205 protein-coding genes, 3 tRNA genes, 3 pseudogenes and 1 riboswitch (2 of these 212 only partly in view) are annotated in these 226,288 nt (G+C 70.7%); of the genes and pseudogenes, 116 read left to right on the top strand and 95 right to left on the bottom strand.

What is annotated here, in order from left to right:
- On the top strand, positions 1-168 hold the 3' portion of the coding sequence (locus ABFY20_RS18605) for a hypothetical protein (protein ID WP_368497690.1). 675 nt of this gene lie to the left of the window's left edge; only the last 168 of its 843 coding nucleotides appear in the window; its start codon lies off the left edge, out of view; it ends in the stop codon at positions 166-168.
- Here ABFY20_RS18605 and ABFY20_RS18600 read toward each other — a convergent pair.
- Positions 140-1,690, bottom strand: coding sequence for a glycoside hydrolase family 3 N-terminal domain-containing protein (locus ABFY20_RS18600; protein WP_368497689.1), 1,551 nt, complete (start codon positions 1,688-1,690; stop codon positions 140-142). The genes ABFY20_RS18605 and ABFY20_RS18600 overlap by 29 nt on opposite strands.
- A 114-nt stretch (positions 1,691-1,804) precedes the next feature.
- Between ABFY20_RS18600 and ABFY20_RS18595 the strand changes: the two genes are divergently transcribed.
- From ABFY20_RS18595 to ABFY20_RS18550, 10 genes are all read left to right on the top strand, one after another.
- Positions 1,805-3,103, top strand: coding sequence for an ABC transporter substrate-binding protein (locus ABFY20_RS18595; RefSeq protein ID WP_368497688.1), 1,299 nt, complete (start codon positions 1,805-1,807; stop codon positions 3,101-3,103).
- Complete coding sequence (locus tag ABFY20_RS18590; RefSeq protein ID WP_368497687.1) at positions 3,100-4,032, top strand: carbohydrate ABC transporter permease; 933 nt, start codon at positions 3,100-3,102, stop codon at positions 4,030-4,032. Before ABFY20_RS18595 ends, ABFY20_RS18590 begins: the two co-directional genes overlap by 4 nt.
- A complete protein-coding gene (locus ABFY20_RS18585; RefSeq protein WP_368497686.1) occupies positions 4,029-4,955 on the top strand; it encodes a carbohydrate ABC transporter permease in 927 nt (308 codons plus the stop codon). Before ABFY20_RS18590 ends, ABFY20_RS18585 begins: the two co-directional genes overlap by 4 nt.
- A complete protein-coding gene (locus ABFY20_RS18580) occupies positions 4,952-6,211 on the top strand; it encodes a Gfo/Idh/MocA family protein (protein ID WP_368497685.1) in 1,260 nt (419 codons plus the stop codon). Before ABFY20_RS18585 ends, ABFY20_RS18580 begins: the two co-directional genes overlap by 4 nt.
- Positions 6,208-7,200: a LacI family DNA-binding transcriptional regulator gene (locus ABFY20_RS18575; protein ID WP_368497684.1), complete on the top strand. Its 993-nt coding sequence runs from the start codon at positions 6,208-6,210 to the stop codon at positions 7,198-7,200. Before ABFY20_RS18580 ends, ABFY20_RS18575 begins: the two co-directional genes overlap by 4 nt.
- Before the next feature lie 98 nt (positions 7,201-7,298).
- Positions 7,299-8,354 (top strand): NAD-dependent epimerase/dehydratase family protein, encoded by a 1,056-nt coding sequence (locus ABFY20_RS18570; protein ID WP_368497683.1) that lies wholly within the window; start codon positions 7,299-7,301, stop codon positions 8,352-8,354.
- Entirely contained in the window at positions 8,354-9,391 is a 1,038-nt protein-coding gene (locus ABFY20_RS18565; RefSeq protein ID WP_368497682.1) for a dihydrodipicolinate synthase family protein, read from the top strand. Before ABFY20_RS18570 ends, ABFY20_RS18565 begins: the two co-directional genes overlap by 1 nt.
- Positions 9,379-10,740, top strand: a complete 1,362-nt coding sequence (locus tag ABFY20_RS18560) for a mannitol dehydrogenase family protein (protein ID WP_368497681.1) — start codon at positions 9,379-9,381, stop codon at positions 10,738-10,740. The genes ABFY20_RS18565 and ABFY20_RS18560 overlap by 13 nt, the downstream gene beginning before the upstream one ends.
- Positions 10,741-10,799: 59 nt before the next feature.
- Positions 10,800-12,029, top strand: coding sequence for a D-mannonate dehydratase ManD (gene manD / locus ABFY20_RS18555; RefSeq protein WP_368497680.1), 1,230 nt, complete (start codon positions 10,800-10,802; stop codon positions 12,027-12,029).
- Between the two features lie 76 nt (positions 12,030-12,105).
- Positions 12,106-12,996 (top strand): LamG-like jellyroll fold domain-containing protein, encoded by an 891-nt coding sequence (locus tag ABFY20_RS18550; protein WP_368497679.1) that lies wholly within the window; start codon positions 12,106-12,108, stop codon positions 12,994-12,996.
- Between the two features lie 215 nt (positions 12,997-13,211).
- On the opposite strand, the gene ABFY20_RS18545 is transcribed toward ABFY20_RS18550, so the two are convergent.
- Both ABFY20_RS18545 and ABFY20_RS18540 read right to left on the bottom strand, forming a co-directional pair.
- Positions 13,212-14,399 (bottom strand): hypothetical protein, encoded by a 1,188-nt coding sequence (locus tag ABFY20_RS18545; protein WP_368497678.1) that lies wholly within the window; start codon positions 14,397-14,399, stop codon positions 13,212-13,214.
- Between the two features lie 155 nt (positions 14,400-14,554).
- Positions 14,555-14,965 (bottom strand): hypothetical protein, encoded by a 411-nt coding sequence (locus tag ABFY20_RS18540; RefSeq protein ID WP_368497677.1) that lies wholly within the window; start codon positions 14,963-14,965, stop codon positions 14,555-14,557.
- Between the two features lie 56 nt (positions 14,966-15,021).
- Here ABFY20_RS18540 and ABFY20_RS18535 point away from each other — a divergent pair, with 56 nt between their 5' ends.
- Entirely contained in the window at positions 15,022-15,702 is a 681-nt protein-coding gene (locus ABFY20_RS18535; RefSeq protein WP_368497676.1) for a hypothetical protein, read from the top strand.
- Between the two features lie 55 nt (positions 15,703-15,757).
- On the opposite strand, the gene ABFY20_RS18530 is transcribed toward ABFY20_RS18535, so the two are convergent.
- The 3 genes from ABFY20_RS18530 to ABFY20_RS18520 all read right to left on the bottom strand — a co-directional run bounded on the left by ABFY20_RS18530 (position 15,758) and on the right by ABFY20_RS18520 (position 19,937).
- Positions 15,758-17,431 carry an amidohydrolase gene (locus tag ABFY20_RS18530; RefSeq protein WP_368497675.1) on the bottom strand — a complete coding sequence of 558 codons (1,674 nt, stop codon included), beginning with the start codon at positions 17,429-17,431 and terminating at the stop codon, positions 15,758-15,760.
- Positions 17,428-18,495 (bottom strand): zinc-binding dehydrogenase, encoded by a 1,068-nt coding sequence (locus ABFY20_RS18525; RefSeq protein WP_368497674.1) that lies wholly within the window; start codon positions 18,493-18,495, stop codon positions 17,428-17,430. The genes ABFY20_RS18530 and ABFY20_RS18525 overlap by 4 nt, the downstream gene beginning before the upstream one ends.
- A gap of 74 nt (positions 18,496-18,569) precedes the next feature.
- Complete coding sequence (locus ABFY20_RS18520; RefSeq protein ID WP_368497673.1) at positions 18,570-19,937, bottom strand: NAD(P)/FAD-dependent oxidoreductase; 1,368 nt, start codon at positions 19,935-19,937, stop codon at positions 18,570-18,572.
- Positions 19,938-20,154: 217 nt separating this feature from the next.
- On the opposite strand from ABFY20_RS18520, the gene ABFY20_RS18515 reads away from it, so the two are divergent.
- The gene (locus tag ABFY20_RS18515; protein ID WP_368497672.1) at positions 20,155-21,582 is read left to right on the top strand and encodes an aldehyde dehydrogenase family protein; all 1,428 of its coding nucleotides are present in this window, start codon (positions 20,155-20,157) and stop codon (positions 21,580-21,582) included.
- A gap of 3 nt (positions 21,583-21,585) precedes the next feature.
- Here the strand turns inward: ABFY20_RS18515 and ABFY20_RS18510 are convergent, their stop codons facing one another.
- The 8 genes from ABFY20_RS18510 to ABFY20_RS18475 all read right to left on the bottom strand — a co-directional run bounded on the left by ABFY20_RS18510 (position 21,586) and on the right by ABFY20_RS18475 (position 31,533).
- Positions 21,586-22,581 carry a LacI family DNA-binding transcriptional regulator gene (locus ABFY20_RS18510; RefSeq protein ID WP_368497671.1) on the bottom strand — a complete coding sequence of 332 codons (996 nt, stop codon included), beginning with the start codon at positions 22,579-22,581 and terminating at the stop codon, positions 21,586-21,588.
- 122 nt (positions 22,582-22,703) lie between these two features.
- The gene (locus tag ABFY20_RS18505) at positions 22,704-24,017 is read right to left on the bottom strand and encodes an MFS transporter (protein WP_368497670.1); all 1,314 of its coding nucleotides are present in this window, start codon (positions 24,015-24,017) and stop codon (positions 22,704-22,706) included.
- Between the two features lie 210 nt (positions 24,018-24,227).
- A complete protein-coding gene (locus ABFY20_RS18500) occupies positions 24,228-25,676 on the bottom strand; it encodes an arabinose isomerase (protein ID WP_368497669.1) in 1,449 nt (482 codons plus the stop codon).
- A gap of 74 nt (positions 25,677-25,750) precedes the next feature.
- Positions 25,751-26,812: a rhamnose ABC transporter substrate-binding protein gene (gene rhaS / locus ABFY20_RS18495; RefSeq protein ID WP_368497668.1), complete on the bottom strand. Its 1,062-nt coding sequence runs from the start codon at positions 26,810-26,812 to the stop codon at positions 25,751-25,753.
- A gap of 47 nt (positions 26,813-26,859) precedes the next feature.
- On the bottom strand, positions 26,860-27,915 hold the full coding sequence (locus ABFY20_RS18490) for an ABC transporter permease (protein WP_368497667.1): 1,056 nt from the start codon (positions 27,913-27,915) through the stop codon (positions 26,860-26,862).
- Positions 27,908-28,888 (bottom strand): ABC transporter permease, encoded by a 981-nt coding sequence (locus ABFY20_RS18485; RefSeq protein WP_368497666.1) that lies wholly within the window; start codon positions 28,886-28,888, stop codon positions 27,908-27,910. Before ABFY20_RS18485 ends, ABFY20_RS18490 begins: the two co-directional genes overlap by 8 nt.
- On the bottom strand, positions 28,885-30,432 hold the full coding sequence (locus tag ABFY20_RS18480; RefSeq protein WP_368497665.1) for a sugar ABC transporter ATP-binding protein: 1,548 nt from the start codon (positions 30,430-30,432) through the stop codon (positions 28,885-28,887). The genes ABFY20_RS18485 and ABFY20_RS18480 overlap by 4 nt, the downstream gene beginning before the upstream one ends.
- 93 nt (positions 30,433-30,525) lie before the next feature.
- The gene (locus tag ABFY20_RS18475) at positions 30,526-31,533 is read right to left on the bottom strand and encodes a LacI family DNA-binding transcriptional regulator (protein WP_368497664.1); all 1,008 of its coding nucleotides are present in this window, start codon (positions 31,531-31,533) and stop codon (positions 30,526-30,528) included.
- Between the two features lie 63 nt (positions 31,534-31,596).
- Here ABFY20_RS18475 and ABFY20_RS18470 point away from each other — a divergent pair, with 63 nt between their 5' ends.
- Positions 31,597-32,832: an MFS transporter gene (locus ABFY20_RS18470; RefSeq protein ID WP_368497663.1), complete on the top strand. Its 1,236-nt coding sequence runs from the start codon at positions 31,597-31,599 to the stop codon at positions 32,830-32,832.
- A gap of 41 nt (positions 32,833-32,873) precedes the next feature.
- Here ABFY20_RS18470 and ABFY20_RS18465 read toward each other — a convergent pair whose 3' ends face one another.
- The 8 genes from ABFY20_RS18465 to ABFY20_RS18430 are packed head-to-tail and all read right to left on the bottom strand — an operon-like array spanning position 32,874 to position 41,729.
- Positions 32,874-34,061 (bottom strand): GDSL-type esterase/lipase family protein, encoded by a 1,188-nt coding sequence (locus ABFY20_RS18465; protein WP_368497662.1) that lies wholly within the window; start codon positions 34,059-34,061, stop codon positions 32,874-32,876.
- Positions 34,058-35,542: an aldehyde dehydrogenase (NADP(+)) gene (locus tag ABFY20_RS18460; protein ID WP_368497661.1), complete on the bottom strand. Its 1,485-nt coding sequence runs from the start codon at positions 35,540-35,542 to the stop codon at positions 34,058-34,060. The genes ABFY20_RS18465 and ABFY20_RS18460 overlap by 4 nt, the downstream gene beginning before the upstream one ends.
- The gene (locus ABFY20_RS18455) at positions 35,539-36,618 is read right to left on the bottom strand and encodes a mandelate racemase/muconate lactonizing enzyme family protein (RefSeq protein WP_368497660.1); all 1,080 of its coding nucleotides are present in this window, start codon (positions 36,616-36,618) and stop codon (positions 35,539-35,541) included. Before ABFY20_RS18455 ends, ABFY20_RS18460 begins: the two co-directional genes overlap by 4 nt.
- On the bottom strand, positions 36,615-37,511 hold the full coding sequence (locus ABFY20_RS18450) for a 5-dehydro-4-deoxyglucarate dehydratase (RefSeq protein WP_368499826.1): 897 nt from the start codon (positions 37,509-37,511) through the stop codon (positions 36,615-36,617). Before ABFY20_RS18450 ends, ABFY20_RS18455 begins: the two co-directional genes overlap by 4 nt.
- A 7-nt stretch (positions 37,512-37,518) precedes the next feature.
- Positions 37,519-38,454 (bottom strand): NAD-dependent epimerase/dehydratase family protein, encoded by a 936-nt coding sequence (locus tag ABFY20_RS18445; protein WP_368497659.1) that lies wholly within the window; start codon positions 38,452-38,454, stop codon positions 37,519-37,521.
- The gene (locus tag ABFY20_RS18440) at positions 38,451-39,836 is read right to left on the bottom strand and encodes a Gfo/Idh/MocA family protein (RefSeq protein ID WP_368497658.1); all 1,386 of its coding nucleotides are present in this window, start codon (positions 39,834-39,836) and stop codon (positions 38,451-38,453) included. Before ABFY20_RS18440 ends, ABFY20_RS18445 begins: the two co-directional genes overlap by 4 nt.
- Positions 39,836-40,783 (bottom strand): carbohydrate ABC transporter permease, encoded by a 948-nt coding sequence (locus ABFY20_RS18435; protein WP_368497657.1) that lies wholly within the window; start codon positions 40,781-40,783, stop codon positions 39,836-39,838. Before ABFY20_RS18435 ends, ABFY20_RS18440 begins: the two co-directional genes overlap by 1 nt.
- A complete protein-coding gene (locus ABFY20_RS18430) occupies positions 40,773-41,729 on the bottom strand; it encodes a carbohydrate ABC transporter permease (RefSeq protein ID WP_368497656.1) in 957 nt (318 codons plus the stop codon). The genes ABFY20_RS18435 and ABFY20_RS18430 overlap by 11 nt, the downstream gene beginning before the upstream one ends.
- A gap of 144 nt (positions 41,730-41,873) precedes the next feature.
- Here ABFY20_RS18430 and ABFY20_RS18425 point away from each other — a divergent pair, with 144 nt between their 5' ends.
- From ABFY20_RS18425 to ABFY20_RS18415, 3 genes are all read left to right on the top strand, one after another.
- Positions 41,874-42,887: a LacI family DNA-binding transcriptional regulator gene (locus ABFY20_RS18425; protein WP_368497655.1), complete on the top strand. Its 1,014-nt coding sequence runs from the start codon at positions 41,874-41,876 to the stop codon at positions 42,885-42,887.
- Between the two features lie 203 nt (positions 42,888-43,090).
- Entirely contained in the window at positions 43,091-44,281 is a 1,191-nt protein-coding gene (locus ABFY20_RS18420; protein WP_368497654.1) for an extracellular solute-binding protein, read from the top strand.
- An 85-nt stretch (positions 44,282-44,366) separates the two neighbouring features.
- Positions 44,367-46,019: a hypothetical protein gene (locus tag ABFY20_RS18415; RefSeq protein WP_368497653.1), complete on the top strand. Its 1,653-nt coding sequence runs from the start codon at positions 44,367-44,369 to the stop codon at positions 46,017-46,019.
- 53 nt (positions 46,020-46,072) lie between these two features.
- Here ABFY20_RS18415 and ABFY20_RS18410 read toward each other — a convergent pair whose 3' ends face one another.
- The 3 genes from ABFY20_RS18410 to ABFY20_RS18400 form a co-directional block, all read right to left on the bottom strand.
- Positions 46,073-47,470, bottom strand: a complete 1,398-nt coding sequence (locus ABFY20_RS18410) for a glycoside hydrolase family 5 protein (RefSeq protein ID WP_368497652.1) — start codon at positions 47,468-47,470, stop codon at positions 46,073-46,075.
- A gap of 77 nt (positions 47,471-47,547) precedes the next feature.
- Positions 47,548-48,717, bottom strand: a complete 1,170-nt coding sequence (locus ABFY20_RS18405; protein WP_368497651.1) for a M24 family metallopeptidase — start codon at positions 48,715-48,717, stop codon at positions 47,548-47,550.
- A complete protein-coding gene (locus ABFY20_RS18400) occupies positions 48,714-50,027 on the bottom strand; it encodes an MFS transporter (protein WP_368497650.1) in 1,314 nt (437 codons plus the stop codon). The genes ABFY20_RS18405 and ABFY20_RS18400 overlap by 4 nt, the downstream gene beginning before the upstream one ends.
- Positions 50,028-50,183: 156 nt before the next feature.
- Between ABFY20_RS18400 and ABFY20_RS18395 the strand changes: the two genes are divergently transcribed.
- Positions 50,184-50,387, top strand: coding sequence for a hypothetical protein (locus ABFY20_RS18395; protein WP_368497649.1), 204 nt, complete (start codon positions 50,184-50,186; stop codon positions 50,385-50,387).
- 1 nt (position 50,388) lies between these two features.
- Here ABFY20_RS18395 and ABFY20_RS18390 read toward each other — a convergent pair whose 3' ends face one another.
- Both ABFY20_RS18390 and ABFY20_RS18385 read right to left on the bottom strand, forming a co-directional pair.
- Positions 50,389-50,943, bottom strand: coding sequence for a hypothetical protein (locus ABFY20_RS18390; RefSeq protein ID WP_368497648.1), 555 nt, complete (start codon positions 50,941-50,943; stop codon positions 50,389-50,391).
- Entirely contained in the window at positions 50,936-51,148 is a 213-nt protein-coding gene (locus ABFY20_RS18385; RefSeq protein WP_368497647.1) for a hypothetical protein, read from the bottom strand. Before ABFY20_RS18385 ends, ABFY20_RS18390 begins: the two co-directional genes overlap by 8 nt.
- A gap of 48 nt (positions 51,149-51,196) precedes the next feature.
- On the opposite strand from ABFY20_RS18385, the gene ABFY20_RS18380 reads away from it, so the two are divergent.
- Together ABFY20_RS18380 and ABFY20_RS18375 are read left to right on the top strand one after the other, a co-directional pair.
- The gene (locus ABFY20_RS18380) at positions 51,197-51,541 is read left to right on the top strand and encodes a nuclear transport factor 2 family protein (RefSeq protein ID WP_368497646.1); all 345 of its coding nucleotides are present in this window, start codon (positions 51,197-51,199) and stop codon (positions 51,539-51,541) included.
- 44 nt (positions 51,542-51,585) lie between these two features.
- Positions 51,586-52,293 carry a helix-turn-helix transcriptional regulator gene (locus ABFY20_RS18375; protein WP_368497645.1) on the top strand — a complete coding sequence of 236 codons (708 nt, stop codon included), beginning with the start codon at positions 51,586-51,588 and terminating at the stop codon, positions 52,291-52,293.
- 15 nt (positions 52,294-52,308) lie between these two features.
- On the opposite strand, the gene ABFY20_RS18370 is transcribed toward ABFY20_RS18375, so the two are convergent.
- Both ABFY20_RS18370 and ABFY20_RS18365 read right to left on the bottom strand, forming a co-directional pair.
- Complete coding sequence (locus ABFY20_RS18370) at positions 52,309-52,962, bottom strand: Pr6Pr family membrane protein (protein ID WP_368497644.1); 654 nt, start codon at positions 52,960-52,962, stop codon at positions 52,309-52,311.
- A gap of 51 nt (positions 52,963-53,013) precedes the next feature.
- Positions 53,014-54,009 (bottom strand): LacI family DNA-binding transcriptional regulator, encoded by a 996-nt coding sequence (locus tag ABFY20_RS18365; RefSeq protein ID WP_368497643.1) that lies wholly within the window; start codon positions 54,007-54,009, stop codon positions 53,014-53,016.
- Between the two features lie 130 nt (positions 54,010-54,139).
- On the opposite strand from ABFY20_RS18365, the gene ABFY20_RS18360 reads away from it, so the two are divergent.
- Genes ABFY20_RS18360 through ABFY20_RS18335 form a run of 6 tightly spaced genes read left to right on the top strand, consistent with a single transcriptional unit; the run spans position 54,140 to position 62,562 of the window.
- A complete protein-coding gene (locus ABFY20_RS18360; RefSeq protein WP_368497642.1) occupies positions 54,140-55,429 on the top strand; it encodes an ABC transporter substrate-binding protein in 1,290 nt (429 codons plus the stop codon).
- Between the two features lie 21 nt (positions 55,430-55,450).
- The gene (locus ABFY20_RS18355) at positions 55,451-56,428 is read left to right on the top strand and encodes a carbohydrate ABC transporter permease (protein ID WP_368497641.1); all 978 of its coding nucleotides are present in this window, start codon (positions 55,451-55,453) and stop codon (positions 56,426-56,428) included.
- Positions 56,425-57,195 carry a carbohydrate ABC transporter permease gene (locus ABFY20_RS18350; RefSeq protein WP_368497640.1) on the top strand — a complete coding sequence of 257 codons (771 nt, stop codon included), beginning with the start codon at positions 56,425-56,427 and terminating at the stop codon, positions 57,193-57,195. Before ABFY20_RS18355 ends, ABFY20_RS18350 begins: the two co-directional genes overlap by 4 nt.
- Positions 57,192-57,539: an L-rhamnose mutarotase gene (locus ABFY20_RS18345; protein ID WP_368497639.1), complete on the top strand. Its 348-nt coding sequence runs from the start codon at positions 57,192-57,194 to the stop codon at positions 57,537-57,539. Before ABFY20_RS18350 ends, ABFY20_RS18345 begins: the two co-directional genes overlap by 4 nt.
- Positions 57,536-59,287 (top strand): hypothetical protein, encoded by a 1,752-nt coding sequence (locus ABFY20_RS18340; protein WP_368497638.1) that lies wholly within the window; start codon positions 57,536-57,538, stop codon positions 59,285-59,287. The genes ABFY20_RS18345 and ABFY20_RS18340 overlap by 4 nt, the downstream gene beginning before the upstream one ends.
- A 23-nt stretch (positions 59,288-59,310) precedes the next feature.
- Complete coding sequence (locus tag ABFY20_RS18335) at positions 59,311-62,562, top strand: hypothetical protein (RefSeq protein ID WP_368497637.1); 3,252 nt, start codon at positions 59,311-59,313, stop codon at positions 62,560-62,562.
- A 7-nt stretch (positions 62,563-62,569) separates the two neighbouring features.
- Here ABFY20_RS18335 and ABFY20_RS18330 read toward each other — a convergent pair whose 3' ends face one another.
- The 6 genes from ABFY20_RS18330 to ABFY20_RS18305 form a co-directional block, all read right to left on the bottom strand.
- Positions 62,570-65,308 (bottom strand): DUF4118 domain-containing protein, encoded by a 2,739-nt coding sequence (locus tag ABFY20_RS18330; protein WP_368499825.1) that lies wholly within the window; start codon positions 65,306-65,308, stop codon positions 62,570-62,572.
- Between the two features lie 22 nt (positions 65,309-65,330).
- Positions 65,331-65,933, bottom strand: coding sequence for a potassium-transporting ATPase subunit KdpC (gene kdpC, locus ABFY20_RS18325; protein ID WP_368497636.1), 603 nt, complete (start codon positions 65,931-65,933; stop codon positions 65,331-65,333).
- A gap of 39 nt (positions 65,934-65,972) precedes the next feature.
- Positions 65,973-68,144, bottom strand: a complete 2,172-nt coding sequence (kdpB, locus tag ABFY20_RS18320) for a potassium-transporting ATPase subunit KdpB (protein WP_368497635.1) — start codon at positions 68,142-68,144, stop codon at positions 65,973-65,975.
- A gap of 2 nt (positions 68,145-68,146) precedes the next feature.
- A complete protein-coding gene (gene kdpA / locus ABFY20_RS18315) occupies positions 68,147-69,820 on the bottom strand; it encodes a potassium-transporting ATPase subunit KdpA (RefSeq protein WP_368497634.1) in 1,674 nt (557 codons plus the stop codon).
- Positions 69,821-69,910: a potassium-transporting ATPase subunit F gene (locus ABFY20_RS18310; protein ID WP_368497633.1), complete on the bottom strand. Its 90-nt coding sequence runs from the start codon at positions 69,908-69,910 to the stop codon at positions 69,821-69,823. It abuts the gene before it with no gap.
- 380 nt (positions 69,911-70,290) lie between these two features.
- Positions 70,291-71,676, bottom strand: coding sequence for an alpha-amylase family glycosyl hydrolase (locus ABFY20_RS18305; RefSeq protein WP_368497632.1), 1,386 nt, complete (start codon positions 71,674-71,676; stop codon positions 70,291-70,293).
- A gap of 72 nt (positions 71,677-71,748) precedes the next feature.
- Here ABFY20_RS18305 and ABFY20_RS18300 point away from each other — a divergent pair, with 72 nt between their 5' ends.
- Together ABFY20_RS18300 and ABFY20_RS18295 are read left to right on the top strand one after the other, a co-directional pair.
- A complete protein-coding gene (locus tag ABFY20_RS18300) occupies positions 71,749-72,492 on the top strand; it encodes a hypothetical protein (RefSeq protein WP_368497631.1) in 744 nt (247 codons plus the stop codon).
- Between the two features lie 18 nt (positions 72,493-72,510).
- On the top strand, positions 72,511-72,810 hold the full coding sequence (locus tag ABFY20_RS18295; protein ID WP_368497630.1) for a hypothetical protein: 300 nt from the start codon (positions 72,511-72,513) through the stop codon (positions 72,808-72,810).
- Positions 72,811-72,834: 24 nt separating this feature from the next.
- Here the strand turns inward: ABFY20_RS18295 and ABFY20_RS18290 are convergent, their stop codons facing one another.
- Both ABFY20_RS18290 and ABFY20_RS18285 read right to left on the bottom strand, forming a co-directional pair.
- Positions 72,835-74,391 carry a LuxR C-terminal-related transcriptional regulator gene (locus ABFY20_RS18290; RefSeq protein WP_368497629.1) on the bottom strand — a complete coding sequence of 519 codons (1,557 nt, stop codon included), beginning with the start codon at positions 74,389-74,391 and terminating at the stop codon, positions 72,835-72,837.
- 125 nt (positions 74,392-74,516) lie between these two features.
- Positions 74,517-77,897, bottom strand: a complete 3,381-nt coding sequence (locus ABFY20_RS18285; protein ID WP_368497628.1) for a chitobiase/beta-hexosaminidase C-terminal domain-containing protein — start codon at positions 77,895-77,897, stop codon at positions 74,517-74,519.
- 221 nt (positions 77,898-78,118) lie between these two features.
- Between ABFY20_RS18285 and ABFY20_RS18280 the strand changes: the two genes are divergently transcribed.
- Both ABFY20_RS18280 and ABFY20_RS18275 read left to right on the top strand, forming a co-directional pair.
- The gene (locus tag ABFY20_RS18280; RefSeq protein ID WP_368497627.1) at positions 78,119-80,767 is read left to right on the top strand and encodes a chitobiase/beta-hexosaminidase C-terminal domain-containing protein; all 2,649 of its coding nucleotides are present in this window, start codon (positions 78,119-78,121) and stop codon (positions 80,765-80,767) included.
- Between the two features lie 151 nt (positions 80,768-80,918).
- Positions 80,919-82,214, top strand: coding sequence for an MFS transporter (locus tag ABFY20_RS18275; protein WP_368497626.1), 1,296 nt, complete (start codon positions 80,919-80,921; stop codon positions 82,212-82,214).
- Positions 82,215-82,252: 38 nt separating this feature from the next.
- Here the strand turns inward: ABFY20_RS18275 and rbsD are convergent, their stop codons facing one another.
- Genes rbsD through ABFY20_RS18245 form a run of 6 tightly spaced genes read right to left on the bottom strand, consistent with a single transcriptional unit; the run spans position 82,253 to position 87,126 of the window.
- Complete coding sequence (gene rbsD / locus ABFY20_RS18270) at positions 82,253-82,648, bottom strand: D-ribose pyranase (protein ID WP_368497625.1); 396 nt, start codon at positions 82,646-82,648, stop codon at positions 82,253-82,255.
- The gene (locus ABFY20_RS18265; RefSeq protein ID WP_368497624.1) at positions 82,648-83,367 is read right to left on the bottom strand and encodes an SDR family oxidoreductase; all 720 of its coding nucleotides are present in this window, start codon (positions 83,365-83,367) and stop codon (positions 82,648-82,650) included. Before ABFY20_RS18265 ends, rbsD begins: the two co-directional genes overlap by 1 nt.
- Positions 83,364-84,863: an FGGY-family carbohydrate kinase gene (locus tag ABFY20_RS18260; protein ID WP_368497623.1), complete on the bottom strand. Its 1,500-nt coding sequence runs from the start codon at positions 84,861-84,863 to the stop codon at positions 83,364-83,366. Before ABFY20_RS18260 ends, ABFY20_RS18265 begins: the two co-directional genes overlap by 4 nt.
- Before the next feature lie 4 nt (positions 84,864-84,867).
- Complete coding sequence (locus tag ABFY20_RS18255; protein ID WP_368497622.1) at positions 84,868-85,827, bottom strand: shikimate dehydrogenase; 960 nt, start codon at positions 85,825-85,827, stop codon at positions 84,868-84,870.
- Entirely contained in the window at positions 85,824-86,531 is a 708-nt protein-coding gene (deoC, locus tag ABFY20_RS18250) for a deoxyribose-phosphate aldolase (protein WP_368497621.1), read from the bottom strand. The genes ABFY20_RS18255 and deoC overlap by 4 nt, the downstream gene beginning before the upstream one ends.
- Positions 86,524-87,126 (bottom strand): glucose-6-phosphate isomerase family protein, encoded by a 603-nt coding sequence (locus tag ABFY20_RS18245; RefSeq protein ID WP_368497620.1) that lies wholly within the window; start codon positions 87,124-87,126, stop codon positions 86,524-86,526. Before ABFY20_RS18245 ends, deoC begins: the two co-directional genes overlap by 8 nt.
- A gap of 140 nt (positions 87,127-87,266) precedes the next feature.
- Here ABFY20_RS18245 and ABFY20_RS18240 point away from each other — a divergent pair, with 140 nt between their 5' ends.
- Positions 87,267-89,789 (top strand): glycoside hydrolase family 2 protein, encoded by a 2,523-nt coding sequence (locus ABFY20_RS18240; protein ID WP_368497619.1) that lies wholly within the window; start codon positions 87,267-87,269, stop codon positions 89,787-89,789.
- Here the strand turns inward: ABFY20_RS18240 and ABFY20_RS18235 are convergent.
- The 4 genes from ABFY20_RS18235 to ABFY20_RS18220 all read right to left on the bottom strand — a co-directional run bounded on the left by ABFY20_RS18235 (position 89,776) and on the right by ABFY20_RS18220 (position 93,292).
- Positions 89,776-90,711 (bottom strand): phosphotriesterase, encoded by a 936-nt coding sequence (locus ABFY20_RS18235; RefSeq protein WP_368497618.1) that lies wholly within the window; start codon positions 90,709-90,711, stop codon positions 89,776-89,778. The two genes, ABFY20_RS18240 and ABFY20_RS18235, sit on opposite strands and share 14 nt — an antisense overlap.
- On the bottom strand, positions 90,708-91,361 hold the full coding sequence (locus ABFY20_RS18230) for a bifunctional 4-hydroxy-2-oxoglutarate aldolase/2-dehydro-3-deoxy-phosphogluconate aldolase (RefSeq protein WP_368497617.1): 654 nt from the start codon (positions 91,359-91,361) through the stop codon (positions 90,708-90,710). The genes ABFY20_RS18235 and ABFY20_RS18230 overlap by 4 nt, the downstream gene beginning before the upstream one ends.
- A gap of 72 nt (positions 91,362-91,433) precedes the next feature.
- Positions 91,434-92,387, bottom strand: a complete 954-nt coding sequence (locus ABFY20_RS18225) for an NAD(P)-dependent oxidoreductase (RefSeq protein ID WP_368497616.1) — start codon at positions 92,385-92,387, stop codon at positions 91,434-91,436.
- Entirely contained in the window at positions 92,384-93,292 is a 909-nt protein-coding gene (locus ABFY20_RS18220; protein ID WP_368497615.1) for an SIS domain-containing protein, read from the bottom strand. Before ABFY20_RS18220 ends, ABFY20_RS18225 begins: the two co-directional genes overlap by 4 nt.
- Positions 93,293-93,378: 86 nt before the next feature.
- Here ABFY20_RS18220 and ABFY20_RS18215 point away from each other — a divergent pair, with 86 nt between their 5' ends.
- Entirely contained in the window at positions 93,379-94,137 is a 759-nt protein-coding gene (locus ABFY20_RS18215) for an SDR family NAD(P)-dependent oxidoreductase (protein ID WP_368497614.1), read from the top strand.
- Here the strand turns inward: ABFY20_RS18215 and ABFY20_RS18210 are convergent.
- Together ABFY20_RS18210 and ABFY20_RS18205 are read right to left on the bottom strand one after the other, a co-directional pair.
- Positions 94,086-96,587, bottom strand: coding sequence for a family 78 glycoside hydrolase catalytic domain (locus ABFY20_RS18210; protein ID WP_368497613.1), 2,502 nt, complete (start codon positions 96,585-96,587; stop codon positions 94,086-94,088). The two genes, ABFY20_RS18215 and ABFY20_RS18210, sit on opposite strands and share 52 nt — an antisense overlap.
- Positions 96,584-97,903 (bottom strand): DUF3863 domain-containing protein, encoded by a 1,320-nt coding sequence (locus ABFY20_RS18205; protein WP_368497612.1) that lies wholly within the window; start codon positions 97,901-97,903, stop codon positions 96,584-96,586. The genes ABFY20_RS18210 and ABFY20_RS18205 overlap by 4 nt, the downstream gene beginning before the upstream one ends.
- A gap of 164 nt (positions 97,904-98,067) precedes the next feature.
- On the opposite strand from ABFY20_RS18205, the gene ABFY20_RS18200 reads away from it, so the two are divergent.
- The 6 genes from ABFY20_RS18200 to ABFY20_RS18175 all read left to right on the top strand — a co-directional run bounded on the left by ABFY20_RS18200 (position 98,068) and on the right by ABFY20_RS18175 (position 107,043).
- Positions 98,068-99,336, top strand: coding sequence for an ABC transporter substrate-binding protein (locus ABFY20_RS18200; protein ID WP_368497611.1), 1,269 nt, complete (start codon positions 98,068-98,070; stop codon positions 99,334-99,336).
- Between the two features lie 97 nt (positions 99,337-99,433).
- Positions 99,434-101,530: a DUF6259 domain-containing protein gene (locus tag ABFY20_RS18195; protein WP_368497610.1), complete on the top strand. Its 2,097-nt coding sequence runs from the start codon at positions 99,434-99,436 to the stop codon at positions 101,528-101,530.
- A gap of 188 nt (positions 101,531-101,718) precedes the next feature.
- Positions 101,719-102,690 carry a carbohydrate ABC transporter permease gene (locus ABFY20_RS18190; RefSeq protein WP_368497609.1) on the top strand — a complete coding sequence of 324 codons (972 nt, stop codon included), beginning with the start codon at positions 101,719-101,721 and terminating at the stop codon, positions 102,688-102,690.
- A complete protein-coding gene (locus ABFY20_RS18185) occupies positions 102,687-103,523 on the top strand; it encodes a carbohydrate ABC transporter permease (protein WP_368497608.1) in 837 nt (278 codons plus the stop codon). Before ABFY20_RS18190 ends, ABFY20_RS18185 begins: the two co-directional genes overlap by 4 nt.
- Positions 103,520-106,315 carry a sugar-binding domain-containing protein gene (locus ABFY20_RS18180; protein ID WP_368497607.1) on the top strand — a complete coding sequence of 932 codons (2,796 nt, stop codon included), beginning with the start codon at positions 103,520-103,522 and terminating at the stop codon, positions 106,313-106,315. The genes ABFY20_RS18185 and ABFY20_RS18180 overlap by 4 nt, the downstream gene beginning before the upstream one ends.
- Positions 106,312-107,043, top strand: a complete 732-nt coding sequence (locus ABFY20_RS18175) for a Type 1 glutamine amidotransferase-like domain-containing protein (protein WP_368497606.1) — start codon at positions 106,312-106,314, stop codon at positions 107,041-107,043. The genes ABFY20_RS18180 and ABFY20_RS18175 overlap by 4 nt, the downstream gene beginning before the upstream one ends.
- Positions 107,044-107,068: 25 nt before the next feature.
- Here ABFY20_RS18175 and ABFY20_RS18170 read toward each other — a convergent pair whose 3' ends face one another.
- On the bottom strand, positions 107,069-107,557 hold the full coding sequence (locus ABFY20_RS18170) for a hypothetical protein (protein ID WP_368497605.1): 489 nt from the start codon (positions 107,555-107,557) through the stop codon (positions 107,069-107,071).
- A 249-nt stretch (positions 107,558-107,806) separates the two neighbouring features.
- On the opposite strand from ABFY20_RS18170, the gene ABFY20_RS18165 reads away from it, so the two are divergent.
- On the top strand, positions 107,807-110,146 hold the full coding sequence (locus tag ABFY20_RS18165) for a DUF2510 domain-containing protein (RefSeq protein ID WP_368497604.1): 2,340 nt from the start codon (positions 107,807-107,809) through the stop codon (positions 110,144-110,146).
- Here ABFY20_RS18165 and ABFY20_RS18160 read toward each other — a convergent pair.
- The gene (locus ABFY20_RS18160) at positions 110,070-113,021 is read right to left on the bottom strand and encodes a hypothetical protein (protein ID WP_368497603.1); all 2,952 of its coding nucleotides are present in this window, start codon (positions 113,019-113,021) and stop codon (positions 110,070-110,072) included. The genes ABFY20_RS18165 and ABFY20_RS18160 overlap by 77 nt on opposite strands.
- Positions 113,022-113,034: 13 nt before the next feature.
- The gene (locus tag ABFY20_RS18155) at positions 113,035-113,712 is read right to left on the bottom strand and encodes an ABC transporter ATP-binding protein (protein WP_368497602.1); all 678 of its coding nucleotides are present in this window, start codon (positions 113,710-113,712) and stop codon (positions 113,035-113,037) included.
- Between the two features lie 106 nt (positions 113,713-113,818).
- Here ABFY20_RS18155 and ABFY20_RS18150 point away from each other — a divergent pair, with 106 nt between their 5' ends.
- The 5 genes from ABFY20_RS18150 to ABFY20_RS18130 all read left to right on the top strand — a co-directional run bounded on the left by ABFY20_RS18150 (position 113,819) and on the right by ABFY20_RS18130 (position 118,160).
- On the top strand, positions 113,819-114,412 hold the full coding sequence (locus ABFY20_RS18150; RefSeq protein ID WP_368497601.1) for a TetR/AcrR family transcriptional regulator: 594 nt from the start codon (positions 113,819-113,821) through the stop codon (positions 114,410-114,412).
- 57 nt (positions 114,413-114,469) lie between these two features.
- Positions 114,470-115,411 carry a helix-turn-helix transcriptional regulator gene (locus tag ABFY20_RS18145; RefSeq protein ID WP_368497600.1) on the top strand — a complete coding sequence of 314 codons (942 nt, stop codon included), beginning with the start codon at positions 114,470-114,472 and terminating at the stop codon, positions 115,409-115,411.
- 83 nt (positions 115,412-115,494) lie between these two features.
- Positions 115,495-116,208: an alpha/beta hydrolase gene (locus ABFY20_RS18140; RefSeq protein WP_368497599.1), complete on the top strand. Its 714-nt coding sequence runs from the start codon at positions 115,495-115,497 to the stop codon at positions 116,206-116,208.
- Positions 116,209-116,216: 8 nt separating this feature from the next.
- Entirely contained in the window at positions 116,217-117,206 is a 990-nt protein-coding gene (locus ABFY20_RS18135) for an alpha/beta hydrolase (protein WP_368497598.1), read from the top strand.
- A gap of 66 nt (positions 117,207-117,272) precedes the next feature.
- The gene (locus tag ABFY20_RS18130; RefSeq protein ID WP_368497597.1) at positions 117,273-118,160 is read left to right on the top strand and encodes a helix-turn-helix transcriptional regulator; all 888 of its coding nucleotides are present in this window, start codon (positions 117,273-117,275) and stop codon (positions 118,158-118,160) included.
- A 17-nt stretch (positions 118,161-118,177) separates the two neighbouring features.
- On the opposite strand, the gene ABFY20_RS18125 is transcribed toward ABFY20_RS18130, so the two are convergent.
- A complete protein-coding gene (locus ABFY20_RS18125; protein ID WP_368497596.1) occupies positions 118,178-118,672 on the bottom strand; it encodes a BLUF domain-containing protein in 495 nt (164 codons plus the stop codon).
- A gap of 9 nt (positions 118,673-118,681) precedes the next feature.
- The gene (gene pgm, locus ABFY20_RS18120; protein ID WP_368497595.1) at positions 118,682-120,310 is read right to left on the bottom strand and encodes a phosphoglucomutase (alpha-D-glucose-1,6-bisphosphate-dependent); all 1,629 of its coding nucleotides are present in this window, start codon (positions 120,308-120,310) and stop codon (positions 118,682-118,684) included.
- A 34-nt stretch (positions 120,311-120,344) separates the two neighbouring features.
- Here pgm and pheA point away from each other — a divergent pair, with 34 nt between their 5' ends.
- Together pheA and ABFY20_RS18110 are read left to right on the top strand one after the other, a co-directional pair.
- Positions 120,345-121,286 (top strand): prephenate dehydratase, encoded by a 942-nt coding sequence (pheA, locus tag ABFY20_RS18115; RefSeq protein ID WP_368497594.1) that lies wholly within the window; start codon positions 120,345-120,347, stop codon positions 121,284-121,286.
- Positions 121,283-122,101 carry an HAD family hydrolase gene (locus ABFY20_RS18110; protein WP_368497593.1) on the top strand — a complete coding sequence of 273 codons (819 nt, stop codon included), beginning with the start codon at positions 121,283-121,285 and terminating at the stop codon, positions 122,099-122,101. Before pheA ends, ABFY20_RS18110 begins: the two co-directional genes overlap by 4 nt.
- Positions 122,102-122,172: 71 nt before the next feature.
- On the opposite strand, the gene ABFY20_RS18105 is transcribed toward ABFY20_RS18110, so the two are convergent.
- Together ABFY20_RS18105 and ABFY20_RS18100 are read right to left on the bottom strand one after the other, a co-directional pair.
- On the bottom strand, positions 122,173-123,591 hold the full coding sequence (locus ABFY20_RS18105; protein ID WP_368497592.1) for a phosphotransferase: 1,419 nt from the start codon (positions 123,589-123,591) through the stop codon (positions 122,173-122,175).
- A 150-nt stretch (positions 123,592-123,741) separates the two neighbouring features.
- A complete protein-coding gene (locus ABFY20_RS18100) occupies positions 123,742-124,152 on the bottom strand; it encodes a DUF5997 family protein (RefSeq protein WP_368497591.1) in 411 nt (136 codons plus the stop codon).
- A 103-nt stretch (positions 124,153-124,255) separates the two neighbouring features.
- On the opposite strand from ABFY20_RS18100, the gene ABFY20_RS18095 reads away from it, so the two are divergent.
- The gene (locus ABFY20_RS18095; protein ID WP_368497590.1) at positions 124,256-125,119 is read left to right on the top strand and encodes a LysR family transcriptional regulator substrate-binding protein; all 864 of its coding nucleotides are present in this window, start codon (positions 124,256-124,258) and stop codon (positions 125,117-125,119) included.
- A 143-nt stretch (positions 125,120-125,262) separates the two neighbouring features.
- On the opposite strand, the gene ABFY20_RS18090 is transcribed toward ABFY20_RS18095, so the two are convergent.
- Entirely contained in the window at positions 125,263-126,291 is a 1,029-nt protein-coding gene (locus tag ABFY20_RS18090) for a diacylglycerol kinase family protein (protein WP_368497589.1), read from the bottom strand.
- A gap of 53 nt (positions 126,292-126,344) precedes the next feature.
- Here ABFY20_RS18090 and serS point away from each other — a divergent pair, with 53 nt between their 5' ends.
- The 3 genes from serS to ABFY20_RS18075 all read left to right on the top strand — a co-directional run bounded on the left by serS (position 126,345) and on the right by ABFY20_RS18075 (position 128,647).
- Complete coding sequence (serS, locus tag ABFY20_RS18085) at positions 126,345-127,607, top strand: serine--tRNA ligase (RefSeq protein ID WP_368497588.1); 1,263 nt, start codon at positions 126,345-126,347, stop codon at positions 127,605-127,607.
- Positions 127,604-128,470: an HAD family hydrolase gene (locus ABFY20_RS18080; RefSeq protein WP_368497587.1), complete on the top strand. Its 867-nt coding sequence runs from the start codon at positions 127,604-127,606 to the stop codon at positions 128,468-128,470. The genes serS and ABFY20_RS18080 overlap by 4 nt, the downstream gene beginning before the upstream one ends.
- A gap of 90 nt (positions 128,471-128,560) precedes the next feature.
- Positions 128,561-128,647, top strand: a tRNA-Ser gene (locus ABFY20_RS18075).
- Positions 128,648-128,791: 144 nt separating this feature from the next.
- Here the strand turns inward: ABFY20_RS18075 and ABFY20_RS18070 are convergent.
- Both ABFY20_RS18070 and ABFY20_RS18065 read right to left on the bottom strand, forming a co-directional pair.
- On the bottom strand, positions 128,792-129,265 hold the full coding sequence (locus tag ABFY20_RS18070; RefSeq protein WP_368497586.1) for an SRPBCC family protein: 474 nt from the start codon (positions 129,263-129,265) through the stop codon (positions 128,792-128,794).
- Complete coding sequence (locus ABFY20_RS18065; RefSeq protein WP_368497585.1) at positions 129,262-129,597, bottom strand: ArsR/SmtB family transcription factor; 336 nt, start codon at positions 129,595-129,597, stop codon at positions 129,262-129,264. The genes ABFY20_RS18070 and ABFY20_RS18065 overlap by 4 nt, the downstream gene beginning before the upstream one ends.
- 83 nt (positions 129,598-129,680) lie before the next feature.
- Here ABFY20_RS18065 and ABFY20_RS18060 point away from each other — a divergent pair, with 83 nt between their 5' ends.
- The 4 genes from ABFY20_RS18060 (at position 129,681) to ABFY20_RS18045 (ending at position 132,935) form a co-directional block, all read left to right on the top strand.
- Complete coding sequence (locus tag ABFY20_RS18060) at positions 129,681-131,069, top strand: LCP family protein (RefSeq protein ID WP_368497584.1); 1,389 nt, start codon at positions 129,681-129,683, stop codon at positions 131,067-131,069.
- Positions 131,070-131,125: 56 nt separating this feature from the next.
- On the top strand, positions 131,126-132,265 hold the full coding sequence (locus tag ABFY20_RS18055; protein WP_368497583.1) for an acyltransferase family protein: 1,140 nt from the start codon (positions 131,126-131,128) through the stop codon (positions 132,263-132,265).
- Positions 132,150-132,812 carry an alpha/beta family hydrolase gene (locus ABFY20_RS18050; RefSeq protein WP_368497582.1) on the top strand — a complete coding sequence of 221 codons (663 nt, stop codon included), beginning with the start codon at positions 132,150-132,152 and terminating at the stop codon, positions 132,810-132,812. The genes ABFY20_RS18055 and ABFY20_RS18050 overlap by 116 nt, the downstream gene beginning before the upstream one ends.
- 32 nt (positions 132,813-132,844) lie before the next feature.
- Positions 132,845-132,935, top strand: a tRNA-Ser gene (locus tag ABFY20_RS18045).
- A gap of 23 nt (positions 132,936-132,958) precedes the next feature.
- Here ABFY20_RS18045 and ABFY20_RS18040 read toward each other — a convergent pair.
- On the bottom strand, positions 132,959-133,393 hold the full coding sequence (locus tag ABFY20_RS18040) for a hypothetical protein (protein WP_368497581.1): 435 nt from the start codon (positions 133,391-133,393) through the stop codon (positions 132,959-132,961).
- A 131-nt stretch (positions 133,394-133,524) separates the two neighbouring features.
- Here ABFY20_RS18040 and ABFY20_RS18035 point away from each other — a divergent pair, with 131 nt between their 5' ends.
- Entirely contained in the window at positions 133,525-133,893 is a 369-nt protein-coding gene (locus ABFY20_RS18035; protein WP_368497580.1) for a hypothetical protein, read from the top strand.
- 21 nt (positions 133,894-133,914) lie between these two features.
- Here ABFY20_RS18035 and ABFY20_RS18030 read toward each other — a convergent pair whose 3' ends face one another.
- The gene (locus tag ABFY20_RS18030; protein ID WP_368497579.1) at positions 133,915-134,271 is read right to left on the bottom strand and encodes a hypothetical protein; all 357 of its coding nucleotides are present in this window, start codon (positions 134,269-134,271) and stop codon (positions 133,915-133,917) included.
- 115 nt (positions 134,272-134,386) lie between these two features.
- Between ABFY20_RS18030 and ABFY20_RS18025 the strand changes: the two genes are divergently transcribed.
- Both ABFY20_RS18025 and ABFY20_RS18020 read left to right on the top strand, forming a co-directional pair.
- Positions 134,387-134,599 carry a hypothetical protein gene (locus ABFY20_RS18025; RefSeq protein WP_368497578.1) on the top strand — a complete coding sequence of 71 codons (213 nt, stop codon included), beginning with the start codon at positions 134,387-134,389 and terminating at the stop codon, positions 134,597-134,599.
- Between the two features lie 66 nt (positions 134,600-134,665).
- Positions 134,666-134,995: a hypothetical protein gene (locus tag ABFY20_RS18020; protein ID WP_368497577.1), complete on the top strand. Its 330-nt coding sequence runs from the start codon at positions 134,666-134,668 to the stop codon at positions 134,993-134,995.
- Between the two features lie 19 nt (positions 134,996-135,014).
- On the opposite strand, the gene ABFY20_RS18015 is transcribed toward ABFY20_RS18020, so the two are convergent.
- The 3 genes from ABFY20_RS18015 to ABFY20_RS18005 all read right to left on the bottom strand — a co-directional run bounded on the left by ABFY20_RS18015 (position 135,015) and on the right by ABFY20_RS18005 (position 136,688).
- Positions 135,015-135,314: a Fe-S cluster assembly protein HesB gene (locus ABFY20_RS18015; RefSeq protein ID WP_368497576.1), complete on the bottom strand. Its 300-nt coding sequence runs from the start codon at positions 135,312-135,314 to the stop codon at positions 135,015-135,017.
- Between the two features lie 70 nt (positions 135,315-135,384).
- Positions 135,385-135,753: a tryptophan synthase subunit alpha gene (locus tag ABFY20_RS18010; protein ID WP_368497575.1), complete on the bottom strand. Its 369-nt coding sequence runs from the start codon at positions 135,751-135,753 to the stop codon at positions 135,385-135,387.
- Positions 135,754-135,800: 47 nt separating this feature from the next.
- On the bottom strand, positions 135,801-136,688 hold the full coding sequence (locus tag ABFY20_RS18005; protein WP_368497574.1) for a neutral zinc metallopeptidase: 888 nt from the start codon (positions 136,686-136,688) through the stop codon (positions 135,801-135,803).
- 131 nt (positions 136,689-136,819) lie between these two features.
- Here ABFY20_RS18005 and ABFY20_RS18000 point away from each other — a divergent pair, with 131 nt between their 5' ends.
- The 10 genes from ABFY20_RS18000 (at position 136,820) to ABFY20_RS17955 (ending at position 150,493) form a co-directional block, all read left to right on the top strand.
- Complete coding sequence (locus ABFY20_RS18000) at positions 136,820-137,539, top strand: GntR family transcriptional regulator (protein ID WP_368497573.1); 720 nt, start codon at positions 136,820-136,822, stop codon at positions 137,537-137,539.
- Complete coding sequence (locus ABFY20_RS17995; RefSeq protein WP_368497572.1) at positions 137,536-139,044, top strand: MmgE/PrpD family protein; 1,509 nt, start codon at positions 137,536-137,538, stop codon at positions 139,042-139,044. Before ABFY20_RS18000 ends, ABFY20_RS17995 begins: the two co-directional genes overlap by 4 nt.
- Positions 139,044-139,949 (top strand): methylisocitrate lyase, encoded by a 906-nt coding sequence (gene prpB / locus ABFY20_RS17990; RefSeq protein WP_368497571.1) that lies wholly within the window; start codon positions 139,044-139,046, stop codon positions 139,947-139,949. Before ABFY20_RS17995 ends, prpB begins: the two co-directional genes overlap by 1 nt.
- A 26-nt stretch (positions 139,950-139,975) precedes the next feature.
- On the top strand, positions 139,976-141,109 hold the full coding sequence (locus ABFY20_RS17985) for a bifunctional 2-methylcitrate synthase/citrate synthase (protein WP_368497570.1): 1,134 nt from the start codon (positions 139,976-139,978) through the stop codon (positions 141,107-141,109).
- Between the two features lie 65 nt (positions 141,110-141,174).
- Positions 141,175-142,398, top strand: coding sequence for a cation:proton antiporter (locus tag ABFY20_RS17980; RefSeq protein ID WP_368497569.1), 1,224 nt, complete (start codon positions 141,175-141,177; stop codon positions 142,396-142,398).
- A 185-nt stretch (positions 142,399-142,583) separates the two neighbouring features.
- On the top strand, positions 142,584-144,200 hold the full coding sequence (locus ABFY20_RS17975) for a S1C family serine protease (protein WP_368497568.1): 1,617 nt from the start codon (positions 142,584-142,586) through the stop codon (positions 144,198-144,200).
- Between the two features lie 72 nt (positions 144,201-144,272).
- Positions 144,273-148,067, top strand: coding sequence for a BTAD domain-containing putative transcriptional regulator (locus ABFY20_RS17970; RefSeq protein ID WP_368497567.1), 3,795 nt, complete (start codon positions 144,273-144,275; stop codon positions 148,065-148,067).
- 99 nt (positions 148,068-148,166) lie between these two features.
- The gene (locus ABFY20_RS17965) at positions 148,167-148,682 is read left to right on the top strand and encodes a nucleoside deaminase (protein ID WP_368497566.1); all 516 of its coding nucleotides are present in this window, start codon (positions 148,167-148,169) and stop codon (positions 148,680-148,682) included.
- Between the two features lie 81 nt (positions 148,683-148,763).
- The gene (locus ABFY20_RS17960) at positions 148,764-149,723 is read left to right on the top strand and encodes a hypothetical protein (RefSeq protein WP_368497565.1); all 960 of its coding nucleotides are present in this window, start codon (positions 148,764-148,766) and stop codon (positions 149,721-149,723) included.
- Entirely contained in the window at positions 149,717-150,493 is a 777-nt protein-coding gene (locus tag ABFY20_RS17955; RefSeq protein ID WP_368497564.1) for a hypothetical protein, read from the top strand. The genes ABFY20_RS17960 and ABFY20_RS17955 overlap by 7 nt, the downstream gene beginning before the upstream one ends.
- Positions 150,494-150,518: 25 nt before the next feature.
- On the opposite strand, the gene ABFY20_RS17950 is transcribed toward ABFY20_RS17955, so the two are convergent.
- Entirely contained in the window at positions 150,519-151,622 is a 1,104-nt protein-coding gene (locus ABFY20_RS17950) for an SDR family NAD(P)-dependent oxidoreductase (protein ID WP_368497563.1), read from the bottom strand.
- A 117-nt stretch (positions 151,623-151,739) separates the two neighbouring features.
- On the opposite strand from ABFY20_RS17950, the gene ABFY20_RS17945 reads away from it, so the two are divergent.
- Positions 151,740-152,297 carry a TetR family transcriptional regulator gene (locus tag ABFY20_RS17945; RefSeq protein WP_368497562.1) on the top strand — a complete coding sequence of 186 codons (558 nt, stop codon included), beginning with the start codon at positions 151,740-151,742 and terminating at the stop codon, positions 152,295-152,297.
- Positions 152,298-152,345: 48 nt separating this feature from the next.
- Here the strand turns inward: ABFY20_RS17945 and ABFY20_RS17940 are convergent, their stop codons facing one another.
- Both ABFY20_RS17940 and ABFY20_RS17935 read right to left on the bottom strand, forming a co-directional pair.
- Positions 152,346-153,110, bottom strand: a complete 765-nt coding sequence (locus ABFY20_RS17940; RefSeq protein WP_368497561.1) for an SDR family NAD(P)-dependent oxidoreductase — start codon at positions 153,108-153,110, stop codon at positions 152,346-152,348.
- Between the two features lie 101 nt (positions 153,111-153,211).
- On the bottom strand, positions 153,212-153,715 hold the full coding sequence (locus ABFY20_RS17935; protein ID WP_368497560.1) for an Lrp/AsnC family transcriptional regulator: 504 nt from the start codon (positions 153,713-153,715) through the stop codon (positions 153,212-153,214).
- A 139-nt stretch (positions 153,716-153,854) separates the two neighbouring features.
- Here ABFY20_RS17935 and ald point away from each other — a divergent pair, with 139 nt between their 5' ends.
- The 3 genes from ald (at position 153,855) to ABFY20_RS17920 (ending at position 156,298) form a co-directional block, all read left to right on the top strand.
- The gene (gene ald / locus ABFY20_RS17930) at positions 153,855-154,979 is read left to right on the top strand and encodes an alanine dehydrogenase (protein WP_368497559.1); all 1,125 of its coding nucleotides are present in this window, start codon (positions 153,855-153,857) and stop codon (positions 154,977-154,979) included.
- A 218-nt stretch (positions 154,980-155,197) separates the two neighbouring features.
- A complete protein-coding gene (locus ABFY20_RS17925) occupies positions 155,198-155,752 on the top strand; it encodes an NADPH-dependent FMN reductase (RefSeq protein ID WP_368497558.1) in 555 nt (184 codons plus the stop codon).
- A 21-nt stretch (positions 155,753-155,773) separates the two neighbouring features.
- Positions 155,774-156,298, top strand: coding sequence for a flavin reductase family protein (locus ABFY20_RS17920; protein ID WP_368497557.1), 525 nt, complete (start codon positions 155,774-155,776; stop codon positions 156,296-156,298).
- Between the two features lie 60 nt (positions 156,299-156,358).
- On the opposite strand, the gene ABFY20_RS17915 is transcribed toward ABFY20_RS17920, so the two are convergent.
- Positions 156,359-159,463, bottom strand: coding sequence for a DEAD/DEAH box helicase (locus ABFY20_RS17915; RefSeq protein WP_368497555.1), 3,105 nt, complete (start codon positions 159,461-159,463; stop codon positions 156,359-156,361).
- Positions 159,464-159,562: 99 nt separating this feature from the next.
- Between ABFY20_RS17915 and ABFY20_RS17910 the strand changes: the two genes are divergently transcribed.
- Positions 159,563-159,636: transfer RNA gene (locus tag ABFY20_RS17910), tRNA-Arg, on the top strand.
- 62 nt (positions 159,637-159,698) lie between these two features.
- Here ABFY20_RS17910 and ABFY20_RS17905 read toward each other — a convergent pair.
- The gene (locus ABFY20_RS17905; protein WP_368497554.1) at positions 159,699-160,358 is read right to left on the bottom strand and encodes a DUF5701 family protein; all 660 of its coding nucleotides are present in this window, start codon (positions 160,356-160,358) and stop codon (positions 159,699-159,701) included.
- Positions 160,359-160,473: 115 nt separating this feature from the next.
- On the opposite strand from ABFY20_RS17905, the gene ABFY20_RS17900 reads away from it, so the two are divergent.
- Positions 160,474-161,355 carry a hypothetical protein gene (locus ABFY20_RS17900; RefSeq protein ID WP_368497553.1) on the top strand — a complete coding sequence of 294 codons (882 nt, stop codon included), beginning with the start codon at positions 160,474-160,476 and terminating at the stop codon, positions 161,353-161,355.
- Positions 161,356-161,436: 81 nt separating this feature from the next.
- On the opposite strand, the gene ABFY20_RS17895 is transcribed toward ABFY20_RS17900, so the two are convergent.
- The 3 genes from ABFY20_RS17895 to ABFY20_RS17885 form a co-directional block, all read right to left on the bottom strand.
- Entirely contained in the window at positions 161,437-161,598 is a 162-nt protein-coding gene (locus ABFY20_RS17895) for a hypothetical protein (protein WP_171707057.1), read from the bottom strand.
- Positions 161,599-161,707: 109 nt separating this feature from the next.
- Entirely contained in the window at positions 161,708-163,009 is a 1,302-nt protein-coding gene (locus ABFY20_RS17890) for an alpha/beta fold hydrolase (protein ID WP_368497552.1), read from the bottom strand.
- Entirely contained in the window at positions 162,993-163,436 is a 444-nt protein-coding gene (locus ABFY20_RS17885) for a YchJ family protein (RefSeq protein WP_368497551.1), read from the bottom strand. Before ABFY20_RS17885 ends, ABFY20_RS17890 begins: the two co-directional genes overlap by 17 nt.
- A 56-nt stretch (positions 163,437-163,492) precedes the next feature.
- On the opposite strand from ABFY20_RS17885, the gene ABFY20_RS17880 reads away from it, so the two are divergent.
- The gene (locus tag ABFY20_RS17880; RefSeq protein WP_368497550.1) at positions 163,493-164,263 is read left to right on the top strand and encodes an alpha/beta fold hydrolase; all 771 of its coding nucleotides are present in this window, start codon (positions 163,493-163,495) and stop codon (positions 164,261-164,263) included.
- Here ABFY20_RS17880 and ABFY20_RS17875 read toward each other — a convergent pair.
- Complete coding sequence (locus ABFY20_RS17875; protein WP_368497549.1) at positions 164,232-164,864, bottom strand: TMEM175 family protein; 633 nt, start codon at positions 164,862-164,864, stop codon at positions 164,232-164,234. The genes ABFY20_RS17880 and ABFY20_RS17875 overlap by 32 nt on opposite strands.
- Before the next feature lie 161 nt (positions 164,865-165,025).
- On the opposite strand from ABFY20_RS17875, the gene ABFY20_RS17870 reads away from it, so the two are divergent.
- Positions 165,026-166,411 carry an MFS transporter gene (locus ABFY20_RS17870; protein ID WP_368497548.1) on the top strand — a complete coding sequence of 462 codons (1,386 nt, stop codon included), beginning with the start codon at positions 165,026-165,028 and terminating at the stop codon, positions 166,409-166,411.
- A 69-nt stretch (positions 166,412-166,480) separates the two neighbouring features.
- On the opposite strand, the gene ABFY20_RS17865 is transcribed toward ABFY20_RS17870, so the two are convergent.
- The gene (locus ABFY20_RS17865) at positions 166,481-167,401 is read right to left on the bottom strand and encodes an aldose 1-epimerase family protein (RefSeq protein WP_368497547.1); all 921 of its coding nucleotides are present in this window, start codon (positions 167,399-167,401) and stop codon (positions 166,481-166,483) included.
- Between the two features lie 169 nt (positions 167,402-167,570).
- On the opposite strand from ABFY20_RS17865, the gene ABFY20_RS17860 reads away from it, so the two are divergent.
- From ABFY20_RS17860 to epsC, 3 genes are all read left to right on the top strand, one after another.
- Positions 167,571-168,032: a DUF4190 domain-containing protein gene (locus tag ABFY20_RS17860; protein ID WP_368497546.1), complete on the top strand. Its 462-nt coding sequence runs from the start codon at positions 167,571-167,573 to the stop codon at positions 168,030-168,032.
- A gap of 173 nt (positions 168,033-168,205) precedes the next feature.
- The gene (gene cysK / locus ABFY20_RS17855) at positions 168,206-169,144 is read left to right on the top strand and encodes a cysteine synthase A (protein WP_368497545.1); all 939 of its coding nucleotides are present in this window, start codon (positions 168,206-168,208) and stop codon (positions 169,142-169,144) included.
- A gap of 13 nt (positions 169,145-169,157) precedes the next feature.
- Positions 169,158-169,769 (top strand): serine O-acetyltransferase EpsC, encoded by a 612-nt coding sequence (gene epsC, locus ABFY20_RS17850; protein ID WP_368497544.1) that lies wholly within the window; start codon positions 169,158-169,160, stop codon positions 169,767-169,769.
- 38 nt (positions 169,770-169,807) lie between these two features.
- Here the strand turns inward: epsC and ABFY20_RS17845 are convergent, their stop codons facing one another.
- Complete coding sequence (locus tag ABFY20_RS17845; RefSeq protein ID WP_368497542.1) at positions 169,808-170,410, bottom strand: TetR/AcrR family transcriptional regulator; 603 nt, start codon at positions 170,408-170,410, stop codon at positions 169,808-169,810.
- A gap of 125 nt (positions 170,411-170,535) precedes the next feature.
- Here ABFY20_RS17845 and ABFY20_RS17840 point away from each other — a divergent pair, with 125 nt between their 5' ends.
- The gene (locus ABFY20_RS17840; protein ID WP_368497541.1) at positions 170,536-171,312 is read left to right on the top strand and encodes an SDR family NAD(P)-dependent oxidoreductase; all 777 of its coding nucleotides are present in this window, start codon (positions 170,536-170,538) and stop codon (positions 171,310-171,312) included.
- Between the two features lie 64 nt (positions 171,313-171,376).
- Positions 171,377-171,961, top strand: a complete 585-nt coding sequence (locus ABFY20_RS17835) for a hypothetical protein (protein WP_368497540.1) — start codon at positions 171,377-171,379, stop codon at positions 171,959-171,961.
- Positions 171,962-171,986: 25 nt separating this feature from the next.
- On the opposite strand, the gene ABFY20_RS17830 is transcribed toward ABFY20_RS17835, so the two are convergent.
- A complete protein-coding gene (locus ABFY20_RS17830; protein WP_368497539.1) occupies positions 171,987-172,940 on the bottom strand; it encodes a hypothetical protein in 954 nt (317 codons plus the stop codon).
- A gap of 137 nt (positions 172,941-173,077) precedes the next feature.
- Positions 173,078-173,761 carry a fasciclin domain-containing protein gene (locus tag ABFY20_RS17825; protein ID WP_368497538.1) on the bottom strand — a complete coding sequence of 228 codons (684 nt, stop codon included), beginning with the start codon at positions 173,759-173,761 and terminating at the stop codon, positions 173,078-173,080.
- A 211-nt stretch (positions 173,762-173,972) separates the two neighbouring features.
- Between ABFY20_RS17825 and ABFY20_RS17820 the strand changes: the two genes are divergently transcribed.
- From ABFY20_RS17820 to ABFY20_RS17805, 4 genes are all read left to right on the top strand, one after another.
- Positions 173,973-174,563: a sigma-70 family RNA polymerase sigma factor gene (locus tag ABFY20_RS17820; protein ID WP_368497537.1), complete on the top strand. Its 591-nt coding sequence runs from the start codon at positions 173,973-173,975 to the stop codon at positions 174,561-174,563.
- A complete protein-coding gene (locus ABFY20_RS17815; RefSeq protein WP_368497536.1) occupies positions 174,560-175,444 on the top strand; it encodes an anti-sigma factor in 885 nt (294 codons plus the stop codon). The genes ABFY20_RS17820 and ABFY20_RS17815 overlap by 4 nt, the downstream gene beginning before the upstream one ends.
- Before the next feature lie 80 nt (positions 175,445-175,524).
- Positions 175,525-176,862, top strand: a complete 1,338-nt coding sequence (locus ABFY20_RS17810; RefSeq protein WP_368497535.1) for an MFS transporter — start codon at positions 175,525-175,527, stop codon at positions 176,860-176,862.
- A gap of 71 nt (positions 176,863-176,933) precedes the next feature.
- Positions 176,934-178,520: an FAD-dependent oxidoreductase gene (locus ABFY20_RS17805; RefSeq protein ID WP_368497534.1), complete on the top strand. Its 1,587-nt coding sequence runs from the start codon at positions 176,934-176,936 to the stop codon at positions 178,518-178,520.
- A gap of 14 nt (positions 178,521-178,534) precedes the next feature.
- Here the strand turns inward: ABFY20_RS17805 and ABFY20_RS17800 are convergent, their stop codons facing one another.
- Complete coding sequence (locus ABFY20_RS17800) at positions 178,535-179,242, bottom strand: nicotinamide riboside transporter PnuC (RefSeq protein ID WP_368497533.1); 708 nt, start codon at positions 179,240-179,242, stop codon at positions 178,535-178,537.
- Positions 179,243-179,322: 80 nt separating this feature from the next.
- The gene (locus ABFY20_RS17795; protein ID WP_368497532.1) at positions 179,323-179,523 is read right to left on the bottom strand and encodes a hypothetical protein; all 201 of its coding nucleotides are present in this window, start codon (positions 179,521-179,523) and stop codon (positions 179,323-179,325) included.
- Between the two features lie 209 nt (positions 179,524-179,732).
- Between ABFY20_RS17795 and ABFY20_RS17790 the strand changes: the two genes are divergently transcribed.
- Positions 179,733-181,328: a carboxylesterase/lipase family protein gene (locus ABFY20_RS17790; RefSeq protein WP_368497531.1), complete on the top strand. Its 1,596-nt coding sequence runs from the start codon at positions 179,733-179,735 to the stop codon at positions 181,326-181,328.
- 12 nt (positions 181,329-181,340) lie between these two features.
- Here ABFY20_RS17790 and ABFY20_RS17785 read toward each other — a convergent pair.
- Positions 181,341-182,111: pseudogene (locus ABFY20_RS17785) on the bottom strand (L-serine ammonia-lyase); the annotation flags it as partial.
- 44 nt (positions 182,112-182,155) lie between these two features.
- On the opposite strand from ABFY20_RS17785, the gene ABFY20_RS17780 reads away from it, so the two are divergent.
- Positions 182,156-182,422: a hypothetical protein gene (locus ABFY20_RS17780; RefSeq protein WP_368497530.1), complete on the top strand. Its 267-nt coding sequence runs from the start codon at positions 182,156-182,158 to the stop codon at positions 182,420-182,422.
- Between the two features lie 26 nt (positions 182,423-182,448).
- Here the strand turns inward: ABFY20_RS17780 and ABFY20_RS17775 are convergent.
- Positions 182,449-182,985: pseudogene (locus ABFY20_RS17775) on the bottom strand (serine dehydratase beta chain); the annotation flags it as partial.
- A gap of 62 nt (positions 182,986-183,047) precedes the next feature.
- Positions 183,048-183,147: riboswitch (glycine riboswitch) on the bottom strand.
- Positions 183,148-183,365: 218 nt separating this feature from the next.
- Here ABFY20_RS17775 and ABFY20_RS17770 point away from each other — a divergent pair.
- The 4 genes from ABFY20_RS17770 (at position 183,366) to ABFY20_RS17755 (ending at position 187,256) form a co-directional block, all read left to right on the top strand.
- The gene (locus ABFY20_RS17770; protein WP_368497529.1) at positions 183,366-184,055 is read left to right on the top strand and encodes a trimeric intracellular cation channel family protein; all 690 of its coding nucleotides are present in this window, start codon (positions 183,366-183,368) and stop codon (positions 184,053-184,055) included.
- Positions 184,056-184,258: 203 nt separating this feature from the next.
- Positions 184,259-184,762, top strand: coding sequence for a hypothetical protein (locus tag ABFY20_RS17765; protein ID WP_368497528.1), 504 nt, complete (start codon positions 184,259-184,261; stop codon positions 184,760-184,762).
- A gap of 20 nt (positions 184,763-184,782) precedes the next feature.
- Positions 184,783-185,739 (top strand): FAD:protein FMN transferase, encoded by a 957-nt coding sequence (locus ABFY20_RS17760; RefSeq protein ID WP_368497527.1) that lies wholly within the window; start codon positions 184,783-184,785, stop codon positions 185,737-185,739.
- Entirely contained in the window at positions 185,736-187,256 is a 1,521-nt protein-coding gene (locus ABFY20_RS17755; RefSeq protein WP_368497526.1) for an FAD-dependent oxidoreductase, read from the top strand. The genes ABFY20_RS17760 and ABFY20_RS17755 overlap by 4 nt, the downstream gene beginning before the upstream one ends.
- A 28-nt stretch (positions 187,257-187,284) precedes the next feature.
- Here ABFY20_RS17755 and ABFY20_RS17750 read toward each other — a convergent pair whose 3' ends face one another.
- The 3 genes from ABFY20_RS17750 to ABFY20_RS17740 form a co-directional block, all read right to left on the bottom strand.
- Complete coding sequence (locus tag ABFY20_RS17750) at positions 187,285-188,685, bottom strand: deoxyribodipyrimidine photo-lyase (protein WP_368497525.1); 1,401 nt, start codon at positions 188,683-188,685, stop codon at positions 187,285-187,287.
- 81 nt (positions 188,686-188,766) lie between these two features.
- Positions 188,767-189,210, bottom strand: coding sequence for a MarR family winged helix-turn-helix transcriptional regulator (locus ABFY20_RS17745; RefSeq protein WP_368497524.1), 444 nt, complete (start codon positions 189,208-189,210; stop codon positions 188,767-188,769).
- A 49-nt stretch (positions 189,211-189,259) separates the two neighbouring features.
- On the bottom strand, positions 189,260-191,017 hold the full coding sequence (locus ABFY20_RS17740; protein WP_368497523.1) for an amidohydrolase: 1,758 nt from the start codon (positions 191,015-191,017) through the stop codon (positions 189,260-189,262).
- A 23-nt stretch (positions 191,018-191,040) separates the two neighbouring features.
- On the opposite strand from ABFY20_RS17740, the pseudogene ABFY20_RS17735 reads away from it, so the two are divergent.
- Together ABFY20_RS17735 and ABFY20_RS17730 are read left to right on the top strand one after the other, a co-directional pair.
- A pseudogene (locus tag ABFY20_RS17735) lies at positions 191,041-191,409 on the top strand (Ig-like domain-containing protein); the annotation flags it as partial.
- A gap of 72 nt (positions 191,410-191,481) precedes the next feature.
- Positions 191,482-192,669: a cell wall-binding repeat-containing protein gene (locus tag ABFY20_RS17730; protein ID WP_368499824.1), complete on the top strand. Its 1,188-nt coding sequence runs from the start codon at positions 191,482-191,484 to the stop codon at positions 192,667-192,669.
- A gap of 247 nt (positions 192,670-192,916) precedes the next feature.
- On the opposite strand, the gene ABFY20_RS17725 is transcribed toward ABFY20_RS17730, so the two are convergent.
- The gene (locus ABFY20_RS17725) at positions 192,917-193,660 is read right to left on the bottom strand and encodes a winged helix-turn-helix domain-containing protein (RefSeq protein WP_368497522.1); all 744 of its coding nucleotides are present in this window, start codon (positions 193,658-193,660) and stop codon (positions 192,917-192,919) included.
- 392 nt (positions 193,661-194,052) lie between these two features.
- Between ABFY20_RS17725 and ABFY20_RS17720 the strand changes: the two genes are divergently transcribed.
- Entirely contained in the window at positions 194,053-195,585 is a 1,533-nt protein-coding gene (locus ABFY20_RS17720) for an MFS transporter (RefSeq protein ID WP_368497521.1), read from the top strand.
- A 210-nt stretch (positions 195,586-195,795) separates the two neighbouring features.
- Here ABFY20_RS17720 and ABFY20_RS17715 read toward each other — a convergent pair whose 3' ends face one another.
- Complete coding sequence (locus tag ABFY20_RS17715; protein WP_368497520.1) at positions 195,796-197,403, bottom strand: serine hydrolase domain-containing protein; 1,608 nt, start codon at positions 197,401-197,403, stop codon at positions 195,796-195,798.
- A complete protein-coding gene (locus ABFY20_RS17710) occupies positions 197,400-198,008 on the bottom strand; it encodes a DUF6790 family protein (RefSeq protein ID WP_368497519.1) in 609 nt (202 codons plus the stop codon). Before ABFY20_RS17710 ends, ABFY20_RS17715 begins: the two co-directional genes overlap by 4 nt.
- Before the next feature lie 205 nt (positions 198,009-198,213).
- On the opposite strand from ABFY20_RS17710, the gene ABFY20_RS17705 reads away from it, so the two are divergent.
- Positions 198,214-200,061, top strand: coding sequence for a LuxR C-terminal-related transcriptional regulator (locus tag ABFY20_RS17705; protein WP_368497518.1), 1,848 nt, complete (start codon positions 198,214-198,216; stop codon positions 200,059-200,061).
- 177 nt (positions 200,062-200,238) lie between these two features.
- On the opposite strand, the gene upp is transcribed toward ABFY20_RS17705, so the two are convergent.
- The gene (upp, locus tag ABFY20_RS17700; protein WP_368497517.1) at positions 200,239-200,871 is read right to left on the bottom strand and encodes a uracil phosphoribosyltransferase; all 633 of its coding nucleotides are present in this window, start codon (positions 200,869-200,871) and stop codon (positions 200,239-200,241) included.
- A 162-nt stretch (positions 200,872-201,033) separates the two neighbouring features.
- On the opposite strand from upp, the gene tadA reads away from it, so the two are divergent.
- Complete coding sequence (tadA, locus tag ABFY20_RS17695) at positions 201,034-201,465, top strand: tRNA adenosine(34) deaminase TadA (protein WP_368499823.1); 432 nt, start codon at positions 201,034-201,036, stop codon at positions 201,463-201,465.
- 56 nt (positions 201,466-201,521) lie between these two features.
- On the opposite strand, the gene ABFY20_RS17690 is transcribed toward tadA, so the two are convergent.
- Both ABFY20_RS17690 and ABFY20_RS17685 read right to left on the bottom strand, forming a co-directional pair.
- Positions 201,522-202,247 (bottom strand): glutamine amidotransferase, encoded by a 726-nt coding sequence (locus ABFY20_RS17690; protein ID WP_368497516.1) that lies wholly within the window; start codon positions 202,245-202,247, stop codon positions 201,522-201,524.
- On the bottom strand, positions 202,244-203,206 hold the full coding sequence (locus ABFY20_RS17685) for a cation diffusion facilitator family transporter (RefSeq protein WP_368497515.1): 963 nt from the start codon (positions 203,204-203,206) through the stop codon (positions 202,244-202,246). Before ABFY20_RS17685 ends, ABFY20_RS17690 begins: the two co-directional genes overlap by 4 nt.
- Positions 203,207-203,272: 66 nt before the next feature.
- Here ABFY20_RS17685 and proC point away from each other — a divergent pair, with 66 nt between their 5' ends.
- Positions 203,273-204,151 carry a pyrroline-5-carboxylate reductase gene (proC, locus tag ABFY20_RS17680; RefSeq protein ID WP_368497514.1) on the top strand — a complete coding sequence of 293 codons (879 nt, stop codon included), beginning with the start codon at positions 203,273-203,275 and terminating at the stop codon, positions 204,149-204,151.
- A 9-nt stretch (positions 204,152-204,160) separates the two neighbouring features.
- On the opposite strand, the gene ABFY20_RS17675 is transcribed toward proC, so the two are convergent.
- Complete coding sequence (locus tag ABFY20_RS17675) at positions 204,161-204,832, bottom strand: TrkA family potassium uptake protein (protein ID WP_368497512.1); 672 nt, start codon at positions 204,830-204,832, stop codon at positions 204,161-204,163.
- The gene (locus ABFY20_RS17670) at positions 204,825-206,306 is read right to left on the bottom strand and encodes a TrkH family potassium uptake protein (RefSeq protein WP_368497510.1); all 1,482 of its coding nucleotides are present in this window, start codon (positions 206,304-206,306) and stop codon (positions 204,825-204,827) included. The genes ABFY20_RS17675 and ABFY20_RS17670 overlap by 8 nt, the downstream gene beginning before the upstream one ends.
- Before the next feature lie 90 nt (positions 206,307-206,396).
- On the opposite strand from ABFY20_RS17670, the gene ABFY20_RS17665 reads away from it, so the two are divergent.
- The 6 genes from ABFY20_RS17665 to ABFY20_RS17640 all read left to right on the top strand — a co-directional run bounded on the left by ABFY20_RS17665 (position 206,397) and on the right by ABFY20_RS17640 (position 208,297).
- Positions 206,397-206,858, top strand: coding sequence for a helix-turn-helix transcriptional regulator (locus tag ABFY20_RS17665; RefSeq protein WP_171703419.1), 462 nt, complete (start codon positions 206,397-206,399; stop codon positions 206,856-206,858).
- Positions 206,859-206,920: 62 nt separating this feature from the next.
- The gene (locus ABFY20_RS17660; RefSeq protein ID WP_368497509.1) at positions 206,921-207,124 is read left to right on the top strand and encodes a helix-turn-helix domain-containing protein; all 204 of its coding nucleotides are present in this window, start codon (positions 206,921-206,923) and stop codon (positions 207,122-207,124) included.
- A gap of 82 nt (positions 207,125-207,206) precedes the next feature.
- Positions 207,207-207,305, top strand: a complete 99-nt coding sequence (locus tag ABFY20_RS17655; protein WP_003792170.1) for an AURKAIP1/COX24 domain-containing protein — start codon at positions 207,207-207,209, stop codon at positions 207,303-207,305.
- 81 nt (positions 207,306-207,386) lie between these two features.
- Positions 207,387-207,695: a hypothetical protein gene (locus tag ABFY20_RS17650; RefSeq protein ID WP_368497508.1), complete on the top strand. Its 309-nt coding sequence runs from the start codon at positions 207,387-207,389 to the stop codon at positions 207,693-207,695.
- Between the two features lie 33 nt (positions 207,696-207,728).
- Positions 207,729-208,001: a glutaredoxin family protein gene (locus ABFY20_RS17645; RefSeq protein ID WP_368497507.1), complete on the top strand. Its 273-nt coding sequence runs from the start codon at positions 207,729-207,731 to the stop codon at positions 207,999-208,001.
- Positions 207,998-208,297: a Dabb family protein gene (locus ABFY20_RS17640; protein WP_368497506.1), complete on the top strand. Its 300-nt coding sequence runs from the start codon at positions 207,998-208,000 to the stop codon at positions 208,295-208,297. The genes ABFY20_RS17645 and ABFY20_RS17640 overlap by 4 nt, the downstream gene beginning before the upstream one ends.
- Positions 208,298-208,406: 109 nt before the next feature.
- On the opposite strand, the gene aspS is transcribed toward ABFY20_RS17640, so the two are convergent.
- Positions 208,407-209,726 (bottom strand): aspartate--tRNA(Asn) ligase, encoded by a 1,320-nt coding sequence (gene aspS / locus ABFY20_RS17635; protein ID WP_368497505.1) that lies wholly within the window; start codon positions 209,724-209,726, stop codon positions 208,407-208,409.
- Between the two features lie 303 nt (positions 209,727-210,029).
- Between aspS and ABFY20_RS17630 the strand changes: the two genes are divergently transcribed.
- The 7 genes from ABFY20_RS17630 to ccsB all read left to right on the top strand — a co-directional run bounded on the left by ABFY20_RS17630 (position 210,030) and on the right by ccsB (position 215,583).
- Positions 210,030-210,254, top strand: a complete 225-nt coding sequence (locus ABFY20_RS17630; RefSeq protein WP_368497504.1) for a DUF4870 domain-containing protein — start codon at positions 210,030-210,032, stop codon at positions 210,252-210,254.
- Positions 210,251-210,460 (top strand): hypothetical protein, encoded by a 210-nt coding sequence (locus tag ABFY20_RS17625; RefSeq protein ID WP_368497503.1) that lies wholly within the window; start codon positions 210,251-210,253, stop codon positions 210,458-210,460. The genes ABFY20_RS17630 and ABFY20_RS17625 overlap by 4 nt, the downstream gene beginning before the upstream one ends.
- A 237-nt stretch (positions 210,461-210,697) precedes the next feature.
- Positions 210,698-211,354, top strand: coding sequence for a histidine phosphatase family protein (locus ABFY20_RS17620; RefSeq protein WP_368497502.1), 657 nt, complete (start codon positions 210,698-210,700; stop codon positions 211,352-211,354).
- Entirely contained in the window at positions 211,354-212,025 is a 672-nt protein-coding gene (locus tag ABFY20_RS17615) for a TlpA family protein disulfide reductase (RefSeq protein ID WP_368497501.1), read from the top strand. Before ABFY20_RS17620 ends, ABFY20_RS17615 begins: the two co-directional genes overlap by 1 nt.
- Before the next feature lie 5 nt (positions 212,026-212,030).
- On the top strand, positions 212,031-212,801 hold the full coding sequence (locus ABFY20_RS17610; RefSeq protein ID WP_368497500.1) for a cytochrome c biogenesis CcdA family protein: 771 nt from the start codon (positions 212,031-212,033) through the stop codon (positions 212,799-212,801).
- Positions 212,802-212,910: 109 nt separating this feature from the next.
- Positions 212,911-214,482 carry a cytochrome c biogenesis protein ResB gene (locus ABFY20_RS17605; RefSeq protein ID WP_368499822.1) on the top strand — a complete coding sequence of 524 codons (1,572 nt, stop codon included), beginning with the start codon at positions 212,911-212,913 and terminating at the stop codon, positions 214,480-214,482.
- Between the two features lie 9 nt (positions 214,483-214,491).
- Positions 214,492-215,583: a c-type cytochrome biogenesis protein CcsB gene (ccsB, locus tag ABFY20_RS17600; protein ID WP_368497499.1), complete on the top strand. Its 1,092-nt coding sequence runs from the start codon at positions 214,492-214,494 to the stop codon at positions 215,581-215,583.
- Positions 215,584-215,619: 36 nt separating this feature from the next.
- On the opposite strand, the gene ABFY20_RS17595 is transcribed toward ccsB, so the two are convergent.
- Entirely contained in the window at positions 215,620-216,462 is an 843-nt protein-coding gene (locus ABFY20_RS17595; RefSeq protein WP_368497498.1) for an aldo/keto reductase, read from the bottom strand.
- Between the two features lie 228 nt (positions 216,463-216,690).
- Between ABFY20_RS17595 and ABFY20_RS17590 the strand changes: the two genes are divergently transcribed.
- The 7 genes from ABFY20_RS17590 (at position 216,691) to ABFY20_RS17560 (ending at position 225,949) form a co-directional block, all read left to right on the top strand.
- The gene (locus tag ABFY20_RS17590; RefSeq protein ID WP_368497497.1) at positions 216,691-218,238 is read left to right on the top strand and encodes a Re/Si-specific NAD(P)(+) transhydrogenase subunit alpha; all 1,548 of its coding nucleotides are present in this window, start codon (positions 216,691-216,693) and stop codon (positions 218,236-218,238) included.
- A complete protein-coding gene (gene pntB / locus ABFY20_RS17585) occupies positions 218,235-219,659 on the top strand; it encodes a Re/Si-specific NAD(P)(+) transhydrogenase subunit beta (RefSeq protein ID WP_368497496.1) in 1,425 nt (474 codons plus the stop codon). The genes ABFY20_RS17590 and pntB overlap by 4 nt, the downstream gene beginning before the upstream one ends.
- Positions 219,660-219,845: 186 nt before the next feature.
- Entirely contained in the window at positions 219,846-220,886 is a 1,041-nt protein-coding gene (locus ABFY20_RS17580; protein WP_368497495.1) for a LacI family DNA-binding transcriptional regulator, read from the top strand.
- 70 nt (positions 220,887-220,956) lie between these two features.
- Positions 220,957-222,270 carry an ABC transporter substrate-binding protein gene (locus ABFY20_RS17575; RefSeq protein WP_368497494.1) on the top strand — a complete coding sequence of 438 codons (1,314 nt, stop codon included), beginning with the start codon at positions 220,957-220,959 and terminating at the stop codon, positions 222,268-222,270.
- A gap of 150 nt (positions 222,271-222,420) precedes the next feature.
- A complete protein-coding gene (locus ABFY20_RS17570; RefSeq protein ID WP_368497493.1) occupies positions 222,421-223,452 on the top strand; it encodes a carbohydrate ABC transporter permease in 1,032 nt (343 codons plus the stop codon).
- On the top strand, positions 223,449-224,366 hold the full coding sequence (locus tag ABFY20_RS17565; RefSeq protein WP_368497492.1) for a carbohydrate ABC transporter permease: 918 nt from the start codon (positions 223,449-223,451) through the stop codon (positions 224,364-224,366). Before ABFY20_RS17570 ends, ABFY20_RS17565 begins: the two co-directional genes overlap by 4 nt.
- Positions 224,363-225,949, top strand: a complete 1,587-nt coding sequence (locus tag ABFY20_RS17560) for an alpha-amylase family glycosyl hydrolase (RefSeq protein WP_368497491.1) — start codon at positions 224,363-224,365, stop codon at positions 225,947-225,949. The genes ABFY20_RS17565 and ABFY20_RS17560 overlap by 4 nt, the downstream gene beginning before the upstream one ends.
- Positions 225,950-225,967: 18 nt before the next feature.
- Here ABFY20_RS17560 and ABFY20_RS17555 read toward each other — a convergent pair whose 3' ends face one another.
- Positions 225,968-226,288: the end of an MFS transporter gene (locus ABFY20_RS17555; protein WP_368497490.1), read on the bottom strand. The gene runs 891 nt beyond the window's last position; the window shows 321 of its 1,212 coding nt (coding positions 892-1,212); the start codon falls outside the window, past its right edge; its stop codon occupies positions 225,968-225,970.

Here is a 226,288-nt window from a genome sequence, read left to right as displayed (position 1 = left end):
GGCCGATCGGTTTCGCTCGCACCGGCTCCCGACTACCTGGAGCGCCTGATCGACCGCTTCCTCGCCGAGTGCGCCGCTCCCCGGTACGACGAGCAGTGGCGTCGGCGTCTGGTCGAACCGGTGGCCCTCCTGGAACGCATCACCGAGAAGCTGCCCCGTCTCCCGTGAGGTGATCGAGCACCGCCTCGACCGCCGCCGCGCTGCAGATGCCGAAGGCGTCGACCGCGGGTGCCACGACGACAGCCGCGTGTGGTGACGCGAGCCCCGCCGCGGCCATCATCCCGTTCACGATCACCGTGGCCGCCGAGGGGCCGGATGCTGCGGCGGCGATCACGGCGGAGATCGCGCTGCGCTCGCTCACCGAGACCGTCGTGCCGGGCACGAGCACCGGCACGAGCATCCGGTCGCCGTCCGCCGAGGCGAGCTCGGCGACGCGCTCCGCCGAGGGCTCGTGCTCCTCGTGCCGCACGACCGCGCCGCGGGCGGCGGCCGCCTCGGCGAGTCGCGCGGCGAGCAGGGAATCGCCGATCAGGAGCAGTTCTGCGGCCGGCCGGATGCGGCCGGCGACGTCGACGGTGCCCGCCCGCGCCGGGTCGTGCCAGGGCAGCGGGCGGTCGAGCGATCCCGGTGTCGGCAGAGGTGCCTGCCCGGGGCGCGAGCGATCGTGGGCGAGATCGTCGCGGAGGCCCGCCAGCCGCGCGGCCGACCGGGTGAGCTCGGCTTCGGCGACGCGCCCGTCGGCAACGGCGTCGGCCACGGCGTTCACCAACTCAGGCAGCCGGCCCGCCTCGCACTTCGAGTTCGCCACGTCAGCGCCTGCAGCCAGCGCCAGCACGGCGGCCTCGGCCGGCGTCCATCGGGCGCTGATCGCCGACATCCGCAACGAGTCGGAGATGATCACGCCCTCGAAGCCCAGACGGTTCCGAAGCCATTCGCGGTTGACGACCGCCGAGAGGCTCGCCGGCTCCTCCACCCCGAGCGCCGGAAGCACCACGTGTCCGACCATGACGGTCTGGACGCCCGCGGCGATGGCCGCGGCGAACGGCGGGAGGTGCACGTCGTCGAGGGAGGCGCGATCGCGATCGATCACGGGGAGGCCGAGGTGGCTGTCGACGGTGCTGTCGCCGTGGCCGGGGAAGTGCTTCGCGCAGGAGATCATCCCGCCGTCGCGGAAGCCCCGCACCTGGGCCGCGCCCAAGTCGGCGGTCGCCTCGGAACCCAGGCCGAACGCCCTCACGCCGAGGATGGGGTCGTCGTCGGTGGTTCGCACGTCGACCGTCGGGCTGAAGGTCCAGTCGTAGCCGACGGCGCGAGCTTCGCGGGCGGCGAGCAGGGCGGTGCTGTAGGCGAGCCCGGGGTCGTCGGCGAGCGCGATTCCGCGCGGATACGGGAGGTCGGTACCGGTGCGGCCCAGGCTGTACCCGATGCCCGATTCGAGGTTGCCGCTGATGAGCGGAGCGGGCACTCCTGCTCGCTGAGCCTCGGCGCGGATCGAGGCGTGATAGCGCGCGGCGTCGCTCGCGCTCATGTCGACGACGCTGTGCAGCGCCCCCACTCCGGCCCGCACGGCTGCCAGGGTGTCGGCGTCGGGCGACCCGTCGGGATCGACCCCCGGCATCACGAGGATGCAGGCCGCGATGCGCCGGTGCAGCGGCAGCTGCGCCGTTTCGGCTTCGGGAAGTTTCGGCACGGGCGCTTGACGCGAATGAAGATGCATGGCTACTTTTTATCAAACGTTTGCACAAAGCGTCAGCACCACAACCGCTCGGAACCACACATCACCCTTTCCCGACCAGGAGTGCCCATGCAACGCAAGATCAGAACAATAAGCCTCGCGGCCCCGATCACCATCGCGGTGGCGGTGGCCCTGAGCGGCTGCGGGCTCGGCGCCGGAACCGACAGCCCGGCGGATGTCTCAGGGGCCGTCGAGGGCACCATCACCTTCCAGACCATGCAGCTCTCGCCGACCTTCGACGAGTACATCAACGCGGCGATCGACGAATTCGAATCGGAGAACCCCGGCACCACAGTGAAGTGGACGGACATCCCGAGCGACCAGGCGGCCCGCAAGGTCAGTGCCGATTCCGCCGCCGGAACGCTGCCCGACGTGATGGACCTCGACGCCGCCACCCTCGCCCCACTGGGCCGCGACAGCCGGGTTGTCGACATGGCGGTGCAGGCGGCCGACCTCGAGGAGCGATACGTCGGCTCGGCCTGGGAGTCGTTCGACTACGGCGCGACAGCGGTCGCCGCGCTGCCCTGGTATCTCAACTCGCCGGTGCTCATGTCGAACTCCGCGCTCGTGCAGCAGGCGGGCTCGCCTGCGGCACCCACCAGCTACAGCGACCTCCTCGCCGTGTCGAAGGAGATCGCCGAGACGACCGGCAAGGCCGGCTTCCAGCCCACCTCGATCGGCTTCCCGAACTACCTGCTGAGCCTCGGCGTCCCGCTCGTGAACGACGACTCCACCGAGGCGATCGTCGACACCCCGGAGGCCGAGGAGTTCCTGCAGAGTCTCGCCGATCTCTACACCGTCGGCGGCATCCCCGCCGATTCGGTCACCGCCGCCCAGCGCACCGAGATCGACACCTTCTCGCAGGGCGAGACCGCGTACCTGGAGACGGGCCCCTCGCGGTTGAAGATCATCCAGCAGAACGCTCCCCAGGTCTTCGACGCCATCACCATCGACCAGCCCCTGGGTGCGGAGGAAGGCACCACCTGGGTGGTCGCACACGGTCTCGCCGTGCCGCAGACGTCGAAGAACGCCGCCACCGCGCTGGCGTTCGCCGAGTTCCTCACCAGCCCCGAGAACCAGCTCGCGCTCGCGAAGCAGTCCTCCGTCTTCCCCAGCACCACCGAGTCGCTCGAAGACCCGTTCTTCAGCGCCGAGCCGACCGACGCCGCCACCGAGGCACGCGGGATCGTCGCCGCGAGTCTGTTCGACGGCGGCACCATGGCCAAGCCGCCGGCGGTCGACGCCGAGTACGCCAACACGCTGTGGTCGTCGGTTCAGACCGCGATCACCGGGGAGACGCCCGTGAAAGACGCCCTCGCCGCCGCAGAATCGCAGCTCACCGAGCTGCTGCAGAGCCGGGCGCAGTGACGGCCACTGCGGGCACGGTCCGCCGGAGCGCGGGGCGGCCCTCGCGCCGCACCCCGCTCCGGCGGCACCGCTGGTGGGTTCCCGTGCTCTTCATCGGGCCGGTGCTCGCCATCCAGCTGACCTTCCTCTTCCTGCCGCTCGGCAACACCTTCGTGCTCGCGTTCACGAACGCCAGCACCGTCGGTGGCGGCGTGTTCACAGGGCTTGCCAACTTCGCGACCATCTTCGCCTCTGCCGCGTTCTGGGATGCGACGGCGCACACGGGGCTCTACATCGTGCTCGCCACGCCCCTGCTGGTGGGCATCTCGCTCGGCCTCGCCATCCTGATCAACACGAAGATGCGCGGTGCGGGGATCGTGCGCCCCATCCTGTTCTCGCCGCTGGTCATGCCTATGGCGGTCGTAGCGCTGATGTTCCAGTACGTGCTGAGTTCCGACGGGCTGGTCAACCAGATCCTCTCCGGCCTGCACGTGATCTCGGAGCCGATCCCTTTCCTCACCAGTTCGCAACTCGCGCTGGTCAGCTCGGTGATCGTGACGGTGTGGAAGGGCTGCGGACTGTACACGCTGATCCTGCTGGCGGCGCTGCAGAACGTGTCGCGTGAGCTCGACGAGGCCGCCGAGCTCGATGGGGCGAGCTGGCTGCGTCGCACGGTGAGCGTGACCATCCCGCAGATCCGCGGCACCATCGGCCTGGTGGCCGGTCTCGCCGCCATCGCCGCCCTCCGCGCCTTCACCGAGCCGTACGTGCTCACCGGCGGCGGCCCCGGCACCTCCTCGACGACGATCGTGCTCTACCTGTTCACCAAGGGTGTGTCTCCCGGAACCCAGGCGGGCTACGCCTCGGCCATCAGCCTGGTGCTCTTCGTGTTCGTGCTGCTGTTCGCCTCGATCTCCTGGGCCGTCACCCGGAAAGGACGTCTGCGATGACCACCGCCACCGCCGCACGCACCGCGCCGCCCGTCTCCTCCCCGCCTGCCGCGTCGTCGCCGGCGCCGAAGCCGCGTCGTCGCCGCCGCCGCCGAGGCGCCATCGGCCCTCTCGAGCGCGCGATCCGCTGGGTGCTGATGATCATCGCCGTGGCCGTCGTGCTGGGACCGCTCCTCTGGCAACTCGGAACGGCGTTGAAGGGTGCCGGGGAGGCCACCGTCGGTTTTCCCGGAAGCCTCGTGCCCTCCGACCCGACGCTCGAGAACTTCGTCACCGCCTTCACCGCCGTGCCGCTCGGGCGGTACCTCCTCAACTCGGGCGCGATCGCGCTGCTCGGTGTGACGTTCAACCTATTGCTGGCGACCCTCACGGGCTACGCGCTGGCGCGCATCCCGTTCCGGGGTCGAGCGCTGTACATCGGCGTGCTGCTGGCGACAGCGGCGCTGCCGTTCGAGGTCATCCTCATCTCGACGCTGCTGGTGACGCGTGGCCTCGGGCTGCAGGACACCCTGCTCGGGGTCGTTCTGCCACAGGCGGTCTCGATCGTCTCCATCCTCGTGATGAGGCAGGCCTTCCTGGCCATCCCCGACGAGATCGAGGAGGCGGCGACGATGGACGGCGCGGGCGCCGTGCGCACCTTCTGGTCGATCATGCTGCCGTCGGTGCGGGGCTCGATCGCCGTGGTGGCTGTGCTCGGCTTCCTCGACAGCTGGGACCAGTTCCTCTGGCCGCTCGTCATTCTGAGCGACCCGGCGAACTACCCCGTGAACGTCGGTGTGCAGTTCCTGGCCGGCGCCTTCTCGGCCGATCAGCGCGTGATCAGTGCGGCAGCGTTGATCGTGATGGTCCCACCGCTCCTGGTCTACTTCCTGCTGCAGAAGCAGGTCTTCACGGGTCTTGCCGAGGGAGCGCTGAAGGGATGAGCGCACGGGGAGCGAGACGGGCCGTCGCCCTCGTGGGCGCCTCCGGCTATGGGCGACGGCACCTCGACGAGCTGCTCGACCTGCATCGTGCCGGATCGATCGAGGTCTGCGCCGTCGTCGACACCGCCCTGCCCGCCGGCATCGGAGAGCTCGCCGAACTGGCTGGGCTCGTCGCGGAGAGCGGTGCTCACCCCTATCTCGGCGGCGACCTGGCGGAGGCGCTGCGAAGCCGCGAGCCGACGACGGTCGTCATCGCGACTCCGCCGCACACGCATGCCGCTCTCGCCGAGCAGGCGCTCGCGGCCGGATGCTCGGTCTACCTCGAGAAGCCGCCGGTTCCGCTCCTCGCCGATCTGCATCGCCTGCTCGAGCGTGCTTCGGGTCGCCGTTTCGAGGTCGGCTTCCAGCAGACCCCGGCGGTGGTCGCCACCGTGACCGACGCGCTGCTGGCGCATCCGCTCGGCGCGGTCGAGAGGATCACCGGCTTCGGTGCGCTGCAACGACCCGACTCCTACTACACGCGGTCGCGCTGGGCGGGTCGCCTCGAGCTCGACGGGCGGGCCGTCTTCGACGGGGCGCTGTTCAACCCGCTCGCCCACGTGGTTCATGCAGCGCTGGCGATCGCGTCGAGCATCGATCCGGCCTGGGCGCTCGACTCGCTCGAGGCGCAGCTCGGCTCGGTGCGAGCGATCCAGTGCGACGATCTCGCAGCGGTCGGCGCACGATCGATCGACGGGCCCGAGGTCTTCGCGATCGGCACCACGGCAGCCGATCGCGTCATCGAGCCGTCGGTTCTCGTGGTCGGCGAGCGCGGTCGGCTGCGGGTGCGCCTGCGCGATCTCGCCACGACCGTCTCGGTCGACGGCGAGGACCCGTTCGAACTCCCGCCGCGCGCGCACGGCTCCGCCCTCAGGGCGGCGGTGCTCGACCCGCACGGGCCGGCCGACCCGCTCCTGGAGGCCGCGGCCGCCGAGCCGTTCGTGCGCCTGGTCTCGGCAGTCGTCGACACGGTGGGGGAGCCGGTGGCTCTCGCCCGTGACTCGCTGGCCCTCCACCGCGACGGCGAACGCCTGGTGACGCTGCCCGGCATCGCCCGCGCGATCGAAAGCGCTGTGGACGACGGCCACCTCCTCACCGACGGACAGGTCGCTCTCGGTGACTCGCTCCGACGCACTCGACTCGGGGAATGGAACGGCAGGATGGCGCGGTCGTACGATGACAGCGTGGCAACGATCGCGGGGGAGGTGTCGTCATGACGGATCGCACCGCACCCACGAAGCTCAAAGACGTCGCGCTCGCCGCCGGGGTGTCGATCTCCACCGTCTCGCGGGTCTTCACCAACCCCGAGCGGCTCTCGCCCGCCACCGTGCAGCACGTGCGCGAGGTCGCCTCCCGGCTCCGGTTCTCGCCGAATCTGATGGCGCGGGCGCTCATCACAGGCGTCGCCGCGAATGTCGGGCTGATCGTGCCCGACATCACGAACCCCTACATGACGACGCTCCTGAAGGCCGCGCAGGGGCGCTCCCGCACCTCGGGTGTTGGCGTGCTCGTCGCCGACACCGACGACAGCGCCGAGATCGAGCGCCAGGTCGCCGATCAGCTGGCCCGGCAGTCGCGCGGCCTCATCCTCTGCGCCCCGCGGATGAGCTCGGCGCACATCCGTGAGGTCGCCGAACTCATCCCTGTGGTCCTCATCAACCGGGTGGTGAAAGACGTGCCTTCGGTGGTGACCGACTCCGAACCGGCCCTGGGCGAGATCGTCGACAACCTGCACGGCCTCGGCCACCGCCGGTTCGCGTACCTCCCCGGCCCCTCGGGCTCGTGGGCCAATCGCCAACGCCTGAAGGCACTCACCGAGCGATCCGAGGCCGCCGGGTCGGATCTCGTCGTGCTGCCTGCCACGGTGGCCACCTACGCCGACGGTATCGCGGCGGCGGATGCGGTGGTGCAGAGCGAGGCTACAGCGGTGTTCGCGTTCGACGACGTGCTCGCCTCCGGACTCATCGAAGGGCTGAGACGGGAGGGCCGGCGGGTGCCTGACGACATCTCCGTGGTGGGTCACGACGACGTCTTGGCCGAACTCGTCCAGCCCGGGTTGACCACGGTCGCCGGGCACAGCGACCGGGTCGGGCGACTGGCCATGGAACGGCTGCTCGACCCCGACGGCGAGCAGGACCGCGAGGTCTCCATCCCCATCCGCGCCTCCGCCGTCTACCGCGGATCCACCGGGCCGGCGCCGCGCTGACCGGGCGCTGACCGACCGCTCCGGCGGGCGCATCCGTCGGTCTGAGCGTGCAAACGTTTGCACCGCTCACCAGCTCAATCACTCGAAGGAGATCTCCGATGACCCCCCTCCCCTCACTCGCCCAGGCAGCCCCCGCGCCGTCGTCCGAGGCCGAGCTCGACGCACTGCTCTCCCGGCCGGGCTTCGGCGTGGGCGGCGCTCTCGACGCTCTCGGCGGCGACCTGCTCCTGCTCGGAGCCGGCGGCAAGATCGGTCCCACAATGGCGAGGATGGCTCGCGCCGCGCTCGACGCGGAGGGTTCCTCGGCCGAGGTGATCGCGGTCTCGCGGTGGAGCGACCCCGAGACCCGGCGGCTGCTGGAGGCCGACGGCATCCGCACCGTCTCGGCAGATCTCGCCGACCCCTCGGTCTACGCGACACTCCCGGATGCTGCGGGCCTCTACTATCTCGCCGCGATGAAGTTCGGCACCGTCGGGGCCGAACACCGCACCTGGTGGTCGAACGCCGCGATTCCCGCCCTGGTCGCCGACCGCTACCGCGGAGTTCCCTCCATGGTCTACTCGACCGGCAATGTCTACGGGCTCCGCCCGCTGGCTGCGGGGGGCTCGAACGAGACGGATGAGACCTCACCGGTCGGCGAATACGCCCAGTCCTGCCTCGGCCGGGAGCGTCTCTTCGGGTACGCCGCAGCGGAATGGGGCACACCGACGACGATCTTCCGGCTCAACTACGCCTGCGAGCTGCGGTACGGCGTGATCGCCGACATCGCGGCGACGATCGCCGCGGGCGACCCGGTCGACGTGACCATGCCGGCGGTGAACGTGGCCTGGCAGGGCGACATCAGCTCGTGGGCGCTGCGCAGCATCGAACTCGGCTCGTCGCCCGCTCGCATCCTCAACGCCACCGGCCCCGAGACGGTTCCCGTGCGCACGATCGCCACCCTCCTGGCCGAGCGCATGGGGCGTGAGGTCGTGTTCAGCGGTGAGGAGGCCGCCGATGCGCTGCTGAGCGACGCCAGCGAGTGCTTCGAGCTCTACGGCTACCCGACGGTGTCGCTGCGCACCCTGATCGGCTGGGTCGCCGAATGGGTGGGTTCCGGACATCGGCAGCTCGGCAAGGCCACCAAGTTCCAGCAGCGGGCGGGGGCGTACTGATGGGGTCGCTCCAAGCGCGCCTGGGGGCCGGTGTCGCCATCCCGGCCCATCCGCTCGCTCTCGACGCCGAGGGGCGGTTCGACGAGCGCGGGCAGCGCGCGCTCGCCCGGTACTACGCCGAGTCGGGGGTCGACGGCCTCGCCGTCGGCGTGCACACGACGCAGTTCGAGCTGCACGAGGATCGCGGTCTGCTCCGCACCGTCTGGGCGGGCGCCGCGCAGACCGTCGCGGAGGCCGCTTGGGATGCGGTGCTCGTCGCCGGCCTGGTCGGAGACGTGCGGCAGGCTGTCGAGGAGGCGGAGCTCGCAGCCGGGCTCGGCTACGACGCCGTGCTGCTGTGCCCCTGGGGGATGAGCGAACGCACCGAGAAGTCTCTGCTCGAACGCGCCGCCGCGGTCGGCGAGGTGCTCCCGACAATCGGCTTCTACCTGCAAGACGATGTCGGGGGGATGCGCCTCGGCCGTTCGTACTGGACGGCTCTGCTCGACCAGGAGTCGACGGTCGCCGTGAAGGCGGCACCCTTCGATCGCTACCGCACCAACGACGTCGCGCGAGCGCTCGCCGAACACGATCGCTGGAACGAGGTGGCGCTGCTCACGGGCAACGACGACGCGATCGTTCACGATCTCGTGACGCCCACGCGCGTCACGGTCGGCGGAGAGCAGCGCGAGGTGCGCATCCGCGGCGGCTTGCTCGGGCAGTGGGCCGTCGGGGCGCGGGCTGCCGCCCGGCTGCGCGCGGCCGCCGCCGCGGAGGCGGACGCGGGCTCGGTGTCGGTGGGCACGCTCGCGACCGCGGGGGACCTCGTCGAGGTCAACGCTGCCGTGTTCGACGTGCTCGGCGGTTTCGCCGGATGTGTGGCGGGAGTCAACGAGGTTCTCCGGCAGCAGGGTCTGCTCGAGAGCGCGACCTGCCTCTCGCCGCAGGAACGCGTCTCTCCCGGACAGTCCGAGCTCATCGCCGATGTCTTGACCCGGTTCCCGGAGCTGCTCGATCAGAGCTTCGTCGCCGAGAACCGCGACCGATGGCTCGCCTGAGCGCCGGCGCCGGCGCCGGCGCCGCGGGTGCCGCGCCGAACGCCTCCGGCCGCGGGCCGGAGCGCAGCGCGCCGACGCCCGTGACGGGCATCGTTCACCTCGGTCTGGGTGCCTTCCATCGCGCGCACCAGGCACCCTTCACGGCCGAGGTCGACGACGAACGCCGGTGGGGCATCGCCGCCTTCACCGGCCGCTCGCCGGTCGACGAGGCGCTCGCCCGGCACGACGGCGTCTACACGCTGGTCGAGGCGGGCGCCCGACCCGACGCCCACCTCATCGAGCAGCTGTCGTCGGTGAGGTCAGGGCAGGACACGGCGGCATTCCGCTCGGCGCTTGCCGACCGGCGGGTGAGCGTGCTGACCCTGACGATCACGGAGGCCGGCTACCGGCTCGGCGCAGACGCCAGGCTCGACCTCCTCGACGAGGAGGTGCAGTCCGACGTGGCGGTGCTACGGGGGGAGCGCCGGAGTGACCTGGCGACGGCCCCGGGGCGGATCGTCGACGCGCTCGCCGCGCGACGTGCTTCGGCGGGGCCGCTCTCGATCGTCTCCTGCGACAACCTCGCGGGTAACGGTGGAGCCGCACGATCCGCCGTGCTGGGGCTCGCCGCCGAGGTCGATGAGGCCCTGGCGGGCTGGATCGAGCAGAAGATCGCCTTCCCCTCGACCGCCGTCGACCGCATCACGCCCCGGCCCGATGCCCGGGCCCGCGATCTCGCCGAGCAGCTCACGGGTCTTGCCGACCCAGCCGCCGTTCTCACCGAGCGGCACCGCGAGTGGGTGCTCGAAGACTCGTTCGCTGCCGAACGGCCCGCGTGGGAAAGGGCCGGCGCACTCGTCGTCGCCGACGTCGCGCCGTTCGAGAAGCGCAAGCTCCTGATGTTGAACGCGGCACACACCCTGCTGGCGCTCGAGGGAAGGCTTCGGGGGCACGAGACGGTTCGCGCGGCATTCGCCGATCGTGAGCTGCGGATGCGCGTCGAGGCGCTCTGGGACGAAGCTGCTCACCTGCTTCCTCCGGAGGCCTCCGCCGTCGAGGACTACCGGGCGGCGCTCGCCGAACGGTTCGCCGAGCCCGGGATCGACCATCGGCTGGAGCAGATAGCGCAGGGGAGCGAGCAGAAGCTGCGCATCCGGGTGGTCCCCACCGTCGTGGCCGAGCGAGCGGCGGGGCGCACCGGGCGCGCGGCTCTGCACGCCGTCGCGGCGTACCTCAGGAGCAGCAGGCGACTTCGCGAAGGGCTCGCCGGGCTGCACGAGCCGTGGGCGAACGACACCGGCGTCGCCGATCTCGTGGAGGAGATCCGCGACACCCTCCCGGACAGACCATCGGGGCATCCGGTCAGCTGACCGACACGACGACCAGACCAGCCCATTAGAACAGCCAGACCGCACCACCAGGAGGAACCATGCGCATCGCCGCCGCCGACGTCATCGTCACCAGCCCGAGCCGCAACTTCGTCACGCTGAAGATCACCACCGACGACGGGGTGGTGGGCTGGGGCGACGGAACCCTGAACGGCCGTGAACTCGCCGTGTCGGCGTACCTCGCCGAGCACGTGGTGCCGTTGCTGATAGGGCGCGACGCCCACGCCATCGAAGACACCTGGCAGTTTTTGTACCGGAGCGCGTACTGGCGCCGGGGGCCGGTCACGATGGCCGCCATCGCCGCCGTCGACATGGCCCTCTGGGACATCAAGGCGAAGGTCGCAGGGCTTCCCCTCTACCAGCTGCTGGGCGGGGCGAGCCGGGTCGGGCTCCACACCTACGGTCATGCATCGGGTCGCGATCTGCCCGAACTGTTCGACTCGGTGCGCGCCACCCTGGCCGAGGGGCACCGGTCGGTGCGCATCCAGACCGCCATCCCCGGCGTGAAGGCGGTCTACGGGGTGGCGGCTCAAGCGCAGGCGAGCGGTGAGAGGTACGACTACGAGCCGGCCGGCCGCGGTCCGCTCCCGACGGAGGAGGACTGGGACACCGGAGCCTACCTCCGACACCTGCCGACCGTCTTCGAAGCGGTACGCAACGAGTTCGGTGCGGAACTGCCGTTGCTGCACGACGGCCACCACCGGATGACACCCCTCCAGGCCTCGCGCCTCGGCCGCTCCCTCGAGCCCTACGACCTGTTCTGGCTCGAAGACTGCACCCCGGCCGAGAACCCGCAGGCGCTCGAGGTGGTGCGCCGCAACACCATCACCCCCCTGGCCATCGGCGAGGTCTTCAACACGGTATGGGACTTCCAGCACCTCATCAGCAACCAGCTCATCGACTACGTGCGCGCCGCATCCACCCACTTCGGCGGGGTGTCGCCCTTGCGCAAGGTGATGGACTTCGCCGCGCAGTACCAGATCAAGTCGGGTTTCCACGGGCCGACCGACGTCTCTCCGATCGGCTTCGCCGCACAGGTGCACGTGGGCCTCAGCATCCACAACTTCGGAATCCAGGAGTACATGCTGCACAGCGACCGCACCAACCGGGTCTTCGACCAGGGGATGACCTTCGTCGACGGCTACCTGCATCCCTCCGACCGCCCCGGCCTCGGTGTCGACTTCGACGAGCAGGTCGCCGCCGAGTTCCCCTACCAGCGGGCCTACCTGCCCTTCAACCGCCTGCCCGACGGCACCATGCACGACTGGTGACGGTCGTGCTCGGCTCCCGACTCGCTCCATCGGCTCCATCCCGCTCCACCCACCGCAGTACACGAAAGGAACGATCATGAAGCGCACCACCTCGAACCGCACCGGCACCCGCACCCGCAGGCCGGCTGCCCGGCTGGCCCTGGCGATCGGCGTCGCCCTGACCTGCCTGGCCCCCGCCCTGCCCGCGGCGGCCGCCGCGCCGGCAGCCGTCGCCGCAACCACCACTCTCTCCGGCTACGACACCGCCGTGCTCGCCGACGATCCGGCGGTGTACTGGACGATGAGCGGCTCGGGCAGCGGCACCGAGGCCGATCTCGGCTCGGCCGGCATCGACGGCGCCTACACGGGCTCGCCCAGCGCGACCACCCTGCCCAACGGCGACGCCGCTGTCGACTTCGACGGCGCGACCCAGTACTTCGAGGCGCCCGATGCCGACGCCCTGAGCCCGGCCACCACCGGCGAGATCACCATCGAGGCGTGGATGCGCCCCGACGTGCTGCAGTTCCCGAACGACGAGGGCTCGGGCTACGTGCACTGGATGGGCAAGGGCGAGACCGGGCAGCACGAGTACGTGTCGCGGATGTACTCGCTCGACAACACCGAGAACCGGCCCAACCGCATCTCCGGCTACTCGTTCAACCTCTCGGGCGGGCTGGGCGCCGGCTCCTACTTCCAGGACGCGGTGCAGCAAGGGGAGTGGATCCACTACGTGCTCGTGATCAACGCGAACGCGACGAGCACGGCCTACCCGAACGGCTACACCAAGGTCTATCGTGACGGTGTGCTGCGTGACCAGGACGACCTGAGCATCCGCGGCCAGATCATCGTGCCGGAACGTGGATCGGCTCCCTTCCGCGCCGGCACCCGCGACTTCGGCTCCTGGTTCGACGGCGCGATCGGCAAGATCGCCGTCTGGGACTCCGAGCTCACCGCCGCCCAGATCGCCGCGCACACCGCGGCGATGTAGGGCCGGGGTCGCCGTCGTCAGGGTGGCCGCCCTCCGGGCGGGCTGCTCACGGTCTCGCTCCTCGTCGATGTTCTTCGCGTGGGTCGAGTTGGTGAGTTCGACGGTGGCTGTGCCGGCGTGGAGGATGCCCGCTTCTCGTCGGCCAGGCTCCCCGGGGTCGCCTCGTAGCCGTCCCCCGCTCGAGTGCATGTCGAAGAATCCCGGGGCGCTTCGGCCTAGAGGCCCGAGCGGAACTCGATGGTGACGTCGTCGGCGGTCGGCGTGATCCAGGCGAAGAGCGAGAAGCGGGTGGTGTCGGTGTCGCCGTCGGAGGAGTAGGAGAAGCGGCCGGCGGTGAAGGTCGCCCGGAGCGGCGGTTCGGTGGCCTCGCCATCGACGTAGTCGACTTGATAGGTGGCGATCCCGTCGAGAGTGGGCGGCTCTGAGATCGCGACGTTCTGGGCGAAGTCGGCCCGCAGGCGGAGTGACGTGGGGCAGTTCTCGCCCACCGCGGGCAGCGACCCGAAGCAGGAGCCGACGAACGCCTCGGCCTTGGTCGCCACCGTCGTCTCGAGCGCCTCCGTGGCCGAGTAGAGGAGCACTGCAGAGGCGGCGTCACCGATTGTGTCGGAGTAGGAGCTCACCGCGGTGCCGCCCGCGACGGTGACCTCGAGGTCGTCGGCGGCGACGTACTCGCTCTGAACCGGCGTCACCGTGTAGGCGCCCGGGTAGAGCACTGTCACCCGCTGCGGTGCGCCGTCGATGCGCGGGCCGCTGACGTCGACGGGAACGGATGCGATGGCCGCCGGCCCGAGGTCGGGCAGGTTGGTCTCGACGCGCAGGGGCACGAGTAGCGGATCGACGACCCGCCACTGCGGGAAGCCGTACCAGGTGTCGGCCAGGCGCTCGACCCGGAGGGTGGTGCTGCTGTCGACCCCCGCCACCGTGTACTGCACGTCGACGTCGAGTGCGTCGCCGGGTGCGAGCTGCGCCCCGTCGTCGTCGGCCCTCAGCTCGCCCACCACGAGACGATCGCGGGATGCGGCGGCCGCCTCGTCGATCGCCCCGGGGTCGAGCACGATGTCGTCGCCCCCGCCTCGGGCTGAACCGGTCGCCACCACGGGCGCCTCGAGGGTTTCTCCGTCGTACTCGTCGTAGGCGGTGTAGGTGGCCGGGTCGACGGCTGCCGACGCTGCCGCGAAGTCGCCTGCGGCGAGCAGATCGAGGTAGTCGCGTACCGAGTCTTCTGGCCTCACGGTCGCACGGATGCTGCTGTAGACGATCCAGGCGGCTACCGCCAGCAGCAGCATGCCCCCGACCACGCTCGTGGCGACGATGCGCCGTCGCGACCAGCGTCGCCCGGGCTCCGGTGCCGGGCCGGATGGCAGCGCCCGACCCGATGTCCCCTCCGTCGGGCCCGTCATCCTCGCCCCCGTTCCTTCGCGTTGCTCAAGTCTGGTGCGAAGGCCGCCTCGCCGCATCGGGAACCGCCCGCACGCTTCGGCCCGGCCCGGCGCGGCCCGGCGCGGCCCGGCGCGGCCCGGCGCGGGGGCTGGCGGCGCGAGATCCGCATCGCGACTCAGATGCAGGATGCGGAGATGATCCTGGTCTCCAGCTGAGGGAAGACCAGGGGAACCGTCACCCTGGCCCGAGTCACCACTCCGGGCTGCAGTGCGGAGGTGGTCACGATGACGCTGCCCTGGGTCGTCCCCGCCTTCACCCCGGACGGGCATCCGGCCGGCGTCTCGATGTCGACGGTGCACGAGCCCGTGCAGGCCGCGGCGTCGACAGCCCGGAAATACAGGCCTGAGCTGTCGTGGGTCCATCCTGTCGCGAGCATCTCCCGTGCGAAGACTGCGTCCTCGCGGGTGGTCGCGGAGACCGGCGGGGCCGATGGTGCCGAGGCGGGCGCGCCGACCGCGCATCCTGCAACCCCGCCGACCGCCGCCAAGACGACGGCGAATCCCGCTGCCCGGTGCATCAACTTCACGGGAGCACTGTACCATTCACTAGAGTTAGACACTAATTAAAGCGGAAGGCACCCTCATGACCTCTACGACCCGATCCACGACACGGCCCGCCTGGGGCGTCTGGGGCGGTCTGTCGATCGTGATCGGCGGAGCGCTGCTCTTCGTCGCCACGCTGATCGAAGTGCCGCTGAGCGAACAGTCGACTCCAGGCCTTCTCGGGCTGTTCACGCCGCTCTTCCTCGGAAGCGCGGTGGCCCACGCTCTGTCGATGATGTTCCTCGCGGGCGGCCGGACGGGCGCCGACGGGATCGTCGGCGGATCGATGGTCGGCAGGCTCGCGCTGCTCGGTTTCGGGGGTGTCTTCCTCACCTCGCAGACCGTCTACTACGTCGTCTCCTACGCGCTGCCTCCGGTCGAGGACTATTCCGGGGCGTTCGCGCTCACCCTCGTGCTCAGCGTGGGGCAACTGCTGCTCCTGCTCGTCGCCTCCGTCGCCATCGTGCGCGCCGGGATCGCCACGGGTGCTGCTCGCTGGGCGCTGCTGGCGTTGACGGCCGTCGCCGTGGCGACGGGTGCCGTCGCCAACACCGCCGACAGCTTCGCCGTCGCGACGACGGCCTTGCTCTGCTCGACGGGTGCGCAGATCGTGGTCGGTCTCGTGTTCGCGACGACGAGGAGCCGGGGAACCGATGGCGGGAAAAGCGCGATGCGAAGGGACTCACTGCAGGTCGACGTGTCGGCGAGCGCGTCGCGATAACGCAGCGGATACGTTCCCCGCGGGCGGCCCTCCCCGCATCTCCCGCGCCGGCCGGTCAGGCCCGCCAGACGCTCTCGCCCGCGAGCCACGTCTCGACGACGTGCACGCCGTCGCCCCCGAGCCGGTCGGCGTCGGCTCCGACGAGGTCGCCCGAGAGCACCGCGAAGTCGGCCCAGTGGCCCGGCGCAAGGCTGCCGACCTCGTCCTCGAGCTGGAGCGACCAGGCGGCGTGCGCGGTGACGGCTCGCAGCGCCTCCCAAGGGGTGAGGGCCTGGTCGGGCCCGACCTCGACCCCCGAGAAGGTGCGGCGCTCGCGCATCACGCGCATCAGGTGCACGGGGTCGGAGATCTCGGGGAGGCCCCCGGCGAAGTCGCTCGCGCCGACCGTGGGGAGGCCGAGCTCCAGCATCGCGCGGAGCCGGTACATCGGCGACGAGGCGAAATCGTCGCCGACGACTCCGCGCATCGAGTCGCCGATGCCGTGCAGGAAGCCGATGTTGGCCACGGGGGTGATCCCGAGATCCCGGCAGCGGCGCAGTCGCTCGTCGGTGCTGAACATGTTGCCGAGGTGCTCGATGCGGTGTCGCGAGCGCCAGACGCCGTCATCCGGTCGGGCCGCCTCGAAGGCGTCGAGCACCATGTCCATGGCCCGGTCTCCCGCGGTGTGCACCATCACCTGCAGGCCCAACTGCTCGGCGCGGTCGACGATGTCGCCGATCTGCTGCGGCGTGAGCCCGAGCTGGCCGCGGTAGCCCGGGCGGTCGACGTAGTCGTTCCACACCGCGGCCTCCCGCGCCGAGATGCCGCCGTCGGCCGCGAGTTTGAAGCCCCGCACGAACCAGCGCTCCGGGTCGTCGGCGAACCAGGAGGCGGAGCGCGGCCAGTCGTCGAGCAGTGCGGTGGCCTGCGCGCCGAGCGTGTAGAGCGCGATGCGCAGCGGGAGGCGGCCCGCATCCTGCTCCTCCCGCATGACGCGGATCTCCATCACGTCGTCGGGGATCTCGCCGATCGTCGTGACGCCCCGCGCCGTGAAGTAGCGCTCCGTCGTCGCGACGATCGCACGCCGGAAGTCGTCGGCGGAGGTGGGGGGCAGTTCGCCAGGCACCGCGTCGGCCGCGAACACGATGTCGTTGATCAGCCCGGTCGGCTCGCCCGCGGCGTCGTGCTCGATGTACACCGGCTCCGGCAGCCGGGTGTCCCGGTCGATGCCGAGGCGGGCGAGGCCCGCCGTGTTGAACACCCAGACGTGCGCGCCGAAGCGCACGATGATCGGCCGGGTCGCCGACACGGCATCGAGGTCGTGGCGGGTGGGGTAGCGCCGATCCTCCAGCCGATAGCTCTGGCCGAGGTTGCCCTGGGCCTGCAGCCACTCCCCCTCCGGGAGTCCGGGCTCGGCCCGCCGCAGCACCACGAGCATCTCGGCGATGCTCGACACCGGTGGAGTGTGCACCGAGACGTTCAGCCCCAGCACCCGGGAGGCGGAGCCGAGATGCGTGTGGGCGTCGACGAAGCCCGGCACGATGTCTCCGGCGTCGCGGCGGTCGAGGACCTCGATCCCCTCTCCGGCGAGCCGGAGCAGCTCGTCGAAGGAACCGAGGGCTCTCACGCGCCCGTCCTCGACGAGCATCGCCTCGTCTGCCCGCTCGCCGACAGGGTCGAGGATGCGCCCGCGCACCAGCATCCGGCGGCCTCGGGTCGTCGCGGCGAGCGCCTCGGAGGGCGCGCTCATGCCGACATCGTGACGATCGCACGTCCCAGGATGTCGCCGACGCGGAGCCGGTCGACGGAGTCGGCGAGCTCGCCGAGGGTCGCGGTGTCGGTCACCGATCGGGCGACCTGGAGGCGCCCGGCACGCGTCGCCGCCAGGTGCCGCAGGATGTCGGCCTGGGCTGCACCGCCCGCCAGAGTTCCGATCAGCGACTTCTGGGTCATCACCAGTTCGCGGGCGTCGACGGCGACCTCGCCGCCCGCAAGGCCCGCCACCACGACGCGCCCGCCGGGCCGCTCTCCCAGCACGCCGGCCTTCGCCATGGCCAGAGCCTGCACGATCGTCGCAGGAGCACCCACGCAGTCGATCACGACGTCGGCTCCGGAGGGGCTCCCGGCGAGAGCGGCGTGCACCTGCTCGACGGGGTCACCCGACCGGGCATCGACCAGCCGGTTCGCCCCGAACCCCGCGGCGAACTCGAGCTTCTCACGATCGACGTCGACGGCGACCACCTCTCCGGCCCCGGCCGCCGCCGCAGCCGAGATCGCAGCCAGTCCGACGCCGCCGGCGCCGATCACGACGACCGACTCGCCGAGACGTGTGCGGGCGGCGGTGGCGACCGATTCGGCTCCCGTCATCACCGCGCATCCGAGCAGCGCGAGGGAAGGATCGGTGTCGTCGGCCGCGAGGGGGACGGCGTAGAGCTCGTCGACGACGGTGCGCGTCGCCCAGGTGAAGCACCGCACCGGAGCCGTTCGGGTGCCGTCGGGCAGCTCGAGCGAGGTGGGCAGGGCGTCGCGCATGCCGGGGCCGGCCGCGGGCACCCAGGTGACGATCACACGGTCGCCGGGCGACACGGTGGTGACCGAAGGGCCGACGGCCTCGACCACGCCGATTCCTTCGTGCCCGAGAGGGAGCGGTGCCCCCGCGGTGTGCCTGGCCATCTCCGTGAGCTGGCTCCGGCAGACGCCGCTCGCCTCGAGCGCCACCATGACCTCAAACGGTCCGGGGGCGGCGAGATCCACCTCGACGAGACGGATGCGCTCGGCGCCGGGATCGTGGACGGCGATCGTTGCGTTGACCATGGTGCTCCTGTTCCTGGTGGGTCGTCGGGGCCGGGACACGGGCGCTCGCGCACCCGGCGGTCGCGGGGCTGGGATCACGGGCGACCGGAGATGCGGTCGGCGAGGGTCGCGATGCGCGAGGTCCGCTCGTCGAACCGTGCGGTCTCGAGGGTGTCGGCGGCCCGGTAGGCGCTGTACACCGACCGCACTCCGAGCCAGCGCAGCGGCTCGGGCTCCCACGACCGCGAGGTGTGGTTCACCCAGGGCAGCGCGGTGAGCGGGCTCTCGGTTCCGGTGATGAGGTCGGCGAGCGTGCGGCCGGCGAGGTTCGCCGGGGCCACCCCATGGCCCACGTACCCTCCGGCAGCGGCGAGGCCGCTCGAACGGTTCCAGGTGACCCGAGCGTTCCAGTCGCGCGAGACCGCCAGCACCCCCGACCAGCTCTCCTCGAGCTCGCCCACGTCGATCGTCGGGAACATGCGCCGGAGCGATGCCCGCAGGGTGCTCACGGTGCTGCGAGGGGTGGGCGCGGTGAGGTCGAAGCCGTTGCCGTACACGTAGGGCACGCCCCGCCCGCCGAGCGCGATCCGGCCGTCGGAGGTGCGCTGACCGTAGACGTAGTCGTGGGCCGCATCGCTGATGAGTTCGTGCCCCGACCAGCCCACCTCGTCCCAGAAACGGTCCGATTGGGGGCGGGTGATGATCATGTGGCTGTTCATGGCGAGGAACTCGCGGCTGCCCTGCTGCGGGGCGAAGCCCTCCGTCGCGCGGACGACGACGGGGGCCGTCACCGAGGTGCCGAGGGCCGTCGTCACCCGCCCGGCAGCGATCGTCTCGACCGGCGTGTGCTCGAACACGCGCACGCCGCGCTCCGTCAGGGACCGGGCGATGCCGTCGACGAGTTTCCCGGGGTGCACCCGGGCGACGAACGGGTTGAACACCCCGCCGAGGTTGCCGGCCACGCGCATCCGCTCGTCGACCTCGTGCGGGGCGAGCAGCTTCAGCCCGTCCTGCGGTCGAGCGGCAGCGACACGTCGCCGCTGACGCGCGGCCTGCGCGGGGGTGAGCGCGACCGAGACCGTGCCCGGCCGGACGATGTCGGCGTCGATCGAGAGCTCTTCGGCTGCCCGCACGGTCTCGGTGACGCTGTCTCTCACCGCGTCGCGGAACGAGTCGACGGATGCGCGTCCGTACCGCGCAGCCAACCGGCCCGCGTGACCCGGGATGAGGTTCGACACCCAGCCGCCGTTGCGGCCGGACGCCCCATAGCCCACGGTCTCCGCCTCGAGCACGACGATGTCGAGGCCGGGATCGCGGCCCAGCAGGTAGTGCGCGGTCCACAGCCCGGTGAGGCCGGCGCCGACGATGACGACGTCGGCGCTGCTGTCTTCGCTGAGCCGTGGCCGCGCGGGAGGGTGCGCGATGCGCATCCAGTAGGGCTGGGTCTTCGCTTCGGCGTGCATCCGTCCTCCGTCGGCCGCGGGTGAACCGTTCGGCGTCGTACCGGAGCGCGGCTCCGATCACTCTCGCGACCGTGCGGTCGGCGATGAGGGGGACGCTAGACGACGCGGTGCGGGGCCGTAAAGAAGAGGCGCAAAATGCGCAAATCCGAGGGCTGATCGGCCCCGGCCGGCCCACGTCGTCGCACAATGGTCGGATTCATCCGAGGGAGATCGACGAATGCAGCAGCTGAGCGAGCACGGGACCGATGTCTACGCCGACGGGCGGTGGACCCGCAGTGCCGCATCCGAGCGGATCGAGGTCGTCAACCCCTCCGACGGCTCGCCGCTCGGCGGCATCAGCGCAGGCGACCCTGCCGACGCGCGCCGCGCCGTCGCCGCAGCCGCAGCCGCCTTCCCCGGCTGGGCGGAATCGCCCACCGCCGATCGGGCGGCCGCCGTGCACGCCCTCGCCGACCTGATCGACGAGCACGCAGACGAACTCGCCGCCCTCGCCGCGCTCGACGTCGGGACACCGATCGCGCGGGCGAAGGCGACGGTGGCCGGATGCGCGGCCATCACGCGCAGGATGGCCGAGCGGGTCGTGGAGCTTCCCCTCGACACCTCCGTGGCCGCCGGCATCGTCACCCGCGAACCGATCGGCGTCGTCGTCGCCATCACCCCGTGGAACTACCCGCTCTACCAGGCGATCGTGAAGCTCGCCCCCGCGCTCGCCGCGGGCTGCACCGTGGTGCTGAAACCCAGCGAGGTGGCTCCGCTGCAGGTGCTCCGTTTCGTCGAGCTCGTCGACGAGGCGGCCATCCTGCCGCCTGGCGTGCTGAATCTCGTGAACGGGCTGGGCGCCACCGTGGGCGAGGCGCTGGTGTCGCATCCTGACGTCATGATGGTGAGCCTCACCGGGTCGACCAGGGCCGGCGCGCGCGTCACCGAGCTCGCCGCCCCGACCGTGAAGCGCGTGGCGCTGGAGCTCGGTGGCAAGTCACCGAACGTCGTGCTGCGCGGAGATGTCGATCTCGACCGCGTGGCGTTGCACAACCTCGACAACCTCCTCGCCAACGCCGGGCAGACCTGCACGGCCCTGACGCGTCTCATCGTGCCCCGCGAACGGCTCGGGGAGATGGAGGAGAGCCTGCGAACCCGGCTCGCCTCGGTACGGGCGGGTGATCCGTTCGACCCCGAGACGACGCTCGGGCCGCTCGTCAGCGAACCGCAGCGCTCCCGGGTGCGTGAGCTCGTCGATCGAGCGGTGCGAGAAGGGGCGCGGGTGGTGGAAGGCCCTGCATCGCCCGCACCGCCCGCGGGCGGGTTCTTCTTCGCGCCCGTCGTCCTCTCCGGTGTCGATCCTGCCTCGGAGATCGCGCAGGAGGAGGTCTTCGGCCCCGTTCTCGTCGTGATCCCCTACGACAACGACGACGACGCGGTCGCCATCGCAAATCACAGCGCCTACGGACTCTCGGGATGCGTCTGGGGTGACCGAGACGACGCCCTCGCCGCGGCCAGGAGGATTCAGACGGGGATGGTCTCGATCAACGGCGCCCGCTCCTCGGCGGAGCGACCCTTCGGCGGCCGCAAGCAGTCGGGCAACGGTCGTGAGCTCGGCAACGAGGGGCTCCTGGAGTTCTTCGAGCTGAAGTCCATCTCGCTCTGACCCTCAGGCTGGCGCCCGGCGGGTCGAGGCGCGGCGCACGATCTCGAGCCCGAGCAGCTCGCCGTGCTGCATCGTGGCGCCGGGCGTGAGCCGGCGCACGAGCAACGCGGTCAGCACCCTGCTGGTGGCATGCCAGTCGGGCCGCACGGCGGTGATGCCCACCCGGGCGCGCTCGGCGATCGGCGCGTCGGCCATGGAGGCGAGCAGCACGTCGTCGGGTACGGTGCGGCCGGCGGCGGTGATGCCGTCCAGGGCGCCGACGGCGAAGACGGGTGAGCTGGTGATCACCGCATCCGGCGCCCTGTCGACCCCCATCAGCGAACGGGCGGCCGCGTAACCGCCCTGCTGGGCGGTGGTCGAATTGAGTTCGCGCACCAGCACGCGGAGGCCGCGGATGCGCATCTCGTCGATGTAGGCGTCGCGCACGACACCGAGATAGGTGTTCGGTGTTGCTCCCACGATCAAGGCGGGCTGGCGGGCGCCGGCCTCGATGAGATGGGCGATGAGATGGCGCACCCCGCGGGAGTAGTCGGGGCCCGCCCACCAGTGGAAGTCCTCCTCACCGGGGTCGGGGTCGAAGGTGACGGTGGGGATGTCGCGTTCGATCAGGGTGTGCAGCACCTTGTCGTTGCGGTTGGGGCCGAGCAGCACGAAGGCGTCGAAGGCGGCCACCTGGTGTCCGACCTCGCTGAGGTCGCGGAAGGAGGTGACCGAGAACCCTTCGGTGAGCAGGGAGAGCAGCATCGTGCCGGCGAACGACGAGAACGACCCGGTTCCCGTCACGAACCCGGAGACCGCCTCGACCGGGCGGAGGAGGAGACCGACGTTCAGCGGCCTGTCCCGCCGACGCACCGAGAAGCCCAGCTCGAAGGCCGCCTCCAGCACCGCAGCACGAGTGGCGGGCGACACGGGGCGTCGGCCGCTGAAGGTGTGCGAGGCGGTCGTCATCGAGACCCCGGCGCGCTGCGCGACATCCTTCAGGGTGGGTGTGGTGGCCATGGTGGGGGGTGAGGTCGATTCGGGTGGTTCGAGTGCCTCAGGCTACGCCTCCGGCGCTGACACGACAAAGTCGTGAGGGGCGGCGGCAGGGCCACCCCTCACGACAGTGCGAGCCTCGCCGTTCAGCCGCCCAGGTCGCTGAGCGTCTTGCCGCGACCCTCGCGCAGCCCGAGGGTGCACACGATGAGCACGATCGCCACGAAAGCGCCGTAGGCGGCGGGCGCCAACGGGCTTCCGAAGGCCAGCAGCAGTGCGGTGGCGATGACCGCTGCGGTTCCGCCGCCGATGGCGGCACCGATCTGGTAGGAGGCCGAGACGCCGGAGTAGCGCACCTCGCGCGGGAACTGTTCGGAGAGGAAGGTCGGCAGCGGGCCGAGCATGAGGCAGGTGATGATGCCGACGAGGCCGAAGGCGACGAGGATGGTGCCGAACTGGTTGGCGCTGACCAGGGCGAAGAAGCCGAACAGCATGAAGATCGCCAGCACGGCCCCGCCGATCACGACCCTCCGCCTGCCGATCCGGTCGGAGAGCAGAGCGGCGGCGGGGGCGGCCACGAGCGAGACGGCCGAGTAGACAAGCTGAGCGGCGAGGGCTTGATCGTCGGGGTAGCCGATCTGCTTCACGTACGACAACAGGAACGTTCCGCCGAGGTAGGCGAGGGAGTTGTAGGCGTAGCTGACCCCGATTCCGAACAGGAGGAAGCGCGGGTACTTGCGAAGCACCTGGCCGATCGGCAGCTTCGGCACCTCGCTCTTGGCCGCGTGCTTGGTGGTGTCGAGCACGAAGAGGCGGGCCACCAGGCCGAAGATGGCGACCAGACCGCCGACCCAGAACGGGATGCGCCAGCCGAACTCCACGAGGTCGCCCCCGAACGCTGCGCTCGTGGCCCCGAAGACACCGGCGCCGAGCAGGCCGCCCATGCCGACGCCCATGCTGGTGAAGCTGCCCCAGAAGCCGCGGCGGTTCGCCGGCGCCGACTCCACACCGTTCAGCGCGGCGCCACCCCACTCGCCGCCCGCGGCGAAGCCCTGGATGAGTCGCAGTACGACCAGGAGCACCGGAGCGGCGATGCCGATGGTGTCGTAGCCCGGCACGCATCCGATGAGGAAGGTGGAGACGCCCATCACGATGAGGGTGAGGATGAGCATGGCCCGGCGACCGATCTTGTCGCCGAAGTGACCGAGCACGATGCCGCCGATGGGCCGCGCCAGGAAGCCGGTTCCGAAGGTCGCGAAACCGAGCAGCACGCCGAGAAGCGGGTCGGCGGTGGGGAAGAACACCGGGCCGAACACGAGTGCGGCGGCGAGACCGTACACGAGGAAGTCGTAGTACTCCAGGGCGGTTCCGACGCCGGAGGCGAGGAAGACCCGCCAGGCCGACGTGGTGCGCGGGGTGTCCTGAGCCTGGTGCATGTCGACGTCGCTGGTCGAAGACATGGTGCTTCCTTTCGCGAAAGGCGGGAGCAGCCGTCTGCTGTCCGCTTGAGGGAGGCTGAGCCGGTTCCCGATGTGGCACCGACTCTGTTGCTACGAGAGCCTCAAGCTATGGCGGGCTGCGACGGCCGAACAACCGAATTTGCGCAATTTGCGGAGGGCCGGCGCTCCCTCGACGGTCGACCGACGGCGCCGTCGACGCACTCGGATCGGCTAGACCGCCCAGCTCCGCCTGGCGCTCATGTCAACGTGCCGGTGCTCGACGCCCAGCAGCGCGGCTGCTGCCTTGATGTCGGCGGCGCGGTGCCCGACGCAGAGCGCCCAGTGGTGGCCGATGCCGGTCTGCGACCACTCGTCGACCCACTCGCCGGGGTCGCCGCCGAAGTCGACGCGTGAGGTCGTGTTGCCGATCTCGAGCAGCGGGCCCGGCACGACGGTGCCCTCCGAGGTGATGAAGACGAACGACCCGTCGCGGTCCTGTCCGAGTCCGAAGGTGGTGACGGGGCCGGGCTGCACGTCGAACTCGACCGAGACGCCCCAACCCCGCTTGCCGTGGTAGATCCCGAGTCCCCTGAGCAGCGGGTCGCGCGCCGAGACGGCGAGGTGCGCGGGCCCGTCGTGCCCCATCTCCACGACGTCGTCGTGGAAATTGATGGCCTGGATCTCGGTGAACGAGCCACCGGAGCCGATCGCCTGCGCGGCGAGCATGGCGATCGAGGTGCGCAGCTCGTACTCACCGGCCATCGGGATTCCGCGGGCGGTCAGGATCGACGACCCCAAGATCATGCCGGCGCCGAGTCGCTCGTGCTGCTCGCCCTGCAAGCCCCGGTGGTAGTAGGCGACGGAGTCGAGGTCGAAGTCGGTGACCAGCCGGTCGAGGGCGACCGAGACCCTCGCTCCCCAGTCGAAGTCGTCTTGGTTCACCGATCCGTCGATCGTGAACAACTCCCGCGCGAGGGCGACGCGGTCGGCGACCTGCGCATCCGTCACCTCGTCGACCCGCACGCGCAGGTCGTCGAACTCGAGCACCTCGACGTGCGAACCGAACTGGGTCTGCACGAGGGTGAGGTCGGTGGAGACGTCGAGCATGCCGGGGTAGAGATGGCCCATCAGGCCGTGCCGCGCCGTGCGGAGCCGTGCACGCACGCCCGCGGCGTGAACCCACTGGTCGATGCGCGTCCAGGCCGACTCCTGGGTGAGATGGCCAGAGACCGAGCGGAACGGGATGCCGGCGCGCGCGAAGACGTTCGCGACCTCGGGCACGGGGCATTGGCCGCAGTAGGCGAGCCATTCGCCCGTGTCGAAGTTCGCGTGATCCATGGCCTCGGTCGGCTGGAGATCTATCACCAGCACGGGCGTCTGCGACTTCTGGGCGATGGGCAGCACCATCGAGGAGGTGAGGTAGGTGGTGAGGAAGATCACGATGAGGTCGCAGTCGGCGACCCGCAGCTTCTCGGCGGCGACCTGCGCCTCCTGCGCATCCGAGACGAAGCCCACGTCGACGACCTCGGCGTCGAGCTCGTTGAACCTGCTGGTCACGTAGGCCGAGGACTTCTGCAGTTGCGGCAGCAGTTCGGGGAACTGGGGCCAGTAGGCCGCGAGACCGCCGGCGACGAGGCCGATTCGGGTCTTGCGCCGGTGGAACGGTGTGAGGATGCTCATGTCTCTTCCTGGTGGGCGTGCTGAAGGAAGCCGGCGCCCGGAGGTACCCGAGCGCCGGCCTGGCTTACTTCGACTCAGAAGTCGTAGTCGTCGATGTTCTCGGCGTTGAACTTGGTGGGCGGGCCGACGATGATGATGCCGTCGCTGCCGACCGTCTTCTCGCCCAGGTCACCGGCGGTGAAGGTGTCGCCCTCGGCACCCGTGATGGTGCCGTCGCGGAGCGCCTGGCCGGCGTAGGCGGCGACGTAGCCGAGCTGCGCCGGGTCCCAGAGCGCGAACTCGGTCACGGTGCCGTCTTTGATGAACTCGCGCATCTCGTTCGGAAGGCCCAGGCCCGTGAGGGCCACCTTGCCCTTGTAGTCCGAGGTGGAGAGGTACTTCGCTGCCGCGGCGATGCCGACGGTGGTGGGCGAGATGATGCCCTTGAGGTTCGGGTAGCTCTGCAGCAGGCCCTGGGCCTCCTTGAACGACTTGTCGGCGTCGTCGTCGCCGTAGACCGTGGTCACGAGGTTGAGGTTGGCGTAGTCGGGGTTCGACTTCAGCTCGTCCTCCATGAACGCGATCCACTCGTTCTGGTTGGTGGCGGTCGCCGTGGCCGACAGGATGGCGATGTCGCCGCCCGCGTCGCCGAGCTGCTGGTCGATCATCTCGAGCTGCACGAGTGCGACGTCTTTCGCCACGACCTGGCTCACGAACACGTCGCGGAAGTCGGGGTCGGTGTCGGAGTCGAACGCCACGATCTTCGCGCCGGCCTCGCGGGCCTGCTGGAGCGAGGGGCCGACGGCGTCGGGGTCGTTCGCCGCGATGACGATGACGTTCGCACCCTCCTGTGTCGCCTGCTCGATGAAGGGCACCTGCGCACTGGCGCTGGCCTCCAGCGGGCCGAGGGTGGAGGCTTCGAACCCGATCTCGGCAGCCGCCGTGTCGCCGCCGCCGAGCACGACGTCGGTGTACGGGTTGTTCAGCTGCTTGGGCAGGAACACGATCGACCCTGCGTCGTCACCGCCTGCGCTGCCGGTCGAGCCTGCGTCGGTCGACGAACCGGCGCATCCGGTCGCGACGAGGGCGACGGTCGCTGCGATGGCAGCCACGGATGCGAAGCGCCGCCCGGTGCGGGAGCGTGAACTCCTGGGCATGTGAAACAACTCCATTGTTCTTCCTTTCTGAGGGCACGCCTGGTGCATTAGGCGTCTGCGGTTCCGGAGGCGGACAACCTCTGGACTTCTCGGCGCACCCGGGCCAGCCGGACGCGCTCGCGGATCCAGCCGGTGAGGCTGGGCCCGACGACGGAGATCACGAGCAGGGCGCCCGTGACGATGACGAGCGTGGTCTCGGGTACTTTCGCCAGCCGCAGCGCGTAGGTGAGGGTGCCGATGAGCAGCACCCCGCCGACCACGCCGGGAATGGACCCCTTGCCGCCGAAGATCGAGACCCCGCCGAGCAGCACCGCCGCGATGACGCTGAGCTCGATGCCGGTCGCGTTGTCGGGGCCGGCACTGGCGAAGCGGAGCGTCCAATAGACGCCCACGAGGGCGGAGACGACTCCGGTGGCGACGAACAGCCAGAACTTCGCGTGACCGACCCGGATACCCACGAAGGTCGCGGCCTCGGTGCTGTAGCCGAGGGCGAACAGGCCACGGCCGAACGGGGTGAAGTGCAGCAGCACTCCGAAGAAGGAGATGACCACCAGCACCAGCACCATCACCACGGGGATGCCGGTCGAGCCGATCTTGGCAGTGGAGAACGCGGTGAGCTCCGCGGGGAAGTTCGACACCTTTCCATCGCCGATGACGACGAGCGCGAGCCCTCGGTAAAGTGCCAGCGTGCCGATGGTGACGGCCAGCGACGGCAGCCCGAGCGTCGTGATGAGAAATCCGTTGAAGGCTCCGGCGGCAACTCCCACGAGCAGGCACAGCACGATGACGACCCCGATGTCGAGACCGCTGTCACGCCACAGCACTCCCATGACGGCGCTGGTGAGGCCGGCGGTGCTGGCCACCGAGAGGTCGATCTCGCCCGAGATGATGACGAGTGCCATCGGCATGGCGATGAGGATGATCGGCACGATCTGGATGAGCAGGAACCCCACCGTGAGCGTGCTGGCGAAGTTCTTCACCGAGATCATCGAGACGACGATCACGACGATCAGCACGGCGAAGATGATGGCGTCGTTCCCGCGCAGCCAGCGCGGGAATCCGCGCCGGGAGGGGGCCGAGGTACCGGTGAGCGTCTCAGACATCGCGGGCCTCGCTTACTCGTAGCTTCCTGGTTCGTCGGATGCTCACCACGCGGTCGACGACGATGGCCGCGAGGATCAGCACGCCCACGATGGCCTGTTGCCAGAATTTGTCGACGCGGGTCGCGGTGAGGGAGCTCGTGATGGTGGACAGGAGCACCGCGCCGATCGCGGCGCCCACCACCGTTCCCGAGCCTCCGAAGATGGCGACACCGCCTACGACGACAGCTGCCACGACATCGAGTTCGAGCCCGGTGCCGGTGAGCGCGCCGACGGAGTTGTAGCGGGAGGTGTACAGGATGCCGGCGAGCCCGGTGAGCGCACCGCAGGCGATGAACGCGGCCATCACCCGGCGTGCTACGGGTATGCCGAAGAGCTTCGCGGCCCCGGGGTCGGAACCGATCGCATAGAGGTCGCGGCCGCCTCGGCGGAACGCGAGCACGACGGCGACGATCACCACCGCGGCGACCGCCATGATCGTGATGATCGGGAAGCCGAAGAAGGTGTCGACCGAGAGCTGGCCGAACGCCTTGGGGTTGTCGCCCGAAAAGTACTGTTTGCTGCCCGCCCACGTGGAGAGGATGCCGCGGTAGATGTAGAGCGTGCCCAGGGTGATGACGAGCGCCGGAACCTTCGCAAGGGTGACCAGGAGGCCGTTGACGGCGCCGAGCAGACCACCGAAGACGACGCCCACGACAAAGACGAGCGGGATGGGGATGCCTGGTGCGACGTCGAACAGCGTGCCCGTGCCGAAGGCCACCAGCCCCACGATCGACCCGATCGACAGATCGACGTTGCGGGTGATGATCACGAGCGCCTGACCCACCGCGAGGATGATCATGATCGTCGCGTTCAAGAGCAGGTCTTTGACGCTCTGCGGCGAGAGGAAGAGGGGGTTGAGCGCGAAGGTGACGAGCACCAGCACGACGAGTGCCGCAGCGACCGGGACCTCGCGCTGCCGGAGGAGGGCCCTCATGCGGCGGCTCCCTTCGTGGTGGCGGTGGCGGCATGCATCACGCGTTCCGCCGTGGCGTCCTCGCGGGAGAGCTCGGCGGTGATCCTTCCCTCGTGCATCACGAGCACGCGGTCGGCCATCCCGAGCACCTCCGGGAGCTCCGACGAGATCATCAGCACCGCGATGCCCCGGCCGGCGAGATCGGAGAGCAGGCGGTGCACCTCGGACTTGGTGCCGACGTCGATGCCGCGCGTGGGTTCGTCGACGATGATGAGCTTCGGCAGGGTGGCGAGCCACTTGGCGAGCACGACCTTCTGCTGATTTCCGCCGGACAGGGTCGAGACCGCGTAGTCCTGCGACCCGGTCTTCACCTGCAGGCGCTTCGACCACTCCTCGGCGGCCCGGCGCTCGGCGCGACCGTCGAGGAGACCGAACCGCGCGAGGGTCTTGCGGAGGGTGAGGGTGGCGTTCCTTGCCACCGAGAGGTCCATGACGAGCCCCTGCTTGCGGCGGTCTTCGGGCACCAGCCCGATTCCGGCGTCGATCGCCGCCTGCGGACTGTGCGGGCGAAGCGGTGTGCCATCGACGCTCACACGGCCGGCGTCGTAGCGGTCGACACCGAACACGGCCCGCACCACCTCGGTTCGGCCGGCGCCGACGAGGCCGGCCAGCGCCACGATCTCACCCGAGCGCACCTCGAAATCGATGTCGCGGAACACACCGGCGCGACAGAGGCCCTCGACCTTCAGCACCGTGGCGCCGATCTCGGCTTCGCCCTTCGGGAACAGCGCGTCGATGCTGCGGCCGACCATCTCGCGCACGATCTCGTCGACCGTGACGGTGGCTGTCTCGTGCGTCGAGATGTACCGGCCGTCGCGCATGACCGTGATGCGGTCACAGAGGGCGAAGACCTCCTCGAAGCGGTGGGAGATGAACAGGATGCCCGCACCGCGCTCGCGCAGGGAACGAGCGACCCCGAACAGGCGGTCGACCTCGAGACCTGAGAGGGCAGCGGTCGGCTCGTCCATCACGAGCACCCGGGCGTCGAGCGAGATGGCCTTGGCGATCTCGATGATCTGCTGGTCGGCGATCGAGAGACCCTCCGCGACGCGGTCGGGGTCGATGGGGACGCCGAGGCGGGAGAACAGCTCCCGCGCCTGGCGACGCATCTCGGGGCGGTTGATCAGGCCGGCGCGGTTGCGCGGCTGCCGGCCGATGAAGATGTTCTCGGCGACGGTCAGGTCGGGGAAGAGCGTCGGCTCCTGATAGATCACCGAGATGCCGGCCGACTTGCTGTCGGCCGGGGTGCGGAAGCTCGCCGGCTCGCCGTTCACCAGGAACTCTCCACCGTCGGGCTGGTGCACCCCGGCCAGGATCTTCACGAGGGTCGACTTGCCGGCGCCGTTCTCCCCGACGAGCGCGTGGATCTCTCCGGGCCGGATGTCGATGCAGCCATCGGCAAGGGCGACCACCGGCCCGAAGGTCTTGCTCGCGTGCCGCAGGGAGAGAGCGGACTCCGCGGCGGCGACTGCGCTCGCGGGCGTCGTGGGTGTCGTCATTGGCATGTTCCCGAATCGTCCGATATCGATCTTTTAATCGATTAAATGCGACCATACACAGAGCCGCCGACACCGTCAAGATCGGCGCTCGGGCGCCCGCTACGGCGCGGACTCGCGAATGATCAGGCGCGGAGACAGGATGTCGGCATGGTGGTGGTGGGCCGGCCCGTCCTGCAACTCGGCCATGAGCAGCTCCACCGCACGCGTGCCGAGATCGGCCTTCGGCTGAGCCACGCTGGTGAGAGGAAGGGTCGACATCTCGGCGATGGCGAGGTCTCCGTAACCGACGACCCGCGCGTCCGACGGGGTACCGATACCGGCTGACGCGAGCCCTCGGATCACCCCGATCGCCAACTGGTCGTTCGTGCAGAAGATCATCAACGGCGCACCGTCCTCCGCGATGCGCCGGCCGATCTCTTCACCCTCGGCCAGCACCATGTGCTCCGACTCGTACTCCACGATCCGCGGTTCGAGCCCAGCCGTCTCGAACGCCCGGAACGCCCCCGTGCGACGGTCTTCGCACTGGGGGATCGAGCGCGGGCCGTTCACGAGCGTGAGGTGCGGAGGGCCCGAGGTGAGGAGATGCCCGGTGGCCAGAGCTCCCCCCAGCACGTCGTCGATCGCGACGGAGCAGCCGTCGTCGCTCGGCGCGATGCGGTCGACCAGCACCAGGCGGGTGCCGACCATCCGAAGCCTGTTCAGGCGCGAGGCATCTGCGCTCATCGGCACCACCAGGGCCCCGGCGGCCCGCTGCTCGGCGAGCATCTCGAAATGGCGGAGTTCCCGGTCGTGGTCTTCGTGGCTCGGGCACAGCGCGAGGGTGAAGCGGTTGCGGTCGGCGGCGTCGGCGACGGCACTCGCGATGGCCGAGTAGAAGGGGTTGGCGACGTCGGGGATGACGAGGCCGAGCAGTCGGTTGGTGCCCTGGCGCAGAGTGGCGGCAGCCCGGTTGGGCACGAAATCGAGCTCGGTGATCGCGCGGCGCACGCGCTCCTGGGTCTCGGCGCTCACCATGTGCGGACGATTGATGACGTTCGACACCGTCGCCGCCGAGACCCCGGCGACGCGCGCGACCGCCGCCAGGCCGAGATCGCGATCGGGCTTCATGCGCTCATGGTATCTGCCGCATCAGCGCCCGGGATCCGCGCGAGCGCGTGGCAGGCTTGTCGCGTGCCCGCGCCCCCCGAACCGCCGCCGCCGTGGCGCGGGTTCGAGCGGGGCGAGCGGTCGTACACGCGCATCGTGGTGGCGCTGTTCGCCGCCGGGTTCGCGACGTTCGCGCAGATCTTCGACGCGCAGGCGGTGCTGCCCGCGCTGGGGCGTGAGCTCGGCATCCCGGCCGCGAGCGCGGCGCTGACGGTGTCGGCGACGACCATCGGGCTCGCCCTCTCGGTGCTTCCCTGGGCGTCGGTGGCCGACCGCATCGGGCGGGTGGCGGCGATGCGCATCTCGCTCGTGTCGGCGACCCTGCTCTCGCTGCTGGTGCCGCTCATGCCGACCTTCGAGTCGGTGCTCCTTCTGCGGGGCCTCACCGGGCTCGCCCTCGGTGCGGTGCCCGCCATCGCTGTCGCGTACCTCGCCGAGGAGCTCCACGGCTCCTGGGTGGGGGTGGCCGCCGGCACCTACGTGGCGGGCAACACCATCGGCGGCATCGCCGGCCGCCTCGTGGCGGGCCCGCTCAGTGAGATCGTGGGCTGGCGCACCGGGCTCCTCGCCGTCTCCGTGCTCGGCGCCGTCGCGGCGGCTCTCTTCCTCCTCATCGTGCCGAGACCGCAGGGCTTCGTGCGAACCGGGCCGTCCGGCCCACCGCTGCGCACGCGCATCCTGTTCCAGCTCCGCGACCCCGTCATGCTCGCGCTCTACGCCCTCGGCTTCCTGCTCATGGGCGCCTTCTCGGTCGTCTACAACTACCTCGGCTTCCGCCTCACCGGGCAGCCGTTCTTCGTGCCCGAGGCCCTCGTCAGCCTGCTCTTCGTCGCTTACCTCTCCGGCACGGTGGCCAGCCGGGTCTCGGGCAGCCTCGGCGGACGCCTCGGCTACTTGCGGGTGATGCTCGGCGGCATCGCCGTCATGATCCTCGGCCTCGCGATGCTCTTCAGCGACTGGCTGCCGCTCGTCATCGTCGGGCTCGTCGTCTTCACGATCGGATGCTTCAGCGCGCATCCGGTGGCCAGCGGCCTGAGCGGTCGGTGGGCGCAGCTGGGGCGGGGCCAGGCCACCGCCCTCTACCAGCTCTCCTGGCTCGGCGGCACCGCCTTCTTCGGGTGGGCCGTGGGTCTCGTGTACGACGGGGCGGGCTGGACGGCGACGCTCCTCACGGTCATCGGCATGTGCCTGATCGCCGCGCTGTGCGCCGGTGTGGGCATCGGGATGCTGGGGAAGCGTCGGCCGACATCGCCCGCCTGAGCCGTGGCTCGTCGGGGACGAGGGGCTGACGTCCGACCCTGCTACGGCGCGAGGCGCAGGCCGGCGAAGACCCGCCCTGCCGCTGAGCCCGCACCCCCGGCTGACGCCTGGACGGCGAAGCGGGCGGCGATGAGGGCGTGGCCGGCCGGGTCGGGGTGGAGGCCGTCGGGCAGGTGGTGGTGCTCGTCGGTGCCGAGGAGCGACAGGCCGTCGATGAGGTGGAGGGCCGGATCGGAGGGCGCGCGCCGCGCGACGACGTGCTCGATGAGGTCTCGCGTGCGAGCGAGGGTGAGGGTGCCGTCGCCGGGGCGTACCTCGCGCGGCGTGCCGGTCGCCCGCCCGTCGTCGCCCGCGCGGATGGGGCCGGGCGTCGTCTCGACGGCGGGGCAGGCGAACGCGGTGACGATGCCGATCGGGGTGGTGGGGTGGCCCTCGCGCAGGGTGTCGAGGAAGCCGTGCAGCACGGGCACGAAGACGCGCTCGCGCATCGCGTCGGCTCCGACGATGTTGATGCCGACCTCGAGCGTGATCGCCGCGGCGGGCTCGGCGGCGAGGGCGCGCGCGACGGCGGGGTCGAGCAGGGCGTTGCCGCCGAACCCGAGGTTGACGCCGACCACCCCCAGCCGGGCGGCGGCCAGCCTCGGCCAGGTGCCGAGCGGCGTGCCCGCCGACCCGCCGTGACTGATCGAGCTGCCGTAGTGCAGCCAGCGCGGGCGCTCGTCGACCGGTGCCGGCAGCAGAGCGGATGCTGCACCCACCGAGTGCAGGACCACGCCGGCATCGGCGGGCAGCCACACCTCGACGAGCCGCGGCGCAGGCGCCGTCGCCTCGGAGAGCCGGAGCGCGACGATGCTGCGCGCACCGTCCTCGCGATGGAGCGAGCGATCGTCGTGCTCGCGCACCAGCACGCCTTCGTCCACGTCCACACGGTCGCTCGGGCGGCCGTCGACCACGGCGACGAAGGGGGCGACCGCCGGCGCCGCGGAGGCACCGCGCTGCTGCAGGCGGGTCACCGTGACCTCGAGCGTGATCGTGGGAGCCGCGGTGAGCATCCGGAGGTGGACGCCGGCGCAGAACTCCGCCATGAGGGCTAGCGCCGGTGGGGCGTAGCGGCGCGCTGCGGGTGGGAGACGCCAGGGCCTCACCCCGTCGTCGGACAGCTCGAGGTCGAGGGCGCCGGCGATCGTGGCGGCGAGATCCGCGCCGGTGAGAGCGGCACCCGCCGTCACGGCAGCACGAGTTCGCCGTCGACCCGACGCGGGATGCGGAGGGGGTTGTCGTCGCGCAGCGCCTCGGGCAGCGAGCCGGCCGGCGCGCTCTGGTACGCGATCGGGCGGAGGAAGCGGCGCACCGCCGTCGCCCCCACGGAGGTGTGCGCCGACGTCGTCGCGGGCCACGGGCCACCGTGGTGCTGCGCCCAGTTCACCGCGACCCCGGTGGGCCACCCCTCGAACAGCACCCGCCCGGCGAGGGTCTCGAGGCGGCGGAGAACGGGCTCGACCGGCTCGCCCGGCGCGGCGTGCAGTGTCGCGGTGAGACTCCCCTCGAGCGCGTCGAGCGCGTGGGTGAGGTCGTCGCCACCGGCGTCTCCGGTGTAGCGCACGAGCACGGTGACCGGGCCGAAGACCTCGGTGAGGATGTCGTCGGGCCGCTCGGCCAGGGTCGAGGCGTCGACGGCGAGAACCACGGGGCGCGCGCCCTCGTCGGCTACGGCATCCGGGCCGAGCGCGTCGAGGCGACCCGCGACGACGGAGACGCCCTCGGTGGCTGCCAGCCGTCGCACCCCCTCGTCGAACCCGGTGGCGATCGAGGGGGTCAGCAGCGCCGCCGCGCCTCCGCCCACGTGCTGCGGCAGGGCCTCTTCCAGCACCGAGCCCTCGGGCACGAACACCACGCCCGGCTTGGTGCAGAACTGCCCGGCCCCCAGCTGGAACGAGCCGGCGAGCTCCTCCGCGAGCCGGGCTCCGGTGGCGGCGTCGGCGCCCGGTGTGACGACCACCGGGTTCAGGCTGCCGAGTTCCCCGAAGAACGGGATGGGCGATGGTCGCCGGGCGGCACGGTCGTGCAGCGCCCGCCCTCCTGCCAGAGAACCGGTGAAGGCGACAGCCCGGATGGCCGGGTCGTCGACCAGCGCCGGCCCGGCCTCATAGCCCTCGACGAGGGCGAACACACCCCCCGGCGCCCCCGCTCCGCGCAGCGCCGAGGCGACGAGAGACCCCGTGCGCCGGGAGAGCTCCGGATGCCCGGGGTGCGCCTTCACGATCACCGGGCACCCCACGGCGAGGGCCGACGCGGTGTCGCCCCCGGCCACCGAGAACGCGAACGGGAAGTTCGAAGCGGCGAACACCGCCACCGGCCCGATCGGCCTCAGCATGCGCCTCAGGTCGGGCCGGGGCGGAGCGGCCGAGGGCACCGCATGGTCGATGACCGCCTCGAGGTACGAGCCCTCGGTCACGACGTCGGCGAACAGGCGCAGCTGCCCCGTGGTGCGCGCCACCTCGCCGCGCAGCCGGCCGGCGCCGAGCGCCGTCTCCCGGTCGGCGACCGCCACGAGCTCGTCGGCGTGCGCGTCGAGCGCGTCGGCGACGGCCTGCAGCCACGCGACACGCGTCTCGGGGGAGGATGCGGCGGTGACGGAGAACGCGCGCTCGGCCTCCGACGCGCGGCGACGCACCTCAGTCGAGGCAGGGGAGGTCTCGGTCGTGGTCATGGGGACTCCTCACTGTGAAATCGGATGCCGAGCCCGAGCCGCGGCCCGCCCGTCGCCCATCCGCGGGCGATCTCCACCCCGCTCGGCTCGACCAGCGCGCCGAGCTGCCCGAAGCCGGCGTCTTCGACGTCTTCGACCCAGGGCGCCTCGGGCAGCGTGAACGCGAGCTGGGCCGAGAGCTCGGGCAGCAGGTGCGGTGCGAGCTCGACACCCCGCGAGCGTGCGAGCGCGGCGATCTCGAGGAACGGCGTGATGCCACCGACCCTCACGACGTTGGGCTGCACGACGTCGACGGCACCCGCGTCGATGAAGTCGCGGAAGCGATACCGGGTGTGCAGGTTCTCCCCGAGCGCGATCGGCACGGGGCTGCGGCGGCGCAGCTCGGCGTGCCCGGCGAGATCGTCGGCGCGCAGCGGCTCCTCGAGCCAGCGCACGTCGTACTCGGCGACCGCCCGGGCGGCGAGGGTCGCCGTCTCGAGGTCCCACCGCTGGTTCGCGTCGATCATGAGCGCCCGCTCCGGGCCGAGCACCTCGCGCACGGCGGCCAGCCGGCGCAGGTCGTCGGCGAGCTCGGGCCTGCCGACCTTGATCTTCACGCCATCGAATCCCGAGGCCACCCACCGCTCGACCTGGGCGACGAGCTCCTCGTCGGAATAGTGGAGGTTCACCCCGCTGCCGTAGGCGGGCACCCGCTCGTGCCGCCGCCCCAGCAGCTCGGGCAGCGACACGTTCTCGCGTCGCGCCCGGAGATCCCACAGGGCGAGGTCGAGCCCCGCGAGGGCGATCGTGGTGACACCACCGCCACCGGCCTCGTGGATGCGCTCCCAGCACTCCTGCCAGAGCGCCGGCCCGATCTCGCGGCCGATCGCGAACGGGATGATGTCGTCGTGCAGCAGGGCCAGCACCGCGCGCCCACCGATCGTGGGGGTCCAGGTGAAGCCGTGCCCCGCGCATCCGTCGCTGTCGACGACGTCGACGGTGATCACCCGCACATCGACGACGTCGGAACCCCAGGGGCGTCGCAGCGGGATGGTGTGCAGTCGCACCTCGGCCGAGGCGAGGCGGGGTGCCGTCACGCCACCAGCTCGCGTCCGCGATCGAGCAGTGCGGCGAGCCGGTCGGTCTGCTCGGGGGAGGGGTCGACGAGGGGGGCCCGCACGGAACCGACCGGGAGCCCCGACAGGCGTAGCCCGGTCTTGATGAGCGACACGGCGAACCCTGGCGTCTCGTCGCGCAGCCGCACCAGCGGGCTGTAGAAGCCGTCGAGGAGGGCTGCCGTGTGCTTCGAGTCGCCGTCGCGGTGCGCCACGAAGAACGCCGTCGCGATCTCGGGGGCCATGGCGAAGACTGCCGAGGAGTAGAGGGGCACGCCGATCGCGCGGTAGGCGGCCTGACTGAGCTCGGCGGTGAGCAGTCCGTTGAAGAACAGCACCTGGCGACCGCTCGCCGCTGCCACCCGCACGAACTGCTGGGCCGCCGCGACGTCGCCGACACCGTCTTTCACGCCCACCACCGACGGGATGCGGAGCAGCGCCTCGATCGACTCGGGGGTGAACGTCGCGCTGCCGCGGTGATAGACGATGAGCGGCAGCTCGGTGGTGGCGGCGAGGGCCTCGACGTAGGCCACGAGGCCGCGCTGCGGGCCGCCCACCAGATAGGGCGGCATCACGAGGAGTCCGTCGGCGCCGAGGCGATCGGCGCTCCTGGCGCAGTCCTTGGCGTGGCCGAGCGGCCCGCCCGTTCCCGCGACCACGGGCACGGCTCCGCCGGTGGCGGCCACCGCCGCCGCGACCGCCGTCTCGTACTCGCCGTGCGAGAGCGCGTGGAACTCGCCGGTGCCGCAGGCGGCGAACACCGCGGCGGCGCCGTCCGCCACCCGCTCGGCGACGTGCCGCCCGAGCAGCTCGCCGTCGACCCGGTCGTTCCCGTCGAAGGGAGTGACGGGGAAGAACAGCACTCCGTCGTTCATGGTGAGTTCAGGCAAGTTCGACCTCCGAGATCGTGCGGGATGAGGGAGCGGCGGGCTGCTCGGGCATGCGCAGCTCGGTGCGCCAGCTCCGTCGTGGGCGCCAGCCGAGCAGCTCCTCGGCCAGGTGGCTGCTGAACACGGCGCCGTCGGCGGCGATCGCATGGCCGCCCGCGGCGGGCACGTGCTGCGCCAGCGCGTCGGGGAGCGGTGCCGTCACCAGGGAGTCGTGGGCTCCGACGAAGAAGGTGGTGCCGTTCGGCAGCGTCGCCGCCTGCTCCAGCCACAGGCGCACGAAGTCGCCGGCGTCGCGGGCGTCGACGTAGTTGAACAGGGCGACCGCCGAGAGTGCCGGGTCGTCGAGCCGCTGGCGAACCGTGTGGCCCTGCTGCGTCTCGGCGCCCTCCCACTCCTCGGGCGCGATGACGTAGCACGGGCGGAACGCCCCGACCCGTAGCCGGTCGCCGTCTCTCCGCGCCGCCATGGCGACGAGCTCCTCGACGGCGAGCTTCGACAGGGCGTAGCTGTTCCACGGGGCACGCGGATGCCGTTCGTCGATGGGCAGGTAGGCCGGCTCCCAGCCGCTCGGCGAGCCGTACCCGATCACGGTCGGGCTGCTCGCGATGAGCAGCGACGCCGCGCCCACCGCGAGGCTCGCCTCGAGCACGGTCCAGGCGAGGTCGGTGTTGGTGGCGAAGGTCGCGCGGTCGGGCTCGCTGAACGGCACCGCCACGGCGGCCAGGTGCACCACGCCGTCGGGGCGGACGCGCTCGAAGCACGCGGCCGCGGCACCCTCCTCGGAGAGGTCGACGACGATCTGCTCGGCGGGCAGCCCCTCGACCCGGGTGCGATCGAGGGAGAACACCTCGTGCCCGGCCTCGGCCAGCACGGCGACCACGCTCCGGCCGAGCCGACCCGAGCCTCCGGTGACGATGATGCGGCTCATCGGCCCATCGCCCCGGCCGTGCGGGGAGCGACCCGCTCGAGCGCCTGCGCGCCGGCACCGAGGTCGAGCTCGGCGATGCGCACGGCCTGCCCGGTCTCGAGCGAGCGGTTGCCCGCCAGCCCCACCACGACCGAGCGCACCCCCTCCAGCCAGCCGGCCGTGCGGCCGAGCGGGTCGGGCCGAGCGCCCTCGAACACGTCGCGCAGCAGCTGCGCGTCTCCGCCGCCGTGGCCGCCCTCCGCCACGGGGATGGGCACCTCGCGGGCCGTGCCGAAGTGGTTCTGCACGAGCAGCCGGTCGGCGACCGGCCGGGCAGGGTCGTCGGTGACGAGGTCGGGGCGCGCGCTCGGGTCGACGACGGTGCGGCCGTCTTCGTCGACGAGGACGATGCCGCGCTCGACGACGCTGAGCTCGGCGCGGCCCTTGGTGCCGTTCACCGAGACCGTGTAGCCCTCCCAGGGCGAGTGGGCGGTGAGGGAGTACGACATGCTCGCGCCCTGGTCGTAGTCGACCACGAGCGAGAGGTTGTCCTCGATGGTGATGCCCTCGTCGAACACGTCGCGGTCGCGCAGGTAGCCGTCGAACGACTCCTGCTGCAGGTAGAGCCCCTCCCACACCGGGTCGGTGCGCAGATCGAGGCTGAAGGCGTCGCGCAGGGGCGAGTCGCCGGTGCCGCGTGAGGGCCGGGGACCGAGCCCGCGTGCCTCGGCGTTCGAGGCGCCGTAGAACCGCAGGCCGCCGCTCGCGAACACGCGCGTGGGCGCCGCAGCCAGCCACCAGTTGACCAGGTCGAAGTGATGGCTCGACTTGTGGATGAGCAGCCCGCCCGAGTTCGCCTTCTCGCGGTGCCAGCGCCGGAAGTAGTCGGCGCCGTGGGCCGTGTCGAGCATCCATTCGAAGTGGACGCTCGTGACCTCGCCGATCTCACCGGAGGCGATCACCCGCTTCAGCTCGCTGTTGCGCGGTGAATACCGGTAGTTGAAGGTGATGGTGACCGTGCGGCCCGTGCGCTCCACCGCCTCGGCGATGCGCCTCACCCCGTCTTCGGTGGTGGTGAGCGGCTTCTCGACTATGGCGTCGGCACCCGCCTCGAGCGACTCGACGATGTAGTCGGCGTGCGTGAAGTCGGGGGAGGTGATGACGACCCGGTCGATGCGGTGCGTGCGGATGGCGTCGGCCAGCGCATCCGGTTCGAACCGCACCGGGCTGCCGAGCTCGGGCCGCTGCGCGAGCGACCACTGCTGCCTGCCCGGGTTGGTGTCGGTCCAGGCCACCAGCTCGGCGACGTCGGCATGCTCGCCGGCGATGGCGTCGAGGTACATCTGGGCGCGCGAGCCGGAGCCGACGAGCGCGTAGCGGAGGCGGGGGGAGGGGGTGTGCATCACTTGATTCCCGTCGTGGCGAAGCCCTTGATCAAGAAGCGCTGCCCGATGAGGAACGCCAGGAACAGGGGGATGAGCGAGAGCACCGACATGGCGAACATCGACCCGAAGTCGGAACTCGACTGGGCGTCGATGAACCCCTTCAGCGCGACGGAGGAGGGGAACAACTCGGGCAGCCGCAGGTAGATGAGCGGGCCGAAGAAGTCGCCCCAGGTCCAGATGAAGGTGAAGATGGCGGTGGTGGCGAGAGCGGGCACCATGAGCGGCAGCGTGACCTGCACGAAGGTGCGCAGGTGGCCCGCACCGTCGATGCGCGCGGCCTCGAAGATCTCCTTCGGCAGGGCGCGGATGAACTGCACCATCAGGAAGACGAAGAAGGCGTCGGTGGCGAGGAACTTCGGAACGATGAGCGGCAGGAAGGTGTTCAGCCAGCCGAGCTCCTTGAAGATGGTGAACTGCGGGATGAGCACCACCTGGAACGGCAGCATGATGGTGGCGAGCATGAGCGCGAACAGCAGCGTGCGGCCGCGGAAGTTGAGCCGGCCGAAGGCGTAGGCCGCCAGGGAGCACGACACCAGGTTGCCGATGATCGCTCCCGCCGCGATGATCGTGGAGTTCAGCAGCGACACCCCGAACGGCACCTGCAGGTCGTTCCAGCCGTTGACGTAGTTCTCGACCGTGAAGTTGGTCGTGAACAGCGTGAGGTCGCGGAAGATCTCGTCGTTCGGTTTGAAGCTCGAGACCACGAGCCACAGCAGCGGGTAGATCATCACGAGCGAGGCCGCGATGAGGCCGATGTGCTTGAGCGTCGAGAACACGCGGCTGCGCGCGCGGTACGACGCGCTCGAGCGGGTGCTGCGGGCGGGCTTCTGCGGGGAGTCTCCCTCCGTGCCCGGGGCGGAGGCGGCCTCGGCGGCCGGCTTGGCGAGAAGGTTCTCAGTCGTCATAGAACACCCAGAATTTCGATAGCCAGAAGTTGACCGCGGTGAACACCGCGATCACGATGAGCAGGAACCAGGCCATCGCCGAGGCGTAGCCCATGTCGTATTCGAGGAACCCGATCCGGTAGAGGAACAGCGTGTAGAACATGGTGGAATCGGCCGGCCCTCCGGTGCCTCCCGAGACCACATAGGCCTGCGTGAAGGTCTGGAACGCGAAGATGATCTGCAGCACGAGGTTGAAGAAGATGATCGGCGTGAGCAACGGCAGGGTGATGGTGAAGAAGCGGCGGATCTTGCCGGCCCCGTCGACCGAGGCCGCCTCGTAGTACATCTCGGGGATCTGCCGGAGCCCGGCGAGGAAGATCACCATCGGGGAGCCGAAGGTCCAGATATGCAGCACGATGATGGTGCCGAGGGCGAAGTCGGGGTGCCCGATCCACCCCGGCCCGTCGACGCCGAAGATCGCCAGGAACCCGTTGACGAGCCCGTCCTTCCCGAACACCTGTCGCCACAGGATGGCGATGGCCACGGAGCCGCCGAGCAGGCTCGGCAGGTAGAAGATCGACCGGTAGATGGGCAGGCCCCGCATGCCGCGGTCGAGCAGCAGCGCGAGGCCGAGGGCGACGGCGAGCTGGATGGGCACTGAGATGACCACGTAGGTCACGGTGACGCGGAACGCGTTCCAGAACGCGGCGTCGCCGATCATGTCGACGTAGTTGTCGAGACCGGTGAAGGCAGGAGGCTTCAGCAGAGGTGACTGGAGCAGGTTGTAGTCGGTGAACGACAGGTAGAGCGATGCCAGCATCGGGCCGACCGTGAAGACCACCAGGCCGATCAGCCAGGGCAGCAGGAACAGGTAGGCCGCCAGCGTGTCGGGCTTCTTCTCCTTCGGCCCGTTGCGACCGCGCCGGGCGTTCAGCGCGATGCTGCGCAACTCGCCAAGACTGCTCACGTCGACCTCCTCGTTGAGTGGATGCGCTCCCGGCTCGGTCGCCGAGAAAGCGCTTTCACGATTATGACCGTCGAACCCCGAGACGTCAAATACCATCCGCGGCGCTATCGTTTCTGGCAGTGTCAGGTGGGAAGGAGGCCGACCGTGAGACGACGACCGGGCGCGACGACCATCGCGGAGGTGGCCGAGCGGGCGCAGGTGTCCCAGGCGACGGTGTCGCGCGTCATGAACGGCCGATTCCTCGGGGAGGAGGCGATCGCCGAGCGTGTGCGCGCGGTCGCGACCGAGCTCGCCTACTCGCCGAATCACCTCGCCCGCAGCCTCGCCCTCGGCCAGACCCGGGCCATCGCCTTCGTCGTGCCCGATCTCGCCAACCCGACCTTCCAGGCCATGCTCTCGAGTCTCAGCAAAGCCGCCGCCCGCAGTGGATACCGGGTGCTGGTCGCCGACTCCGCCGAGTCGCCGGGTGACGAACCGCTGCTGGTCGCCGAGATCCGCCGTCGCTGCGATGCCGTGGTGCTGTGCGCTCCGCGTATGTCCGACGAGGTGCTCGAGGCGCTCGCCGGCACGCTCCGGCCGCTCGTCGTCATCAACCGCCGCAACGATGCCGTCGATGCACCGTCGCTGTCGATCGACTACCGGGCGGGGGTGCGCGACCTCGCGCAGCACCTGTACGAGCTCGGGCACCGTCGACTGGTGTTCCTCGGCGGCCCGGCGGGCAGTGTCTCGAACTCGCACCGGCTCGAGGCGCTCGGCGAGTTCGAGCGCGAGCATCCCGAGGTCTCGATCGAGCGGATGTCGGTGGGCGCCGGCATCGAAGACGGTCTCGGTGCTGCCGCGGCGGTTCGCGACTCGGGTGCCACCGCAGCGCTGGCATTCAACGACCTCGTGGCCATCGGGCTTCTCAACGGGCTGCTGGCGCTCGGCGTGCGAGTGCCCGACGACCTCTCGGTGACGGGTTTCGACGACATCCCGTTCGCGCGGTACACGACGCCCCCGCTCACCACGGCGTCGGTGCCGCATGAGGAGCTCGGGGCGCAGGCCTGGGAGCGGATGGCGGCGCTGATCGACGGCGGTACGCCCGAGGCCGATGTCGTCTTCAGGCCTCATATCGAGGTGCGCACCTCGACCGGGCCGGCGCCCTCGACGATCTCCTGATCGGCGTTGACATCGCCCCGATCACGATGCTAACTTCCGTGAAAGCGGTTTCTCGACCGCATTCCCTTCGACACGAACGAGGCGCAACGATGCGTAGAAGACGGCACATCATAGCCACAGCCGCCGCCGGATCCCTCCTGGTCGGCACTCTCCTGCTCTCAGGGTGCTCGGCACCCTCGGGCGATTCGGGTGACGACGGCCCGGTGACCATCGAGATGTCGTGGTGGGGTGACGACAACCGCGCCGCGCTCTTCGCCGAGGTGATCGACAAGTTCGAAGCCGAGAACCCCGACATCACCGTGAAGCAGACACCGGTCGGTGCTCCCGACGACCTCTTCAACCGGCTCGCCACCGACTTCGGTGGCGGCGGCCAGACCGCCCCCGACGTGTTCGCCCTCGGCGGTGCGAAGCCGCAGGAGTACGGCAGCGCGGGTGCCCTGCTCGACCTCGGCACCGTCGCCGACATCGTGCAGGCCGACAAGTACCCCGACTTCTCCACCACCGCCGCGACCGTCGACGGAACGCTCTACGGCCTGCCCACCGGCGGCAACGCCACGGCGGCGTTCGTGAACGTCGATCTGTTCGAGGCCGCGGGCGTGCCGGTTCCCGACGCCTCGTGGAGCTGGGACGACCTGATCGAGGCCGCCAACACCATCGGCAAGGCAGGCCTGACCACCGCGAGCGGTGCCCCGGTCTACGGTCTCGACCTGCGCATCCAGGACATCATCGGCACCTACGCCGCGCAGCAGACCGAGACCGGCATCTACGACTTCGACGGCAAGCTCGCCGTCGACGCCGACGACATCGCCGGGCTGTACGAGAAGGAGGTCGAGCTGCAGAAGGGCGGCGGACTGCCCGACCCGTCGATCATCACCGCCGGCTGGGCGCTGCCGCCGGACCAGCAGCTCTACACCCTCGGCCAGGCCGCCGTCACCTTCGGCTACAGCAACCTCATCGGCACCTACGGCGCGGCCGGCGAGACGCTCATCCTGCCCCCGCCCACCGACGGCGACACCGCGGGCGTGGCCCTGCTGCCGTCGGCGTTCTGGGCCATCAACGCGAACACCAAGCATCCGGAGGCCTCGGCGAAGCTCGTCGACTGGTTCCTCAACGAGCCGGCAGCCGCCGAGCTCATCAAAGACACCCGCGGGCTTCCGTTCAACCCCGACACGCTCGCCGTGGTGACGCCGCTGCTCGACGCTCCCGGCCAGGCCGCCGCCGAGTACGTGCAGGGCGTGCTCGACTCCGGCGTCGTGGCTCCGCCCCAGCCCGACGGCGGTGCGAACATGAACAAGTACTCGCAGGACGCGGAGACCGAGGTGCTGTTCGGTCGCCAGTCGCCGCAGGAGGCCGCCGAGACCTGGGTGAAGAACCTCTCGTCCGACCTCGACTGAGCACCCCCATCCCGGCCCAGAGCGTGGGCGGCCCCCGGGTCGCCCACGCTCTGCCGTGCCGCCGACCATGCTGGAGGATGAACGCATGACCGCCCTCGACGACGCCCTGGATCGCCTGCGGTCGCTCGATCCGCTCGCGGAGGCGGGCCTCGACCCCGCCTCGCCCCTCGGAGGGGAGATCGGCGCCTCCGGTCTGGGGTTCGCCGCCGTCGGCGGCCCCCTCGAGGCGCGCTGGCACCAGGCCCTGGGGGAGCTGGGGGAGTGCGTGCGGCAGCTCGACGGCGGAGCGACCGTGCTCACCGAGGGCGGGGTGTACCCGGGGGCGTGGATCGAGAGCACCGGCACCATCAACTCCGAGCTGCTCGCGCGCTTCGCGCCGTCGATCGCCCGCGACACCCACCTGCTGTTCGCCGCGCACCAGCGCGACGACGGCATGATCCCCTACAAGGTCACCGCCGACGGCCCCGGCTTCAGCCAGATCCAGATCGTCACGCCGCTCGCCCGCACGGTGTGGAACCAGTACCTCCTCACCGGCCGCGACACCGCATACCTGCGCACCATGTACGACGCGATGGTGCGCTTCGACGCGTGGCTGGCGCGCTACCGCGACACCCTCGGCACCGGGGGCGTCGAGGCGTTCTGCACCTTCGACACCGGGCACGACCTCTCGCCCCGGTTCTGGTTCGCCCCCGACCGGGCCTACGAGGCGGATGCGCGTCAGGTCGACCCGCTCCACCCCACTCTCCCGATGGTGGCGCCCGACCTCACCGCCAACGTCGCCTGCCAGCGCGCGTACCTCGCCCTCGTCGCCGAGGAGCTCGGCCTGCCGGAGGCCGAGGTGGAGGGCTGGCGCCGCGCCGCCGCGGCCTCCGTCGAGGCGCTCATGACGCAGTGCTTCGACGCCGACGACTCCTTCTTCTACGACCGCGACCGCACCGGCGAGCCCCTGCGGGTGCAGTCCGACGTGCTGCTGCGAGTGCTCGCCTGCGAGATCGGCGACTCCGCGCTGTTCGCCGAGGCGCTCGAGCGGTACCTCCTCAACTCGCGCAAGTTCGGCGCGCACTACGGGTTCACCTCGCTGGCGCTCGACGACCCGCGCTTCGATCACGACTTCGGGCGCAACTCCTGGGGTGGGCCGGTGAACTTCCTCAGCCTCATCCGGGCTCCGCACGCCTTCGAGCACCACGGGCGGGTGGCCGAGCTGGCCTTCGCGTCGGCACCGGTGCTGGCCGCGGTGGCGATCGCCGACCGCTTCCCCCAGTGCCTCGACCCGTGGACCGGTTCGCCGGGGTTCACCTCGGTCTACTCGCCGTCGATCCTCTGGTTCCTCGACACCGTCGAACGGATGTCGGGCATCCTGCCCCGCCCCGACGGCACGCTCTGGTTCACCGGGCTCGCGCCGACGCGCCTCGATCACGGCGCCGAATGCGCGGCCGTGGCGCACCGGCGGCTGATCGACGGGGTGCTCGTCGAGTCGGCCTCCGACGACGGCGGCACGGTGGTGCTGCGCGACGGGGCCGACTGGGCGACCTTCCCGCACGGGTGGCGGCTCGTCACCGACCGCGAAGGCACGCCCCGCGAGCTCGTCGGCATAGCGCCGCGCGCCGTGACGGGTGAGCTCGTGCACCGCGGGGTCGCGGTGGCGCTCACGCTCGAGCCGAACGAGCGCGTGACGCTCGACGCAATGCGCGTGGTGGCGCGGGAGAGCGTCGGGTACACCCCGCCCCGCGCCGGCTGAGCGGCGCGGGGCGCGCCCCGCGCGGCTCCCGCGTGCGCCTCCGGCCCCGAGGGCTACCCCTCCGCGAGGTGGTTGCGGAGCACCTCGGAGAGGCCCGTGCGTTCGACGGTCCGGTCGAAGCGGAAGGAGCGGGCCAGCTCCCGCGCGCGCTCGGGCGTGACCCCGGCGAACAGGTCGCCGAAGCGCTCTGCCAGGGGCTCGGCGAGCAGGATGTGGCGCACCAGCACCGCGATGTGCGGCTGGCGGCCCCACGGCCACGGCGCATAGTCGGGGAAATCGGCGTCGAAGACGGCGTCGATGGGATCGATGATCGACCGCACCCCCGCATCCGACCCGCCCCAGGAGTCGATGCCGAGCCGCGACTTCACCTCCACCGCCGGGGCGATGAGCTCGCGGTAGGGGCTGTCGGGTGCCGCGTAGACGAGCCCCTGCAGGCCGATGTCTTTGTACGTCCAGAGCGCCCAGCTCGCACCGTGCTCGCGGTAGATCTCGAGCTGGTCGCGCAGCAGCCGGTAGCGCCACGGGTCTTGCGAGCGGTCGGTCGAGTAGACGGGGCCGAACTCGCCGATCCAGATGGGGGTGCCGGTGCGGCGCATGTACTCGGTGCGGCGGAGGAAGGTCTTCTCCACCACCCCGCGGTCGAAGTACTCGCCGCGGGTGGTGCCCGGGTACTCCGTGGCGCTCGTGATGCCGGGCAGGGCGTAGTCGTGAGCGGTGTACACCGTGTTCGGCAGCGGTTCGGAGCGCCGGTCGAGGAACGAGAAGTCGGTCGAGTACTTGTTGCCGTCGAGGAAGAGCACGTGCCGCGGGTCGATGGCGCGGATGGCCCTCTCGAGCCGGTCGTAGAACGCCGGCAGCACCTCGCCCGTGGGGTCGGAGGGCTCGTTGATCGGGTTGTAGCCGGCGACCTCGGGGCGGTCTTTGAAGCGCTCGGCGAGGGCCTCCCAGAGATGCACCACCCGATCCTGGAAGTGCGGGTGGTTCCAGAACTCGGCGATGTGCGTGGGGTTGTCGCTGTGCCAGTGCTGGTTCTGGCGCCCGGGCAGGGCGTGGAGGTCGAGGATGCTGTAGATACCGTGACGCCCGAGCAGCGTCACCACGCGGTCGAGCCGGGCGAAGCCCTCCTCCTTCAACTCGAACGGCCGCGCGTCGTCTTCGAAGTGGCGGTAGTTGAACGGGATGCGCACCGAGTTCAGCCCGAGGGAGGCGAGGTGGGCGGCGTCGGCCTCGTCGAAGAAATCGAGCAGGAACTCGTCGAAGAACGCGTCGTAGGCCTCCCGGCCCATCCGGTCGAGCAGCACGCGGCGGATGTTCTCCTCGTTGCCCGGGTAGCCGGTGATGAAGTTCTCCATGTTCATCCAGCCGCCCAGGCCGACTCCGGCCAGGCGCACGACCCGGCCGCTCTCGTCGACGAGGTCGGTGCCGCTCACGCGGATCCAGTCCAGGGTCATGTGTCTCTCCTTCTGATGGGACGCAGGCGTCGGGGTGGTCTCAGGGGTTGGCGGTGGTTCAGGGTGCGGTGCTGGTCTCAGGGGGCGTGGGTGACGGATGCGGGGCGCAGGGCGGCCGGGCGGCGGAGGCCGTTCACCGCGACGGTGGGCCACTCGGGGTCGACGGTCAGCACGGTCACGGTGCGGTCGCCGCATCCGTCGTCGTCGACGATCACGGTGTCCTCGACCTTGTGGCCGCGCACCGACGGGTTCCAGGCGAACGCCTGACCCGAGACCACGAGGTCGCGAGCGCCGGGAGTGGCGCGGGGGTCGCGACCCAGGTAGCCGGTCGGTCCGCCCTGGTGGTGCCCGAGCCAGGCGTCGGAGCCCAGGCCGTGCCGCTCGTAGGAGACCGCGATGTCGCTCAGCACCTCGCCCAACCGCCGGCCGGGCCGGGTGGCCGCCAGCGCATCCGCCTCGACCTCGAGCAGCGCCCGTTCCCGAGGCTCGAGCCCCTCTGCCGAGGGTGCGCCGGGCGTCGCGAAGCCGACCCAGCGGGTGAGGCTGGCGACGAGACCGTGGCGGCGGGCGCCGAGGGCGAGCATCGCCCGGCCGCCGAGCGGGGCGTCGCTCGGCAGCGGGTGCCGGTGGTGCACGCGGCCCTCCCCGGCGACGAGCAGCACCACGGGGTCGGCGCCGAGCGCCACCACCTCGCCGGCCGCCCTCGCCGCGAGCTCGCGCTCGGACTCCGCGGGGTCGGCGGTGCTCAGGATGCGCGTGGCGGCCCGGGCGAGGTCGGCACCCAGCCCGGAGAAGCGGAGGCGTTCGAGGGGCAGCAGCTCGGCCCGTGCCGCCCGCAGCTCGCCGGCGAGCTCGACGTCGCTGAGGCACTCGCCGGGCCCGCCCGCGATCGGCAGGGGTGAGTGCCAGGGCACCGCCGTGAGCTCGACGTCGTCGCCGAGCTCCTCCTCGGCCAGCCGGTCGAGTTCGTTCGCGAAGGCGGCGACCTGCACGCGCCCGCTGCGATGCACGGTGGCCGTGAACACGGGAGGCCCGCTGAGGGGCACCGCCACGCGTGCGCCGTCGAAGAACCAGGCGAGGTTCTCCGCCGTGGTGAGCTGCAGTCGGTCTGCTCCGCGGGCGTCGAGCAGGGCGGCGAGCCGTGCGAGCTTCGCGGGGCGGTCCGTGCCCACCGTGTCCACCGTGTCGGCGGTGCCCGCCGGGTCGGCGGTCGCGGCTCCGGCGGTGGTGCGGAAGGTCGTGGTCATGGTGTCGGGTCCTCGGCGTCATAGGCCCGGAAGGCCGGGCGGGTGCGGAGATAGGCGGCGACGACGGCGCCGATGAGCACGGCGCCGAGAAGGGGTGGGAACCAGAGCGCGCCGAGGGCGGCGAGGAACCCGGCGAACACGTCGCCGAGCCGGGGGCCTGCGGTCAGGACGAGTGTGAACAGGCCCTGCAACCTGCCCCGCATCGCATCCGGGGTCGCCGACTGCATCATCGTGGTGCGGAAGATGCCCGCCACGTTGTCGGCGGCGCCCGCGACGGCGAGCACGGCGCACAGGGCGAGGAGGGCGCCGATGTCGACGGGTTCGGGGCTGTCGCCGGCATCCGGTCGCGTGCCGAACGCGAGCAGCAGCAGGCCGAGTGCGGCGACCGCCACGGCCAGTGCACTGGTCGCGAGCATGATCGCCCTGCCGTGTCGGCGCACCCCGCCGAGCGGCCCCGAGAGGAGCCCGCTGAGGATGACGCCGACGGCGCCGGCAGCGGTGAGGAGACCGACGGTCCACGCCGAGCCGCCCACGACGAGGGCACCGACGGCGGGGAGGATGGCGTAGCTGCGGCCGAAGGCGAAGGCTGCCACCTGGAGACCGATCGCGGTGCGGATGTTGCGGGCCGTGCGCAGGAAGCGGAGGCCGTCGACGATGGCGGCGAGGCCCGGCCGTGTGGCTCCCGCCGGCACGATCGGGGGCAGGGAGACGATGCCCCAGAAGCCGATGACGAAGAGCACGACGTCGAGGGAGTAGGTCCAGGCGAAGCCGACGGTCGCGACCAGCACGCCGGCCAGGGCGGGGCCGACGGCGCTCTGCACGCCGGCGCTCACTCCGCTGAGGGCGGCGACGGCGGGGAGGAGGCGGCGCTCCACCAGTCGGGGGTGGATCGCGAAGCGGGCGGCGCCGACGAGCGCGCCCACCGTCGAGGAGAGGGTGGTGAAGACGTAATAGGGCCAGGGCGTCTCGACGTTCGACCAGGCCAGGGCGGCGATGCCCACCGGGGCGATGAAGGAGACGGAGGAGGCGACGATGAGCACCTTGCGCCGGTCGAACGCGTCGACCAGGGAGCCGCCGAACACCCCCATCGCCACCATCGGCAGCAGGGCGAGTCCGCCGACGAGGGCGACGGATGCGGTCGACCCGGTGAGTGTGTAGACGTGGATGCCGATGGCCACGGCGGTGAGCTGCGTGCCGACGCCGCTCGCGACTCCGCTCACCCAGAAGCGCGCGTAGGCGGGACTCTCGCGGAGCGGCGCGAGGTCGAGCAGCCACCCGCTACGTCGCGGCGCGGCTTCGTCGAAAGACACTCGGGGGGCTCCTCACTGAAACACTCGGCGCCTTCAACGTAGTCGAGAAACCGCTTTCACGCCATTCGGGACGGGCCACGGCGTCGCCTCCTCCCGCCCCGCCACCCTCGTTCAGGTGTCTGGAGTCGCGCGCCATCCGCTCGCTAGAGTTCACCCATGACGAGCCCAGAACCCCTCAGCCCCGGTCGCTACCGTGCGACGCTCATCCTGGGCCTGGTGCTCGCCGTGGTGGCCTTCGTCATCGGGCTCGTCGTCGTGGTGCTGAACCTCAACCCGCTGTTCGGCTGGTTCTTCCTCGTCGTCGGCGCGGTGGTCGCCGTCATCGCCATCCTGCAGCTGGTGCGCCAGAGCCGCCGCTGACTCAGCCCCACCAGAACGCGCGACCGGCGCCCACCCAGCGGGCGAAGCCGGCGGGCGAGGAGGCGAGCTGCGGGGGCAGCGTCTCGGAGCTGAACCAGTCGCTGACGGCGACATCGGGCATGCGCTCGGCGAGCGCCGAGAGGGTCGCGCCGAAGACCTCCTGCGGGTCGTAGCGGGCGCGGAAGCTCGTGTCGGTGCCGTGCACCGTGAGGAGCACTTCGTCGGGGCGGGGTCGTTCGAGCAGCACGTGGTAGCTGATGTTGAACCTGCCGCCGCCCCCGCTCACGAGTGCCTCGGTGAGGTTCGCGCGGAACCAGCGCATCCGGCCGCCCAGGCGGTAGAGGCGCAGGTTCGGGCCCGATCCCTCGACGTCGCGCGGGCGGAAGCCCAGCCCCGACTGCAGTGCGCGGTCGAGCTCGGCGATCGCCTCGTCGATGCGGTGCGGCGGGCCCGAGATCGCGGCGGTCGGCGAGACGCTCACCCGCAGGCGCTCGAGTGCCGCCTGCGCGTCGGCGTGCGGGTCGACCCCGTTCGCATCAGACGGATGCTCAGCCACGTCGCCGCCCGCCCGAGAGCAGGTCGTCGGTGACGACCCCGGCCACGCGGCGTGCTGCAGCGACGACCGCGGCGTCATCGGCTCCGGAGTCGGCGGCGGCCTGTACGGCGGCGTTGATGGAGAGCAGGGCCATGCGCAGCATGACGATCGACTCCGCTGTCGCCTCGGGCAGCAGACGGCTCAGGGCGTCGGCGAACCGACACACGACACGAACGCGGCAGCAGCTCGCACGGCACTCGATCTCTGGCTGACGATGTGGAACGGCGACGGCACCATCGCGCGACGCATCTGCGCCGCCGACTTTCGCATCCATTTCGCCGTGACCGAGGTCGACGGGTCGACTCCCGCCGACGACATCCGCTCGGCCGACGACTTCGCGACCTACCTCGACTGGTGGCACGGCCAGCACCCCGGGGTCGTGTTCACGGCCATCGCCGATGCGATCGACGGCCGGCACGGGCGACTGCTCTGGGACACGGAGGCGGGCGAGCTGCACATCGGTGGGGTCGACGTGTTCGACTTCGACGGCGACGGGCGGGTCACCCGCGTGTGGTCGGTGGGCGGGCAGCGCAGCATGCGGAGCGGGTCGGGCGCCTGAGAGTCGGCGCACTGAGCGTCGGTGGCGGCTGAGAGGATGAACCCATGAAGCGCGCCGAGCGGCTGTACGCCCTCGTCGACGTGCTGCGCCGTGCAGTCCGGCCGTGGTCGGCCACGCGCCTGGCGCGCGAGTTCGAGGTGTCGACCCGCACCATCGAGCGCGACATCGGGTCGCTGCAGAGCGCCGGCGTGTCCGTCTACGCCGACCACGGGGCGACGGGCGGCTACTCCATCCTCCGCGAGTACTCGCTGCCGCCGCTCAAGCTCACGGCCGCCGAGTCGCTCGCCACCCTCGCCGGGCTGGCGCTGCTCGACTCCTCGCCCTACCAAGCCGCCGCCCGCCGTGCCAGGGCGAAGGTCGCCGCGACCGTGCACCACGAAGACCTGGCGCCGGTGCGAGAACTGCTCCGGTCGATACGGGTCATCGACGCTGTCCCGCCGCCTGACGGCGCCGTTCCGCTCGGCCTGCTCGCCGACGTGATCGCTGCCCGCCGTGTCGTGAGACTCACCTATGCTGACAATGACGACGACGGCAGCCCGAAGGTCACCGTGCGCGACGTCGAGACCCTGGGTCTCCTGCGGGCCGGGGAGTCGTGGCTGCTCGCCGGCTGGTGCCGGCTCCGCGACGCCATCCGCGGCTTCCGCATCGAGCAGATCACGCACCTCGAGATCCTCGACGAGGTCGCCCCTGCGCGCGACCCCGGTCTGTGGGACGCCGACCTCGCCCGGTGGCCGAGCCGCGACCTCGCGTGACGATCGCGCATCCGCTCAGGCCCTGGTGGCTCGCTTCCTCCGGCCGAGAACGCGGGTGCGGCTGAGTGCGACGACGCCGCTCGCCGCGAGGGCGATGAATCCCGCGATGCCGGCGACATAGATCACGACGGTGCCGTACCCGCCGGGTTGGGCGGGGTTCAGGAACGGGTACGGGTACCACCCCACGATGGGGCCGCGGATGAGGGTGTACACGGCCCAGACGATGGGGAACACGATGATCGCCCAGATCGCCGACCAGGGCAGCGCCCGCTTGCCGGGCGAGACGATCCACACCAGCACGACGTACAACGGTGCCCAGACGTGGAGGATCTCGTTCGACCACTCCAGGGTCTGTCCCTGAGGCAGCTCGATGTTCCGCAGGAGCAGGTTGTAGACCACGCCGGTGGTCGCCATGTAGGTGGTGACGGCCGCGTATCCGAGGTTGAACCACGGCGGATCGACACGCGTGGTGAAGCAGAACCAGGCCCCGACCAGCAGGGCGATCGCGGCGAGCGCGTTCGAGAGGATCGTGAAGAAGCTGAAGAAGTTCACCAGGAAGTGAGCGAGATCGGGCTGACCGAGGCTGAGGGAGTGCACGAGCTGGCCCACGACCGCCGCGACGATCACTCCCGCCGCGATCACGCGCACGACACCGAAGATTCTCCGCATGGCCACACCTTAGGCTCTGGCCGCTGGTGATCGGTGCGGCGGGCGGTGGTGTCAGGTGGTCTGCCGGTGCTGCAGCTCGGGCGGGAAGATCACGCGCTCGTGGTGATGCTCGTCGGGAGAGTTCAGTTCGTCGAGGAGCAGTTCGGTCGCGCGGGCTCCCATGAGGTCGCTCGGCTGCCGGATCGAACTGAGCGCCGGTGACACCGCAGACGCGTAGGAGATGTCGTCGTAGCCGATCACGGCGACCTGCCCCGGAATGGCGATGGAGTTCTCGTGGAGGGCTCGGATGGCGCCGAGGGCCATGATGTCGTTGGCCGCGAAGATCCCGTCGAAGGAGGGCGCGCCCCGGGCGAGCAGCTCCGCCACGGCTTCATGCGCGGCCTCCGAGGTGAACGCCGAGACCGTCACGAGCTCGACGGTCACCCCGGCGGCCCGGGCGGCGTGCAGGGCGCCCTCGATCCTCGCCCTCGCCTGATGGATGCGCGCAGGCCCGTCGAGGATGAGGATGCGACGCCGTCCGGTTCGGAGGAGGTGCGTCACCGCCAGAGCGCCACCCGAGGCGTCGTCGACGGCGACGGAGCAGGTGTTCTCCAGGTCGGGGGCGTCGTCGATGAGCACTGTCGGAGTCCCCTGGCGATGCAACGCGGCGAGCTGGGCCGACACGTCGCCGATGGGCGAGAGGATCACCCCGGCGACCCTCTGCTCCTGGAACAACTCGAGGTACGACGCCTCCTTGGCGGCGTTCTCCTTGGTGTTGCCGAGGATGACCGCGAGACCGGCGTCGTTGGCGACCCGCTCCACGCCCTCGACGAACTCCGTGAAGAAGGGGTTCGAGATGTCGAGCACGAGCAGGCCGATCGACCTCGCGCGCCCCAGCCTCAGGTCACGAGCGGCGAAGTTGCGCACGTAGCCGAGTTCGACGATCGCGTCGCGCACGCGTTCGGCGGTCTTCGTGGCGAGGATCTCGGGTCGGTTGAAATAGTTGGAGACCGTTCCGACCGACACGCCGGCGCGGGCAGCCACGTCGCTGATTCCCACATCACCCACGCTCGAACCCCTTTTCGTTGCGAGCTTGACTCTAACCGTCATCGTTCCTATAGTGCAGTTGAATGCATTCAATAAAGCAATCGACGGTCCATCCGGACCGAGCCCCTTACCAAGGAAGTTGAGGCGAGGCATGAGAAAGCCTGTCATCGCAGCGGTCGGCATCGCTGCAGTTCTAGCTCTCGCGGGCTGCTCGAGCAGCTCCGCGCCCGCGGCGACGGAGATCACCGCAGGCCCCGCCACGGGGTCGCTCGATTTCCAGAGCTGGACCCCGACGCAAGACACCTTCGATGCGATCTCCGCCTCGTTCGTCTCGGAGAACCCCGACGTGAAGGTGACGGGGACGCTGTCGCCGTTCGAGGACTATCAGACGGCGCTGCAGACGCAGCTCAGAAGCGGCGGCGGCCCCGATGTCTTCGTGGTGCAGCCGGGCGCCATGCTGAACCAGTACCAGCAGTACATCGAACCCATCAACTCCTACGCCGAGGCGTTCAGCGGGAGCGAATGGCGCGACGCCTACAACACCGACCCGCTCGCTCGAGCGACCATCGGCGACCAGACCTATGGGCTGCCCATCGGTTACGGGGTGGCCGGCTTCCTCTGGGTGAACAAGACGATCCTCGAGGAGCAGGGCCTCGACGTGCCGACGAACTACGACGAACTGGTCTCGGTGTCGAAGGCGCTGCAGGCCAAGGGCATCGCCCCCATCGCGTTCGGCGCGAAGGACACCTGGCAAGACGTCGACTACTATCTCGCCATCGCCGCGTCGCTCAACAAAGACGCGCTCTACGCAGCGCTCGACGGGTCGGGGAGCTGGACCGAACCCGACCTGGTGAAGGCGTTCGGCCTGTGGCAGCAGCTCTTCGCAGACGGGGTGGTGCAGGAGGGAGCCGCGGGCGCGTCGACGTACACCGACACCTACGACCTCTTCACCCAGGGCAAGGCGGCGTTCTTCGCGAACGGATCGTGGAACCTCGACATGTACAAGAACTCGCTCGATCTCGTCGGCTCCGACGACATCGACGTGATCCCCCTCCCCGTTCCAGGCGGCGACGACACGGCGCCCATCACGGGTGACGTCACCGGCATCGTCGTCGTGAACAAGAACAGCGAGAACAAGGCGGCTGCCTTCCAGCTCGCCCGGTTCATGAGCGAGGGCGCCGGTGCGCAGGTCTTGACGGATGCGGCACTCGACTTCCCCGTCACCAAGGACGGCCCGGCCCCGTCTGAACTGCCGGCAGCTGCCGACCAGGCACGCGCATCCATTCAGGGCCTCATCGCCGACGACCTCGCCGGCTACCGGCAAGTGCCGTCGGCGTCGGTGAACACGGCGCTCGGCGACGCCCTCGTCGGGCTCATCAGTTCGGGACTGTCGCCCGACGATGCGGCGTCGCGGGTTCAAGAAGCCGCTGACAACGCCTGATCGCTTCGAGGAGGAAGACGCATGTCCGTCACCACAGCCCACCAGGAGCCGGCAGTCGCCGGACTGCGTCCCCCTCCGCCGGAGTCGACGGTGCCGCCGCCGCGCAAGCGGCGGAGCACCGCCGACGCCGGGTGGCGGAAGGGCTGGCTCGGGCCCGTCCTGATCCTCCCCGCCCTGGCGATCTTCGCGATCTACATCGCGTACCCCGTCGTCGCCAACGTCATCACCAGCTTCTTCGGCAACACCGAGAACGACCCCGTGCTGCGTTTCGTGGGCTTCGACAACTACGAGTGGGTGGCCACGGCCCGGCCGTCGCTCATCGCCTTCCGCAACGTGCTCGTCTGGGCGGTGCTGACGGTGCCGCTGCAGATGATCCTCGGGCTGCTCTTCGCCGTCGCGCTGCAGGGAAAAGGGCTGCTGCGCGGGCTCCTGCGCACCCTTCTCTTCCTTCCCGTCGTGCTGACTCCCGTCGTCGTCGGCTACCTCTACGCCGACCTGCTCGAAGCATCCAACGGGCCCGTCAACACGGCTCTGCGGCAGCTCGGGCTGGGCTTCGCCACCCAGCAGTGGCTGGCCGACCCGGCGATCGCGCTCCCCGTGGTCGCCGTGGTCAACGTGTGGATGTGGACGGGGTTCAGCATGGCGATCTACCAGGCGGCCTTGAGCGGCCTCGACGACGAGGTTCTCGAGGCCGCTTCGCTCGACGGAGCCACCCGCTGGCAGACGCTCCGGCACATCATTGTGCCGATGTTGCGCCCGGCACACTTCTCGCTCCTCATCCTCGGGGTGATCGGAACGCTGAAGACATTCGACCTCGTCTACGTGCTCACGCGCGGCGGGCCCGATAATGCCAGCCAGGTTCCGACGACCCTGCTGTTCCAGATCCTGCTCGACGGGCGGGATGGCCGCGCTGCGGCCATCGGAACGGTCGTGTTCCTCCTGGCGATGATCATCACGGCGGTGCAGCTGCGCCAGTACCTCAAGGGGAGCAAGTCATGAGGCCGGGCCGGCTCGCTCTCGTCGTCATGCTCGCCGTGACGGTGCTCTGGATGCTTCCGCTCTACCGCCTCGTCACCGTCTCGCTCTCGCAGGGCGGGCTCGACAACTACGCGGAGGTCATCTCCCAGGAGGGAATCTTCCGCTACCTCCTGAACAGCGCGATCGTCACAGCGGCGACGGTGGTCGCGGTGCTGGCGCTGGCGTCGGTGTCGGCCTTCGCCTTCAGCAAGCTCCGGTTTCCCGGTCGCAACGTCCTGTATGCCGTCGTGCTCGCCGGGCTCATGATCCCGGTCGCGGCCATCCTGGTTCCGCTCAGCCAGATCCAGCAGGCATTCGGCCTCTACAACACCTACCCCGGCCTCATCCTCCCCTATACGGCCTTGGCGCTGCCCTTCGCGCTCGTGCTCCTGCGGGGTGCGTACGACGCGCTGCCCGATCAGCTGCTCGAGGCGGCGGTGGTCGACGGCGCCGGCACGTGGCGGGCGTTCCTTCGCGTCATGCTCCCATTGACGACGCCGACTCTCGTCATGGTCGGCATCTGGACGTTCCTGAACTCCTGGAACGAGTTCCTGCTGGCTCTGTTGTTCATGTCGGCCCCCGACATGCGCACCGTCACCGTGATTCCCGCGAGCTTCCAGCTGGCCTTCTTCGTCGACGTGCCGAAGATCTTCGCGGCCCTCGTGATCATCCAGCTCCCCGTCGTGCTGCTCTATGCAGCGCTCCAGGGCAAGTTCCAGCGAGGCCTGACCGCCGGAGCGATCAAGTGACCCAGAAGGTGTGCTTCCTGCTCCGCATCGACTCGGAGGCGATCGACGAGTACGTCGAACGGCACCGCACGATCTGGCCCGAGATGCTGCACGCCCTCAAGGAGTGCGGCTACCGCAACTACTCGATGTTCGCCGACCCGACAGGTCTGCTGGTGGGATACCTGGAGACGGACGACTTCGAGCTGTCGAGCCGGGCGATGGCGGCGAGCGAGGTGCAGCACGCCTGGGATGCGTACATGACAGCGATGTTCCGCGACGTCGACGAGGCCCGCCCGGTGGGCTCCGTGGTGCCGCTGCTTCACGCATTCGACCTCGACCGGCAGCTCGCGGAGGTGGTGGCATGAGTGTCGACCACCCGCTTCGGGTCGCCCTCGTAGGCACCCCGTCGCACCCCGAAGTGGAGTGGAACGACGCCTCTCTCACCAGGCTTCGCGCGCTCGGGTTCAACGCGGTGCAGCTGAACATCGCCTGGTCGTACCGGCCCGACGACGAGGTGCTGAATCTCGAGGACGTCATCGCGATCCCGGGCGCCCCGGAACCGCTCGCGGGCCAGGGCCGACGAGGGAACGGTGAGCGGCGAGCCCGGCTGACCGCCCGGGCCCGACTGGCCCGTCGACACGGGTTCAGAACGATTCTCCACGTCGGGATTCCCTTCCAGGGCAGAGCCGGCTTCGACGGTGCGCCCCTGCCCCAGTGCATCTCCGACCCCGGCGTCACTGACCGGTACGAGAAGGCTCTCTCGCTTCTCGCCCAGGCGATTCCCGAGATCGACGACATCCTCGTCTACACCTACGACCAGGATGCTTGGCTCTGCAGCGAGTTCGGTGGGTGCGACCGCTGCCTCGGTGTTCCCCTCCACGAGAGGCTGCCGCGGTTCCTGAACGGGCTGGGGGAGGCGTGGAACCGTTCACGACCGAACGGACGGGTGTGGTGGGAACCCTGGGAACTCTCCTCCGGGCAGGCACTGGCGTGCGTTCCCCGCCTCGACCCGTCGCGCCTGGGCGTGATGGTGCACAACACCATCGGGGAGGTCATCAGCACACGTCCTGCCGACGCCTTCGTGCGGAACCTAGCCACCGCTGCCGCCTCGCGGGGCCTGCCCGTCGTGGTCGAGATCTTCCTGTCGTCGTCCAACGAAGAGGTCGAGCCGTGGACGCACCTGCCTGTCCCGCTCGTCACGATCGAGCAGCTGCGCGCCGTCGATCGTGTCGTCGGCGTGAGCGGTGTGAAGGAGTACTTCGGATTGCGGCTCGACGAGTTCGACGTGAACCTCAACGCCGCCGCAGCCTACTTCCGCGCACCGAACCGAACCGATGGCGAGCTGCTCGACGACGTCGCCGCGCTCTTCGGGGAAAAGTGGCTCCCGCGCTTCTGGACCCTCGCCAGTGAGGCCTACTCCCTGTACCCCTGGGATGCGAGCTGGTTCGGCCGTCAACTCGGCAGGAGTCAGCCCGTGCACGAGACGACCGCGGCGACGGTGAGGGGTGCCCAGACCTCGGCCTCTGCCTGGGACACACCCGCGTGGCGTTCATCGCGGCATGCGGTCTTCATGCGAACCGACAATGGTGAGCCGCATCCGTGGCTGCTCGAAGACGTGGGTCTGCGATGCTCTCAGGCCGCCGATCGCATGACGGATGCCCTCGCGGTGTTCGACAGGGAACCCTGGGTCGATCGAGCTGAGCACCTCGAGACCCACCTGCAGCTCCAGCGTCTGCAGGCCCTCGGCTTCGTCACGCGGACCAGGGCGTACGCCTTCCACATCCGGGAGACCCTTCTCGCCTGTGTGCTCCGCTCTGAACCTCGCCCTTTCCTTCGCGACGAGCTGCGGCGCACCTTGGAGGCCGACCTGGCGAATCAGGAGCGGGAGGTGCTCCGGCTGGCGGAGGTCGAGGCTTTGGGTGCGCCGGAGATCTCGGAGGTCGCCGGTCTCCAAGCGACCGAGAAATGGGTGGTGCAGACGCGCACCGACCTCGACGGCATCAAGGATGCTCTCTCGACTCTCACCCGATCGCTCCCGGAATATCTCGCGACCTACTCGCTCGCCGTGCCGGGAGTCGCGCGTGCCGGTCAGTTCTCACTGACCTCCCGCTGAAACCGACAACATTGGAGATCACGATGGCCGATCACGTCCGCCCAGCTCGCATCACCGCCGGGGTGCTGGCAGCAGCCCTTCTCATGGGAGGTCTCGTCTCCCTCACGCCGAGTCCCGCCGAAGCCGCAGGAACAGTGACGCAGAACGCGACGGCGAAGACACTCACCGCGTCGAGTTCGGGAACGACGATGACGCTGGACTACAACAACCGCGCCGCGATCTCGTCGCTTCTCGTCTCGGGAACCGAGACTCTGGCATCCGGGCAGCCCGGCTACTCGACACTGCAGCTCGACTCGGACGGGAGCACGCTGTCGAGTCAGGCGCTGGCGCAGTCACCTTCGGTCTCGGTCTCGGGGAACACGGCGACCGTGTCGTTCACGATGTCGAACAGCAAGGTGAGTGCGGCGGAGGTCTGGACTCTCACGGCGAACACCTCTGACATCTCGCTGGCGATCGCCCGCACAGTGACATGGGCGGGAGGCGCGAGCGGGTCGATCCGGGACAGCAGCATGCCGCGGATGACCTTCAAGCAAGACCAGTGGAACAACGCGCACCTCGCCGGCTCGGGCGGGTCGATCCCTCTCTGGGGCGCGCAACTGCTCACCGCGAGCTCCGCACAGCTCACCGATGGCAGCCCGGCCTTCCCGACGGGCCTCAGCCTCGAGAAGGGCGGCAATCGTGTCGTGCAGACGCAGAACAGCATCCGTCTGCTCAACGACGCGCCTACCGGACTCGATGTGAACGCCAGCCCGAACCGCAACGGCGCAGTCTCCTTCCTGCGCGAGGGCACGAGCAGCCCCGGTGGTCTCACGACGTCGTGGTCGCAGAGCTCTGCGGCCTGGGGCTACACCAACCAGAATCCGAAAGGCTACGCCGAAGCCGTCTCCGGTCTCGGGAGGTTTGCCACCGGTGGAGCTCTCCTCTTCGCGCCGGTGACGGTCGCGAGCGGGCAGCAGGACACGGTGACTCTGACCTTCGCGACGACGCCGACGTCGGCATCGTACGACGTGGGGACCATCAAGGGTTTCGACAGCAGCCAGGTCGCCCACGCCATCAAGGACTTCGGAGCGGCGATGATGCAGGACAGCACCATCGGCGCTTCATCGGAGCGGTCGTTCCGCTCCGCCAAGGCCCCGCCGTTCACCATGCTGTTCAACGTGTACGTGGCGGAGCTGCTGCAGAGCGATGAGGCGTTCGCGTCGATGCGAAAGCAGTTCCTCGACATCAAAGACGGCCTCCAGCGCTCTGACGGCATGCTGGGCTGCTGCACGCCGTTCGCGGTGCAAGCCATCCCCTCGACCCTGCCCGACTACCTGACGACGGACGGAGTGTTCGCGTACGTGGCGGCAGTCGCGACCCTCTACGAGCTCGCTCCCGATCCCGCCTGGCTGCAGCAGATGAAGCCGTCGATCGAGGCGGCGCTCGCCTATGCAGACGGCCACCTCAAGATCACGTCGGGAATCACGGCGGGTCTCTACAGCAACTACCAGTGCGGACAACCCGCGCCACTCACCGGGTGCGTGAAGCACAACAGTGACTGGAACGACCTGTACCAGATCGGCCAGGTCAACGCTTATCAGAACGTGCTCGCGTATCACGCCCTCACGCAGTGGGCAGCTCTCGAGAACTCGGTGCTCGGCAGTCCGTCCCTCGCCGCCGGTTACACCTCGTCGGCGTCGGCCCTCCGCACGAAGTTCAATCAGGCCGGCGCCGACGGAGGGTTCTGGTCGACCTCCAGCCAGACGTTCGAGTACACGCGAGACCTGAACGGCACCCTCGTCAAGGACTGCAAGAACCTCTTCGCCAACGGGTACGCGGTGCAGTACGGTCTCGTGAACGACGACCGTGCGCGCGTGATCGCCGGGCAGCTTCGCAGCAGCTACTACTCGACCTTCTGGCGACTCCACGGCTCCAACCCCGTGAGCTGCGCCACCACCGAGACCGATCTCTACTTCCCCTTTTTCGAAGACGGCGGGGTGCACCTGCTGATGGAGCAGCCCGCCGCCCAGATCGGGCTGACCCTCTCCGATCGCTCCTACAACGTGAACTCTGCGCACACCGTTGCGGAGCGCTATCCGCAAGACCACTTCTGGGGAATGAGCAACATCCAACCCGACACCCTCGCCGTGCGCCGCGACGTCTACCAGGAGACCTGGATGTCGAACAACATCCTCGGCTTGTGGCCGCTGTTCCACGACGTGCTCGGCTTCCAGCCGACGAGGGACCGGCTCGATCTCGCCCCCTACATCGACAACAGCTTGATCGGGAGCAGCGTGCCGTACTCCGTTCGAGGTCAGCACAGTGTGATCGTCGACTACCTGGCGCTCGAGAGCTATCGCGTCACCGCAGACGGGTCTGTCCCGATCCGGATCGGGTGGCGCGACCGGCAGCCAGGTGTCCAGTACACCGTCCGCGTCGACGGCACTCCGCAGTCGGTGACGGCGGATGCGGCGGGCAAGGTGTGGCTGACCACGACGGGAAGTGGCGCCCACACGTACACGATCGACTCGGTCGCGCTCGTGACTCTCGACGACAGCAAGGCCGCCTTCTCGGGTACGTGGGGGCCTGCTGCGGGCAGCGCCTTCTTCGGGGGGAGCATCGCGCTGTCGTCGACGACCGGATCGGCTGCGACTTTCGATTTCACGGGAGACGCGATCGGGTTCACCGGGTCGACCGGCACTGACAAGGGCCGAGCCCGCATCGAGGTCGACGGTATCGATCTCGGAACCGTCGACTACTTCTCGACCAACCCCGAGAACCAGAAGACGATCTTCGATCAGGCGGGGTTCGGCCCGGGCGCTCATCGGCTCACCGTGACGGCCCTCGGCACGAAGAGCGCCGCTTCGACCGGAACCCAGATCAACATCGACGCCCTGAGGCTGCCGGGGGTTCCCTCGCCTTCAGACCCGGTCGACGATGTGCACTTCGCCTACTCGGGAGCCTGGTTCACCGACCAGTACGGGAAATTCCTCGACGGCACCATCCACGGCACCTCGACCGCCGGTGCAACTGCGACCAAGGTCTTCAGCGGCACGTCGTTCGACCTCTTCGGCGCGAAAGGACCCGACAAAGGCAAGGCGCAGATCTCCGTCGACGGCGGCGCGCCCCAGGTCGTCGACTTCTACTCGGCATCGGGGCAGAACCAAGCGACGATTGCCACGATCTCCGGGTTGAGCGCCGGTCTCCATACGGTCGTGATCACAGCGCTCGGCCAGAAGAGCTCAGCGTCGAGCGGTGTTCAGGTGACGGTCGACGGCATCCGGGTGAGGCAGTGAATCGCCCTCACCCGGCCCCCGCCGCGCGCAGCGTCACGACCATGGTCGAGCCGCCGCCGGGCGTCTCCTCGAACTCGAGGGTGCCGTCCATCCCCTCGACGAAACCCTTCGAGAGAGCGAGGCCGAGGCCGAGGCCGGTGGTGTTGTCGACGTCGCCGAGGCGCTGGAAGGGCACGAAGATGTCGTCGCGACGCTCTTCGGACACGCCCGGCCCGCGGTCGATGACGCGGATCTGCACCGTGTCATGGAAAGCGGATGCGGCCACCGCCACCGCCTGATCGGCCGGCGAGTACCGGAGTGCGTTGGAGAGCAGGTTGACCAGCACCCGCCCGAGCAGCACCGGGTCGGCCTCCACCTGGGGCAGGTCGGCGGGGAGGTCGAGGTCGACGGCCGTCGGGCCGACGTCGAGCTCCTCGAGAGCGGCGGGCACGAGGTCGGCGAGGTCGGTGGGCCGGGGCGAGACGGCGAGCACGCCGGCCTGAACCCGGCTCACGTCGAGGAGGTCGGTGAGCAGGCGGGTGAGCTGGTCGAGTCCGGTTTCGGCCGTGTCGAGGAGCACGTCGCGATCGGCCGGCGACAGGGTCGCGCCCGGAGCGCGCAACCCGGTGATCGCGGCGGTGGCGGCGGCCAGCGGTCGACGGAGGTCGTGGCCGACGGCGGCGAGCAGGGCGCTGCGCACCCGGTCGGCCGCGGCGAGCGGGGCCATCTCGCGGGCCGTCTGCTCAAGGTCGGCGTGCTCGAGCGCCGTCGCGAGCTGGGCGACGATCACCCCGAGCAGCCGGCGGTCTGACGACTCGAGCGAGCGGCCATGCAGCTCGAGGGTGGCGTCGTCGTCGATGGGGATGCGCACCCCCGTCTCGTCGCCCGCCGGCTCCCCGTCGCCCGCCAGCACCCGCTCGCGCACCGCACCGAGCTCGGCTCGACCCGCCCCCATGGCGCCCGCCCCCACGGCGTCCGGCCTCACGGCGTCGGCCCCCACGGCTGGCGCCCCCACGACGCCGGGCCCCGCGGCGTCTGCGGCGAGGGCGCCCGCCCCCACGGCGTCCACCCCCACGGCGCCGGGCCCCGCGGCGTCTGCGGCGACGGCGCCCGCCCCGACGGCGCCCGCCCCGACGGCGTCGGCCCCCGCGGCGCCCGCCCCCACGGTGTCGGGTTCGCGAATCAGGATGCGCACCCCGGTCAGCCCGAAGGCCTCGCGCGTGCGCGTCACGAAGGCCTGCAGCGAGTCCTGCCCGCGCAGCACCTCGCCCGCGACACCCGCGATGAGCTCCGACTCGGCGGCCGAGCGCCGCGCCGACCGCGAACGCCGCGCCGCCTGGTCGACCACGATCGACACCAGCACCGCGATGACGACGTAGAGCACGAGCGACAGCGCGTGCCTCGGGTTGTCGATGTGCACCGTGTAGAGCGGATCGACGAAGAGGAAGTCGAGCGTCACCCCCGACAGCACCGCGGCGAACAGCGCCGGCCAGATGCCTCCCACCAGCGCCACGACCACCACGAGCAGCTGGTAGCTCAGCACGTCGGAGGTGATCGACTCCTCGTTGTGGAACAGCGACAGCAGCCAGGTGAGCAGCGGCCCGCCGGCAAGGGCCAGCACGAAGCCCAGGATGCGCCGCCGCAGCGTGAGCGATCCTCGCGCGAGGGGGAGGGAGACCCGGCCGCCGGCGGCGGGGTGGTTGACGATGTGCACGTCGATGTCGCCGGATTCGCGGATGACGGTCGCGCCGATGCCTGCTCCGGTGACGAGCGCGGCGAGGCGGGAGCGGCGGCTGACGCCGATGACGAGCTGGGTCGCGTTCGCCGATCGCGCGAACTCCACCAGCGCGGCGGGGATGTCGGTGCCGACGACTTGGTGGAAGGTGCCCCCGAGGCTCTCGACCAATAACCGTTGGGCGGCGAGGGCTCCGGGGTCGGCTTGGCGGAGACCGTCCTGGCTGGTGACGTGCACGGCCAGCAGCTGCCCGCCCGCGGAGCGGGCGGCGATGCGGGAGCCGCGGCGGAGGAGGGTCTCGCCTTCGGGGCCGCCGGTGAGGGCGACGACGACGCGTTCGCGGGCTTCCCATTTCTGGCCGATGCCGTGCTCGACCCGGTACTTCTGCAGCGACGAGTCGACCTCGTCGGCGAGCCACAACAACGCGAGTTCACGCAGGGCGGTGAGGTTCCCGAGCCGGAAGTAGTTCGACAGGGCCGCGTCGATCCTCGCCGCCGGATACACGACGCCTTCGGAGAGGCGGTCGCGGAGGGCTTGGGGGGCGAGGTCGATGACCTCGATCTGGTCGGCCTGTCGCAGCACCGCATCCGGGATCGTCTCGCGTTGGGGGACCCCGGTGATCTGCTGCACGACGTCGTTGAGGGACTCGATGTGCTGGATGTTCACGGTGGAGATCACGTCGATGCCGGCGTCGAGGAGGGTCTCGACGTCTCGCCACCGTTTCTCGTGCCGGGACCCGGGCGCGTTGCTGTGGGCGAGTTCGTCGACGAGCGCGACCCGGGGTGCACGGGCGAGCACCGCATCCAGGTCCATCTCCTCCAGGGTCACACCCCGGTGCGAGATGACGGCGCGGGGGACGATCTCGAACCCGGCCGTCATCGCTTTGGTCGCAGCACGCCCGTGGGTCTCCACGACCGCGACCACCACGTCCTTGCCCGCCGCACGCAGCCGCCTGCCTTCCTCGAGCATCGCGTAGGTCTTGCCCACCCCGGGCGCGGCCCCGAGCAGCACCCGCAACCGACCCTGCCTCACCACGCCTCCGCCACCCGCGGCGTCAGCCGGCCAGCTGCGACAGCGCCACGTTCAGCTGCAGCACGTTCACCGTCGGCTCACCCAGGTAGCCGAGGTCGCGGCCCTGCACGAAGGTGTCGACCAGCCCCTTCACCTGCTCCTCGCCGAGCCCGCGGGTCTTCGCGACGCGCGCGACCTGCTCGTAGGCGTACTCGGGGCTGATGTGCGGGTCGAGCCCCGAACCCGAGGTGGTGAGGGCGTCGACCGGAATGCCGTCGGCCGGCACACCGTCCGACTCCGCGATGGCCGCGCGCCTGGCCTCGATCTCGGCGAGGAAGTCGGGGTTCTCGGGGCCGTCGTTGCTGGCCACCGAGGCACCGCCGTCGTAGCCCGCGGCGGAGGGCCGCGACTGGAACCACTCCGGCAGCGCGGCGCCGTCGGCGTCGGCGAACGACTGGCCGAGGAGCGACGAGCCGACCGGCTTGCCGTCGACGGTCACGATGCTGCCGTTCGCCTGCGCCGGCAGGGCGAGCTGGCCGATGCCGAGCACGGCGACCGGGTAGGCGATGCCGAGCACGACGGTCGCGACGATCATGTAGCGGAGCGCGACCCAGTAAGGGCGGGCGAACCCGCGGGAGGTAGCCATGATGGGGATCCTGTTCTGAGAGACGGAGGGGAGAGGGGCCTAGAACCCGGGGAGGAGGCTCACGACGAGGTCGATCAGCTTGATGCCGATGAAGGGCGCGACCACCCCGCCCAGGCCGTAGATGAGGATGTTGCGGTTGAGGATGCGCGACGCCGACATGGGCCGGTACTTCACGCCCCGCAACGCCAGCGGGATGAGCGCGATGATGACGAGCGCGTTGAAGATCACCGCCGAGAGGATCGCCGAGGCCGGCGAGTGCAGCTGCATGATGTTGAGGAGCCCGAGGCCCGGGAACACCGCCGCGAACATCGCCGGGATGATGGCGAAGTACTTCGCGATGTCGTTCGCGATCGAGAAGGTGGTGAGCGCACCGCGGGTGATGAGCAGCTGCTTGCCGATCGCCACGATGTCGATGAGCTTCGTGGGGTCGGAGTCGAGGTCGACCATGTTGCCGGCCTCCTTCGCGGCACTCGTGCCCGTGTTCATCGCCACCCCGACGTCGGCCTGCGCGAGCGCGGGGGCGTCGTTCGTGCCGTCGCCGGTCATGGCGACCAGCCGGCCGCCCTCCTGCTCCTGGCGGATGAGCGCCAGCTTGTCCTCGGGCGTCGCCTCGGCGAGGTAGTCGTCGACCCCCGCCTCCTCGGCGATGGCTTTGGCGGTGAGCGGGTTGTCGCCCGTGATCATGACGGTGCGGATGCCCATCGAGCGCAGCTCGGCGAAGCGGGTGGCCATCCCCTCCTTCACGATGTCCTTCAGGTACACCACTCCGAGAACCTCCGCGGGCCGGCCGGGCTCGCGGGTGGCCACGACGAGCGGGGTGCCGCCGAGACCGGCGATGCGATCGGTCTGCTTCTGCAACTCGTCGAACAGCGAGCTGCCCGTCGTGCCCGTCTCGCGCGCCCAGGCGGTGACGGCCGAGCCCGCCCCCTTGCGGATCTGGCGGCCGTCGGCGAAGTCGACCCCGCTCATCCGGGTCTGGGCGGTGAAGGGAACGATCTCGCCGTCGATCTGCGACGGGCGACGGAAGCCCTGCGCCTCCGAGAGGTCGACGATCGACTTGCCCTCGGGAGTGGGGTCGGAGAGCGACGACAGGGCTGCGGCGTCACGGAGGGCCGCGGCCTCGACACCGGGGAGGGCGACGAACTTCGAGGCGCGCCGGTTGCCGTAGGTGATGGTTCCCGTCTTGTCCATGAGCAGCGTGGTCACGTCGCCGGCGGCCTCGACCGCGCGGCCCGACATGGCGAGCACGTTGCGCTGCACCAGACGGTCCATGCCGGCGATGCCGATGGCCGAGAGCAGCGCGCCGATGGTGGTCGGGATGAGGCACACCAGCAGGGCGACCATGACCGCGATGGAGGGCGTCGCATCCGAGTACCCGGCGATCGGGCCGAGGGTGAGCACCACGACGAGGAACACGATCGACAGGCTCGCCAGCAGGATGTTCAGGGCGATCTCGTTCGGCGTCTTCTGCCGCGAGGCCCCCTCGACGAGACGGATCATGCGGTCGACGAAGGTCTCGCCGGGCTTCGAGGTGATCACCACCACGATGCGGTCGGAGAGCACACGGGTGCCGCCGGTGACGGCACTGCGGTCGCCGCCCGACTCGCGCACCACGGGGGCCGACTCGCCGGTGATGGCCGACTCGTCGATGGAGGCGATGCCGTCGACGATGTCGCCGTCGCCCGGCACCAGCTCGCCCGCGGTGACCACCACCACGTCGCCGAGCCGCAGCTCGGCCGAGGCCACCTGCTCGGTGGGGGCGTGCAGGGCGGCGGCATCCGCTCGTTCGTCGTATCCGACGACGCGGCTGGCCATGGTGCTGGTGCGGGTGGCGCGCAGGGTGGCGGCCTGCGCCTTGCCGCGGCCCTCGGCGACGCTCTCGGCGAGGTTGGCGAAGAGCACGGTGAGCCACAGCCAGACGGCGATGGTCCAGGTGAAGGCGATGCTCGTCGCCTGCGGGCCCTCCTCGGCGGGAAGGAAGGGCTGCGCGACGGCGATCACCGTGGTGAGGGCCGCGCCGATCTCGACGAGGAACATCACCGGGTTGTGCCACATCTCGCGCGGGTCGAGCTTGCGGAAGGCGCCGGGCAAGCCCTTGGCGAGCTGGTCGAGGCTGAAGGTGGGGCGCCCGGCGGAGCGGGTGGGCGCATCCGGTGCGGTCGCGGTGGGGGTCGATGGCTCGGGGGAGCTGGTCGGGGTGAGGGTGGACATGGTTACTGGAGCCCTTCGGCGAGTGGTCCGAGTGCGAGCACGGGGAAGTAGGTGAGCGCGACGACGATGACGATCACGCCCAGGAGGAGGCCCACGAACTGCGGGCGGTGGGTCGGCAGCGTGCCGGCGGTGACGGGCACCTTGCTCTGCGCGGCCAGCGAGCCGGCGAGGGCGAGCACGAGCACGATCGGGATGAACCGGCCGAGCAGCATCGCCACTCCGAGCGCGGTGTTGAACCACGGGGTGTTCGCGGTGATGCCGGCGAACGCCGAACCGTTGTTGTTCGAGGCGCTGGTGAACGCGTAGAGCACCTCGGTGAAGCCGTGGAGCCCGGGGTTCCAGATCGAGGTGCCCTCGACGTCGTCGCGCACCGCGGGGATGGCGAAGCTCAGGGCGGTGCCCACGAGCACGAGCGTCGGGGTGGCGAGGATGTAGAGGCTCGCCAACTTGATCTCACGCGGGCCGAGCTTCTTGCCGAGGTACTCGGGGGTGCGGCCGACGAGCAGACCCGCGATGAACACCGTGATGACGGCGATGACGAGGATGCCGTAGAGCCCCGCGCCGATGCCGCCCGGCGCGATCTCGCCGAGCATCATGTTGAACAGCGTCATCATGCCGCCGAGCGAGGTGAAGCTGTCGTGCATCGAGTTGACCGCGCCGGTCGAGGTGATCGTCGACGTGGTCGCGAACAGGGTCGAGCCGATGATGCCGAAGCGCTGCTCCTTGCCCTCCATCGCGCCGCCCGCGAGCGCCGGCCCGGTGCCGGAGCCGGCCAGCTCGAACGCGCTGAGCGCGGCGAACGACACCACGAACAGGGCGCCCATCGCGGCGACGACGGCGTAGCCCTGGCGGTTGTCGTCGACCATCTTCCCGAAGGTGCGGGGGAGGGCGAACGGGATGGCGAGCATCAGCACGATCTCGAACAGGCTCGTCCAGGGGGTGGGGTTCTCGAACGGATGCGCGGAGTTGGTGTTGAAGAACCCGCCGCCGTTGTTGCCGAGCAGCTTGATCGCCTCCTGCGACGCGACGGGCCCGCCCGGGATGGTCGCGGTGCCGCCGGTGAGGGTGGTGACCTCGGTGAAGCCGGTGAAGTTCTGGATGACGCCGCCGGCCAGCAGCACGATGCTCGAGAGCACGGCGAGGGGCAGCAGGATGCGGAGGATGCCGCGGGTGAGGTCGACCCAGAAGTTGCCGAGCGTGCCGGAGTTGCGGCGGGCGAAGCCGCGCATGAGCGCGACGGCGACCGCGAGGCCGACTCCGGCCGAGACGAAGTTCTGCACGGCGAGGCCCGCGATCTGCACGGTGTAGCCCATCGTGACCTCGGGCGAGTACGACTGCCAGTTCGTGTTGGCCACGAACGACGCTGCCGTGTTGAACGACAGGCCCTCGGGCACCGCGGGCAGACCGAGCGAGTACGGGAGCACGGCCTGCAGGCGCTGCAGCGCGTAGACGAGCAGCACGCCGATGAGCGAGAACGCGAGCACGCTGCGCAGGTACGCGCCCCAGCTCTGCTCGCCGTCGGGGTCGACGCCGACGACGCGGTAGAGACCGCGCTCGATCTTCAGGTCTCTCGCACCGGTGAAGGTGTGGGCGATGTAGTCGCCGAGAGGGCGATACAGCACCGCGAGGATGAGGGCGAGGGTCGCGAGCTGCGCGATGAGGAGCCAGATCTCCATCTAGAACTTCTCCGGCTTCACGAGGGCGACGACCAGGTAGGCCACGCCGGCCAGGCCCAGCACGGCGGCGACGAGTTCGAGCACGATCACAGCTTCTCGACCCCCCAGGCGACGAGGGCGACGACGCCGAAGACGGCGAGGATCGCGACGAGATAGACGACGTCGAGCACGGTATTTCTCCATCCGACAGGCGCCCGGGGTGGGCGCACAGGTACGGATGACGATCATGCTCGCGCCGAGGGCCCCGATCGCCCGTCCTAACGAGTTCCTGACGCCCGCACCGCCCCGACCCCCGAAATCCCTACGCGATCCTGACGGCGCGCGCGTGCCCGGCGCGCGCGTGCTGGTCGCGCAGCGCGCGCAGGTTGGTCGCGCAGCGCGCGCACACTGGTCGCGCAAAGTGCTCTCAAGAGAGTGTTTGAGGACACTTTGAGCGACCAACCCGGCGCCCTCGGGGCGGGAGGGGAGGGTCAGGCGCCGAGCACGGCCCAGGCGTGGGCGGGGAGGGTGGCGTGGGGACCCTCGAGGGTGGCGGTGCCGGCGAGGAGGGTGGTGGCGTCGGCGATCGGCAGCTCGACCGGGTCGTCGCCGAGGTTGAGGGCGGTGACGACGGTGCCCGAGCCGGTCGCGGTGCGCACCACGAGGGCGGTGTTCGCGACGTGCAGCACGTCGGAGCGCGCGCTGTGCAGCCAGGGGTGCCGACGGCGCAGGGCGATCAGTTCGCCGTGCAGCGCGAGCAGTTCGCGGGAGTCGGGGCCGGCGCCCGGCAGAGCAGCGGGCAGCTCGTCGGGTTCGGGGGGCGTCGCGGGGAACTCGGGGCGCACCGCGTCGTCGCCCCCGAGTCGCTCCTCCTTCACCGCACGCAGCCCGTACTCGTCGCCGGCGTAGACCATCGGGGTGCCGGCCAGCGTGAACAGCAGGGCGAGGGCGTGGGGCAGGTGACGCGCATCCGGGATCGCCGACGCGATGCGCGTGACGTCGTGGTTGCCCACGAAGGTGGTGGGCACGAAGCTCTCGAGCAGCTCGTTGCCGCGCTCGATGGCGTGCTTCGTCTCGAACAGGTTCGCGTCGGCGATGCCGTGCCAGATGCCCTGCCAGAGCTCGTACTGCGTGAGCGAGTCGAGGCCAGACCGGGCGACGATGTCGAGCGCGTCGCCGTGGATGACCTCTCCGGTGAACCAGGCATCCGGATGCGCCTCCCGCACCCTCGGCAGCACCTCGGCCCAGAAGGCGGGCGGCACCGCGTAGGCGGCGTCGAGGCGCCAGCCGTCCGCGCCCAGGTCGAGCCAGTACGTCATCACCCTGGCGACGAGATCGGCGACGGCGGGCGAGGAGTGGTCGAGGGCGACGAGCTGGTCGTGCCCCTCGAACACCTCGGCGCGGACGGGATCGCCCGGCCGCCAGCCCGCCCAGTCGATGCGGAAGAGCTCGGCCGTGGCGGCATCCGGGCCCTTCTCCTCGACGGCGGCGAAAGCCGGATGCGCCCGGCCCACGTGATTGAACACGCCGTCGAGGAGCACCCTGATGCCCCGCTCGTGCGCCGCGGCGACCAGGCGGTCGAAGTCGGCGTCGTCGCCGAGCCGCGAGTCGATGCGGAAGTGGTCGACGGTGTCGTAGCCGTGCGATGTCGCCGCGAACACGGGCCCGAGCGCGAGCCCGTTGAGCCCGAGCCCGACGATGTGGTCGAGCCACGCCTCGAGGCGGCCCAGGCGGTGTTCCACCGCCTCCGGCTGAGCCGGGCCGGCAGCCGTCGCACGCATCGCGCCCGCCGAACGTTCGGGCCGCACCGGTGCCCCGACGAACCCGAGCGGGTAGACGTGCCACCACATCACATGCTCGACCCAGGAACCCGTCACCCCGCCAGTCAACACCTCCCCGAGCGTCTCCGCCCGCGGCGGCATCACCCGGGCGGGGGTAGGGTCGCGCGTATGGGGGAGACGACGAGGCAGACGGGCGCGCGTGCGCGGAGGATCGGGCTGATCGTGCTGGCGGGGGTGGTGGTGCTCGGGCTGGTGGCGGCCGCGGTGGTCGCGCTGGTGCTGAGGCCGGCGAGCGGGATCGCTGCGGCGCTGGAGGACGAGGACTTCGGGTACTGCCTCGAGCTCTGGACGACGCCGGCCGACGAGGTGGCCGTCGACGGAGAGGGCCCCTGGAGCCAGGAGCAGGAGACCGAGTTCTGGTCGCATCCGGTCGCCCTGCATTGCGCCGTGACCGAGCTGGGCGAGGAGCGCCGCGTGCGCGCTCTCGCGACGGCCTTCCCTGCGCTGGACGGCGACCGGCCCGGCGACCCCGACGAGCAGTGGCAGCCGGTCGCCGACTACGTGGTGTGGCTCGACGGACAAGAGGTGCCGAGCGGCGAGGCGCTGCTTCGCGTCGCGAGCCTCGTGAGGGGGTTGTGGGTCGCCCACGTCGACTCGGGACGGTACGCCGACGGCTTCACGAACTCGGCGGTGCTCGCCGACATGCGGGTGAGGGGTGAGCTCCCGGACTACGACGACTGGGCGGCGACCACCGACGCCGACGGGCAGAGCGCCGACGGCAGCGCCGAGAACGACGTGAACGCGCTCTTCGACTACCGCAACGCCGTTCTCGAGAAGGCCGGCGACGAGACCGAGACGGCCTATCGCGCCTACACCGACCGCTCCCGCGCGCTGTACGACGTGGTGCGCTGAGGCGACGGCGGTCACACCATGTCGCTCGCCGCGGTGCTGTTCTTCGTCCCCTCGGCGCTGCTCGTGCTCGCCGGTGTCGCGATCGTCGTGTTCGCCCTCCGCAACCGGTGCCCCGGCCGGGCGGGAGGGGTGGCGACCGTGCTGCGACTCCTCGCGGGCGCCGGCACGCTCGGGCTCGCGGTGGTGGCCGTCTCGCCGTTGTGGAGCGGGATGCAGTACGGCATCGTCATCCTCCCCGTCGCCGCCCTCTGCGCGGCGGCGCTGCTGAACGCGGTACTGCTCGGCGCTGCCGCACTGGTGCTGCGCATCCGTCGCTGAGCGCGAGCCGGGCGGAGCGCCGACTCAGACCCCCGGATGCGCCCCGAACCGCACGGCCAGCTCCCCGAGGGCGGCCTTCGAGTTCACTCCCGTCTTGCGGTAGATGCTGCTGAGGTGCGTCTTCACGGTGTTCACCGACACGTAGAGGCGGGCGGCGGCGTCGGCGCTGCTGTCGGTGACCAGCACGGCGGCCAGCACCTCGAGCTCCTTGCTGCTGAGGCGCAGGAACGGGTCGATGGTCGCCGGCTGGGCGCGATCGAGGATGCGTCGCACGATCGGCTCGGGAAGGGCGTCGGGTCGTCGTGCCACGAGCTGCTCGAGGTCTTCGCGCGGCAGCAGGCTGAGCGCGTAGAAGCTGTCGTGGGTGGTGGAGAGTGCGGCTGCGCGGGCGAACTGCTCGGCGGCCGAGTCGGTGTCGCCGGCACGCAGCTCGGAGGCGGCACGCACCGCCAGCACCGTGATGGTGGTGCGCGGGGCGTCGAGGGCGTGCCCGTGCAGCGGTGACACGATGCGGCTCGCCGAGGTGTAGTTGCCGAGCCTCGCCTCGGCCGCCGCCCGAGCGCACAGCAGGGTCTGGCCGGCCAGGGTGTCGCGGTCGGCCTCGAAGGAGTTGAGGGTGGCGCGGGATTCCGCGGGGTGCCCGGCAGCCGACTGCAGGATCGACCTGGCGACCGCGATCACCGCCCCCGTGGTGCCCTGCTTCGTCACCCGGTCGGGGAGCGCCGCCGACGAGCCGTCGATCTGTGCGAGCAGCTCGAAGGCCGCGTCGGGCCCCGGCACCGTCATGGCGGCAAGCAGCTTGTGGAACGGCCACCGCTCCGGGTGCTGCGAGAGATCGGCCCGCGCGAGCGTCGCCCGCGCCTCGTCGAGCCGGAACTCGTCGACGAGCAGCAGGGTCGCGGCGAAGACCGCGGGCAGCGCGGCACGACTGAACCACCACTCGCCCTCGGGCGGCACCTTGTCGAGCCAGATCCTCGCCTGGATGCCGCGGCCGGCGAGCGCATGGATGAAGGAGGCAGACGCTGCAGCCGTCACCTTCACCATCTCGTTCCCCACCACCATGGCGGAGTCGTAGGCCTCGACGTACTCGTGCACGGCTCGGTCGGCGTCACCGACGTACTCCCACACCAGCCCCCACTGCAGCTGCAGGTCGGGCAGACCCTGCGCGAGCTGTTCACGGGCGAGCGCGCTGGCCTCGTCGAGCATCGCCCTCGCCTCCCGCACCGCCTCGGACGCCTCGCCGAGCCTGCCGTCGGCCCGGGCGATCGCCGCGTGGCTGGTCAGCTGGGCGAGCGCATCCATGAGGCTCACCGGCGGCCCCGGGAACGGCGCCCCTCTGAAGCGCGTCGTCGTGGGCGCGCCCGAGAGCCGGCGGAGGTACTCGGCGGCCAGCACGAGCCGCGGATGCTGCACCAGCACCTCCTGCGGCAGCCGGTTCACCGCCTCCTGCAGGGCAGCGCGGTGGGTCGAGATGAGCACAGACCAGTGCAGGTCGAGCAGCCGCACCGCCTCGGCCCAGTCGTCGGCGTCGACCGCGGTGAGGAGTGCGCTGCCGGGGTCGGCTGACGGATCACTCGTCACGACGAACCGCTTCCGGGGCACACTCAACGAATCCTAGAGGTTCCACCCCCGAAGGGGGAGGGTGGAGCCTCGCGAGGTGCCGAACCCCGCGAGGCGACCGACTCGACATGCCGGCCGAGCAACCCCTACTCCGTGCAATCGACCGCCGCGTAGGCGGGGTTCTGCAGCGTCGTGTGCACCGTGCCGTCGTCGTACGACGCCTCGATCGACGCCGTGCCCGCAGCCAGGGTGCCGGCCCCCGTCGGGAACAACCCGTATGCGGCGTCGCCGTCGCCGACCGCGGCCCGCTCCTCGTCGGCCCCGACCGCCCCGACCGTGATGTCGACGTCGCGGCCCGCCTTGTTGATGGAGTACACCGCGACGTACGCCTCCTCTCCCACGCAGAGCGACCAGGCGGACGCCGTCGTGGCCACGGCGAGACCGGATGCGGGCACCGCGTCGAGCACGACGGCGTCGACGAAGGCGGTGGCGTCGCCGGTGGGCGCGGAGCCGCGGAACGCGATGCTGTGCGCTCCGCCCGACACGGTGAAGACGGGTGTCGTGTAGCCCGTCCAGCTCGTCGCCGACGGGGTCGCCGTCGCCACCACGGTGCCGTCGACGAGCACCTCGACGGGCTGAGGGGTGCTGTAGCCGGGCCGCTTCGCCGCCTGGAAGGTGAGGCGGTAATCACCCGGCACGAACTCGATGGTCTGGGTGAACGATCCGTGCGCGCCGTCCTTCGACTGCAGCAACGCCGTCTGCGTTCCCTCGGGGGCTGTCGTCGCCCCGAACGCGCTGCCGTTGTGCTGGATGCCCGCCTTGCCGACGAACGACCAGCCGTCGGTGAACGGCGCCGACTTCACGTTCGTGGTGGCCGGCGATTCGAACCCGGCGTTGGCGAGCGCCGGCACCGCGGGCGCGGCCGGCAGCTCGACGCGCACGTCGTCGAGGAACGCGGTGCGGTCGCCCGACGGTGCGGTGGCCCGGAACGTGACGGTGTGCTTGCCGCCGGTGCTCGCGAAGACCGCGCTGCGCACCGGGGTGTAGCTCGTGGTCGAGCTCACCGTGAACGAGCCGATCACCGTGCTGTCGTAGAGCACGTCGAAGGTCTGCGCCGGGTAGCCCGAACGCCCCGACAGCTCGAAGGCGAGCTGGAAGGTGCCGGCCGGGAAGTTCAGTTCCTGGCTGATCTCGCCCTGCACCCCCGCATCCGTCTTGAGGTAGGCGACCTGCGAGCCCTCCGGCGGTGTACCGGGGCCGAGGGGGCCCTCGGCGTTCTGGATGCCCGAACGGTTGGTGAACGTCCACCCGTTCACGAACGGGCCCGTCTTCGACTTCGTGGCACCCGGCTTCTCGAAGCCGCCGTTCGTGATGGTCACGATCGGGTAGGCGTCGGGGATGGTGGGGCTGACGTAGCAGTGCTGCTCCACGGTGGGGTTGGGGTCGCCGAGCTCGGCGGTCGTGCACGCCGTGTCGCCGGTGCGGGTCTGGTAGCTGAACAACCCGTCACCACCGAACGCCACGCTCTGCTGCCCGCTGAAGAAGCAGGTGCCGTTCTCGTCGGCGCAGAGGGTGTAGCCGTCGGGCCCGTCGGAGACGGCGCCGACCTTGTAGAGGCGGCTCGACGAGCCGGAGGCCGTGAGCCCCGGCGCGAAGGCCACCGCCTGGTAGAGGTGGGTGGTCGACTCCTGGAGCACCAGCGGATGCTCGTAGAGCGTCGACGCCGCCGTGGGGGTGGTTCCGTCGGTGGTGTAGCGGATCTCGGCGCCCGCCGTCGTGGAGTCGAGCGTGAGCATGCGCGCCCCCTCGTACACCCCGGAGTCGAGGCTGAAGCTCGGCGGGCTGACCACGGCCGGGTCGGGCGCGGGGGTGACGAGCACGCGCGCGACCGCTCTCGCGCTCGGGTCGGCGGTGCTCGTCGCCACCACCGCGACCTTGCGCTCGGTCGTCACCGCGGGCGGCGTGTAGACCCCGCTCGCCGAGACGGAGCCGTTCCCGGTTCCCTCCACGCTCCAGCTCACGCCGGCCGGGCCGTCGACGACCGCCGCTCCGAGCTGCAGCGTCGAGCCCGAGGCCACCGTGGGGTCGACGTCGTCGAGCGCCACCTGCACAGCGGGGTCGGCGGTGGTGTAGACCGCGACGGTGTAGTCGCCGCCGAGCGTGTCGCTGAAGCTCGTGGTGGCGGGGATGCTCGCCGACGAGGCGGGGAGCAGCGCGTTCTCGTCGGGAACGAGGTCGGGGGTGTACTGGATGCGGTGCACGTCACGGCCGAGGTCGAGCGACCCGAAGTCGACGGTGAGGTCTCTGCCGGTGCCGGCCTTCGACTCCACCAGCACGGTGTACTCACCGTCGGCGTCGCGGAATGCGGCGGCGCGCACGTCGCCCGAGCTCGACGAGGCCTGCACGACCTCGCTGTGGGCGGGCACGTAGCGCGTCAACAGGCCCGCTGCGGCGAAGGTGTTGCGCGGCTCGAGGCCGAGCAGCACCGAGTCCCACATGTTGTAGGTGCCGTTCGTGTCGCCGTCGGGGTCGGCCGTCCAGACGCCGTTGAGCTGCCAGACCAGCATCGAGTGGAGCCCCTGGTTCGCGCCGGCGATCACGTAGTTGGCGTAGCCCGAGTCCCATCCGCTCGCCGTGTCCGACGACCAGCCGAACTCCGACATGTTCACCGGCTTGCCGCCCGCCACGCTCGAGCGGGCCGCGATGCTGCCGGCCACCGAGCTGTAGGAGTCGCCGTAGGTGTGGAAGCTGTACTGGTCGAAGGCGTCGCCGCCGTTGGCGGCCATGTACGAGGTCCAGTCCGGTGCCCCGCTCTCCTCGGGGCCCCACACCTCCACGTCGTCGCGCAACCCGTCGGTCTCCAGCTGGTCGCTCACGGCCTCGGCCATGGCGAGGTAGTAGGCCTTCTGGTCGCCCGGCGCCTCGAAGTCCCAACTGCCGTTCGGCTCGTTGTAATAAGTGAGGTACTTCACGTTGTCGTAGCCGCGCTGGGTGATGAGCTCGTCGAGCAGAGCCGATGCGGCGTCGGCGAAGGCGGGGATGTCGTTCGGGGCGCTCGTCCACGGGTCGACGCCCGGGATGGAGAACCACGACTGGATGCTCGACCCGACCTTCCAGCCGAAGTTGAGCTCCACGTCGGTGCCGGCCGCCTTGAACGCGTCGAGATAGCGGTAGAAGGCGAGCATCCGGTCGCTGGTGAAGGTGTAGTTCCCCTTGCTCGGCTCCATCCAGTCGGTCTGGAACCAGATGCGCGCGACCTTCGGGCGGAGCTTCGCGATGCGCGCGGAGTCGAGTGCCCAGTCGGCGTCGGTGTAGCCGAGCTCGGTGGTGCCCTCCATGAGGCTGCCCGGGATGACGTTCACGCCGATGCCGAGGAAGTCGCTCTGCACCACGGTGTCGGGGTCGATCGTCACGGTCACGCCGTCGTCGGCGTTCGCCGGGGCCGCCGAGACGGCGACGAGCGCCGCCGCGGCGAGCAGGACTGCTGTGGCGGCGCCCAGGCCGCGCGAGAGGAATGGTCGTGTCATCGTCTGACGCCTATCTCCATCGATAGCGGCGTCGGCATCTCGGGGCGGCCAGAGGAGGTCGGATGCGACGCGTGTGCGGCCACTGTAGAGCGATTCATGTAGTGAAAGCAACATTTTAAAGACCGGATACGAGGTCTTGCGCCCCGAATAGGGGTCCCGTACCGTGATTCGGGAGCAAAGCGAGTAGTTTTGCTACACATCGATGGAGATGGGAGACGCCGATGCGTCGAGATGTCAGAACGGCGGCGCTCGCCGCGCTCGCCTCGGGAGGGCTCCTCGTGGGTGCCCTCGCCGGGGGAGTGCAGGTGGCGGCCGCAGCACCCGGGGGCGACCAGCCGGTCGACGTGGTCGTGCACACCGGCGACCTCGTGCAAGACGACTACCTGGGGGTCGGGGTGAACGTCATCCCGTGGAGCCTGATGGGCGACACCGCCACCCTCGGCTACGACGAGGCCGACTGGCAGGTCGACGTCGAGCGCACCCTCACCCTCAAGCCCAAAGTGGCGCGGTTCTGGTTCCAGATCGACTGGATGGAACTGCAGAAGGGGCAGTACGACTTCGACAGCCCCGAGATGAAGGCGGTCTATCGCTACCTCGACGCCTTCGAGCAGGCAGGCACCGAGATCGAGCTGAACTTCGGCTGGAAGGTCGGGGAGCGGGTTCACGACTGGTTCGCGATTCCCGGCGTGGAAGACCCCTACATCAGCGCGCCGGCCGACCTGCCCGCCTACGGGCGGAGCGCATCCGCTCTCCTGCAGAACCTCTGGGGTCGCGGCTACGACAACGTGAAGTACCTCACGTATTACAACGAGCCCAACGGCAGCTGGGACTTCGAGGCGCCGGGCGACGAGAAGGCGTACTACGCGCAGATGGCGCAGGCGGTGAGCGACCAGCTGGTGGCCGACGGCATCCGCGACCGCATCGAGATCTGGGGCCCCGAGGAGGTGAGCGCACCCGAGTGGACCGCCTTCATGGAGCAGAACGCCCCCGACGCCTTCGACGGCTACAGCTTCCACCTCTACGGCGAGGCCTACTCGAGCCTCGACGACATCATCGACGCCCGCACGAGTGTGGCGAACGGCAAGCCGGTGAGCATGACCGAGTTCGGCTGGGCGAGCCCCGAGGCGAGCGTCTGGGAGACCGGATACGCGAACTACGTCATCGACAGCGCCAACAAGGGGGTGCACACCAACCTCGTCTGGCAGCTGAACGGCGTGATGACCGACGACCCGCGGGGTGACACCAACGGCGACTACAACCTGTGGGACTCCGTCATCCTGGGTCTCGAGCCGAGCCCGGCGTTCTACGAGGCCGGCCCGCTGCTGCGCTACATCCCGGCCCACAGCTCGGTGTACGCCACCGAGGTGTCGTCGCCCGACGCGCGCGCCACGGCGTTCCGCGACGGGGACGGCGAGTGGACAGTGCTGGTGGAGACGAAGGACGGCACCGCCAAGGACGTGACGGTGCGCTTCGACGGCGAGAAGGCCCGCGAGGCCTCGAAGGGTACGTACACCCGCATCGCCAAGACCGACGCCGACGCCGTGCCCGAGCAGAACGCCCTGCTCCCCGCCTCGAGCGGCTCGCTGAAGGTGAAGAAGGGCGCGTTCACCGACCGCGAGGTGACGGATGCGCACACCCAGCTGGTCTACACGCAGGCCGCGGCCGAGACCCAGGTGGCTCTCGACGACCCGCAGATCGAGGTGGTGGGCGGCTCGACCACCCGGCTCGGAGCGTCGATCGTCGACGGGAACGCGAACGTGACCTGGTCGGTGATCGGCTCCGACGGCGGTACGGTCAGCCCCTCGGGCACGTACACCGCCCCCGAGGTGACGACCGAGCGCACGGTGGCGATCAAGGCGACCAGCCGCTCCGACAGCTCGAGCTACGCGGTGCAGCAGGTGCTCGTCACTCCCGCCCACCGCGACGGCGTCACCGACGCACCGGTGTTCAGCCTCCCTGCGGGTCAGTACGCCTCGCTCGAGGGAGTGACCATCACCTCGTCCACCGAGGGTGCGAGCATCCACTACACCACCGACGGCTCGCAGCCGACGGCGGAGTCGCCCGAGTACACCGGCCAGATCGTGCTTCCCGCCCTCAAGACCACGTACCTGCGCGCCATCGCGATAGCGCCCGGTCAGGAGGCATCGGGCACCACCTCACGGCTGTACAAGGTGCTCGACGTGCAGAACGCCCCCGACGGCTACACCTTCTGCGCCTACGAGGGCCAGCAGTGCGCGTTCGACGGGGAGCAGAGCGTCGTCTACGGCTCCGACGGGCTGTTCGCCTACGGCACCTTCGCGGGCGGGGTCTCGTGCGCGGCGGAGTCGTTCGGGTCGAACCCGAACCCCGGCGGCGGCAACCGGTGCTTCGTGAGCCCCGTCATCCCCGACGACGTTCCCGCGGTCACCGTGTTCAACGCCGGTTTCGAGAAGCCGGCCACCTCGAGCGCCGCGAACGGCCCGATGGTGAACGGGTGGACGTTCAGCGTGCGATCGGGGGTGCAGTCGAACACTAGCCCGTTCGTGCCGGCGTTCCCCGCACCCGAGGGTGAGCGCACCGCGTACCTCAAGACCGACTCGGGGCTCGCCAGCAGCATCGAGCAGGCCGTGCGGTTCCCCGCCGGCAGCTACGCCATCACCTTCCAGGCGGCCAACCGCTCGGGCTTCGGTGGCCAGCAGGAGTTCGACGTGACCGTCGACGGCGAGGTCGTTGCCCACGTGGTGCCGAGCATGACGGGTGAGTACCAGCTCTACCAGAGCGACCCGTTCACCGTCGACGCGGGCGAGCACACCATCGCCTTCGTCGCCACCACCACCGACGGGGACAACACCGCCTTCGTCGACCAGGTGGCCGTCGTCGCGGTTCCCTGACCGGACGAACCGACCGTGCAAAGGGCCCGGATGCGGCGCATCCGGGCCCCCTGCACCCTTCCGGCTGCGGATCGGGTGCGGAACACGCAACCCGCTCGTCGGCCATCATGGTGTGACGGCCCAACGGCCGGACGGGAGGGACGGAACCGCAGTGACTGCAGACGAGGAGACGACCGGGCCCGGGTCGCACGGAGCCGAGAGCGCCGACGTCGAGCGGGCCCGGGTGCAGCGCCGCACGCTCACCGTCGTCGTCATCAGCCAGGTGCTCGGCGGGGCCGGTCTCGCCGCGGGCGTGACGGTCGGGGCTCTCCTGGCCCAGCAGATGCTGGGCAGCGAGGGTCTCGCGGGCGTCCCCACCGCTCTGTTCACCCTCGGCTCGGCTCTGACGGCCTATCTGATCGGGCGGGTGACCCAACGAGCCGGGCGCCGGCTCGGGCTCGGGCTCGGCTTCGCCGCGGGAGGACTCGGGGCCGTCGGGGTCGTGCTGGCAGCCGCCTCCGGCAGCGTCCCCCTCCTTCTGGTCTCCCTGTTCGTCTACGGTGCCGGCACGGCCACCAACCTGCAGGCGCGATACGCCGGAACCGACCTGGCCGCCCCCACCCGCCGGGCCACGGCCGTCAGCATCGCGATGGTGTCGACGACCGTGGGCGCTGTCGCCGGCCCGAACCTGGTGGAACCACTGGGGGCGTTCGCCGTGGGACTCGGGCTGCCTGCGCTCTCCGGACCCTTCCTGCTCGCCGCGGTCGCCTACCTCGCTGCAGGGACGGTGCTCCTCCTGCTGCTGCGCCCCGACCCCTTCCTGCTCGCTCGGCGGCTCGCCCCCGCCGAGGCCGCGGCGCGTGGCGTCGGCGGCCGCTCGGCCCGCGCGGCCGGCCCGGCGCCACGACCCGGGACGGGGGCCTATGTCGGTGCGGCGATCATGGTCCTGACCCAGATCGCGATGGTCGCCATCATGACCATGACGCCGGTGCACATGCGGGCGCACCACCATGACTTCGGCGACATCGGCCTCGTCATCGGCATCCACATCGGCGCGATGTATCTTCCCTCGCTCGTCACGGGTGTGCTCGTCGACCGGATCGGGCGCACCCCGATGGCGATCGCGGCGGGCGTCACTCTCCTGGCGGCGGGCGTCACCGCCGCGCTGGCGCCGGGCGATGACATGCTGTTGCTCATCGTCGCTCTTGCGCTGCTGGGGCTGGGCTGGAACTTCGGCCTCATCTCCGGCACCGCGCTCGTCGTCGACAGCACGGTGCCGGCGAACCGGGCGAGGGTGCAGGGCACGCTCGACGTGCTCATCGCCCTGGCCGGCGCGGGCGCCGGTGTCATGTCGAGTGTCGTCATGGCCGGCACCAGCTATGCCGTGCTGTCCCTCGCCGGTGGGGTGCTCGCACTCCTGCTCATCCCCGTGCTGCTCTGGGCCCGGAGCAAGAACCGGATGCCCTGACCTCCGAGCCCCGCGGCCCGGGCGGGTGGGGCACCGGGTCAGACGGCGAAGGCGACGCCGGCGGTGAGGAGGATGTTGCCGTAGGGGGTGGCTTCGCCGGTGCGGACGACGAAGCGAGCGGCGGCGGAGAGGCGCTTGAGCTCGTCGTGCAGCACCCGTGCCGCGCCGGGGGCGGCGGAGTCGAACAGGGCGGCGAGCTCGGGGTTGGCGTCGTCGACCTCGGCGGCCACGGCGGCCGACTCGACCACGACCTCGGCGAGCACCGCCTCGAGCACCGGCTCGAGGCGTGGCAGCCCGTACAGCACCCGGAGGTCGACGGCCGGCACGCCGGGCGGAACCGGGAAACCGCTGTCGGCGACGACGAAGAGGTCGGTGTGCGAGAGCCGGGCCAGATGGCCCGCGAGCTCGGCGTGGAGGATGCCGGCGCGCTTCATCAGGCGTCCTGCGAGGTCGGGGCCACCACGAGTTCGCGGTAGCTGATGTGCTGGGGCAGCGAGTAGGCGGCGACGATCGCGTCGGCGATGTCGGTGGGCTGCAGGCCCCCGCCGATCGACCCCTTGTAGGCCAGGTAGCCGTCGAGCACCGCGCCCTCCCCGGTGTTGCCGAGCAGCTCGGTGTCGACCATGCCCGGCGCGACGAGGAGCACCCGCACACCGTGTGCGGCATTCTCGCGGCGGAGGCCCTCGGTCATGGCGTGCACCGCGTACTTCGTGCCGTTGTAGACGGTGTGGTCGCCGTAGAGCTGCTTGCCCGCGATGGAGCCGAGGTTCACGATCGTGCCGCGACCGCGCTCGCGCATGCCGCCGAGCACCAGCTGCGAGTTCTTCATCATGGCCACGCAGTTCACGTCGAACATCGCCTGCACGAGGCCGGGGTCTTGATCGACGACGGAGGACAGCGCCATGAGACCGGCGTTGTTGACGAGCAGATCGGGCTCGCCGAACCGGGCGACAGCGCGGGCCAGGGCGGCGGCGACGGCGGGCGTGTCGTTCACGTCGGCCTCGGCGATCTCGACGTCGGGAAGGCCGAGCGCCTCCATCGCAGCCCGGCGGCGGGCGATGAGGAGCAGCGGATGCCCGGCCGCCGAGAAGGCGCGCGCGGTGGCCGCGCCGATGCCGGAGCTCGCTCCGGTGATGACGACGAGGGGTTTCATCGAGGGTCCTCCTGAAGGGTCGTGGGGGCGAGCGCGGCGAGTGCCGCGTCGAAGCGCGCGCGGGCGTCGTCGTAGACGCCGGCGGCACGGGGGTCGGGGTCGATGCGGGCGACGACGCGGTGCGGCCGGTCGGCGTCGCCCCACTGCCAGGCGCCCAGGCCGACGAAGGCGATGGTCGCGGCGCCGAGCGTCGCGGCCTGCTGGTCGACGCTCGTGCGCACCAGGGTCGACTGCACCACGTCGGCGTAGAGGCGGTTCCACCCCTCGCTCTGCGCACCGCCGCCCGAGACGGTGAGCTCGTCGCGCGTGCCGCTCAGCTCCCGGATGCGGTCGAGACTCCGGCGGAGGGCGAAGGCAATGCCCTCGAGCGAGGCCCGCAGCAGCTCGGCCCTGGTGCTGCCGAGGGTGGCTCCGGTGATGGCACCGCGCGCATCCGGCCCCCCTTCGAGCGGGGTGCCCCCGGCGAGCATGGGGAGGAAGGTGAGGCCGTTCGACCCGGGCGGTGCGGTGAGCGCCTCGGCGACGACCGCCTCGGCGTCGAGCCCCGGCGCGAGCAGCCCGCGCCACCAATCGAAGCTCGTACCGCTGCTGAAGGTCGACAGCGCGCTCACGTGCAGCCCGGGCACGGCGTGCCGGAAGACGTAGGGGCGGGCGGCGACGTCGATCACGGGGCGGGCGGAGGTGACGGTCATCCAGCTCGAGGAGCCGAGCGCCGCGTAGATGCGCCCTTCTGCCGTGCCGCGCGAGCCGAGCGCCATGGCGGCGTTGTCGACGGCTCCGGCGAAGACGGGGATGCCGGGCCGGAGCCCGAGGGCCTCGGCGGCCTCGTGGGTGAGCTCGCCCACTGGGTCTGCGCTCTCGCCCGGCTCGACGAGCAGCTCGCGGGGGAACCCCGCCGCGGCGAGGAGCTCGTCGTCGTAGGCGCCCGACTCGAGGGAGTAGGCGCCCGACCCGCTGGCGTAGGAGTGGTCGGTGGCGAGCCGCCCGGTGAGGCGGAGGTTGATCCAGTCCTTCGAGCCGACGAGGGTGCGCGTGGCCGCCCAGCCGTCGGGATGCTCCGCGCGGAGGGCCCCCGCCTTGAAGAGAGGGTAGAGGGCGGCGCCGAATCCGTTGCCCGTGCGGCGGTACCACTCCTCTTCGGGAACGACGTCGAAGACCGGGGCGGTGTGGGCGGCACCACGCGTGTCCGACCAGATCGGGATGCTCTGCAGCACGAGCCCGCCCTGTGCATCGAGCGGGATGATGCCGAGGCTCTGCCCGGAGAGTGCGATGGCCGACACCCGCTGAGCGAGATCGGGCACCTGCTCGGCGAGCTCCCGGGTGGAGGCGACCACCGCATCCCACCAGTCGGCCGGTCGCTGCTCGGCCCGGCCGGGGGAGGGGTGGTGGGTCGCATACCGGCCCGCCGTCTCGGCGACGCAGCTGCCGTCGGCCGACCAGGCCGCCGCCTTGCAGCCCCCCGTGCCGAGGTCGAAGGCGAGAGCGAGCTCGGGCATCGGCTCAGCGGGTCGCGCGCGCGATGGCGCTCAGGGCGTCGAAACCGGAGCCCGAGGTGGGGATGTCGATGTGGAACACCTCGGCGATGACCTGGGTCCAGCCGTGCACGAAGTACACCCAGCCGTCTTCGACCCGCACGCCCCGCTCGGCGGGCTGCGCGCGGGCCTGGTCGAGGAACACCAGGTCGCCGCGGTAGTTGAGGTCCCAGGCGATGGCGTCGCGCGGGAAGACCGCGGCGTCGGTGAGGGGGGAACCGGGCGCATCTTTGCCGAGCCCGGTCGCGTTCACGACGAGGGCCCCCGGCGCGAGGCTCTGCAGCACACGATCATTCTCCTCCGCGCTCGGCACGAGCACGTACTCGAACCGCGTCGTCGTCTCGAGGGTCTCGTGGATGCTGCGGATGTGGTCGAGGCGTTCCGCCGAGCGGTTGGTCACGACGAGCCGCTCGGGCCGGTTCGCTCCGGCCTCGGGCCGGGTGAGGTACCAGCTCATGGCGATGGTCGACCCGCCGGCGCCGAGGCACAGGGCTTCGACGCAGTAGTCGTCGCCGAGGAAGGCGTCGAGGGCGAGACCGCTCGAGATCGGGTCTTTGGCGTGGCAGACGAGTGCTCCGTCGCGTTTCGAGATGCAGCTGGTCTCGCCCATCAACCGGGCGAAGGGGTCGATCTCGTCGAACAGGTCGGAGCAGGCGGCGAACAGGTCGAGCTTGTGCGTGGTGACCAGGGCGCCGAGGCTCAACGGGTCGTTCGCGATGAACTCCACGACTGCCCGGTACTGCTCGGCCGGGGCGTGCAGCGGCAGGTCGATGCCCTGCAGGCGGGCTTCGTGCAGCCCCAGATGCTCCGCCCAGCGCGGGAACACGCGCTGGATCGACGAGCTGCCCGTCGTCACCCCGATGAAGTACAGGGTCGGCTGGGTGGCCGGTGCGAGCACCTCGGGCGTGAGGGCGGTGATGAGGGTCATGCTGTCGGTTCCTCCCGGGTCGCGGCGACGGCGTCGAGCGCCGCGGTCTGGTTCATGCCGAAGCGGGTGACCCCCGCATCCGCCATCGCACGGATGGTCGCCAGGTCGCGCACGCCTCCGGCGGCCTTCACCTGGGCGCGGCCCGCGGCACGCTCGACGATGAGACGGATGTGGTCGAGGCTCGTCGGCACCCCCGACCAGCCTGTGCCGGTCTTGATCCAGGGCACGCCGGCGGCGATCGCGGCGTCGACGCCGAGGCGGATGTCGTCGTCGTCGAGGCGGCCGACCTCGAGGATCGCCCGGAGCGGCACCCGCCCGTCGACGAGTTCGACGACGGCGCGGAGCTCCCGCTCGACGTAGTCGCCCTCGCCCGAGCGGAGGCGGCCGATGGCCACCACCACGTCGAGCTCCTGCACCCCGGCGTCGAGCAGCTCGGTGGCCTCGGCGACCTTGGTCGCCGTCGTGGGCCCTCCGCTCGGGAAGCCGACAGGCGACCCGGCGAGGGTCTCGCCCCCCTCGAGCAGGTCTTTCAGCACCGGGAGCCAGTTCGGGAGCACGTGCGCGCTCACGAACCCGCCCGCTCGCGCGTCGGCGGCGAGCCGCTCGATGTCGTGCCGGTCGTGCTGCGCCTGCACGCAGCTGATGTCGATGTGGCGGGGTAGCGTCGCGATCAGCTCCGCCGTGGTGATGACGGCCTCAGGCACCGTAGCCTCCGTGGTCGGGGTTGTCGCGGGTGGTCCATCCCGCGTCGGATGCGACGACGAGCGTGCTCATGCCCCCCGCCCTCTCGATGATGCCGTAGTCCTGACCGGCATCGGTGGCGTAGCAGAACAGGGTCTGCAGCACCTCGTCGCCGACGTTGACGCTGCGGTGCACCCAGCCGCCCGGCACATGGACGACGGTGCCGGGGCCGATGGGCACCGCGCGCGACTCGCCGGTGAGGGAGTCGAGCAGCATCACTCCCGAGCCCGCGATGCCGTAGTACATCTCGGCGAACTCGCTCCGAGCGTGGAGGTGACCGCGGGTCATCGCGAACTCTTCGCCCACCCGCCCGGGGCGGAGCACGCTGAGGCCGATGGTGAGGGCGCCGTCACCGTGCTCGACGACGCTGCTGTCGACCCAGTAGACCGGCGAGCCGTCGTGGGCATCGAGGGCGGAGGCGTAGGCGTCGGCGTCGCGGTAGAGCCCGGCGAGGTCGGTGAGGTGCTTCTCGTAGCGCTCGGTCGGCCCGGTCAGCCTGGCGCGCAGCGCGTCGACGTCGAGAGCGGCCGGTTCGGCCGGGTGTGCAGCGTCGCACATAGGAGCTCCTCTAGAAGGGATGGGGCGTGGTGGTGCCCGAATGCGTAGTAAGACTACAGGATGTGGGGGTCAACTCCCAACACTGGCCACGGGAGGGGCGATATTTCGACGCAGATGTGTAGTTGTGCTACTTCTGAGGTATGACTTTCGTTCCGCTCGCCGCCGACTGGACAGTTCACGCGCTGGCAGGCCCCGTGCCGGAATCGCTCCACCGCACTCTCGCCGACGGCATCACCGCGAGGGTTCCCGGCGTCGTGCACACCGACCTGCTGGCGGCTGAGCTGATTCCCGACCCCTACGTCGACGACAACGAGTCACTGCTGGCGTGGATCGGCCGGTGCACGTGGGGGTACCGCACCGCCTTCACCTGGGTCGACGACGGGTCTGAGCGGGTCGATCTGGTCGCCGACGGCCTCGACACCGTGGCGACGGTCGTGCTGAACGGCACCACCGTCGCGACCACCCGCAATCAGCACCGCTCCTGGCGCTGGGACGTGCGGCAGCTGCTTCGCGAGGGCGGCAACGAGCTCGAGGTGGTCTTCGAGTCGGCGCTCGATCACGCGGAGGAGCGCGAGCGGGTGCTGGGGGTGCGACCGCACTCGTACGTGCATCCGTTCAACGCCATCCGCAAGACGGCCTGCAACTTCGGCTGGGACTGGGGCCCCGCACTCGTCACGGCGGGCATCTGGCGGCGCATCGGGCTCGAGTCGTGGAGCGGGGCACGCATCGCGGCGGTGCGGCCGATCGTGCGGGGTGGGCGCGCGAGCGTCGGCCGCGGGGTGGCCGTGCATGTCGACGTCGAGCGGGCGGCAGCCGCTCAGCGGGCCGAGCTGGAGCTCACAGCCGAAGTCGCCGGGGTGCAGGCGTGTGCCGTGCTGCCCGCCGGGGCGACGACGGCTGTGCTCGACCTCGCCGTTCCGCACGCCGAGCTGTGGTGGCCGCGCGGCCACGGCGAGCAGCCGCGCTATGAGCTCGTCGTCACCGCGGGCGGCGACAGCTGGGCTCGCCGCATCGGCTTCCGCTCGGTGGAGCTCGACACCTCGCCCGACCACGAGGGCAGCGCCTTCTCGCTCCGGGTGAACGGCGAGGCGGTGTACGTGCGCGGGGCCAACTGGATTCCCGACGACACCTTCTTCTCCCGCTCCACCCGCGACAGCCTCGCCGCCCGCTTCGACGATGCGACGGAGGCCGGGATGAACCTGCTGCGGGTGTGGGGCGGCGGCATCTACGAGTCGGAGGAGTTCTACGACCTCGCCGACGAGCAGGGGATGCTCGTCTGGCAGGACTTCCTGCTCGCCTGCGCGGCCTACAGCGAAGACGCGGAGCTGTGGGACGAGTTCGCCGCCGAGGCGCGGGAGGCGGTGGCGAGGCTCACCGCGCATCCGAGTCTCGTGCTGTGGAACGGGGGCAACGAGAACCTCTGGGGCTACGTCGACTGGGAGTGGCGGGCCCGCCTCGCCGGCATGACCTGGGGCGAGGGGTACTACCAGGAGCTGTTCCCGGCCATCGTCGCCGAGCTCGCGCCCGGCACGCCCTACTCGGCCGGGAGCCCGTACGGGTTCAGCCACTACGTGCACCCGAACGACCCGGCGCACGGCACCACCCACATCTGGGACGTCTGGAACAAGGTCGACTACGAGAGCTATCGCTCGTACCGGCCGCGGTTCGTCTCGGAGTTCGGGTTCCAAGGCCCGCCGGCCTGGTCGACGCTGTTCTCGGTGGTGCACGACGAGCCTGCCGATCCGTTCGGCCCGACGATGCTCGTGCACCAGAAGGCGAGGGAAGGCAACGCCAAGCTCGAGCGCGGGCTCGGCGCGCACATCGCGCGCTGGGACTCGATGGACGACTGGCACTGGGCGACGCAGCTCAACCAGGCGCGGGCGGTCGCTTTCGGCATCGAGCACTTCAGGTCGCTGCATCCGCTCAACCACGGGTCGATCGTCTGGCAGCTGAACGACTGCTGGCCGGTGATCTCGTGGGCGGCGGTCGACTCGCTGGGGCATCGCAAGCCGCTCTGGCACGCGATGCGCCGGGTGTTCGCCGACCGCCTGGTCACGGTTCAGCCGCGCCCCAGCGGTCTCGTGCTCGCGCTTCACGACGATGCGGCGGAGGCGTGGCAGACCACCGCCGTGCTCCGCCGCCTCACGCTCTCGGGGGAGGAGCTCGCGCGCACGGAGCTGACCCTGCGGGTTCCGGCCCGCGAGAGCCTCACGCTCCCGCTGCCGCCCGAGATCGCACTGCCCGGAGACCCGCGCCACGAGCTCGTGGTGGCCGAGCTCGGCACGGGCGAGCGGGCGCTGAGGTGGTTCGCCGAAGACCCCGAGCTGCTCGTCGCGAGGCGCCCCTACCGCGCCTCGGCGGTGGAGGCGGGCGGGGGCGACTACCGCGTCACGGTGACGGCCACCGAGGTGCTCAAAGACCTCACGCTGCTGGTCGACCGCGTGCATCCCGATGCCAGGGTCGACACCGCGCTCGTGACCCTGCTCCCGGGGGAGACCGTCGAGTTCGCCGTTCAGGCACCCGAGGGGCTCGATCCGCTCGCTTTCCTCCACGAGACCGTCGTGCGCAGCGCCAACGACCTGGTTCCGCCGCGGACTGCGGTGGTGGGCGGCGGGGCGCCGGCTGCCCGGGAGGGCGAGCGGATGCGCTTCAGCGCCAGCTGAGCCAGCGCGCCGGGTTCGCCGTCGTGATGCCGGCGGCGGCCTCGGCGCCCACGGCCGCGACGACCCGCGGCAGGAAGCGCTCGCCGAGGTAGGCGAGGCCGGGCAGCCCGCCGTAGGCGCGGTAGCGGGAGGCGCGCGCCACGTCGCCGCCGAGCAGCACGCGGTCGCCGTGCCCCGCCCGCACGAGATCGTCGATGAGCCCGACGATCACGGAGTCGGGCCACTCGCGGTGCCGCGCCGGGCCGTCGACGCCGAGGTACGCGCCGCGCGCGGCGAGTTCGCCGAGCAGCCCGGCATCGGGGTTGCGGTCGACATGCGCGAGCGCGACGGCGTCGGCGGCCACCCCGTGCGAGCCGAGCAGATCGAGCGCCTCGTGCGCCGCACTCCCGTGCTCGAGGTGCACCATGACGGGGGCGCCGGTGGCGGCGTGCGCGACGCCCACCGCCTCGATGCAGCGCGCCGCCGCGGCGTCGATGCGCCAGTACCCGAGGCCGGCCTTGAGCAGGCCCGCGCACGGGGCGCTCCGATCGGGCTCGGGGTCGAGCCCCTCGCGCGCACCGTGTTCGAGGTCGCGCACGAAAGCGGCAGCGAGCGTGCCCGCATCCGCGCCGAGCAAGGGGGAGTCGGTGGCGTAGTGCTCGCGGCGGTGCACGCCCGTCGTCATCACCACCCGCAGGCCGGTCGCCCGCGAGATGCGCGCGAGGGCCTCGGGCCGACGTCCGAGGCCGAGCGGCGTCGCATCGACCATCGCCGTGAACCCCGAACGCAGCAGTGAGGCCGCTTCGGCGCCGCTCGCCTCCTCGTCGTCGAGGTCGTCGCCCGGCAGCAGCGGCGACACCTGGAAGAGGTGCTCGTGGTAGTCGGCGGGGCCGAGCTCGGCCGGGTCGATGTCGCCCGTGACCGTGCGGATGCGCCCGATCACCGCGGCAGCGCGGCGACGAAGCGGCGTGCGGTCTCGGTGATGCCCGCCCAGTCGCCGGCGTCGAGGCTCGCCCGTGAGCACAACTCGCTCCCGGCGCCAAGCGCGACGGCTCCGGCGTCGAGCCAGGCGGGGATCGTCTCGGGGGTGACCCCTCCGGTCGGGCAGAAGTCGACCTCGGGGAAAGGGCCGCGCAGCGAGCGCAGGTAGGCGGGCCCGCCGAGCGACGCGGGGAACAGCTTCACCACGTCGGCGCCTTCGGCCAGTGCCGCCAGCACGTCGCTCGGGCTGAGGGCCCCGAGCAGCAGGGCGGCGCCCGTGTCGCGCAGGGCGGGGGTGAGCGATGGATGCGTCCCCGGCGAGACGAGGAAGGTCGCGCCCGCCTCGACGGCCTCACCCGCCTGCTCGGGCCGGGTCACCGTTCCGGCGCCCAGCACGACGTCGTCGCCGTGGCGGCGCGCGATCTCGGCGATCGCCTCCGTCGCCCCCGGGGTGGTGAAGGTGATCTCGATTCCGCGCACTCCGCCCGCGACCAGGGCGTCGACGCCCCGCACGGCGCTCGCCGCATCCGAGGCCCTCACCACGGCGACGAGCCTGGTGGCGCGGAGGGCGTCGACGGTGCGGGAACGGTCGATGAGGGGGGTGGCGGTCATGGGGTTCTCCTCGAGGGGATCGGACGGGGTGGAAATCGGGAGCGCGACCGTGCCGGGCGCGCGGCACCGTCGTCAGGACACGGGGTTCGGCGGGGTTTCGCCGGCGAGCACGGCGAGCAGGTTCTCGACGGCCATGCCGCCCATGCCGTCGACACCCTCCACCGTCTGGGCGGCGAGGTGCGGGGTGATCGTGACGCGGTCGGCCAGGTCGTCGGCGAGGAGCGGGGAGGCGCCCGAGCCGTGGTTCTCGGTGGCCAGCGTGTCGGCGGCGTATGCCACCACCCGGCCCGAGCGCAGCGCCGAGGCGAGCGCCTCCTCGTCGACCAGGTCGGCGCGCGCGGTGTTCACGACGATGACGGCGCGGTCGGAGGCTGCGAGCCACTCCTCGTCGACGATGGTGGCGCCGCCCGGCGCGTGCAGCGACACCACGTCGGCCTCCGCGGCGAGGGCTGCGGCGCTGGTGCGGCGGAGCCCTCGCCACAGCGGGTCGTCGTCGGGGACGAAGGGGTCGGCGCCGGAGAGGGTGGGCCCGAAGGCGCGGAGGCGGTCGACGACGCCGCGGCCGATGCGGCCGAGCCCCACGACGCCCACTGCGAGGGCGGAGAGCTCCCGGGTGCGCCAGCCGCCCCAGTCGCCTTGTCGCACGCGCCGGTCGGCGGCGGGGATGCCGCGAAGAGCTGAGAGCAGCAGCGCCATCGTGTGCTCCACCACGGCGGAGCTGTTCGCGCCGGGGGTGTTCGTCACCACCACGCCGTGCGCAGCGGCGGCGGCGAGGTCGACGCGGTCGACTCCGACCCCGTAGCGGGCCACCACCCGGAGCGACGGTGCGACGGAGAGGTGCTCCTCGGTCACCGGGCCCGTGCCGGCGATCCAGCCGACGGCGTCTTCGAGCAGCGGTGCCAGCTCGGCGGTGTCGTGCGAGGGCGAGGCCCGCACGATGCGGTAGCCGTGCTCGGCCACCCGCGCGGCGAGATCGAGGCGCCCGGCACCGAACGACCGCGAGGTCACGAGAACCGCACCGCTCATGAGCCGGAGCCCTCTGCCGGCGGGGCCTGGCGCATCCGGGCCAGCTCGCTCTTCATGCGGCGCACCGCGGCGTTGTGCTCGGGCGGCCGGCGCAGCGCCACCGCTGTGGCGAGCACGTCGACCACCACGAGCCCGGCGATGCGGCTGGTGCTCGGGGTGTAGACGTCGGTGTCCTCGAAGGTGCGCACGACGAGCGGCACGTCGGCGAGCTCGGAGAGGGCGCTGGGGCGGCCGGTGAGCGAGATGACCCGGGCGCCGGCCCGCTTGGCGGCGTCGGCGACGGTGAGCGTCTGCTCGGTGTGACCGGTGTTCGAGATGGCCACGACCACGCTCTTCGGGCCGCTCATGGTGGCGGCGATGAACTGCTGGTGGAAGTCCTCGGGCGCCTGGCAGGGCACACCGAACAGCGGGAACTTCTGCTGGGCGTCTTTGGCGATGATGCCGCTCGCGCCGAACCCGATGAAGAGGATGTCGCTCGCATCGAGCAGCGTCGCCGTCGCGTTCTCGATGGCGGCCGGGTCGAGGTTGCGCCGGGCGCGGTCGAGGCTCGAGATGGTGTGGTCGAAGATCTTCTCGGCGATGTCGGCGCTCGAGTCGGTGGCGGCGATCGACGAGTGGGTGACGGGGAGGCCGAGGGCCAGCGTCTGGGCGAGCTGGATCTTGAAGTCCTGGAAGCCCTCGCAGCCGATCGAGGAGCAGAAGCGCATGACCGTCGGCTCGCTCACCTCGGCCGCCTCGGCGAGACCGGCCATCGTGTACTGCAGGGCGCCGTTCGGGTCGCCGAGCACGAGCTGGGCCACCTTGGCCTCCGACCGGCGGAGCTCAGGCAGATGGCGCGTGATGCGCTCGAGGAGCGTGTCGGTCGCGCCGTGCGCGGGCGGGTCGAGGGGTTCGGCAACAGACACCGGCGTCTCCTTCTTTCGAGCGGCAAGGGGCATCCGCTACGGTATGTAGTATCACTACAAAGTGACATCGACGCAAGGAGGCGCACATGTATCGCGAGCTGCTGGGTTTCGAAGGGCGGGTCGCCGTAGTGACCGGGGGGTCGCGCGGCATCGGCCACGCGATCGTCACGGCACTGCACGAGTTCGGCGCGCGCGTCGTGATCGTCGACGTGCTCGACGAACTCGGCACGGCGGCTGCTGCCGCCTTCACCGAGGGCCCCGGGGTGCACTACCGGCATCTCGACGTCACCGACGCCGAGGCCGTCGCCGCCGCGATGGCCGCCGTCGCCGAGGAGTTCGGCAGGCTCGACCTGCTCGTCACCTCGGCGGGCATCGCCGACCACACGCCCTCGCTCGAGCTCGACGTCGAGGCGTGGCGCCGGGTGCTCGACGTCAACGCCACGGGAACCTTCCTGTGCGCCCGTGAGGCGCTCCGTCACATGAGCGCCGGGTCGGCGATCGTCGCCATCGGCTCGATGTCGGGCGAGATCGCCAACGCCCCCCAGCGGCAGGCCGCCTACAACGCCTCGAAGGGTGCGGTGCACCTCGCCGTGAAGAGTCTCGCCATCGAGTTCGCCGAGGCGGGAGTGCGCATCAACGCGGTGGCGCCCGGTTACATCGGCACCGATCTCACCAAAGACGGCGTGCCCGAGGAGTGGTGGGCCGACTGGGAGCGGCGCACCCCCCTCGGGCGGCTCGGCCGGCCCGAGGAGGTGGCGTCGCTGGTCGCCTTCCTGGCCTCCGACGCCGCCTCCTACATCACCGGTTCGATCGTCACCGTCGACGGCGGGTACACCGCCTGGTGAGACCTCACGCCGTGCCTGCCCGAGGCGAGCTCCCTCTCGGTGCCGGGCAGGCACAGCGTGGCGGTGACGCCCTCGGGCACGGTGGCGTCGAGCTCGACATGCCCGTCGTCGCCCACCGCCCACCGCACGGCGAGTGTGCCGTACGGGGTCTCCACCGACGCGGATGCGCCCCCCACCTCGAGAACGCGCGGTGCGATGAGCGCCCGGCGCCATCCGGGTGCGAGCGGGGAGAGCCCGGCCACCTCGGCGAACAGCCAGTCGTCGACCGTGCCGAGGAAGTAGTGGCCGCGTGAGCGCGACTCGGGCTTCCAGTGCTCCCAGAGCGAGGTGGCGCCCTGGGCCACCCAGAACCCCCAGCTCGGGAACGTGGTCTGCCTCGCGACGGCGAGCGCGGCATCCGCGTGGCCGAAGCGGGTGAGCTGCGGCAGGAGGTGCTTCGTGGCGAGCGCACCCGTCGAGAGGTGGTCGCCGCGGGCGCGTACGTCGGCGGCGACGCTGTCGGCGACGCCCTGGCGGAGCGGCTCGGGCAGCAGGTCGAAGGCGAGGGCGAGCACGCCGTGGGCCTGCCGGAAGCCCTCGTCGCCGTCGCCCGCCACGATGCCGTCGCGCACGAACCGGGCGACGAAGGCGGCGCGGGAGCGGGCCGCCGCGTCGCGCCACTCCCCGGCGGGCTCGCCGAGCTCCGTCGCCCACTCGGCGAGCACGTCGAGCATCGCCACGAGGAACGCGGTGGCGGCGATGCGGGTGTCTTCTGGGGCGTTGCCACCCCCCGCCGACGTCTCGGGGCTCACCCAGTCGCCCAGGGTGGTGTCGGCGATGCCGTCGACGGTGCGGGCCAGCTCGAAGCGCAGGTAGTCGCTCGCATCGGCCCAGAGGTCGACGAGCACGCGGCGGTCGCCCCGCTGCATCCACAGCTCCCACGGGATGAGCACGAGGGCGGCGTGCCAGGTGGGGGCGGGCGACCAGTCCATCGTCCAGCCGCCGTCGGGTGCGAGCACGGTCGGCGCCCCCGAGCCGTGGCGAGACGCGGCGATGTCGGCGCACCACTTGGCGAGGAGCTCGTGCACGTCGAGGTTCTGCAGCATGAGCCGGGCGCCCACCATGCCGTCGCCCGTCCAGCCGTTCTTCTCCAGCATCGGGGTGTCGGTCGGGATGCCGTGCAGGTTGTTCAGCACGGTGCGCGCCGTGAGTTCGTGGACGGTCTCAAGGAGCGCGTCGTCGCACCCGAACGAGCCGGTGCGCGGCGCGCGGGTGTGCACGAGGGCGGCGCGCACCCGCGGCAGCCGGGCCGCCCGCACCTCCGCGTACTGGAAGCCGTGGTAGACGAACCGCGGTCGCCAGGAGACCGGGGCGCCGGCGAGCACGACCCGGTCGAGCTGGAAGCGGCCGGCGAAGTAGCCGAGGGGGTCGTCGGTGTCGACACTGCCGTCGGAGCGCAGCCGCTCGCCGTGCCGCAGTTCGATCACCTCCCCGGCAGCTCCCTCCGCCTCGATCTCGAGCCAGCCCGCGATGACGCGCGGGAAGGCGAGCACCCAGCGGCCCGGCGCGATCTCGACGATCGAGTCGGGGTCGAAGCGCTCCGCCACCTCGACGGCGGGTTGGCGCTGGTGCACCGGCCGGCCGCGCGGGCCGGCCACGATCCAGGCAGTGTCCCAGTCGTGGTCGTCGAACCCGGGGGCGTCCCAGCCGGGCGGTTCGCGTCGGGCGTCGTGGTCTTCGCCGCCGTGCAGGTCGTCGTACCGCGTCGGTCCGTCGATGGCGCGCCACGACGCATCCGTCGTCACGACGTGCTCGGCACCTTGCTCGTCGCGAATGACGAGCAGCAGGCGGGCGGAGGGCTCGGCGTGCCAGGGGGCGGTCTCCCAGTTCCAGGTGTTCGGAGCGGCCATGCCGTAGAAGCCGCGACCGAGCTCGAGCCCGATGGCGTGCCGTCGACCGGCGGCGAGGAGTGGGGTGACGTCGGTGACCGTGTACTGCGCCGTGACGTCGTAGTCGGTGAACCCGGGGCTCAGCACCGAGGGCTCGACCAGGGTTCCGTCGATCGCCACGCGGGCGTACCCGCCGGCGGCGACGACGAGGTAGGCCTCGGCGACCGAGGTCGGCGCGGTGAACTCCCGCCGCAGCAGAGGAGCGGCCCCCGACGGATGCGCGTGGCCCACGAAGCGCGCACCGCGCCAGTCTCCGTCGAGCACGCCGGTGACGAAGGCCGAGGAGGTGCTCGAGCCGTTCGTGGTGACGCTCCACCGGTAGCGGGTGAGCGGTGACAGGGCGGGGCCGTCGTACTCGACCTCCGGGGCCGGCCGCCCGGTTCCCGATGCCGACCACAGCGGGCCGCCCGGCCCGGCGACATCGAGACGCCAGGCGCCGGAGCCGTACCAGGAGAAGCGGGGGGACACATCGACGCCGACGGGCTCGACCGTGTGCTCGACGCGGAGGTTCGACGGGCTCACGGGAGCAGCTCCGCGAGCTCGGCGCGGGTGCCCCAGCGCGTGCGCAGGCCCGACAGGACGTCGGGGTGCGCGTTCAGGAAGGAACCGATGGCCTGAGAGGCGTCTTGGGGTCGCGTGCGCTTCTGGTTGATCTCACCGAGCAGACTCCATCGCCGGTCGCCGAGTTCGGTGGGCTCCTGGGCCGCCGGCCGGTAGTCGGTGTAGTCGAACACCAGCGGGTCGGAGGTGCCGTCGACGACACCGAGCCGGAAGTCGGAGCACATGAACCAGGTGACGCGTTCGCCGAGGGTGGAGGCCTGGACGCCGGAGCCCTCCTGCTGCAGCAGATAGGCGAGCGCCGCGTCGTCGGGGTTCGCCGCCGACCACTCCGCACCGAAGTCGGCGATCGGGGTCACCGCGAGATCGGGCCACTCCTCCCGGAGCGAGGCGAGCCATCCGCCCCAGGCGTCGAGGAGGTCGGGGTCGGTCTCGAGCCCGCGGTGCACCTCGCTGATCTCGTAGTTCACGGTGAGCCAGCCCAGCCCGTTGCGCTCCACGTTCCGGGCTCCGAGGTGCGCGGCGCTCGTGGCCCGGAGCTCGGCGAGCGCGTCGGCGCGTGGCAGCCGGTGCAGCGTCTCGATGGGGCCGAGCCCGAGCCGCGAGTTGAAGCCGGTGCCGTCGGGGCCCATGCCCGCTGCTCGCGCGGCGACGAGGTCGACGGTCCAGCCGTCGAGCATCGCCACGTCGATGCGGTCGTCGCCCCGGGCGGGGCGGAGGAAGTGCTCGCGCGAGGGGCGGTAGGGGTAGGCGATCGAACCGTCGCCGTCTTGCAGGTCGATGTCGAACTGGCTCCAGATGTTGCCCTGCACGGTGCGGATGCCGAGCTCCTCACGGGCGCGTGCCGTGTTCTCGGCCGAGAGGAAGCCCGCCACCAGCGACCGCGTCTCGCGTTGGAACTCGTCCTCGATGAGCGCGACGGCGTCGGCGATGTCGCGGGCGACCGACTCGCGCGAGCCGTACAGGTTGGGGAAGAAGCCGCCCGGGACGAAGGTGACGTCGTCGCCGAACGCCGATGCGCAGCGCGCGACCTCGCGCCGCACCTCGGCGTAGCGGGGGCTGTCGTCGGTGAGGGCGCCCCAGGAGAGGGCCCAGGTGACCCGCGCGTCGGAAACCGCGTCGCGCACGGTGGAGCTGAACCGGTCGATCAACGCGGCGCTGTGCCGTTCCGATTCGTCCTCCCAGAGCCAGCGGTCGCGCGTCGCCTCGATCTGGTGTCGACGCACCACCGTGTTGATGGTGAGGCGTCTGCCGATCGCTCTGCCGGTGGAGGGGGTCACGATGCTCCTTTGCGTAGTGAAACTAACCGAATTGTCCCGATTCGAGCGCCGATTGCGGTCGAATGCTGGCTTTTGGCCGGAATTTGTGTAGCCTGACTACAGCATGACAGATCGAGCGGGCACCACGCGCGATCCGTATCAACGACGATATTGAAGGAGAGGCCATGAAGAAGTGGCTCACGGTCACCACGGCGCTCGCGACCGCGCTCGCTGTCACAGCACTTGCCGGATGCTCCGGCTCGGGTGGCGGCGACGGCGGTAAGACCGAACTCAGCTTCCTCATGTGGGGCGACGGCGGGGACACGCAGCAGGCGTACCAGGACGTCATCGACACCTTCGAGGAGGCGAACCCCGACATCACCATCAACGCGGAGTTCTTCAACACGAACGACTACGACAACATCCTGAAGACGCGTCTGTCGGGTGGAGCCGGCCCCGACGTCTACGGCTTCGACCTCGGCAACATCGACGACTTCGTGCGCGACGGCTTCGCCGCCGATCTCAGCGAGGGCGGTAGCGACTACCTGTCGAAGCTCACGCCCGACGCCGCGAAGGAGAGCCACCGCGGCGAGGAGGGCGACGCCGTCTCCAACCTCCCCATCTCGCTCTCGGGCAACGGCATCATCTACAACAAGGCGCTCTTCGAGAAGGCCGGCATCGACGCCGCCCCCACCACCTACACCGAGCTCAAGGCCGACGCGCAGAAGCTCCTCGACGCGGGCATCACGCCCTTCGCCATGTCGGCGCAGGACAACTGGTGGCCGCAGTTCATCGTGTACTACGCCCTCGCGGAGCACGGCGCGAACGAAGACCTCGCCGCCGAGATGGCGGCGGGCGACGCCGACTTCTCGAGCAGCGACGCCTGGAAGGAGTCGCTCGACATCGTCAAGGAGCTGACGCCCTACTACATGCCGAACCCCCTCGGCACGAGCCAGACGGCAGCCCAGTCGGCCTTCCTCGGCGGACAGGCGGCGATGTTCCCGGCCGCCTGGATCCTCCCCGACGCCCGTACCGCCGACCTCGACGTCGACTACATGAACTTCCCGACCACCGACACCCCGGTCGACGACCTGTGGGGCACCTACCAGGTGCGTTTCGGCGTGAACCCGGGCAACGACAAGGTCGACGCCGCTCAGAAATTCCTCGACTACTTCATGTCGGATGACGTCTACCTCGACTTCCTCACCAAGGTGAAGCAGTTCCCGACCACCACGACCGTCTCGGTCGGCGCCGAGGTCGACCCGCTGTACCCCGAGATGCAGGAGTCGTGGGACGGCAAGACCTTCATCGCCGCCTTCTCGCCCACCGCCAAGTCGGTGCAGGACGAATTGCTGGTGGGTCTGCAGAACCTCATCGGCGGTCAGCAGAGCACCGAGCAGGTGCTGTCGTCGCTCGACACCGCCCTCGAGCAGTGGCGCGCCGACAACAAGTGACCGTGACGCGCGCCCTGCCCGGTTCGAACCGGGCAGGGCGCGCGCTCGTCTGCCCCCGCCCGCGACCCGCCGGGCGACAGTTTCGACCGAGGACATCATGACCACTGGCGACATCACCCTCACCGACGCCGGCACCACCGTGCGGATCGATGCGGCGACGGGGGGTGTGCTCGGAGTCGACGGCCCCGGCGGCACGCTCGTCGCCGCCCCGCACCCGGGCCTGTTCGTGCTCGAGATCCCGCGCGACGGCGACCGCACGGTCGTGGTGCAGACGCGTGAGCAGCGGGTGTCGGAGGTTCGCATGCGTGCCGACGGTCGCGGCGTGGAGCTGGTGTGGAGGGAGCTCGTGACGAGTGCGGGCGAACGCCTCGCCGGCACGGCGACGGCCACGCTCGAGCTCCACGACGGGCGGCTCGACGCCACCCTGAGGGCCGGGTTCGACGACGACGTGCGCGTGGAGGCCGTGCGGTTCCCCTCTCTCCCCGGAGTCGTCGCCGCGGGTGACGGCCGTCTCGAGCTCGTGCGCGCGGAGTACACGCAGGGCTCGCGCCACGAGTTGCTGCCGCGCTTCGAGAGCACGGCTCCCTACTGGGGCACGGTCTTCCCCGACTACGCCAGCGGCAACCTGCGACCGGAGGTGGTGTGCAACCCGACCTCGCCGTTCATCCTGCTCGCACGCGAGAACGACGGGCTCGCCGTCATGCCGACGACGCCCACCACGGAGTTCATCGGATGGCGGGCGTCGCTCGAACCGGGGTACGCCGACAGTCTGCTGCGCACGGGTGGCGACGGCGCGCATCCGGCCACCGTCACTGTCGACGCCATCCAGGTGCCCACGGGCGGCAGCTCGTTCGAGGCGGTGCCGATGACGGTCGCCGTGTACGGCGGCGACTGGCTCGCCGGCCTCGAGGCCTACCGCGTCACCCAGAACCCGCGGCGGCGCCCCCGGGCCGCCTGGCTCGACTCGCCTCACTCCTGGCTGCAGGTGCAGCTCATGTCGACGGAGGGCGAGGTGCGGTTCGACTTCGCGACGCTCCGCGACATCGTCGACGAGTGCGCCGATGCGGGCATCGGCGCCATCCAGATCGTGGGCTGGAACGAGGGCGGGCAAGACGGGCTCGTGCCGGTGCACCGCCCCTCCGAGCGTCTCGGTGGCGAGGCGGCCCTCGTCGCCGCGCTCGCCCGCGCGCGTGAACGCGGCGTGCGTGCCGTGCTCTACACGAAGTATCAGTGGGTCGAGAAGCCGGGGCCCTACTGGGAGGAGTTCGCCGATTCGGTCTGCCTCGACGAGCAGGGCCAGCCCTACGCCCAGCCCGGCCCGGTCTACCACTCGGCGCGCAAGCGCTACGGCATGAGCACCCCCTGGTACGTGCCGCTCTGCTTCTCATCGCCCGCACTGCGGGAACGCTTCGCCGCCGAGGCCGCCCAGATGGCGCGCTGGGGCGCGGCGGGCCTCCTCAACGACGAGTCGCTCTACCACGGGCGCGCCCTGCTCTGCTTCGCCGAGAACCACGGTCACGAACCGGGCGCCTCGACCTTCACCTGGGACGCCGAGTTCGTCGCCGCCCTGCAGCAGGCGGCGCTCGCCGAGACCGACGAGTTCATCGTGGCGGCCGAGGGTGCGTTCGACGGCCAGTTCGAGTTCTACGACGCCTCCTACATTCGCAGCGCCTCGCCGCGGCACCTGCCGATCGGGCGGCGCCTGCGCCCGGGGGCCGCCATCTCCACCGCCCTCATCGGCTTCGACGACAGGTCGATGGTGAACCAGTGCCTGCTCTACGGCTACGCGGCGAGCATCGAGCCGTTCCATTTCAAGGGCAGGCCGACGGATGCTCCGCTCACCGTCGCCTATGTCGGCCAGGTCGATGCGCTGCGCCGACGACTCGCGGAGTGGCTGTGGACCGGAGAGCTCGAGCCCGACGCGGGTGTGCGCGCCGTCGGCGACGCGACCCCGCACCCGTACGCCACACGATGGCGGGCCGCCGCGGGCGGGCCCACCGTGACCGTCGTCACCCACCTCGACGAGGGGGAGCGCGAGTTCGAGGTCGACGCGGGTGACGGCTCCGACGCCGTCGTGCTGCTCCCGGGCTCCGACGCCGCCCAGCCGCTCGCGGGTGGCCGGGTGACCGTGCAGCCCGGCGACGCCGCGGTCATCGTGCCCGCCGAACTCGCTCGCTCTCGCGGCTGGGTGTAGCGCCGCTAGCCGATCGGGGTCTCTGGAGCGCTGCTCAGCGCCCAGGATGCCCATCCACGCCCAAAAGATGTAGTATTGCTACATGGCGCACGAGCGCCGTCCATATCGATGAAGATCTGCGAGGGAGCCATGACGAAGTGGCACACGGCGGCCGACACGGCCGCGCACCGTCGGACGGAAGGCACCCGATGACGAGCACCCGCGTCGAAGACGTCCGCGTCATCCCGACCGTCACCACCGACCGCACGTCCTGGAAGCGCCGCGTCTGGTCTGACCGATCGACGATGGGCAAGTTCCTCATCGCGATCGCCCCCGCCCTCATCATCTACACGATCTTCACGATCTGGCCGATGCTGCAGGTGGTGTTCGCCGCCTTCACCGACGCCAGGGGGTTCAACCGCCCCGCCGAGTTCATCGGCCTCGACAACTTCGTGCGCATCTTCTCGGGCGACCCCACCCTCACCAAGGCCATCGCGAACACCGGCATCTACGCCTTCTTCAAGGTCGTCGTGCAGACCGTGCTCGCCTTCCTCATCGCGGTGCTGCTGAACCGTCAGCTGCGTCTCGGCAACATCTACCGGGCCGTGTTCTTCGCCCCCATCGTCATCAGCCCCGTGGCCATCGTGTTCACGTGGAGCTTCATGTACGACCCGACGAACGGCACCATCAACTCGCTGCTGCGCGACGTGGGCCTCGGCGGGCTCGCGCAGGACTGGCTCGGCAACTACGACCTCGCCCTCTACAGTGTCATCCTCGTCGACCTGTGGAGCGGACTCGGCTTCAACGTCGTCATCTTCCTCGCCGGCCTCTCCACCATCCCGGCCGAGATCAACGAGGCGGCCCGCGTCGACGGCGCCAGGGGCTTCAAGGCGATGCGGCACATCACCATCCCGCTCATGATCCCCTCGATCGGGCTCGTGCTGGTGCTCTCGGTGAACGGCGCCCTCCGCGCCTTCGACACGGTCTACCTCATGACCAGGGGAGGGCCGGGAGACTCGACCCAGTTGTACATGACCGAGGTGTTCCATCAGGGCCTCGTGGCGAACAACTTCGGCTACGCCTCGGCCATGGCCCTCATCGTGATCGTGGTGCTCATCGTGATCGCCGGGGCACAGAACAGGCTGAACAACCGCATGAGCGCCGAGGAGAACGCCCGATGAACAGTCGAACCGCCAAGCGCCTGGCACGTCGGGTGCCGATCAACCTGCTGCTGATCTGCCTCAGCCTCATCATGATCTACCCGCTGCTCATCATGGTGATCACGGCGTTCAAGCCGAACCTCGAGGTGCTCACGAACCCCACCGGGCTGCCGCAGACCTGGACCTTCGACAACTTCGTCACCTCGTGGGTCGAGGCCGACTTCACGAACCTGTTCCTCAACTCCATCCTGCTCACCGTCACCAGCATGGTGGCGGCGACCTTCATCGCCGCGCTCGCCTCCTACGCCATCGTGCGCCGGGTGTCGCGACTGGGTTCGGTGGCGTACCTGCTCATCGCAGCGGGAATCTTCCTGCCGCTGCAGCTCGCGCTGGTGCCGCAGTTCCGCGTCATCCGCGACCTCGGGCTCATCAACAACTACCTCGGTGTCATCCTGGTCTACATCGCCGGGGCGATCCCGTTCGGCGTCTTCCTCATGGCGGCCTTCATGCGGCAGATCCCGAAAGAGATCGTCGAGGCGGCGGTCGTCGACGGCGCCGGGTACTTCACCCTGTTCCGCACCATCTACCTGCCGCTCGCCCGCCCCGCCATCGCGACCTTCTGGGTGCTGCAGGGGGTCGGCATCTGGAACGACTACCTGGTGCCGCAACTCCTGCTGACCGATCCGACGAAACGCACCCTCACCACGGGCGTGCTCTACTTCAAGGCGCAGTACCTGGCCGACTGGGGCAACATCATGGCGGCGGTGCTCATCATGAGCCTGCCCATCCTGCTCATCTTCATCTTCGCCCAGCGCTACTTCGTGAGCGGCCTCTATGCGGGCGCGGTGAAGTGAGCAGTCTCGACGACGTCGAGCTCTCCGCCTACGCCAGGGCCGCGCTCGTCGGCGACGGGGCAGTGGAGGCCGATCTCGCCGTGCCGACCGTGCGGGTCGACTCCCGGGCGGCGGATGCGGGGGATGCGGGTGCGCGTCAGACCCCGTCGGCGCAAGCCGAGCCCCTCCACGCACTCCTCCACACACCCCTCCCTGCGCCGCTCTCGCTCGACGGCGAGTGGCTGCTGGCGGGCTCCGTGCCGCAGAAGCAGTTCTCGATCGAGCGCTGGGCCGAGCCCGCCGGATCGAAGCCTCCGCACGAGCCCGCGGAATGGTTCCGCCCCGAGACCGACCGCGGCTCCTGGACGACCGCGACCGTGCCGGGCACCGTGCAGGGCGCCCTCGCGGCTGCGGGAAGGACTCCGCATCCGCTCCTCGGCTCCTCGACCTACGACGAGCTCGTCGAACACGGCGTGCCCGAGCACTGGCCGTGGCACTTCCGCCGCACCCGCATCGAGCAGCAGGAGTGGTGGTACGCCCGCCGCTTCACGGTGCCGGCCACATGGGAGGGCCGGCGCATCCGTCTGGCCTTCGACGGCGTCGACTACGCGGCGACCGTCTACCTCGACGGCTCGCCGATCGCCCGCCAGGAGGGCATGTTCGGCGGCCCGGAGGTCGACGTCACCTCGCTCGTCTCTCCCGGCGGCGAGCACGAGCTGGTCGTGCGCATCGACCCGCCGCCACACGACTGGCACGGCGTGATGAAGGGGTCTCCCGGGTGGGGGTGGCATTACGGGCACCTCATCTCGATGGGCCTGTGGCGGTCGGTGCGGCTCGAGGTGGTGCCCGAGGTGGAGCTCGTGCATCCGTTCGTGAGCACGGCGAGGGCCGATGCCGACACGGCACTGCTCCGGGTGCGCGCCGACGCGCGCGACCACACGGATGCGCGGGGTACGGTCTCGGGAACGGTCACGGTGTGCAGCGACGAGGGCGCCGTCGTCGCGTCACGCGCCTTCGACGTCGAGCTCACCGGCCCGCGCACCCGCTTCGAGCTCGAGATCGAGGTCGACCGGCCGCGGCTGTGGTGGCCGTTCGGGTACGGCGAGCAGCCGCTGTACCGCGTCGAGATCGCGGTCGCGGGTCACGCCGTCGAGGTCGAGACGGGCATCCGCACCATCGAGATGGCGGCCCTGCCCGACTGGCAGGGCGAGGAGTTCTACCGCTGGCAGTTCGTCGTGAACGGGCGGCCCCTTTTCCTCACCGGTGCCAACTGGTGCTGGACCGACCCGCTCACCGAACGCGACGGCTCGGTCGACGAGCACCTGCTGCGGCTCACCCGACACGCGGGGCTCCGCATGCTGCGGGCCTGGGGCGGCGGCATCGTCGAGAGCGAACGGTTCTACGCGGCCTGCGACCGGCTCGGCATCCTCGTGCTGCAGGAGTTCCCGTTCTGCTTCGGGCTGCCCGGGGCCTCGTCGGTCTCGCTGGCGGCGGTCGACGACCAGGTCACGCGCATCGTGAGGGCGCTTCGCAACCACCCTTCGCTCATCATGTGGGGCGGCGGCAACGAGAACGAGCTCACCCGGTCGGGAGACGAGCTGCTGCTGCTCGCGGGGCGGCGCACCACGGCGCTCGACGACTCCCGCCCGTTCCATCGCACCGACCCGTGGGGTGGCAGCGTGCACAGCTACACCGTCTACCACGAAGGAGCCCGCATCGACGAGGGCTACACCGCGGTCGACGGGGCGGTGTGGGGCGAATACGGGCTGTCGAGCCAGTGCTCGCTCGAGAGCATGGCCGAGTTCCTCGACCCCGGACTGCTCGACGAGTGGCCGCCTCCCGCCCACGGCGCCATCCTGCAGCACCAGGCGCAGTTCTCGCTCCTCGACATCGTGAAGCAGCTGCGCTACGCCGACTACGGCCCGATCGTCGACTGGGCGACCTTCGTCGAGGCGAGCCAGGTCGCCCAGGGCGAGGCGCTCCGCTTCGCCTCCGAACGCGCCAGGTCTGGCAGCGGCGAGCACACCAGCGCCTACTGGTTCTACAAGCTCGGCGAAGTGTTCCCCGGGTCGTCGTGGGCAGTCGCCGACTTCTACGGCCGGCCCAAGCGCTCCTACTACCTGGCCCGGTCGTTCAGCCGGCCCCGCTCGGTGTTCGCGGTGACGAACCGGCTCGACTGGGCTCCGGGCGAGCTCTTCGAGGCCGACGTCCACGTCGCCAACGACACCCCCGAGCCTCTCGACGCACAGGTGGAGGTGCGGTTGTGGGACGCCGACCTCACGGTGGCCGCGAGCTGGGCGGGCACGGTGGCGGTGGCGCCCGACCAGCGAGTGCTCGCCCAGCGGTTCTCTGCGCTCGTGCCCGGCCGCGCGCATCCGCTGCACCTGGAGGTGCGCATGACGGATGCGCGGGGCGAGGCCATCAGCCAGTGGTACTGGTTCAACGCGCGGCAGCGCGGGGAGCGCATCGAGGAGCTCGAGCGCTCGGCCCCCGACGAGCTCTGGGAGGCCGACCTCGCGCCGTACTTCGCGGCCTACGCCGCCGAGCGGCCGGCCCCGCTCTGGGAGCTTCCACCCACCCGGCTCGCGGCACGTGCCGTCGACGGCGGGTTCGAGGTGCAGAACGTCGGTGAGGTGCCCGCACCCTTGGTGCTCGTCGACGGCTTCCCGCACGGTCCGGGGGCGCTGCTGCACGACGACGCCTTCGGGCTCGCACCCGGCGAGACGCGCTTGGTCGGAGTGGAGGGTGAGGTGTCGTTCGCGTCGCTCTCGGTTCGGGCGTGGAACGCCGATCCCGTCGGGGTGTCGGCATGACCGACGCGCAGGGAACGACGGTGCTCGCCACCTGCAGCGGCTGGCAGCCCTCCACGCGCGCCGAGCTCGAGTTCAGCCCGTTGCAGCGCTTCGCCGTCGAGCTCACGGGGGTCTCGGGCCGAGCCCCGCGCGTGCTCTATGTGAACACCGCGGGCGGCGACCCCCGGCAGGGCGAGGCCATCGAGCTCGACGCCGCGCGCCTCGCCGGGGTGAGCGCACGGCACCTCCGCCTGTTCGGGCGCACCGACGAGCCGCTCGACGAGATCGTCGCCGACGCCGATCTCGTCTGGGTGGGCGGCGGCAGTGTGGTCAACCTGCTGGCGCTCTGGCGTGCTCACGGTCTCGACTCGCTCCTCATCGAGGCGGCCCGGCGTGGCACCGTGCTCGCCGGCACGTCTGCAGGAGCCCTCTGCTGGCACGTGGGCGGCCCCACCTCTTCACGCGGCCCGGCGCTCGACCTCGTCGACGACGGCCTGGCGCTCGTGCCGGCCTCGCTCGCCGTGCACTACGACTCGCAGCCGCTGCGCCGACCCCTCTTCCACAGCGCGATCGCCGAGGGCCGCCTTCCCGCCGGTCACGGTCTCGACGAGGGCACCGCCGTGCTCTACCGCGACGGCGCGCTCATCGAGGCGCTCCGCGAGCCCACCGGCGGCACCGTCCACCGCGTCGAGCGCTCATCCTCGTCTGAGACGGCCTCAGAGCACACCCTCGACGTCAGAACACTCTGAGGCGAGCGCATCGCGTGGGCGGTGGTCACCGGCGCGAGCCCGCGACCTCGACGCGGCCGGCGGTCTCACCGCGGAGGGAGGCGATCACCTTCGCGGCGACGTCGGCGACGTCGGGGGAGTGCGGGATGACGACGGCGTCGACGGCCGACTCCGGCAGCCCGCCTTTCGCGCCGCGTCGGCCGCAGCGGTCGATCTCGCGCTGCACGCCGTCGGCGAGAGCCGGGGAGCCGGCACCGGGAACCTGAACGAGCAGCACGACCCTGCAGTCGTGCTCCTCGAGGGGAGCGAGATCGCCGAGCACCGAACGAACCCGCCGGCGGCACGCCCGTGGGTCGACGGTTCCCTGCAGCGCATCGGGATGCACCTGCACCAGCAGGGCGTCGATGTCGCCGAGGCGGGGCACCTCGGCGGGCGCCGAGGGGTGCAGCACGCTCACACCGGAGGCCGCGAGAGCGCGGGTGAGGGCGTCGGTAAGCGGATCTCCGTACACGACGACGAGGGGCGAGGTCTTCATGGGCACATGGGGCCTTCCTGATCGGGAAGAGCGACTCCCTTCGAGTCACCCGCCGACCAGACTTCCCGGCGCACCACCAGCAGACTAGACCGTCGCGCGCTCGGTCGCGAACCGTCGACGCCGGGTGTCCTGGTGAGAACTACCCACGTCATCCCGCCCGACCGTGTTTCAGGGCAGGATCGAAGGTGACCGACGCGCCGCGAGAACCGAGGCGAGCGCGCGGGGATCACTTCGGGGGAGGGATTCGCTGTGGCGGAATCTGACGGTGGAGCGGTCGCGGGCTGGTACCCCGACCCGGCGGATGCGAGCATCCAGCGCTATTGGGACGGCACGCGGTGGACGGAGCACGTGCATCCGGCCCCTCAGCCGGCGGCCTACCCGCCGCCGGCGGCGGACTCGCAGGTACCGGGCCGGCAGCCCGCGCACCACGCGCCCGCCGGGCAGCCTGCACCCGCGCAGCAGGCGCCTGCCGAGCGCCCCGCCAAGCCCAAGCGCCGCCGGGGCCTCGTCATCGGCCTGGTGTCGGCGGGTGTCGCGGTGGTCGCCGTGCTCGCGCTGGTGGCGGCATTCATCGTCGTGCCCGGCATCACCTCGCCGCAGGCCTCGCTCTACACCGACCGCTCCGCGATCTACGACTACACCGAGCCGATGCTCGACCTCGAGCGCGACCACGAGTTCCTGCTCGACGTCGACTACGACCTCGAGGCGGTGAACGCCGCCCACATGGAGGAGGCCGGCCTCGAGCAGGGCGAGCGGGGCGGGCCCGACGACTGGGCGGTGCAGGTGTTCTACGACGCCGCGCTCACGAAGCCCGCCCAGTTCCATGCGTTCCAGCTCGACCCGGGCGCCGACATCTCGATCTCGGGCAGCGAGACCGGCACCGCCTTCGGGTCGAACGCGCCCGAGGGCGGTCGCGCCGTGATGGACGAGACCGATCCGGGGTACGACAGCTACCAGTACGGCCAGTGGGGTCTGCACGAGGAGTACTTCCTCGTCACCCGGCTCGAGAAGGACGGCACGCCGAAGGAGAAGCCCGTCGTCACCCGCTTCACCGTGAAATCGGAGCTCGAGGTGCCGGATGTCACCTTCAGCGACCCCGCCGGCGACGGCACGATGACGCTCTCATGGGACCCCGTCGAGGGTGCCGAGTCGTACATCATCGTCACCGCATCCGACGCCACCGGCGATCAAGGAAACCTGAGCCTCGTGGCCGAGGTCGACGGCACCGAGTGGTCGAGCGCCACCGACATCTACGACGTCAACGACGCCCCCTGGGTCACGCAGCAGAACGTGAACCTGAAGGCGTTCAGCTACCGGGCGGGCTCCGACGACCAGCAAGACGGCAATCCCTCCGAGGAGTACGAGGAGAACGTCGGGCAGGCCTTCGACCTCGGCGTGATCGCCACCGGCGGCGGCCACTACTCGCCGTACTCGCCGCACGACCTCGTGCGAACCGCGGGCTCGCTGCCCTTGGAGGTGGCCTTCTACGCCGCCGGCGACCTCAAGAAATGGGGCGCCAGCGGCTACATCGAGGGCATCGAGAACGTGCAGACCATCCTCCCGTTCACGGGCATCGACGGCCGCACGCGGTCGACGGTCGCCTACATCGACGAGACCGGCATCCTCGACTACGGCGACCGCTGGATCTTCCCGCTCCGTGGCCGGGGCACCCAGCTCGGCGAATGGATCCCCGTCACGAAACGGTCGACCCCTGATCCCGTCGCCGCCGCCGCTCAGTTCAACGCCGCCGCCGAGGCCGCGGCGCCCGACACGGGCCTGCCCCGCTTCGAGGCGTACGCGCCGCCCGAGAACGTCGACGAGGAGCCGCTCGCCGAGGCGCCGCCCACCGACTACCCGGTCTACGGCAGCACCGACTTCACGAAGTACCTGGCACAGCACATGATCGCGCAGACCACGTCGATCGACATCTCGGAGTACGTCGACCAGCCGGGTGCGCCCGACCCGTACGACGCCGCGATGGAGGCCCGCTATCAGAACCCGTACGTCTTCAACGTCAACTACATGGGGCTGCGCGACGGCGGCGACACGCTCCTCGTCACCTACTCCATCCCGACCGACGAGGTGAAGGCGCTGCAGGCGAACCTCAAGCAGCGGGTCGACGAGGTGGTGGGTGCGGTCACGACCGACGACATGACCGCCGCCCAGAAGGTGACGGCGTTGAACGACTGGCTGGTCGCGAACGCCGAGTACGACGACGAGGCGTTCGCCGAGATGCAGGCCCAGCAGGCCATCCCGGTCGGGCGGGAGGCCGCGTGGAACGCGACCGGAACGCTCCTGCTCGGCACCGGGGTGTGCGCCAGCTACGCCTACGCCTTCAACGCTCTCGCGAACGCCGCGGGGGTCGAGACGGTCGTGGTGTCGGGTGACGTGTACTCGGGCGGAGCCCACGCCTGGAACAAGGTGCTCATCGACGGCGCCTGGCTCGCCGTCGACACCACCTGGAACGACGGGGGCGACCCGTCGGCGTACCTGATGATCCCCGACTCCGGCTTCACCGACGTCGCGGCCAGGGCCGAGAACGACAACTGGATGATCGACTCCTCGATCCCGGCCTACGCCACCCCTTAGCTCGAGCGTCGGCCCTCGGCACCGACGCCCGCACGACGGCCGCGGTGACGAGGGCCGTCGCGGCCGAGCCGGCGAGCACGGCGGGCACCACCGCCACGGGAGCGACGAGCAGCGACCCCACCACCGCCGCGGTCGCACCCACGACGAGCCCGGGAACCGCCGCGCCGAGCACCTCGGCGATGGCCGCACGGCCGAGATGCCGTCGCTGCCAGCCCATCGCCCGCAGGGCGTCGGTCTCCGTGTGGCGGCGCGCGAGGCCGAGCCGCCGCACCACCAGGATGAGCGCGCACGCAGACACGAGCGTCACCGTGATGAGCACCCCCTGCGGCAGCAGGGCGGAGGCGGAGGCGAACCGGCCGAGACGTGTCGCACCCGCCGCCTGACCGCCGAGGCGCACGACGACGACGGCCGTAGCGGTGGCCAGGAACAGCAGCGCGAACCCCAGCGCCAGGGTGGTGGTCGACGAGCGACGTGCGGAGGCCAGACGCACACCGAGGGCGTCGGGCGTGGTCGGTCGGGGGCGCGCTGCGGCCCGCCCGCCGACGCGGGGCGGCGCCTCGGGGCGCGAACCCCTGAGCACGAGCACCGCGGAGATCGCGGCGCTCGCGGCGACCGCGAGCACGGCTAGCGGCAGGGTCACCTCAGGCACCGCAGACAGGAGCAGGGCAGCCGCCGCGAGCGCCGCGAGCACGACGAGCGCGACCGCCTCCTCCGCCACCAGCCAGCGACGAATCCGCGCCCTCGGCCAGCCGATCTGCCGCAACACCACCGTGTCACCGCGCCGGGCGGCGACCGAACCGAGCTGCACCGTCACGAGCAGCGCGGCCCCGGCGACCATCGCCATCACGACGAGCGCCAGATCGGTCGCCGAGACGCCGTCGGCGGCGCTCGCGGCCGCACCTAGGCGCGAGTACTCGAGCGCCACGACGGGCGCGGGCGCGCCCCCGGCCGATGCGGCGGACGCAGCGGTGGGAGCCCCGCCCGAGCCGGACGCCACGACCGCCCCGCCCGAGCCGGTCGCGCCGACCGCCCCCTCCGGCGCCCGCAGCGTCACCGGCACCGTCTCGAACGACGACCCCGCCACCACGGTCGCCGTCAGCCCCAGAGCCCTGATGCGCGCGGCGACGTCGAGGATGCGCGCCTGCGCCTCGGGCGTGTACCCCGCCACCCCGGCCACCCGCACCCTGATCGACGACACCGGCTCGTCGACGTTCAGGTACTGCGCATTCTCCAGATCGGCGACGCCGAGCGCCCCCGACACGTTCAGGCCGAGCCCCGACCATGACGCCGGCACGGCCGCCGCGGGCGAGCCCGAGGCGTCGAGGGCGAGCGGGTCGGCCACGTCGTAGCCGAGCCCCACCCGGCCGAGCCCCGCCCCGGCGGGCTGCAACTCCTCGGGCGTGAACGATCCCACCGGCCAGGTAGCGGTCTCCGACGGCCCGAGGCCGGCCGCCTCGACGCTCGGGATGGGGGAGAGCGTGGTGAAGAGCAGCTCGCCGTCGTCGACACCGGAGGCCGTCAGCTCGACCGTGGGTCGCGCATCCGGGTCGTCGGCGGCGATCACGGTGGGGCGCGCCACCGAGGCGGCCTCGGGCGCGATCGACGACAGGATGGGCGAGCCCGCGAGCCGGAACAGCGGGTAGCTCGCGTACGACGGCTGAGGTGGCAGCGTGAAACCGGGCCAGCCGATGTCGACCGCCGCGAAGCTGAGCGGCGAGAGGGCGTCGCCCGGGTCGCCGGTGTAGATCGTCGTCGGTGACCCCGCCGGTGCGGCCGAGACGTGTGAGAGGTCGACGCCGCGCACGCCCCCGCCGTCGTCGGTGATGCCCTGGAGCGCCTGGGCGGCCACCCCCTCCGGCGTGTCGAGAGCAGCGAGTTCGACGCTGAGGGTCGACGACGGATGCTCGACGGTGCGGGTGAGCACGGGCATCGGCTGCGAGGCGACGCCCTTGTCGAACAGGGTGAGCAGGTCGTCGCCCGGGGCCGGCGGATTCGCCGCCGAGAAGAAGTGGTCTGCCGTGCGTCCGATGAGCTGACTCGTCGCGATGAGCGGGTCCATCACCGAGCCCGACGCCCCGAGCAGCTTCTTCTCCTCGACCGGGTCGACCAGCACCAGGTGAGCCGTCTGCACCGCCTCGACGGGGAGCGTCAGCGCCACGACGCCCTGCCCGGGTGGCAGCCCGTCGGCCGCGCCCGCATCGCCGTAGATGTAGTCGATGTTCGCGGCCACGTCGGTCTCGAGCCCGTAGCCGACCTCCCCGGTCGAGGTGACGACACGGATGCGGTTGCCGCCCCCGGCGCCGGTGTCGGTGTCGGCGTCGGTGGGGAAGCCGGTCCACGCGCTCTGGTCGACCACGAAGTCGACCGAGCCGCGCACGGTGCGCGGCTCGGTGATGCCGTCGTCGAGCAGCAGCGAGGTGGTCGCCCGGTAGGCCCGCGGGCCGTCGGCCGAGCCGTCGAGCGGGATGGTCAGCGTGACCTTCGACACCCCCGTGGTGGTGGTCGAGATCTCACCGATCGGAGCGGCGACCTCGACCCCCTCGAGCCCCTGAACCCGTGCCACCTCGACGTCGGAGAGATGCCCCAGGGAGGCGTCGGTGACGGCCGACGGGGGCAGCAGCGTCTCCCCGCCCTCCACCAGCGGCGACGCTCCCGCCGCGGTCACGAGGATGTCGTAGTCGCCCCGCCAGTTCGCGTCGAGGGTCTGCTGCAGCAGCTGCGACGAGGTCGACTGCAGCAGCGACGCGGCGACGAGCACCGCGCCGATGAGCCCGAGAGCGACGAGACGCAGGCGCCCGCGGGCCACTCGCCGCAGCGGCCCCGGCACCCGGTCGATCGGATGCGCGGTGCGCCGTCGCGTGGCGGGTCTCGTCACCGGGGGCGCCGCATCAGGCCATCACCGTGCGCGAGTCGGCCGCGTCGATGAGATTCGGGTCGTGGGCCGAGACCAGCACGGCCGTGCCCGCATCGGCGAGCCCGCGGAGCAGCGCGATGACGGTGTCGGCGTTCTCCCGGTCGAGACTCGCCGTCGGCTCGTCGACCACGAGCAGTGGTGGATCGAACAGCAGGGCCCGGGCGAGCGCAACGCGCTGCCGCTCGCCGCCCGACAGCTCCTCGGGTCTCGACCGCATCCGCTCGCCCACGCCGAGTCGGCGCAGGAGGTCGCGTGCCGCGCGGCCGCGGGCCCTCGTCTCGCCGTCGGGCACAGCGGGCAGCAGCACGTTCTCGAGCGCCGTGAGGCCGCTGAGCAGCACCCCGCCCTGATCGAGGTAGCCCACGTGGCGACGGCGCAGCGCCGTCACCGCGTCGTCGCCGAGCTGCGTGACCGCGGTGCCCGACCACGCGACGACCCCGGCGTTCGGGCGCACCAGCCCGGCGGCGGCCTTCAGGATGCTGGTCTTCCCCGAACCGCTCCGCCCGGCCAGGCAGTGCATCCGGCCCCCGACGACCTCGAAGTCGAGGTCGTCGACGATGCGGAGCTCGGGTCGGCCCGGCCGTGGGTAGCGGATGCCGAGCCCGCGCACGCAGAGCGCGGCGGGCGCGGGGCGGTCTGGTGGATTCGTCATGCGGAGCTCGATCGTAGTCGCCGGGAGGGTCTTCCGACCCCGGCCTGGGTGGGGCTGGCGGGGACACTCTGGCTCGGGCGCGGCCCCGGCTTGATAGCCTCGGGGCATGGCCCGCCGGAGGGAGTTCGACGAAGACGCACTGCTCGACACGACAGTCGTGCTGTTCTGGGAGCGCGGATACGCGAACACGTCGATGAGCGACGTCGCCGAGGCGAGCGGCGTCGGCAACGGGAGCATCTACGCCGCATACGGCTCGAAGTCGGAGCTGTTCCTCGTCGCCCTGCGTCGCTACTGCGCCGGGCGGGTGGAACTCGTGCGTGAGGCGATGGCGCGCGAGGGCGACGTGGTCGAGGTCGTGCGGCGATTCTTCGAGGCGATCCTCGACGAGTGCTCCGAGCATCGGCCGAGCTGGGGCTGCCTCATGCTCACCTCGATGGCGTCGCTCGGCCGGGAGATGCCGGAGGTCGCGGCCCTCACCCACTCGACGATCCGCGAGATGGAGCGCATCGTCGCAGTGCGTCTCGACGGCGGGCGCGGTTCCCTGCGCCCGCCCGTGCTGCGCGATCTCGCGGCCACCGTGGTGCTGGCGAGCCAGGCCATCCTGCAGGCGAGCCTGCTCGAGCCCGAGCCTGCCCGCCTGCGACGGTTCGCCCTCGCCTCGGTGGAGCGGCTGGCGCCGCGCCTGGCCGAAGCCGCCTGAATCGGCTTTTCGTGCAGAATCCGGGGTCCGGCTCGAATCTGGAGTGACGAATCCAGCATGATGGTGGCATCGACGAAGGGCCACACCGTGAGCGACTCGAACTCCCCCCTCGGCCAGTACCTGAGGGCCAGGCGCGACGTGCTGCGCCCTGAAGACGTGGGGCTCGTCGCCGACCCCGGCCGCCGGGTGAGCGGCCTGCGCCGCCAGGAGGTCGCCACCATGGCGGGCATCAGCCCCGACTACTACCTGCGGCTCGAGCAGGGGCGTGATCATCAGCCCTCGCCCCAGGTGCTGCTCGCCCTCGGCCGCGCGTTGCAGCTCGACGGTGACGCCACCGCGTACCTCTTCCGCCTGGCCGGTCAAGCGGTTCCCCAGAGCCGTGGGCGCGCCCCGGGGTCGACGTCGACCGAGACGATGGACAACGTCACGACCCTGTTGAACCAGTGGACCAACGCACCGGCGTACGTGCTCGACCGCAACCAGGACGTGCTCGCCGTGAACCCGCTCGGCCGGTCGTTCATCCCCTTCGGCCTCCCGCCCGGCGCGAACATGCTCGAGGCCATGGTGAGCGGCTCCCTGGCGGCGACGGAGCGGCACGAGTACTGGGACAGGGTGGTGCGCGACACCACGGCCGCCCTGCGCTACTACGGCGACCCCGACGACCGCCGCCTGCAGCTGCTCGTGGCCTCCCTCTCGCAGCGCTCGAAGGTGGTGCGCGATGCCTGGGCGAGCCACGAGGCGAAGCCGAAGCGGGGAGGCGTGGCACCTGCGTCGATCGCACCCTTCGGCTACATCAACTTCCGCTGGCAGACCCTCGAGGTGCCGGGAGGGGGCCAGTACCTCACCTTCTTCTTCGGCGACCCCGGATCGCCGGCCGCCGCCGCCATCGAGTACCTCTCCGCCAAGCTGCGGCTCACCGACGAGCTCTCGAAGGCCGGGCCAGAGCTGCCGCCCCCGCTCGGTTCCATCACCGAGACCGACGAGCCGCAGCCCCAGTAGGGTCATGGTCCCGGCAGGGCCACGACCCGCCGTCCGCCCGCCCGTAGCGTGGCGCTCGTTCACTCCTCGAAAGGACGCGCGCCATGACCACTCCCACCATCGTCCTCGTGCACGGCGCCTTCGCCGACGCCGCGAGCTTCGCCCCCGTCACCCGCAGGCTGCTCGACCAGGGCTTCACCGTGCGGGTTCCCGCCGTGCCGAACCGCAGTCTCCTCGGCGACTCCGCGTACATCCGCTCCGTGGTGGAGCAGATCGAGGGGCCCGTGCTGCTCGCGGGCCACTCCTACGGGGGAGCCGTCATCACCGTCGCGGGTGCCGCCGACAACGTCGTCGGGCTCGTCTACATCTCGGGCTACGCGCTCGACGAGGGCGAGAGCCTCGGCCAGCTGCAGGGCGGCTTCCCCGACTCCGAGCTCGCGGCCAACCTCGTGTACACACCGTTCCCCGTCGAGGGCGGCGAGCCGGGCACCGACGTGTCGGTGAAGGTCGACGCCTTCCCCGAGGTGTTCGCGGCGGGCATCGATCGGGCCGACGCCGAGCTGCTCGCCGTGGGCCAGCGCCCGCTCGCCGCGCTGGCGTTCAGCGAAGCGGCCCCCGTCGCGGCCTGGAAGACCAAGCCGGGTTGGGGCATCGTCTCCTCGGCCGACCACACCATCAACCCCGACGTCGAGCGCTTCGGCTACCAGCGGGCCGGGTTGCGCTCGGTGATCGAGATCGACGCCCCCCACCTCGTGATGCGCTCGCACCCCGACGAGGTGGCCAAGGTCATCGCCGACGCCGCGGCCGAGCTCGCCTGAGGCACGACATGACCGACACCGCCACCTCCAGCCCGATGACCGCCAACCCCAAGGGCTACGCTCTCGAACCCGCCGCCCAGGAGTTCTGCGAGGCCACCGTCGCGCCGCCCTACCTCTACCAGCTGCCGCCCGAGCAGGGGCGCAGGAACGTCGACGCCGTGCAGGACTCGCCGATCGACAAGCCCGAGGTCGACGACACCTGGATCACCGTCGAGGGCGGGCCCACCGGCTCGGTGCCCGTGCGCATCGTCAAGCCGCTCGGCTCGACCGGGCCGCTGCCGGTGATCGTCTACACGCACGGCGCCGGCTGGGTGTTCGGCGACGCGCACACCCACGACCGCCTGGTGCGCGACCTCGCCATCGGCACCGGCGCCGCCGTGGTCTTCCCCGAGTACACGCGGTCGCCCGACGTGCACTACCCCGTGGCGAACGAGCAGTCGTACGCGGCCGCCGTCTGGGTGGCCGCGCACGGTGCCGAGCACGGCCTCGACGGCTCCCGGGTCGCCATCGCCGGTGATTCGGTCGGGGGCAACATGGCCATCGCCCTGACGCTCATGGCCAAGGCGCGCGGCGACATCCGCTTCCGTGCCCAGGTGCTGTTCTACCCGGTCACCGATGCGGCCTTCGACGACGGCTCCTACGAGGAGTTCGCCGAGGGCTACTGGCTCACCCGCGACGCCATGAGGTGGTACTGGAACCAGTACACGACGAGCGAGGCAGAACGCGCCGAGATCACCGTGTCGCCGCTCCGCGCGACGGAGGCCGAGCTCGCCGATCTGCCGCCGGCCCTCGTCATCAACGCCGAGTGCGACGTGCTGCGCGACGAGGGCGAGGCCTACGCCTCGAAGCTGCGCCGGGCGGGCGTCGAGGTGACGGGGGTGCGCTACGAGGGCATCATCCATGACTTCGTCATGGTGAACAGCCTCCACGACACGCCCCAGTCGAAGGCGGCAGTGGCCCAGGCCGCCGCCTTCCTCAAGGAACGCCTGGCGGGCTGACCTGCCGCGAGCGCGTCGACCGTCGTGCCCGCTCGGTGGGATGATGGGACCCGGGGAGGTGATGGCGTGCTCCTTCCCTCGAACCCCACCTGCGTGCTGGTGCAGATGCAGGCCACCACCCTCGGAGAGGCGCCCGCGCACCGGCACATGAACCGGCACGCGTTCGGCTCGGTCGCGCTCTCGCACATCGCGTCGGTGCCGCAGCGGGTCGAGGCGCTGCTCGACGAGGTGCCCGCTCACGCCCTCGAGAGCACGCAGTTCCAGTTCGTGCACTCGGGTTCGCTCATCGTCGAACAGAACGGGGAGCAGACCTCCTACGCGGCGGGCGAGGTCGCCGTCTACGACGCCTCGCAGCCGTTCGGCTTCGTCTACCGCCACGACTTCTCCACGACGATCGTGCAGGTGCCCTCGCTGCTCGTCGGAGCGCCACCCCCTCGATCGGCAGGCCGCCTCGACCCCGCGTCGACGGGGCGTGCCGTGCTCGGAGGTCTCCTCCGCAGCTCGCCCTGGAGCGCCCGCTCCCGCGCCGACCCGATGGAGTTGTCGTCCGCCGTGATCGGAGCACTCAGGCTCGCGGTGGCCGAGAGCACGGCCGTGGCCGGCGGCGAAGGTGTCGGCGCGCACCCGCCCGCCGATGTTCTCCGCCGGATGGTGCTCGATCACGTGCACCATCACCGGCTCGATCCCACCCTGTCGGTGGGGTCCACTGCCGCCGCACTCGGAGTGTCGTTGCGCAGCGTGCATGGCGCCTTCGACGGTCGGCCCGAGACCCCCGGTGCCCTCATCAGGCGGCTCCGGCTCGCGACCGCGGGCGAGCTGCTGCTCGACGGGCACGCCGTCGCCGACGTCGCCCGCCGGGTCGGCTACCGTGACACGACTGCGTTCATCCGCTCCTGGGCGGCCTTCACCGGCAGCACTCCGGCGCGTTGGCGCCGTGAGCAGCTCGGCGGGTAGTGCTCGACGGGTAGTGCTCAGCGGCGATTCGCGGGGTCTTCGAAGAAGCCGATGAGCTGGCGCAGCGCCGCCTCGGCGTCGGCCTCCGCCTCGGTGTCTGCCTCAGCGTCGGCGTCGGCGTCGGCCGCACCCGCGGCGTCGGCCGCGTCGGCGCTCGCGAACGACGCCAGATACCCCGGCACCGCCTCGGGGGCCGAGTGAGCGGGGAACCCCATGGTCCAGTCGGGGAAGTGCCGCGCATCCGACAGCTCTTCGATCAGCACCCAGAACCGGGTGTGCCTGGCGTCGTCGCGGATGACCTCCACCCGCCGCCGCACGGCCTCCTCCGGCCCCTCGAGCACCTGCAGGAACCGCTCGTCGCGGTACAGCAGCATGCCCGTCAGCCCGTCGCGGGCGTTGTTCTCGCGGCTGTGCTCGAGCAGCTCGAAGAGGTCGTCGTCGCCGAACGGCACCACCGCCGTGCTCGAATAGACCACCGAGAGCAGCGCCGTGCCGGCGTCTTTACGCGTCATGCCCCGCCCCTACGCGCCGAGCGCCGCATCGACGATGCGCTTGGCCTCGGCCTGCACCTCGGCGAGATGCTCGGGGCCCACGAAGCTCTCGGCGTAGATCTTGTACACGTCCTCGGTGCCCGACGGGCGGGCCGCGAACCAGGCGCGCTCGGTGACGACCTTCACGCCACCCACGGCCGCACCGTTGCCGGGAGCGTGCGACAGCTTCGCGACGATGGGGTCTCCCGCGAGCTCGGTCGCCGTGATCGCCTCGCCGTCGAGCTTCGCCAGCACCGCCTTCTGCGCCTTCGACGCGGGGGCGTCGACGCGCTCGTAGACCGGCGACCCGAACTCCTCGGTGAGCTCGGCGTACAGCTGCGACGGGGTCTTTCCCGTCACCGCGAGGATCTCGGAGGCCAGCAGCGCGAGCAGGATGCCGTCTTTGTCGGTCGTCCACACCGAGCCGTCGAAGCGCAGGAAGGATGCGCCCGCCGACTCCTCGCCGCCGAAGCCCACCGAGCCGTCGATGAGCCCGGGCACGAACCATTTGAACCCCACCGGCACCTCCCAGAGGGTGCGGCCGAGCGAGCCGGCGACCCGGTCGATCATGGAGCTGGAGACGAGGGTCTTGCCGATCGCCGCATCCGGCTGCCACCCCTCGCGCCGCGAGTAGAGGTACTGGATCGCGACGGCCAGGTAGTGATTCGGGTTCATGATGCCGGCGTCGGGGGTGACCACGCCGTGGCGGTCGGCATCCGCGTCGTTGCCGGTGGCGATGTCGTACCTGTCGCGGCTCGCGACGAGGGAGGCCATGGCGTAGGGGGAGCTGCAGTCCATGCGGATCTTGCCGTCCCAGTCGAGCGTCATGAAGGCCCAGCGGGGGTCGACGGTCTCGTTGACGACCTCCATGTTGAGGCCGTAGCGGTCGCGGATGAGCTCCCAGTACTCGACGGAGGCGCCGCCGAGCGGGTCGGCGCCGATGTGGATCTTCGACTTCGCGATGGCGTCGAGGTCGATCACGTTCACCAGGTCGGCGACGTAGTGCTCGCGGAAGTCGTAGCCCGCGGTCGCGACACCCGCGCCACGCTCCACACGCTTGACGTCGACGAGGCCGCCGGCGATGAGCTCGTTGGCGCGGTTCGCGATCCAGCCCGTGGCGTCGGAGTCGGCGGGGCCGCCGTGCGGCGGGTTGTACTTGAAGCCGCCGTCGGCAGGCGGGTTGTGGCTCGGGGTCACGACGATGCCGTCGGCCTGGTCGTCGTGGCCCTCGCTGTTGTACTTCAGGATCGCGTGCGAGACGGCGGGCGTCGGCGTCCAGCTGCCGCGCGAGTCGTTCCACACCGTCACGCCGTTCGCGTTCAGCACCTCGAGCGCCGTGTGCTCCGCCGGGGCCGACAGGCCGTGCGTGTCGCGACCGATGAACAGCGGGCCGGTGATGCCCTGCGCCGCGCGGTACTCCACGATCGCCTGCGTGATGGCGGCGATGTGGTCTTCGTTGAACGCGGTCTTCAGCGACGAACCGCGGTGACCGCTCGTGCCGAAGATCACCTTCTGCTCGGGGTCGTCGACGTCGGGGTGCAGCTCGTAGTACGCGCTCACCAGGGCGTCGACGTCGATCAGGTCTTCAGGAAGGGCCACGGTGCCGGCGCGCTCATGCATGATGCAAGTCTGGCACGCTCGCTAGGCTCAGGGTATGTCAGAGACCTACAGCTACCTGGGGCCCTCCGGCACCTTCACCGAGGCCGCGCTCGCGCAGGTGCCCGAAGCGGCGGGCAAGCCCTGGCGGTCGGTGAACAACGTGGGCGAGGCCCTCGACGACGTGGTCTCCGGCCGGTCGACAGCGGCCATGATCGCCATCGAGAACTCCATCGAGGGCGGGGTGACGGCGACCCTCGACGCGCTCGCGAACATCCCCGGCCTCCGCATCGTCGGCGAGTACCTCGTGAAGGTGCAGTTCGTGCTGGTGGCGAGACCCGGAACGACGCTGGCGGATGTGCGGGTCGTCAACGCGCATCCGGTCGCCTACGCGCAGACCAGGCGCTGGCTCGACACCCACGTGCCCTCGCACGGGCACATCCCGTCGTCGTCGAACGTGGCGGCGGCTCTGTCGCTGTTCGAGAACGAGCACGCCGACGCCGCCGTGGCACCGCCGCAGATCGTGGGGCAGGGCGACTTCGAGGTGCTCGCCTCGGGCATCAGCGACAACGCCAACGCGGTCACCCGCTTCGTGCTCGTGTCGCGCGGAGCGAGCCTGCCGGCGGCCACCGGCGCCGACAAGACGAGCATCATCGCCGAGCTGCCCTCCGACCGCTCGGGTGCTCTGCTCGAACTGCTCGAGCAGTTCTCGACCCGGGGCGTGAACCTGTCCCTGCTGCAGTCGCGGCCCATCGGCGACGCGCTCGGGCGATACCGCTTCGTCATCGACGCCGACGGGCACATCACCGACGAGCGGGTGGCGGATGCGCTGCTCGGTGTGCGCAGGTTCAGCCCGAAGGTCATCTTCCTGGGCTCCTACCCGCGCGCCGACAAGGCGCAGGTGGAGTACGTGTCGCGCTACGACAACGAGGTGTTCATCGAGGCGCGCGACTGGTTGCGGGGGCTGATCGCGGGGGAGCCGGAAGGGCTCGGGGGTTGAGTGCGGCGTTCTTCTCCGACATCGACGGGACGTTGCTCGGGGCGGATCGGGAGGTGTCCGCTCGCACGGTCTCAGCGATTCGGCGGGTGATCGCGGCGGGGTATCCGTTCGTGCTGTGTTCGTCGAGGCCGCCCGCGTCGATGCGGTTGCTGGAGGAGCCGTGGGCGGGTGCGTCTGACACGCCCCTGCCGCTGATCGCCTACAACGGCGGGCTGGTGCTGCTCGAAGACGGAACCACGGCGGCAGACGTGCGGCTGGCCGCATCCGATGCCCTCGCGATCTTCGACGCCTGCGCGCGGCTCGGCGTGCACGGCAGCTTCTACTCGGGCGACGACTGGTTCGCCTGGGCCGACGACAGGTGGGCGGCGCGCGAGATCGAGAACACGAAGGTGACGCCGCGGGTGGAGGACGCCGCGTGGTACCGCTCGTCGGGAACCCTCGACGCGGCGCCGCCGCACAAGGTGATGTGCATGGGCGCTGCCGACTCTCTCGACGGGATCGAGGCGCTCGTGGCATCGCTGCCCGACGCCGTCGGCTACCGCTCGAAGCCCACCTACCTCGAGATCGCCGCCGCCGGATGCTCGAAGGGCACGGGCGCCGCCGTGGTCGCCGCGCACCTCGGCGTGCCCCTCTCCGACTGCGTCTTCTTCGGCGACAACTACAACGACCTCCCCGCCTTCGAGGTCGTGGGCACCGCTGTCGCCGTCGCGAACGCCCGCCCCGAGGTTCTCGCGGCCACCCCCACTCATACCGCGACCCACCACGCCGACGGCGTCGCCACCTACCTCACCGACTGGCTCGCCGCTCGCGCCTGAGGCGCAGGCTCGCGCCACGAGTCACGAGCCACGAGTCACGGCGCGCCTCGCGCTGCGCCAGGCAGCGCCGGTCAGGCGCGGGGTCGGTGGGCGAGATGGCGGATGGCGCCGGTGGGGATGGGGAGCCAGTCGGGGCGATTGCGTGCCTCGTACCCGACCTCGTAGAGCGCCTTGTCGAGCTCGAACGCGTCGAGGAGTGCGCGCTGTGCACCCAGCTCGACTCCCGACCGAGAGCTGTACCCGTCGATGAACGCCTCTCGCGCCTCGTGCGCCCACTCACGCGCCCGCTCCGCGTTCGCGGTGCCGGCCAGCGAGCCCGCGACGTAGTCGAAGGAGCGCAGCATCCCGGCAACGTCGCGGAGCGTCACATCCGGTTCGCTGCGCTCGGCGAGCGGGCGCAACGGCTCGCCCTCGAAATCGAGCAGCACCCAGCCCCGACCGGGCACCGCGAGCACCTGCCCGAGGTGGTAGTCGCCGTGGATGCGCTGGAAGGCCGGCCAGCTCGCCCGTTCGGCGAGGCCGAACACCTCCTCGACCGCCTCGCCCTCGGCAGCGAGGGCCGGAACATCGGCGTAGGCCTGAGCGGCGCGCAGCCGCATGCTGCCGAGGATGCCCTCGATGTCTGACCGCGTCGCCTCCCGCGCGGGGAACAGCCGCGCCAGCTCGACGTGCACCTGGGCGGTCGCCTCGCCCAGGGCGAAGGCGAGTGCCGAGAACGACTCGCCCGCCTCGGCGGCGCGCAGCGCGACGCGCCAGGCGTCCTCGACCTCGGGAATGAACTCCTGCACGAACGCCAGGTGGCCGGATGCGCGCCCCCCTGCAACACGCGGGTCGCCCCACCGGCCGCTGAGGTTGCCGACCGCGCGGGGGACGAGCCGCGATCCGGCATCGGAGAGCGCGGACTGCACGGTGACGTCGGGGTTGGCGCCGTCGCTGAGCGCACGGAACACCTTGCAGATCACAGGACCGGCGGGTTTGCCGTTCGGGTGCACGAGCTCGTAGACGATCGAGGTGTTCGACTGTTCGCCGCGAAGAACGTGCGAGTCGGCGACCCGCACCTCGGTGCTGGTGAGGGCGTGGTGACCCTCGATCTCGACCCCGTCGGCGAGCTCGCCCGGGGCGGAGTCGTCGTCGAGCATGAGGGCGAGCAGGGCGCGCGTGAAGGCGGGATCGTGAGGGCCGTCGTAGACGTGGACCATCTTGCCGTCGACGCTGGCGCGTTCGACGAGGGCGCGGTCGCCGCCGAGCAGCGGTGCCGACCGGAACGACAGCGGCACCTGGTAGAGCGTGGGGGAGGGAGCCGACTGGTCGAGCACGAGGTGCACCTCGAGATCGACCTGGTGCCGGTGGTCGGTGAGCGACCAGAGCCCGACCCGGGTGAAGGAGGGTTCGTTCGCATGGCTGGAGTACCAGCGTTGGCTGCGGATCCAGTCCGCGACCGCGGGCCTGACCTGCCGGGACGACGTGGTGCGCATCGGGGAGACGCTCATGCTCCGGACCCTACGCCGCGCCCCGCCGATCGGCCACAGCCTCACCCCTGAACGTCCCCTCCGAATCGCCACCCCGGCGCGGGAGCGCCACCCCGACGCGACAGCTCACGACGCGGGAGACCCTCCTGGCATGGGCGAAGGAGCTGGGGGCTAGCCCTCGGTGGAGCGGTCGGCCGCGGCCGCGGCCTTACCGAGCTTCACGTCTTTGACGCGGCGGTTCTCGGCGCGCACCTCGGCCTGGATGCGGCGCTCGTTCACGAGCCACTCCGGCGGAGCCTGAAGCAACGCCGTGATCTCGTCGGTGGTGAGGGCCTCGGTGACCCCCGCTCGCGCCAGGCCCGAGATCGACACCCCGAGCTTGCGCGCCACGATGTCTCGCGGGTGCGGGCCGGTGCGCCGCAACTCCACCAGCCACTCAGGGGGCGACTCGAGGAGCTCGTTCAGGGTCGCCCGCGACACGGGTGCCTCCTGGAAATCGGCGGGTGCCGCGGGCAGGTAGATGCCGAGCTTCTTGGCCGCTGTGGTGGGCTTCATGGTCTGCGGTGTCTTCTCGGCGTTCATGTGCTCAGACTAACCGGCGGGGTGTCCCGGCTACTCTGGGGGTGCCGAAACTGTGGAGAAGATCGTCGCCGCCGGCCGTTGTGGAGAGGGCAGGAGGAGCCGGATGACCCCCGAGCAGTCGAAGGCCCACCAGTCGCTGCGGGTCGTCTTCGCCCCCGGAGTGACCCCCGCCAAGTGGTTCCGCATCTGGGAGCAACGCCTCCCCGACGTCCCGCTCGACGTCGCACCCATCGACTCGCTGCCCGACGCCACGTCGCTCGCCGTCGGCGCACTGCGAGACGACACCGCCGATGTCGCGCTCATCCGTCTTCCCCTCCCCGAGGCCGAACGAGCCGAGGGCGCCGCTGCCCGCCTCCACGCCATCCCCCTCTACACCGAGCAGCCCGTCGTCGTCGTGCCGAAAGATCACGAGATCGCGCTCGTCGAGAGCATCTCGCTCGCCGAGATCGCCGAGCTGGGCCGCCTCGACGAAGCAGAGGGACGGCCAGGGGTGAGCTACCTCGAGGTGGCTGCCGGAGCACCCGGCGGCACGGATGCGATGGAGCTCGTCTCCGCCGGCGTCGGCTTCGTCATCGCCCCGAAGCCGGTGGCGCGACTGTACTCGCGACGCGACGTGGTGGCGCGCGAGCTGGTGGGCGAAGGATCGGAGGCGCACGAGCGCCGCGTCGTCCTGGTCTGGCGGGCCGACCTCGACCCCGATCGGGCAGCTCTCGTCGACGAGTTCATGGGCATCGTGCGCGGGCGCACCGCGAACAGCACCCGCGGTGCCGACACCGTCGCCGCGATAGAACGCGAGAAGGCGCGCAAGCCCACCGCCGCGGCCAAGGAGAAGGCGGCCGAGGCCCGCGCCGCGAAGTCCCGCGCGGGTGGCGGGGGTGGTGCCGGAGGCTCGGCCGCGTCGAAGAAGCGCGCCCAGCCCGGCCGCACCCGCCCGACCCCACGCGGCAAGGGCCGCCGCTCCCGCTGACCGGGCCAGCGGATGCTCCCTGCCGCCCCGCCCCGCGCATCCGCTGCCCTGCCGACACGACGCCGACTACTTTCTCACGGACAAAGTCCGTGATAACCGACTTCTTCACGGACTTTGTCCGCAAGAAACGTCGAGAAGACGCCTCAACCCCCGCGCGGCACGCGCACGAGGAGCGCCGCGGGCTCCACCCAGGTGTGCACGGCGCTGGCGCGGCCCCAGGCGTCGCCGTCGAGCTGGATCTCCTCGTGTCCGTCGAGCGTCAGCTCGAACTCGCGCGCGGTGCTGTAGCGCACCGATCGCACGTCGTTGTTGAGGTCGATGATGCGCCGGCCCGCCGCCGAACGCCGCAGCACCCCGTTCTCGAACGCGATCTTGTTCCACACCTTCAGCCACCCGAACGGCCCCTCGGGCCGTAACGCCACGATGTCGAGCAGCCCGTCGTCGGGCTTCGCATCGGGGATGAGCAGGAAGCCCCCGGGTAGCACCCCGCAGTTGCCCACGATGACGGTGTGCGCGCTCGTCGACTTCCACGGCCCGCCGTCCACCCTGAACCGCAGCTTCACCGGCTTGAGCTCGGGCAGCGCGCGCCCGATGCCGTCGACGTAGGCGAGCCACCCCACCCTCTTCTTCAGCCGCGTGTTGGTCTTCGCGATCATCTTCGCGTCGAGGCCGAGCCCCGCCATCACGATGAACACGTTCTCGTCGACCTCGCCGTTCTCCCGCGTGAACACCGAGACGCCCACGTCGATCGCTCGGTCGACGCCGTCGAACACGGTGCCGATCGCCTGCTCGACGTTCGTGAGGTTGAGCCCGAGGTTGCGGGCGAGCAGGTTGCCGGTGCCGACGGGCAGGAGGCCGAGGGCCGTGGTCGACCCGCGGAGCCCTTCGGCGACGGCGCGCACGGTTCCGTCGCCGCCCGCAGCCATGACGACGGATGCTCCTGCCGCCACCGCACGGCGGGTCACCTCGGCCCCGGCGTCGTCGACCGTCGTCTCGTACCAGCGGGTCTCTCCCCAGCCGGCGTGCTCTTCGGCGGCCTTGACGAGCATCCGGAGCTTCGAAGCGTCGACCTTCACGGGGTTCACGACGATGGCGGCGTGCCTCAGGCCGCTCTCGACGCCCCCGTCACGGGATGACTTCTCCCCAGCCCCCGCGTGCGAATGCTCATCCACAGAGTCACCGTACCCGCTCCGGCCCTCAGGGGGCGCCAACTAAGATGGACGGCGTGATCGATCCCGTCCTCTTGCGTGAACAGCCCGATGTCGTCAGGAATTCGCAGCGCGCCAGGGGCTCCTCGCTCGCCCTCGTCGACGCCGCCCTCGAGGCCGACACCGAGCGCCGCAGCGCCATCGGCGAGTTCGAATCGCTGCGGGCCGAGCAGAACGCGTTCAGCAAGCAGGTCGCCGCCGCGCCCAAGGAGGAGAAGAAGGCCCTCGTCGCCCAGGCCCAAGAGCTCGCCGCACGCGTGAAGGCCGCCAACCAGCGGGCGACGGATGCGGAGAACGCCTTCACCGAGACGGCCCGCCAGATTCAGAACATCGTCATCGACGGTGTGCCCGAGGGCGGGGAGGAGAACTTCGTCACCCTGCGCGAGGTCGGCACCCGCCCCGAGTTCGACTTCACCCCGCGCGACCACGTCGAGCTCGGCGAGTCGCTGCAGCTGTTCGACCTTGCGCGCGGCGCGAAGGTGTCGGGGGCGCGGTTCTACTTCCTCACCGGCATGGGGGCGCGCCTCGAGCTCGCGCTCATGAACCTCGCGCTCGACCGGGCGCTCGCCGCGGGCTTCACGCCCCTCATCACCCCCACCCTGGTGCGCCCCGAGACGATGGACGGCACGGGCTTCCTCGGCGAGCACGCCGACGAGGTCTACTACCTCGAGGCCGACGAGCTCTTCCTCACCGGCACCAGCGAGGTGGCTCTGGCGGGGTTCCACATGGGGGAGATCCTCGACCTGTCGAAGGGGTCGAAGCGCTACGCCGGCTGGTCGACCTGCTACCGGCGCGAGGCGGGGTCGCACGGCAAAGACACCCGCGGCATCCTGCGCGTGCACCAGTTCAACAAGCTGGAGATGTTCAGCTACGTGCTGCCCGAGAACGCCGAGGCCGAGCACGAGGCGCTGCTGGCCTATCAGGAGGGCATGCTCACCGACCTGGGGCTCAGCTACCGGGTCATCGACGTCGCCGCCGGCGATCTGGGGTCGAGCGCCGCGCGCAAATTCGACACCGAGGCGTGGGTGCCGTCGCAGGAGACCTACCGCGAGCTCACCTCCACCTCGAACTGCACCACCTACCAGGCGCGCCGACTCGACACCCGCTACCGCACCGAGTCGGGCAAGACCGCCCCGGTCGCCACCCTCAACGGCACGCTCGCCACCACGCGGTGGATCGTCGCGCTGCTCGAGACGCACCAGCAGGCCGACGGGTCGGTGGTCATCCCCGAGGTGCTGCGGCCCTACCTCGGCGGTGCCGAGATCATCGAGGCGCCGTGAGCGGCGACGTGACGGATGCGGGGGCCGCAGGTCGCGCATCCGTCGACCCGGACTCGGCCGCCCCGGCACAGCGCTGGCTCGTCGCGCTCGACATCGACGGCACCGTGCTGCACGAAGACGGGTCGCTGAGCGACATCGTCGGTGCCGAGGTGCGGCGCGTGGTCGCGGAGGGCAACGAGGTCATGCTCGCCACCGGGCGTTCGGTGTCGTCGACCCTGCCGGTGCTTCAGCTGCTCGACATCGCCCCTGAGTACGTGGTGTGTGCGAACGGTGCCATCACCATGAAGCGCGACCCCGAGGCGCCGCTCGGCTACCGGCAGGAGCACGTCGAGATCTTCGATCCCGGCCCCGTGCTCACCACCATCAAGGCGCACCTGGCCGATGCACTGTTCGCCGTCGAAGACGCGCACGGGCATTTCCTCTACACGGAGTCGTTCCCCGACTCGGTACTGGGCTCCGGCAACCGCCAGGTGGCGTTCGAGGAGCTGCTCGGCATCGAGGCGACCCGTGTCGTCGTCATCTCGCCCGACCACGACATGGAAGACTTCCTCGCCGTCGTCGACCGCATGGGCCTGCACCGGGTGAGCTACTCCATCGGCTGGACGGCCTGGCTCGACATCGCCCCCGACGGCGTGAACAAGGCCACCGGTCTCGAGCGGGTGCGCGAGCACCTCGGCATCCCGCGCACCCACGTCATGGCCATCGGCGACGGCCGCAACGACGTCGACATGTTCCGCTGGGCCGGCGCCGAGGGCCGCGCCGTCGCCATGGGCCAGGCCCCCGCCGACGTCATCGCCGCCTCCACCGAGACCACCTCCACCCTCGACGCCGACGGCGTCGCCGCCGCCCTCTCCACCCTCTAGTCGCCTCCTCGCGAGAAGGGCGGCACACACTGCGACGGGGCACGCCCTGTACACTCGACCGTGATCGTCGCCCCGCCGGGCGGCCGGTCAGGAGGGCTGTCCGAGCGGCCGATGGAGCCAGTCTTGAAAACTGGTGAGGTGTTAAAGCCTTCTAGGGTTCGAATCCCTAGCCCTCCGCCGTGAGCGCGCGGGGCGTCGCGCATACGCAGCATGTGTTGGTCGCAGAAAGTGCTGCCACATCGCGCTGAGGGAGCAGTTTGTGCGACCAAGCGAGCGCGGGATGGCCTGCACTCGCCACCACGCGGGCACAAGCGCGGGAGCTCAGGCTGCCAGGAGGGCGTCGAGGCGCTCGTAGCCCTCGACGACGCCGTGCTCCATGCCGTTCTGCACCATGCCGTCGCGCGACTCCACGCTCGGGAACACGCTCCACCCGGTGACGCGCGTGCGCCCGCCCTCCAGCGCCGCGAACAGCAGCCGCTCGATCGACACGTACTCGGGAAGCCCCTCCCACTCGAAGGTCTGCACGATCTCATCGCCCGGCACGACCCGGTGGAACACTCCGTTGAACGCGAACTCGTCGCCCGCGGGGTTCCGCTGCACGTAGCGCCAGCGCCCACCGGTCTCGAGGGAGTACACGTCGATCGTGGTCTCGTACCCGTTCGGGCCTACCCACTGCCGCACCAGCTCGGGGTCGGCGTAGGCGGCGAACACCGCCTCGACCGGAGCATCGAACTCGCGCACGATCTCGATGAAAGGGAGACCCTCCGGGGCGTCGATGGTGACGGGGTTGCTCATGATTCCTTCTCCTTCGTGTTGTGAAGCACCGCATCCAGTCGGCGGAAACGCTGCTCGTGGGCGAGGCGGTACCCGTCGATCCAGCTCGTGAGCCGCTCGAGGGCTTCCGGATCGAGGTGCACCGGCCGCCGCTGCGCCTCGCGGGTGCGCGTGACCAACCCGGCCGCCTCGAGCACATGGATGTGCTTCGACACCGCTTGCACCGAGATGGTGAACGGTTCGGCGAGCTCGTTGACGGTGGCCGGCCCACGGCTCAAGCGAGCGACGACGGCGCGTCGCACCGGGTCGGCGAGCGCCGCGAACGCCCGGTCGAGCTCGGTCTCGTCATGCATTCAACACATCCTTTGATCAACCGTATCGTTGAATAGTAGCGGCATGCCGACGACATGTCACGTGCCCCCTTCTGGGGTGACGGATGCGCGCCCCCCACCCCCACTCGACGACGCGACCCTGCGACAATCGAAGGCGGGGCGGAGCGCAGCATCCGTACCCTCTCGAAGGGGGAACGACGATCAGCCGGACGACGAGACCGACGCCACTGGCCCGGCACGGGCGCCTGACGTCGCCGCATCCGTTCCGCGCCGTCGCGGGTGTCGTCGCCGTGTCGCTCGCCGTGGTCGCGGTGAGCGGGGTGTCGCTCGGCGCGTACGCCGCGTGGGACGTCGCCGCGTCGATCACCACGGTCACGCTCGCCTCCGACGACGAGGCCGCCGCGGTCGTCGCCGCGGGGGGCGAGGCCCCGCCCGAGATCTCGGCGATCGACGGCGGTGTCAATCTCCTGCTGGTGGGCAGCGACAGCCGCACCAACCAGGGCGACGCCTACGGTGAAGACGAGGGCGGCGAGCTCAACGACGTCACGATGCTGCTGCACATCTCCGAAGACCATTCGAACGCCACGGTCGTGAGCTTTCCGCGCGACCTCATCGTCGACATCCCCGAGTGCCCCGAGGGCGGCGGCTACACGGCCCCGATCAACGAGTCGCTCTCGCAGGGCGGCCTCGCCTGCACCGTGCTCACCGTCGAGGCGCTGTCGGGGCTCAGCATCCCGTTCGCGGCCGAGATCCAGTTCAATGGGGTGATCGAGATGTCGAACGCGCTCGGGGGAGTGCCGGTGTGCGTCTCCGAGGTCATCGACGACCCCTTCACCGGCGTCTACCTCGAGCCCGGCACGCATCCGCTGATGGGTGCGGATGCGCTGGGCTTCCTGCGCACCCGCCACGGCGTCGGCGACGGCAGCGACATCGGGCGCATCTCCTCGCAGCAGGTCTTCCTGTCGTCACTCGTGCGCACCGTGAAGAGCGACTCGACGCTCACCGACTTCGGCAAGCTGTACGGGCTGGCGAAGGCGGCGGCGAGCAACATGATCCTCTCGCAGCGGCTGGCGTCGCCCGACACGATGGTGTCGATCGCGCTCTCGCTGAAAGACATGGACCTGTCGAAGGTCACCTTCGTGGCCTACCCGAACTACTACGCCGACTGGGTGCCGGAGGGCAAGGTCGCGCCCGACACCGAGGCCGCCGGCATCCTGTTCGCGGCGATCCAGGCCGATCAGCCCGTGGCGGTCGCAGCTCCCGGGGGCCTCGCGTCGGTCATCGACCCGAACGCGCCCGTGACCGCCGAGCCGGCGGCGCCGACGGATGCTGCTGCCGACCCCGCGGCACCGGTCGACGGCGGCGACCCAACCGCCCCCGTCGACCCGGGCGCTCCCGCCGACGGCACCACCGCATCCGGAGTCACCGTGCTGCCCGACAGCGTGAAGGGCCAGACCGCAGCCGACTACACCTGCTCCGTCGGCAACCCGTGAGGCATCCGTCGCCCCGATGATTTGATGACCGGGGCGGGATGGGGTTGGCTGGGACGATGGACTCCACCCCCGCCCCGCGCGTGCAGTGGATGGACACCCTCCGCGGAACCGCCGTTCTGCTCGTGATCGTGTACCACGCGCCCGGGCTGCTCGAGCTGCTCGGGTGGGACATCCCGCCGTTCCTGGTGAACGTGAACGACTTCTTCCTGCCGTTCCGCATGCCCGCGCTCATGCTCCTGGCCGGCCTGCTGCTGCCGCGCTCGCTCGCGAAGGGCCTCGGGCGCTACTATCTCGGCAAGCTCGTGTTCGTGGTGTGGCCCTACCTGGTGTGGGCCGCCCTCCATATCGTGCAGTTCGGGGCGGCGTACCCCATCGACGACATCAGGGCCTGGGTCTCGACCGGCTACCTCTGGTTCCTGTTCTTCCTCATCGTCTACTACGCGGTGGCCCCGCTCTTCGCGGTGCTGCCCCCGTGGCTGCCGCCGGTCGTGCTGTGGGTGGTCGCAGCCATCGTCGAACCCGGGCTGGTGCACAACCTGCTGTTCTACGCGGGCTTCTTCTTCCTCGGCAACCTGGTGGCGCTGCGCCCGCGCCTGCTCGACGCGCTCGTGGAGCGACGGGCCGTCGTCATCCCGCTCTCGGCCGTCGCCGTGGCGTTCGGGGTGTACATCGTGTTCGCGCCCTCGAACGCCGTGGTGTGGTTCGTGCCGTTCAGTCTCGCCGGCATCGTCGCCGCCGTCGCCTGGCTGCGCAAGGTCGACGGGGTGGCCCTGCTCGACCCGCTGCGCTTCGCGGGGCGCAACTCGATCGTGTACTACGTGGCGCACTTCCCGCTCATGGTGATCGTGCTGAAGATCATCCCCGACGACGCCTCGCCCGACCCCACCAGCGTGGCGGTGTGGATGCTGCTGGCTGCGCTGGCCGGATGCACGCTGCTCGCGCACGGTCGGCAGCTCATCCCGTTCCGCTGGCTGTTCGAGGCGCCGGTGCCGCGGGCGTGGCTGCGCGCGGGTGGGGGTGGCTCGGGCCGCTCGGGCGGCGGCCGGGGCGGCTCGGGCGGGCGGCGGCTACGCTCGGGGCATGCCCGAACTGCTGTGGACCGGACCGCCGGGCGCCCCCGTCCTGGTGCTCGCCCACGGGGCGGGCGCGGCGATGGACTCGGAGTGGATGACCCGCTTCTGCGACTCGCTCGCTGAGTGCGGGGTGCGCACGGCGCGCTTCGAGTTCGGGTACATGGCGGCCAGGCGCGGCGGCACCCGTAAGCCTCCGCCGCGGGCGGAGACCCTGGTGGGGGAGTACCGGGATGCGGTGGCCGCGGTGGTGGAGTCGCTCGGTGGTGGCGCCGGCGGCGCCGCGCGGGTCGCGATCGGCGGCAAGTCGATGGGCGGCCGGGTCGCGAGCCTCGTCGCCGACGAGCTGTACGCCGACGGATCCGGGTCCGTCACCGCGCTGGTCTGCCTCGGCTACCCCTTCCACCCGCCCGGTGCCCCCGAGAAGCTGCGCACCGCGCACCTCGCCGACCTTCGCGCCCCCACCCTCATCCTCCAGGGCACCCGCGACCCGTTCGGCACGATCGAGCAGGTGCCGGGCTACGCGCTGGCGCCCCGCATCCGGGTCTCCTGGCTCGACGACGGCGAGCACGAGTTCAAGCCGCGCGTGAAGATCTCGGGCCACACCCACGCCGAACACCTCGCCACGGCCGCCACCGAGACTGCCGAATTCGTTCGCGCACATCGGCTATGATGGCCAAGGCGCTCGCTCACCGGCGGCGCCGAGGAGACGTCGCATAGTTCGGCCTAGTGCACCACCCTGCTAAGGTGGAGTACCCTTTATTGGGTACCGTGGGTTCAAATCCCACCGTCTCCGCAGAGGATCAGCTCCGCACCGGATCACGGGATCGTGATGGTGAAGGGGTAGCTCTCGGAGCGTGCGCCGGGGGCGCTGATGGTGGCCACAACGATGCCGGTGGTGCCTGACGGAGCGGCGAGCACGACGGTGCAGTTTCCGACTTGGCTGCCCGACGCGACCTGGGCCTTCGACACGTAGGTGTTTCCCGACCGCGACCAGGCCGACCCCAGCCATCCCGCGTGCGCGAACGAACCGAGGTCGAGCGTCACCGTCAGCTGCGCGGTCTCTCCGGAGGTGTTGGTAGCGTTCCAGGTCCAGTTCACGGAATTCGCGAACTGCTGGTAGACGAACACCTGGTTCACGGTGCCGGCGGGGAGCGTCGATGCGGCGGCGGCCGGCACGGCGACGGCTACCGCGACGGCGGGCACCGACCACGCGCCGACGCGGATGAGGTCTCTGCGGCTGATGCTTCCCATGACGACGACGGTAGTTCGTGGGTGTCGCCCACTGTCCTCGTACTGAGTACGAGTGTGTGGCGGATCCCACCAATGTGACGACTCGGGGTGAAAGGAGAGCGGTGTAGTTGATCTGGGGTAACAATGAGAGGGTGACACAGAACATCCAGCAGCTTCACGAGCTCATGACGCCCGAGACGAACGTGAAGCGGATCATGCATACGGGCACCGTGTGGTTCGGCGTGGCGGTCGGGTCGACCGCCGTCACCCTCGGACTCCTGCTCTCCTCGGGCTGGCGGCCCGCCGAGCTGCCCGGCGGGCTCGAGACCCTCTGGTGGATCGCCTCCACCGTCGTGGTGCTCAGCATCGGGCTCATCGGCTGGTCGGGCTGCCCCATCCTCGAGGTCGACGTGCCCACCGCCGACCGCAACAAGTCGCGCACCATGCAGCTCGGCACGATGCTTTTCATCATCGGTGGGGCGGCGGCGATGCTGGCTGTCATGCTCAGTCCGGCCTCGTAGCGCCGAGGCGGCCGGGAGGCGCTATTGGGTGAGCGCGAGCGCGACGAGGGTTGCCGTGCCGCCCACCAGCAGCGTGCCCGCGGCGACCTGCACGATGCGGTTGCGCGAGAACCGCTCCCACGGCGTCTGCAGCTCCGGGCGATGGAATTGTCCGCGCGGATGCGGGTGGCGAGGATTCGGGCCGCGAGCGGATGCGGCGGCCGGCCTCGCATCGGACGGCGCCGGGGGAATGGTGTGCGCGAGTTGCGCGACCGCGCGCGGCCGTACGGTGGTGGTGTCGAGTTCCCAGAGGAGGTCATCGAAGGCCTCGTCTGCTGAAGCGTCGGAGTGGGGGGTCGTCGCGGCTCCTCGGGGCGCGGGGGTCATCGCGTGAGTCATGAGCCGAGCCTAGGCAGCTGGGTTGCCGAGGCGCGATGGGGAGAACTCCCCGTGAATCGCGGGCCCGACCGGCGTGGGTTCCGCCGATGTCGGTGGTCGGGCGCACAATTGCGGCATGAACGAGACAGAACTCTGCACGAGGTGCGAGGGGTCGGGTGCCGACCCGGTCCAGGGCTGGTTCGACGGTGAGGGCTGGTTCGACACCGATCGCGACGCCCACGACGAGGTCACGCTGTGCCTGGAATGCCGCGGCGACGGGATCGTCGTGGTGATCGACGGTCGCACTTTCGGCTCACGCGCACACGACGAACTGAAACTCTCCGCGTAGGCTGTTCGTGAGGCCGCCACCCGGCGTGGGGTCGGCCTGCCTGCGATGCTCGGGAGGAGGGGGACCATGGGCTCCAGATATCGCCGATCCAGCGCTCCCTCGAGCGTCGGCACCGCGCCCGATTCGTCCGACCCGTACACCGCCTACCTGAGCTGGGTGGCGGAGGGTCGGCCCGCACTCGGCGGCACCACGACCATCGGCGGCGTCACGGCTCTCGCCGCCGCACGGCCCGAAGAGGGAACCGTGCTGCTCTCCGAGCATGTGCAGGTTCAAGAGCTGACGAACAGCGGCGCCGCAGGCCAACCACCGACGGCCCGAACGGAGTCCCTCGTCCCGAGGGAGTCGGTGTGGCAGCGGCTCACCGACAGGTTCCGCCGCCACACCCTCGGAAGCTGAGAAGCGTCCGCGCGACGCCTCAGACGCGCGCCAGCGAGAAGTGCACCGACCCCGCATCGTCGACCTGCGCATCCAGCACCGTGTCCTCGAGCACGGGTGCGACACGCTCTTCGAGGTAGACGCGCGCTCCCGCGCTCTCCACGATCTGGTCGGTGGGTTCGGGCCGCGGGGCGACCGCCACGTCGAAGCTGTCGCTCGTCGCGGCCGACGAGATGCGGAGTCCGGCCTCCGAGGCTTCCGGGTTCTCGCCGACGCTCACGACGGTGCGGTCGGCGAGGGTCTTCACGACGGTGCCTGCGTTCTCGGTCAGGGTGAGCATGGTTCTTCCTTCCGGTTGCGATCAGGAGTCCCCCACCTTTCTCGCCTCGGCGCTCCGACGGAACCCCGTCTCAGGGAGCTTTGCGGTGACTCCCACCTGATCCCAGACCCGGCCCGCCCTGCGCCCCGGTGCTCCCGATGATGCGCCACACCGTCCGCGTGAGCGCCGGGTGATCCAAGGCGATCTGCCGCAGCACCCGATAGTCGCGCGCCGGCGTGGGCGCCCGCCCGCCGTCCTCGGTGATGGTGTCGGCCCGCAACAGGTAGACCACGAGCTCATCGACGCTCGGCAGCTCTTCCATGAACTCCCAGGGGTCTTCTCCGGCGAGCAGCCGCTCGTGCACGATCGTGTCGAGCTCGTCTGCGGCCTCTGCGCGCAGCACCTCGAGACTCGCCTGCCCCCGGGGGAAGTGCAGCCGCAGAGCGTCGTCAGGAGTCACCGTTCGAGCCTATGCACCGGATGCCCGTGAATCGAGTCGAGAACGGCTCAGAGCTGCGAGGCGTCGATGGAGAAGGTGTCGCAGGCCGCCGGCCCGCTCGCGAGCCCCACCCCGAACCACTTCTGCCGCGACTCGCTCGATCCGTGCGTCCATGATTCGGGATTCACCTGCCCGGTCGACCCCTGCTGGATCCTGTCGTCCCCGATCACGGAGGCTGCGTTCAGGGCATCGGCGATCTGCTCGTCGGTCACCGGCTCGAGAAACGGCGTGCCGTTCGCATCTGGCGTCGTCGACGCCGACTTCACCCACGTGCCCGCGTAGCAGTCGGCCTGCAGCTCCGAGCGCACGGCGTCGGAGCCCGGCCCGGTGGCGGAGTGGTCGATGCGGTCGAGCGTGCCCGAGAGCTGCTGGATGTGGTGGCCCCACTCGTGCGCGATGACGTACATCTGCGACAGGCTGCCGCCGCTCGCGCCGAACCGGTCGCGCAACTCGCCGAAGAAGGAGGTGTCGAGGTAGATCGTCTGGTCGGGCGGGCAGTAGAACGGGCCGACGGCGCTCGATGCCTGCCCGCACCCCGTCGAGGTCTGCTGCTCGAACAGCACCACGTCGCGCGGGGAGGTGTACGACACCCCGAGTGCCGACGCCGCGCCTGGCCAGTAGGCATCGAGGGAGTTCGCCGCGCCCACCACGAGGCAGTCGGTGTTGGAGTTGGCGTCGGCACCGGTGTCGCAGTCGAGCGCCTGCTCGTTCTGGCTCTGACTGCTGCCCTGGTCGCCGCCGAGCAGCCCCGCGAACCCGGTGAGGTCGACGCCCACGAGCTGGGAGAGCAGCACGAGGCCGATCACGACCACGGCTCCACCGCCCCCGATGGCCGCGGTGCGCCCGCGTCGGGAGACCTTGCCGGAGTCGAGTTTCGCGTCGGGCCTGAACGTCATGCGCTCAAGCTACCCCCGAGCGCCGACGAGCGGATGCTCGTGATGCTATGTATACACAGAGCGGCGGCGGCGCTAGAAATGCCACATAAGCGCGAGTAGGATGGGCGCAATGTATACAAAAGGACGTGCTCGTGGCGCGCGCCGGTGAGACGGCGTACGCGCTGCTGCGCTCCGAGATCCTCGACTGGAGTCTCGCGCCCGGAACGGTGCTCGCCGAGCTCGAGCTCTCGGCGCGGCTCGGCATCTCGCGCACGCCGGTGCGCGAGGCCCTCGCCCGCCTGGTCGCCGACGGACTCGCCGAGCCCCCCGGTGGCCGCGGCCTCATCGTCGCCCCCGTGTCGGCCGAGAACGTCGTCGAACTGTTCGAGCTGCGACGCCTGCTCGAAGCGGAGGCCGCCGGCCTCGCCGCCCGCCGCCGCGACCCGGAGCCCTTCCGAGCGCTCCGCGACGAGCTCCGCGACGCTGCGCCCCTGCTCGACGACCCCGATCCGGCCCGCCGCGCCTACTACGATCTGGTCGCCCGCTTCGACGACGCCGTCGACCGGGCGGTCGGCAATCCGTTCCTGGTCTCGGCCCTCGACGGCGTGCGCACGCATCTGGTGCGCATCCGTCGTCTCTCGCACGACAACCCCGAGCGACTGCTCGAGGCCGCCCGCGAGCACCTCCTCATCGTGGAGGCCATCGCCGACGGCGACGCGCAGCTCGCCCAAGACGCCACCCGGGTGCACCTGCACCGCAGCCTGCGTTCGACGCTCGCGTCCTTGGCCGCGCTCGACGAGGCCCATCCGCTGAACGCCCCCCGACACAACCCCGACAGCCGATCCATCCCCGTGAGGAGAACCGCCCGATGAAGCAGCACGAGGTACGCGTCCACAAGAGCGACGAGAATCTGCCCCGCGAGGGCCAGCTGGCCTGGAAGATCGCCGAGGTCGCCGCCGACCCGGTGGCGGTCGACGCCGAGGTCACCGAGATGGTGATCAACCGCATCATCGACAACGCCTCCGTCGCGGTGGCGAGCATCACCCGCGGGCCGGGCGTCGCCGCCCGTGCCCAGGCGCTCGACCACCCCTACGGTCCCGGAGCCGCGGTCTTCGGCGTGACCGGCGGGTACAGCCCCGAGTGGGCCGCCTGGGCGAACGGCGTCGCCGTGCGCGAGCTCGACTACCACGACACCTTCCTCGCGGCGGAGTACTCGCACCCGGGCGACAACATCCCGCCCATCCTCGCCGTGGCCCAGCACACCGGCGCCACCGGAGAGGCGCTCCTTCGCGGCATCGCCACCGGGTACGAGATCCAGGTCGACCTGGTGAAGGCGATCAGCCTGCACAAGCACAAGATCGACCACGTCGCCCACCTCGGCCCGAGCGCCGCCGCCGGCATCGGCACCCTGCTCGGCCTCGACGTGCCGACCATCTTCCAGGCCATCGGCCAGGCCCTGCACACCACCACCGCCACCCGCCAGTCGCGCAAGGGCGAGATCTCCACCTGGAAGGCTCACGCCCCCGCCTTCGCCGGCAAGATGGCGGTCGAGGCCGTCGACCGGGCGATGCGCGGCCAGACCTCGCCCACGCCCATCTACGAGGGTGAAGACGGCGTCATCGCATGGCTCCTCGACGGCCCGGATGCGCGCTACAGCGTTCCGCTGCCGGCGGCAGGGGAGGCCAAGCGCGCCATCCTCGACACCTACACGAAGGAGCACTCGGCCGAGTACCAGGCGCAGGCCTGGATCGACCTCGCCCGCAAGCTCCACAACGAGCATCCCGAGCTCGCCGACCCGGCGTACGTGGGCAGCATCACCATCCACACCAGCCACCACACGCACTACGTGATCGGCTCGGGGGCGAACGACCCGCAGAAGTACGACCCCACCGCGAGCCGCGAGACGCTCGACCACTCCATCCCCTACATCTTCACCGTCGCCCTGCAGGACGGCAGCTGGCACCACGTCGACTCGTACGTCCCCGAGCGCGCCGGCCGCGCCGACACCGTCGAGCTGTGGAACAAGGTGCGCACCCTCGAAGACCCGGAGTGGACCCGCCGCTACCACTCGAACGACCCGGCCGAGAAGGCCTTCGGCGGCCGGGTGGAGATCATCCTGCACGACGGCTCGACGATCACCGACGAGATCGCCGTGGCGGATGCGCATCCGCTCGGCGCCCGCCCGTTCGCGCGCGCCGACTATGTGCGGAAGCTCCGCATCCTCGCCGAGGGTGTCGTCGACGACGCCGAGATCGAGCGCTTCCTGGGTCTCGTCGAGCGGCTGCCCGAGCTCACCGCCGACGAGGTGCGGCAGCTCAACATCGTCGCCCGTCCGGGTCTCCTCGAGGCCATCGAACTGCCGAAGGGACTCTTCTGATGCTGTACTCCACCGTTCCCGCCGCCGAGAAGCGCGCGCGGTTCCGCGAAGCGCTGAACTCCGGCGAACTTCAGCGGATGCCCGGCGCCTTCAACCCGCTGAGCGCCCGGCTCATCGAGGAGAAGGGCTTCGAGGGCGTCTACATCTCGGGCGCCGTCATCGCCGCCGACCTCGGCTTCCCCGACATCGGTCTCACCACCCTCACCGAGGTGGCGACCCGCGGCGGGCAGATCTCGCGCATGACGAACCTGCCCACCCTCATCGATGCCGACACCGGCTTCGGCGAGCCGATGAACGTCGCCCGCACCGTGCAGACGCTCGAAGACGCCGGTGTGTCGGGGCTGCACATCGAAGACCAGGTCAACCCCAAGCGCTGCGGCCACCTCGACGGCAAGGCCGTGGTCGACGCCGACACGGCCGTGAAGCGCATCCGTGCCGCCGTCGACGCCCGCCGCGACCCGAACCTGCTCATCATGGCGCGCACCGACATCCGCGGGGCGGAGGGGCTCGGTGCCGCCGTCGATCGCGTGAAGCAGCTGGTCGACGCGGGGGCCGACGCGATCTTCCCCGAGGCCATGGCCGACCTGTCGGAGTTCGAGACCATCCGCGCCGCCACCGACGTGCCCCTCCTGGCGAACATGACCGAGTTCGGCAAGAGCGAGCTGTTCAGCACGCAGCAGCTCGCCGACGTGGGCATGAACCTCGTCATCTACCCGGTGTCGCTCCTGCGCATCGCGATGGGCGCCGCCGAGCGCGGGCTCGACGCGCTCGCCGCGGAAGGGTCGCTGAACTCGCAGGTCGCGGGCATGCAGACCCGTGCGAGGCTGTACGAGCTGCTCGACTACGAGGCCTACAACGCCTTCGACACCTCGGTGTTCAACTTCGACGTACCGACCGGGCGCTGACCAGCGCATCATCACGAGGGAGTGACATGACCGACCAGGAGACCGCCCAGGGGCCCGACATCAAGAAGGGCCTCGCCGGGGTGGTGGTGGACTACACCGCCGTCTCGAAGGTGAACCCCGAGACCAACTCGCTGCTCTACCGCGGCTATCCCGTGCAGGAGCTCGCCGCCTCGTGCAGCTTCGAGCAGGTGGCCTACCTGCTCTGGCACGGTGAGCTGCCCACCGCCGAGGAGCTCACCGTCTTCGAGAAGGAGGAGCGGTCGCAGCGCGCGCTCGACCCCGCCGTGAAGCGGGTGATCGACGAGCTGCCGCTCACCGCGCATCCGATGGACGTCGTGCGCACCGCCGTCTCGGTGATCGGCGCGCTCGACCCGGCCTGGGCCGACGCCTCGCCCGAGGGCAACCTCGCGAAGTCGGTGGCGCTCCTCGCGAAGCTGCCCGCGATCGTCTCGTACGATCAGCGCCGGCGGCGCGGCCAGGAGCTCGTCGAGCCCGACGAGTCGCTCGGCTACTCGGCGAACTTCTTGAAGATGACCTTCGGCGACGTGCCCTCCGACGTGGTGGTGAAGGCGTTCGACGTGTCGATGATCCTCTACGCCGAGCACTCCTTCAACGCCTCCACCTTCACCGCACGCGTGGTGACCTCGACGCTCTCCGACCTGTACTCGGCGGTCGTGGCGGGCATCGGCGCGCTGAAGGGTCCGCTGCACGGCGGGGCCAACGAGGCCGTGATGCACATCTTCGACGAGATCGGCTCGGCCGAGGCCGCCGAAGGGTGGCTCGAGGATGCGCTGGCGAACAAGAAGAAGATCATGGGCTTCGGCCACCGCGTCTACAAGAACGGCGACTCGCGCGTGCCCACCATGAAGGCCTCGCTCGACACCCTCGTGGTGGAGTACGACCGGCCCGAGCTGCTCGCGCTCTACGACGCGCTGAACGATGCCATGCAGGCGCGCAAGGCGATCCAGCCGAACCTCGACTACCCGTCGGGGCCCGCGTACCACCTGATGGGCTTCGACACCGAGATCTTCACCCCGCTGTTCGTCGCCTCGCGCATCACGGGGTGGACGGCTCACATCATGGAGCAGCTCGCCTCGAACGCCCTCATCCGCCCGCTCTCGGCGTACAACGGGCCCGAGGAGCGACACCTCGGCAGCTGACGCCTGCGTGGGCGACCGCGCGGCCGCCGCGCCCACCCGCTACTCTCGCTGAAAGGGGGGTGGGCGTGGACGGTCTCGATCCGATCTCGATCGGTGTGGTGGCGGGTCTCGCCGTGCTCGCGCCGCTCGTCGCCTCGCTCATCGGGCGCGTGGCGAAGGTGCCGCTCGTGGTGTTCGAGATCGTGCTCGGCATCGTGGTGGGCCCGAGCCTCCTGGGGTGGGTGAACGAGAGCGGCTTCATCGACGGACTGTCGGAGTTCGGGCTCGCGATGCTGTTCTTCATGGCGGGCAACGAGATCGACTTCAAGGCCATCAGCGGGCGCCCGCTGCGCCGCGCGAGCCTGGGCTGGCTTATCTCGCTCGCCGCCGGGGTGGCCGCGGGGCTGCTGGTGAGCCCGTCGATCGAGGCCGGGATCGTCGTCGGCATCGCACTCACCTCGACCGCGCTCGGCACCATCATGCCCGTGCTCCGCGACGCCGGCGAGCTGTCGACGCCGTTCGGCAGAGCGGTGACGGCGGTCGGAGCGGTGGGGGAGTTCGGGCCGCTCGTGGCGATCTCGGTGTTCCTCAGTGGGCGCGCGCCGCTCACAGCTGCCGTCGTGCTCATCGGGTTCGTGCTCGTGGCGGGGCTCGCCATCTTCCTCGCCTCGCGCGGGCCGTACCCGCGCCTTCACGCCCTCGTCGCGGCGACCCTGCACACCAGTGGGCAGTTCGCGGTGCGGCTCGTGCTGTTCGTCGTCGCCGCGCTCGTGGTGCTCAGCATGGTGCTCGGGCTCGACATGCTGCTCGGGGCCTTCGCCGCCGGGGTGCTCTACCGCGTGCTGCTGAAGGGCGGCGACCGCGCCGACCTGAAGCTCGTCGAGAGCAAGCTCGAGGGGGTGGCGTTCGGGTTCCTGGTGCCGATCTTCTTCATCTACACCGGGGTCACCTTCGACCTCACCTCGCTCCTGTCGAGCCCGTCGTCGCTCGTGCTCATGGTCGCCTCGGTGGTGCTGCTCCTCCTCGTGCGCGGACTCCCCGGGGCGCTCGCGGCACCGCCTGGATCGGGGCGCCGCGACCGGGTGGCGATCGGGCTGTTCAGCGCCACCGGGCTCCCCATCATCGTCGCGGTGACCGGCATCGGCGTCGCCGAGGGCGTGCTCCAGGCCTCCACTGCCGCAGCCCTCGTCGGGGCCGGGATGCTCTCGGTGCTGCTGTTCCCGCTGCTCGCGCTCGGGCAGCGCAAGCGCGCCCTCGGCGGGCGCACCCTCCCGCCCGACACCGAGGTGCACGTGCCCGTCGAGGGCTGAGGGACTCTTCTCCCCGCGCGTTGGTCGCGCGAAGTGCTCTCAAGTCGCGGAAGGCGAGCAGTTTGCGCGACCAACGCGAGCAAGAGGTGGGTGCTGGGCAAGCTCGCGGGGTGCGGGGTTGCCGCAAGCTTGCGGGGCGGGAACCCGCCGCCCGAAGGCGCGAGGCGCTGCCTACGCTGGCCCGCATGATTCGAGCACTCCCTACACCTCACGCCCGTTCGCACGGCACCCGCGCGCTGCGGCGCGGCACCGCTGCCACCGCTGTCGGCACCCTCACCGTCCTCGCCCTCACCGCCTGCTCCTTCGGGTTCGGGAGTGGCCCCGCCGACCGGGGTGGAGCATCCGGAGCCGCCGAACCAGGGGCCGACACCACCGGCGCCGTGGCCTTCGACGACGTGCAGTCGGCGGTACTTCAGATCGAGGCCGTCGGCACCTTCGCCGACCCCTCCTACGGCGACTACGAAGGGGCCGGCCGCGGCACCGGGTTCCTCATCTCGCCCGACGGGCTCGCCCTCACCAACAACCACGTCGTGGTGGGCGCAGGCACGCTCGACGTGTGGCGCGGCGGCGACACCGCGAAGACCCTCAACGCGCAGGTGGTGGCGTCGAGCGAGTGTCTCGATCTCGCCCTCATCCAGTTGCAGAAGGGCGACTACCCGTACTTCGCCTGGCACGAGGGCGAGATCACCACAGCGACCGACGTGTATGCGGCGGGCTTCCCGCTCGGCGACCCCACCTTCACCATGACGCGCGGCATCGTGTCGAAGGCGTCGACCCCGGGCGAGACGCCGTGGGCGTCGCTCGACTCGGTGATCGAGCACGATGCGCGCATCCGCCCCGGCAACTCCGGCGGCCCGCTCGTCGACGCCGAGGGGCGGCTCATGGGGGTCAACTACGCCGGCAGCGACCTCTACGACACCAACCTCGCCATCCACCGCGACGAGGTGCAGGCCGTGCTCGACGAGCTCGAGGTGGGAACGGATGTGCTGAGCCTCGGCATCAACGCCCATGCCCTCACCGACGACGAGGGGAACGGGCTCGGCGTCTGGGTGAGCTCGGTGGCGGCGGGGTCGACCGCCGATGCGGCCGGCGTCGAGCCGGGCGACGTGCTGACCCGGATGCAGGGGGTCACGCTGGCCCAGGACGGCACGCTCGCCGACTACTGCGACGTGCTGCGCACCCACGGGCAGAGCGGGGTGATCGACGGGGAGCTCTACCGCCCCTCGGAGGGGCTGTACTACCGCGGTCAGTTCAGCGGAGACGAGTTCGAGCCGGTGGAGGTGATCGCCGGGTCGGGGGTCTCGGGGGCCGACGGCGGCTCGACCACCGGCGCGTTCGAGACCGTCTCCGACGACAGCGGCGCCATCCTGGTGGAGGTGCCCGCGGCGTGGAGCGAGATCGACGGCGCTCCGCTGCAGACGGATGCGGGGAGCTGGGCCAGCATCGTCGCGGCCCCCTCGCTCGCCGGGTTCAACGACTCGTGGAACACGCCGGGGGTGGCGATCGCGGCCTCGGCCGAGGCCGTCGGAGTGATCGACCCGCAGGCGCTGCTGCAGGGGAGCGCCGACTTCCTGCTCGGCGAGGGATGCGTCTCGCTCGGGCGGCAGCCGTTCGCCGACGGGTATCACACGGGGCAGTTCGAGGTGTTCGACTCGTGTGGCGGGGTCGGTGCGCAGTACGTGACGCTCGCGGCGACGAGTGACGACGGGAGCTACGTCATCACCGTCAATGTGCAGGCGAACAGTGATGATGACCTGGCGGCGGTCGACCGCATCCTGGGCAGTTTCATCGCGCAGTTCTGAAGGGGCGTTCAGAGGATGACGCTTGCCTCTCGGGCTATTGACTAACGTGACAGGGTGGTGAATACTGCTCGGGTGATCGATATCCGCATTCAGCTGTTCGGGCCGGTGCGCGTGCGCTGGGGGCGGGAGCACCTGCTGCTCGGCGGGGTGTTCCGGCGGGCGATCGTCGCCCGGCTCGCGCTCACACCGGGCGAGCCCGTCACCACCGCAGAGCTCGTCGACGCGCTGTGGGGCGAGCCGCCGAGTGCCGCCGTCAGCTCGCTGCGCGCGCAGGTGTCGCGGCTGCGGCAGGGTGGGCTCGGCGGCCACATCGTGGGCGGGCGCGGTGGGTACCTCCTCGATCCGGCCGGGGTGGAGATCGACGCGGAGCGGCTTTCGCGGCTCGGGGAGTCGCTGTCTCGGCATGGGGAGTCGGGGGTGCTTGGCTCTCCGGCGTGGGGTGCGGGGTTCTGGGCGGGGGTTCCGCTCGCCGATCTCGACGGATTTCCGTTCGTGGGGCCCGCGCGGGCGCGGCTGCAGCGTCTTCGGGAGGTGTCGATCGAGCGCTACGCGGAGCGTCGGCTCGCCGCGGGGGCCGCGCGGGAGGCCCTCGAGGCGCTGACGGCGCTGTCGGCCGGCGGGGCCGAGGTGCGGGAGTCGACGATCCTGCTCGCGGCCGAGGCGACGGCGCGCCTCGGCCGGCCCGCCGAGGCGCTGCGCCTGCTCGACGCAGGGGTGGAGGCGCTGGCGCCCGGGTCCGGGGCCGGGCTCGCGCGCGCGTCGGCGCCTGCGGGTGACGGTGGGGATGCGGTGGCTGAGGGTGCGGATGCAGGGGGTCGCGTCAATGCGGAGCGGCTCGGGGGCGAGGGGGCGGCTGTGCTCACTGCTGCGGCGGGTGTCGGTGGCGCACGTGGTGCGGGTGCGGTGGCTCACGGCTCGGCGTCGGACGATCGCGACAGTGAGGGCCGTGGGGGTGCCGAGAGGGAAGGCGCAGGGCACGCGGTCGGTGTCGGCGAGGTGGTGCGGGCGGGCCACCGGGGTGCCGCTGAGGCGAGGGTGCTGGTCGAGGGGAGGGCGCCGAGCCCGGCGGCGAGCCGGCGGAGACGCCTCTCGGGTGAAGTGCGGGACGGCGCTCCGCGTGGTGTCGCGGCAATGGGTGGGGAGCCTGGTACCGCTGCGGTGGATGAGGCGCGTGGTGCAGCTGCAGTCGGTGGGGAGCGTGGTGTTGCTGCGGTGGGTGGGGAGCGTGGTGTTGCTGCGGTGGGTGGGGAGCGTGGTGTTGCTGCGGTGGGTGGGGAGCGTGGTGTTGCTGCGGTGGGTGGGGAGCGTGGTGTTGCTGCGGTGGGTGGGGAGCGTGGTGTTGCTGCGGTGGGTGGGGAGCGTGGTGTTGCTGCGGTAGGTGGGGAGCGTGGTGTTGCTGCGGTGGGTGGGGAGCGTGGTGTTGCTGCGGTGGGTGGGGAGCGTGTGGTCGCGGCGATGGGTGGGGAGCCTGGTGCCGCTGCGGTGGACGGAGACGCTGACCTCACGTCGATCGAGTCGGGTGGGCGCGGGATCTCCGCGGTGTTCGACGCGGAGACGTTGCGGGAGGCGATCGTGCGGTTCGATCCGGCCGTGTCGCCGCGGAGGGATGGCGGGGTGGTCGCGCGGCGGGGCATCCCGCTTCCGGTGAGCTCGTTCGTCGGGCGCGCCGCGGAGATGGCGGCGATCGCCGCCGCACGTCGCAGCTCGCGGCTCGTCACCCTCGTGGGGCCCGGCGGCGTCGGCAAGACGCGGCTCGCCATCGAGAGTGCGCGCCGGGTCGAGCATCCCGACGACGACGAGCAGTGGATGCTCGAACTCGCACCCCTGCGGCCGGCCGTCACCGGCGACGGCTCGGGGCAGGTCGCCGAGCTGCTCGCCGATCGCCTCGGTGCCGCGGGGCCGCGCCCGTCGGGCCTCACCGCCGTCGAGGCGATCGCCGAGCGGCTGGGCGGTCGCCGCGTGCTGCTCGTCCTCGACAACGCCGAGCACGTGCGTGAGGAGGTCGCCCAGCTCGCGGTGGCCCTCCTGGCGCACTGCCAGGGACTCACGGTGCTCGTCACCTCGCGGGAGGCTCTCCGCGTTCCGGGCGAGCGGCTGGTTCCCGTCGCACCCATGTCGGTCGACGACAGCGGCGACGCGGTGGCGCTGTTCGCCGCCAGGGCGGCGGATTCATCGCCGGGGTTCGAGCCCTCGGGCGATCAGCGGAGCATCCGTGCCGTCTGCGCCCGGCTCGACGGACTGCCGCTCGCCCTCGAGCTCGCGGCGGCGCGGCTCGACGTGCTCGACCTCGACGAACTCTGCGACGCGATCGACGCGGAGGGACTGCTCGACAGGCACTCCCCCTCGACCGCCCGCCAGGCGAGCCTCCACAACACCATCGCCTGGAGCGTCGAGCTGCTCACCCCGCCCGAGCGGATGCTGCTGCGTCAACTCGCCCGGTTCGTCGGGCCGTTCACCCGCGACGCCGTCGACGCCATCTGCGCAACCGCGCCCGCGCCCGCGCCCGATGCTGCGACCGCGCTCCCACCTGCACATGGTGCCGCGCCCGCGCCCGCGCCCGATGCTGCGACCGCGCTCCCACCTGCACATGGTGCCGCACCCGTGCCCGCGCCCGATGCTGCGACCGCGCTCCCACCTGCACATGGTGCCGCGCCCGCATCCACCGCCGGCGCCGGCGCCGCCACCCCGCCCGCCCGCGAGCTCCTCCTCGGGCTCGCCCGCAAGTCGCTCGTCGCCGTCGACACGGCCGCGGGGCGCCGCCACTACCGCTTGCTCGAGTCGGTGAAACTGTTCGTGCAGCAGGACGACGCGGAGCCTGACTGCCCGTCGGAGCGCGAAGCCTGGGCTGAGCGGCACCTCGCGTGGTTCGCCTCCTGGGCGCTGCGGGTCGACGGCGAGTTGCGCGGTGCGGCGGCCCGCGAGGCGCACGCCGCCCTCGACGCCGCCCGCCCCGACCTGCACCTCGCCTTCGAGGCAGCGCTCGCCCGGGGCGATCGCGAGAACGCGCTGAAGCTCGTCGGCGGGCAGGCATGGCACTGGTTCCGCCGCGGGTTGTTCGAGCGCGCCCGCCTCTGGATCGACCAGGCCCTCGCCCTGCCCGGCACCGCGCATCCGTCGACCGTGGCGAAGGCGTACTTCGGGGCGGTCATGAACATCCATCGCTCCGGCGACGAGTTCGGCGGCGAGCGCTACGCCGTCGAGGGTGCCGTGGCCGCGGAGGCCTCGGGCGACCCCACCCTGCGCGCCCTGTTCGCCGCCTGCACAGGCATGTGGCGGGCCGTCGCGGGCGACGTCGCGGGGCACGACGAGCGGATGCGGCGGGCCCTCGCCCATCTCGCAGAACCCGGATGCGCGGCCTGGGCCGAGAGCGAGGTGCACCTGTTCCGTGGCATCGCGAAGGGGTACCTCGACAAGCCCGCCCAAGCGCTCGAGGCCTTCGGCGAGGCCCACGGTGCGGCACGCCGATGCGGGCACCGCTGGGCCGCCGATGCCGCGGCCGCGCGGCTCGCGCATCTCTACATCAAGCTGCGGCGCGGGAAGGACGCGGTGTCGCAGGTGCGATCGGCGGTGCGCGGGGCGGTGTGCGACGGCGACATGCACGCCGTCGTGACGACGCTGCACACCGGTGCCGCCGCCTGCGCGCTGCTCGAGCGGCACGGCGACGGTGCCGCGCTGCTCGGCGTGGTCGACACCGTCGCGGTGCGGTTCGGCTACGCGCCGCGCTCGGTCGAGCCGCCCTACTGGAGCAGCTACCGTGAGCGGGTGCGGCAGGGCCTGCCGGCCGCGGTCTGGCGACGCGAGTACGCCCGCGGAACCCGCCTCGGCATCGGCGACGCCATCAAGCTGCTCGACGGCCTCGCCTCCTGAGGGCGCGGCGGTCTTGGTCGCTCGAACTGCTCCCATTCAGCGATATGAGAGCGATTCGGGCGACCAACACGCGCGGCGGGCGTGTGCGATGCTGACGGGATGCGCGCATCCGATGCCTTCGACGCCCCGCTCGACCCCGACGACCTCGACCCGGTGGCGCTCGCGCACCTGCGGCGTGCGGTGGAGCTTGCCCGCAGCGCCCGCGAGCACGGCAACCACCCCTTCGGCGCGCTGCTCGTCACCGCTGACGGGCGCGTCATCGAGGCCGAGAACACGGTGATCACGGGTCACGACCCGATCGGTCACGCCGAGACCAACCTGGTGCGCGACGCCGGCCAGCGGCTCGAGATGAGCGAGCTCGCGGGCAGCACTCTCTACACGAGCACCGAGCCCTGCGCCATGTGCTCGGGCGCGATCTACTGGGCCGGCATCCCCGAGGTGGTGTTCGCCCTCTCCGAGGCGGCGCTGCGCGAGCTCGTCGACGAGCAGGAGGGCGTTCCCACCCTCTCCCTCCCGAGCCGCGAGGTCTTCGCCCGCGGCGGACGCACGGTCAACCTCACCGGCCCCGTCGCCCTCCCCGCCGCCACCGCCGTGCACGAGGGTTTCTGGGAGTAGCTTCGCGCCCTTGCAGAAGCTTTGACCGTGAACAGGGATATAAGTTATATCCAAATTTCCAACCGCAGCTAATATAGACCCGTGATCGCTGCCCGAAACGGAATGGACGTTCTGGAGTCCCTCGGGGTGCGAGTGCGACCGTCTGGCCCCCATCGCGCCGTTCTCGAGCTGCCCATGCGATCGGTGACGGCACGAGTCGTCACGCGTCAGCATCCGTTGAAAGCCGTCGACCTGGACGTTCTTGGTCGGCTCGACCCCGAGGAGGAGGTTGTTCTCGCGATCGTTCCCCGCCTGACTCCGGCCGGTCGGCGGATGGCATCGGAGCATCCGGACCTCGTCGTGGTGGCGGTCGAGGACGGCGTCGCGCTCGTCGAGGGCGAGGAGCTGGGTCGGCAGCCGGCAGTGAGTGTCGATGGTGCCCTCTCGAGACGCAGGCCGTGGGGCCGCTTCGCTCTGATGCGGTCACTCCTCCGCACCTCCGCACCGCGCAATCAATCGACCTTGGCGCGCGAGTGTGGAATCACACAATCCGCGGTCTCCCAGGGCCTGAAGGTGCTCGATCAGGTCGAACGTCGCGAGCTCGGCTGGGTCTGCACGAAGCCATCGGAGATCTGGGACCTCTTTCTCTCTGACTACCCGGGCACCGGGGGCTTGAGCGGTTGGTGGTTCGGTCTGGCGCCGGTCTCGCAACAGGCTGAACGCGTGACGAAAGAGGTCGAGGGAGCCCTGCTGTCCGGAGATATCGCCGCCGATGCCCTCGCACCCTGGCGTCGGCCGCGACGCGGCATGGTGTACGTCGGCTCGGGTGTGGAGCTGGAGGCGCTGGGCTTCGCACGAAGCCGCGAATCGAAGGCGACTCTCGAGGTCGCCATTCCCGCCGATCCGACGATCTGGTCGACTGCCCGCGCGTGGGCCTCCGACAATGGCCGACACGATCTCGTCGACCCCCTGATCGCTGCCTGGGACGTCGCCCGTACAGGTGGGCCCGATGCCGACGAAGCGGTCGAGCACCTGCGCACCCAGGTGCTCGACCGATGGTAGGCGGGCCCGGGCGCGCCGTCGAGACCGTCGCGACGTCTGCGGCCGACGACAACGCCTTCCGGGCGTTGATCGATGCCTGCCGTCTCAGTGCAGATCTGCCCGAGGCGAGGATCGTCGGCGGTCAGATGGTGGGCATCCTCACCCTCGTCTACCCGGATGCTCCGCGCGTCGACCGCAGGACGGCCGACGCCGACCTCGGCATCTCCACTCAGATCGCCAGCTCGTCGATCCTTCACGACCGACTCCGCAACGCGGACTACGTCGCCACCTCGGGCAACCACTACGAGCTCGGCGAAGCGCAGATCGACGTTCTCGCGCCGTCGCCGGACGGGAGTTTCCGCAGTGCCGTGAGCGGCGGGAGGGGCATCGACCTCACGCCAGGACTCGGACTCGCACTGAGCAGCGCTCCCGTCGTGGTCGACCTCGGCATCACCTTCCTCGACGGTCATCATGAGCGCACCTCCGTGCGGGTACCGAGGCTTGAGGTGGCGGTCCTCCTGAAGGCCTTCGCCACGACCTCACGCAGCGCGCCGAAGGACTACACCGACCTCTACAACCTCCTCTCCATCGCCTATCGGTACGGCGCAGAAGCCATCGGAGGCTGGCGACTCGACGCATCCGACATCATCGGTGCGCGCCGCGATTGCGCGACAATTCTCCACGCCCTGGCGGACGGCGCCTCGGCGAACCCCGCCATCGCCGGGGCCCACGTAGAGCGGGAGGAGTTCGTCGCCCTCATCAGGGAGCTCGTGTTCCGAGAGAGGACGTGACGCGCGGCGTGAAGATGCCCCGCCGCTAGGCGGCCGACCAACCGCCGTCGGAAGGGAGAACGACGCCGTTGATGTTGACGCCGTCGTCGCTCAGCAGGAAGGTGATGGAGGCGGCGAGCGCATCGGCCTCGACCGCGTCGGGGAGCACTGCCATCGCCTGGCGCACGCGCTCCGCGCCGAGCGGCGAACCGAAGGTGGCTTCGATGTTCGTGATGGTGGGGCCGGGCGCCACCGCGTTCACCCTGATGCCGCTCGGGCCGTACATGAACGCTGACGACTTCGTGAGGCCCGCGACCGCGTGCTTCGAGGCCGTGTAGGCGGCGCCGGCGGCCGAACCGCGGAGGGCGGCCTCGGACGCGGTGTTGACGATCGAACCGGCACCCTGCGCGAGCATGGTGGGCACCACGGCGCGCATGAGCTTCATGGTGCCCTCGACGTTGATGGCGAACACGCGCCGCCACACGGCGTCGGACACCTCGCCCACCGGGGTCATGTCGTCCATGATGCCGGCGACGTTCGCCAGGCCGTCGATGCGCGGCCCGGCAGCGTCGACGATGGCGGCGATGCCCGCGTCGTCGGTGATGTCGGCGGCCACCGCGACGATGCCCGCTTCGGGCAACTCGGCGGCGAGCTCGTCGAGTCTGCCCTGGGCGATGTCGACGGCGATCACCCTGCCGCCCTCGCGGGCGACGCGGGAGGCGGTGGCGCGCCCGATCCCCGACCCGGCTCCCGTCACGATGACGGTCTTGCCCTCGAACCGGCCGCGGTCGAGGCGCTCCACCCAGTCGACGGGCTCGACCGCGGCAGGTGCCGGTGCGGGGGCGGCGGGGGCAGCGGCCGGTGCCGCCGGGTCGGCGGAGGAGTCGGGGCCGGATGCGCCGGCCGAGGCGGACTGCGCGACGGCACCCCCCGTGGCGACCTGGACGAGCATCCCGTCGATGATCTCTTGGGTGAACTGCCCCTTGCTCAGCTTGACGAGCCGCTTGAGGGCGAGGCGGCGCACCGGGCGGAAGACCTCCGCGCTCTGCCCCGACTGGGCGAGCAGGCCGCGGAGCACGGGGCCGCCGATGGGGTCGTCGAGCCAGGTGGCGATGGAAGAGTCTGCGCTGAGGGGGGTGGGCGAGGCCATGGAGTGTTCTCCTGATCGGGGTCGGGTGTCGGGGCGGAGCGGTCGGGGTCGGGTGATCGGTGTCGGCCACCGACGGACTACAACCGGACAACAGTGTCCGCTTGTAGGCTACCGTGCGTGTCCGACGTTCCGAAAGCCAATCGCGGCCCGAGCGCGGCGGCCGGCAATCGCCGCGCGCTCATCGCCGCCGCCCGCGAGGTGTTCGGCGCCGAGGGCTACGCCGCCCCGCTGAACGCGGTGGCGAAGCGCGCGGGCGTGGGGCAGGGGAGTCTGTACCGCCACTTCCCCGACCGCGTCGCGCTCGCCGTGGCGGTGTTCGACGAGAACATCGGCGAGCTGGAGGTGCTCGCCGAGCGCCCGGGGTCGAGCCTCGACGATCTGCTCGACCTCGTCATCGCCCAGGCACTGGTGTCGAAGGCGCTGATCGAGCTGATCACCGCCGACATCGGCGACCCGAGGGTCGTGCCCCTCGGCGATCGGCTGCAGTCGGTGATCGCCACGGTCGTGCAGCGCGAGAAGTCGGAGGGGCGCATCCGTTCCGACGTCACCGTCGACGACGTGGCGCTCGCCGTGTCGATGCTCGCGTCGGCGCTCGCCCGGGTGCCCGAGGAACGACGGCCCGAGACGGCCCGCCGCGCTTGGGGGCTGTTCCACAGCGCCTTCGCCCCACGCTGACCGGTGCCGGCACCGGCGCATCCGGCGGCAGCGCGCCGCCCGGCGGGCCTACTGCGCCGTGTAGCCGCCGTCGACGGGGAGCACCACGCCCGTGACGAAGGAGGCTTCGGGGGAGGCGAGGTAGGCGATGGCGTCGGCGACCTCGGCGGGGTGCGCGATGCGCTGCAGCGGATGCGTCGCCGCGATCTCCCGCATCGTCGCCTCGGGATCGGGAAGGGCCTGCACCGGCACCCGCACGAACGGGGTGTCGACGGTGCCGGGTGCCACGACGTTCACCCGCACACCCGATGCCGCGACCTCGATGGCGAGGGCCTTGCTGAACGCGACGATCGCTCCCTTCGTCGCACCGTAGGCGACCTGGTTCGAGAGGCCGACGAGTCCCGAGATCGAGGAGACGTTCACGATCGACCCGCCGCCCTGCGCCGTCATCGCGGGCAGTACGGCGCGCGAGAACAGGAAGACGCCGCGGGCGTTGGTGGCCATCAGCGAGTCCCAGTCGTCGAGCGAGGTCTCGACGATCGGCCTGAGCAGGAAGCGCGCCGCGTTGTTGACCAGCACGTCGATCCGCCCGAAACCGTCGAGTGCGGCGGCGACCGCCCGCTCCGCCGTCGTCGGCTCGGCGACGTCGCCCACCACCACGTCGACGCCGGCATCGTCGGCGAAGAGGGCGACGGCGTCGGCATCGGCATCGACCGCGACGACCCGCGTGCCCCGCGCGCGGAACCTCCCCACGGTCTCGAAGCCGACCCCGGATGCTGCTCCCGTGACGATCGCGACCGGAGCCGACGCATCCGTTCCCGAGTTTTCGGCCATGACCCACTCCCGCCCGGGCGTGCGCCGTCGCGCGCCCACCACCACGGTACCGTCTGATCGTCAGACAATGCGAGAGGCTGTGCGCACCGCCCCGCGCGCGGTCAGTGCGCCGACACCGCCTCCCGCACATCGGCCCACGACGCCCCAGACGCCATGTTCTGCACGCCGATGAGGTGGTCGAAGATGATGTTCGTCTGCGTGGAGGCCACCGAGCTGTCCATGCTGAGCTCGGTGGCCACGAAGTCGCGCAGCTGCCCGGTGGAGGTGCACGCCACGTGGATGAGGAAGTCGTCGGCGCCGCCCAGGAAGAACACGTTGAGCACGTTCGGCAGTGTCACGACACGCTGCGCGTAGGTCTTGATCTGCGCCCGGGCCTGCGCCTTGAGCCGCACGGCGACGATGGCCTCGATCGGCAGCCCGAGCGATGCCCAGTCGGGCTGCGCGTGGAACGACCGCAGCACCCCGTTCTGCACCAGCGCCCGCACCCGCACCAGGCAGGTCGACGGCGCGATGCCCACCCGCTCGGCTAGTTCCTTGTTCGGCAGCCGGGCCTCGCGGCAGAGCTCCCAGACGATGCGCTCGTCGATTTCGTCGATGGCGACCACGGTGACTCCTTGCCGAATCGAGAGGCCACCAGTGCGGCATCACCGAATTATATTCGGGATGCGTGACACCGGTCGGAATCATCCCGATAATTTCCCCCAGAAACAGCGAAGGCGCCCACCCACCACGAGGAGACCCCCGATGATCATCGGAGTGCCGAAAGAGACCAAGAACAACGAGTTCCGTGTGGCCATGACCCCCTCCGGGGTGTTCGAGCTCGTCAGGCACGGCCACACCGTGCTCGTCGAACGCGGTGCCGGCGTGGGTGCGGCGATCGGCGACGACGAGTACCAGGCGGCAGGAGCATCCGTCGTCGACCTCGACACCGTCTGGGGTGCCGAGATGATCGTGAAGGTGAAGGAGCCCATCGCCCCCGAATACGGCAGGCTGCGCGAGGGGCAGCTCATCTTCACCTACCTCCACCTCGCTGCCGCCGAGCCCTTGGTCGAGGCCCTGCTCGAGTCGAAGGCGACCGCCATCGCGTACGAGACCGTGCAGCTCGCCGATGGCAGCCTCCCGCTGCTCGCCCCGATGAGCGAGGTCGCCGGCCGGCTCAGCGTGATGGTGGGCAGCTACCACCTCATGGGGTCGCAGGGCGGCCGCGGGGTGCTGCTCGGCGGTGTGCCCGGAGTGCGCCCGGCGAAGGTCGTGGTGATCGGCGGCGGCATGGCGGGCGAGAACGCCGTGCAGCAGGCCGTCGCGGCGGGCGCCGACGTGACGGTGCTCGACCTCAGCATTCCGCGGCTGCGGCACCTCGACGAGGTCTACGCGGGCCGCGTGAAGACCGTCGTCTCGAACGCCTTCGAGGTCGAGCGCTCGGTGCTCGAGGCCGACCTCGTGATCGGCGCGGTGCTGGTGCCGGGCGCCAAGGCCCCGAAGCTCGTGTCGCACGAGCTGGTGTCGCGCATGAAGCCGGGCTCGGTGCTCGTCGACATCGCCATCGACCAGGGCGGATGCTTCGAAGACTCGCGGCCCACCACCCACGACGACCCCACCTACCTGGTCGAGAACTCCATCTTCTACTGCGTCGCCAACATGCCCGGCGCGGTCTCGGCGACGTCCACCGCCGCCCTCACGAACGCGACTCTGCCCTACGTGGTGCGGCTCGCCGACCTGGGCTGGCGCGCCGCCGTCGAGTCGACCCCGGCGCTGGCGCCCGCGGTGTCGACGGTCGACGGGCGGCTCACGCACGCCGGCACCGCCGAGGCTTTCCCGCGCTTCGGCTTCACGCCGCTCGGGGAGCTGGTGCCCGCGCTGCACGGCTGACGGGGCGGCCGCGAGGCGCGACGGTGCGGAATCGTCGAAAAGTTACACGGCGAAACACGCGTGTAACCATCGGCGGCGATACTGGAAGGGCAACGTAAGCCGTTGCGGGCCCACCGGGCCACAAAATCTCGGTGGTGTGTGAGAGAGATGTCGGAATCTCCCCAGGCCCCGCATCCTCTCATTTCCTGTCAATCGGTATGAAGTGAGAAGCACGCATCATGGCACTGAAAGCAACGATCGTCGTCGGCAACCCCAAGCCGAAGTCGCGCACCCTCAAGGTCGCCGAGACCCTGGTCGAGAAACTGCTCGCACCCGGGACGTACGACCTCGAGATCATCGATCTGGCCGATCACACGGCCGAGATCTTCGCGTGGCCGTCGGAGGGGATGGCGGCACTGAACGCCCGGGTCGCGGAGAGCGACCTCGCGGTGTTCGCCTCGCCCACCTACAAGGCCAGCTACACCGGCCTCCTGAAGGCCTTCCTCGACCGGTACCCGGCGAACGGTCTCACGGGTGTGACGGCGATCCCGGTGCACACGGGTGGCGATCTGACCCACGCGATGGGCCCGACCGTCAATCTGGCACCCCTGCTGGTGGAGCTCGGCGCGGTCGTTCCCGGCCGCGGCTTCTACTTCGTGGCCGGCCAGATGGACCACCTCGACGAACTCGTCGAGCAGGCCGCCGCGGAGTACGCCGCCAACCTCGCCCGCCTCGCCACGGTCGCCGGCGCGACCCGTGCCGCTGCTGCTTCCCTCTCCGCACCGGTTGCATAACCGCAATAGGAGCTGAAGACAATGACAATCGCACCAGAGCAGGACATCGTGCAGGGCCCGGCCTTCGACCCGCGCGTCTTCCGGGACACGCTCGGTCACTACGCCTCGGGCATCACCATCATCAGCGGCATCGACGAGGAGGGCCCGATCGGGTTCACCTGCCAGTCGTTCTACTCGGTCTCGACCGAGCCGCCGCTGGTGTCGTTCAGCGTGATGACGAACTCCACCACCTACCCGCGCGTGCGGGAGACCGGCACGTTCGTGGTGAACGTGCTCGCCCACGACCAGCACACCGTCTCGAACCAGTTCGCGCGCAAGGGCACCGACAAGTGGGCCGGCATCGACTGGACGCCCACCGCATCCGGCAACCCCGTGATCGCCGACACGCTCATGTGGCTCGACTGCGACATCTGGGCCGAGCACGAGGCGGGCGACCACTACATCGTCATCGGCCGCGTGAACGAGATGAGCCCGGCCTCCTGGCACAAGGAGGAGCCGCTGCTCTACTTCAAGGGCCAGTACCGGCACCTGCGCGAGGTGAGCTGAGGGATCGGCGCAGGCCGCGCATCCGTTCTCTGAGCGCGCCCACCGTCGCGGCCGACGGGATCATGACAGGAGTTGTCGGATGTCGTCGGCCGTGAGGGCGCGGGAGAACAGCTCGTCGTCGTCGAGCACGGCGTCGAAGAGCTTCGCCTTGTGCTCCTTGAGGGCCATCACCTTCTCTTCGATGGTGCCCGGCGCCACCAGGCGGTAGACATTCACCGGGCGGGTCTGGCCGATGCGATGGGTGCGGTCGATCGCCTGGTTCTCGCTCGCCGGATTCCACCACGGGTCGAGCAGGTAGACGTAGTCGGCCTCGGTGAGAGTGAGCCCGAAGCCGCCCGCCTTCAGGCTGATGAGGAAGACCGGCGCGTCTCCCTCGCGGAACCGGGAGATCACCTCCGGGCGCCCCGTGGTGGAGCCGTCGAGGTACTCGAAGCGGATGCCCTCCGCCGTCAGCCGGTCGGCGACCTTGCCGAGGTAGCCGGTGAACTGGCTGAACACGAGCGCACGGTGGCCCTCGGCGAGCACTTCGCCGAGGTGCTCGACGAGTGCGTCGAGCTTCGACGACGGGATGTTCGCATGGCCTTCGTCGATGAGGCTCGCGTCGAGAGCCAGCAGGCGCAGCAGCGTGAGCGAGCGGAACACGATGAAGCGGTTGCGGTCGAGGTCGTCGATGAGGCCGAACAGCTTGCGGCGTTCGCGCTGCAGCACGGTGTCGTAGAGGTGGCGGTGGGCCGGTGCGAGCTCGACCTCGAGCAGTTGCTCCTGCTTCTCGGGGAGCTCCGGGGCGACCTGGTCTTTGGTGCGACGCAGCAGGAAGGGGCGGATGCGCCGGCGCAGGGTGTCGAGGGCGGCCGGTGAGATGCCCCGCTCGATGGGACGCTGGAACTTCTCGGCGAAGCGGGTGGCCGAGGGGAACAGGCCCGGGGCGACCAGGTCGAACAGGGCCCACAACTCCATGAGGTCGTTCTCGAGCGGGGTTCCGGTGATGGCCAGGGTGAACGGCACGTCGAGCTCGCGGGCGGCGGCGTGAAGCTTCGAGAGGTGGTTCTTCACGAACTGCGCCTCGTCGAGCACGAGCGCTGCCCACGGGAGCCGGCCGTAGGCGACGGCGTCGAGGCGGAACAGCGCGTAGCTCGTCACCACGACGTCGGCGCCCCGGGCGAGCTCGGCGAGCGGCTTCGACGCCTTCTCGGTGGCGGTGACGGTGCGCACGACGAGCCCGGGTGCGAAGCGCGCTGCCTCAGCTGCCCAGTTGGCCACGACGGAGGTGGGTGCGACGACGAGGAAGGGGGCGGCGTCGGTGTCGGGACCGGGCGTGCTCCCGGCGCCGGTGCCCGTCTGCTCGCGCGCGTGGGCGATGAGCGCGAGGGTCTGCAGGGTCTTGCCGAGGCCCATGTCGTCGGCGAGCACGCCGCCGAGCCCGTGGCGCCACAGCAGCGCGAGCCAGTCGAAACCCGCCTTCTGGTAGGGCCGGAGCTCGGCGTGGATCGCCGCGGGAACGGGGGTGGAAGGCACCGCTGCGCCCTCGTCACGGTGCGCCAGCACCGCCACGGCCGCCCGCCAGGCCGCCGCCTCGGGGCTCTGCTCGGCGAGGTCGTCGAAGGCGGGGATGACGGCGAACCGGTGCCTGCTCACGCGCGGGCCGGTCTCCCACTCGCGCAGCGCATCCGCTTCGTCGAGCAGTTCGCGCAGGCGCTCGAAGGCGGGGTGGTCGAGGGAGAGGTAGCTCTTGTCGACCATGAGCAGCTTCTTCTTGCCCTGGGCGAGAGCCTTGAAGAGCGGACCGAAGGGCACCACGTACCCGTTGATGTTGACGACGAAGCCGAGGTCGAACCAGTCGCGCTTCAGAGTCTCGACGGCCGTGAGGGTGACTTCGGGGTGGCCCTCGATCTCCCGGTAGGCCGGCCGCGCACCGATGACGTCGACGCGCACGTCGTCGCGGGCCTCGAGCAGGGGCAGTGCCTTCTCGGCGAAGGCGGCGGCGTCGACGCCGCGCAGGATGAGCGAGGGAGTCAGCGGGTCGACCGTCGGTGGGAAGCGCGTGAGCACCGCGTCGAGCTCGATGGCCAAGTCGGCGAGGGTGCGCTGCTCGGCCTCGGGGTCGCGGTGCCCCACCCAGTCCCAGTCGAGCTGCAGCACGTCGTTCGGGCGGAACCGGGCCGTGAGCACGAGCAGCGGCGGGGGCACCACGGGGAGCGTGATCGAGGCGTCGGAGCTGGTGACGGCGATGCCGCGCTGCAGCTCGGGGTAGTACTCGTCGAAGAACTGCGCGGTGTCGGCGGGCGGCACCCGCAACGGGGCGCGGCCGATCAGTCCGCGCTCTTCATCGGTGAGCGGATGCGCGAGCCGGGCCAACGCGAGGAGCGGCCGCTTGCCGAGACGGTAGAGGTAGACGCCGTGGTCGCCGAGGGCGCCGGCGTTCCGGGCGGGCGAGCCGTCGGGGTCGCCGGGCAGGCCGGGGGCGACGAGCGGATGCAGCACGAGCGCCGAGTCGGCGGCACCCGGCTGCTCGCGCCGGGCGTCGAGGCTGATGGTGGCGGGCTCGACGAGCACCTCGACGGCACCGCCCCGGCTCGAGGTGACGAGCTCGATGCCGAGACGGGCCGCCTCGGTGAGCAGCTCCCAGAGCAGCGGGCTCGTGAACTCGTCGAGGGTGACCCAGTCGGTCTCGGGCGGCCGGGTCTCGGGGCGGGCGGCCCGATGCAGGGCGGCGAACTGGGCGAACCAGCGGTGGTGGGAGGGGTCGAGCCCGAGCCGGTTCACCTGGTGCGTGAACGAGCCCCAGGTGATGTTCGCCTTCACGTAGGAGCCGGATGCGCTGCGCACCACCGGTCGCACGCAGAGTCGGCGAGGGGCGCGGGTGGCGAGGGTGTCGGCGAGCTCGTCGGGATCTGGGGTGCGCCCGGCTGCGCTGCCGTTCGCGTGCTCGCTCGTGTCGATCGAGCCGCCTGGGTCGCTGTCTGCGTCGTCGGGGGTGGCCGTGGCGGAGGTGGGGCCGCGCCAGCGGTCGTGCGAGCGCGGCGCGAGCGACCGCAGCTCGAACTGCAACCCCATGGGGGTGACCGTCTCGGCGGAGCCGCCCTCCGCATCCGTCGTGCTGAGCAGCGACCCCACGACGCTGCGCCACCCCGCCCGGGGGTCGGGGCGGGAGGCGTACGGCGGCATGCACCCATGCTCTCACCGCCCCCCGACATCCCCGCTTTTGCCCGACCCCCCTGCGCATGCTAGGCTCTGATACTCGTGCGGTGGGTAACCTCGCACCATGCGCCCTTAGCTCAGCTGGATAGAGCGTCTGACTACGGATCAGAAGGCCAGGGGTTCGAATCCCTTAGGGCGCACACCACGAAGGCCCCGATCTCACGATCGGGGCCTTTCGCGTTCTGCCACGCAGGGGCGCGGGTCAGCAGGGGGCGGCGGAGGCGAAGCCGAGCCAGGTGTGGCGGTTGCCTGCCCAGCACCAGCCGAGTTTCGGGGCGCCGCGGCGGGCGCGGCCGTCGCGGCCGGAGCCGCCGGAGATCCAGACGGCGGGGGTGCGCGGGTCGAGGTCGCCGGCGGGCGTGCGGCGGCGGGAGCCGATCATCATGGCGCAGAAGCCGGGCTGCAGCTGCTCGGGCTGCTGAAGCAGCCAGCTCACGCCCTCGCCGACCGTGAGGGGGCGGCGACCGCGGGAGGTGATCTCGGGCAGCGCCTCGTCGGGGCTCCAGTTGCGCAGCTCGTCTCCGCGCTCGATCTCGTGAACGAGGTACAGCGGCCGGTCGGGGATGTCGATGCCGTCCATGGGGGCGAAGTCGTCGAGGTCGGTGAAGTCGGAGACGACGAAGCCGGGCCGGCCCGCCCGGCTCAGCAACGGTACGAGCCGACTCACCGGCACGAGCGACGGATGCACGGCGAGGATCGACCGTGCACCCCCACGCAACTCGGCGGCGTGGCTGCGAAGCTCGTCGGCGCTCGTGCCCGCGAGTTCGGCGAGGCCGAGTGCGATGAGCCGATCGACCTGCTCGCGCACGGTGGGGGTGGTGCTGGTGGCGGTGGGGGCAGGGGCGGATGAGGTCAAGGACACGGGCGGCCCCTCTCGTCGTTCGTGCGGTGGGAGTGACAACCGTGCGGGCGCGGCGAAGCTTCCCGATCGGCCAGACTGGAGTCGGCACCCGCTCGGGTGGGAACAGGGGAGACGGATGGGCGGCGCGATCGTCGTACTCGGCATCGCCGCGGGGCTGGTGCTCGTGGCACTCGTGCTGCGGATGGCGCTGAGACGCTCACCGCGCGACGCCGTGCCCCAGGTCGAGCCCTTCCAGCCCTCCCCGGCGCTGGTCGACGCCCTCCTCGCCGACAGGGACCGGCGCGCCGCCGCCGCTGCGCTGACCGACCTCGACTCCCGCGGTGCGATCGCCCTGCTCCGGCCCGCCAAAGGTTCGGCCCCGGCGGTTCAGGTGCTCGACGCCGCTCTGCTCAGCGACGACGAACGCGACCTCGTCACCGCCTACAGCGGAGCGAGCATCGGCGACTCGAAGGCCGAGGGCGGCTCCGCACCCTCACGCTGGCGCGACGCCCAGCGTGACCGCCTCTTCGACGCCGTGAGCGCCGCCTCCTGGTCACTGTGGGAGCGCGATCTGACCCGCATCCCGTTCCGCTGGCCCTCGCTCCTGCTCGTCGCCCTCGCCCTGCTCGGCGTGGCGGCGGGCATCGTCTGCGGCGTGCTGGTGGCGCCCGACGCCGCTCCGCTCGCGGTGTCGGGGGTGGCGGTCGTCGTCTTCGCCGCGGTGATCGCCGTCGCGCCGGTGCGCTGTCGTCGGCCGCGTGCGATCGCCGACGGCCGGCGGGTGGAACTGGCGCGCATCCGCTCCGTGGTGGCCGCCGACGGGGCGGGGGCACTCGCCACAGGAGTCTCGCTCGCCCACCTCGCCCTGTTCGGCTCGCCGTCGCAGCTCGCGGGGGTGACCGTGGGGCGCGACGCCGTCGCGCTCTCCGCGCTCGTGCGAGCCTCCGACTACGGCGCCGAGCGCTGGCGTCTGATCTATGCGTTCATCGACTTCGCGAGCTTGTTCAACCGCGCCTGACGGCGGAGCCGTGGCAATCCAGGTTGTGCCGCGCTGCGCCGAGCGAACCGGCGGTCCGCGCCGCGCTGCGCCCCGCCGCCCTCAGTCGGCGTCGGGGTCGACCACGTCGGCGGTCGGCCCGGGCGCCTCGGGGTCGACCGTGCCGCCCTCGGTGACGTCCTCTTCGGGGGCAGGCCCCCCATCCGGCCTCGTCACGTCGCCGTCGGCGTCGGGGTGCGGGTTGTCGGGGTGCTCGTCGCCCATGGGGTCTCCGTTCTCTCGTGACTCCCACTGTGCACCCGCGCCGCCGGCCCCGCACGGGGGCGCGGGTGCAGACGAGCAGACGAGCAGGCAATCGGATGCGCGCCCCGCTTCAGTCAGGCAGCCCCAGCGACCCCAACCACCGCATCAACCCCGGCATCGCGCGGTCGGCGACGAGTCCGTGCCCCGTGTTCTCCAGGGTCTCGTAGGTGACCTCGGTACCGGCCGCGCGCTGCTTGTCGACGAAGGCGGCGGTGATCTCGGGGCGCACCAGCTCGTCGACGTCTCCCTGCGCCACGAAGAGGGGCACCGGCAGCGGCTGCCCCGACGACCCGGGCGTGTTCTCCTCGAGCAGGGTCGCCCAGGGCTCGGTCGTGCCCGGGTCGCCGCTCAGGAACCCGCCGATGAGGGGCGACCCGATCGTGTGCAGCTCGGAGTTCTGCCCGAGCAGGCAGAGCTCGTTCATACGCGGCGCGGCCTCGACGGCGGCGGGTGTGAGGATGGTGTCGAGCTCGGCGCCCGGCGTCGACGGGCCGTACACCGACGAGTACGCGGTGAAGGCGTAGGCGCCGATGGTGACGCCCGAGACGTCTCCGATGTCGGCCTTCAGCAGCGCCACGAGATCGGTCGCGGGCGCAGCGACCCCCACGGCCTTCAACTGCAGCTCCGGGGCGTACGATCCGGCCCGCTCGGCCGCGAACAGGGCCGCCTGCCCGCCCTGCGAGTGGCCCCACAGCACCAGCTCGTCGCCGGCCCCCACGCCGTCGAGCGAGCGCGCCGCGCGCGCCGCGTCGAGCACGTTGTTGCCCTCGGTGACGCCGACGAGGTACGAGTCGGGCCCGGCGACGCCCATGCCCGAGTAGTCGGTCGCCGCCACGACGTAGCCCGCGTCGAGCAGGTCGTCGAGGCCCTCGATGAGGTCGAACGGGTCGATGCCGACCGACGGCGCGCAGCGCTCGGCCGACCCGGTGGTCGGATGCGCCCACGACACCACGGGCCACCCGCCCTGGGGCGGCTCGGCGTCGGGCGCGACCACGACCCCCGACACCACGATGTCGTTCCCGAGCACGTCGGTGGAGTGGTACAGCACCCGCCACGCGACGGCGCCGGGTGGGGCGCTCGCAATGGGCTCGCTGCGCAGCAGCGTCCCAGGGGTCGCCCCCGCGACGGGGCTCGGGAGCGTGTAGAAGGGCTGCTCCGTCGCCTCCTCGACCGCTCCTTCGCCGAGACGGATGCCGGTGCTCCACGAGGTGGCGGCGAGACCGAGGCCCACCACGACAGCGACGGTCAGCCCCACGGCGAGGGCTGCGACCCCCACGACCCGTCGGGTGCGGTGGGGTGCTGTGCCCTCGCGAGCGGGCCGCGCCTCCCTCACCGGCGTCGGCGCCTCGGGGCGCTCATGCCTCTCCGACATAGAGCCACCGCCCGTCTTCGCGCTCGAACGAGCTGCGCTCGTGCTGCTCGCCCCGCTCGGCCCCGCCGCCGCGCAGCGCCGCCCGGTAATGGGCGACGAACTCGACGACGCCGGTGTCGTCGCCGAGCCCTCCGCGCTCCCGGCCGACGACGTCGAGGAAGAGCCAGCGGATGCTCCGGTCGAGTTCCAGCGCGGTGGGCCGGGTGCGCGGGTGCCAGCTCGCCAGCAGGTAGCCGGCGTCTCCCACCGCGAACGCCGAGAACCGTGACCGCATCAGGCGCTCCGCGGTCGGCGGCATCGCGACGCCGGCGTGGAACGGCCCGCAGCAGGCCCCATACACCTCGCCGCTCGTGCACGGGCAGCGGGCCGAGTCGGCGAGCGGGGCCGCCGCGCCGGCCGGCGCAGTCGGGGGAACGGATGCGGGCACACCTCGATTATGGGCGACCCGGCCGTCGCCCGGTACGGGGGCGGTAGGCTCGCCGGGTGCCTCAGGTGGAGTCGGGTGGAGTCGCGATCGACTACGAGGTGCTCGGCGACCGCAGCCGCCCCGCGGTGCTGCTCGTGCACGGCTTCTCGTCGGGCCGCGACGCGAACTGGCTGCGCCCCCGGTGGGGCAAGGCGCTCGACGAGACCGGCTTCTCCGTCGTCGCCCTCGACCTGAGGGGCCACGGTCGTAGCGGAAGGCCGCACTCCCTCGCCGCCTACGCACTCCCGCGGTTCCGCGCCGACCTCGTCGCGGTGCTCGACGCCGCCGGTGTGCCGAGCGTGCACGTGCTCGGCTACTCCCTCGGGGCGCGACTGGCCTGGGATCTCGCTCTCGCGCATCCCGACCGCGTGCGTTCCCTCGCCCTCGGCGGGCCGCCCGCGACGGGCTCGTTCGCGGGGTTCGACCTCGATGCCGCGAAGGGTGTCGCCGAGGCGAGCCCCGGCTCGCCCACCGCCCGCTACCTCGGCATGATCGACGCGGTGCCCGGCAACGACCGCGCGGCGCTCATCCGGGTCGCCGAGGCGGGGCGTCGCTCGGGCTGGTCTCCGCTCTCGGCGATGCCCGCGCATCCGCTGCTCTTCGTGGCGGGAGGCGACGACCCGGTGGCGGGCCCCACGCGTGAGCTGGCCGGGCGCATCCCGCACGCCGCGTTCGTCGGCGTGCCCGGCCGCGACCACATCACGACGATCACCTCGCGAATCTTTCGGGACGCGGTAGTCGACTTCTTCGCAGCAGCTACTCCGGCGGGACGGCCCGACCGGGGTTGAGCCGCTTGAACCTGCGGACGTAGACGGCCTGGCCGGGCCCGGTGAGCACCAGCAGGAACAGCCACAGCAGCCCGAACTCGGGGACGGCCACCACCATCACGAACACCACGAGCATGAGCCCCAGCGCGATGAGGGAGGGGCCCATGCGCAGCTGACCCCGCACGGCCTCCGCCTGCAGGGCGGGGTTGCGGATGAGGATGAGCTGCTGCCATGCACCCGACGCGGTGGTGAGCACCATGGTGCCGACGTAGAGCGCCGCGGTCGACGGGTTGTTCTGGCCGGTGCTCGAGATGAGCTCGGTGGGGAACGGCAGGAACACGATCGTGAGCAGCCACAGCAGGTTCACCCAGAGCAACGCGCTGTTGTAGCCGATGACGTTCTCGTAGAGCCGGTGGTGGTTGAGCCAGAACCTGCCGATGACGGCGAAGGAGATGATGAAGACGAGGAACTGGGGCCAGTTGCTCTCGAGCATGTCGAGCACGCTGGCGTCTTTGAGGTCGGCGGCGAGGTCGACCAGGGGCAGGATGAGCAGCGTGATGGCGATGGCGACCACCGCATCGCTGAAGTTCACCAGCCTGTCGAAACCCCGCTCGGTGTGCATCCCCTCATTATCGGGGAATAGCGGCGGTCGATCCGCTGTTCCCTCCCCGGTAAAGTAGTTCACCGGGAGTAATTATCGAATCCGACGATCCAATCGAGCAGCCGTGGCTGAGCGACGATGAACGTGCCCGGCTGAGCAAGCCCGTCGACCAGCGAGCCGTCGTGTTCACCCTGGCCTTCACCGGCCTCGTGACGGCGTTCATGATGACGCTGCTGGTGCCGTTGGTGCCCTCGCTCCCCGAGATCCTCGACGTCTCGGCGGAGGACTCGCAGTGGGCCGTCACCGTGACCCTCCTCGCCGCCGCCGTCGCCACCCCCATCTTCGGGCGCCTCGGCGACCTCTACGGCAAGCGGCGGATGGTGCTCGTGCTGCTCGCCCTCGTGGTGCTCGGCTCCGTCATCGCCGGGTTCGCCACGACCCTCGTGCCCCTTGTCATCGGTCGCGGGTTGCAGGGTGCCGGCATCGGCGTCATCCCCCTCGGCATCAGCATCCTGCGCGACGTGCTGCACCGCGATCGCATCGGCTCCGCCGTGGCCCTCGTGAGCGCGACGCTCGGCATCGGCGGTGCCGTCGGCCTGCCGCTCGCCGCGGTGATCTCGCAGTTCCTCGACTGGCACTTCCTGTTCGTGGTGTCGGGTGTGCTCGCCGTCGCCGGCCTCGTGCTGGTGTGGCGGTTCATCCCGGTCAGCACCCTGCGGGCGGAGGGCCGATTCGACGTGGTGGGCGCGATCGGGCTCGCCGTCGCCCTCACGGCCCTGCTCCTCGGCATCTCGAAGGGCAACGGATGGGGATGGGTCAGCCTCCCGACGCTCGCGTGCCTGCTCGGCGGGGTCGCGGTGCTCGCGGTCTGGACCTGGTACGAATTGCGCTCGACCAGCCCGCTCATCGACATCAGGGTCGCCACCCGGCGCACCGTGCTGCTCACCAACGCCGCGTCGGTGACCGTGGGCTTCGCCTTCTTCGCCAGCACCGTCGTGCTGCCGCAGCTGCTCGAGGCGTCGCCCGGCACCGGCGTCGGTCTCGGACAGAGCATGTTCGTGGCGAGCCTCTGCCTCATTCCGAGCGGCCTGGTGATGTGGGCGGTGTCGCCGCTCGCGGCGCGGCTCATCAGGGCGAGGGGCGCGCGGCTCAGCTTCCTGTTCGGGCTCGCCGTCATCGCCGTGGGGTACCTGCTCGCCGTCTTCCTCATGACCGAGATCTGGCACACGGTGCTCATCGCCACCGTCGTGGGGCTCGGCGTCGGGTTCGCCTACTCGGCGATGCCGGCGCTCATCATGGGCGCCGTGCCGCCCACCGAGACCGCCGCGTCGAACGGCCTCAACTCGGTGATGCGTTCGCTCGGCTCCACCGTCGCGAGTGCCGTGTTCGGCGTGGTGCTGGCCACGCAGACCGTCACGGTCGGTGACGTCACCACCCCGAGCGCGTGGGGCTTCCAGCTGTCGTTCATCGTGTCGCTCGCCGCGGCGGTGATCGGTGTCGTGCTGGTGGCTCTCATCCCGCGGCGGCACTCCGCGTACGGCAGGGCAAGCCTTCCCGACGAGGTCTGAGGCAGCGGATGCGCGCCCCGCGTCTCGAGGGGCTCGCCGAAGGTCTGCGGTGAGCCGCGGGCGGCGGCGTCAGCGTGCGGCGATGCTCCAGGACGCGGTCGTCGACTCACCCGGCTGCAGCACGACGAGGTCGGTGCCGGAATTGAAGGCGTCGGGCGGGCAGGTCATCGGCTCGACGGCGAGACCCGACCGTGCCGAGTCGTCGGCCGTGTGCACCTGAACCCAGGCGCACTCCGCACCGAAGCTCATCGCGACGCCCGTGCCCTCGGGCGAGGTCACGGTGACCGTGGCCAGGCCCGTCTCGGCGGAGCGCGTGAGCGCCGTGAAGGCGTGGTCGACGAAGGTGTCCCCGATGGCCCGTGCCGCGCGGAAGTCGAACACCCCTCCGCCTTCGCCGGCCACGTCTGCGAGGCCGATCGGGATGAGTCGCTCCGGCGTGACCGTGAGCACCTCGGCAGCGGGAAGCTCGAGGGTCCAGTCGTCGACGACGCCGGGACCCGCCACGAGGTACGGGTGCGGGCCCGTGCCGAACGGGGCGGGGCCCCGCCCCGAGTTCTGGGCGGTCACGCTCTGGTGCAGGCCCTCGTCGTCGAGCCGGTAGCTCACCTCGAGCTCGAGGCGGTGCGGGTAGCCGCTCTGCGGCTGCACCGTGGCGGTGAGGGTGACGGCGTCGACCGCGCGATCGGTCACCGCGAAGTCGAGCCAGGCCGCGAGACCGTGCAGGGCGTTGCCGCGCTCGGGCTCGGTGAGGGCGAGCTGCTGCGTCTGGCCGGCGAAGGCGTAGCGACCGTCGATCACGCGGTTGGGCCACGGTGCGAGCGTCGCGCCGCGGTAGGCCGGTCGCTGCTCGTCGACCTCGAACGGCACGACGAGGTCGCGACCGTCGTGCTGCAGCACGCGCAGCGTGGCGCCGATCGAGGCGATCGAGGCGCGGTAGGCGCCGCTCTCGAGGTCGATGCGTGCTCCGGAGAGGGGCCTGGCTGAAGACACGAGCGTGCTCCTTCGTCGAGGTCGTGGACACCCCGGAGGGCGACCACCAGGCTACCGGGTGGGCGGGGCCCCGTTTCGGCGCACGCCAGGGAAAAGCGGGCAACGACGGGATGCTCGCGGTAATCTTCGAGTCACCTGCGATCACCCAGTGAGAAGGAGACGTCCGAACATGACCGACCAGAATCAGCCCCCGGTCCCGCCGCAGCAGCCGACCCCGCCGTCCGCTCCCGCTGCCCCCCAGTACCAGGCGGCGCCGCAGTACAACGCCGCTCCGCCCGTGGGTCAGCCCGGTGGCTATGGCAACCAGCCCAACTCGACCGCGGGCAAGGGTCTCGGCATCGCCGGCCTCATCGCGGGCATCGCGGGTTTCTTCATCCTCCCGATCGTCGCTCCCATCGCGGGGCTCATCATGAGCATCATCGGGCGCAACCAGTCACGGGCTGCCGGCGTGCCGAACGGGCCCGCGAAGGCCGGAATCATCGTCTCGATCATCAGCCTGGTGCTCGGCATCATCATCACGATCGTCGTCATCGTCATCGTGGTGGCCGCGGCGGGCAGCATCGCCGAGGCCTGCGCCGAGCTCGGCCCGGGCACCCACTACATCGACGGCATCACCTACACCTGCAGCTGAGCCCCCGGCCCACCTGCTCACACGACGCGAGCGTCACCCGGCGGCGGGGGCACTCGCGTCGTCGTCGTCCGGGGGGCGGATGCGCGCACGTCATACTCAGGCGGGTCGGCTCGGCACGCCCTAGAGTTGGAACGACGCTCCACGACTCAGACCGCTCCCAGGAAGACGCACCCATGCCCGCACGCATCTACGACGACGTCACCGCGATCGTCGGCCGCACCCCGCTCGTCCGCATCAACCGCCTCACGGAGGGCATCGACGCCACCGTGCTCGGCAAGCTCGAGTTCTACAATCCCGCGAACAGCGTGAAAGACCGCATCGGTGTCGCCATCATCGATGCGGCCGAGGAGGCGGGCGCGCTGAAGCCGGGCGGCACCATCGTCGAGGGTACGAGCGGCAACACGGGTATCGCGCTGGCCATGGTGGGCGCCGCCCGCGGGTACAAGGTCATCCTCACCATGCCCGAGACCGCGTCGGCCGAGCGCCGGGTCGTCATGCGCGCCTACGGCGCCGAGCTCGTGCTCACCCCGGGGCCCGAGGGCATCAAGGGCGCCCTCGCGAAGGCGCAGGAGATCGTCGACTCCACCGAGAACGCCATCCTCGCCCGGCAGTTCGAGAACGAGGCCAACCCGGCCGTGCACCGCGCCACCACCGCCGAGGAGATCTGGGCCGACACCGACGGCGCCGTCGACATCTTCGTGGCCGGCATCGGCACGGGAGGCACCATCACCGGTGTCGGCCAGGTGCTGAAGGAGCGCAAGCCCGAGGTGCAGGTCGTCGGGGTCGAGCCGCTCGACTCGCCGCTGCTCACGCAGGGGGTCGCGGGGCCGCACAAGATCCAGGGCATCGGCGCGAACATCGTCCCGCCCATCCTCGACCGCGAGGTGTACGACGAGATCGTCGACGTCACCCTCGACGACGCGCTCGACGTGGCGCGCAAGCTCGCGAGCGAGGAGGGCATCATGGCGGGCATCTCCTCCGGCGCCATCCTCTGGGCGGCACTCGAGGTCGCCAAGCGCCCCGAGAACGCCGGCAAGACCGTCGTCGCCATCGTCTGCGACCTCGGCGAGCGGTACATCTCGACGCCGCTCTGGGCCGGTCTCGCCGACTGAGCGGGGAGTCTTCGTGAGCGTCGCGCGACGTCTTCTCGCCCGGGTGCGTGAAGACGTCGCCGCCGCGCGCTCGCACGACCCGGCGGCGCGCAGTGCGATCGAGGTCGTGCTGTCGTACCCGGGGGTGCACGCGGTGTGGGCCTACCGGGTGGCGCACCGCTGGTGGCGGGCGCCCGGTCTCCGGCTTCCCGCCCGGTTGCTGTCGCAGTTCGCGCGGTTCCTCACCGGCGTGGAGATCCATCCTGGGGCCCGCATCGGGCGCCGGCTGTTCATCGACCACGGCATGGGCGTCGTCATCGGCGAGACCGCCGTGCTCGGCGACGACGTGATGCTCTACCACGGGGTGACGCTCGGCGGTCGCAGCATGCGCCGGGTGAAGCGGCACCCCACGCTGGGCGACCGGGTCACCGTGGGAGCGGGGGCGACCATCCTCGGCCCGGTCGAGATCGGGTCGGACTCGAGCGTCGGCGCGGGAGCGGTGGTCGTGAAGTCGGCACCCGCCGGCTCGGTGCTCATCGGCATCCCCGCGCGGGATGTGCGGGCCTCGGCCGGCATCGACGCCGCGGAGTCGCGCGAGTCGCTCACCGACCCCGCCGTGTACCTCGACCCCGCCATCTACATCTAGGGCGCCTCGCCCGGCCGGCGCTCCGTGCACCCGGGCACTCAGGCGTCGCGCAACCAGAAGCCCGGGGAGGCGGCGAGGATGAGGGCGGCCCCGCGATCGACGTCGAGCGGGTCGTGGCGGAGCCAACGCTCGATGGCGCCGACCGTGCCCGAGGAAGCGTAGGCGGCCGTGATCTCGAGCGCCATCTGGTCGTCGGGCGCGATCGCCTCGGGAAGGACGCTCGGATAGCTGAGAGCGTGCTCGACCAGGGCGTCGAAGATGATGTTCTCGAGCTGCGTGCGGAGCTCGGGCACGAGGCCGGCCGTCATCGCGTTGCGGTACACCCGGGCGTGCGTACGCAGGTGCACGAGAAGGGTGCGTTCCGAGTGCCGCATGAGAGCCTCGCCGTCGAGCCGCTCGCCCGGGGCGAGCCGCGCGGCGTGCTCGTCGCGCACGGCTTCGATGGCGGTGGTGAGCTCCTCCCCGAGCGCCTCGGCGAGAAGGGTCGTCGGTGAGGTGGCGTGGCGGTAGAAGGTGTCGCGGGTGACGCCGGCGGCGCGGCAGAGCTCGGCGACGGCGATATCGCCGACGGGGTGCTCGGCGGCGAGCTCGTAGACCGCCCGTCGCAGCTGCCGCTGCGTGCGTTCGTACCGCGGATCCATCCGCTCAGGGTAGATCACCGGTCGTCGGAAGCCGAGCATCCGCTCTGGTTATCTGACATGTGTCAGATAAAGGCGTAGAGTCGGAAAGGATGCGGCGCCAGAGCGGGCGACGCGGAAAGGCAGTCATGGCTCGATTCGATTCCACGGTCGCGGTCGTCACCGGAGGCGTCTCCGGCATCGGCGCCGCCATCACCCGGCGCCTCGTCGACGAGGGTGCGAAGGTGTTCGTCGCCGACATCAACCACGAGGCCATCGATGCCGCCCCCGTCACCTTCGGTGAGAACGTCGCGGGGCTGCGCACTGACATCACCGACGAGTCGGCGATGGAGGCTCTCTTCGCGGCAGCGGTCGAGCGCTTCGGCACGGTCGACGCCGTATTCAACGTGGCAGGCGGCTCGCGGCCCGGGCGCGTCGTCGACATGGATCTCGCCACCTGGGACTTCAACATCCGGCTCAACCTCTACGGGGCGTTCCTCGGCACGAAGCTCGGGGCGAAGCAGTTCCTCGCCGAGGGCAAGACCGGGTCGATCGTGAACGTCGCCTCGCTCAACTCGCAGGTGCCCATGCACTTCGGCTCGGGTTACGCGACCGCGAAGGCCGGCGTCGTCATCTTCAGCCGCAACGCGGCGCTCGAGCTGGCGGGCGACGGCATCCGGGTGAACGCCGTGTCGCCCGGGCTCGTCTCCACCCCGCTCACGGGCGGGCTCACCGCGATGCCCGGCGTCACCGAGGCGTTCCTCGAGCGCATCCCGCAGGGCCGACCGGCCGAGCCGGAGGAGATCGCCTCGGTCGCCCTCTTCCTCGCCTCCTCCGACGCTGCGTACGTCAACGGCGAGAACATCGTCGTCGACGGCGCCTGGAACACCTCCGGCTATCCGGACCTGCGTCCCTTCCTCGGCTGACCAGGCGGTGAGGGCTCCTCGGCCCCTATGCTGAGAGCACACCCAGCCGACGAGGAGCCCGCACATGGAGAACAACCAGCTCGAGCGCCGCACGATCCTTGCCGGAGCCGCCTGGTCGGCCCCCGTGGTCGCGCTGGCCGTCGCGGCGCCGTGGGCGAGCGCGTCGGGCGAACCCGTGGTTCGCGCGCAGTACTTCGCCGGAGACGCCGTGTCGACCCAGATGGCGACCCAGCTCACCACACCGGCGACGCCGCTGTTCGCCTCGGGCGTGCTGACGCTCTACGTGCAGGCCGGGGCCGACGGCCTCGACGCCGAGCTCACCTTCGCCGTGACGCGCACCGACTCCGACCCGGGTGCGGCACCGCGCCTGCTCCTCAGCGGGTTCACGGCCGTGGGGCGGGGTCCGCTCCCCACATTCTTCATGAACCTCCCCGACGGCTCGGGCGCGCTGGTCAGCCGGGCGAATCTGGTCGCCGATCCCGGCGAGCTCGTGCAGGTCGAGTTCGGCTACTCGTACGAGGCCACCGACGCCGCCTCGTTCGCCGCGCTGCCCACCTGGCAGATCGCCTCGACCGTGCCCTTCCTCGCCGACGTCACCACGCCCATCACCGCCACCACCCCGCTCACCCCGGGATTCGCGATCGCTTGACGCACCTGCCGCCCGACGACGATCGTCACCGGTCGCCGGTGTGGCCCGCTGCGGTGAGCGGTGAGGCAGGGACGGTGGAGGTGGAGCGGTCGGCGAGGCGGAGCGCTGTGGAACGGGTGGCTCGGGTGACCGCGGAGACGAGGCCGCGCCTCTCGCGGGCAGTGGCGCGAGGGCCGTCGGGGGAGTGGCCGTCGGGGGAGTCGAGAAGAGCGAGGGTGAGTTCCGCGCCGAACTGGTCGCCCGCTCCGACGAGGGCGTCGGCGGCGAGCTTCCCCACGTCGTAGGCGGCCACGTCGGTGCGCTCCCGGCCCTGATAGACGGATGCGCCTGCGGCTCCCCGGGTGACGATCACCGCGGTCGCGGGGTGGGCCGCCGCCCACGCGGAGGCCGCGGCGTGGGCCCCGCCCGGAAGGTCTTCGTCGCTCAGCACCGCGACGTCGAACAGCGGCAGAAGGTCGGGGGCCTCCACGAACCCTCGCTCGTGAACCGCCCGGCCGCCGTGCGCATCCGTCGTGGGGTCGAGTTCGCGCAGGTACCCCTGCAGCAGCACGAGACGGAGGGCGTTGTCGGGGAGCGCCGCGGTGTAGGCGGCGACGATCGAGGGCTGGGGGTCGGGCAGCAGCGGGGTGAACAGCAGGGCCCGAGCGCGCTCGAGCGCCCGCACCACGGAGGGCCCCGGAAGCCCGAGAGCGGCGGCGTCGGCCTCGCGCACCGACTGGGTGCGGCGGCTGCCGGTGAGGTCGTTCACGTAGACCAGAGTGCCGGTGTGACTTTCGGGTTCGAGCATCCGGAGCCCGGCGCCGAGGGCTGAGAAGTCGGGCCCGTGCGGGGCGGCGACCATGGGCGCGACCCCGCCGTCGAGCAGCACCGGGGCCATGAACACGGCCGGCGAGCCCGGCATGCGCCTGGTGCCGGAGGCCGTGACGATCTCGTCGACGCAGACGTGTCCTGCGATCACCACGCTCTCGTCTGCAGCCACCCCACGAGCCTAGGGCGTGTCTCTCGACCCGGGCACGTCCTTGCCGCCCCCCAGGGGCGGGAGACACGCCCTAGGCGAACGAACGACTCCCCCCGCTGCGAGCAGCCGGGGGGAGTCGTTCGTGGGAGTGACGTGGGTCACATGGCGGGCATCAGCACCGAGTCGATGAGGTACACGGTGGCGTTGGCGGTCTTGACGCCACCGCAGATGACGTTGGTCGAGCCGTTCACGGTGAGCGCGTCGCCCGAGCCGGCCACGGTGACCTCGCCGCCCTCGACGGTCTTGTGGGTGCCGACGATCTCAGAGGGCGAGAGCTGACCGGGGATGACGTGGTAGGTCAGCACCTTGGTGAGCGTCGCTGCTCCCTCGGGGGTCTTCAGCGAGTCGACGGTCGCCGCGTCGAGCTTGGCGAAGGCGTCGTCGACCGGCGCGAAGACGGTGAACTCGCCGCCGTTCAGGGTGTCGACGAGGTTGACGTCGGGGTTCAGCTGGCCGGAGACCGCAGCGGTGAGGGTCTTCAGCAGCGGGTTGTTCGAGGCGGCCACGGCCACCGGGTCGGCCGACATGCCCTCGACCGAGCCTGCGCCGTCGGGAACCTGCTCGGCGTAGGCCGCGCAACCGGGGCCGACGAGGTCTGCTGCCGGGTCCATCGCCTCGGCGGTGGGGCTCGCCATGGGGGTCTCCATGGGGCTCGAGGTCGCCGAACTCTCCGACGAGCCCGAGGTGGTGGTGTCCGACCCGCCCGAACAGCCGGCGAGGCCGAAGGACGCTGCTGCCGCGATGGCGAGGACGGTGAGTGTGTGACGCTTGGTGATTCGCATGCTGAGGACTCCTTCTGGGGGAGAAGCCGACCGGAGGGAACAGGTGAGTGCCGCGGTCGGTTTCCGTTGCTTTGGAGGGGTTTCGGCGTGCTCGTGCGATCGGTTTGGAAATTCTTTCCGCATCCCGATCGCGCAATCCGTTCCTGCGGCCCGCACCGAACCCCTCCCTGACAAACGCCCGAACCGACTAGCGAGAAAGAGCAGGCCTGTCATGCTGGAACTCGTGGAGTGGGATCGAGAGCCTGTTGTAGCCGACCCGCCGAGTCTGGAGTCGCTGCTCGGCCGGGTCGCCGTGGGCGACCAGCAGGCCTTCTCCGAGCTCTACGACCGCACCGCCCCGCGGGTGCTGGGCCTCGTGCAGCGCGTGCTCGTCGATCACGCCCAGTCGGAAGAGGTCACGCAGGAGATCTTCCTCGAGGTCTGGAAGTCGGCGGCACGCTTCGAACAGGCCAAGGGCAGCGCTGTGTCATGGATGCTGACGATGGCTCACCGCAGGGCCGTCGACCGGGTGCGAGCCTCCCAGTCCGGTCACGACCGCGACGAGCGCATCGGTCTCCGCGACCGCGAGCCCGACTACGACCAGGTGAGCGAGACCGTCGAGATCCGCATCGAGCACGAGCGGGTGAAGCGGGCGATGGCTCATCTCACCGCCTTCCAGCGCGAGGCCATCTCGCTTGCCTACTACGGTGGCTTCACGCACACGGAGATCTCGGGCATGCTGGCGATACCGCTCGGCACGGTCAAGACGAGACTCCGCGACGGCATGATCAGACTTCGAGACGAGTTGGGGGTGACCACGTGACAGGAACTCGGGACGACGATGACGCCCGCCTGCTGAGCGGCGCCTACTCGCTCGACGCTCTGAGCAGAGCCGAGGCCGACGCGTTCGACAGCGAGGCGACGGGCTCGCCCGCGCTGCGCGACGAAGCGGATGCCTTGCGCGAGACCTCCGCACTGCTCGGGCTCGCCGTCGCGCCGGTGCAGCCGTCGCCGCGTCTGAAGCTCGACCTCATGGCCAAGATCGCCGAGACGCCGCAGGAGTCTCCGGTCACCCCGGGGGCAGCGGATGCTCATGGTGCACCCGCCGTTCAGGATGCTCCACCCGCTTCGGCGTCGAAGCCGGACGAGGATGCGGTGGTCACCGTCGCCGCGCCCACGGAGGTCACGGTCGCCGTGGCCGGGCCGGCGGAGCTGCGCGCCCGCCGACGGTGGTTCACCGGCCCGGTCGGCATCGTCGTGGGCGCTGCCGCCGCCGCGGCCCTGTTCGTGGGTGGTCTCGCCGGCGGAGCGCTGATGAACTCGGGAACCGGCGGCGCTCCCGTCGCCGACTCCTCGGCAACGGCCCTCGCCGAGATCACCGCAGCACCCGACAGCCAGCGCGCGAGCGTGCCGCTCGACGGCGGCGGCGCCGCGACCCTCGTCTGGTCGGGAGAGCTCGGCCGCTCGGCGGTGCTCGTCGACGGACTGGGCGGTCTTCCCGACGGCAAGGTCTACGAGGCCTGGTACATCGCCGCAGACGGCCCGAAACCCGCCGGCACCTTCACCCCGTCGTCTTCGGGGACCACCTGGCACGTTCTCGACGGCGCGATGCACGCGGGAGACTCCGTCGGCGTCACCATCGAACCGGCCGGCGGCTCGGCGACCCCCACCACCGACCCCGTGATCGTGCTCCCCTCCGCCTGACGGCTCGCGGCGGTGCCGCCCGCACGACGCGGCGTCGATCCGCTCGACCCGGTGTCGGAGGTCATGTGTACGCTGTTCACATGACGGATGACGCCACCGCCACCAGCCTCTCCAGCGCCGACTTCCCGCACTGGAAGCGCAACGTCGCGCTCTTCCTGAGCGGCCAGACCATCTCGCTGTTCGGCTCCATGGTGGTGCAGTACGCCGTCATGTGGTGGGTGACCTTCGAGACGCAGTCGGGTCTCGCCATCGCGCTCTACGCGGTGGCGGCCTTCCTGCCGCAGGGCATCGTGTCGATCTTCGGCGGCGTGCTGGCCGATCGCATGAACCGCAAGGTCCTCGTCATGGCGGCCGACGGCACCATCGCCGCGGTCACCCTGGCGCTGGCGTTCTTCATGCTGAACGGCTTCAGCGACCTGTGGATCATCCTGCTCGCCGTCGCCGTGCGCTCCGTCGGTGCCGGAGTGCAGACACCGGCGGTGCAGGCGATGATCCCGCAGATCGCGCCGCCCGACCAGCTCATGCGCGTGAACGGCTTCTTCCAGACCGTGCAGTCGGCGATGGCGCTGCTCGCCCCAGCCGCCGCAGGCGCTGTCTACGGCCTCTTCGGCATCGTGCCGGTGTTCTTCATCGACGTCGTCACCGCGGTTGTCGGCATCGGGTTCCTGGTGTTCGTCTCGGTGCCGACCCTCGCCACGCTCGCCGAGAAGACCACCAGCTACCGCGACGACCTGGTCGAGGGCGCCCGCTACATCTGGAACCACCGCATCGTGAGGTGGCTCCTCGTGGTGTTCGCCGTCGTCTTCCTGCTCACCGTCGCCCCCTCGTTCATCACCCCGCTCATGGTCGCCCGCACCTTCGGCACCGAGGTGTGGATGGTCACGGTGCTCGAGATCGCGTTCAGCGTGGGCATGATCCTCGGTGGCGTGCTGGTGTCGACGGTGCTCGCCAAGCGCAGCCGCATCGGCCTCATCCTCACCGCCACCTTCGGCTTCGCCGTCTGCACCGTCGCGCTCGGTCTCAGCCCGAACCTCTGGGTGTTCTACGCCTTCATGTTCCTGTTCGGGCTCGGGGTGCCGCTGTTCTCGGCCCCCTTCATGACCCTCGTGCAGGAGACGGTCGACCCCGACAAGCACGGCCGGGTGTTCAGCTACGTCGGCATCGTGATGGCGCTGGCCACCCCCATCGGCATGACCGTCTTCGGTCCGCTCGCCGACGTCATCAGCGTGCAGCTCCTGCTCGTGCTCGGCGGTGTCGCCACCGTCGTGGTGATCGTGGTGGCCATCCTCGTGCCCTCGGGCAGGGCCGCAATCGCCGCCGCGAACGCCACGCAGCGCGAAGAGCGCGACGAGGGCGGGCAGCCCGACGAGGGCGGGCAGCGCGACGAGCCCGAGCCCAGCGCTCCAAGCCGCCTCTAGAGCCCCCTCGCGCCCCGCGGGCCGGTGCCATCCGGGGGTGCGCTTTCGACGCCGAGGCGTTTACTGGGGGCATGACCTCCCTCTGGCTCGACGGTCGCACCGCGGCACCCTCCACCCCGTTCGTCGACGGCGCCGTCTACGACGACGTGATCGTGGGCGCAGGCCTCACGGGCCTCACCACGGCTGTCATGCTCGCGCGAGCCGGTCGGCGGGTGGTGGTGCTCGAAGCGCTCGGCATAGGGGCGCTCGCCACCGGCAACACCACGGGCAAGGTGTCTCTCCTGCAGGGCTCGCGCCTCTCGACGATCCGCTCCCACCACTCCCGGCGGCTGCTGCGTGCGTACGTCGAGAGCAACCGCGACGGGCAGGAATGGCTGCTCGGCTTCGCCGACGAGTCCGGGGTGCCGTACGAGCAACGCACCGCCTACAGCTACTCCCAGCACGACGGCGGCGCATCGGCAGTCGACGACGAGTACCGGGCCGCGCGTCAGGCCGGCCTCGACGTGTCGCTGGTGTCGGGCCGCGACCTCGAGACCACCTTCCCCTTCGCCTTCGGTGTCGCTCTCCCCGGCCAGGCCCAGCTCGACGCCATGGACGTGCTCGAGGCCCTCGTGCGCGAGTTCCTCGCCCTCGGCGGTGTGCTCCACACCGGCGCCAGGGTCACCTCCGTGCGGGCGAGCAAGCCGGTGCGGGTGACCACACCTCTCGGAGCCGTCTTCGGTCGCACCGCAGTGCTCGCCACGGCGACGCCGATCCTCGACCGCGGTCTCTACTTCGCCAAGACGACGGGTCTGCGGTCGTACGCGCTGGCCTTCGAGCTTCCGGATGCGCGGCCCGCCGACCTGGTCGACGGCATGTTCCTGTCGGTCGGGGACTCAGCCGAATCCGGTTCCCGCTCGTTGCGCACGGCGACCCGGGCAACTGACGGTCAGGAACTGCTCGTGGTGGGTGGCAACGGGCACACGGTCGGCCGACCCGGCGCGAAGTCGGAGGCCGAGCGGCTCGACCAGCTGCGGGCCTGGACGGGGCTGTTCTTCCCCGGTGCCGTCGAGACCAACGCCTGGTCGGCGCAGGACTACGAGTCGCACAACCTCATCCCGTTCGTCGGCGCACTGCCGCGTGGTCGCGGCCGCGTCTACCTCGCCACGGGCTACGCCAAGTGGGGCCTCACCAACGGGGTGGCCGCGGCACTGCGTTTGCGCTCCGAGATCCTCGGCGAACCGCGGCGCGAACGCGCGCACTGGCACCGGGTGCTGGGCACCCGGGTGACGCGGCCCGCCGACCTCGGGAAGGGCGCTGTCGCGGGCGCAGAGGTGGGCGCCGAGGCCGTCGCTGGGTGGTGGCAGGCGGAGACCCGCGTGGTTCCGGTGCCGCGGCCCGCGGAGGGAGCGGGCGTGGTGGCGAGGTCGAAGGGGCGCCCGGTGGGCGTGTCGACGGTCGGCGGCACCACCTGCGCCGTGAGCGCCGTGTGCCCTCACCTCGGCGGCGTGCTGGAGTGGAACGACGCCGAGCGATCATGGGACTGCCCGCTGCACGCCTCGCGCTTCACCGCATCCGGAACCCGCATCGAGGGCCCCGCGCTGAGCGACCTCGAGCAGCTACCCCGCACGCCCGCCGAGCGGAGGGCGGCCCGGCGGACGGCCCGGACTCGCCCCTGATGGGCGCACCCGGTCTAGTCGCGCCGGTCGACCTCGACGGTGGGCTCGGCGAGCCCGCCGACAGGGAGGGCCGGCTCGACGGCCGAGGTGATGACGGCGCGACTGCGCCTCGACCAGTCACGGATGCCGATGAGCACCAGCACGAAGAAGATGCCGTACACGAGGCCGGAGAAGTAGAGCCCTGACGAGATGGCGAGCGGCACACCGACGAGGTCGACCGCGAGCCAGACGAACCAGAACTCGACGAGGCGCCGGGCCTGCGCCACCATGGCGAGCACGGAGCCGACGAAGATCCAGGCGTCGGCGAGAGCCAGCCAGAGCGGCGCACCGGGGTAGAACGACGAACCGGTCGCGTGCAGCAGCAACCCGATCAGCACGGTGCCCACGATCATCGCCATGGCGAGCAGCAGTCGCGTGCGCCACGTCGCCCAGCTCACGGTGATGGTGCCGACGCGCGCCTTGCTGCGCTGCCAGGTGGCCCAGCCCCAGCTCGCGGCCACGATGATGATCACCTGGCGCCCGGCGTTGCCGACGAGGTGCACGTTGAGGCTCGCGATGAGCAGCAGCACCGAGCCGACGATCTGCACGGGCCACGAGACGACAAGGCGCCGCAGCGCGAGCACCACGGTGGCCAGCGCCAGGATGTTGCCGAGGAAGTCGGACCAGTACACCTGGATGCCGAACACGCTGAACTGCTGGTTCAGCCAGTCGAACATCTGCATGCGGCACACACTATCCGCTCGCCGGGTGTCAGCCGTCGCCGTCCGCCCTCGGCGAACCGGGGTGGACGGCGACCCGTGGTCTACTCCTCGTAGCCGAAGTTGTCGTGCAGAACCTCTTCGTCGTCGTCGAACACGGGGTCGACCTTCTCCTCGTCGGTGACCTCGGGGTCGTCGTCGATGTCGTCGATGTCGTCGAGGTCGACGTCTTCGAGCTCCGACTCCGAGAGCGAGAACTCGTCGCTCTCGTCGGGCTCCTCGATGCGGTTCTCCAGATCGGACATGCGTGTTCCTCCGCTCAGGCGGCGGCTCTCCGGCCGCCGCGGTCTCTCCCTCCCCACAGTATGCGGACTGCGCCTCGAGCGGATGCACGCGCACGACCTCTCGAGCGGGCACCGTGTGCCGCGCCGATCGCATCCGAGGGGGCGGATGCGCGCCACCCGCCGGGTGCACCCGTCACCGCGCATCCAGCAGCGCTCGATAGCATGCCGCTATGACTGTCGCGGGCCAGGACTCCCTGATCCGGCGCATCGCGGGCGGGGCCGTGCGCGGCGCTCGCGATGGCGCCGTGCTCAGCTGGAAGGGCATCCCGTTCGCCGCCCCGCCCGTCGGCGAACGCCGCTTCCGCCGCCCGCAGCCGGCCCCGCCGTGGCCGGAACTGCGCGATGCCACCCGCTTCGGGCCGATGGCACCCCAGCGCGTGCTCAAGTCGATGGAGGTCGACCCCTCGGTGCCGATCGAGGAGGACTGCCTGACGGTGAACGTGTGGGCGCCGGAGGGACCTCCGCCCGAGGGGCGCGAGGGCCGCCCGGTGATGGTGTGGATCCATGGCGGCGGCTACTTCCAGGGCTCCACGGCCCAGCGCTACTACGACGGCAGCCGGCTGGCCGAGCGCGGCGACGTCGTCGTGGTGTCGATCAACTACCGCCTGGGCGTTCTCGGCTTCGTCGACTTCACGGGTCTCGGCGGGTCGGCCGCCGCATCCGGCTTCGCTCACGGCTTCGATTCGAATGTCGGCCTCCGCGACCAGATCGCCGGGCTCGAGTGGGTGCGCGAGAACATCGCCGCCTTCGGGGGAGACCCGGGCGACGTCACGCTGTTCGGGGAGTCGGCGGGAGGGGCTTGCGTCATCGCGCTCATGACCTCGCCGCCGGCCGAAGGGCTATTCCATCGGGCCATCGCGCAGAGTGCGCCCGTGACCTCGGTGTACGGGCGCGAGCGCGCCGCGCGGGTGGCTGAGCGGTTCCTCTCGATCGTGGGGATCGAGCCCGGTCAGGCGTGGCGGCTGCGCGACCTCGACCCGTTCGACCTGGTCGACGCGGGGGCCGAGCTCATCCACGAGGTCTCGGCGAGCGTGCCCGGCACCCTCGCGCTCGCGCCGGTGTGGGGAGACGAGGTGCTGCCCGAGGCTCCGCTCACCGCGTTCCGCGAGGGCAGGGCGGCGCGCATCCCGCTCATCATCGGCACCAACCACGATGAGTCGTCGTTCTTCAAGCTGATGCGCTCACCGCTCCTGCCCATCACGCCCGAGGCGGTGGAGCAGATGTTCGCCGAGATCGCGAACGACAACCCCGCGTTCAGCGGTGTGGGGGAGCGGATCACCGGTGCGTACCCCGCCTACCCCAGGCGGCGGGCGCCTGCCGAGGTGTCGCGCGACGCCGGGTTCCGCATGCCGTCCATCTGGCTCGCCGAGGCGCACAGCGCCGTCGCCCCCACCTGGATGTACCGCTTCGACCACGCGACGCCCCTGCTGAAGGTCACCGGCATCGGGGCGACGCATGCCGCCGAGCTCGCCTACGTCTTCCGCTCCTTCGCGCCGCGCGGCAAGGACATCGTGTTCGCGCTCGGCGGCCGCGCCGAGGCGCTCGCGATCTCGGAACGCATGCAGGGCCGCTGGGTCGCCTTCGCCCACGGCCTCGACCCGGATGCGCCCCACGCCCCGAACCCCGACGGCACGGTGGTCTCGTGGCCGCGTTACGACACCGACGACCGGCTGACGCTCATCATCGACCGCGACGACACCGTCGTCGGCGACCCCGACTCCGGTATTCGCGAGGCCTGGGGCCCCGAGGTGCTCGCGTTCCGCTGAGCTCGCCGGGCGTCAGCACTCCACGACGCTGACCGGCACGGTGGCGGCGAGGCCGCCGAGGGCGGTCTCCTTGTAGCGGGAGTCCATGTCGCGGCCGGTCTGGCGCATGGTCTCGATGACCGCGTCGAGGCTCACCCGGTGCGAGCCGTCGCCGCGGAGCGCCATGCGGGCCGCGTTGATCGCCTTGCCCGCCGAGATGGCGTTGCGCTCGATGCACGGAATCTGCACGAGCCCGCCGATGGGGTCGCAGGTGAGCCCGAGCGAGTGCTCCATGGCGATCTCGGCGGCGTTCTCCACCTGACGCGGCGTGCCGCCGAGCACCTCGGCGAGCCCCGCCGCCGCCATCGACGCCGCTGAGCCGACCTCGCCCTGGCAACCCATCTCCGCACCCGAGATGGAGGCGCGCTCCTTGAACAGCGACCCCACGGCCGCTGCCGCGAGCAGGAACCGCACGGTCGCGTCGTCGCGATCGGCCCGCCCCGCCGGGGTGTAGCCGAGGGCGTAGGAGAGCACGGCGGGAATGATGCCGGCCGCCCCGTTGGTGGGCGCGGTGACCACCCGTCCGCCCGAGGCGTTCTCCTCGTTCACGGCGATGGCGACGAGGTTCGCCCAGTCCTCGGCGAACTCGGGAGCCCGGTCGGGGTCTTCCGCCGCCAGCCTCTCGAGCCACCCCTTGGCCCTCCGCGGCACCTGCAGCACCCCCGGCAGCACACCGTCGCGCCCCATTCCGCTTCGCGCGCACTCCTCCATCACCTCGCGCAGGGCGAGCAGCCGTTCCCGCACGGCACCCTCGTCGTCGCCACCGCGCTCCCGTCTCGAAGCGCATCATGGCGGCGCTCACCGACCCCACCGCCTCCGCGCGCTCCACGAGCTCCGCACCCGACGAGAACCCCGCCGCGACCTCGCGCCCCGTGGCGGAGGTTGCCGCGACCTCGCGTTCCGTGGCTGCCTCCTCACCGTCGGCGAATGCGGGCACGAACGCTGCCGTCGACGCGGGTGCCGCCGGCACCTCGTCGCCCGGCACGATTGCCGTCGCGGATGCTCGTGCCGCCGGCACCGCGTCGCCCACCACGAACCCGCCGCCGACGGAGTAGTACCGCCGCTCCAGCACCACCTCACCCCCGACCCGCGCCGCGAAGCACATCCCGTTCGGATGCCTCTCCAGCATCATCCGCGGCCAGAGCTCGATGTCGTCCTCGCGCATCCGCACCGCCCTCCCGCCGTCCGCGTCCGCGGCCCGAGCTCGGGCCGCATCCGGCGCACTCTGCGCCGCCGCGGCCGCCGTCGTCACCGGTCGCACCGCCGCATCCGCTGCCGTCTGGGCCGCCGCTCCCTCGCGCAGCTCGCGCCCCACGCGCACCACGCCCTCGTCGCGCAGGCGCTCCTCGGCGGCTTCCTTCTCCTCGGCCGTGATGAGCTCGGGCCGCCACCCCTCGAGCCCGAGTAGCACCGCAGGGAAGGTGCCGTGCCCACGCCCGGTCGCGGCGAGCGAGCCGTAGAGCGTCACCCCCAGGCCACCGATCTCGTCGAGCGACGGCACCATCCCGAGTGCGGCGAGCTCCTCCACGAACAGGCAGGCCGCGCGCATCGGCCCCACCGTGTGCGAACTCGACGGCCCGATTCCGATGCTGAACAACTCGAAGGCGCTGACTGTCATGGGAGCCCTCCCGAATCCCGGCCCTGGGCCGATCGAGGCGCGACCGCACCGTTGCGGTCGCGAGCTCCCCCTCTGTCATGAGTGCCTGAGAGTTTCACCCTCTTGTGGAGGGCTTTCCCCGTCGGCGAGTTCTGTGGAGAACTGCTTTCCAGAGCGGCCGAGCCCGGGCGGTACGGGAACCTGAGAGATTGACGGGGAGAATTGCTCCTTCGGTGCCGGCTGCGCGAGTGGCGCATCCGGCTCTCCCGCCAGGGCATGGGGGCCGAGAGTGTTCAGTTGTGGTCTGCGCCGCCCACTCTACGCCGTTCGGCGCGCCTGCCGCCGGGTCGCGACGGGTCGCGACGGGCCGCCGGGCCTCGGGCTCGTGATAGGACTTGTGCATGATCGCCGAGCAGTTCGTCACGCCGTTCTGGCTCGACCTCGCGGCCACCGGCCTCGGCAGCGTGCAGGGCGCCATGTTCGCCGCCCAGTTCAAAGACCGCCGACTCGACCTGCTGGGTGTGGGCCTCATCGGGATGGTCGCCGGCTTCGGCGGCGGTGTCATCCGCGATCTCCTGCTCAACCAGGTGCCCGCGGCGCTCGAGTCGAACTGGTACATCCCGGTCGCCATCGCCGCGGCCCTCGTCGGCATGCTCCTCGAGCGCCTGTTCAATCGTCTCAACGTCGTCATCACCGTGCTCGACGCCTTGAGCCTCGGCCTCTTCTGCGCCATCGGCACGAGCAAGGCGCTCGCGGTGGGCCTCCCTGTGGTGCCCGCCGTCTTCGTCGGCATCGTCGCGGCGGTCGGCGGCGGCATGCTGCGCGACATCCTGCTGGGCATGCCGATCGGCGTCATGCACGTCGGTTCGCTCTATGCGGTCGCGGCGGGCGCCGGCGCTCTCTTCCTGGTGGCCGCCACCGCATCCGGTTCCGACATCACCGTGGCCGGGGTCGGCTGTGTCATCGTCACCACCCTCATCCGTCTGCTCGCCGTGCGATTCGGCTGGAGCCTGCCCGAGCAGCGCACCCTCAGCACCTTGCGGCGACTGCGCCGTCAGCGCTCCGGGCGCACCGGCCCTACCGAGATCTGAACGTTCGGCGGCCGCCGGTCGTTGACAGAGGGTGAGGCCGATGGTCGCCCTCGGATGCGCACCGGGCCGGTGCAGCACGTGCTGACCCGGCTCACAGAGAGGGCATCGGATGCTCATAGCGGGCTCAAGAAATCCGTCTCTACCGTCGTATCCATCGCCATCGCCGATGTGACCGCCTACCGCCACCACTGACAGGACAGCAGATGACCCCCCGACAGAAGAACCTCGCACTCGCCGCCATGACCGGCCTGTCGATCTCCGTCGCCCTCGCCGGCTGCGCCACCGACACCAGCACCTCCGCCGAGGCCGGCACGGCGCCGTCGAGCACCGCCGACGCGCCTTCCACCGCGGCGAGCACGCCGTCGTCGACCCCGTCGACCGGCAGCGACTCGGCGGGCGCCGGCTCCAGCACCTACGCCGACGGCACCTACGAGGCCACCGGCGGGTACACCTCGCCGAACGGGCAGGAGGAGGTCGACGTCTCGGTCACCCTCGAGGGCGACGTCATCACAGCGGTGACCGTCACCCCCGAGGCGACGAACCCGAACTCGGTGAACTACCAGACCCAGTTCGCCGACGGCATCGCCGCGGTCGTGGTGGGCAAGGACATCGACGAGATCGAGGTCTCGCGGGTCGCCGGCTCCAGCCTCACCAGCGGCGGGTTCAACAAGGCCATCGAGACCATCAAGTCGGAGGCGGCGGCCTGACCGGCGCGGGGAGAACGATCATGAACGCGTCGGCATATCCTGACGCCACGAACGCGGTCACCCTCGTCGCCCGGGCGCCTGAGCGCTTCGACTTCGAGGCGATCGGCACCTCGTGGCAGATCGAGACGCCCGCCGGATCGCCTCTCCCCGAGCCGCTCCGACGGGCCGTCGCCGAGCGCATCGAGCGCTTCGACGCGGCATACTCGCGGTTCCGCGCCGGCTCCCTCCTCGCCTCGCTCGCCCGGGCGCCCGGCTCCGTCGAGTTCCCCGAAGACTCGCTCGCGCTGTTCGACCTCTACGACCGGCTCGTCAGGGCCACCTCAGGTGCTGTCGACCCGTTGATCGGTCGATCCCTCGAACTGCTGGGCTACGACGCCGCCTACAGCCTCACCCCGTCGCAGCCCACCCCCCTCGAGCAGCGGGTTCAGGATGAACGGGGCCGCGCATCCTGGTTCACCGACATCGATCGAGACGGCCGGGTCGTGTCGAGCACGCGCCCCGTCGTCATCGACGTGGGGGCTGCGGGCAAGGGGTACCTGGTCGACCTCGTCTCGGCGCTGCTGGTCGAGCACGGCCTGACGGAGTTCGTCGTCGACGCCAGCGGCGACCTGCGACATCAGGGGCCGGCCGACGCGACCCCTGTGCGGATCGGCCTCGAGCATCCGCTGCAGCCCGGAAAGGCGATCGGCGTCGCCACCCTCGCCAACGCCTCGCTGTGCGCCTCGGCGAGCAACCGGCGGGCGTGGGGTGACGGGCACCACCACATCCTCGACGCCCGCACCGGCAGCCCGGCCCGAGAGGTCATCGCGACCTGGGTGGTCGCCGCCGACACGGCGCTCGCCGACGGTCTCGCCACCGCACTTTTCTTCACGGGTGCGCACGAGCTCGCGAAGACATTCCATTTCAGCTATGTACGCATGTACGCCGACGGGCGCGCCGAGCGTTCGCGTGACTTCCCCGGGGAGCTGTTCTCATGAAAGCCCGTCTCGACACCCTCGTCGGTCGCATCACGATGTACAACCTGGTCGTCGTCGTGCTCGCAGCCCTCGCCGTGATCGCGGTGATCGCCTCGGCGTTCGGGCAGCTGTTCTACACGCCCGCGCAGATGGGGCTGTCGCTCGTGGTGCTGCTCGCGGTCACGGTGATCTCGAGCTGGGGCTTGGCGAGGCTGTTCCGCACGCGGGCGCACCTGCCGTCGGCAGCGATCACCGCCCTCCTGCTGTTCTTCGTGTTCATGCCGAGCGACGACCCCGCGACCCTGGGCTCCCTTGCGCTCGCCGCGTTCCTCGCCTCGGCCTCGAAGTTCGTGCTCGCCTGGCGCGGCAAGCACATCTTCAACCCGGTTGCCATCGCCGCCGTCGTCATGACCGTGTCGACGCTCTACGGCGCGGCCTGGTGGGTGGCGACGCCCGTACTGCTGCCCTTCGTGGCCGTCGGCGCCTTCCTCGTGCTCTACCGCACGCGCAAGCTGAGCCTGGGGCTCACCTTCATCGTGCTCGCCACCGTGCTGAACCTCGGCCGCATGATGCTTCTCGGCACGTCTCTCGGCGACGCCCTCTGGCTCGCCGTCGGCTCGTTCCCCGTCATCTTCCTCGCCGGCTTCATGCTGAGCGAGCCGCTCACCCTCCCCCCGCGTCGCTGGCAGCAGCTGGTCGTCGCGGCGATCGTCGCGGTGCTGTTCTCCATCCCGTTCCAGGTGGGCCCCGTGTACTCCTCGCCAGAGCTCGCGCTGGTGCTCGGCAACGTGGTCGCCTTCGCCTTCGGGCAGCGGCGGGGCGTCCGGTTGCGGTACCTGGGCTCGCGTGCACTCACTCCGACGACTGCGGCGTTCGACTTCGCGCCCCTCGGCCCGGTGCGGTTCACGCCCGGCCAGTACCTCGAGCTGGCGCTGCCTCACGCGAAGCCCGACTCCCGCGGCACGCGCCGGGTGTTCAGCCTTGCCTCAGCGCCGGGCGAGGGGGTGTCGGGTTCGCTCGTCAGCGTCGGGCTCAAGCTGCCCCAGCCGTCGAGCTCGTTCAAGAAGGCGCTGGTCGGGCTGGAGCCCGGCACCGTCGTGCGCTCGCCCTGGGTGGGCGGCGACTTCGTGCTGCCCGCCGACGCCTCGGAACCGCTGATCCTCGCCGCTGGCGGCATCGGCATCACGCCCTTCGTGTCGCAGCTCGCCGATCGCACGCAGGGCGGGTCGCGGCCCGCCGACGTCGTGCTCGTGTACTCCGTCTCGGCGCCCGACGAACTCGCGTACCTGCCCGAGCTCGAGGCGAGCGGCATCCGGGTACTGGTGACAGCGCCCACGCAACCCGAGCGGATGCCGTTCGGCTGGGAGTACCTCGGTGCGGGCCGCGTGACGGCCTCTGTGTTGCGGGAGGCGATCGGCGACATCGCCGGGCGGCGCGGCTACGTCTCGGGGCCGCCCGGATACGTCGACCACGTGTCGGCCGAGTTGCGCAAGGCGGGCGCGAAGCGCGTTCACACCGATCAGTTCGCGGGGTACTGAGCCCGCTCGACCGCTACCTGCGCGACCGCTACCTAATCGTGGCGTAGGCCTCGAGGGCGGCCTTGCGCGACTCCTTCAGGTCGAGCATCGGTTCGGGGTAGTCGTCGGTGCCGAGCTCGGGCAGCCAGCGCTTGAGGTACTCCCCGTGCGGGTCGAACTTCGACGCCTGCAACTCAGGATTGAAGACCCGGAAGTACGGCGCGGCATCCGGCCCCGACCCCGCCACCCACTGCCAGTTCAGCGCGTTGCTTGCCGGGTCGGCGTCGACCAGCGTGTCCCAGAACCACCGCTCGCCCACGCGCCAGTCGACCCTCATGTTCTTCACAAGGAACGACGCCACCACCATCCGCACCCGGTTGTGCATAACCCCGGTTGTCCACAGTTCGCGCATTCCCGCGTCGACCAGCGGGATGCCCGTGCGACCCTGCTGCCACGCCTCCAACTCGGCGGCGTCCGGCTCCTCCCAGGGGAACCGGTCGAATTCTTCGCGCATGTTCTCCGTGCCGAGGGAGGGCAGGTGGTACAGCAGGTGATAGGCGAACTCGCGCCAGACGATCTGACGCAGAAAAGCGGATGCTCCTGCCGCGTCCCGCGGCGCGCGGGCCCGGTGCCGTTCCACCGCGTGCCACACCTCGAACGGGCTGATCTCGCCGAACCGCAGGTGCGGGCTGAGGCTCGAGGTGCCGTCTTCGGCGGGCAGGTCGTGCTCGTCGGGGTAGGCGCCGACACCGCCGCGCACGAAGGCATCGAGGCGCTCGTGGGCACCGGCGGAGCCGGGGGTCCATCGGTCGCGGAGGCCGGCCGCCCAGTCGGGGTGCTTCGGCAGCAGCCCCCACGAGTCGAGCTCGTCACCAGACAGTCGGCGGCGGTGGAGCGTCGTGGGGTCCCCGCCCGTCTCGTCGCCGTGCTCCCGCCCCGGTATGGCGAGCGGATGTCGAGGCGCCGGCAACGACGTCACGGCGCGGTAGAAGGGGGTGAACACCTTGTACCAGCCGCCTTGACCGGTCTGCACCGTCCAGGGTTCGGCGAGCAGGTTCGCCTGAAAGCTCCGCACGTCGAGGCCGCGCTCGTCTTTCAGCGTCGACTTGAGGTCGGTGTCGATCGCGCGCTCCGCCTCGCCGTAGCGGCGGTTCCAGAACACGGCCCCCGCATCCGTCTCGTCGACGACGCCCCGTACCACCTCGCCGGCAGGCCCGCGGCGGAGGGTGAGGCTCAGTCCGAGTTCCCGCAGCTCCTCGGCGAGTGCGCTCAGGCTGCCGTGCAGCCACCAGCGCGAGGCGCCGCCGAGGGGGCGCAGATTCTCGCTCTCGTCGTCGAGCACGTAGAGGCACACGATCGGCCCGCCGTGCTCGACCGCCGCGCGGAGTGCCGGGTTGTCGCGCACGCGCAGGTCGTCGCGAAACCACATCACACTCGTCGACTCGCTCATGCGTTCAGTCAACCCCGTTGCGTCGGCGGCTCCCACCTCCAGACGCCGGCCGGCACCGGTGGTGGCATCCGTGCGCCGGAGCTACTTGCCCGCGACGCCGGTGCGCAGCTTGTCGCAGAGACGGGCGAGTTCGACGAGCTCCTCGGGGGAGAGGTGCCCGCTCATGTGGGCGCTGATCGACTGCGCGTGCTGCACGGCCGCCTGCCGGTACATCGCGACGCCCTGCTCGGTGAGACCGACGAGCGTGCCCCGCCCATCGGTCGGGTCGTCGTTCTTCTCGAGGATCCCGCGTGCGACGAGCCTGTCGACCAAGCGGCTGATCGAGGGCTGGGTGAGCAGCACCTTCTCGCCGAGGTCGCGGATGCGCAGCACCTTGTTCGGCTGGATGAACAGGTTGAACATCACGTCGTACTCGTTGAGCGAGACGATGTCGGTCGGGAACTCGGTGGCGAGTTGCCGCATCACCGTCACCTGGGCCCGGAAGAGCGACTCCCAGGCAGCGACGGGCGATACGTCCGGGGCCATGGTGGTTCCTGTCTGTCGGCGGATGGTGAGCATCATTGTGACACGCCGGTCACCCGGCAGCAGCGAACACCCGCTCCCCGGCGAGATACGTCTCGAGCACGCGCAGCGACGGCAGTTCGTCGGGCGCCACGGCGTAGGGGTCGCCCGACAGCACGACGAAATCGGCGAGCTTGCCCACCTCGATGCTGCCGACCTCGTGGTCGGAGAACAGCTGCCATGCGGCGTCGATCGTCTGTGCCCGCACAGCCTCGTCGATGGTCACCCCTGCGGCGCCGGGCATCCGTCGTCCGTGGCGGGTGGTGCGGGTCATGGCCACCGACATGTTGCGCAGGGGTTCGGCCGGGGTGACGGTGCCGTCGTTGTGGAACGAGATGCGCAGCCCCGCGTCGAGCGCCGCGCGGGCGTTCGCCCACGGTCCGCCGTGCTCGGCGCCGAACAGGTCGTCGACGAGCACATCTCCCCAGTAGTAGACGTGGTCGATGAGCAGACTCGCGGTCACACCGAGGCGCGCGGCGCGTTCGAACTGCTCGGGCGTCATGGCGCCGACGTGCTCCATGCGCAGCCGGTGGTCGGAGCGCGGGTGCCGCTCGAGCATCGCCTCCCAGGTGTCGAGCACGAGGTCGACGGCTCGGTCGCCGTGCACGTGGCAGGCGAGCTGCCACCCCTCGGGGAAGTACTGCTCCACGATCGCGTCGAGCTGGGCGCGGTCGTAGTTCGCCGAGCCGTGCGACCCGGGCTCCACGCCGATCGATCGCGTTCCCTCCGAGTCGAGGTAGGGGAACGAGATGAGGATGTTCCCCACCCAGGGCGACCCGTCGGCCCAGGTCTTCACGCCCACCTGCCGCACCAGCTCATCGCCCGCGTTCACCTCGACGCTCGCCCGCGCTCCGGGCGCCGACATCTCGTACAGCCGGAGCCTCGCCGTCACACCCCCGGATGCTCGTGCCGCCTCGATCGCCGGCCGCTTGCGCTGGTCCCAGCTCAGGTCGCCGACCGTCGTGATGCCCACCGCGTTGAGCGACGCGAGATACGTCCCGAGCAGCTCCGGCAGCGCTGCGCCGGCGGTCGCGAGCGTCGGGCCGACGATGGTGAAGACCGCGCCGGTCTCGTACGCCTTGCCGTCGAGCTCGCCCCGCGCATCCTTCCCCCACCGCGCACCGGGCGGATCGGGCGTCTCCTTCGTCACGCCCGCCTGCCTCGCGGCCGCGCGGTTGAAGTACGCCACGTGACCCGAGTTGTGGAGGATGACCACAGGCGTCGCCCCGCCCACCTCGTCGAGCTCGTCGATCGTCGGGTCGGTCAGCCCGGTCTGCAGCAGCCCGTCCCATCCGTTGAAGTACGCCCCGTCGGGTCGCTCGGCGACCCCCTGCCGGATCGCCGCCCACACCTCGTCGGCCGTCGCCAGGGTCACCGGCCTGATGTCGACCATGAACCGGCTCAGCACCACGGCACTGTCACTCGGATGCCCGTGCGCCTCCACGAACCCCGGCAGCACCACGGCCCCCTCCGCCACCCGCACCACCCGCAGCCCCGCATCGGCGTCGCCGGGGTCGTGCCAGCCGCCCGCGTGCGCGCCGGCCTGGGCTCCGCCCTGCGCGTCCTCGGCCGCTTCTCCGCCCTGCGCGCCCTGCGCGCCCTCGGCGCCTTCGCCGCCCTCGGCTCCGCCCAGCGCGCTCGCGACCGCCCGCACCTCGGCCTCACTCCCCACCGCCGCGATCCGCCCGTCCACCACGAGCACGGCCCCCGCCCGCGACCCCTCGCGATCCATGGTTCGTATCTCGGCAAGAACCAGCATTGGGGTCGACATCTCCACAGGGTAGCGTGCAAGATATGCTGAGAATAAGTCATCTCTGTTTGCACCGCATCACTGAAGGGCATCACATGATAACCATCCCTACCCGAAGAAGCAGTTGTGTTGTCGTCGCGGCAGTATTCGGGGCTGTTCTGCTCGGAGTTTCGGCACCGGACGCAGCTATCGCCATGGCTCCGGTCGCCGTCGATGATAGGTATCAGACCTTTAGTAATGAAGTACTCGTCGTACCGGAGCCCGGGGTTCTGGCGAACGACAAGGGCGTTACGTCTTGGACAAACTTAGCGATGCCTTCTCACGGCTCGATCGATCTTGCGGGCACTACCCTCGGAGGTTTCCGTTACACGCCGTATGACGGTGGCTACTTCGGTGTCGATGAGATGACCTACTGTGCGGCGGACTTTCGGGGCGGGCCATGTCTGTCACCTCCAGCGACAGTACGAATCGATATCAAGCGACCGGTGGCCGTCTCGGACCGGTTCTCTGCCCGGGTCTCGACCAAGCTGGAAGTGCCATCGCCGGGCCTCTTCGCAAATGACGACATGGGTCATGAGGGAAACGTGACCATCACTCGATTACCTGCGCACGGCATGTACAGACCTGGAGGTGCGGGCGGCGGCGACTTTTCTTACGAACCCATTTCTGGGTTCGTCGGGGTGGACGAATTTGAGTACTGCATCGCCAAGGGGGCTGCCGGTACGGACTGCGCCTCCGACCCGGCGACCGTAACGATCCGAGTGGGCGGGCCGGCGGTCACGCGGATTGCGGGGGTGGATCGGTATGAGGGGGCGGTGAAGATTGCGGAACGGACGCATCCGACGACCTCGCTGGGGCTCGTGGTGGCCTCGGGGGAGAACTATCCCGATGCGTTGAGTGCGGGGCCGGTGGCCGCGAAGGCCGGCGTGCCGATGCTGCTGGTGCAGAAGGGGGCTGTGCCGACATCGACGGCGGCGAAGATCACGAGCCTCAAGCCGATGAGCGTCACTGTCGTCGGGGGCGTCAACACGATCTCCGACGCAGTGATCGCTGACATCAAGACGTTGCTCCCCGCCGGCGCGACGGTGACTCGGGTCGCCGGGGCCGACCGCTACGAGGTGAGCCGCAAAATCGCTCAGAGTTTCGGTACCTCCAAGCACGACTACCTCACGACCGGCACGAACTTCCCGGATGCCCTCTCCTCGGGGGCTGCCGCCGGCGCGGCAGGCGAACCGGTGCTTCTGGTCGATGGGCGACAGTCATCGGCCGACTCGGCGACGCTCGCCACGATCACGGGCCTGAACTCGACCTCGCTCACCATCGCCGGCGGTTCCGATTCACTGTCTTCTGGTATCGAGAACTCGCTCAAGGCGCGGGTGGCGACCACCCGGGTGCAGGGTGTCGACCGATACGCCACCTCCGTCGAGCTCAACAAGGCAGCATTCACCACCGCGAAGACGGCTTACCTCGCCACAGGCACCAACTACCCGGATGCTCTTGTGGGCGGCGTTATCGCCGCGGCCAACAAGGCGCCGCTCTATGTGGTGCCCGGCAACTGCGTGCCCCAGCCGGTGCTCGACGAGTTCACGCGACTGGGTACGACGAATGTCGTGCTCCTCGGTGGCACCAACTCGCTGAGTCCCGAGGTGGAGAACCTCGTCGCCTGCAGGTGATTGCCGCGGGTTCGAGCGGGGCTCGGGTTAAATGATTGAGGGCCCGTCGTAGAGGCTAACGACGGGCCCTCTCCCTTGCACCAAGAGTGTCCTGCAATCACATTCCGCCGAAGCTGCCACAGCAAACAACTTCGACTCCTTGAATATATAACGGTCCGGTAACGGTGCGCTAGTTACCGAATCGTTATTTTTCTGGGAATCTGCTGTGTGACCCGAACGGGGGTCGTGGCAGAGGCGCGGGACGCCCTTAGAACAGGTCGGGCGAGGGGGTCGAGGTGTGACGCACGCTCACGTCGGCGTGGCGGTCGAAGCGGTAGCCCACCCCGCGCACCGTGCGCACGATGTCTTCGTAGTCGCCGAGCTTCGAGCGCAGACGACGCACGTGCACGTCGATGGTGCGCTCGTTCGGCGCCTCCTCGTCGCCCGCGCTCCACAGTGCCGAGATGAGCTCCGCGCGCTCGATGGTGCGACCCTCCCGCAGCACCAGGTACTGCAGCAGCTCGAACTCCTTGTAGGTGAGGTTCGCGGGGTTGTTGTCGAGCAGCACGCGCTTGCGCGACAGGTCGACAACGACGCCGTCACGAGCGCGGTCTTCGTCGGCCTCGGGCGCCTGGCGGTGCTTCGCGAGCGCGGCGGGGTCTTGCAGCGCGAGCCGCACGACCTCGACGTCGCGTCCACCCACGCCGCGAGGGGCGAGAGCGACGGCGGCGTAGGTCTCCGACGAGGGGGCGAGCTTCGCGGCGAGAGCCTTGAGCTGCTCCACGATCTCGCCGAGGTCGGTGCCGTCGGCGGCAGCCTTGTCTTCGTCGATACCGACGTAGAGCACGAAGCCGCGGGCTTCGGTTCCGGCGGGAACCGCGCGAACGCGCGGCGCCGCGGCGACGTCGTCGCGAACGGGCGACGATGCGGAGGGAACCGGCGAGACCCGGGCGGCGGAGGAGATGGAAGAAACGGTGGCAGTGCGAGGGGCTTCGAGGGGTGCGATCGACATGAGATGAGGTCCTTGCGGCTGTGGCCCGTGATCGACAGGCCGATGATGTGTCGGTACTCGGAGCTCTGATGCGAGCCCCTGGGAGAAGGCACCGGGGTGGTGGTGCCGGGAGCACGGCCTACTCACGCGCCTACGGCTGCGGTACGCCTGAAACGGCGACGCGCCTGGAACGGCGACGGAGGGGTGCTCGACGAGAAGAGATTCGTCGTCAGCGACACATTCGACAACACATGACGACGCTGCCGGCCATCATCATGCCGGCATTCCCAGGGGCCTCAAAGGAGGTCAGGGCGTGCGCGTTGTCAGTCATGTCGAGTAGCTAAGCGGATGCGCGCCGATGTTGTCAAGAACCGAATCGTAGTAACTCCTTAACACAGGTATAGGTTCTGACCATGACCCCCACCTCACCCACCCCGCCCCCGGTGGAGGGCAAAGCCCGGTGGCAGGCTTTCGCGATCTGCGTCGCCGTCGCCGCCCTCACCATCCTCGACCTCTCGAAGGTCAACGTCGGCCTGCCGTCGATCGAGGAGTCGCTGGGCGCCAACTCGAGTCAGTTGCAGATCATCGTCGCCGGCTACGCCCTCGCCTTCGGCCTGGCACTCGTGCCCTTGGGCCGGCTCGGTGACCTCTACTCGCGCAAAGTGCTCTTCATCGTCGGCCTGTCGGGTTTCACCGCGGCGAGCGCCCTGTGCGCGCTGGCGCCGAACATCGAGATGCTGGTGGCGGCGCGCATCCTCCAGGGTGTCGCCGCCGGGGTGCAGATGCCGCAGGTGCTCGGGCTCGTGCAGCAGCTGTTCCGCGGCGAGGAGCGGGGCCGCGCCTTCGGTGTCTTCGGTGCCACGATCGGCGTCGCCACGGCATTCGGTCCGACGCTCGGTGGCCTCCTCATCGCCGTGGGCGGCGCGACCGACGGCTGGCGCCTGCTGTTCTGGATGAACGTGCCCCTCGGCGTCATCGCCCTGATCTTCGCGTTGAAGCTGCTGCCGGCGAAGCAGCCGCACCAGCCGGGCCCCCGCGATCTCGATCTCATCGGCATCGTGCTGCTCGGCGCATCCGTGTTCACCTTCATGCTGCCGTTCGTGCTCACGACCGGCGGGCCGGACGACAGCCCGTGGCGGTGGCTGTGGCTCGCTGCCTGCGCCGTCTTCGTCGCCCTGTTCATCGTGTGGGAGCGGCGCTACGAGCGGGTGGGCAAGTCGCCCGCCATCCGCTTCGGCCTGTTCTCGATCGGCTCCTACCGCAACGGCCTGCTGCTCGCCGCGGCGAACTTCGCGGCGGTGCCGTCGATCTTCCTGCTGACGACCCTGTTCCTGCAGCAGGGCCTCGGGTTCGAGCCGGTGTTCGCAGGCATGGTGAGCATCTCGTACGCGCTGACCTCGGCCGTGGCGTCACTCATCGGCGGCCGTCTCGTGACGCGGCTCGGCCGCAAGCTCGTGGTGATGGGCCTCGCCGTCTCGATCGTCGGGTTCGCCCTGGTGCTTCTCGCCGCCGTGCTGCCCCCGGCCGACTGGTCGATCTGGTTGATGGCCGCCGCGATGGCTGTGGCGGGCGCCGGCGGTGGGTTCGTGGTGTCGCCGAACCAGACCCTGACGCTCGCGGAGATTCCCGTCACCGAGGGCGGCACGGCAGGCTCGATGGCCCAGGTCGGGCAGCGGGTCGGCACAGCAGTCGGTGTCGCCGCGGCGACGTCGATCTTCTTCTCGACCCTCTACCGCGAAGGGTCGACCGCTGCCGACGACGTCATGCTCTACCACGACGGCTTCCGCAACGCGTTCTTCGTACCGCTCGCGCTGCTCGGGGTCGCCCTCGTGATCGGACTCGTCGATCTGCGCCGACGGCACCGGGAGGCCGACGGCGCAGCGGATGCGCGTGACACACCCGGTGCGCCGCACGGCGATCCGGTGGCCGAGCAGTCATCCTCGTAGGCTCGGTCGCCTGCCTGGTCGGGTCGCCTGCCTGGTCGGGTCGCCTGCCTGGTCGGGTCGCCTGCCTGGTCGGGTCGCCCGTCTGGTCGGGGCAGCTGCCTCGCCGGTTCGCAGGGTCGCCGGCGTCGCCCGGTCGCCTCGTTAGCGACCCGCCGCCCGACGACTCTCAGCCGTGCGCCCGGGGCATCGAACCCCGATGACACGGCCCGCTCAGCGGCGCAGCCGGCCACCCGTCCGTGGTGCGCGCCGCGCGCGCCCGACCAGCAGCGTGCCTCCGCCCGCGGCCAGCAGGAGTGCGACGAGCCCTGCCGCCCCGGCACCCGCGGCGTCGTTCCCGGTGTCGGCGAGGGAGGCCGGGGTGGCGGAGCCGCCCGAGGGCGACGGTGCTGGAGCGGGCCCAGGTGCTGGAGCGGGGTCGGGCGTCGGCGTCGGCGTCGGGGTCGGTGTCGGCTTGAGCGCCTCCGCGACGATCGCCGCGAGCATCGACGTCGCGAGCTGCTGCGACTCGCTCGACCTCGCCTGGTTGTAGAGCGTGGTGACCCCCACACCGAGGCCCGGAGCCAGCGAGGTCTCCGTGCTCGACCCCTCGGTGCCGCCGTCCTTGAACGCCCACGGCACACCGACGTTCCGCCCGTCGGCGTGCAGTTGCCAGCCGAGCCCCATCTGGAAGTCGACCTGCTTGCACTCGTACGACGCCGGGTCCGCCGGCGGGTGGTGCGGCGGCGACGGCTTCAGCGAGCAGCTCTCGGAGATGTCGCGCTGGGGCTGCAGGGTCGTGGCCATCTCTCTCACGCCGAGGGGAGCATCCGTCGACAGGTAGCCGAGATGCGCGGCGACGAAGGTGCCCATGTCGTCGGCGTCGGAGATGAGTCCGCCGGCCCCGCTGAACGCGTTGGTGTTGTCCCAGGGGAAGGCGTAACCGTTCTCGGGGGAGTACGGGGTGGCCAGGCGGGCGCTGTCGGTCTCGAGCATTGTCGATGACATGCCGAGCGCGTCGAGGAAGGCGCCTTCCAGGGCGGGTTGGTAGGCGGGCGGCTGCGACTTCGGCACGTCTGGCGTGACGACATCGGAGAGGATCATGCCGAGCAGGCCGAACCCGAAGTTGGAGTACAGCCATTTCGTTCCGGGCTCCCAGAGCAGCTTGTGGTTCTGGAGGGCGTGCCACATCATCATCTGTTCGTAGCCTGGTCGCGGGTTCGCGCATCCGGGGTCGTCGGCGCCGCAGCCGAGGCCGAAGTTCTCGGGGTAGTCGGGCAGGCCCGCCTGGTGGGTGGCGAGGTCGCGCAGGGTGAGCGGCTTGCGCTCGTCGCCCCAGATGGGCACCACGATGTCGGCGGGTGCGTACTTCTGCACCTCGTCGTTGAGCGACACCCTGCCCTCGGCGACGAGGTAGGCGAGGAGGTCGGCGGTGAACACCTTCGTCTCGGAGCCGAGCTCGAACTCGGTGGTGGTGTCGACGTGCTCGCTGCCGTGGAGCTCGAGCGTTCCGGTGGTGAAGGTCGTGACGTCGCGCCCCGAGCCGGAGGCGTTCGGCGTCGTCACCGACACGGCCAGCCCGACGATGTCGTGCTGCTTCCGGTAGTCGTGCACCATCGACTCGAGGGTGGCGTGGAGCCCGGGGGTCATCACCGCGGCGGGAGTGGAGGCGGCAACGGTGACGCCGGCTGCGTCGGTGGCCGGCGCTCCGTGGGTTCCGGATGCGGCGGCCGGTGCCCCGGCGGAGAGCGCGGTGATCGTCGCGGCCGCGAGGAGGGCGGCGACCAGGGTGCGGCGGGCGGTCAGGGTGCAGCGGGCGGTCAGGGTGCGGCGGGCGCTCATCGCGTGACCTGCGCCGTCGCGGTGAGCCGCGCATCCGTCTGGGTTCGAGGGGTCGTCGCGTCGGTGGGGTGCACGCTGTCGGAGCGGCGCGCGACGGCGTGCCAGACGATGAACGCCACCCCGATGAGGTTGATCGCGATGTCGCCGATGAGCAGCAGCCCGGTGTTGTTGATGGCGTAGTCGTCGTTCACGACCATCTGGTAGACGTGCCCGGCGGCGTCGCCGAGGCCCGAGACCGCCGCGCCCACGACCACGCCCACCTTGGCGCGGAATTGCGCCTTGCGGCTGTAGACGAGGAAGCACACGATCGCGAAGCCGAGGCTGGCGAGGGCGAGTTCGAGCTGGAAGGGCGACTGCGACCATCCGATCGTCTTCGCCGCGTAGTCGCCGAAGACGGAGTGCATGACGAAGTTGATGGCGAACGCGACGCCCAGGGCGTAGAAGATGAACTCGTTGACGAAGAAGCCCGAGACGACGGATGCGGTGCGCTGCCCCTTCCAGCGCAGCACCTTCACCACGGCGATGAGAAGGCCGAGGACGAAACAGCTGATGAGGTAGTTGCCGATGACGGCGGCCAGCACGGTCGAGATGACGTCGGAGATCACGGGCTCCCCTTTCCGGAGACGACGAAGCAGTTGGAGCGTATCGACGGGCCCGGGGTGCGAGGACTCGTACTGAGTGACAGTCTGCGAGGGCGGGTGTCTGGGAGACGGTGGGACGATGGGGGCGAGGAGGTGATGCGGCATCGACGGCGGTGATCGTGAGCGCGCGGCGTGGGAGTCGTGGGAGCGGGGCGACGTGGAGGCGGCCGTGCGCGAGGCCCTGGGTGCGTCGCCGGACGACGAGGGATTCGAGCGGATGCTGCGCACGGCGTGCGCCTTCGCGTTGCGACGCCACCGGGTCGACCTCCTCGAGGGGCGGCGGGAGTCGATCGCGCGGTTGCCCGTGGGAGTGGAGCGGGATGCGGTGCTCGCGACGTTCAAGCTGGGGGAGGGGGATCTCGCGGGGGCGGTCGCGATGGTGATGGCGGCCGGAAGGGGTGAGGTCGGTGTTTCGGGTGCCCCGAGTGAGCCGAGTGAGCCGAGTGCGGCGGGTGCGGCGAGTGAGCCGAGTGCGGCGGGTGCGGCGGGTGCGCCGAGTGAGCCGAGTGCGGCGCATGCGGCGGGTGCGCCGAGTGAGCCGAGTGCGGCGGGTGCGCCGAGTGCGGCGAGTGTGCCGGCGGGCGCGGTGGCTGTGCCGGGTGTGCCGGGTGTTCCGGGTGTGCTGTCGGCGCCGTGGCTTCGGGCCGCAGCGCTCGTGCACGTGGGGCTGGGGGCGCTCGCGGCGGGTGACTGGGCCCGCGCTGAGCAGTGCGCCCGAGCCGCCGCGGTGGTCGTCGACTCTTCTGCGCCGTCTTCGGGCGATGGTGCGCCAGACGACGAGAGCATCCCGTTCGATCTGCTCGGCATGGCCGCCATCGTGGAGGCGCACACCGACGTCGCCGACAACGCCTACCGCCACCTCGACGCGGCGCTATCGCCGTTGCGCGCACGCAACCGGCTCACCTCGGCGCACGCCTTCGCTCTTCTCGCGCTCGGCGATGTGCAGCTGCTTCGCGGCGAGCTCGCCGCTGCGGCGGTGAACATCACCCGCGGCGGGCGCCTGGTGACCGCGGATCGACCCGGACTCACCACGCATGCCGCAGTGGCGCTGGCCTTCGTGCGGGTGCGGCAGGGGAGATGGAGCGACGCTGCCGACGGCATCGACCGCCTCGTGCCTGCCGATGCGACGATCGAGCACGCCTGGATCCGCACTCAGGTGCTGGCCGTGCGTGGCCTCGTACAGATGCTGCAGGGCGATGTGGCGGGCGGGGCCGCCCTCCTCGCGGAGTCGGAGGAGGGCGCCGCGGCGACGCCCTCGTACATCGCGTCGATCGTGAGGCTGCACGGCCGCATCATCGTGGCCATCGCCGCCGGCGACTGGCGAGGGCTCGAACGGCATCTCGACGATGCCGAGGAGCCGGGGTACCGGCATCCGTACCGTCTGGGGGAGTGGAACGCCCTGAAGCTGCTGGCGGCGTGGCATCTTCGGCATCTGGCGCAGTTCCGCCGCCGCCTCTCGGAGTGGTCGCTCAACCCCGCGGCCGCCGACGACCCGTACTACTGGGCGTTCGGGGCGATCCTCGCCGAGCATCAGGGCCGCTTCGCCGACGGACTGGTCGCCATCAGGCGGGCGATCGGGGCGATCGATGCCGATCTCGATCCGCTCGGGCGGGCGTGGGTGCGGATCGTCGCGGGCACCTACCTCGGGCGCTACGGGAAAGACGGCGAGCCCGACCCTGTGGAGGCACTCGCATCGTACGACGAGGCCTGCAACGAGCTGCGCGAGATCGGCGCGGCCGCATTCGTCGCCCGCTGCGAGGCGCTGAGCAACGCCCTCGTCGACGACCTCGAGCTGGCACGCCGCACCGAACCCGCGTCGGTGCTCTCGCCTCAGCAACTGCGCATCGCGACGGCCGTCGCCCACGGCTACACCAGTGACGAGATCGCGGGGATGGAGCATCTCTCCAAGCGCACCATCGACTACCACGTGGCGAACATCATGCGCCGCCTCGGCATCACCGCCCGCCGGGAGATCGCCCGCCTCCTGGCGGTGCGGCCCGACCCGCCTTCGCCCTGAGCGCGGACGCGGCAGCGGCGCGGGATGGCGCGCGGCACGGCGCGCGGCGGCGTGGCGCGGTGGCGTGGCGCCCGGGCCTCCCCGCCTACAGGGGTGCCGTGTAGCCGTCCCAGTGGTCGGTGCAGCTCGCCTCGGCCGGGAGGCGGATCGCGCGACTCTCCGTCAGACGGATCCGGCTCAGACGGTGCCGTAGAGGCGGTCGCCGGCGTCGCCGAGGCCGGGGACGATGTAGCCCTTCTCGTTGAGCTTCTCGTCGAGGGCGCCGAGCACGAGCGTGACGTCGCGGCCCTCGGTCGCCTTCTCGAGCGCGGCGACGCCCTCGGGGGCTCCGAGCAGGCAGATCGCGGTGACGTCTTGCGTGCCGCGCTCGAACAGGAACTCGATCGCCGCCGACAGCGAACCGCCGGTGGCGAGCATGGGGTCGAGCACGAAGCACTGCCGGTCCGACAGGTCGTCGGGCAGCCGCTCGGCATACGTGGTGGGCTCGAGGGTCTCCTCGTTGCGCACCATGCCGAGGAACCCCACCTCGGCGCTCGGCACCAGCTTCACCATGCCCTCGAGCATGCCGAGCCCCGCGCGGAGGATGGGCACCACGAGCGGCCGCGGCTCGGCGATGGCGACGCCGTGGGTCTCGGCGACCGGGGTCTGCACGGTGACGGGCACCACGGTGACGTTGCGGGTGGCCTCATAGGCCAGGAGGGTGACCAGCTCTTCGGCGAGCGCGCGGAACGTGGGCGACGGCGTGTTCACGTCGCGCAGCACGGTGAGCTTGTGGGTGATGAGCGGGTGATCGGCAACGTGGACTCGCATGCTGCCAATCTACTGGACGGGGCGGGCGGCACAGGGGACGATGGAGGGTCGGTGGAGAACGGATGCGCGAGGCGGGGGTGTGGAGGAGTGACGCGGGTGGGTGATGGCATACGAGCGGAGGGGCCGGGCCCGCTTCCTTCCGACGAGGTGCTGCGCGCCCGCATGCACGAGGCGCTCGCCGAGGCGCACGCCGCCGTCGGCGCCAGCGACGACGTGCCGGTCGGGGCCGTGCTGCTCGATCGCGACGGAGTCGTCGTCGGGGTAGGCCGCAACGAGCGGGAGCTGCGCCACGACCCGACGGCGCACGCCGAGGTCATGGCCATCCGCGACGCCGCCGAGCGTCGAGGCGACTGGCACCTCACCGATACCACCCTCGTGGTCACGCTCGAGCCCTGTGTGATGTGCGCCGGTGCCATCCTGGCCGCCCGCATACCCCGCGTGGTGTTCGGCGCCTGGGACGACAAGGCCGGAGCCGCAGGCTCGATCTACGACGTGCTCCGCGACCGCCGCCTCAATCACCGCGTCGAGGTGTTCGCAGGCATCGAGGCCGACGCCTGCGCCGCTCTCCTCCGCGACTTCTTCTCCACCCGCTGACCCGCGCCACTCGACCGACGTGCGCAGCCCGGGGGCAGCCTCGGCCCGAGCATCGATCAGGGCAGGCGCGAGAGGTACTCGCCGAGCATGCGCGCGGAGGCGAGCTGCATGGGGCCGCCGTAGCGGGCGCGTTGGGCGCGCAGCCCGTCGGCGTCGATGTCGTGGCGCGCGAGGTAGGCGGCATCGCCCTGCACCCACTCCTCGTGCATCTCGTCGGTGAGTTCCGGGTGGAACTGCACGGCGAGCAGCCAGTCGCCGATGCCGTAGGCCTCGTTGCGGTATGCCTCGGAGGAGGCCAGGAGCGTGACGCCGGTGGGGAGGTCGAAGGTGTCGCCGTGCCACTCGGCCACCGGCACGCCGACGATGTGCCGCACCGCGGAGTCGTGCCCCTCGATGGTGGGCTGAACCTCCCGGTACCCGACGTCGACCGTGTCGCCCGGGCGCACCTCCTCGCCGAGCGCGGCGGCGATGATCTGCGCGCCGAAGCAGACCCCGAGCGCGGGGCGCTCCGCAGCGAGCCGCACGCGCAGGTGCGCGATCTCGGGCGCGATGAACTCATGCCGATCCGCCTCGTAGACTCCGCTCGTCGACCCCAGTACCACGAGCAGGTCGGCATCGGAGGCGGCGTCGAGCGCCGCGGCGAACCCGGGCGCGCGGGCCGAGACGACCGAGATCTCGTATCCGTGCTCGCGCAGAACCGGCTCGAAGTTGCCGAGCCCCACCGCCTCGTCGTGCTGCACGACGACGGCCCGACGCCGGGCGTCGGCTCCCGGCCCGGTCAATCGGCGCTCTTGATGACGATGGCGGCCGTGTGGGTCTCGACGTCGACCGGCGGCACGTACACATCGGGCTCGAGGTAGATGACGCGCGCGATGGGCACGGCGGCGCGGATGTTCGCCTCCGCCTCGTTGATCGTCGCCGCCACGTCGCGCAGCTCCGACTCGGGCGCCAGCGCGATCTTCGCGGCGACGAGCAGCTCCTCCGGCCCGAGGTAGAGGGTCTTCATGTGGATGAGCCGGTCGACCTTCGCTGTGCCCTCGATGGCCGAACGGATGCGCGCCACGTCGGCGTCGCCTGCCCCCTCCCCGACGAGAAGGCTCTTCGTCTCGATGCCGAGAACGACGGCGACGAGCACGAGCAGGGCACCGATGAACAGCGTGCTGATCCCGTCCCACAGCCCGTTCCCCGTGACGGCCGAGAGGCTCACGCCGACGAGTGCGAAGGCGAGACCGGTGAGCGCCGCCGTGTCTTCGAGCAGCACGACCGGAAGCTCGGGTGCCTTGGCCCGGCGCACGAACTGCACCCAGTTCTGCTTCCCGCGCGTGTGGTTCGACTCTTTGATGGCGGTGCGCAGCGAGAAGCCCTCGAGCGCGATCGCGACGACGAGCACGGCGAGCGGCACCCACGGCATCTCGATGGGGTGGGGGTTCGCGATCTTCTCGATGCCCTCGTAGATCGAGAACACGCCACCGACCGAGAACAGGATGATCGACACCACGAAGGCGTAGACATAGCGCTCGCGGCCGTAGCCGAACGGATGCTCCTTGTCAGCCTTCTTCTTCGCCTTCCGCCCGCCGAGCAGCAGGAGCAGCTGGTTGCCCGAGTCGGCGAGGGAGTGCACGCTCTCGGCCAGCATCGACGACGACCCCGAGATGAGGAACGCGACGAACTTCGCGATGGCGATGCCGATGTTCGCCAGCAGCGCCGCGATGATGGCGCGGGTACCTCCCGAACTGCTCACCTGTGCTCCTCCCGCTGCTCCGGTACGCAGTCTGTCGCGCACTGCCGCCAATCCTAGGATGGACCCGTGACCATCGCCGAGAACGCATATCCCTCGTCAGACTCGCCCGAAGGCACGGCGCTTCCGAGCATCGCCCTGCTGGGCGCGGGCTCGATGGGGCGCGCCATCCTGAGTGGTCTCCTGGCGCCCGGGGTAACCGTCGACGGCGGCATTCGTGTGACGAACCGGAGCGCGTCGAAGGCCGCCGAGTTCGACGACGAGCCGCGCGTCACCGCTTTCGCCACCGAGACGGACCCCGAGGCGAATCGGCGCGCCGTGGAAGGCGCAGCGATCGTCCTCGTGGCAGTGAAGCCCGCGATGGTCCCCGACCTCCTCATGGAGATCGCCGATGCGCTCGAGCCCGGCGCCGTGGTGGTGAGCGTCGCCGCAGGCGTGACCGTGTCGACCTTCGAGAAGCACCTCCCCGCATCCGTCTCGGTGCTGCGCTCGATGCCCAACACCCCGGCCGTGGTCGGCCGCGCCGTCACGGGCCTGTCGGCAGGTACCCGCTCGAGCGACGACGACCTCGCTCTCGTGCGGGCGCTGTTCGAGACGGTGGGGACGGTGGTCGAGGTTCCTGAATCACAGCTCGATGCTCTCAGCACGATCTCCGGCTCCGGCCCGGCCTACGTCTATCTGTTGATAGAGGCGATGACGGCGGCGGCTGTGGAGAAGGGATTCACCGAGGACCAGGCGGCCGTGCTCGTGAACGGCACCTTCGCCGGCGCCACCGAGCTCCTGGTGCAGTCGGGGAAGACGCCGACCGAGCTGCGCATCCAGGTGACGAGCCCCAAAGGCACCACCGAGCGAGCGATCGCCGTGCTGCAGGAGGCGGGCCTCCCCGAGCTCTTCACCACAGCGACCGACGCAGCGCTCGCCCGAGCCCGGGAGCTGGCCGCGGGCTGAGACGCGCCCTCAGTTCCCGAGCGTCGCGAACGCCTCGATGTCGGAGCTCTTGCCCGAGACGATGATGAGGTCGTGGTTCGACACCACCGTCGTCTCGGTGGCGTACGTGAACGGCTTGCCCGGGCTCTTCACACCCACCACGGTCACGTGGTACTTCGAGCGCACCCCCGACTCGGTGAGGTTGAGCCCGCGGATGGGCTTCGGCGGGTACATCTTCACCAGCGCGAAGTCGTCGTCGAACTGGATGAAGTCGAGCATGCGCCCCGACACCAGATGCGCCACCCGCTCACCCGCCTCGGCCTCGGGGTAGATGACGTGGTTCGCCCCGATGCGCTCGAGGATCTTGCCGTGCGACCGCGAGATCGCCTTCGCCCAGATCTGGGGAACCCGCAGGTCGACCAGGTTCGCCGTGATGAGCACCGAAGCCTCGATCGACGAGCCCACCGCCACCACGGCGATCTGGAACTCGGAGGCCCCGATCTGCCGCAGCGCCTCGACGTTCTTGGCGTCGGCCTGCACCGTGTGGGTGACCCGCTCCGACCACTTCTGCACCAGCCGCTCGTCTTCGTCGATGGCGAGCACCTCGCGGCCCAGCCGGTCGAGCTCGCCCGCGGTGGCGGCGCCGAAGCGCCCCAGGCCGATCACGAGCACCGGGGCGTCGTGCTTGATGCGGTCAACCAACGATGGGCCTCTCTTCCGGGCGCTTGAAGTACTGCTGCCGCTGGCTCGCGGCCAGGGCTGCGGCAAGTGTCACAGTACCAACGCGGCCCATGAACATGGTGGCCGCCATGATGTAGACGCCCGCATCCGGCAGCGACGCCGTGAGGCCGGTCGTCAACCCCGAGGTGGCGAAGGCCGAGATGACGTCGAAGAGCACGAAGTCGAGCGGTGCCTTCGAGATCTGCAGGATGAGGATGCTCGACACCGCCACGGTCGTCGCCCCCCACAGCACCACGGAGACGCCGAGTCGCAGCACGTCGCTCGGGATACGCCGGCCGAACGACTCCATGTCCTGCACGCCGCGCGCTTCGGCGAAGGCGGCGAGGAAGAGCACCGCGAGCGTCGTCACCTTGATGCCACCCGCCGTCGAGGCCGAGCCGCCGCCGATGAACATGAGCATGTCGGTGACCAGGAGGCTCGAGCCGTTGAGGTCAGGGATGTTGATCGTCGAGAACCCGCCCGAGCGCGTCATCACCGAGAGGAAGAAGCTCTGGAAGACCGTGTCGGCGGCGTTCAGCTGCCCGAACGTCTTCGGGTTGTCGAACTCGAGCACGATGTAGAGCACGGCCCCCGCCACGATGAGCAGCGCACTCGTGACGAGGGTGAGCTTCACGTGCACCGACCAGCGCACCTTGTTCACCGTGCGGTTCGTGCGTCTCGCCTTCCACGCCTTGAGGCTGCGGGTGAGCGTGTAGATGATGGGGAAGCCGATGCTGCCGAGGAACACCCCGATCATGAGCACGCTCAAGAAGAAGTAGTCGTTCTCGAACGCCGCGAGCCCCTCGGCGTTCGGCGCGAAGCCCGTGTTGGTGAAGGCCATCGCCGAGTAGTAGAAGCTGTACCAGACGGCCTCGCCCACGGGGATGCCGTCGAGCAGCATGCGCGGGAACAGCAGCGCGGCGAGTGCCGCCTCGATGACGAGGGCGCTGATGGCGACGGTCACGAGCAGCGAACCGATCTCGCCGAGCCGCACGGCTTGGCCCTCCGCGACCGGGCCGTGGTGCATCCGGAGCGGGTTGGTGTCGCTCGCGGCGATGAGCCTCGCGCGAAGTCCGAGCCGCCGCGACACGGCGAGGCCCAGGATGCTCGCGAGCGTCAGCACGCCGAGCGCACCGATCTGCACGCCCACGAAGACGACGATGTGCCCGAACACCGACCAGTGCGTCGCCATGTCGACGGTCGAGAGGCCGGTGACGCAGATGACCGACACGGCGGTGAACAGCGAATCGGCGAGACCGGTGACGGTTCCGCGCGCGCTCGAGATGGGGAGCGAGAACAGCACCGTGAAGATGAGGATGAGGCTCGCGAAGATGAGGATCGCGAAGCGCGACGGAGAGGTCTCGGAGAACTCGCGCAGGCCGTTGCGAGCGCGCCCGGCCCAGCTGCGGCTGCGGTTCAGCGGGTTCAGGCTGATCGCGGTGGTGCGGTCGCTCATCCTCGATCCTCGCCTCGGCCCGGGGAGACGGCACCCGGTGATCGCTGCCATGCTACCCGCGCGCGGGTGCCGCACCACTACCCTTGTCGCATGGCCGACATCTTCTCCGTGATCGCTGACCCCACGAGGCGCCAGCTTCTCTCGCTGCTGCTCGACCGGTACGTCTCCGCCGACCCGGTGAGCGCATCCGGAGCCGGTGAGGGGGAGTACAGCGTGTCGGAGCTCGTGGCGCAGCTCGAACTCAGCCAGCCGACCGTGTCGAAGCACCTCAAGGTGCTGCGCGACGCGGGTCTCGTGGTGGTGCGCGAGGAGGGCCAGCACCGCTACTACCGCATCGACGTGTCGCCGCTCGAAGACGTCGAGGACTGGCTCATCCCGTTCCTCTCGGCCGACTTCGACACCGCCGAAGAAGACGAGCTCTGGGAGAACGCCTCCGACGCCGTGAAGTCGGCTGCGGCGACCTTCGGGCAGAACGTCGGCCGGCGCGCCGCGCAGACCTCGCACGCGGTGAAGACGGTCGCCGACGACCTCGTCTCGAAGCTGCGCCGCTGATTCTTGCCGCTCGACCACGCCAGCCCCTATAGTTTCGAATTATCACTCCCGTAACAGCGAAGATGGGCGACACCGTGGCTGACCTTGATGACGTGCGGTTCCTCACCGTCGCCGAGGTGGCGGAGATGATGAGGGTCTCGAAGATGACCGTGTACCGCATGGTGCACTCGGGCGAGCTGCCCGCCATCCGCTTCGGCCGCTCGTTCCGGGTGCCCGAGTCGGCGGTCGCCCAGGCGGTGCAGAACCACATCGCCGACTCCGCCTAGCGGGGGCTGCTACACTTCTGCGAGGCTCTTTTGCCCTGACCGCCGAATCGGTGCGGTCTTTCCTGATTCGTGTGAGGTCTCTGTGGGTTCCGTTATCAAGAAGCGTCGCAAGCGCATGGCGAAGAAGAAGCACCGCAAGCTGCTTCGCAAGACCCGCCACCAGCGTCGCAACAAGAAGTAGCAGCACCGCTGCAACAGCTGAGCGCCGGGCGGAGTCCCGGCGCTTTTCGCTGTACCCGTGCGTCCCGCGCGAGGAGGGGTGATGGACAGCCGTGAGTACTGCGCCACGCTCATCGTGCGCAACGCCGTCACGAAGCTCGAGGCCCTCGCGGTGATCGCGCTCGCGGTCGATCGCCCGGTGTCGGATGCGCGCACCGCCAGGCCCTACATCGAGCTCGAGGGCGGCGCCCGGGTCGAGGTCGAGATCCCGAAGTTCGGCGAACCTCCGCCCCTCGCCGTCGACGTGTACTCGACGCTCGGCTTCGAGCACGCTGCACTCGGCGCGCTGTCGCTGCTGCAGCGGCTCGAGGAGACCACGTCGTGGACGGTGAAGCCCGACTTCGTGCTCTGAGCTCCGCCCCGCGTCCGGCCCTAGGCTGGGGGAGTGCCGACAGTCTCGCTCACCCTGATCGCCAAGCCCGGATGTCATCTCTGCGATGACGCGCGAGAGATCGTGCATTCGGTGCTGGGGGACCTCGAAGCCGAGCTGCCCGGGCTCGAGGTGACGGTGACGGAATTGTCGATTCTCGACAATCCGGCGCTCCGGGACGAGTTCGCCGAAGAGATCCCCGTCGTCATGATCGACGGGCGTGTGCACACCATCTGGCGGGTCGAGCCGGCCCGTCTCCGAACCGCGCTCCGGGAGGCAGCCGAATGATCCGTCACATCGTCACCTGGAGGCTCGCCGCCACCGACCCCGAGCAGCGCGCCGCGGATGCCGCCGAGATCGCGCGCGTGCTCACCGCACTCCGCGACACGGTGCCGTCGGTACGGGCGCTCGACGTGCACGTGAACCAGGCGTACTTCGAGAAGAACTGGGACATCGTGCTCGTCGCCGACTACGACTCCCTCGCCGCCCTCGACGCCTACCAGCAGCACCCCGAGCACGTGGCCGCCGCCCCGATCGTCGCCTCGCGGGTCTCCGACCGCGCGTCGATCGACTTCGAGCTCTGACCGGTTCAGAAGCGCAAACACGAGGAGGACCGAGCCTGTATGCGGCTCGGTCCTCGTCTCGTGTGCGCTTTCGCACGCGCGGCCCGCTGCAGTGCGGTGCCGGCGCGAGCTACGGGGTGAGGCGGGTGGGGCCGCGGAAGAGGTACACGACCTCGCGCAGGTTCGTCTGGTGCAGCATGAGCATGAGCACGCGCGACAGGCCCATGCCGAACCCGCCGTGCGGGGGCACGCCGTAGCGGAAGAAGTCGAGGTAGAACTCGAGCTCCTCCGGGTCGAGCCCCTTCTCGCGAGCCTGCTCGATGAGCACCTCGACGCGGTGCTCGCGCTGCGCGCCGGTGGAGATCTCGACACCGTTGTACACGAGGTCGTAGCTGTTCGTGATCGTCTCGTCGTCGGCGTTCCGCATGTGGTAGAACGGCCGGATGCTCGCGGCGTAGTCGGTGAGGAACACGAAGTCGTGGCCGTAGGTCTCCTTGACGTAGGCGGCGATCTGGCGCTCGCCCTCCGGGTCCATGTCGGCGTCGTCGCGGGGCACGACGTAGCCGCGTGAGGCGACGATCTCCTTGGCCTCGGCGAGCGGGATGCGCGGGAAGGGCTGCGTCGGCACCTCGATGTCGACGTCGAACAGCGCCTTGATCTCCTCGCCGTGCTTCTCCTTGACGGCACGGAGACCGGCCACCATGAGCTCCTCGTGGAGCTGCATGACGTCTTCGTGCGAGTCGATCCACGAGATCTCGGCGTCGACGCTCGTGAACTCGGTGGCGTGACGGCTCGTGAACGAGGGGTCGGCGCGGAACGCGGGCCCGACCTCGAACACCTTGCCGAAGCCGGCGGGCTGCGCCATCTGCTTGAAGAACTGGGGGCTCTGCGCGAGGTAGGCCTTGCCCTCGAAGTAGTCGACCTCGAACAGCTCGGCGCGCGACTCGCTCGCCGACGCCATGAGCTTGGGAGTGTGGATCTCGATGAAGTCGTGCTCGACCCAGTAGGTGCGCCAGGCGTGCTCGAGCGTCGTCTGCACGCGGAAGACGAGGTTCTGCTCGGGGCGGCGCAGGTCGAGGAAGCGCCAGTCCATGCGCTTGTCGATGCCGGTGTCGCCCGCGATCGGCGTCTCGGGAATGGCGGCGGCGACCACCTCGAGGGTGGCGAGCTTCACTTCGATGCCGCCGAGCTTGACGCGTTCGTCGTGCTTCAGCTCACCGGTCACGGTGATGAACGAGCCCTGCGCGAGGCCGGAGATGGTCTCGGCAACCGCTTCGGTCTCGTCGGTACGCGGGTTGACGAGTTGCACGGCACCCGACTCGTCGCGCAACACGACGAACTGCACCTTCTTCTGGTCTCGAACCGTGTCGACCCATCCCGAGACGGTGACGGGGCCGTCTTCGAGGGCGGCGAGGTTCTTGACGAGGGTGCGGGGGTTGCGTTCGGTCACGGGAACCGAGTCTACCGCCCGGTGGCGGGGCGGTTCAGGCGCGGCGGGTGGGGATGCGGCGGTAGCCGTCGGTCGCGACGGCCTTGATGCTGAGGGCGATTCCGGCGACGGAGACGAGGGCGAATGCGGAGAGCGTGATGAGGGTCATGATGGTGCCTTTCTGGTCTCTATTTCAGCAGCGACAACTATTCAGCACAAGCGAACAGTTCTTCAGATCACGTGTAGAGAAACTGATGATTGCAAGACCGTTGACCGGCCGGCAACGGCACCTCGGAGAGTCGACCCGATCCGTAGCTTCGGAGCATGACAACCGCGACTCCGCTCACCGCCCAGGACGAGAAGACCTGGATTCCCCTCGTGCTCTACACGCTCGGCGGGGTGCTCGCCTTCGTGCTCGTCGGCTTCGCCCTGCTCTTCCTCGCCCCGCTGGTGCAGCTCGCCGGCGTCGTGCTCGCGATCGTCGCGGGCGTCAAAGCCGGTCAGGCCGGTACGTTCCGATATCCCTTCGTCCTGAGGTTCCTGAAATGACCACCGCACACCTGCTCATCGTCCTGGCGCTGGGGCTCCCCTTCGCCGGCCTGCTCTGCGAGGTGCTCCGCCCCGTGGGCCCTCGCGCTGCGCGCTCCTTCCGGCGGATGCTCGCCCGCCTCCGCCCCTCCGCCCGCCTCACCGGAGCCGCCGTCCCCTCCACCCGCGCCACCCCCTCCGACCACCGCGCTCTCGTCGACGCATAGCCCGGCGGATGAGCCCACCGCCCACCGCAGAGCGCCCACGAAACGGGCGGAATGCGGCGGCATGACGTCGCATTCCGCGTCGGGGGCGGCCAAGGCCCGACGCCCCGGGCGACGCCCCGCATGGTGCGCCGCAGCGGCGGCGGCGCACAGCCGGGCCGCGCAGCGCGGCACGGCGCAGCCAGCACGGCGCGGCCAGCACAGCGTATACACGGGTTGTCCGCTCGTAGACTGGAGGGCGTGTCCGCCCGCCAGATCCACCTCGTCCGCCACGGTGAAGTCTTCAACCCCGACGAAGTGCTCTACGGGCGCCTGCCGAACTTCGAGCTCTCCGAGCTCGGGCACCGCTTCGCGAAGGCGGCAGCCGACGACCTGGTGGCACGCCGGCGCGCGGTCGCGGCGCTCTACACCTCGCCGCTGCAGCGGGCCCGCGAGTCGGGGCAGCCGATCGCGCAGGCGTTCGAGCTCGCGCCCTCCATCGAGGAGCGCATCATCGAGCCGACGAACGCCTTCGAGGGCCGTCGCATGAAGGGCCCGGGCGGCGCGCTCCGCGACCCGCGCATGTGGCGGTTCCTGTGGAACCCGTGGCGCCCCGCCTGGGGCGAGGCGTTCCGCTCCATCTCGGCCCGCATGCTCGCCGCGATGAACGATGCCTACGACAAGGCCGAGGCTGACGGCGCGGAGGGCGACATCGTGATGGTGAGCCACCAGCTCCCGATCTGGATGGCGCATCGCACCATCGTGGGCGAGCCCCTCCCGCACGACCCGCGCAAGCGCCGCTGCGCGCTCTCCAGCATCACCAGCTTCGAACGGCGCGACGGCCGGCTCGTCGAGGTGGGCTACACCGACCCTGCCGCGGGCCTGGCGGCGAAGGCCACCGACGTGGGGGCCGTCTGATGACGCCCCGCCCCCGTCGCCGGCTCGTCGTTGCCGCCGCCGCGCTGGCGGCCGTCGCGTTCCTGCTCGCCGGGTGCACCTCCGAGAACGACGCCCTCGCCGACCAGTACCTCAACGGCGACAACAAGGGCTACATCTCGGGCGACGGCACGGTCACCGAGATTCCCGAGGCCGAGCGCGGCGAGCCCGTCGAGTTCGCGGGCACCGATGAAGACGGAGCGCCGATCTCCTCGACCGACTACGCGGGCGAGGTGCTCGTGGTGAACTTCTGGTACGCCGGATGCGCCCCCTGCCGCGCCGAAGCCCCCGACCTGCAGAAATTGAGCGCCGCCTACGAGGGCGAGGGTGCGAGCTTCCTCGGCGTGAACGTGCGCGACCAGGCCGCCACCGCCAAGGCGTTCTCCGAGAACTACGGCATCGGCTACCCCTCGGTGGTCGACACCGACGGAGCGATGCAGCTCGCGTTCGCCGGCAAGATCTCCCCGAAGGCCGTACCGACGACCCTCGTGCTCGACAAGGAAGGCCGGGTCGCGGCCCGCATCGTGGGCCGCGTGAGCGAGCCCTCCATCCTCGACACTCTCATCACGTCGAGCCTCGATCCGAGCGCCGAACCCGGCACCGACGGCTCGGGTACCGCCACACCCACCCCCGCCGCCGCGGGCGCGAGCTGACCGGCGTGAACGGCAACCCCTTCGCCGAGGTGGTGCTGAGCGGGCAGCTGCTGCTCGCCATCCCGATCGCCCTGCTCGCCGGCATCGTCTCCTTCGCCTCACCCTGCGTACTGCCGCTCGTCCCCGGCTACCTCGGATACGTCAGCGGCTTCTCCGGCAGCGGCGACGGAACGACGGATGCTGCGGGCCGCAAGGCAGGCAGGCGACGGATGCTCCTCGGCATCGCCCTGTTCATCCTCGGCTTCTCGGCGATCTTCCTGGCCTACTCCGCCGTCTTCGGTGCCCTCGGCACCTGGCTCATCGTCTGGCAGGACACCATCACCCGCGTCATGGGTGCCGTGGTGATCGCCCTGGGCCTCGTGTTCATCGGCCAGTTCAGCTTCCTCCAGCGCACCATCAAGCCGAACTGGCGCCCGGCGACCGGCCTCGCCGGAGCCCCGGTGCTCGGCATCGTGTTCGGCCTCGGCTGGACCCCGTGCATCGGCCCGACGCTCGGGGCCATCCAGGCCCTCAGCCTCTCCGGCGGCTCGGCCTGGAGCGGCGTGCTGCTCGGCCTGTTCTACTGCATCGGCCTCGGCGTGCCGTTCCTCCTGGTCGCCCTCGGGCTCGACTGGGTGACGGGGTCGGTCGCCTTCCTCAAGCGCCACATCCGGGCCATCAACATCGTCGGCGGCGCGCTCCTCGTGCTCATCGGCATCCTCATGGTCTCCGGCCTCTGGACGATCTGGATCTACGAGCTTCAGGCGGTGATCAACGGCTTTGTCACGCCCATCTGACCACGTCGACGCGGGGCTGCCCGGCTTCGAGGCGCGCGACCGCGAACCCGGCCGCGACCCGCGCGCAGGCGACGACGTCACCCTCCCGAAGCTCGGCCCCCTCGGCTGGCTGCGCTGGTTCTGGCGCCAGCTCGCGAGCATGCGCACGGCGCTCTTCCTGCTGCTGCTGCTCGCCCTTGCCGCCGTACCCGGCTCGCTGGTGCCGCAGCGCGCCGCCGACCCGAACGGCGTCACCCAGTACTTCGTCGACAACCCCGACCTCGCGCCCGTGCTCGACTCGGTGCAGGCCTTCGACGTGTACACCTCGGCCTGGTTCTCGTCGATCTATCTGCTGCTGTTCGTGTCGCTCATCGGCTGCATCATCCCGCGCACGAAGCACCACATCGACGCCCTCCGCGCGAAGCCGCCGCGCACGCCCGCGCGGTTGTCGCGGCTCGCCGGCTTCACCACCCGTGACGTCGCGGGCGGGGCGAGTGCCGCATCCGTCGTCGAGTCGGCGAAGGCCCAGCTGAAGCGCCAGCGCTACCGCACCGTCGTGTTCACAGGCGTCGACAAGAAGACCGGGCGCGAGACGGTGTCGGTGTCGGCCGAGCGCGGGTACCTGCGCGAGACCGGCAACCTGGTGTTCCACGCGGCGCTCGTCGGCATCCTGCTCGCGGTGGGGATCGGCGGCGGCTTCGGCTACCAGGGCCAGCGCGTGGTGGTGGAGGGCCAGACCTTCGTGAACACCCTGCTCGCCTACGACTCGTTCAACCCCGGCCGGTTCTTCAGCGACAGCCAGCTCGAGCCGTACTCGCTCACCCTCGACTCGTTCAGCGCTACCTACGAGACGCAGTCGCTGCAGGCCTTCGGCCAGCCCCTGGACTACAACGCGGCGGTGACCACCGACCAGGGCGGCCAGGTCTCCGAGAGCGACATCAAAGTGAACGATCCGCTCAAGATCGGCGGCACCGACGTCTACCTGCTCGGCAACGGCTACGCCCCCACCATCACGGTGCGGAACCCGGCGGGCGACGTCGTGTTCACCGATTCGGTGCCGTTCCTCCCTCAGGATGCGAACCTCACCTCGCTCGGGGTCGTGAAGATCCCGGATGGTCTGGCCGAGCAGGTGGGGATGATCGGCTTCTTCTACCCCACCCAGGCGGTGGCCGACACGGGCGCGTACTACTCGTCGTTCCCCGAGCCCGAGTTCCCGGTGCTGACGCTCAACGTCTACGACGGCGACCTGGGGCTCGACGGCGGCGTGCCCGCATCCGTCTACTCCCTCGACACCGAGGGCATGACCCAGCTCACGGGCGGCGCGACGGGCGTCGACTCGCTCGAGCTGAAGCCGGGCGACACGATCGAGCTGCCGAACGGGCTCGGCACCGTGAGCTTCGACGAGGTGAAGCGGTTCGCGTCGTTCGACGTGCACCACGACCCCACCCAGGGCTGGGTGCTGCTGTTCGCCGTGCTCGTGTTCGGCGGCCTGCTCACCGCGCTGTTCGTGCCTCGCCGACGGCTGTGGGTGAAGGCGACCGAGCGGCCCGACGGCACCGTGCACGTCGAGTACGCCGGTCTCGCCCGCGGCGACGACCCCCGGCTCGCCGAGGCGGTCGCGCAGTTCGCCGACAAGCACGCCGGGCCGGAAGCGACCGCTCCCGCCGCCGCTCCTGTATCCCCTGACGACACCAAGGTTTAGGCTCTATCCGTGACGCAGACCCTCGATCAGCTCTCGATCATCCTCATCTACTCGGCCATGGCCGTGTACGCGCTCGCGTTCATCGCGTTCGCCCTCGACCTCGCACGTCGATCGGCAACCGTGAAGAAGGCGGTCGAGGCTCCCGGTGCGGAGGTCGCGGGGGCCGACGGCGTGGAGGGTGCGGCGAGCGCCACGGGCGTCGAGGAGCGGATGCCGGCGGTCGCCGCCGTGGGCGCGGGCGGCTCGAGCAGCGCACGCGGGGCCACGGCCACCGCGGCTGCGACCGGCGTGGGCGACGACTCCGGGTTGGTGTCGCTCGACGGCATCGACGCGGCGGGCAAGCGCTCGATCGCCCTGCGGCTCGGCGTGTCGTTCACCGTCCTCGGCTTCGTCATCCAGATCGGCGGCGTGGTGCTGCGCGGCATCGCCGCCTTGCGGGTGCCGTGGGCGAACATGTACGAGTTCTCCATCACCGGGACGCTGCTCATCGTGGCCGTCTTCCTCGTCGTGCTGCTGCGCGAAGACCTGCGCTTCCTCGGCACCTTCGTCATCGGCCTGGTGCTCGTGCTCCTCGGCGTCTCCACGGTGAACTACTACGTCAGCATCGTGCCGCTGCCGCCGTCGCTGCAGTCGGCATGGCTCGTCATCCACGTTCTCGTCGCCATTCTCGGCACCGCGTTCTTCGCCCTGGGCGGCGCGCTCTCGGTGCTGCAACTGCTGCAGACGAGGGGCGACTCGGTGGGCCGCATCGCCACGGCCCTGCGCATGCGGTTCCTGAAGACGCTCCCCGACTCCGAGTCGCTCGAACGCACCGCCTACCGGCTCAACATCGTGGGCTTCGTGTTCTGGACCTTCACCCTCATCGCCGGCGCCATCTGGGCAGAGCGTGCCTGGGGCCGCTATTGGGGCTGGGACACCAAAGAGGTGTGGACCTTCATCATCTGGGTCATCTACGCCGGCTACATCCACGCCCGCGCCACCCGCGGCTGGCGCGGCTCGCGTTCGGCATGGCTGGCCATCGTGGGCTTCGCCGCCGTGCTGTTCAACTTCGGCGTGGTGAACGTGTTCTTCAAGGGCCTGCACGCCTACTCGGGGCTCTGAGCCGCGAGCACGAGGGCCCCACGGCTCTCGGCCGCCTCACGGCTCCTCGTGGGTGTCGGGGTCGCCGCCGAACAGTCGACCGTCGGTCTGACCGAGCGCGGTGATGGCCTCCACCTCGGAGTCGCTCAACTCGAAGCCGAACACGTCGAGGTTCTCGGCCTGACGGGCCGGGGTGCCGCTCTTCGGGATGGGCACGCTGCCGAGCTGCACGTGCCAGCGCAGGATGACCTGAGCCGGGGTCACCCCGTGCGCTTCGGCGGCGTCGAGCACCGCCCGCTGACCGTAGGCAGCGTTGCGCTTGCCGAGCGGGCTCCACGCCTCGGTGGCGATGCCGAGCTCGGCGTTCACCGCCCGCTGCTCCACCTGCGGGAAGTACGGGTGCAGCTCGATCTGATTGACCGCGGGGGTGACCCCGGTGGCGGCGATGATGCGGTCGAGCTGAGCGCGGGTGAAGTTGCTCACCCCGATCGACCTCACGAGCCCGTCTTCGCGGGCCTCCACGAGCGCCTCCCACGCTTCGACGTACTTGTCGACGCTCGGGTTCGGCCAGTGGATGAGGTACAGGTCGAGCTGCTCGAGCCCGAGCCGCCAGGTCGACTCCCTGACCGCCTCGGCGGCCTCGGCCCGCCCGTGGTAGCGGCCGGGCAGCTTGGAGGTGACGAAGAGCTCGTCTCGCCGGATGCCGCTCCGCCGGATCGCTTCGCCGACGGCGCCCTCGTTGTCGTAGTTGAACGCCGTGTCGAGCGAGCGGTAGCCGGTGTCGATGGCGGAGACGATCGCCGCCACACCGTCTTCGCCGCGGAGCGGGTAGGTGCCGAAGCCGAGGGCGGGCATGTCGCGGCCGTCGTTGAGCGTGCGGGTGGGAGCGGGTTTCGTCATGGTTCCACGCTAGGCCGGTCTCGGGTCGGGCGGGTGATCTGCGATGACATGACGAGAAGAAGGCCCGATCTTTCGGCCCGGTGAATTCGTACGCAAATCCGCTGTGTCGAAATGAGCCATTCTTGCGATGGGCGCGCATCCGCTCGCTACGCTTGCTGACTTGTGCGAGGGCGACGATCCGCCGGCCGTCGCGCGCGAGACGAGCGGAACGATTCGAGGAGGAATCGCATGGTGCAACTCGCCATCGTGCGCGAGCGTGAAGGGGAGACGCGGGTGGCGTCGAGCCCCCCGACCGTCGCGAAGCTCGTGGCTCTCGGCTACGAGGTCGTGGTCGAGCGTGGTGCGGGGGAGCGGTCGTCGTTCCCGGATGCTGCGTACGAGGCCGCCGGGGCGCGTCTTGTGGCGGCCGCGGAGGCGTGGCAGGCCGAGGTCGTGCTGAAGGTCGCGGCTCCCGAGCTCTCGGAGATCGGGCGGCTCGCTGACGGCGCACTGCTGGTGGCGCAGCTGAGCCCCGCGTTCCGGCCCGATCTGGTGCAGGCGCTCGCCGTGCGTGGCATCACCGCGTTGGCGGTGGATGCGGTGCCGCGTATCTCGCGCGCCCAGTCGATGGACGTGCTGAGCTCGATGGCGAACATCGCCGGCTACCGCGCGGTCGTCGAGGCGGCGCACGAGTTCGGGCGCTTCTTCACCGGGCAGGTGACGGCGGCCGGGAAGGTGCCCCCGGCGAAGGTGTTGGTGGCGGGGGCCGGTGTCGCCGGTCTCGCTGCGATCGGGGCGGCGTCGAGTCTTGGTGCGGTGGTGCGGGCGACCGATCCGCGGCCCGAGGTGGCTGATCAGGTGAGATCGATCGGTGGCGAGTACCTGCCGGTCGAGGTCGCCGAGCAGATGGTCTCGACCGACGGGTATGCGAAGGCGACGAGCGAGGCGTATGACCGCCGGGCCGCCGAGATCTATTCGGAGCAGGCGGCCGAGGTCGACATCATCGTGACGACGGCGCTCATCCCGGGGCGGGCGGCACCGCGGCTGATCACCGCGGCCGATGTGGCGTCGATGAAGTCGGGAAGCGTGATCGTCGACATGGCGGCGGCGCAGGGTGGCAACGTCGAGGGGTCGGTGGCGGGGGAGAAGGTGGTGACCGCGAACGGCGTCACGATCCTCGGCTACACCGACCTCGCCGGGCGGTTGCCGCAGCAGGCGTCGCAGCTGTACGGCACCAATCTCTACAACCTGCTCGCTCTCATCACTCCGGGGAAGGACGGGGAGCCGGTTCTCGATTTCGATGACGTCATCCAGCGCACGGTCACGGTCGTGCGGGAGGGGGAGGTGACCTGGCCGCCGCCTCCCGTGCAGGTGTCGGCGGCGCCCGTCGCTCAGGCGGCGGAGGCGGCCCCCGGCACCCCCTCGCGCGTGAAGGAGCCGATGAGCGCTGGCCGCCGGGGGCTGCTGATCGCCCTCGGGGTCGCCGTGCTGTTCGTGGTGTGCGCGGTCGCGCCCGAGCCGCTGCCCCGTCACTTCCTCGTGCTCACGCTCTCGGTGGTGATCGGCTTCTATGTCATCGGCAAGGTCGCGCACGCCCTGCACACGCCGCTCATGAGCGTCACGAACGCGATCTCGGGCATCATCGTGGTCGGCGCGCTGCAGCAGATCACCTCGCCCGACCCGGTGGTGCAGGTGCTCGCCGCGGTGGCCGTGCTGCTCGCGAGCATCAACATCTTCGGCGGCTTCGCCGTGACCAGACGGATGCTCGCCATGTTCTCCAAGGGAGGCACCCGATGACCGAGGTCACTCTCGCGACCGGCATCGCCGCATCCGTCGCCGGCGCCGCCTACATCGTCGCCGCCCTGCTGTTCGTGCTGAGCCTCGCCGGCCTCAGCCGCCACGAGAGCTCCCGTCAGGGAGTGGTCTTCGGCATCGTCGGCATGGCCATCGCCCTCCTCGCGACGGTGTGGCTCACCGTCTCGCAGGCGTGGGGAACCCCGCAGGCGGTCACCGGACTCGTCGCCCTCGTCGTCGCCATGGCGGTCGGTGCCGCGGTCGGTCTGTGGCGGGCGCGTCGGGTCGAGATGACGGGCATGCCCGAGCTGATCGCGCTGCTGCACAGCTTCGTGGGACTGGCCGCGGTGCTGGTGGGCTGGAACGGCGCGCTCCACGACACCGGCCTCACGGGGGCGCTGCGCGACATCCACCACGCCGAGGTGTTCATCGGCGTGTTCATCGGTGCCGTCACCTTCACCGGGTCGATCGTCGCGTTCTTGAAGTTGTCGGCCCGCATCTCGTCGAAGCCGCTGATGCTCCCCGGCAAGAACGTGCTGAACGTGGGCGCGCTGGTCGTGTTCGTCGGGCTCACCGTCTGGTACGTCATCTCGCCCTCGCTCGGGCTGCTCATCGCTGTGACCGCGCTGGCCCTCGCGCTCGGCTGGCACCTGGTGGCCTCCATCGGCGGTGGCGACATGCCGGTCGTGGTCTCGATGCTCAACAGCTACTCGGGGTGGGCCGCGGCAGCGGCCGGCTTCCTGCTCGACAACGACCTGCTCATCGTTGTGGGTGCGCTCGTCGGCTCCTCGGGCGCCTACCTTTCGTACATCATGTGCAAGGCGATGAACCGGTCGTTCCTCTCGGTCATCGCGGGCGGCTTCGGCATCGCAGCGCCCCGTCGCGGCGACGAGGAGGTGGGCGAGCACCGCGAGATCGACGCCGGCGGTGTCGCCGACCTGCTCGCCAACGCGTCGAGCGTGGTGATCACCCCCGGGTACGGCATGGCGGTGGCACAGGCGCAGTACCCCGTGGCGGAGCTCGCCGCCAGGCTGCGGGAACGGGGCGTCGAGGTGCGCTTCGGCATCCACCCCGTGGCCGGGCGGCTGCCCGGGCACATGAACGTGCTGCTGGCCGAGGCCAAGGTGCCCTACGACATCGTGCTCGAGATGGACGAGGTGAACGACGACCTCGCCTCCACCTCGGTCGTGCTCGTCATCGGCGCCAACGACACGGTGAATCCGGCAGCCGCCGAAGACCCGGGCAGCCCCATCGCCGGCATGCCCGTGCTTCGGGTGTGGGAGGCAGAGAACGTCATCGTGTTCAAACGCTCGATGGCCTCAGGGTACGCGGGCGTGCAGAACCCGCTGTTCTTCCGCGACAACGCGCAGATGCTGTTCGGCGACGCGAAGGAGCGGGTGGAGGACATCCTGCGGGAGCTGTGAACGTGGGCACGGCGCTCCGAACGCTCCGACCGCGAGCACTCCGCACCACCAGGACGCCCTGGTAAGGGTGTTTCGTAAACGTTTGCGTAGCCCGGAGGGGGGTGCCTACTCTCGACGGAGCGACCGAGCGTAAACGATTGCGCGAGGTCGTGTGACGAGCCGAGACCCGCACCCGAAGGAGGGCAGATGACGACCATCAGGGACGTCGCCCGGGTCGCCGGGGTCTCGCCCGCCACCGTCTCACGGGTGGTGAACGGGCTCATCGGCTACTCCGCCGAGACCCAGCGCCGGGTCGAGGCGGCCATCGCCACCCTCAACTACGAGCCCGACACCCTCGCCCGCGGGCTCAAGACCAAGCAGACCGCCGTCATCGGCGTGCTCGCCCCCGTCGTCTCCGACGCCCTCGCCTCCGAGATCATGAGCGGCGTCGAGGCCGCTGCCCGCCTGCGCGGCCACTCGGTGATGCTCGGCCGCACCGGCCCCGCGTCGACCTTCGCCGCGAGCTACCTGCGCACCCTCCGCACCTACCGGGCCGCCGGGGTCATCCTCATCTCAGCCGCAGTCACCCCCGAGATGCGGCGCGCGCTGGGCTCGAGCATCCCACTCATGTCGGTGGCCATCCGCGACGGCCGCCGCTTTCCGAGCATCGCCATCGACGACGAGGTCGCCGCCTACGACGGCACCCGTCACCTGATCGCCCTCGGCCACCGCCGCATCGGCCTGCTGGCGGGCGACCCCGAGTCGGTGCTGGTGAACACCGTGCGCAAGCGCGGCTACCTGCGAGCCATGAGCGAGGCGGGGCTCGCCCCCGTCATGGAGCACGGCAACTCGCTCTACGACTCGGCCCCTCCCGCGCTCGCCCGGCTGATGGCTCAGGATGCGCAGCTCACCGCCGTCTTCGCCCTGAGCGACGAGATGGGCGCCGCCGTCGTGAACGAGCTGCAGCGGCAGGGCCGGCGTGTGCCCGACGACATCTCGGTGCTCGGCTTCGACAACACGCGCACCTCGCTGCACGTGCACCCCGCCCTCTCGACGATCGCGCAGCCGCTCGAACGCATGGGCGAGCTCGCCGTCGAGAAGCTGCTCGCGGTGGGTGAGTCGTCGGGCGGCGTCACACCGCGCATCCTGCCCCACCGTCTCATCGAGCGCGGGTCGACCGCGCCGGTGGCGCGGAGTGCCCGGCACGAGCGACCCGAACCGCCCGCGCCACCCGCACCCGCCGCCTGACCCTGGCACCCCCCCCACGGCGCCCTCGCGCGCCCTCCGAACCCCACACCACCATGAAGAAGGAGCAATCATGATGCAACGACGCCGTGATCGACGGATCGCCGTCGGCCTAGCGCTGACCGCAGCCGCAGCGATCACCCTCACCGCCTGCTCGGGCTCGGGATCGGGAGCCGGCACTCCTGCCGCCGAGGCCGAGCTCGAGGGCCGAGGGCCCATCCAGTACGTGTCGAGCCCCGACGCCTCGGGTGCCGCTCAGGCCACGATCGACGCCTGGAACGCCGAGCACCCCGACGAGCAGGTCACCTGGGTCGAACTTCCGCTCGACGCCGACCAGCAGCGCCAGCAGATGGTGCAGAACGCCCAGGTCGAGGGCGACGCCTATTCGGTGCTCAACCTCGATGTGGTCTGGACCAGCGAGTTCGCCGCCAACCGCTGGATCACCGCCCTTCCCGAAGACGCCCTCCCCGTCGACGAGCTCGTCCCCGCCACCGTCGAGGCCGCGAGCTACCGCGACACGCTCTACGGCGCTCCGTACTACACCGACGGCGCGCTGCTCTACTCGCGCACCGACCTGCTCACCGCCGCCGGCATCACCGAGGCGCCCACCACCTGGGCCGAGATGCAGGAGGACTGCACCGCGGTGCTCGCCCTCCCCGAGGCCGCGGGCATGTCGTGCTACGCGGGCCAGTTCGACAAGAACGAGGGCCTCACGGTGAACTTCAGCGAGGCCGTCGCCTCGGCCGGCGGCTCGCTCTTCGACGCCGACGGCAACCCCACCGTCGACACCCCCGAGGCGAAGACCGCGCTCGAGTTCCTGGTCGAGGGCTTCGAGTCGGGGATGATCCCGCGCGACGCCATCACCTTCCAGGAGGAGCAGGGCCGGCAGGCGTTCCAGGAGGGCAAGCTCGTCTTCCTCCGCAACTGGCCCTACATCTACAAGTCGCTCTCCGCGACCGACGGCTCGTCGAGCGTCGCCGGGAAGTTCGGCGTGAGCGCCATCCCCGGTGAAGACGGCCCCGGCGTCTCCACCCTCGGTGGCCGCAACATCGCCATCTCGAGCTTCGCCGAGAACAAGGCGACAGCGCTCGAGTTCATCGCGTTCTTCACGAACCGCGAGCAGGAGGAGGCCCGCCTCGCCCTCAGCTCCCGCGCGCCCGTCTTCCCCGAGTTCTTCGAAGACGCGGCCGTGACGGCGAACTACCCCTACCTGCCGACGCTGCTGACCTCGCTCGAGAACGCCCAGCCGCGCCCGAAGGTCGTCGCCTACGGCGCCACCACGGCCGCCATCCAGGACGAGATCTACGCCGCCCTCACCGGCGACAAGACCCCGAATGCAGCCCTCACCGAGCTGCAGACCAAGCTGACCGACATCACCAACGGCTAGCACGACGGCAGGGCGGATGCGGTGGCCTGATCGAGAGGCCCGTCACCGCATCCGCTCCGCCGACCACCCGGGTGCCGCGCGACCGCCATCGTCCCCCGCATCCGCCCCCACCGCCTCACGGCCCGCGCCCACCAGCCAGAAAGCCCCGAGATGACCACCACCATCGCCAGTCAGGCGGCACCGCCGCCGCCCGCGGACATGCCGCGGAGAAAGCGCAAGGAAGACCGGGCGCCCCGCGAGGGCGGCCTCGCCTCCCTGCTGCTCTCGCCGACCTTCGTCGTCCTGCTGCTCGTCATCCTCTACCCCCTCCTCTCGGCGCTGTACCAGTCGCTGTTCGCCGCCGAGTCGGGTCTCGACGCCGACGGATTCGTGGTCGAGGGCGAGAGCTTCGTGGGGCTCGGCAACTACCTCGACATCTTCGCCGGGGCCGAGTCCGGGCGCTTCTACAACGCGCTCTGGAACACCACCTTCTTCACCTTCGTGACCGTGGGCCTCGAGACCGTCATCGGCGTCGCCTTCGCCGTCGCGATGAACCGTGCGTTCCGCGGCCGCGCCTTCCTGCGCGCCGCCATCCTCATCCCGTGGGCGATCCCCACCGCCGTGTCGGGTCTGCTCTGGCGCTGGATCTTCCAGTCGAACGGCATCGCCAACGACCTCCTGAACACCCAGATCCTCTGGACCGCCGAGGGCTTCGCCGCCCAGGCCGCCGTCATCATCGCCGAGATCTGGAAGACCGCGCCGTTCATCGGCCTGCTCGTGCTGGCCGGCATGCAGCTCATCCCCGAAGAGGTCTACGAGGCCGCCAAGCTCGACGGGGCGAACGCGTGGAAGCAGTTCGTCTCCATCACGCTGCCGCTCGTGCGCCCGGCGCTCCTCGTGGCCGTGCTGTTCCGTCTGCTCGACGCCCTCCGCATGTTCGACCTGCCGTTCGTGTTGATCGGGCCGCGCAAGACCTCGGTCGAGACCCTGTCGATCCTCGCGTGGGACGAATCGAACCAGCTCCAGTACGGCGCGGCGAGCGCGTTCGCCATCATCCTGCTCGTCTACGTCGCCGTGATCGCGTTCGTGTTCATCCGGGTGCTCGGCGCCGACGTGATCGGCGATGCGGATGCGCGGGCCGAGAAGAAGGCGGCGCGCGCCCAGAAGAAGGCGGCTCGCGCCGAGAAGGAGAGTGCACGATGACCGCGCTGACCGAACGAGACGTCATCGCCGCGAGCGGATCCCGCGCGGACCGTGGCGGCACGGATGCGCGGGGCGGCCGGAAGCGCCGGCGCGGCATCGGCGGCGCCATCACCCGCTGGGTCGGTATCGCCATCGTCGCGGTCTACTGCCTGGCGCCGTTCTACTGGATGCTCGTGTCGAGCTTCCGCACGACGAACGACATCTTCTCCACCTCGCTCCTGCCCACCACCTGGTCGCTCGAGAGCTACGCCCAGGTGTTCAGCGGGTCGAACGACTTCGGCAGATCGCTGCTCAACAGCCTCATCGTCGCGGGCACCACCACGATCCTCGCGCTGGTGCTCGGCATCTTCGCCGCCTACGCCATCGCGCGGCTGAAGTTCCGCTTCAAGACGGCAATCCTCGCCGTCATCATCGCGACCTCGATGTTCCCGGGCATCGCCGTGGTGGTGCCGCTGCTGCGCCTGTTCACCGACATCGGCTGGATCAACACCTACCAAGCGATGATCGTGCCGAGCCTGTCGTTCGCCATCCCGCTCGCGGTGTGGAACCTCACCACCTTCATGAAGCAGCTGCCGCACGACCTCGAGCAGGCGGCGATGATCGACGGCTGCACGAAGTGGCAGGCCTTCACCCGCATCCTGTTGCCGCTCGCCGCACCGGGCGTGTTCACCACGGCGATCCTCACCTTCATCCACAGCTGGAACGAGTTCATCATCGCCCTCTCCATGGCCAACGACCCCGCCATCCAGACCGCCACCGTGGCGATCTCGAAGTTCACCGGGGCGAGCGACTTCCAAGCCCCCTTCGGTGCTCAGATGGCCGCAGGTGTCGTCGTGACGATCCCGCTCATGATCGTCGTGCTCATCTTCCAGCGTCGCATCGTCGACGGCCTCACCGCGGGCGCCACCAAGTGAGCGGGTGGTGGGAGAGCGCTGTCATCTATGAGGTCTACCCGCGGTCGTTCGCCGACGCCGACGGCGACGGCGTGGGAGACCTGCGGGGCATCATCGCGCGCATCCCGTACCTCGCCTCGCTCGGAGTGCAGGGGTTGTGGCTCACCCCGTTCCAGCGCTCGCCGCAGGTCGACCAGGGCTACGACATCAGCGACTACTGCGACGTCGACCCGTTGTTCGGCACCCTCGCCGACCTCGACGAGCTGCTCGTGGTCGCGCACGAGGCGGGCCTGCGCATCCTCGTCGACATCGTGCCGAACCACACCTCGATCGAGAACGCCCTGTTCGAGGCGGCGCTCGCCGCGGGCCCCGGGTCGCGTGAGCGCGAGATGTTCCTCTTCCGCCAGGGGCGCGGCGAGGCCTCCGAGCTGCCCCCGAACAACTGGGTGAGCGTCTTCGGCGGGCCGGCCTGGCACCGCGCGGCACCCGACTCCGCGACCGACACCGAGTGGTACCTCCACCTGTTCTCGCCGGGGCAGCCCGACTGGAACTGGGAGAACCCCGCGGTGGGGGAGTACTTCGACCGTGTCATCCGCTTCTGGTTCGACCGCGGGGTTGACGGCATCAGGGTCGACGTCGCGCACGGTCTGTTCAAGGCCGAGGGGCTTCCCGATTCGGCGACCGTGCCCACCGTGATCGACGGTCTGCGCTCGAACCCGCTCGCCATGGACCAGGAGCCCGTGCACGAGGTGTACCGGCACTGGCGCCGCGTGGCGGAGGAGTACGCGCCCGCGCGCCTTCTGGTGGGCGAGGTGAACCTGGCACCCGAGCGGTCGGCCCGGTACACCCGGCCCGACGAACTGCACCAGACCTTCGCGTTCGCCTTCGCCAAGCTCGACTGGAACCCGGATGCGTGGGTCGAGGTGGGCAGGCACCTCGAGCGGGTGCGGGCCGAGACCGGATCTGCGCCCAGCTGGGCGCTCGAGAACCACGACATCGTGCGGACGGTCACCCGCTTCGGTGGGGGAGTTCGGGGAAGGCGCAGGGCTCGTGCCGCGGTGGTGGCGCTGCTCGGGCTGCCCGGCGCGGTGTACGTGTACCAGGGGCAGGAGCTCGGGCTTCCCGAGGTCGACGTGCCCGTGGCGCTGCGCGCCGACCCGATGTGGCAACACGGAGGGGTGAGCCGCGACGGTGCGCGCATCCCGCTGCCGTGGACGGAGGCGGCAGCCGGCACCTTCGGGTTCTCTCCCGAGGGCGCGGGTCTGCCGTGGCTGCCGACGCCCGAGAGCTGGGGGCAGTTCGCGGTGGAGGTGCAGGAGGGCGACGATCGCTCGGCGCTCGCGCTGTTCCGTCGTGCCGCACGGGCGCGGGAGGTGCTGGTGGGCGAGGGGCTGATGCGCGCGGGTGCGCCGCTCGCCTGGGGTGCGGGCGACGGCTCCGCGCCGGGGCGCGTGATCGCCGAGCACGGCGGGTTCGCCGTGGTGCTCGCCATGGGCGAGCGGCCGGTGGTGCTGCCCGCTGGCGAGCTCGTGCTGAGCTCGGAGCCGCTCGTCGAGGGGCTGCTGCCCGCCGACGCAGCCGCCTGGGTGCGCGTCTCCCGCTGACGCGGGGCGCGCATCCGCTCAGGGCGCGGGGCGCGGGCGCAGCACGAGGAGGGCGACGAGGGCGGCGCCGGCGACGAGCGCGCAGACCATGCCCACGACCCCGGGCCAGCCGAACGAGACGAGGAGTGCGCCGCCCAGCCAGCCGAAGACGCTCGAGCCCAGGTAGTAGAAGAGGTTGTAGAGCGAACCCGCCTGGGCACGACCGGTGACGGCCTCGCGGCCCACCCACCCCGAGGCGATCGAGTGCGCGCCGAAGAAGCCGGCCGTGGCGACGACGAGGCCGACGATGATGAGCGGGAGCGCATCCGTCAGCGTGAGCACCGTGCCGAGGGCGAAGAC

Origin of the sequence: Herbiconiux sp. A18JL235 (assembly GCF_040939305.1) — a bacterium.
In the GTDB taxonomy this organism is placed as follows: Bacteria; Actinomycetota; Actinomycetes; order Actinomycetales; family Microbacteriaceae; genus Herbiconiux.
The sequence above is the reverse complement of the archived record's forward strand: the minus strand, read 5'-3'. Positions and strand labels throughout refer to the sequence as shown.

What these genes read in the sequence shown, in the direction of transcription:
- ABFY20_RS18595 (WP_368497688.1), top strand. Translation starts at nt 1,805, where the DNA reads ATGCAACGCAAGATCAGAACAATAAGCCTCGCGGCCCCGATCACCATC.
- ABFY20_RS18585 (WP_368497686.1), top strand. Translation starts at nt 4,029, where the DNA reads ATGACCACCGCCACCGCCGCACGCACCGCGCCGCCCGTCTCCTCCCCG.
- ABFY20_RS18580 (WP_368497685.1), top strand. Translation starts at nt 4,952, where the DNA reads ATGAGCGCACGGGGAGCGAGACGGGCCGTCGCCCTCGTGGGCGCCTCC.
- ABFY20_RS18575 (WP_368497684.1), top strand. Translation starts at nt 6,208, where the DNA reads ATGACGGATCGCACCGCACCCACGAAGCTCAAAGACGTCGCGCTCGCC.
- ABFY20_RS18570 (WP_368497683.1), top strand. Translation starts at nt 7,299, where the DNA reads ATGACCCCCCTCCCCTCACTCGCCCAGGCAGCCCCCGCGCCGTCGTCC.
- ABFY20_RS18565 (WP_368497682.1), top strand. Translation starts at nt 8,354, where the DNA reads ATGGGGTCGCTCCAAGCGCGCCTGGGGGCCGGTGTCGCCATCCCGGCC.
- ABFY20_RS18560 (WP_368497681.1), top strand. Translation starts at nt 9,379, where the DNA reads ATGGCTCGCCTGAGCGCCGGCGCCGGCGCCGGCGCCGCGGGTGCCGCG.
- manD (WP_368497680.1), top strand. Translation starts at nt 10,800, where the DNA reads ATGCGCATCGCCGCCGCCGACGTCATCGTCACCAGCCCGAGCCGCAAC.
- ABFY20_RS18550 (WP_368497679.1), top strand. Translation starts at nt 12,106, where the DNA reads ATGAAGCGCACCACCTCGAACCGCACCGGCACCCGCACCCGCAGGCCG.
- ABFY20_RS18545 (WP_368497678.1), bottom strand. Translation starts at nt 14,399, where the DNA reads ATGACGGGCCCGACGGAGGGGACATCGGGTCGGGCGCTGCCATCCGGC.
- ABFY20_RS18535 (WP_368497676.1), top strand. Translation starts at nt 15,022, where the DNA reads ATGACCTCTACGACCCGATCCACGACACGGCCCGCCTGGGGCGTCTGG.
- ABFY20_RS18530 (WP_368497675.1), bottom strand. Translation starts at nt 17,431, where the DNA reads ATGAGCGCGCCCTCCGAGGCGCTCGCCGCGACGACCCGAGGCCGCCGG.
- ABFY20_RS18525 (WP_368497674.1), bottom strand. Translation starts at nt 18,495, where the DNA reads ATGGTCAACGCAACGATCGCCGTCCACGATCCCGGCGCCGAGCGCATC.
- ABFY20_RS18520 (WP_368497673.1), bottom strand. Translation starts at nt 19,937, where the DNA reads ATGCACGCCGAAGCGAAGACCCAGCCCTACTGGATGCGCATCGCGCAC.
- ABFY20_RS18515 (WP_368497672.1), top strand. Translation starts at nt 20,155, where the DNA reads ATGCAGCAGCTGAGCGAGCACGGGACCGATGTCTACGCCGACGGGCGG.
- ABFY20_RS18510 (WP_368497671.1), bottom strand. Translation starts at nt 22,581, where the DNA reads ATGGCCACCACACCCACCCTGAAGGATGTCGCGCAGCGCGCCGGGGTC.
- ABFY20_RS18505 (WP_368497670.1), bottom strand. Translation starts at nt 24,017, where the DNA reads ATGTCTTCGACCAGCGACGTCGACATGCACCAGGCTCAGGACACCCCG.
- ABFY20_RS18500 (WP_368497669.1), bottom strand. Translation starts at nt 25,676, where the DNA reads ATGAGCATCCTCACACCGTTCCACCGGCGCAAGACCCGAATCGGCCTC.
- rhaS (WP_368497668.1), bottom strand. Translation starts at nt 26,812, where the DNA reads ATGCCCAGGAGTTCACGCTCCCGCACCGGGCGGCGCTTCGCATCCGTG.
- ABFY20_RS18490 (WP_368497667.1), bottom strand. Translation starts at nt 27,915, where the DNA reads ATGTCTGAGACGCTCACCGGTACCTCGGCCCCCTCCCGGCGCGGATTC.
- ABFY20_RS18485 (WP_368497666.1), bottom strand. Translation starts at nt 28,888, where the DNA reads ATGAGGGCCCTCCTCCGGCAGCGCGAGGTCCCGGTCGCTGCGGCACTC.
- ABFY20_RS18480 (WP_368497665.1), bottom strand. Translation starts at nt 30,432, where the DNA reads ATGCCAATGACGACACCCACGACGCCCGCGAGCGCAGTCGCCGCCGCG.
- ABFY20_RS18475 (WP_368497664.1), bottom strand. Translation starts at nt 31,533, where the DNA reads ATGAAGCCCGATCGCGATCTCGGCCTGGCGGCGGTCGCGCGCGTCGCC.
- ABFY20_RS18460 (WP_368497661.1), bottom strand. Translation starts at nt 35,542, where the DNA reads ATGACCACGACCGAGACCTCCCCTGCCTCGACTGAGGTGCGTCGCCGC.
- ABFY20_RS18450 (WP_368499826.1), bottom strand. Translation starts at nt 37,511, where the DNA reads ATGAACGACGGAGTGCTGTTCTTCCCCGTCACTCCCTTCGACGGGAAC.
- ABFY20_RS18445 (WP_368497659.1), bottom strand. Translation starts at nt 38,454, where the DNA reads ATGAGCCGCATCATCGTCACCGGAGGCTCGGGTCGGCTCGGCCGGAGC.
- ABFY20_RS18440 (WP_368497658.1), bottom strand. Translation starts at nt 39,836, where the DNA reads ATGCACACCCCCTCCCCCCGCCTCCGCTACGCGCTCGTCGGCTCCGGC.
- ABFY20_RS18435 (WP_368497657.1), bottom strand. Translation starts at nt 40,783, where the DNA reads ATGACGACTGAGAACCTTCTCGCCAAGCCGGCCGCCGAGGCCGCCTCC.
- ABFY20_RS18415 (WP_368497653.1), top strand. Translation starts at nt 44,367, where the DNA reads ATGACCGCCCTCGACGACGCCCTGGATCGCCTGCGGTCGCTCGATCCG.
- ABFY20_RS18410 (WP_368497652.1), bottom strand. Translation starts at nt 47,470, where the DNA reads ATGACCCTGGACTGGATCCGCGTGAGCGGCACCGACCTCGTCGACGAG.
- ABFY20_RS18405 (WP_368497651.1), bottom strand. Translation starts at nt 48,717, where the DNA reads ATGACCACGACCTTCCGCACCACCGCCGGAGCCGCGACCGCCGACCCG.
- ABFY20_RS18395 (WP_368497649.1), top strand. Translation starts at nt 50,184, where the DNA reads ATGACGAGCCCAGAACCCCTCAGCCCCGGTCGCTACCGTGCGACGCTC.
- ABFY20_RS18380 (WP_368497646.1), top strand. Translation starts at nt 51,197, where the DNA reads ATGTGGAACGGCGACGGCACCATCGCGCGACGCATCTGCGCCGCCGAC.
- ABFY20_RS18375 (WP_368497645.1), top strand. Translation starts at nt 51,586, where the DNA reads ATGAAGCGCGCCGAGCGGCTGTACGCCCTCGTCGACGTGCTGCGCCGT.
- ABFY20_RS18370 (WP_368497644.1), bottom strand. Translation starts at nt 52,962, where the DNA reads ATGCGGAGAATCTTCGGTGTCGTGCGCGTGATCGCGGCGGGAGTGATC.
- ABFY20_RS18360 (WP_368497642.1), top strand. Translation starts at nt 54,140, where the DNA reads ATGAGAAAGCCTGTCATCGCAGCGGTCGGCATCGCTGCAGTTCTAGCT.
- ABFY20_RS18355 (WP_368497641.1), top strand. Translation starts at nt 55,451, where the DNA reads ATGTCCGTCACCACAGCCCACCAGGAGCCGGCAGTCGCCGGACTGCGT.
- ABFY20_RS18350 (WP_368497640.1), top strand. Translation starts at nt 56,425, where the DNA reads ATGAGGCCGGGCCGGCTCGCTCTCGTCGTCATGCTCGCCGTGACGGTG.
- ABFY20_RS18340 (WP_368497638.1), top strand. Translation starts at nt 57,536, where the DNA reads ATGAGTGTCGACCACCCGCTTCGGGTCGCCCTCGTAGGCACCCCGTCG.
- ABFY20_RS18335 (WP_368497637.1), top strand. Translation starts at nt 59,311, where the DNA reads ATGGCCGATCACGTCCGCCCAGCTCGCATCACCGCCGGGGTGCTGGCA.
- kdpC (WP_368497636.1), bottom strand. Translation starts at nt 65,933, where the DNA reads ATGGCTACCTCCCGCGGGTTCGCCCGCCCTTACTGGGTCGCGCTCCGC.
- kdpB (WP_368497635.1), bottom strand. Translation starts at nt 68,144, where the DNA reads ATGTCCACCCTCACCCCGACCAGCTCCCCCGAGCCATCGACCCCCACC.
- kdpA (WP_368497634.1), bottom strand. Translation starts at nt 69,820, where the DNA reads ATGGAGATCTGGCTCCTCATCGCGCAGCTCGCGACCCTCGCCCTCATC.
- ABFY20_RS18300 (WP_368497631.1), top strand. Translation starts at nt 71,749, where the DNA reads ATGGGGGAGACGACGAGGCAGACGGGCGCGCGTGCGCGGAGGATCGGG.
- ABFY20_RS18295 (WP_368497630.1), top strand. Translation starts at nt 72,511, where the DNA reads ATGTCGCTCGCCGCGGTGCTGTTCTTCGTCCCCTCGGCGCTGCTCGTG.
- ABFY20_RS18285 (WP_368497628.1), bottom strand. Translation starts at nt 77,897, where the DNA reads ATGACACGACCATTCCTCTCGCGCGGCCTGGGCGCCGCCACAGCAGTC.
- ABFY20_RS18280 (WP_368497627.1), top strand. Translation starts at nt 78,119, where the DNA reads ATGCGTCGAGATGTCAGAACGGCGGCGCTCGCCGCGCTCGCCTCGGGA.
- rbsD (WP_368497625.1), bottom strand. Translation starts at nt 82,648, where the DNA reads ATGAAGCGCGCCGGCATCCTCCACGCCGAGCTCGCGGGCCATCTGGCC.
- ABFY20_RS18265 (WP_368497624.1), bottom strand. Translation starts at nt 83,367, where the DNA reads ATGAAACCCCTCGTCGTCATCACCGGAGCGAGCTCCGGCATCGGCGCG.
- ABFY20_RS18260 (WP_368497623.1), bottom strand. Translation starts at nt 84,863, where the DNA reads ATGCCCGAGCTCGCTCTCGCCTTCGACCTCGGCACGGGGGGCTGCAAG.
- ABFY20_RS18255 (WP_368497622.1), bottom strand. Translation starts at nt 85,827, where the DNA reads ATGACCCTCATCACCGCCCTCACGCCCGAGGTGCTCGCACCGGCCACC.
- ABFY20_RS18245 (WP_368497620.1), bottom strand. Translation starts at nt 87,126, where the DNA reads ATGTGCGACGCTGCACACCCGGCCGAACCGGCCGCTCTCGACGTCGAC.
- ABFY20_RS18240 (WP_368497619.1), top strand. Translation starts at nt 87,267, where the DNA reads ATGACTTTCGTTCCGCTCGCCGCCGACTGGACAGTTCACGCGCTGGCA.
- ABFY20_RS18230 (WP_368497617.1), bottom strand. Translation starts at nt 91,361, where the DNA reads ATGACCGCCACCCCCCTCATCGACCGTTCCCGCACCGTCGACGCCCTC.
- ABFY20_RS18225 (WP_368497616.1), bottom strand. Translation starts at nt 92,387, where the DNA reads ATGAGCGGTGCGGTTCTCGTGACCTCGCGGTCGTTCGGTGCCGGGCGC.
- ABFY20_RS18215 (WP_368497614.1), top strand. Translation starts at nt 93,379, where the DNA reads ATGTATCGCGAGCTGCTGGGTTTCGAAGGGCGGGTCGCCGTAGTGACC.
- ABFY20_RS18200 (WP_368497611.1), top strand. Translation starts at nt 98,068, where the DNA reads ATGAAGAAGTGGCTCACGGTCACCACGGCGCTCGCGACCGCGCTCGCT.
- ABFY20_RS18195 (WP_368497610.1), top strand. Translation starts at nt 99,434, where the DNA reads ATGACCACTGGCGACATCACCCTCACCGACGCCGGCACCACCGTGCGG.
- ABFY20_RS18190 (WP_368497609.1), top strand. Translation starts at nt 101,719, where the DNA reads ATGACGAGCACCCGCGTCGAAGACGTCCGCGTCATCCCGACCGTCACC.
- ABFY20_RS18185 (WP_368497608.1), top strand. Translation starts at nt 102,687, where the DNA reads ATGAACAGTCGAACCGCCAAGCGCCTGGCACGTCGGGTGCCGATCAAC.
- ABFY20_RS18175 (WP_368497606.1), top strand. Translation starts at nt 106,312, where the DNA reads ATGACCGACGCGCAGGGAACGACGGTGCTCGCCACCTGCAGCGGCTGG.
- ABFY20_RS18170 (WP_368497605.1), bottom strand. Translation starts at nt 107,557, where the DNA reads ATGAAGACCTCGCCCCTCGTCGTCGTGTACGGAGATCCGCTTACCGAC.
- ABFY20_RS18155 (WP_368497602.1), bottom strand. Translation starts at nt 113,712, where the DNA reads ATGACGAATCCACCAGACCGCCCCGCGCCCGCCGCGCTCTGCGTGCGC.
- ABFY20_RS18150 (WP_368497601.1), top strand. Translation starts at nt 113,819, where the DNA reads ATGGCCCGCCGGAGGGAGTTCGACGAAGACGCACTGCTCGACACGACA.
- ABFY20_RS18145 (WP_368497600.1), top strand. Translation starts at nt 114,470, where the DNA reads ATGATGGTGGCATCGACGAAGGGCCACACCGTGAGCGACTCGAACTCC.
- ABFY20_RS18140 (WP_368497599.1), top strand. Translation starts at nt 115,495, where the DNA reads ATGACCACTCCCACCATCGTCCTCGTGCACGGCGCCTTCGCCGACGCC.
- ABFY20_RS18135 (WP_368497598.1), top strand. Translation starts at nt 116,217, where the DNA reads ATGACCGACACCGCCACCTCCAGCCCGATGACCGCCAACCCCAAGGGC.
- ABFY20_RS18125 (WP_368497596.1), bottom strand. Translation starts at nt 118,672, where the DNA reads ATGACGCGTAAAGACGCCGGCACGGCGCTGCTCTCGGTGGTCTATTCG.
- pgm (WP_368497595.1), bottom strand. Translation starts at nt 120,310, where the DNA reads ATGCATGAGCGCGCCGGCACCGTGGCCCTTCCTGAAGACCTGATCGAC.
- pheA (WP_368497594.1), top strand. Translation starts at nt 120,345, where the DNA reads ATGTCAGAGACCTACAGCTACCTGGGGCCCTCCGGCACCTTCACCGAG.
- ABFY20_RS18105 (WP_368497592.1), bottom strand. Translation starts at nt 123,591, where the DNA reads ATGAGCGTCTCCCCGATGCGCACCACGTCGTCCCGGCAGGTCAGGCCC.
- ABFY20_RS18100 (WP_368497591.1), bottom strand. Translation starts at nt 124,152, where the DNA reads ATGAACGCCGAGAAGACACCGCAGACCATGAAGCCCACCACAGCGGCC.
- ABFY20_RS18095 (WP_368497590.1), top strand. Translation starts at nt 124,256, where the DNA reads ATGACCCCCGAGCAGTCGAAGGCCCACCAGTCGCTGCGGGTCGTCTTC.
- ABFY20_RS18070 (WP_368497586.1), bottom strand. Translation starts at nt 129,265, where the DNA reads ATGAGCAACCCCGTCACCATCGACGCCCCGGAGGGTCTCCCTTTCATC.
- ABFY20_RS18065 (WP_368497585.1), bottom strand. Translation starts at nt 129,597, where the DNA reads ATGCATGACGAGACCGAGCTCGACCGGGCGTTCGCGGCGCTCGCCGAC.
- ABFY20_RS18060 (WP_368497584.1), top strand. Translation starts at nt 129,681, where the DNA reads ATGCGCGCCCCCCACCCCCACTCGACGACGCGACCCTGCGACAATCGA.
- ABFY20_RS18055 (WP_368497583.1), top strand. Translation starts at nt 131,126, where the DNA reads ATGGACTCCACCCCCGCCCCGCGCGTGCAGTGGATGGACACCCTCCGC.
- ABFY20_RS18050 (WP_368497582.1), top strand. Translation starts at nt 132,150, where the DNA reads ATGCCCGAACTGCTGTGGACCGGACCGCCGGGCGCCCCCGTCCTGGTG.
- ABFY20_RS18040 (WP_368497581.1), bottom strand. Translation starts at nt 133,393, where the DNA reads ATGGGAAGCATCAGCCGCAGAGACCTCATCCGCGTCGGCGCGTGGTCG.
- ABFY20_RS18030 (WP_368497579.1), bottom strand. Translation starts at nt 134,271, where the DNA reads ATGACTCACGCGATGACCCCCGCGCCCCGAGGAGCCGCGACGACCCCC.
- ABFY20_RS18025 (WP_368497578.1), top strand. Translation starts at nt 134,387, where the DNA reads ATGAACGAGACAGAACTCTGCACGAGGTGCGAGGGGTCGGGTGCCGAC.
- ABFY20_RS18020 (WP_368497577.1), top strand. Translation starts at nt 134,666, where the DNA reads ATGGGCTCCAGATATCGCCGATCCAGCGCTCCCTCGAGCGTCGGCACC.
- ABFY20_RS18015 (WP_368497576.1), bottom strand. Translation starts at nt 135,314, where the DNA reads ATGCTCACCCTGACCGAGAACGCAGGCACCGTCGTGAAGACCCTCGCC.
- ABFY20_RS18005 (WP_368497574.1), bottom strand. Translation starts at nt 136,688, where the DNA reads ATGACGTTCAGGCCCGACGCGAAACTCGACTCCGGCAAGGTCTCCCGA.
- ABFY20_RS17995 (WP_368497572.1), top strand. Translation starts at nt 137,536, where the DNA reads ATGAAGCAGCACGAGGTACGCGTCCACAAGAGCGACGAGAATCTGCCC.
- prpB (WP_368497571.1), top strand. Translation starts at nt 139,044, where the DNA reads ATGCTGTACTCCACCGTTCCCGCCGCCGAGAAGCGCGCGCGGTTCCGC.
- ABFY20_RS17985 (WP_368497570.1), top strand. Translation starts at nt 139,976, where the DNA reads ATGACCGACCAGGAGACCGCCCAGGGGCCCGACATCAAGAAGGGCCTC.
- ABFY20_RS17975 (WP_368497568.1), top strand. Translation starts at nt 142,584, where the DNA reads ATGATTCGAGCACTCCCTACACCTCACGCCCGTTCGCACGGCACCCGC.
- ABFY20_RS17965 (WP_368497566.1), top strand. Translation starts at nt 148,167, where the DNA reads ATGCGCGCATCCGATGCCTTCGACGCCCCGCTCGACCCCGACGACCTC.
- ABFY20_RS17955 (WP_368497564.1), top strand. Translation starts at nt 149,717, where the DNA reads ATGGTAGGCGGGCCCGGGCGCGCCGTCGAGACCGTCGCGACGTCTGCG.
- ABFY20_RS17950 (WP_368497563.1), bottom strand. Translation starts at nt 151,622, where the DNA reads ATGGCCTCGCCCACCCCCCTCAGCGCAGACTCTTCCATCGCCACCTGG.
- ABFY20_RS17940 (WP_368497561.1), bottom strand. Translation starts at nt 153,110, where the DNA reads ATGGCCGAAAACTCGGGAACGGATGCGTCGGCTCCGGTCGCGATCGTC.
- ald (WP_368497559.1), top strand. Translation starts at nt 153,855, where the DNA reads ATGATCATCGGAGTGCCGAAAGAGACCAAGAACAACGAGTTCCGTGTG.
- ABFY20_RS17925 (WP_368497558.1), top strand. Translation starts at nt 155,198, where the DNA reads ATGGCACTGAAAGCAACGATCGTCGTCGGCAACCCCAAGCCGAAGTCG.
- ABFY20_RS17920 (WP_368497557.1), top strand. Translation starts at nt 155,774, where the DNA reads ATGACAATCGCACCAGAGCAGGACATCGTGCAGGGCCCGGCCTTCGAC.
- ABFY20_RS17915 (WP_368497555.1), bottom strand. Translation starts at nt 159,463, where the DNA reads ATGCCGCCGTACGCCTCCCGCCCCGACCCCCGGGCGGGGTGGCGCAGC.
- ABFY20_RS17900 (WP_368497553.1), top strand. Translation starts at nt 160,474, where the DNA reads ATGGGCGGCGCGATCGTCGTACTCGGCATCGCCGCGGGGCTGGTGCTC.
- ABFY20_RS17895 (WP_171707057.1), bottom strand. Translation starts at nt 161,598, where the DNA reads ATGGGCGACGAGCACCCCGACAACCCGCACCCCGACGCCGACGGCGAC.
- ABFY20_RS17890 (WP_368497552.1), bottom strand. Translation starts at nt 163,009, where the DNA reads ATGTCGGAGAGGCATGAGCGCCCCGAGGCGCCGACGCCGGTGAGGGAG.
- ABFY20_RS17875 (WP_368497549.1), bottom strand. Translation starts at nt 164,864, where the DNA reads ATGCACACCGAGCGGGGTTTCGACAGGCTGGTGAACTTCAGCGATGCG.
- ABFY20_RS17860 (WP_368497546.1), top strand. Translation starts at nt 167,571, where the DNA reads ATGACCGACCAGAATCAGCCCCCGGTCCCGCCGCAGCAGCCGACCCCG.
- cysK (WP_368497545.1), top strand. Translation starts at nt 168,206, where the DNA reads ATGCCCGCACGCATCTACGACGACGTCACCGCGATCGTCGGCCGCACC.
- ABFY20_RS17845 (WP_368497542.1), bottom strand. Translation starts at nt 170,410, where the DNA reads ATGGATCCGCGGTACGAACGCACGCAGCGGCAGCTGCGACGGGCGGTC.
- ABFY20_RS17840 (WP_368497541.1), top strand. Translation starts at nt 170,536, where the DNA reads ATGGCTCGATTCGATTCCACGGTCGCGGTCGTCACCGGAGGCGTCTCC.
- ABFY20_RS17835 (WP_368497540.1), top strand. Translation starts at nt 171,377, where the DNA reads ATGGAGAACAACCAGCTCGAGCGCCGCACGATCCTTGCCGGAGCCGCC.
- ABFY20_RS17825 (WP_368497538.1), bottom strand. Translation starts at nt 173,761, where the DNA reads ATGCGAATCACCAAGCGTCACACACTCACCGTCCTCGCCATCGCGGCA.
- ABFY20_RS17820 (WP_368497537.1), top strand. Translation starts at nt 173,973, where the DNA reads ATGCTGGAACTCGTGGAGTGGGATCGAGAGCCTGTTGTAGCCGACCCG.
- ABFY20_RS17810 (WP_368497535.1), top strand. Translation starts at nt 175,525, where the DNA reads ATGACGGATGACGCCACCGCCACCAGCCTCTCCAGCGCCGACTTCCCG.
- ABFY20_RS17805 (WP_368497534.1), top strand. Translation starts at nt 176,934, where the DNA reads ATGACCTCCCTCTGGCTCGACGGTCGCACCGCGGCACCCTCCACCCCG.
- ABFY20_RS17800 (WP_368497533.1), bottom strand. Translation starts at nt 179,242, where the DNA reads ATGCAGATGTTCGACTGGCTGAACCAGCAGTTCAGCGTGTTCGGCATC.
- ABFY20_RS17795 (WP_368497532.1), bottom strand. Translation starts at nt 179,523, where the DNA reads ATGTCCGATCTGGAGAACCGCATCGAGGAGCCCGACGAGAGCGACGAG.
- ABFY20_RS17790 (WP_368497531.1), top strand. Translation starts at nt 179,733, where the DNA reads ATGACTGTCGCGGGCCAGGACTCCCTGATCCGGCGCATCGCGGGCGGG.
- ABFY20_RS17780 (WP_368497530.1), top strand. Translation starts at nt 182,156, where the DNA reads ATGGCGGCGCTCACCGACCCCACCGCCTCCGCGCGCTCCACGAGCTCC.
- ABFY20_RS17770 (WP_368497529.1), top strand. Translation starts at nt 183,366, where the DNA reads ATGATCGCCGAGCAGTTCGTCACGCCGTTCTGGCTCGACCTCGCGGCC.
- ABFY20_RS17765 (WP_368497528.1), top strand. Translation starts at nt 184,259, where the DNA reads ATGACCCCCCGACAGAAGAACCTCGCACTCGCCGCCATGACCGGCCTG.
- ABFY20_RS17760 (WP_368497527.1), top strand. Translation starts at nt 184,783, where the DNA reads ATGAACGCGTCGGCATATCCTGACGCCACGAACGCGGTCACCCTCGTC.
- ABFY20_RS17755 (WP_368497526.1), top strand. Translation starts at nt 185,736, where the DNA reads ATGAAAGCCCGTCTCGACACCCTCGTCGGTCGCATCACGATGTACAAC.
- ABFY20_RS17750 (WP_368497525.1), bottom strand. Translation starts at nt 188,685, where the DNA reads ATGAGCGAGTCGACGAGTGTGATGTGGTTTCGCGACGACCTGCGCGTG.
- ABFY20_RS17745 (WP_368497524.1), bottom strand. Translation starts at nt 189,210, where the DNA reads ATGGCCCCGGACGTATCGCCCGTCGCTGCCTGGGAGTCGCTCTTCCGG.
- ABFY20_RS17740 (WP_368497523.1), bottom strand. Translation starts at nt 191,017, where the DNA reads ATGTCGACCCCAATGCTGGTTCTTGCCGAGATACGAACCATGGATCGC.
- ABFY20_RS17725 (WP_368497522.1), bottom strand. Translation starts at nt 193,660, where the DNA reads ATGTCGATCGCACCCCTCGAAGCCCCTCGCACTGCCACCGTTTCTTCC.
- ABFY20_RS17720 (WP_368497521.1), top strand. Translation starts at nt 194,053, where the DNA reads ATGACCCCCACCTCACCCACCCCGCCCCCGGTGGAGGGCAAAGCCCGG.
- ABFY20_RS17715 (WP_368497520.1), bottom strand. Translation starts at nt 197,403, where the DNA reads ATGAGCGCCCGCCGCACCCTGACCGCCCGCTGCACCCTGACCGCCCGC.
- upp (WP_368497517.1), bottom strand. Translation starts at nt 200,871, where the DNA reads ATGCGAGTCCACGTTGCCGATCACCCGCTCATCACCCACAAGCTCACC.
- tadA (WP_368499823.1), top strand. Translation starts at nt 201,034, where the DNA reads ATGCACGAGGCGCTCGCCGAGGCGCACGCCGCCGTCGGCGCCAGCGAC.
- ABFY20_RS17670 (WP_368497510.1), bottom strand. Translation starts at nt 206,306, where the DNA reads ATGAGCGACCGCACCACCGCGATCAGCCTGAACCCGCTGAACCGCAGC.
- ABFY20_RS17665 (WP_171703419.1), top strand. Translation starts at nt 206,397, where the DNA reads ATGGCCGACATCTTCTCCGTGATCGCTGACCCCACGAGGCGCCAGCTT.
- ABFY20_RS17660 (WP_368497509.1), top strand. Translation starts at nt 206,921, where the DNA reads ATGGGCGACACCGTGGCTGACCTTGATGACGTGCGGTTCCTCACCGTC.
- ABFY20_RS17650 (WP_368497508.1), top strand. Translation starts at nt 207,387, where the DNA reads ATGGACAGCCGTGAGTACTGCGCCACGCTCATCGTGCGCAACGCCGTC.
- ABFY20_RS17640 (WP_368497506.1), top strand. Translation starts at nt 207,998, where the DNA reads ATGATCCGTCACATCGTCACCTGGAGGCTCGCCGCCACCGACCCCGAG.
- ABFY20_RS17630 (WP_368497504.1), top strand. Translation starts at nt 210,030, where the DNA reads ATGACAACCGCGACTCCGCTCACCGCCCAGGACGAGAAGACCTGGATT.
- ABFY20_RS17625 (WP_368497503.1), top strand. Translation starts at nt 210,251, where the DNA reads ATGACCACCGCACACCTGCTCATCGTCCTGGCGCTGGGGCTCCCCTTC.
- ABFY20_RS17615 (WP_368497501.1), top strand. Translation starts at nt 211,354, where the DNA reads ATGACGCCCCGCCCCCGTCGCCGGCTCGTCGTTGCCGCCGCCGCGCTG.
- ABFY20_RS17595 (WP_368497498.1), bottom strand. Translation starts at nt 216,462, where the DNA reads ATGACGAAACCCGCTCCCACCCGCACGCTCAACGACGGCCGCGACATG.
- ABFY20_RS17590 (WP_368497497.1), top strand. Translation starts at nt 216,691, where the DNA reads ATGGTGCAACTCGCCATCGTGCGCGAGCGTGAAGGGGAGACGCGGGTG.
- pntB (WP_368497496.1), top strand. Translation starts at nt 218,235, where the DNA reads ATGACCGAGGTCACTCTCGCGACCGGCATCGCCGCATCCGTCGCCGGC.
- ABFY20_RS17580 (WP_368497495.1), top strand. Translation starts at nt 219,846, where the DNA reads ATGACGACCATCAGGGACGTCGCCCGGGTCGCCGGGGTCTCGCCCGCC.
- ABFY20_RS17575 (WP_368497494.1), top strand. Translation starts at nt 220,957, where the DNA reads ATGATGCAACGACGCCGTGATCGACGGATCGCCGTCGGCCTAGCGCTG.
- ABFY20_RS17570 (WP_368497493.1), top strand. Translation starts at nt 222,421, where the DNA reads ATGACCACCACCATCGCCAGTCAGGCGGCACCGCCGCCGCCCGCGGAC.
- ABFY20_RS17565 (WP_368497492.1), top strand. Translation starts at nt 223,449, where the DNA reads ATGACCGCGCTGACCGAACGAGACGTCATCGCCGCGAGCGGATCCCGC.